At 47.0% G+C, this 190,659-nt stretch carries 174 protein-coding genes, 8 tRNA genes and 1 pseudogene (1 of these 183 cut by a window edge); 75 read left to right on the forward strand and 108 right to left on the reverse strand.

Features of this window, described 5'->3' with window-relative positions; translation table 11 throughout:
- The 5 genes from QNM19_RS08020 to QNM19_RS08040 form a co-directional block, all read left to right on the forward strand.
- Positions 1-161: the 3' portion of an RNA ligase RtcB family protein gene (locus tag QNM19_RS08020; RefSeq protein ID WP_284026571.1), read on the forward strand. Its footprint begins 1,000 nt before the window's first position; only the last 161 of its 1,161 coding nucleotides appear in the window; its start codon lies off the left edge, out of view; the stop codon is at positions 159-161.
- Positions 158-787: a peptide chain release factor H gene (gene prfH, locus QNM19_RS08025; protein WP_049864942.1), complete on the forward strand. Its 630-nt coding sequence runs from the start codon at positions 158-160 to the stop codon at positions 785-787. Before QNM19_RS08020 ends, prfH begins: the two co-directional genes overlap by 4 nt.
- On the forward strand, positions 784-1,113 hold the full coding sequence (locus QNM19_RS08030) for a low molecular weight protein tyrosine phosphatase family protein (protein WP_049864943.1): 330 nt from the start codon (positions 784-786) through the stop codon (positions 1,111-1,113). The genes prfH and QNM19_RS08030 overlap by 4 nt, the downstream gene beginning before the upstream one ends.
- A 153-nt stretch (positions 1,114-1,266) precedes the next feature.
- Entirely contained in the window at positions 1,267-1,896 is a 630-nt protein-coding gene (locus QNM19_RS08035; RefSeq protein ID WP_049864944.1) for an RNA ligase family protein, read from the forward strand.
- Between the two features lies 1 nt (position 1,897).
- Positions 1,898-3,166 carry an AAA family ATPase gene (locus QNM19_RS08040; RefSeq protein ID WP_049864945.1) on the forward strand — a complete coding sequence of 423 codons (1,269 nt, stop codon included), beginning with the start codon at positions 1,898-1,900 and terminating at the stop codon, positions 3,164-3,166.
- A 132-nt stretch (positions 3,167-3,298) separates the two neighbouring features.
- On the opposite strand, the gene QNM19_RS08045 is transcribed toward QNM19_RS08040, so the two are convergent.
- The 10 genes from QNM19_RS08045 to QNM19_RS08090 form a co-directional block, all read right to left on the reverse strand.
- Positions 3,299-3,604, reverse strand: coding sequence for a DUF1330 domain-containing protein (locus tag QNM19_RS08045; RefSeq protein WP_049864946.1), 306 nt, complete (start codon positions 3,602-3,604; stop codon positions 3,299-3,301).
- A 168-nt stretch (positions 3,605-3,772) separates the two neighbouring features.
- Positions 3,773-4,099, reverse strand: coding sequence for a hypothetical protein (locus tag QNM19_RS08050; RefSeq protein WP_049864947.1), 327 nt, complete (start codon positions 4,097-4,099; stop codon positions 3,773-3,775).
- Positions 4,100-4,150: 51 nt separating this feature from the next.
- A complete protein-coding gene (locus QNM19_RS08055) occupies positions 4,151-4,732 on the reverse strand; it encodes a rhomboid family intramembrane serine protease (protein WP_049864948.1) in 582 nt (193 codons plus the stop codon).
- Between the two features lie 88 nt (positions 4,733-4,820).
- A complete protein-coding gene (locus QNM19_RS08060; protein ID WP_010381780.1) occupies positions 4,821-5,147 on the reverse strand; it encodes a YbaB/EbfC family nucleoid-associated protein in 327 nt (108 codons plus the stop codon).
- A gap of 67 nt (positions 5,148-5,214) precedes the next feature.
- A complete protein-coding gene (gene dnaX, locus QNM19_RS08065; protein ID WP_284026572.1) occupies positions 5,215-7,737 on the reverse strand; it encodes a DNA polymerase III subunit gamma/tau in 2,523 nt (840 codons plus the stop codon).
- A 6-nt stretch (positions 7,738-7,743) separates the two neighbouring features.
- Positions 7,744-8,289 (reverse strand): adenine phosphoribosyltransferase, encoded by a 546-nt coding sequence (gene apt, locus QNM19_RS08070; RefSeq protein ID WP_049864949.1) that lies wholly within the window; start codon positions 8,287-8,289, stop codon positions 7,744-7,746.
- A gap of 165 nt (positions 8,290-8,454) precedes the next feature.
- Positions 8,455-8,577, reverse strand: a complete 123-nt coding sequence (locus QNM19_RS08075; protein WP_010381788.1) for a hypothetical protein — start codon at positions 8,575-8,577, stop codon at positions 8,455-8,457.
- Between the two features lie 148 nt (positions 8,578-8,725).
- Entirely contained in the window at positions 8,726-9,472 is a 747-nt protein-coding gene (locus tag QNM19_RS08080; protein WP_049864950.1) for an HvfC family RiPP maturation protein, read from the reverse strand.
- Complete coding sequence (locus QNM19_RS08085) at positions 9,472-10,308, reverse strand: HvfB family MNIO-type RiPP peptide maturase (protein ID WP_049864951.1); 837 nt, start codon at positions 10,306-10,308, stop codon at positions 9,472-9,474. Before QNM19_RS08085 ends, QNM19_RS08080 begins: the two co-directional genes overlap by 1 nt.
- A gap of 25 nt (positions 10,309-10,333) precedes the next feature.
- Positions 10,334-10,768, reverse strand: a complete 435-nt coding sequence (locus QNM19_RS08090; RefSeq protein WP_049864952.1) for an HvfA family oxazolone/thioamide-modified RiPP metallophore — start codon at positions 10,766-10,768, stop codon at positions 10,334-10,336.
- Positions 10,769-10,933: 165 nt separating this feature from the next.
- Here QNM19_RS08090 and QNM19_RS08095 point away from each other — a divergent pair, with 165 nt between their 5' ends.
- The gene (locus tag QNM19_RS08095) at positions 10,934-11,926 is read left to right on the forward strand and encodes a tRNA-dihydrouridine synthase (RefSeq protein ID WP_049864953.1); all 993 of its coding nucleotides are present in this window, start codon (positions 10,934-10,936) and stop codon (positions 11,924-11,926) included.
- A 35-nt stretch (positions 11,927-11,961) separates the two neighbouring features.
- Positions 11,962-12,315 carry a TraR/DksA C4-type zinc finger protein gene (locus QNM19_RS08100; RefSeq protein ID WP_284026573.1) on the forward strand — a complete coding sequence of 118 codons (354 nt, stop codon included), beginning with the start codon at positions 11,962-11,964 and terminating at the stop codon, positions 12,313-12,315.
- On the opposite strand, the gene QNM19_RS08105 is transcribed toward QNM19_RS08100, so the two are convergent.
- The 9 genes from QNM19_RS08105 to QNM19_RS08145 form a co-directional block, all read right to left on the reverse strand.
- Complete coding sequence (locus tag QNM19_RS08105) at positions 12,302-13,330, reverse strand: hypothetical protein (protein ID WP_049865934.1); 1,029 nt, start codon at positions 13,328-13,330, stop codon at positions 12,302-12,304. The genes QNM19_RS08100 and QNM19_RS08105 overlap by 14 nt on opposite strands.
- 198 nt (positions 13,331-13,528) lie before the next feature.
- Positions 13,529-14,791, reverse strand: coding sequence for a tetratricopeptide repeat protein (locus QNM19_RS08110; protein ID WP_049865935.1), 1,263 nt, complete (start codon positions 14,789-14,791; stop codon positions 13,529-13,531).
- Between the two features lie 12 nt (positions 14,792-14,803).
- The gene (locus QNM19_RS08115; protein ID WP_021032687.1) at positions 14,804-15,418 is read right to left on the reverse strand and encodes an energy transducer TonB; all 615 of its coding nucleotides are present in this window, start codon (positions 15,416-15,418) and stop codon (positions 14,804-14,806) included.
- Positions 15,418-15,822, reverse strand: coding sequence for an ExbD/TolR family protein (locus tag QNM19_RS08120; RefSeq protein WP_010381814.1), 405 nt, complete (start codon positions 15,820-15,822; stop codon positions 15,418-15,420). The genes QNM19_RS08115 and QNM19_RS08120 overlap by 1 nt, the downstream gene beginning before the upstream one ends.
- 14 nt (positions 15,823-15,836) lie before the next feature.
- Positions 15,837-16,361 (reverse strand): MotA/TolQ/ExbB proton channel family protein, encoded by a 525-nt coding sequence (locus QNM19_RS08125; RefSeq protein WP_010381817.1) that lies wholly within the window; start codon positions 16,359-16,361, stop codon positions 15,837-15,839.
- Positions 16,361-17,725 carry a MotA/TolQ/ExbB proton channel family protein gene (locus QNM19_RS08130; RefSeq protein ID WP_049865936.1) on the reverse strand — a complete coding sequence of 455 codons (1,365 nt, stop codon included), beginning with the start codon at positions 17,723-17,725 and terminating at the stop codon, positions 16,361-16,363. Before QNM19_RS08130 ends, QNM19_RS08125 begins: the two co-directional genes overlap by 1 nt.
- 6 nt (positions 17,726-17,731) lie before the next feature.
- A complete protein-coding gene (locus QNM19_RS08135) occupies positions 17,732-18,502 on the reverse strand; it encodes a DUF3450 domain-containing protein (protein WP_010381823.1) in 771 nt (256 codons plus the stop codon).
- Between the two features lie 395 nt (positions 18,503-18,897).
- Complete coding sequence (locus tag QNM19_RS08140) at positions 18,898-19,545, reverse strand: CatA-like O-acetyltransferase (RefSeq protein WP_049865937.1); 648 nt, start codon at positions 19,543-19,545, stop codon at positions 18,898-18,900.
- A 53-nt stretch (positions 19,546-19,598) separates the two neighbouring features.
- Positions 19,599-20,639: a Leu/Phe/Val dehydrogenase gene (locus tag QNM19_RS08145; protein WP_049865938.1), complete on the reverse strand. Its 1,041-nt coding sequence runs from the start codon at positions 20,637-20,639 to the stop codon at positions 19,599-19,601.
- A 533-nt stretch (positions 20,640-21,172) separates the two neighbouring features.
- Here QNM19_RS08145 and QNM19_RS08150 point away from each other — a divergent pair.
- Positions 21,173-21,334, forward strand: a complete 162-nt coding sequence (locus QNM19_RS08150; RefSeq protein WP_284026574.1) for a hypothetical protein — start codon at positions 21,173-21,175, stop codon at positions 21,332-21,334.
- A gap of 158 nt (positions 21,335-21,492) precedes the next feature.
- On the opposite strand, the gene QNM19_RS08155 is transcribed toward QNM19_RS08150, so the two are convergent.
- Positions 21,493-23,019 (reverse strand): fumarate hydratase, encoded by a 1,527-nt coding sequence (locus QNM19_RS08155; RefSeq protein ID WP_058795727.1) that lies wholly within the window; start codon positions 23,017-23,019, stop codon positions 21,493-21,495.
- A 225-nt stretch (positions 23,020-23,244) separates the two neighbouring features.
- On the opposite strand from QNM19_RS08155, the gene pabB reads away from it, so the two are divergent.
- From pabB to QNM19_RS08170, 3 genes are all read left to right on the forward strand, one after another.
- Positions 23,245-24,588, forward strand: a complete 1,344-nt coding sequence (pabB, locus tag QNM19_RS08160) for an aminodeoxychorismate synthase component I (protein WP_284026575.1) — start codon at positions 23,245-23,247, stop codon at positions 24,586-24,588.
- Positions 24,585-25,142, forward strand: coding sequence for a CoA pyrophosphatase (locus QNM19_RS08165; RefSeq protein ID WP_049866015.1), 558 nt, complete (start codon positions 24,585-24,587; stop codon positions 25,140-25,142). Before pabB ends, QNM19_RS08165 begins: the two co-directional genes overlap by 4 nt.
- 195 nt (positions 25,143-25,337) lie before the next feature.
- Positions 25,338-26,714, forward strand: coding sequence for an L-serine ammonia-lyase (locus QNM19_RS08170; protein WP_049866016.1), 1,377 nt, complete (start codon positions 25,338-25,340; stop codon positions 26,712-26,714).
- An 87-nt stretch (positions 26,715-26,801) separates the two neighbouring features.
- Here QNM19_RS08170 and cysB read toward each other — a convergent pair whose 3' ends face one another.
- Complete coding sequence (gene cysB / locus QNM19_RS08175; protein WP_049866017.1) at positions 26,802-27,779, reverse strand: HTH-type transcriptional regulator CysB; 978 nt, start codon at positions 27,777-27,779, stop codon at positions 26,802-26,804.
- 278 nt (positions 27,780-28,057) lie between these two features.
- Here cysB and QNM19_RS08180 point away from each other — a divergent pair, with 278 nt between their 5' ends.
- Positions 28,058-28,819: a hypothetical protein gene (locus tag QNM19_RS08180; protein WP_049866018.1), complete on the forward strand. Its 762-nt coding sequence runs from the start codon at positions 28,058-28,060 to the stop codon at positions 28,817-28,819.
- Between the two features lie 6 nt (positions 28,820-28,825).
- Here QNM19_RS08180 and QNM19_RS08185 read toward each other — a convergent pair whose 3' ends face one another.
- Positions 28,826-30,115, reverse strand: a complete 1,290-nt coding sequence (locus tag QNM19_RS08185; protein ID WP_284026576.1) for an NCS2 family permease — start codon at positions 30,113-30,115, stop codon at positions 28,826-28,828.
- 118 nt (positions 30,116-30,233) lie between these two features.
- Here QNM19_RS08185 and QNM19_RS08190 point away from each other — a divergent pair, with 118 nt between their 5' ends.
- From QNM19_RS08190 to QNM19_RS08200, 3 genes are all read left to right on the forward strand, one after another.
- A complete protein-coding gene (locus QNM19_RS08190; RefSeq protein ID WP_049866096.1) occupies positions 30,234-30,698 on the forward strand; it encodes a tetratricopeptide repeat protein in 465 nt (154 codons plus the stop codon).
- A gap of 118 nt (positions 30,699-30,816) precedes the next feature.
- The gene (locus QNM19_RS08195; protein ID WP_049866097.1) at positions 30,817-31,242 is read left to right on the forward strand and encodes a SulA-like leucine-rich domain-containing protein; all 426 of its coding nucleotides are present in this window, start codon (positions 30,817-30,819) and stop codon (positions 31,240-31,242) included.
- A gap of 16 nt (positions 31,243-31,258) precedes the next feature.
- Positions 31,259-31,714, forward strand: a complete 456-nt coding sequence (locus tag QNM19_RS08200; RefSeq protein WP_049866098.1) for a YchJ family protein — start codon at positions 31,259-31,261, stop codon at positions 31,712-31,714.
- Positions 31,715-31,991: 277 nt separating this feature from the next.
- Here QNM19_RS08200 and QNM19_RS08205 read toward each other — a convergent pair whose 3' ends face one another.
- Positions 31,992-32,513: a VC2046/SO_2500 family protein gene (locus QNM19_RS08205; RefSeq protein WP_049866099.1), complete on the reverse strand. Its 522-nt coding sequence runs from the start codon at positions 32,511-32,513 to the stop codon at positions 31,992-31,994.
- A gap of 112 nt (positions 32,514-32,625) precedes the next feature.
- On the opposite strand from QNM19_RS08205, the gene QNM19_RS08210 reads away from it, so the two are divergent.
- The 3 genes from QNM19_RS08210 (at position 32,626) to QNM19_RS08220 (ending at position 32,925) form a co-directional block, all read left to right on the forward strand.
- A tRNA-Tyr gene (locus QNM19_RS08210) sits at positions 32,626-32,710 on the forward strand.
- A gap of 22 nt (positions 32,711-32,732) precedes the next feature.
- Positions 32,733-32,817 (forward strand) — tRNA-Tyr (locus QNM19_RS08215).
- Positions 32,818-32,840: 23 nt separating this feature from the next.
- Positions 32,841-32,925: transfer RNA gene (locus QNM19_RS08220), tRNA-Tyr, on the forward strand.
- 176 nt (positions 32,926-33,101) lie between these two features.
- Here the strand turns inward: QNM19_RS08220 and QNM19_RS08225 are convergent.
- On the reverse strand, positions 33,102-33,782 hold the full coding sequence (locus tag QNM19_RS08225) for a M48 family metallopeptidase (protein WP_049866100.1): 681 nt from the start codon (positions 33,780-33,782) through the stop codon (positions 33,102-33,104).
- A 72-nt stretch (positions 33,783-33,854) separates the two neighbouring features.
- On the opposite strand from QNM19_RS08225, the gene QNM19_RS08230 reads away from it, so the two are divergent.
- Entirely contained in the window at positions 33,855-34,835 is a 981-nt protein-coding gene (locus tag QNM19_RS08230) for an ion channel (RefSeq protein WP_049866101.1), read from the forward strand.
- Here QNM19_RS08230 and QNM19_RS08235 read toward each other — a convergent pair.
- On the reverse strand, positions 34,832-35,479 hold the full coding sequence (locus tag QNM19_RS08235; protein ID WP_049866102.1) for an HD domain-containing protein: 648 nt from the start codon (positions 35,477-35,479) through the stop codon (positions 34,832-34,834). The genes QNM19_RS08230 and QNM19_RS08235 overlap by 4 nt on opposite strands.
- Before the next feature lie 83 nt (positions 35,480-35,562).
- Between QNM19_RS08235 and QNM19_RS08240 the strand changes: the two genes are divergently transcribed.
- Positions 35,563-36,753, forward strand: a complete 1,191-nt coding sequence (locus tag QNM19_RS08240; RefSeq protein WP_138537798.1) for a class I SAM-dependent methyltransferase — start codon at positions 35,563-35,565, stop codon at positions 36,751-36,753.
- A gap of 66 nt (positions 36,754-36,819) precedes the next feature.
- On the opposite strand, the gene QNM19_RS08245 is transcribed toward QNM19_RS08240, so the two are convergent.
- Positions 36,820-38,679: a S8 family peptidase gene (locus QNM19_RS08245; protein WP_049866042.1), complete on the reverse strand. Its 1,860-nt coding sequence runs from the start codon at positions 38,677-38,679 to the stop codon at positions 36,820-36,822.
- A 542-nt stretch (positions 38,680-39,221) separates the two neighbouring features.
- Between QNM19_RS08245 and QNM19_RS08250 the strand changes: the two genes are divergently transcribed.
- From QNM19_RS08250 to QNM19_RS08285, 8 genes are all read left to right on the forward strand, one after another.
- Positions 39,222-39,824, forward strand: a complete 603-nt coding sequence (locus QNM19_RS08250) for a hypothetical protein (protein ID WP_049866043.1) — start codon at positions 39,222-39,224, stop codon at positions 39,822-39,824.
- A 178-nt stretch (positions 39,825-40,002) separates the two neighbouring features.
- Positions 40,003-40,629 (forward strand): hypothetical protein, encoded by a 627-nt coding sequence (locus tag QNM19_RS08255; RefSeq protein WP_049866044.1) that lies wholly within the window; start codon positions 40,003-40,005, stop codon positions 40,627-40,629.
- A 95-nt stretch (positions 40,630-40,724) separates the two neighbouring features.
- Positions 40,725-41,156, forward strand: a complete 432-nt coding sequence (locus QNM19_RS08260; RefSeq protein ID WP_049866045.1) for a GNAT family N-acetyltransferase — start codon at positions 40,725-40,727, stop codon at positions 41,154-41,156.
- Between the two features lie 323 nt (positions 41,157-41,479).
- Complete coding sequence (locus QNM19_RS08265) at positions 41,480-41,851, forward strand: VOC family protein (RefSeq protein WP_049866046.1); 372 nt, start codon at positions 41,480-41,482, stop codon at positions 41,849-41,851.
- 181 nt (positions 41,852-42,032) lie between these two features.
- Positions 42,033-42,329 (forward strand): antibiotic biosynthesis monooxygenase family protein, encoded by a 297-nt coding sequence (locus tag QNM19_RS08270; RefSeq protein WP_049866047.1) that lies wholly within the window; start codon positions 42,033-42,035, stop codon positions 42,327-42,329.
- 55 nt (positions 42,330-42,384) lie between these two features.
- Positions 42,385-43,173: an alpha/beta fold hydrolase gene (locus QNM19_RS08275; protein WP_284026577.1), complete on the forward strand. Its 789-nt coding sequence runs from the start codon at positions 42,385-42,387 to the stop codon at positions 43,171-43,173.
- A gap of 9 nt (positions 43,174-43,182) precedes the next feature.
- Entirely contained in the window at positions 43,183-44,175 is a 993-nt protein-coding gene (locus tag QNM19_RS08280; RefSeq protein ID WP_284026578.1) for a S66 family peptidase, read from the forward strand.
- Positions 44,176-44,179: 4 nt separating this feature from the next.
- Positions 44,180-44,893 (forward strand): hypothetical protein, encoded by a 714-nt coding sequence (locus tag QNM19_RS08285; RefSeq protein ID WP_284026579.1) that lies wholly within the window; start codon positions 44,180-44,182, stop codon positions 44,891-44,893.
- 92 nt (positions 44,894-44,985) lie between these two features.
- Here QNM19_RS08285 and QNM19_RS08290 read toward each other — a convergent pair whose 3' ends face one another.
- Together QNM19_RS08290 and QNM19_RS08295 are read right to left on the reverse strand one after the other, a co-directional pair.
- Positions 44,986-45,672: a DUF4386 domain-containing protein gene (locus tag QNM19_RS08290; RefSeq protein ID WP_049866511.1), complete on the reverse strand. Its 687-nt coding sequence runs from the start codon at positions 45,670-45,672 to the stop codon at positions 44,986-44,988.
- Positions 45,673-45,812: 140 nt separating this feature from the next.
- The gene (locus QNM19_RS08295) at positions 45,813-46,949 is read right to left on the reverse strand and encodes a helix-turn-helix domain-containing protein (RefSeq protein WP_284026580.1); all 1,137 of its coding nucleotides are present in this window, start codon (positions 46,947-46,949) and stop codon (positions 45,813-45,815) included.
- A gap of 371 nt (positions 46,950-47,320) precedes the next feature.
- Between QNM19_RS08295 and QNM19_RS08300 the strand changes: the two genes are divergently transcribed.
- On the forward strand, positions 47,321-49,117 hold the full coding sequence (locus QNM19_RS08300; RefSeq protein ID WP_284026581.1) for a serine hydrolase domain-containing protein: 1,797 nt from the start codon (positions 47,321-47,323) through the stop codon (positions 49,115-49,117).
- A gap of 66 nt (positions 49,118-49,183) precedes the next feature.
- On the opposite strand, the gene QNM19_RS08305 is transcribed toward QNM19_RS08300, so the two are convergent.
- On the reverse strand, positions 49,184-50,461 hold the full coding sequence (locus QNM19_RS08305) for a Xaa-Pro dipeptidase (protein WP_049864380.1): 1,278 nt from the start codon (positions 50,459-50,461) through the stop codon (positions 49,184-49,186).
- A gap of 118 nt (positions 50,462-50,579) precedes the next feature.
- Positions 50,580-52,355, reverse strand: a complete 1,776-nt coding sequence (locus QNM19_RS08310; protein WP_049864381.1) for an MFS transporter — start codon at positions 52,353-52,355, stop codon at positions 50,580-50,582.
- Between the two features lie 66 nt (positions 52,356-52,421).
- Between QNM19_RS08310 and QNM19_RS08315 the strand changes: the two genes are divergently transcribed.
- The gene (locus QNM19_RS08315) at positions 52,422-54,824 is read left to right on the forward strand and encodes a hypothetical protein (protein ID WP_049864382.1); all 2,403 of its coding nucleotides are present in this window, start codon (positions 52,422-52,424) and stop codon (positions 54,822-54,824) included.
- A gap of 273 nt (positions 54,825-55,097) precedes the next feature.
- Here QNM19_RS08315 and QNM19_RS08320 read toward each other — a convergent pair whose 3' ends face one another.
- The 9 genes from QNM19_RS08320 to QNM19_RS08360 form a co-directional block, all read right to left on the reverse strand.
- Entirely contained in the window at positions 55,098-55,547 is a 450-nt protein-coding gene (locus tag QNM19_RS08320; protein WP_284026582.1) for a DUF5992 family protein, read from the reverse strand.
- A gap of 213 nt (positions 55,548-55,760) precedes the next feature.
- A complete protein-coding gene (locus tag QNM19_RS08325; RefSeq protein ID WP_049864383.1) occupies positions 55,761-56,252 on the reverse strand; it encodes a type II secretion system protein GspG in 492 nt (163 codons plus the stop codon).
- A 62-nt stretch (positions 56,253-56,314) separates the two neighbouring features.
- A complete protein-coding gene (locus QNM19_RS08330) occupies positions 56,315-56,809 on the reverse strand; it encodes a P-loop nucleotide/nucleoside kinase family protein (RefSeq protein WP_049864384.1) in 495 nt (164 codons plus the stop codon).
- Positions 56,810-57,536: 727 nt separating this feature from the next.
- A complete protein-coding gene (locus QNM19_RS08335) occupies positions 57,537-57,851 on the reverse strand; it encodes a hypothetical protein (protein ID WP_049864385.1) in 315 nt (104 codons plus the stop codon).
- A gap of 63 nt (positions 57,852-57,914) precedes the next feature.
- Positions 57,915-58,232 carry an antibiotic biosynthesis monooxygenase family protein gene (locus QNM19_RS08340; protein ID WP_049864386.1) on the reverse strand — a complete coding sequence of 106 codons (318 nt, stop codon included), beginning with the start codon at positions 58,230-58,232 and terminating at the stop codon, positions 57,915-57,917.
- A 731-nt stretch (positions 58,233-58,963) separates the two neighbouring features.
- Complete coding sequence (locus tag QNM19_RS08345) at positions 58,964-59,581, reverse strand: LysE family translocator (protein WP_049864387.1); 618 nt, start codon at positions 59,579-59,581, stop codon at positions 58,964-58,966.
- Positions 59,582-59,844: 263 nt separating this feature from the next.
- Complete coding sequence (locus QNM19_RS08350) at positions 59,845-60,300, reverse strand: GNAT family N-acetyltransferase (protein WP_049864388.1); 456 nt, start codon at positions 60,298-60,300, stop codon at positions 59,845-59,847.
- A 190-nt stretch (positions 60,301-60,490) separates the two neighbouring features.
- Complete coding sequence (locus tag QNM19_RS08355; protein ID WP_049864389.1) at positions 60,491-61,021, reverse strand: hypothetical protein; 531 nt, start codon at positions 61,019-61,021, stop codon at positions 60,491-60,493.
- A gap of 112 nt (positions 61,022-61,133) precedes the next feature.
- Positions 61,134-61,508, reverse strand: coding sequence for a hypothetical protein (locus QNM19_RS08360; protein WP_049864390.1), 375 nt, complete (start codon positions 61,506-61,508; stop codon positions 61,134-61,136).
- 298 nt (positions 61,509-61,806) lie between these two features.
- On the opposite strand from QNM19_RS08360, the pseudogene QNM19_RS24460 reads away from it, so the two are divergent.
- Positions 61,807-62,044, forward strand: a pseudogene (locus QNM19_RS24460) (IS4 family transposase); the annotation flags it as partial.
- Positions 62,045-62,248: 204 nt separating this feature from the next.
- On the opposite strand, the gene QNM19_RS08365 reads toward QNM19_RS24460, so the two are convergent.
- From QNM19_RS08365 to QNM19_RS08380, 4 genes are all read right to left on the reverse strand, one after another.
- On the reverse strand, positions 62,249-62,590 hold the full coding sequence (locus QNM19_RS08365) for a hypothetical protein (protein ID WP_049864391.1): 342 nt from the start codon (positions 62,588-62,590) through the stop codon (positions 62,249-62,251).
- A 473-nt stretch (positions 62,591-63,063) separates the two neighbouring features.
- Entirely contained in the window at positions 63,064-63,819 is a 756-nt protein-coding gene (locus QNM19_RS08370; RefSeq protein ID WP_049864392.1) for a type 1 glutamine amidotransferase domain-containing protein, read from the reverse strand.
- 845 nt (positions 63,820-64,664) lie between these two features.
- Positions 64,665-65,156, reverse strand: coding sequence for a GNAT family N-acetyltransferase (locus tag QNM19_RS08375; protein ID WP_284026583.1), 492 nt, complete (start codon positions 65,154-65,156; stop codon positions 64,665-64,667).
- Positions 65,157-65,260: 104 nt separating this feature from the next.
- Entirely contained in the window at positions 65,261-65,821 is a 561-nt protein-coding gene (locus QNM19_RS08380) for a hypothetical protein (RefSeq protein ID WP_284026584.1), read from the reverse strand.
- Between the two features lie 381 nt (positions 65,822-66,202).
- On the opposite strand from QNM19_RS08380, the gene QNM19_RS08385 reads away from it, so the two are divergent.
- Genes QNM19_RS08385 through QNM19_RS08405 form a run of 5 tightly spaced genes read left to right on the forward strand, consistent with a single transcriptional unit; the run spans position 66,203 to position 73,269 of the window.
- Positions 66,203-67,450, forward strand: coding sequence for an HlyD family secretion protein (locus QNM19_RS08385; protein WP_049864394.1), 1,248 nt, complete (start codon positions 66,203-66,205; stop codon positions 67,448-67,450).
- Positions 67,451-67,460: 10 nt separating this feature from the next.
- Complete coding sequence (locus QNM19_RS08390; RefSeq protein WP_049864395.1) at positions 67,461-68,168, forward strand: ABC transporter ATP-binding protein; 708 nt, start codon at positions 67,461-67,463, stop codon at positions 68,166-68,168.
- Entirely contained in the window at positions 68,165-70,552 is a 2,388-nt protein-coding gene (locus QNM19_RS08395) for an ABC transporter permease (protein WP_284026585.1), read from the forward strand. Before QNM19_RS08390 ends, QNM19_RS08395 begins: the two co-directional genes overlap by 4 nt.
- Before the next feature lie 18 nt (positions 70,553-70,570).
- A complete protein-coding gene (locus QNM19_RS08400) occupies positions 70,571-71,977 on the forward strand; it encodes a sigma-54-dependent transcriptional regulator (protein ID WP_284026586.1) in 1,407 nt (468 codons plus the stop codon).
- 2 nt (positions 71,978-71,979) lie between these two features.
- Positions 71,980-73,269, forward strand: a complete 1,290-nt coding sequence (locus QNM19_RS08405) for a sensor histidine kinase (RefSeq protein WP_049865652.1) — start codon at positions 71,980-71,982, stop codon at positions 73,267-73,269.
- An 11-nt stretch (positions 73,270-73,280) separates the two neighbouring features.
- On the opposite strand, the gene QNM19_RS08410 is transcribed toward QNM19_RS08405, so the two are convergent.
- From QNM19_RS08410 to QNM19_RS08420, 3 genes are all read right to left on the reverse strand, one after another.
- Positions 73,281-73,772, reverse strand: a complete 492-nt coding sequence (locus tag QNM19_RS08410; protein ID WP_417712161.1) for a lipocalin family protein — start codon at positions 73,770-73,772, stop codon at positions 73,281-73,283.
- Between the two features lie 218 nt (positions 73,773-73,990).
- Entirely contained in the window at positions 73,991-74,326 is a 336-nt protein-coding gene (locus tag QNM19_RS08415) for a zinc ribbon domain-containing protein YjdM (RefSeq protein ID WP_049865651.1), read from the reverse strand.
- 116 nt (positions 74,327-74,442) lie between these two features.
- Entirely contained in the window at positions 74,443-75,312 is an 870-nt protein-coding gene (locus tag QNM19_RS08420) for a LysR family transcriptional regulator (RefSeq protein ID WP_284026588.1), read from the reverse strand.
- A 93-nt stretch (positions 75,313-75,405) separates the two neighbouring features.
- Here QNM19_RS08420 and QNM19_RS08425 point away from each other — a divergent pair, with 93 nt between their 5' ends.
- Positions 75,406-75,912, forward strand: coding sequence for a lactoylglutathione lyase family protein (locus QNM19_RS08425; RefSeq protein WP_049865650.1), 507 nt, complete (start codon positions 75,406-75,408; stop codon positions 75,910-75,912).
- A 31-nt stretch (positions 75,913-75,943) separates the two neighbouring features.
- Here the strand turns inward: QNM19_RS08425 and QNM19_RS08430 are convergent, their stop codons facing one another.
- On the reverse strand, positions 75,944-76,138 hold the full coding sequence (locus QNM19_RS08430; protein WP_049865649.1) for a hypothetical protein: 195 nt from the start codon (positions 76,136-76,138) through the stop codon (positions 75,944-75,946).
- Positions 76,139-76,274: 136 nt separating this feature from the next.
- On the opposite strand from QNM19_RS08430, the gene QNM19_RS08435 reads away from it, so the two are divergent.
- The 5 genes from QNM19_RS08435 to QNM19_RS08455 all read left to right on the forward strand — a co-directional run bounded on the left by QNM19_RS08435 (position 76,275) and on the right by QNM19_RS08455 (position 82,640).
- Positions 76,275-76,958 (forward strand): response regulator transcription factor, encoded by a 684-nt coding sequence (locus QNM19_RS08435; RefSeq protein WP_049865648.1) that lies wholly within the window; start codon positions 76,275-76,277, stop codon positions 76,956-76,958.
- Positions 76,951-78,333 (forward strand): sensor histidine kinase, encoded by a 1,383-nt coding sequence (locus tag QNM19_RS08440; RefSeq protein ID WP_049865647.1) that lies wholly within the window; start codon positions 76,951-76,953, stop codon positions 78,331-78,333. The genes QNM19_RS08435 and QNM19_RS08440 overlap by 8 nt, the downstream gene beginning before the upstream one ends.
- 168 nt (positions 78,334-78,501) lie before the next feature.
- Entirely contained in the window at positions 78,502-80,385 is a 1,884-nt protein-coding gene (locus tag QNM19_RS08445) for a DUF1800 domain-containing protein (RefSeq protein WP_284026589.1), read from the forward strand.
- 11 nt (positions 80,386-80,396) lie between these two features.
- A complete protein-coding gene (locus QNM19_RS08450; RefSeq protein ID WP_049865644.1) occupies positions 80,397-81,749 on the forward strand; it encodes a DUF1501 domain-containing protein in 1,353 nt (450 codons plus the stop codon).
- Between the two features lie 120 nt (positions 81,750-81,869).
- Complete coding sequence (locus QNM19_RS08455; RefSeq protein WP_284026590.1) at positions 81,870-82,640, forward strand: MipA/OmpV family protein; 771 nt, start codon at positions 81,870-81,872, stop codon at positions 82,638-82,640.
- Positions 82,641-82,690: 50 nt separating this feature from the next.
- Here the strand turns inward: QNM19_RS08455 and QNM19_RS08460 are convergent, their stop codons facing one another.
- The 5 genes from QNM19_RS08460 to QNM19_RS08480 form a co-directional block, all read right to left on the reverse strand.
- On the reverse strand, positions 82,691-84,121 hold the full coding sequence (locus tag QNM19_RS08460; protein ID WP_049865643.1) for a glycerophosphodiester phosphodiesterase family protein: 1,431 nt from the start codon (positions 84,119-84,121) through the stop codon (positions 82,691-82,693).
- Between the two features lie 113 nt (positions 84,122-84,234).
- Complete coding sequence (locus tag QNM19_RS08465; RefSeq protein ID WP_049865642.1) at positions 84,235-84,708, reverse strand: DM13 domain-containing protein; 474 nt, start codon at positions 84,706-84,708, stop codon at positions 84,235-84,237.
- A gap of 160 nt (positions 84,709-84,868) precedes the next feature.
- Positions 84,869-85,477 (reverse strand): TetR/AcrR family transcriptional regulator, encoded by a 609-nt coding sequence (locus tag QNM19_RS08470; RefSeq protein ID WP_049865641.1) that lies wholly within the window; start codon positions 85,475-85,477, stop codon positions 84,869-84,871.
- 114 nt (positions 85,478-85,591) lie between these two features.
- Positions 85,592-86,632, reverse strand: coding sequence for an ankyrin repeat domain-containing protein (locus QNM19_RS08475; RefSeq protein ID WP_284026591.1), 1,041 nt, complete (start codon positions 86,630-86,632; stop codon positions 85,592-85,594).
- A 26-nt stretch (positions 86,633-86,658) separates the two neighbouring features.
- Positions 86,659-87,627, reverse strand: a complete 969-nt coding sequence (locus tag QNM19_RS08480; RefSeq protein ID WP_049863925.1) for an NAD(P)H-dependent oxidoreductase — start codon at positions 87,625-87,627, stop codon at positions 86,659-86,661.
- Positions 87,628-87,785: 158 nt separating this feature from the next.
- Here QNM19_RS08480 and QNM19_RS08485 point away from each other — a divergent pair, with 158 nt between their 5' ends.
- Together QNM19_RS08485 and QNM19_RS08490 are read left to right on the forward strand one after the other, a co-directional pair.
- A complete protein-coding gene (locus QNM19_RS08485; protein ID WP_049863924.1) occupies positions 87,786-88,688 on the forward strand; it encodes a LysR family transcriptional regulator in 903 nt (300 codons plus the stop codon).
- 132 nt (positions 88,689-88,820) lie between these two features.
- On the forward strand, positions 88,821-89,765 hold the full coding sequence (locus QNM19_RS08490) for an endonuclease/exonuclease/phosphatase family protein (RefSeq protein WP_156202222.1): 945 nt from the start codon (positions 88,821-88,823) through the stop codon (positions 89,763-89,765).
- A gap of 38 nt (positions 89,766-89,803) precedes the next feature.
- Here QNM19_RS08490 and QNM19_RS08495 read toward each other — a convergent pair whose 3' ends face one another.
- Together QNM19_RS08495 and QNM19_RS08500 are read right to left on the reverse strand one after the other, a co-directional pair.
- On the reverse strand, positions 89,804-91,147 hold the full coding sequence (locus QNM19_RS08495) for a serine hydrolase domain-containing protein (protein WP_049863922.1): 1,344 nt from the start codon (positions 91,145-91,147) through the stop codon (positions 89,804-89,806).
- Positions 91,148-91,210: 63 nt separating this feature from the next.
- Positions 91,211-92,638, reverse strand: a complete 1,428-nt coding sequence (locus tag QNM19_RS08500) for an MATE family efflux transporter (RefSeq protein WP_284026592.1) — start codon at positions 92,636-92,638, stop codon at positions 91,211-91,213.
- Positions 92,639-93,047: 409 nt separating this feature from the next.
- On the opposite strand from QNM19_RS08500, the gene QNM19_RS08505 reads away from it, so the two are divergent.
- Complete coding sequence (locus QNM19_RS08505) at positions 93,048-94,760, forward strand: S8 family peptidase (RefSeq protein WP_049863920.1); 1,713 nt, start codon at positions 93,048-93,050, stop codon at positions 94,758-94,760.
- A 91-nt stretch (positions 94,761-94,851) separates the two neighbouring features.
- On the opposite strand, the gene QNM19_RS08510 is transcribed toward QNM19_RS08505, so the two are convergent.
- Entirely contained in the window at positions 94,852-95,889 is a 1,038-nt protein-coding gene (locus QNM19_RS08510; RefSeq protein WP_284026593.1) for an acyltransferase family protein, read from the reverse strand.
- A 359-nt stretch (positions 95,890-96,248) separates the two neighbouring features.
- Here QNM19_RS08510 and QNM19_RS08515 point away from each other — a divergent pair, with 359 nt between their 5' ends.
- Positions 96,249-97,787, forward strand: a complete 1,539-nt coding sequence (locus tag QNM19_RS08515; protein WP_049863919.1) for a choice-of-anchor A family protein — start codon at positions 96,249-96,251, stop codon at positions 97,785-97,787.
- A gap of 186 nt (positions 97,788-97,973) precedes the next feature.
- Positions 97,974-98,630 (forward strand): VC0807 family protein, encoded by a 657-nt coding sequence (locus tag QNM19_RS08520; protein ID WP_049863927.1) that lies wholly within the window; start codon positions 97,974-97,976, stop codon positions 98,628-98,630.
- A gap of 74 nt (positions 98,631-98,704) precedes the next feature.
- Here QNM19_RS08520 and QNM19_RS08525 read toward each other — a convergent pair whose 3' ends face one another.
- From QNM19_RS08525 to QNM19_RS08550, 6 genes are all read right to left on the reverse strand, one after another.
- A complete protein-coding gene (locus QNM19_RS08525) occupies positions 98,705-99,214 on the reverse strand; it encodes a hypothetical protein (protein ID WP_049863918.1) in 510 nt (169 codons plus the stop codon).
- 5 nt (positions 99,215-99,219) lie between these two features.
- Positions 99,220-99,738 carry a hypothetical protein gene (locus QNM19_RS08530; protein WP_049863917.1) on the reverse strand — a complete coding sequence of 173 codons (519 nt, stop codon included), beginning with the start codon at positions 99,736-99,738 and terminating at the stop codon, positions 99,220-99,222.
- Positions 99,739-99,789: 51 nt separating this feature from the next.
- Complete coding sequence (locus tag QNM19_RS08535; RefSeq protein ID WP_049863916.1) at positions 99,790-100,413, reverse strand: LysE family translocator; 624 nt, start codon at positions 100,411-100,413, stop codon at positions 99,790-99,792.
- 80 nt (positions 100,414-100,493) lie between these two features.
- A complete protein-coding gene (locus tag QNM19_RS08540) occupies positions 100,494-102,200 on the reverse strand; it encodes a CocE/NonD family hydrolase (protein WP_197094258.1) in 1,707 nt (568 codons plus the stop codon).
- Positions 102,201-103,014: 814 nt separating this feature from the next.
- Complete coding sequence (locus tag QNM19_RS08545) at positions 103,015-103,932, reverse strand: TIGR03899 family protein (protein ID WP_049863914.1); 918 nt, start codon at positions 103,930-103,932, stop codon at positions 103,015-103,017.
- Positions 103,933-104,447: 515 nt separating this feature from the next.
- Positions 104,448-104,987, reverse strand: a complete 540-nt coding sequence (locus QNM19_RS08550) for a hypothetical protein (protein ID WP_049863913.1) — start codon at positions 104,985-104,987, stop codon at positions 104,448-104,450.
- A gap of 808 nt (positions 104,988-105,795) precedes the next feature.
- Between QNM19_RS08550 and QNM19_RS08555 the strand changes: the two genes are divergently transcribed.
- Positions 105,796-108,015, forward strand: coding sequence for a GGDEF domain-containing phosphodiesterase (locus tag QNM19_RS08555; protein WP_284026594.1), 2,220 nt, complete (start codon positions 105,796-105,798; stop codon positions 108,013-108,015).
- Here QNM19_RS08555 and QNM19_RS08560 read toward each other — a convergent pair.
- On the reverse strand, positions 108,012-108,914 hold the full coding sequence (locus QNM19_RS08560) for a LysR family transcriptional regulator (RefSeq protein ID WP_049863911.1): 903 nt from the start codon (positions 108,912-108,914) through the stop codon (positions 108,012-108,014). The genes QNM19_RS08555 and QNM19_RS08560 overlap by 4 nt on opposite strands.
- Positions 108,915-109,415: 501 nt before the next feature.
- Entirely contained in the window at positions 109,416-110,969 is a 1,554-nt protein-coding gene (locus QNM19_RS08565) for an AbgT family transporter (RefSeq protein WP_049863910.1), read from the reverse strand.
- A gap of 215 nt (positions 110,970-111,184) precedes the next feature.
- Here QNM19_RS08565 and QNM19_RS08570 point away from each other — a divergent pair, with 215 nt between their 5' ends.
- Positions 111,185-112,030: an HDOD domain-containing protein gene (locus QNM19_RS08570; protein WP_040644460.1), complete on the forward strand. Its 846-nt coding sequence runs from the start codon at positions 111,185-111,187 to the stop codon at positions 112,028-112,030.
- Positions 112,031-112,196: 166 nt separating this feature from the next.
- Entirely contained in the window at positions 112,197-113,372 is a 1,176-nt protein-coding gene (locus QNM19_RS08575) for an NRAMP family divalent metal transporter (RefSeq protein ID WP_049863909.1), read from the forward strand.
- Between the two features lie 127 nt (positions 113,373-113,499).
- Here the strand turns inward: QNM19_RS08575 and QNM19_RS08580 are convergent, their stop codons facing one another.
- The 6 genes from QNM19_RS08580 to fadI all read right to left on the reverse strand — a co-directional run bounded on the left by QNM19_RS08580 (position 113,500) and on the right by fadI (position 120,584).
- Positions 113,500-113,778, reverse strand: coding sequence for a YfcL family protein (locus QNM19_RS08580; protein WP_049863908.1), 279 nt, complete (start codon positions 113,776-113,778; stop codon positions 113,500-113,502).
- An 8-nt stretch (positions 113,779-113,786) separates the two neighbouring features.
- Positions 113,787-114,914 carry an ATP-NAD kinase family protein gene (locus QNM19_RS08585; protein WP_049863926.1) on the reverse strand — a complete coding sequence of 376 codons (1,128 nt, stop codon included), beginning with the start codon at positions 114,912-114,914 and terminating at the stop codon, positions 113,787-113,789.
- Positions 114,904-115,458 carry an elongation factor P hydroxylase gene (locus QNM19_RS08590; RefSeq protein ID WP_284026595.1) on the reverse strand — a complete coding sequence of 185 codons (555 nt, stop codon included), beginning with the start codon at positions 115,456-115,458 and terminating at the stop codon, positions 114,904-114,906. Before QNM19_RS08590 ends, QNM19_RS08585 begins: the two co-directional genes overlap by 11 nt.
- Positions 115,459-115,530: 72 nt before the next feature.
- Positions 115,531-117,027: a GGDEF domain-containing protein gene (locus QNM19_RS08595; protein ID WP_284026596.1), complete on the reverse strand. Its 1,497-nt coding sequence runs from the start codon at positions 117,025-117,027 to the stop codon at positions 115,531-115,533.
- A 147-nt stretch (positions 117,028-117,174) separates the two neighbouring features.
- A complete protein-coding gene (gene fadJ, locus QNM19_RS08600) occupies positions 117,175-119,274 on the reverse strand; it encodes a fatty acid oxidation complex subunit alpha FadJ (RefSeq protein ID WP_010382056.1) in 2,100 nt (699 codons plus the stop codon).
- Positions 119,274-120,584, reverse strand: coding sequence for an acetyl-CoA C-acyltransferase FadI (gene fadI / locus QNM19_RS08605; protein WP_049863905.1), 1,311 nt, complete (start codon positions 120,582-120,584; stop codon positions 119,274-119,276). Before fadI ends, fadJ begins: the two co-directional genes overlap by 1 nt.
- Before the next feature lie 316 nt (positions 120,585-120,900).
- Between fadI and QNM19_RS08610 the strand changes: the two genes are divergently transcribed.
- The 9 genes from QNM19_RS08610 to QNM19_RS08650 all read left to right on the forward strand — a co-directional run bounded on the left by QNM19_RS08610 (position 120,901) and on the right by QNM19_RS08650 (position 130,261).
- The gene (locus tag QNM19_RS08610; protein ID WP_284026597.1) at positions 120,901-121,857 is read left to right on the forward strand and encodes an AAA family ATPase; all 957 of its coding nucleotides are present in this window, start codon (positions 120,901-120,903) and stop codon (positions 121,855-121,857) included.
- A 12-nt stretch (positions 121,858-121,869) separates the two neighbouring features.
- On the forward strand, positions 121,870-122,820 hold the full coding sequence (locus tag QNM19_RS08615) for a DUF58 domain-containing protein (RefSeq protein WP_417712018.1): 951 nt from the start codon (positions 121,870-121,872) through the stop codon (positions 122,818-122,820).
- Between the two features lie 6 nt (positions 122,821-122,826).
- Positions 122,827-123,255 (forward strand): DUF4381 domain-containing protein, encoded by a 429-nt coding sequence (locus tag QNM19_RS08620; RefSeq protein ID WP_197094225.1) that lies wholly within the window; start codon positions 122,827-122,829, stop codon positions 123,253-123,255.
- The gene (locus QNM19_RS08625) at positions 123,248-124,237 is read left to right on the forward strand and encodes a vWA domain-containing protein (RefSeq protein ID WP_049863226.1); all 990 of its coding nucleotides are present in this window, start codon (positions 123,248-123,250) and stop codon (positions 124,235-124,237) included. Before QNM19_RS08620 ends, QNM19_RS08625 begins: the two co-directional genes overlap by 8 nt.
- Positions 124,234-126,150 (forward strand): vWA domain-containing protein, encoded by a 1,917-nt coding sequence (locus QNM19_RS08630; protein WP_049863227.1) that lies wholly within the window; start codon positions 124,234-124,236, stop codon positions 126,148-126,150. The genes QNM19_RS08625 and QNM19_RS08630 overlap by 4 nt, the downstream gene beginning before the upstream one ends.
- Positions 126,144-127,775 (forward strand): BatD family protein, encoded by a 1,632-nt coding sequence (locus tag QNM19_RS08635; protein WP_049863228.1) that lies wholly within the window; start codon positions 126,144-126,146, stop codon positions 127,773-127,775. The genes QNM19_RS08630 and QNM19_RS08635 overlap by 7 nt, the downstream gene beginning before the upstream one ends.
- Before the next feature lie 51 nt (positions 127,776-127,826).
- Positions 127,827-128,342, forward strand: coding sequence for a sigma-70 family RNA polymerase sigma factor (locus QNM19_RS08640; RefSeq protein WP_010382077.1), 516 nt, complete (start codon positions 127,827-127,829; stop codon positions 128,340-128,342).
- Positions 128,342-129,073 carry a DUF3379 family protein gene (locus QNM19_RS08645; protein WP_049863229.1) on the forward strand — a complete coding sequence of 244 codons (732 nt, stop codon included), beginning with the start codon at positions 128,342-128,344 and terminating at the stop codon, positions 129,071-129,073. The genes QNM19_RS08640 and QNM19_RS08645 overlap by 1 nt, the downstream gene beginning before the upstream one ends.
- 291 nt (positions 129,074-129,364) lie before the next feature.
- Complete coding sequence (locus QNM19_RS08650) at positions 129,365-130,261, forward strand: Tim44 domain-containing protein (RefSeq protein WP_049863230.1); 897 nt, start codon at positions 129,365-129,367, stop codon at positions 130,259-130,261.
- Between the two features lie 44 nt (positions 130,262-130,305).
- Here the strand turns inward: QNM19_RS08650 and QNM19_RS08655 are convergent, their stop codons facing one another.
- Positions 130,306-131,835 carry a LytR/AlgR family response regulator transcription factor gene (locus QNM19_RS08655; protein WP_049863231.1) on the reverse strand — a complete coding sequence of 510 codons (1,530 nt, stop codon included), beginning with the start codon at positions 131,833-131,835 and terminating at the stop codon, positions 130,306-130,308.
- Positions 131,836-131,981: 146 nt separating this feature from the next.
- Here QNM19_RS08655 and QNM19_RS08660 point away from each other — a divergent pair, with 146 nt between their 5' ends.
- The gene (locus tag QNM19_RS08660) at positions 131,982-133,481 is read left to right on the forward strand and encodes an alpha/beta hydrolase (RefSeq protein ID WP_284026598.1); all 1,500 of its coding nucleotides are present in this window, start codon (positions 131,982-131,984) and stop codon (positions 133,479-133,481) included.
- A gap of 110 nt (positions 133,482-133,591) precedes the next feature.
- Here QNM19_RS08660 and QNM19_RS08665 read toward each other — a convergent pair whose 3' ends face one another.
- Together QNM19_RS08665 and QNM19_RS08670 are read right to left on the reverse strand one after the other, a co-directional pair.
- Positions 133,592-133,759: a hypothetical protein gene (locus tag QNM19_RS08665; protein ID WP_156202156.1), complete on the reverse strand. Its 168-nt coding sequence runs from the start codon at positions 133,757-133,759 to the stop codon at positions 133,592-133,594.
- A gap of 109 nt (positions 133,760-133,868) precedes the next feature.
- Positions 133,869-135,059 (reverse strand): helix-turn-helix domain-containing protein, encoded by a 1,191-nt coding sequence (locus tag QNM19_RS08670; protein ID WP_156202157.1) that lies wholly within the window; start codon positions 135,057-135,059, stop codon positions 133,869-133,871.
- A 130-nt stretch (positions 135,060-135,189) separates the two neighbouring features.
- Between QNM19_RS08670 and QNM19_RS08675 the strand changes: the two genes are divergently transcribed.
- On the forward strand, positions 135,190-135,894 hold the full coding sequence (locus tag QNM19_RS08675; protein WP_284026599.1) for a hypothetical protein: 705 nt from the start codon (positions 135,190-135,192) through the stop codon (positions 135,892-135,894).
- Here the strand turns inward: QNM19_RS08675 and QNM19_RS08680 are convergent.
- From QNM19_RS08680 to yceD, 18 genes are all read right to left on the reverse strand, one after another.
- Entirely contained in the window at positions 135,879-136,643 is a 765-nt protein-coding gene (locus tag QNM19_RS08680) for a substrate-binding periplasmic protein (protein ID WP_049863235.1), read from the reverse strand. The genes QNM19_RS08675 and QNM19_RS08680 overlap by 16 nt on opposite strands.
- Positions 136,644-136,704: 61 nt before the next feature.
- Complete coding sequence (locus QNM19_RS08685; RefSeq protein ID WP_284026600.1) at positions 136,705-137,715, reverse strand: substrate-binding domain-containing protein; 1,011 nt, start codon at positions 137,713-137,715, stop codon at positions 136,705-136,707.
- A 154-nt stretch (positions 137,716-137,869) separates the two neighbouring features.
- Positions 137,870-138,283 carry a hypothetical protein gene (locus QNM19_RS08690; RefSeq protein ID WP_049863236.1) on the reverse strand — a complete coding sequence of 138 codons (414 nt, stop codon included), beginning with the start codon at positions 138,281-138,283 and terminating at the stop codon, positions 137,870-137,872.
- 86 nt (positions 138,284-138,369) lie between these two features.
- Positions 138,370-138,579, reverse strand: coding sequence for a hypothetical protein (locus QNM19_RS08695; RefSeq protein WP_049863237.1), 210 nt, complete (start codon positions 138,577-138,579; stop codon positions 138,370-138,372).
- A gap of 40 nt (positions 138,580-138,619) precedes the next feature.
- Positions 138,620-139,558 (reverse strand): bifunctional Delta(1)-pyrroline-2-carboxylate/Delta(1)-piperideine-2-carboxylate reductase, encoded by a 939-nt coding sequence (lhpI, locus tag QNM19_RS08700; protein ID WP_049863238.1) that lies wholly within the window; start codon positions 139,556-139,558, stop codon positions 138,620-138,622.
- Positions 139,559-139,568: 10 nt separating this feature from the next.
- A complete protein-coding gene (locus QNM19_RS08705) occupies positions 139,569-140,645 on the reverse strand; it encodes a M24 family metallopeptidase (RefSeq protein WP_284026601.1) in 1,077 nt (358 codons plus the stop codon).
- Positions 140,642-141,670 carry a proline racemase family protein gene (locus QNM19_RS08710; protein ID WP_049863239.1) on the reverse strand — a complete coding sequence of 343 codons (1,029 nt, stop codon included), beginning with the start codon at positions 141,668-141,670 and terminating at the stop codon, positions 140,642-140,644. Before QNM19_RS08710 ends, QNM19_RS08705 begins: the two co-directional genes overlap by 4 nt.
- A 57-nt stretch (positions 141,671-141,727) precedes the next feature.
- The gene (locus QNM19_RS08715; protein ID WP_049863240.1) at positions 141,728-144,733 is read right to left on the reverse strand and encodes a TonB-dependent receptor domain-containing protein; all 3,006 of its coding nucleotides are present in this window, start codon (positions 144,731-144,733) and stop codon (positions 141,728-141,730) included.
- A 467-nt stretch (positions 144,734-145,200) separates the two neighbouring features.
- On the reverse strand, positions 145,201-147,063 hold the full coding sequence (locus tag QNM19_RS08720) for a DUF885 domain-containing protein (protein WP_049863241.1): 1,863 nt from the start codon (positions 147,061-147,063) through the stop codon (positions 145,201-145,203).
- Positions 147,064-147,179: 116 nt separating this feature from the next.
- Positions 147,180-148,193, reverse strand: a complete 1,014-nt coding sequence (gene mltG / locus QNM19_RS08725) for an endolytic transglycosylase MltG (protein ID WP_156202159.1) — start codon at positions 148,191-148,193, stop codon at positions 147,180-147,182.
- Positions 148,190-148,957, reverse strand: coding sequence for an aminodeoxychorismate lyase (pabC, locus tag QNM19_RS08730; RefSeq protein ID WP_049863243.1), 768 nt, complete (start codon positions 148,955-148,957; stop codon positions 148,190-148,192). Before pabC ends, mltG begins: the two co-directional genes overlap by 4 nt.
- A gap of 114 nt (positions 148,958-149,071) precedes the next feature.
- Positions 149,072-150,310: a beta-ketoacyl-ACP synthase II gene (gene fabF / locus QNM19_RS08735; RefSeq protein ID WP_010382118.1), complete on the reverse strand. Its 1,239-nt coding sequence runs from the start codon at positions 150,308-150,310 to the stop codon at positions 149,072-149,074.
- An 84-nt stretch (positions 150,311-150,394) separates the two neighbouring features.
- Positions 150,395-150,631, reverse strand: coding sequence for an acyl carrier protein (acpP, locus tag QNM19_RS08740; RefSeq protein ID WP_010374019.1), 237 nt, complete (start codon positions 150,629-150,631; stop codon positions 150,395-150,397).
- Between the two features lie 209 nt (positions 150,632-150,840).
- On the reverse strand, positions 150,841-151,587 hold the full coding sequence (gene fabG, locus QNM19_RS08745; protein ID WP_049863244.1) for a 3-oxoacyl-ACP reductase FabG: 747 nt from the start codon (positions 151,585-151,587) through the stop codon (positions 150,841-150,843).
- A 15-nt stretch (positions 151,588-151,602) separates the two neighbouring features.
- Positions 151,603-152,529 (reverse strand): ACP S-malonyltransferase, encoded by a 927-nt coding sequence (gene fabD, locus QNM19_RS08750; RefSeq protein WP_049863245.1) that lies wholly within the window; start codon positions 152,527-152,529, stop codon positions 151,603-151,605.
- A 59-nt stretch (positions 152,530-152,588) separates the two neighbouring features.
- Complete coding sequence (plsX, locus tag QNM19_RS08755) at positions 152,589-153,632, reverse strand: phosphate acyltransferase PlsX (protein ID WP_049863246.1); 1,044 nt, start codon at positions 153,630-153,632, stop codon at positions 152,589-152,591.
- 11 nt (positions 153,633-153,643) lie between these two features.
- The gene (gene rpmF, locus QNM19_RS08760) at positions 153,644-153,814 is read right to left on the reverse strand and encodes a 50S ribosomal protein L32 (RefSeq protein WP_010382129.1); all 171 of its coding nucleotides are present in this window, start codon (positions 153,812-153,814) and stop codon (positions 153,644-153,646) included.
- Between the two features lie 11 nt (positions 153,815-153,825).
- Positions 153,826-154,350: a 23S rRNA accumulation protein YceD gene (gene yceD, locus QNM19_RS08765; protein ID WP_049863247.1), complete on the reverse strand. Its 525-nt coding sequence runs from the start codon at positions 154,348-154,350 to the stop codon at positions 153,826-153,828.
- A gap of 120 nt (positions 154,351-154,470) precedes the next feature.
- On the opposite strand from yceD, the gene QNM19_RS08770 reads away from it, so the two are divergent.
- Positions 154,471-155,058 carry a Maf family protein gene (locus QNM19_RS08770; RefSeq protein WP_049863248.1) on the forward strand — a complete coding sequence of 196 codons (588 nt, stop codon included), beginning with the start codon at positions 154,471-154,473 and terminating at the stop codon, positions 155,056-155,058.
- Here QNM19_RS08770 and QNM19_RS08775 read toward each other — a convergent pair.
- Positions 155,020-155,688, reverse strand: coding sequence for an HAD-IA family hydrolase (locus QNM19_RS08775; RefSeq protein ID WP_049863249.1), 669 nt, complete (start codon positions 155,686-155,688; stop codon positions 155,020-155,022). The two genes, QNM19_RS08770 and QNM19_RS08775, sit on opposite strands and share 39 nt — an antisense overlap.
- Positions 155,678-156,640, reverse strand: coding sequence for a 23S rRNA pseudouridine(955/2504/2580) synthase RluC (gene rluC, locus QNM19_RS08780; protein ID WP_049863250.1), 963 nt, complete (start codon positions 156,638-156,640; stop codon positions 155,678-155,680). The genes QNM19_RS08775 and rluC overlap by 11 nt, the downstream gene beginning before the upstream one ends.
- A gap of 509 nt (positions 156,641-157,149) precedes the next feature.
- Here rluC and rne point away from each other — a divergent pair.
- Positions 157,150-160,575: a ribonuclease E gene (gene rne / locus QNM19_RS08785; RefSeq protein ID WP_284026602.1), complete on the forward strand. Its 3,426-nt coding sequence runs from the start codon at positions 157,150-157,152 to the stop codon at positions 160,573-160,575.
- A 619-nt stretch (positions 160,576-161,194) separates the two neighbouring features.
- Here rne and QNM19_RS08790 read toward each other — a convergent pair.
- The gene (locus tag QNM19_RS08790) at positions 161,195-162,508 is read right to left on the reverse strand and encodes a transglycosylase SLT domain-containing protein (protein ID WP_049863251.1); all 1,314 of its coding nucleotides are present in this window, start codon (positions 162,506-162,508) and stop codon (positions 161,195-161,197) included.
- A gap of 49 nt (positions 162,509-162,557) precedes the next feature.
- Positions 162,558-163,136: an LPP20 family lipoprotein gene (locus QNM19_RS08795; RefSeq protein WP_046005920.1), complete on the reverse strand. Its 579-nt coding sequence runs from the start codon at positions 163,134-163,136 to the stop codon at positions 162,558-162,560.
- 202 nt (positions 163,137-163,338) lie between these two features.
- Between QNM19_RS08795 and QNM19_RS08800 the strand changes: the two genes are divergently transcribed.
- From QNM19_RS08800 to QNM19_RS08810, 3 genes are read left to right on the forward strand one after another with little or no spacing between them, the layout of a single operon-like run.
- A complete protein-coding gene (locus QNM19_RS08800; RefSeq protein WP_284026603.1) occupies positions 163,339-165,048 on the forward strand; it encodes a COG3014 family protein in 1,710 nt (569 codons plus the stop codon).
- Between the two features lie 5 nt (positions 165,049-165,053).
- Positions 165,054-165,668 (forward strand): penicillin-binding protein activator LpoB, encoded by a 615-nt coding sequence (locus QNM19_RS08805; protein WP_049863255.1) that lies wholly within the window; start codon positions 165,054-165,056, stop codon positions 165,666-165,668.
- Positions 165,658-166,653, forward strand: coding sequence for an LPP20 family lipoprotein (locus QNM19_RS08810; protein ID WP_049863256.1), 996 nt, complete (start codon positions 165,658-165,660; stop codon positions 166,651-166,653). Before QNM19_RS08805 ends, QNM19_RS08810 begins: the two co-directional genes overlap by 11 nt.
- 58 nt (positions 166,654-166,711) lie before the next feature.
- Here QNM19_RS08810 and yejK read toward each other — a convergent pair whose 3' ends face one another.
- The gene (gene yejK / locus QNM19_RS08815; RefSeq protein WP_049863257.1) at positions 166,712-167,728 is read right to left on the reverse strand and encodes a nucleoid-associated protein YejK; all 1,017 of its coding nucleotides are present in this window, start codon (positions 167,726-167,728) and stop codon (positions 166,712-166,714) included.
- 66 nt (positions 167,729-167,794) lie between these two features.
- Here yejK and QNM19_RS08820 point away from each other — a divergent pair, with 66 nt between their 5' ends.
- The 5 genes from QNM19_RS08820 to QNM19_RS08840 all read left to right on the forward strand — a co-directional run bounded on the left by QNM19_RS08820 (position 167,795) and on the right by QNM19_RS08840 (position 172,856).
- Positions 167,795-168,007 (forward strand): YejL family protein, encoded by a 213-nt coding sequence (locus QNM19_RS08820; RefSeq protein WP_010382154.1) that lies wholly within the window; start codon positions 167,795-167,797, stop codon positions 168,005-168,007.
- Positions 168,008-168,011: 4 nt separating this feature from the next.
- On the forward strand, positions 168,012-169,508 hold the full coding sequence (locus tag QNM19_RS08825) for a DUF3413 domain-containing protein (protein ID WP_284026604.1): 1,497 nt from the start codon (positions 168,012-168,014) through the stop codon (positions 169,506-169,508).
- A gap of 83 nt (positions 169,509-169,591) precedes the next feature.
- Positions 169,592-170,065, forward strand: coding sequence for a DUF4124 domain-containing protein (locus tag QNM19_RS08830; protein ID WP_049865866.1), 474 nt, complete (start codon positions 169,592-169,594; stop codon positions 170,063-170,065).
- Positions 170,066-170,180: 115 nt separating this feature from the next.
- A complete protein-coding gene (gene aceK / locus QNM19_RS08835; protein WP_049865865.1) occupies positions 170,181-171,905 on the forward strand; it encodes a bifunctional isocitrate dehydrogenase kinase/phosphatase in 1,725 nt (574 codons plus the stop codon).
- Positions 171,906-171,917: 12 nt separating this feature from the next.
- Complete coding sequence (locus QNM19_RS08840) at positions 171,918-172,856, forward strand: LysR family transcriptional regulator (protein ID WP_049865864.1); 939 nt, start codon at positions 171,918-171,920, stop codon at positions 172,854-172,856.
- A 35-nt stretch (positions 172,857-172,891) separates the two neighbouring features.
- On the opposite strand, the gene QNM19_RS08845 is transcribed toward QNM19_RS08840, so the two are convergent.
- Complete coding sequence (locus tag QNM19_RS08845; protein ID WP_049865868.1) at positions 172,892-173,284, reverse strand: hypothetical protein; 393 nt, start codon at positions 173,282-173,284, stop codon at positions 172,892-172,894.
- A gap of 228 nt (positions 173,285-173,512) precedes the next feature.
- Here QNM19_RS08845 and QNM19_RS08850 point away from each other — a divergent pair, with 228 nt between their 5' ends.
- The 3 genes from QNM19_RS08850 to QNM19_RS08860 all read left to right on the forward strand — a co-directional run bounded on the left by QNM19_RS08850 (position 173,513) and on the right by QNM19_RS08860 (position 175,864).
- The gene (locus tag QNM19_RS08850) at positions 173,513-174,373 is read left to right on the forward strand and encodes a hypothetical protein (RefSeq protein ID WP_049865863.1); all 861 of its coding nucleotides are present in this window, start codon (positions 173,513-173,515) and stop codon (positions 174,371-174,373) included.
- Between the two features lie 106 nt (positions 174,374-174,479).
- Positions 174,480-174,890, forward strand: a complete 411-nt coding sequence (locus QNM19_RS08855) for a hypothetical protein (RefSeq protein ID WP_049865862.1) — start codon at positions 174,480-174,482, stop codon at positions 174,888-174,890.
- A gap of 62 nt (positions 174,891-174,952) precedes the next feature.
- A complete protein-coding gene (locus QNM19_RS08860) occupies positions 174,953-175,864 on the forward strand; it encodes a M14 family metallopeptidase (RefSeq protein WP_049865861.1) in 912 nt (303 codons plus the stop codon).
- Between the two features lies 1 nt (position 175,865).
- On the opposite strand, the gene QNM19_RS08865 is transcribed toward QNM19_RS08860, so the two are convergent.
- Positions 175,866-176,456, reverse strand: a complete 591-nt coding sequence (locus tag QNM19_RS08865) for a CBS domain-containing protein (RefSeq protein ID WP_010382172.1) — start codon at positions 176,454-176,456, stop codon at positions 175,866-175,868.
- 344 nt (positions 176,457-176,800) lie between these two features.
- Here QNM19_RS08865 and QNM19_RS08870 point away from each other — a divergent pair, with 344 nt between their 5' ends.
- Positions 176,801-177,757 (forward strand): FHA domain-containing protein, encoded by a 957-nt coding sequence (locus tag QNM19_RS08870; RefSeq protein ID WP_010382174.1) that lies wholly within the window; start codon positions 176,801-176,803, stop codon positions 177,755-177,757.
- A gap of 12 nt (positions 177,758-177,769) precedes the next feature.
- Here the strand turns inward: QNM19_RS08870 and QNM19_RS08875 are convergent, their stop codons facing one another.
- The 11 genes from QNM19_RS08875 to QNM19_RS08925 all read right to left on the reverse strand — a co-directional run bounded on the left by QNM19_RS08875 (position 177,770) and on the right by QNM19_RS08925 (position 190,640).
- A complete protein-coding gene (locus tag QNM19_RS08875) occupies positions 177,770-178,291 on the reverse strand; it encodes an Mpo1 family 2-hydroxy fatty acid dioxygenase (protein ID WP_284026605.1) in 522 nt (173 codons plus the stop codon).
- Positions 178,292-178,524: 233 nt separating this feature from the next.
- The gene (recD, locus tag QNM19_RS08880; protein ID WP_049865300.1) at positions 178,525-180,441 is read right to left on the reverse strand and encodes an exodeoxyribonuclease V subunit alpha; all 1,917 of its coding nucleotides are present in this window, start codon (positions 180,439-180,441) and stop codon (positions 178,525-178,527) included.
- Positions 180,438-183,977, reverse strand: a complete 3,540-nt coding sequence (recB, locus tag QNM19_RS08885; RefSeq protein WP_049865301.1) for an exodeoxyribonuclease V subunit beta — start codon at positions 183,975-183,977, stop codon at positions 180,438-180,440. The genes recD and recB overlap by 4 nt, the downstream gene beginning before the upstream one ends.
- The gene (gene recC / locus QNM19_RS08890; RefSeq protein WP_284026606.1) at positions 183,964-187,263 is read right to left on the reverse strand and encodes an exodeoxyribonuclease V subunit gamma; all 3,300 of its coding nucleotides are present in this window, start codon (positions 187,261-187,263) and stop codon (positions 183,964-183,966) included. Before recC ends, recB begins: the two co-directional genes overlap by 14 nt.
- Before the next feature lie 155 nt (positions 187,264-187,418).
- Positions 187,419-188,447: a GGDEF domain-containing protein gene (locus QNM19_RS08895; RefSeq protein ID WP_284026607.1), complete on the reverse strand. Its 1,029-nt coding sequence runs from the start codon at positions 188,445-188,447 to the stop codon at positions 187,419-187,421.
- 157 nt (positions 188,448-188,604) lie between these two features.
- Positions 188,605-188,695: transfer RNA gene (locus tag QNM19_RS08900), tRNA-Ser, on the reverse strand.
- Positions 188,696-188,804: 109 nt separating this feature from the next.
- Entirely contained in the window at positions 188,805-189,848 is a 1,044-nt protein-coding gene (nadA, locus tag QNM19_RS08905) for a quinolinate synthase NadA (protein ID WP_049865302.1), read from the reverse strand.
- Positions 189,849-189,979: 131 nt separating this feature from the next.
- Positions 189,980-190,055, reverse strand: a tRNA-Lys gene (locus tag QNM19_RS08910).
- A gap of 155 nt (positions 190,056-190,210) precedes the next feature.
- Positions 190,211-190,286 (reverse strand) — tRNA-Lys (locus QNM19_RS08915).
- Between the two features lie 167 nt (positions 190,287-190,453).
- A tRNA-Lys gene (locus tag QNM19_RS08920) sits at positions 190,454-190,529 on the reverse strand.
- A gap of 35 nt (positions 190,530-190,564) precedes the next feature.
- A tRNA-Lys gene (locus QNM19_RS08925) sits at positions 190,565-190,640 on the reverse strand.
- Positions 190,641-190,659 lie beyond the last annotated feature (19 nt).

Consider the following 190,659-nt stretch of genomic DNA (forward strand, 5'->3'; position numbering starts at 1 on the left):
TGATCTGTGGCAACAAAGAGCTGCTTTATGATGAAGCGCCACAAGCGTACAAAAAGTGTGAAACCGTGATTGCTGATATGGAGGACGCAGGTCTCATTGACGTTGTTGCCCGCTTTAAACCGGTATTGACCTTTAAAACCAATGGAGACTGTAACGGATGATTTTACTGCAACTTTCTTCCGGACAGGGCCCGGCGGAATGCTGTCGGGCTGTGGCCCTGGCTGTGAGTCATATCACGCGACAATGTCACAAAGCTGGAGTCGGGCTAACTGCGATTGAAACGACCTTCTCCGACAACAAAGAAGGATACAAGTCCATTTTGCTCAGATTGAATTCTGCTGATGGTGATGCCATAGCTTCACAGCTCGCACACCAGTGGCAAGGCTCAATGCTGTGGGTATGTCAGAGCCCGTACCGGCCAAGGCATAAACGCAAAAACTGGTTTTTTAGCGGCACAGTTACAAAGCTAGATGAACATTCAATGAGTCAACAAATCACCTTTCAGCGCTGTCGGGCTTCGGGTGCAGGTGGCCAGCATGTCAACACCACAGATTCTGCTGTCAGGGCAACACATACCGAGACAGGGATCAGCGTCAGAGTCCAAAGTGAACGTAGTCAGCATGCCAATAAGCGGATCGCCATCGCCCTCATACACAACAAACTGGAGGCAATGAAATCCCAGCAACGACATGATCAGGCCAAAATGCGCTGGCAGCAACACCAGACACTTGAAAGAGGTGCGCCAAAGCGCACCTTCACAGGTGAACAGTTTAAGGAAAAACGATGACCAATATGTTGTTTGTATGTTCGAGAAATCAATGGCGCAGTCCAACAGCTGAAAAAATCTGGCGGACCCACCCAACAGTCCGCGTCCGCTCAGCAGGGACCAGCCCCAGAGCCAGGCGAACCGTAACGGCGAAAGATCTGCACTGGGCGGAAATCCTTTTTGTGATGGAGAATAAGCACAAGGCACAGCTCAAAACCCGCTTTGCCGCGGCACTGCAGCACAAAGAAATACACGTCCTGGACGTTCCCGATGAATACGCATTGATGGAGCCTTCATTGGTTGAGCTCATACAACAATCAGTCTCAGACTACCTGGATTTAGTCTGATCACCACACCGTATATCTGATAAGGAATAGAACAATGTAACACCCTCTCACAACCACATTAAAGCCGCCCATGAGTTGACTTATGGGCCCAGGAGACGCCTTTCGGCCTCGCCTGCCCCTCAAATTTAATGAATTAAAATATGGTGTTACAAGATGAGATACAAATATCCCCGCACCCCACACTTGCCCTGGTCTTTGGGTGCGACCAGCGATGATTTACATCAGGGTAGTGTGATGCAATTTGCAGGTAAAACAGTGGTTGTCACTGAAAAAATGGATGGTGAGAATACAACTCTTTATGCTGATTACCTTCATGCGCGTTCGATTGACAGTCGCTTTCACCCATCCAGAGCCTGGGTTAAAGCGCTACAGGGTAAAATAGGCTACCAAATACCCCAAGGCTGGCGCATCTGTGGAGAAAACCTTTTCGCTCGCCATGCCATTGAATACACAAGATTAGAGAGCTATTTTCTGGCCTTTTCTGTGTGGGATAACAGTAACCAGTGCCTGAGCTGGCAAGACACTCAGCTTTTTTTGCAGCAACTGGGCTTAACGACACCCAAAGTGCTCTACTCAGGTATCTGGTGTGAAAAAAGCATCAGGGACATCAAATTGGACCTTCAGAAGCAAGAGGGATATGTCGTCAGACTGGCAGACAGCTTTGCTTATGATGACTTTGCGCAAAGCGTTGCAAAATGGGTCCGAGCAGATCATGTGACCAGTGACACGCACTGGATGCATTCGGCTGTGGTGCCAAATAGCCTGAAATCACAGGAGGATTGACATGAACCGACTCCAGGAAACCCATGCATGGCTTAACAGCCTGATGGAAACGCATACACCCAGTTTCGCTGAATGCCTGAGCATATTAGGACCCTTCTTCCCGCTTTTATACGAGCTGGAGAACACTGTGCAGGATAACCAATGGCATGCTGAAGGCAATGTGGCTATTCATACTGACATGGTGCTCAACGCCCTTTATCAGCTTCTTGAAAGCCAGGCCGCGCATATCAAAGGGCAACAACGTCAGATACTGATTTTAGCTGCCCTGCTTCATGATATTGCCAAACCTATTACAACCAGAGAAAAAGACATTGCAGGTGTCACACGGGTGGTGGCCCCCAGGCATGAAGAAATAGGCACCAGTTATCTGGCACCAAGATTACCGCAGCTGCCAATAAGTCAACCCTGTATCGAGCAGGTCATGGCGCTGGTAGGATATCATCAGATGCCTAAGCTGCTGGTCGTCAGAAACGCTGGCTATGCGGATTATTTACGCCTGGCGTTAAATGCGGATCTGGCATTACTCTACTGGCTGGAAATGGCTGACATGCAGGGCAGAATCTGCCCTGATTTACCTCAGCAAGTAGAATTACTCGAGCTGTTTCGTATGTTTGCGCAAGAATATGAACTCTGGGAAAACGAACAGGCGAAACATGCGCTTCTGACACAGATCCAGGTTAAGGATGATGCTGCACAACAGGTGTATCTGGACGGGTATGCCATCAGGCAGCTCGCTCATGGTCAGATAAACCTGATAGAGGAAGCTGTCGCCAAAAACTATGAGTCGTGTCAACATTATGCGCACTTATACATTATGTGTGGTATCAGTGGCAGTGGAAAATCGACCTGGATACGCCAACACTTGAGCGAATTTGAGGTGGTTTCTCTCGATGAGATCCGCGAAGAACTCAACGGCAAAAGAAGCAGCCAGAAAAATCAGGGGCTCATGCTGCAAACAGCCAAACAGCGCCTCAAAACCGCGCTGGGCAAAAAGCGACATGTCGTCTGGGATGCAACTAACATCCGAAAGGATTTTAGAGAAATGATCTGTCAACTCGGATTGCAATATGGTGCGCTGATCACAATTGTCGCATTTCAGCTGACAGAATCGGCTCTGTACGCCAACAACAAAAACAGACACCATACCGTGTCAGACGAGGTACTGAAATCACAAGTCGACAGGCTTCAGTGGCCGGCCAAAACTGAGGGTCATCGCATGTTGGTCATTGGCGACCAGGGGGTTGAACTAAGCAGATCCGGGCGCTTTTAAATCCCTGAGCGCACAGCGTAATTGCCAGAAAAGGGAACTTAGCTATTTACCCCACCCTATCACGCAGTGTCGCACATAAACGCAACAAGCGTGTTGAATTACCAACACGCTTGTTGCATTCACATGTCGAATTCAGATCTGTTTCTCATACTCAGAAATAATTGTGGTGTGTGTAACAGATGCATCGAAGTATCGAGCTTTGACCTGTAAATAATCTTCATCAGAGAAAAAACGCTCGGACGCCTCTTTACTTGGAAAGTGGATAGTGAAAACCCGGTTAATCAGTGCACTAGTCTCGGACTTGAGGACTTCACTGACGATAAAGTCGTATCCGAACCCACCATGATACTGACTTAAAATAGGCTTCATCGCTGCGCGATACTGCGTATATACCGCATCATCCGATACGGCTAACCCGACTAAATATTCATACACCATTATCTTTCCTTTCCTATATAGGGGAATTAGTTAAACTCAATCACGTTCTCAATTGTTCGGCAACTCACTACGCTGCCACCTATACCAGACCCAATTTTCGACCTGTCCATTGAACTGCTATAGATTAAGCGCCCTGACCACGAGGCCTTCACTTAGCACCTTTTATATTTAATGCGCGGACCAGTTGAGTAAAGTCGGACGGTCGCCACTACAAAGGTCATCAGTAATACGCATAGCCACTGACTTATCAGCCACCCATATAGCCAGCAGTGCTGAATAATGTGTCGCCCCTGGCTCCTTCGAAGTGTCAATCGCAACAACATTATTTCTCGGGTGTCCGCATCCTTTGGAGGTATGGGGTTTATCTAGCGTGATCGTAAATTGATTACCATAAAACTCGATAATTTGAATTTTCGCACCACTGACCTGGCTTATTCCCGCTTGAGTAAACATGGAAGCCATCGCCAGCGTGCCCATCAGGAGATATTTTTTCATAATTTTTCTCTAAAGTTATATCGTCTTACAGCATTTTAGGCCGTTGTCAGCCTATTCCCCGCTCGTGTTCATGTACTTTGTCTTCGTAAAATAAGCGACACTTAATCCGCTGATAAAACCAAAAATATGGCTTGAACTGCTCGTTTGTGCAGAAAAATCAAACAGGGTCGCTAAAAAACTGATGTTGGCGTAATAAGTGAGTATCAATAAAGCGATAAAGCTCACAATACCCAGCACATTACGGTTAAACACTGCTGCGCCAAGCAGTAAACCAAAATAGCCCATAACCACACCGGATGCACCAATGTGATTACCTGAACCAGCAAAAAGCCAGACAAGCGATCCTGTCGAGATCACAATGAACAAGGTTGCCCTTTTAAAGTTAGGCAACCTGGCAGCCAGATAACCACTGATAGACAAGCCTAACAGATTACTCGCCAAATGGCCCCAGCTACCATGGATAAAAGGCGCAGTAAACACACCGCTCAAATGATTGATACTTAATGGGATCACGCCAAAACGCCCTACAGGTAAGCCAAAGACGCTGCCTAACAGGTGTATTAGGATCATCAGGATCATCGCATAAACGACCCACATAAAATTGGGTGGTAAAACCAATGCGCGCTTACTCATTTTTATCCTTATTATTTTGGTACCAAGAGTTGCTAAATCTGAGGCAAAAAAATAGCGCCATCTGGCGCTACTTCTCTTTTACTTTCAATTAGAAAGGCATTTTGAATCCCGGTGGCATCTGCATACCGCCGGTGACTTCTGACATGCGCTTTTGCGACTCTTCGCCTACGCGGCGTACAGCGTCATTGACCGCAGCTGCAAGCAGGTCTTCGATCATGTCTTTGTCATCTTCCATCAGGCTTTCGTCGATTTCTACACGGCGCACGTTGTGGCTACCCAGCATAGTGACTTTAACCAGGCCAGCACCGGCTTCGCCAACAACTTCAAGGTTTTTAATCTCTTCCTGGGCTTTTTCCATGCGCTCTTGCATTTGCTGCGCCTGCTTCATGATATTGCCCATTCCACCTTTAAACATATTCTGCTCTCTTACACTTCAAAAATTAAAATTCTATGGGATACAAGATAAGGGCTTACTCTCGCAATTACAATGCCCTTACCGATTTTTCATCGACCGAGGCCTCAAACTCACGGGTAAAGGCCTGGATCACGGGGTCATGATTAACCGCATCAACCGCCTGAAGGTATCTCTGCTGATCAATATCCTGCTGGATCAAAAACGGGGTGTTTGCTACCGTGTCAACGAATTCGATATTCAACTCGACCGATGCATTTAGTCGCTCAGTCAGACTTTCATGCAGTTTCTCTCTGAGCATACTGGAGTCCAGATGCTGCTGGCTTTGCTCCACCTGCAATGTACAGTGCTGGTCCTGGCGATTAAACATGGCATGCAGTGCGAACTGCCTTACCCGGCCACCGAGCTGCATTTGTTCAATCATCTGCGCCCAGTCATCTTTTTGATGGGCGAATTTAATATCGCTGATTGGGCTGACAAAATTCTCTGGTGCAGGAATATCCAGTGTGTTTTCCTGCGTTTCTTGCTCGCCCGGAGCTTGTGGTGCTAGTTGCTCAAGCAGCTCAGGCGCCAGCTTACTTTCATCTTTTTTAAAGCGCTCAGCCATATCTGGCTTTTTAGCTTTACGAACCGGTGCAACAGGCTGAGAGCTTTGCTGCGGCTGCGTTTGCTGAGGCATTGGCGCTTGCAGCTGGGTTTCCGCAGGTCCACTTTGCACAGGCTCTACTGGCGTTGGCGGGAAATGTCTGCCTGATGCAACAGCGCCGGACTCAGGTCCAGCTCCCAGCTGTGGCTCAGACTTTTTTCCTTCGTCCTCTCCTCGCAATAACTTACCCGCGCCGGAAATTTGCCGGTTTTGTAATATCCGAGCAATGGCCGACTGCGCCTGCTGCTGCTTTTGTGCAAGTTGCTGAACCGGTGCGTGCTCCGGTTGTTGACTTTGATCCAATGCCGGATCCGATTGCTGATGCGCTGGCATTGGCTGAGACTGAGGCTCGCTCTGGTACTGCTCATACCCCTGAGATTCGGCCTGAGCCATAATGTCCTGGTATTGTTGCTCAATCGAGGCATCGCCCTGCATCGGCTGAGGTGCTGAAGGAGGAGTCTGTTTAGGAGCTGCGCCTTCACCCTGAATAACTGGTGCCACTCGCTCTGGCATGGCCTGCGATACCGGAACTTTGTGCGCAGGGACTTCTGCTTGGTGAGCAGTAACTGGTACATCATTTTGTTGCACCTGTGCAGGTTGTTGCACCTGTGCAGGCGGAGCACTCTGATGTGCCTGCGTTGCGCCTGACTGTGCAGCCACTTCCGCATTCTTTTGCGATGCGGGCTGCGGATCTGGCGTTACCGCCTGACTTTGCGTTGTTGCACTATGATGTTCAGGGGCAGATGCACTGGTTTGAGCCTGTGGGCCACGTGGCTTCGAACTCAGCATGTCTCTGAGTTTGCTGACCTTTCCAGGATCTTTTGCAGCTGCGACAGGTACTGAACCAGCCGGCTGGCTAAAGTCAGCCTGTTCAAATGCCAGCAATCTCAGCATGATCATTTCAAAGCCCAGCTTAGGCTCAGGCGCCCAGCTCAGATCTTTTTTTCCGGTCAACAATAACTGATACATAAACTGGGTGTTTTGCGGCGTTAACTGCTGCGCCAGCGTCTTTACCTGCTCAGCCTCAAACTGACCAAAATTAGCCGCCTGAGGAACCAACTGAGTTAACTGCACCAAATGCAGTAAGCTAATCAAATCATCCAATACGCTGGAAAAATTACCATTTTTGAAGGCGATGTCGGCAACTTCCGCCAGTAAGGCTTCCCCATCTTGTGACAGTACAGCTGCCATCAGTAATACCGCATGACTACTGTCCATCAGGCCAAGCATTTGCTGTACTGCGGGTAAACTCAACTGACCATTGGTTTGTGCAATCGCCTGATCGGTCAAGCTGAGCGCATCACGCATACTGCCGTCTGCGGCTTTAGCCAGTACTTCTAGCGCGGGCTCTTCAAAATTGACAGATTCCTGAGGCAAAATTTGCGACAGTTGCGTTACTATCTGGCTCTGTGCCATCGCATTGAGGTTGAACTGCAAACAGCGCGATAAAATGGTGATCGGTAATTTTTGCGGATCTGTGGTCGCCAACAAAAACTTAACGTGCTCCGGTGGCTCTTCCAGAGTTTTAAGCAAAGCATTAAAGCTATGCTTGGACAACATGTGCACTTCATCGATGAGATACACTTTGTAGCGACCACGAGTTGGCGCATATTGCACGTTGTCCAGAATTTCTCTCGTGTCTTCAACTTTTGTGCGCGATGCAGCATCTATCTCGATGAGATCAATGAACTTACCAGCTTCGATCTCTTCACACGCACTGCATTGACCACACGGGGTGGAGGTGATCCCCACCTCACAGTTCAGGCTCTTGGCAAAGATCCTGGCAATGGTCGTTTTACCCACTCCACGAGTACCTGTGAACAGATAGGCATGATGCAAACGTTGCTCATTCAAAGCATTAATGAGCGCCTGTTTAACATGTTCCTGCCCCATCATCTCGTGGAACGACTGTGGGCGCCATTTACGCGCCAGAACCTGATAACTCATCGTGCGTTACTCGCCGTCAAACTCGACCAGTTTAAGCACTTTAATGCCCATGTCTGTAACACGCTTCTCACCGCCCAGTTCTGGCAATGAGATAACAAAAGCGGCATCGGTTGCTTTACCGCCAAGGCGCTCAACCAGTTTTGCAGTCGCTTCAATGGTACCACCGGTTGCCAGTAAATCATCAACCAACAGAACTTTATCGCCCTGCTCTATAGCATCAGTATGCAGCTCTAGCACATCTTCACCATACTCAAGCTGATAAGATTGACTAATCACTTCGCGTGGTAACTTACCAGGCTTACGTACCGGAATAAACGGCAAACCCAGTTCATAAGCCAAAGGCGCACCAAAGATAAAGCCACGAGACTCAGTACCAATGATTTTGGTGAAGCCCTGATCTTTGTAAGCTGCAACCAGGCAATCCATCGTTGCTTTAAATGCTGCCGGGTTAGCCAACAAGGTTGTGACATCACGGAACATGATCCCTTCTTTCGGATAGTTAGGAACCGTTGCGATGCTGTCTTTAATCAGTGACAAATTTGCTTGTGTCATAATTGAATGCTTAATAAGTTTTAATATCAAAGAGCTCGATTATAACAAGAAAGCATTCACATGAAATGCCAGGAGGCAGGATTTTGCGATAAATTCACAATCTTCGGATAGAAAAAAACCACCCAATCGACAGGTGGCTTTTTAACTCTAGGTTCTATGTAGCGATTAAGCGCTCAGTGCGGTAGCCCAGCCTAGAATTGCATTCAGGCAACCAATGCCAGCAAATACAGCGATAAAAGCCAGGAAATACTTCGCGTTGAACGGATCTTTGAAATCACCTTTAGACATATTACACCTTTATTTATTAAGCGCTGGGTGAGCAAACAGCCTGACAGAGGACAAAACTGCCCAGGATCAGCCGCTTGTCCTGCACTCAGCATAAGCACGACAAAACGGCGCCCATAATAATCGAACTTAACAAACTGATAAAGGGGAATTATGCTTTTTTATCGACCAATATGCCAAGACGAACAAACTGACTGAGCGTCTGAATTGCGCCATTGATCAGGGTCTCTTCATCAAATTGGCTAAATTGCTCAGCCAGATGTGCAGCCAACGCACCGATGGTTATCCCGGGATTAACAACAATGTTTTGGATCAGCAATGCCGTCATTGGATTAGTTTCGATAAATTGTACGTCAAATGCTCTGTCGCGATAAACGATAAAACAATGAGGGCCAGAGGTGCTCTGAGGTTGATAGTCACACGTTATCTGATGCACAGGATACTGATAACTTACACTGCGTGCAGCCTGTGCCAGATGCAGCCCCGACTGCTCAGACAAAGGCAGCGGTATTGGCAACTCTGCTTCGGCTTCCTGCACAATCGCGACTTCTAACTCGGTCCATTCATAGTGGGCCAGTTCGAGCATAAAAGGCGGATCCGCAGGTGTGGATGTATACCCTTCTTGCAGAAAGCCCAAAAACTCCCGGCTAATATCCAAAAAGTAAGGAGACAGGCAGTCGTGTTGGCTAAAGAATGCTCGCACCAAAGTTAGCCATGCTTGTTCATCATAGAGGCTTTTTAGTACCGGAAATGTAGAGGCGACAAATCCTTCAATATTATTGAAAAATAGCTCGCGATAAACTTGCATGCGCCTGTCTTCAATGTCTTTCGGCGCAGGGTTTTTGCTAGGATTCTTAATGTGGGCCATAAAATCGGCCTGGATTTGCTGAAATGACATCAGGCGATCCCTCTTTGTGACTTATCCAGACGCTGCACGGCATGGATCTGATCCACCTCATCCAATAACTGAGGCATAGGGGGAATGTTGAAGTCTCGTTCAAGCAAAGTCGGAAACACACCATGTATGCGATACGCCTCCTGCAATAGCTGCCAGACAGGGTCGCACACTGCATCGCCATGCGTATCGACGAGCAGATCCTCTACCTCAACATAATGACCGGCAATGTGGCCATATGCAATCCGCTCACTGGGCATCGCAGCTAGAAATGCGCTGGCATCATAACCATGATTAATTGAGTTAACGTAAATATTGTTCACATCCAGCAGTAAATCACAATCAGCTTCTTCCAATACCGCCAGGGTAAAATCCAACTCTGATAATTGCTGACCAGGTGCTGCGTAATAGGAGACGTTTTCTACCGCGATACGACGCTCCAGGCGTGCTTGCACTTCCCGGATCCGTGCAGCGGTATGCATGACGGCTTCTTCAGTAAAAGGGATCGGCATCAAATCGTACATGTGTCCGTCCCCTGAACAATAGCTCAAGTGTTCGCTGTAGCAGCGTATGTTATGTTGGCTAAAAAAAGACTTCAGGTCACTGACAAACTCGGTATCTAGCGGTGCCGGTGATCCAAGTGATAATGATAAACCATGACAGACAAATGGGTGCCGGGCCGTTAACTCTGAAAACTGAGCAGCGTATTTGCCACCGAGCGTCATCCAGTTTTCTGGTGCGACTTCGTAATAGTCTACCTGCTGAGGCGGCGTAGCCAGAATCTCATCCAGCATTTCACGCCTCAGGCCCATGCCCACCATACCAAACGGTTTATTCATTATCACTCCTTAGCCTGATCACAAATTATGCGTGGCCACCGCATTTGCCTTCACCACACTTACCTTCTTTTTTGGTTTTGCCACCACATTTACCTTCGCCGCATTTACCTTCTTTTTTACCTTTGGCATCGCCGCCACATTTGCCTTCACCGCATTTGCCTTCTTTTTTGCCTTTGGCATCGCCGCCACATTTACCTTCGCCGCACTTGCCTTCTTTTTTACCTTTGGCATCGCCGCCACATTTACCTTCGCCGCATTTGCCTTCTTTTTTGCCTTTGGCATCGCCGCCACATTTACCTTCGCCGCATTTGCCTTCACCTGCGTCTAACTGATAACCAGCTGTCATCTGCTCAAAGCTAAATGGGTTAGCAGCAGCCTCTGGTGCGCTCAATGTAGCCGCAGTAACGACAGCAGCACCTAATGTCATTGCAAGTGTGTTAGTTTTCTTTACTGATTTCATGTTGTTCTCTCTCAATCGGTAGCAATAAAAAATGGATGATTCGCTTAGTAGACCACGGACTGAAGATATTTATTTCAGCATTTGAGAAATTTTTATCTCCATTTCCCTATTAATAATCTGCTCCTCTCGTATAGAATAGCGCGAATTTTTTCTGGTGCGGTAATAATGAAACTATTTTTGGCCCCGATGGAGGGCGTTGTCGATTTCAAAATGCGCGAACTGCTCACCGATCTCGGTGGGTTCGATATGTGTGTCACTGAGTTTATTCGTGTTGTAGACCTGACACTGCCGCGCCGTGTTTTTGTGCGTTACTGTCCTGAACTGCTTAATGGCGGTTTAACCCGCGCAGGCACGCCTGTGCGCATTCAGCTGCTTGGCCAGGTGCCCCATGCATTGGCCGCGAATGCCAGAAAAGCCGTAAAGCTAGGCTCTCACGGTGTTGATCTTAATTTTGGGTGTCCGGCTAAAACGGTCAACAAGAGTAAGGGCGGCGCAGTCCTACTCAAAGAGCCTGAGCAAATATATCAAATCATTCGCGCTGTTCGCGAAGCGGTGCCGCAAGAGCACGAAGTCAGTGCCAAAATTCGGCTCGGCTTTGACGACGATGCAAACAGCACCGAAATTGTCGACGCCGTGCAAAGCGCAGGTGCATCCAGTCTGGTGATCCACGCCCGCACCAAACGAGATGGCTATAAACCGCCGGCCTACTGGGAGAAAATCCCCCCGCTTCTGGAACGACTGACAATTCCTGTTGTTGCTAATGGCGAAATCTGGCAGGTAGAAGACGCAATGCGTTGCCAGCAGCGCAGCGCCTGCGACAATCTGATGTTAGGCCGGGGCGCATTGGCTACCCCAGATCTGGCAGCCAAGATAAAAGCACACGTCGAAGGACGAGACTACCGTCCACTAGAATGGCAGGAAGTGGTTTATCACATATTACATTCCTCAATGCACCAGGACCCTGGAGTGGGTGAAAAGTACTTTTCATCACGCACCAAACAGTGGCTAGGATACTTAAAGTTACAATACCCTCAGGCTCATACTTTATTCGATGAAATAAAACGTCTGAAAAGCAAAGATGACGTTGTATCCGTGCTGGATAAATACGCAAAGTCCCCGCTGCTTGATTCAAATCATAACAATGAGCCGACTGCCTAATAGATAATGGATGCTCAGAAAAGGAGAAGAGCGCCATGAATGAGAATTTAAAGAATCACTATCAGGTAAAACTGCAGGCTGAGCTCGACCAGATCCGACACGAGTTTCTTGCGGATTTGAAACAAGCCAGTAACCATGCGACCGAGGCGTTGATCAGCACACTACAGTCAGCGCCACCACACGAATGGGTCGATATCGCGACCGACAGGATCTGTCCGGGTCAATTTCCGAACTTTGAACGCCTGGTCAAAGTAGAAGCCGCGATTTGTCAGATGGACATAGGCCAGTTTGGCTACTGCTGCGACTGTGAGAAAAAAATTGAAGACACCCTGCTCGCCGTTGATCCGGCCGCACAAAGGTGCCTTGAGTGCCTGGCTAAGCTGAAGTAATTTGCTTCAACAGCACAAAGCTGGTTGCAGGAAAGAAAAGGATATTCTTTAGCACAACAAAGGCCTGGTCTTCATTCAGCGCTAACCTAGATTGCAGTGCCAACAGAGCTTGTTTTTGTGACCACGCAAAGTAATGCACCCCCAAATCCACTTCCATCATGACTGTGGCGAATTGAAGTTCGCCTTTAGTCCACTTGGTATCACACTGACTGGCAGTTTGGCGCAAAGATACGAATTGGTCCCGCCAGTTTAAACCCGCAGCTTTATCGCACTTAGCCAGCAACTGATGTACCAAAGGATCACTGGTCTTGTAATTCACCTGTACCATAACGTCCCAGGTATTACTCGTGACACTCTGTAACTCACTCAACAAGGATTCAGGCGCATTAACAGTGCCACTATAGAAATTGAGCTTGCTCTGGTACCACTCTTTACCGTTCGGCAGCTGGTACATGCCCAGTGACGATCTGACCCGATAACTTTCCAAATACTCCATCAGCTGCCTCGCAGCTTGTGATTGTCTGGTTACCTCAGGCGTAAGATGTTCAAGCAACTGATTTCTTTCTAACCGGTTAAGCACTATTTTACTTTCCCGGGCTTCGTTAAGACGTGACTCTACATATGTGTACCAGGTATCCAATTGAGAAGACGACACACCTCGCTCTTGTGCAACCTTGGGGAGATTAATATGTACCGGCCAGGGTAAAAAGCGTTCTGGGTATCTCTGCTGTATGCTCAGATACTGAGCTTCCTGCACCGCTACTTCCCCGAAACTAGTCAGATCTGCGCGCAGCAAAAGATCGTGGCGTTTTCTCAAATAAAGTTCAGTAAAAGGCAATCCGGCAAGCTCATTCTCAGCCAAGGCCTGTAACTGACTTGTTGATGAAAACCAATTAAGTTGTTTGAGCTGCGCAGACAACTCTGTGTAAGGGAGGTTTACTTGCGGTTCAGTACAGCCGCTCATCATAGTCAACAGCACAAGTGCTGAGGACACGTAACGCCGAGAGGTTTTCATGTCGGTTTATCCACTTTGTTTCACGTTGCAGATATGCACTAGGCACAGCTGATCCCAATCGGGTTAGATTATAACAAAGATAAGGAGAGGTTTTAGTACTTAAATCAGAGTACTAAGGTCGAGAGTAGCATTGTTGATGACAGCGTTAGGCGAGCTGGGGCTATAAAAGCAAAAAGCCCCTTACGGGGCTTTTTCGACTTAAAGGCTGATGCCTTTACGCTGTGCTTTCTCTTTGATGAAAGAGGCCCAGCTGCGAGCAAATTTACGTGTTCTAGGATCTTCCTGAGCCTTAACAATCGCAGTATATGCTTGCTTATACTTTTCCTGATAAAGGTAAGCTTCCGCTAAATCAGAGTAGATTGTACCTTTTTTATCAGAACCCAGCTCCAACGCTTTGTTCAAACGAACAACGGCTGCGCTGTACTGCTGATCCTGAAGTAACAAGCTACCTGCTTTACGGTATAACTCAGCATCTTCGTCGAACTTTGCAGCTTCTTCATAGTACTTAGCAGCATCACTGATGTGCTTAGCCTGATGATAGTAGCTTGCAACTGCCGTCACGTTTTGCTTAGTGCGCTTAACCTTCTCCTCTTTGACCGACTTTTCCATCACCTTAGCGGCTTTGTATGGAATTTCGTTCAATGAGTAGTAGCTGCTCAGAATTTTATAATGGTTTTCTTTTTCAAAATAACCATTTTTATAAGCCACTTCCATCACGGTCTGACCTTTTTTATAGTCTTCCGTTTGCATGTAGAAGGAGCCCAACTGAGTCCACATTTTCGGGTCTTCAGGGAATAGTTTCACCAGCTCTTCAGCCACCTTTACGGCGTTTTTAAACTGCTTAAGCTCAAAGTAAGAACCAATTTTAAGCATGTAGAATGACTTATTCGGTTCTTCTTTGTTTAACGCAATTGCCTGGTCCGCAGGCTCAATCACATCTCTGAACTGCTTGAGTTCATAGTTTGCTTGAGCAATACGGCCATACACTTTAGCGTCTTGTTCGCCAGTGAAATCCATCCAGTCGTAGTAAGCTTTCTTGGCACCGTCGTACTGCTCAGTACCAATCAGAAGGTCACCCAACAACTTGATAAGATCGCCCTGATCTTTAAAGTTCAACACATCAGGCGCAATCGCCTGACGGATGTACTTAATTGCTGTTTGATACTCTTCTTTCTGAGCATACAAGTTACCCAGGTAACGGTTTACCGTAGCGCGGTCGAAATCATCAGACGCGTCGATCTCAAGCAATAATGCAATTGCTTCATCAACTTTGTCTTCGTTATACAAGTCGAACGCTTTGATAACCTTTTTACCAACTCGCTCACCCATAACCTTGGTTTTGGCATTTTTACGCGCTTCGATCTTTGCAGGATCTGGAGCGGCAAACGCGGCAGTGCTTAACGCACCGCCAGCCAAAGACATCATCAGAGCAAGAGCTGTTGCTTTAGACATTTGCTTCATACCTTACTCCTATTAGTCTTGGTTAAGTTTAAAGTCGAGTTGTACAGTAATACCTGGTTGTTTCTGAGGCTTACCATCAACAATTTTAGGTCTGTACTTCCATTTGCGAAGCGCACGTTTTGCTTCACGGTTGAAAATACGCTTTGGTTCAGCATCGATGATCTCAATGTCATCTACACCGCCCAGCTCATTGATAGTAAAGCGCAGCTGTACCCAGCCCTCTTTACCATCACGCGCTGCTTGAGGCGGATACTTAGGTTCGATACGAACGATAGGTGTTGCTTCACCGTCACGACCGAAATCACCAGGACCACTTAAACCACCAGCTGTGCCACCGATGTCGATGCTAGGCATGTTAAAGCCAATTGCACCTGCATTTGGGTTAGCATTCTCAGGCTGAGGCGGCTGCGGTTTAGGCGGCTGCTTTGGCGGTGGAGGAGGTGGAGGCGGTACACGCTTCCTCTCCTGCACATCTGATTCAGGCGGATTCGACATAATCTCGACTATGATCTCTTCCTTCTTGTTATCAGCCCTATCCGCTCCTCCTGAGATAAGATAGGACATAAAGAAGAATAAGCCGAAGGTTACTGCCCCACCTGCAAGAAGTGAAAACAGAAATCGAATCATCACTTAGCTCCAGCTATTGAAATCTTCAAGGCGTCGTCAGTTGCCTTAATCTGGTCCATTACCTTAACAACTACACCGTGTTTCGCGCCTTTATCCGCCTGGATAATAACGGTCTCGGTTTGTTGCTCAGCTAACAGATTTTCAAGGTTCGCACTTACACGCTCAACATCAACCTGACGCTTATCCATCCAAATCTCACCGTTTTCACGGATAGCGATGAAGATGTTCGCGTTCTTAGTTTGTTGTGCCTGCGCAGCTTTTGGCTTTTTAACTTCAATACCGGCCTCTTTAACAAAAGAGGTAGTAACGATGAAGAAGATCAACATGATGAATACGATGTCAAGCATCGGGGTCATGTCTACTGCTGCTTCTTCTTCCTCACGAAAACGTTGTTTACGTGCCATAATAAAATCTCTCTCTAGTGATGTGGCAAGCTATCAATTAGTTTCTCTTTAGCCATCTTCGCTCTCGCTTCAAGACGGGTGCTAAAGAATACACCTGATAGTGCCGCAACCATTCCAGCCATTGTTGGTATCGTTGCCATTGAAATGCCTGAGGCCATCAATCGAGGGTTACCTGTACCTTGTGTAGCCATGGTTTCGAATACCGAAATCATACCTGTTACTGTACCGAGTAGACCGATTAACGGACACATTGCAACCAATGTTTTGATAATCAACATGCGCTCATCTAATTTTTCAGACGCTTCAGAAATCCATGCATCGCGGATTCTGTGTGCGTACCAAGATGTAGTATCTTGGCGGGCATCCCATCTGCTTACTATCCCCTTTTTAATTTTAGGAAATTCAGCCAATAGGAACCAATAGCGCTCAATCATTAATACCCACATTAGAAAGAGTGCTATCGCGACCACGTATAATACATCGCCGCCTGTAGCAACAAAATCCCTGATAGATTCCCACGTCTCCACCAGGACTAGCATTATGCTCTCTCCTTCTCCGCGTGCGCAGCAACGATACCCGCGCTTTGCTCGTCAAGAATGTGTAGGATAGATTTACTACGACCCGCAACGATAGCGTGAAGTAGGATTAACGGTAGCGCAGCAATTAGACCAAGCGCAGTAGTAACAAGAGCTAGAGAGATGTTACCTGCCATGATCTTCGGATCACCAGTACCAAATAGTGTGATTGATTCGAACGTCAAGATCATACCAACAACCGTACCTAGTAGACCTAGTAGCGGTGCGATAGCTGCAAGGATCTTGATGATGTTGATACCAGCTTCGATGCGAGGCGTTTCACGTAGAATTGCTTCGTCAAGTTTAAGCTCAAGGTTTTCAACGTCTTGGTTCTTGTTGTCATGGTACACTTTCAAGATACGACCCAGTGGGTTGCTGTCACTTGGGTTGTTAGCATTCTTGATTTGCGCCTTGATCTTCGCACCAACCAGCATTAGGTCTAGGAAACGAACAACAGCGATTAACGCACCAAGAGCCAACAATGCAGTGATGATGTAACCTACTGTGTCACCTTGGTGCCAACGTTCTTCAACAGTTGCACGCTGAGTGTTCAGACGTAGGATAGCACCACGCGTTGGGTCAACAACGAAAGGTGTGTACTGGTTAGCAGACGTGCTCAGAAGATCAGCAACAGTTGCCAGAACGTCTGAAGAAGGTTGCTTACCTAAAGGTACGATTTGTTTGTTTTCTGCATCGTAAACAACGTAGCCGTCTTTAGTTACTAGGTTGAAGTTACCAACACGAGTTACTTGTTTAACATTGATGTCGCCGCTTAGTTCTGCTACTTCAGATTCGAAAGTAGAGATCTTTGCAGACTCAGTCATTTCAGTTTGGAAAGCAATCCAAAGCTCTTCCAACTCGCGAGTAGTTGGTAGTTCTTTAGCAGCTGCCAGTGAACGAAGTACTTCTGAACGTCCAGGCTTTTCAGCACTGATGATTGACGCTTCGATAGCACCGATTGCTTCAGCAGCGTTACGACGTACCACACCGAACATCTCACCCAGGGTACCCTGTGCGTTAAGTAGTTCAGTTTCTTTCTCAGCAAGTGTTACTTCGTTTTGCTTGAATTCCTTGTTAAGACGCTCACCACGTGCTTTTTCAGCAGCAAGGTCACGCTTAGCTTTGTTCAGCAAAGCTTGCTTGTCAGCACGATCTGACAGGAACTCTTGTTCGCGAGCTTTGTTGATTTTACCTTCAGAGATACGGTTCTGCTTTACTTGCTCAAGGATTTTATCCAGAGACTCAGTGCTTGCATGTGCGTTCAACGCGCCACCAGCAGAAACTGTTAATGCTGCAGCAACGGCAAAACCTTTAAATAGTTTCTTCATGTTTTATTACTCCGCGCCGAAAATAGGTAGTTTAACTAGTTCTGGGGCAGCCTGACCACGTGCGATACGGATCATGTCTTTGATAGGCTTCAGATATTCTTCACCTAACTGATCCCACTGCTTGCTGCTGGTGTTCCAAACCCACGCTTGCTTCTGGTCAAAAGACTGAGCAACAAATGCGATACGGCCTAGACGGGCGAAGTCAACATTGATGTTTTTACCGTTGATCTCAAGAGAACCTTGAGAAGCAACCATTGCTGAACCATAGTTGGTTTCAATGCTGTATGCTTCAAGTACCTGACGATATTTTTCAGACGTCGTTACTTTTGCATTAGTAAGTGTCTCACGTAATCTCTCAATACGCTCTAGACGCTTTTCAGTATCAAACGGCACGTCCGCTTTGATGAATTGCTCGAGTGTATCAATCATGCGATACATCAAAGGCACAACGTCTTGCTTAGTTTTATCAACCGTCGCGATCTGACGTTCTAGAGATTCGATATTTGCATTTTGGTCTGCAACCAAACGTGCTACGTGGTCGTTGTAAACTTTCAGAAGTTCTGTTTCGTCAACAATTCCACGGTACTCAGCTACCATTTCGATAGTTTGACCGTAGATACCATCAATCTTGTCTTGAGACTTTTTAGCAGCCGTTTGAGTTTGCTGACCTACTTTTTGTATGTCATTCAAAGGATCTGCCATCACATTGCTGCTTGCAATTGCCGCTGCGCCAAAAAGCGCTGAAGCTACAAGGCTCTTTCTGATTTTAACAGACATAGTTCCCAACCAATTAAGTAATGTTACTTTTATAATTTTTGCACTCTCTTAGAGAGTACCCCGGATACTTTTAGCAGTATCAACCGTGCAATAATGCTAAATGCTATTGCCCATGTCAACTTCATGTTTAAAACAATTTTTGCTTGTCGCGATGAAATAAATTGAAAAAAAACATTGTATTAACAAGGAAACCAAGAATAAAAACCTTAAGCACTTATATTTCATACACAAAGCAACTTTATTTACATTTTATTACAGCTATTTAGCCCTAATCTATCGCTTTAATTTTGCACAATTCAGTAATTTATTTCGTTTTTAATATCAAGGATCTAGGCATTTTGTGAACACTTAACATTCACCTTTGCGCAACAGCAAAGATAGCCAGCGAGGAAGGCTTAGCCTGATAACTGTTCACACAATAACCTGCATTGTATTTCTATTTCCTGGATAAATTCTGCTACATGTAAGCCGTCCATCAAAGCATGGTGCACTTCAATAGAGAATGGCAATTCACCTGTTTGTACATCAAAGCGTCCGAAAACACACTTTGGAATGCCAAGGTTATCTTTTGCGCTACGGGCATGACTAAAGCTACTGAAATCCAACCAAGGCAAAATGGATAAATAAAGCTGCTGTGGAGTTTCAGAAGTCGCCAAAAAGTGTTCACTAACCAAAGGCTGTTCCAGATACACATTTTTCTGCGCTACATTCTCTTTAATGTAGTCGTGGATATCATCACAAGCAACCAAAGGCACGAATCGAAAGCTTCTGTCTTCACGCAAAAATACACAACTCATCTCAACTTGATCAACAACGCAAGGGTGGCTGTTCATTATCCTGTAGCGAATAGGTTCGTAATTTTGACAGGCTTTACTTAGACAATACAAATAACTAAAGGTAAAGGAGAGTTGCTGTTGCTTGCACAAGGTGTATAGCTTGCCCACCTTAAGGCGAGTAGTAATATTAAAATAAGGCTGTTCGAAACCAAGGTAAAAGTCAAAATGTTCGGCTCTGGGCCAGTCTGAAGGGGTAATTTTTTTCATAATTCAATACAGAGGGAGTAATCCCCCTCTATATTGATTGCATCCGCGTGCGATTACAAACCGTTTGCGATGATCTCTTGTGCCAGCTCATCAGCGATCAGGTGAGTTGACTTTTGCTCAGCATCAGAACGAGCAAAGATTTCAGTCAGGGTGTCATAGATGCCTTCAACGTGCTTAGTTGCGGCTTCTTCGCTGTACCCTTCAGGTTTTGTCTCATAATAGACATTGATGATTCCACCCGCGTTAATGACATAATCAGGTGCATACAACACACCCTTTTCACGCAAGATCTCACCATGTCTTGATTCTGCAAGCTGGTTGTTCGCGCAGCCCGCAATAATGTTTGCCTTAATACGAGGGATAGTCTCATCGTTTACGGTTGCACCCAGTGCACACGGCGCATAAACATCCACATCCAGGTCGTAGATTTCATCAATGCTCACCGCAGTTGCACCAAAGTCGTTCACAACTTTATCAATCGATGCCTGATTAATATCGGTTACAAACAGCTGCGCACCCGCTTCGTGCAAGTATTTACACAAAGTGTAAGCAACTGCGCCTAGTCCCTGAACAGACACTTTCACACCAGACAGGTCTTGATGCCCATGTTTGTGTTGGTAAGCAGCCTTAATACCCAGGAACGTGCCCAATGCAGTGAAAGGCGACGGGTTACCACTTTTGCCTTCGAGACCCATTACATAATTGGTCTCTTTATGCATTGTCATTACATCACCCGTGGTAATGTTAACGTCTTCTGCTGAATAGTAACTACCACCGAGACGTTCGAGGTGTTTGCCAAATGCTCTGAATAACGCTTCAGATTTGATTTTCTTAGCATCACCAATGATCACAGATTTACCACCACCAAAAGGCAAACGCGCTACGGCGTTTTTATAAGTCATGCCCTTCGAGAGACGTAAAACGTCATAGACTGCATCGGCATCATCTGCATAGTCCCACAGGCGACAACCGCCTACCGCAGGGCCAAGCTTAGTATTATGAACGGCAATGATTGCCTTCAAGCCCGATGCTTCATCAGAACAAAAAACTACTTGTTCGTGGTTATCAAATTCAACTTGGTTAAATACAGCCACTTTGTTTGTTCTCCGTTATAGACTGACTTTAAGTCAGATAGCGCTGAAATTGATCGAACTGTATCACTAACTCCCTAACCAATCCACAATATGAGTTGATATTGACCTTAAAAGCGTTAAACCTGCCTTCATGATACATAAAATAGCCATATATTGGCTTGATTATGCAGCTCATTTGACTATATGAGTTTAATTCTTCACTATTTTCACGATTTTTAGAGGTTAATCTTTACGTAAACGTCAACACCATTGAATGTGTATGGTTATTTGTACGATAAGAGGAGGTCTGATGAGGGCGTTACATCAAGTCATCACCCCTCATCAGGAAGCACCCTATTGAGCGCAATGTTTTAATCAGGGGTAGCAATAGTGCGCAATGTCGTCTTTCGTGGCTCTCTGATAAGAGCAAACTGTCAGATGTCCGTTTTCAAATCACATCACAAGAAAATGCTTGATTAACCGAATTTTTGAATACAATATACCATTTAAGCAATAACCAAGATCACTTAAAATAACTTTGTAAGGATATAAAAATGAAACTTAAATTGACTAAAAAGCCGCTCAAATTGCTTAAACCTAATCTGGTTGTTTTTGATGGTAACAAAACCAGACTGGTTGCAGGCGGAGGATTGCCAGGTATAACTGAGGGATCTAACTGCGCGAAAATTACCTATAACTCTCAGTGTTGTAACTAGCGCCAGTTGTATACAGAGTAGCAGCGCCTGTAACAGGCTAGCGGATATACCATTGAACTCAAAAGCTTGTTGAAATTCCGGAACAATTCATAAATCATTATTTGAGTACGGTGTTGTTAAAGGGCGGTATTTTACCGCCCTATTTAACCTACCTTGTTTTATTTTAACTTGCTATCCAGCTCTTCAATCTTAGCTTTCCAAATTGCCGGACCCTGAGTGTGCGCGTTAACACCGTCACTGTCTACAGCCACTGTGACAGGCATATCTTCTACCTCAAATTCGTAGATAGCTTCCATTCCCAGGTCTTCAAACGCAACGACTTTAGATTTCTTAATCGCTTTAGCGACCAAATATGCAGCACCACCCACAGCCATCAGATAAACGGCTTTATTTTCTTTGATGGATTCTACTGTCGCTGGGCCACGTTCCGCTTTACCTATCATGCCGATCAGGCCAGTCTTCTCTAACATCAGATCAGTGAACTTATCCATACGCGTCGATGTTGTTGGACCAGCAGGACCAACCACTTCGTCGCCTACAGCGTCTACCGGGCCTACGTAGTAAATAAACTTGTTGGTCAAATCAACCCCTTCTGGCAACCCCTCGCCTGAGTTGATCATGTCCTGCAAACGCTTGTGTGCTGCATCACGACCCGTCAGGATCTTACCAGATAGCAACACGGTCTCACCCATTTTCCAGTCCTGGATATCTTCTTTGGTGATTTCATCCAGGTTAACACGACGTGTATCTTCACCAACTTCCCACGTTACTTCTGGCCAGTCTTCCAGCTTAGGCGCTTTAAGATCTGCCGGGCCGGAACCATCCAGGGTGAAATGTACGTGACGTGTTGCAGCACAATTTGGGATCATCACAACTGGCTTAGACGCAGCGTGAGTAGGCGCAGACTTAATTTTAACGTCAACCACTGTTGTTAAGCCACCTAAGCCCTGCGCGCCAATGCCGAGTTTGTTTGCACGTTCGAAGATTTCAAGACGCAGTTTCTCTTCCGCTGTTTGCGCGCCACGCTCAAGAAGTTCATGAATATCAACCGGATCCATCAATGACTCTTTCGCCAGAACCGCTGCTTTCTCTGCGGTACCACCGATACCAATACCCAGCATGCCAGGCGGACACCAGCCTGCGCCCATTGTTGGCAGTGTTTTCTCTACCCAGGCAGCCACATCGTCTGATGGATTAAGCATGACCATTTTAGTCTTGTTTTCAGAGCCGCCACCTTTGGCAGCGATCATCACCTCAACTTCTGCGCCCGGGACCATATCAATGTGGACAACAGAAGGCGTATTGTCTTTGGTATTTTTACGAGCACCAGCAGGGTCGGCAACGATTGACGCACGCAATGGGTTATCCGGGTTGGTATAAGCGCGACGTGTGCCTTCATCTACCATTTGTTGAACAGTCAAGTCTGTTTTATCCCATTTAACATCCATACCGACCTTTACAAAACAGGTTACGATACCGGTATCCTGACACAAAGGACGCTTGCCCTCTGCTGACATACGAGAGTTAATTAGGATCTGGGCAATGGCATCTTTAGCCGCTTTGCTTTGCTCTTTGTCGTAAGCCTTTTCTAAAGCTTGCACGAAATCCAACGGGTGATAATAAGAAATGTATTGCAATGCATCTTCGATGCTGTCAATGAAGTCTTGCTGACGAATAGTACTCATGACGGTTCCTTTATTCTCCGGCCTGTGACGAGGCAAACCGGTGTTTATTGAGAGGCGCGATTATATACCATCTTGCGATGAGTGAGTATCGCAATCATAGATTAGCGACCAAAGTCCTGCTCTTATCTAAAATCGCTCGACGGAATACAAGGAAACGCACTAGGGATTCAATGACAATTATGATACCCTCCTCGCCCGTTTCGGGCTAGCATTCGGGTTCAGTAAATGACAAATCCAAGTAGTAATTCCATTGAACTAGACATTTCTTTGTCAACCATCGAGGTGTTTGACACCCTCGCCTCCCAGCAACTGGCAATCTTACTCGATTCCAGTGATGCCAATCACGAAAATAGCCGCTTCGATATCATGAGTATCAACCCACTGTGCATACTAGAAGCCAGAGAGGGTCAGTTTTACCTCGATGGTAAGCAGGTTGAGCAAGATGGCTTCACCATAATGCAAGACAAGCTCGCAGCGCTCGACTCAGCCTCCCATATAGATATTCCCTTTACAGGAGGATGGCTCGGTTACTTTGGCTATGACCTTGGCCGATATATAGAGACCCTGCCTCAAATTGCGAAGCAAGACATTACACTGCCAGATATGATAGCTGGTCTGTACCCTGATGCTCTGATACGCGATAATCTGCACAATCGATGGTACTTTGTTACGCAATCAGGATACAACCGGCTGGATACTTACCTGTCACTGATTCAAAATGGTTGCAGTAATAGCGCTCCCTTCAGACTCACCAGTCGCTGGCAGGCCAATATGACCCAGTCAGAATATGCGCACAAATTTGCCCGCATTCATGAGTACCTGAAAAGTGGTGATTGTTACCAGATAAACCTGGCACAAAGATTCAGTGCCGATTATCAGGGGTCTCCCTGGCAGGCCTATAAAACACTGCGCGCCAATAATCAGGCACCTTTTTCTGCTTTTATTAATCTTGAAGAAAATGCCATCGTGTCTGTGTCACCAGAGCGCTTCATCTCAGTACGCAATGGCCAGGTTGAGACCAAACCAATCAAAGGTACATTGCCCAGAATACACAGCGACAAACATGCAGATGCGCAGCAAGCCAGCCGATTGCAACAGAGCCCCAAAGATCGCGCAGAAAATGTGATGATTGTAGACTTGCTACGCAATGACCTTGGCAAAGTGGCGACACCTGGTAGTGTGCAAGTGCCTAAGCTATTCGAAATTGAAAGCTTTCCCGCAGTACACCACCTGGTAAGCACAGTGACCGCGCAATTAGCTGTAGGTAAAACAGCTGTTGATCAGCTCAAAGCCGCGTTCCCGGGGGGGTCAATCACGGGAGCGCCGAAGATCCGAGCAATGGAAATCATCGAAGAACTAGAACCGCACCGACGCAGCGCCTATTGCGGCTCCATTGGTTATCTGAGTGCCTGTGGGGCCATGGACACCTCGATCACTATCCGAACCTTAGTTTGTCATCAGCAAAAAATTCACTGCTGGGCCGGTGGAGGGATTGTCGCAGACTCAGACTGTGAGTTAGAGTATCAGGAGACTTATCACAAGGTGAACAAGATACTCCCCGTCCTATGAATCTACAACATGTCATCAGCCGCTTTAGTTTAAGTGCTTCGGATCAGGCGCCTGCTTCAGGGCAAGGACAAGAAAGCGCTGTTTTAGTCCCCTTGCTTGAGGTAGGTGGGCAAGCTTCCGTGTTGCTATGTAAGCGCAGTGCCCAGCTGCGCAGCCATCCAAGTCAGCTCTGTTTTCCGGGTGGTAAGGTTGAATTACAGGATAAATCGGTGATCACCACGGCATTACGAGAGAGTCAGGAAGAAATTGCCCTCGATCCGCTACAAGTTAACCCGGTCGGTATTTTGCCTTTGCATACGACGCTGACCGGCTTTCGTATTACGCCTGTGCTGGCAACCTTAGCGCAGAGCGCGACCTGGCAAACCCACAGTGATGAGGTGGAACAAGTGTTCACCCTGCCCTTATCTTTACTCGCACAACAAGGGATCTGGCAACCGGTTCAAACTCGGTTGCGCGGAAAAACAGTGACCTTCAATGCTCTTATGACAGAACATGGATTGCTTTGGGGAGCCACAGCGAAGATTGTTCAGCAATTACTTGCCAGGGTGGCCTGACCAGCTAAGCATTGACAACAATATCCCTATTAACTAAATGAGTTTGAACACATTTCAGTATTTTTTACCCACTCCTGATTACAATACCAGCGCATCCACTTAAAACTGTATACAATTTTGCTGTGAAGTGGGTTACTTATGCAATAATTAACGTTATGATGTGCGCCCGTTCAGAGGCAATGTTGAGTAGAATTTATGATTAGTGCATTTGACATGTTCAGTGTTGGTATTGGACCGTCATCTTCCCATACTGTTGGACCTATGCGTGCTTCGCGTCTGTTTGTTAAAGACCTGCAAAGCAACCGCATCATTGATAAAGTCACATCAGTAAAAGTAGAGCTATTCGGCTCATTAGGCCAGACTGGCATTGGACATGGTTCTGGCAAAGCAGTGATCTTAGGGCTGGCTGGATATGATCCTGAGTCGGTAGATGCGGACAAAGTCCCTGAGATCCTGGATACCATTGAGCGTGAGCAGGTAATTTACCTGGATAAAACTCATAAAGCTGATTTTCCTAAGCAAGGTGCCATTGTTTTTCATCGTCGTAAAACGCTGCCCAAACACTCCAATGCCATGGAACTTCAGGCGTACTCGGGTTCAGAGCTAGTACATAGCCAGGTTTATTATTCTATTGGCGGTGGCTTTATTGTCACTGAAGAGCAGTTTGACACTGAAAAACAAGCCGCATTAGATGTGCGTGAGCAAAATCCAGCGCCTTATCCTTTTGAGAATGCGCAACAACTGCTCGAGATGTGTAAAGAAACAGGCCTGAGTGTCTCTTCACTCATGATGCACAATGAAAAAACGCTACGTAGTGAACAAGAAATCAAAACAGAGCTGTTTCATATCTGGGAAGTAATGAAAGCCTGTATTGAACGCGGTATGCGCACTGAAGGCATCTTACCCGGCGGGCTAAAAGTAAAACGTCGCGCACCAAGCTTGTATTTAAAACTGAATGTTGAAAACAGCAACGATCCACTCCGGGCAATGGACTGGGTTGATCTGTTTGCGCTGGCCGTCAATGAAGAAAATGCAGCTGGCGGTCGCGTAGTAACTGCACCCACAAACGGAGCGGCCGGGATCTTGCCTGCGGTCCTCATGTATTACCATACGTTTATCAAAGAAGTGGACGCTGAAATCGCAACACGCTACCTGCTTACTGCCGCTGCAATTGGTATTCTGTACAAGAAAAATGCCTCGATTTCTGGTGCTGAAGTTGGCTGTCAGGGTGAAGTAGGTGTGGCCTGCTCGATGGCAGCTGGCGCACTCACAGAAATTATGGGCGGCAATGTGGTACACGTAGAAAATGCCGCTGAAATAGGGATGGAACATAATCTGGGGTTAACTTGCGACCCTGTTGGTGGATTGGTACAGGTCCCCTGTATTGAGCGTAACGCCATGGGCGCAGTAAAAGCCATCAATGCATCACGTCTTGCCATGCGTGGCAGTGGCGAGCAAAAAGTGTCTTTAGATAAGGTTATCAAAACCATGCTAGATACTGGTAATGATATGAAAACCAAATATAAAGAAACAGCACGTGGTGGGCTCGCAGTTAATATTATTGAATGTTAATCCGTACCATCAAACATAAAAAAAGCCGCTTTTGCGGCTTTTTTTATGTTTGATATCAGGTCGCATTCAGCAACCTGGTGTGCTCATTCATTTGACAGGTAACTCAGTGTTTTCAAACAACGCATCGACATCATCCTGATTTCGCATCAGGCTGGCGCGTTCAACCAAATCTTTAGTCAGATGTGGTGCAAACCGCTCGATAAAGTCGTACATGTAACCACGCAGGAAACTACCCTTTCTGAATCCAATCTTGGTTGTACTTGCTTCAAATAAATGACTGGCATCAATGCATACCAGGTCATTGTCTGTGATTTCATCAACGGCCATCGTTGCCAGCACACCAACGCCAAGTCCCAACCGGACATAGGTCTTAATGACGTCAGCATCCGTGGCAGTGAAAACGATATGCGGTGATAGTCCATGTGCGTTGAAGGCTTTATCCAGCTCAGAGCGCCCGGTAAAACCAAACACGTAAGTGATCAAAGGAAACTTTGCAACATCCTGAACTGTGATGTTACTGCCTTTCTTTGCCAATGGGTGATCTTTCGTCACCACAATACTGCGATTCCAGTGATAGCAAGGCAGCATGATCAGGTCACCATACAGATGAAGCGCCTCTGTTGCGATGGCGAAATCTGCATCACCTCGCGCAGCCGCATCAGAGATTTGTTGCGGCGTACCCTGGTGCATATGTAATGACACGGCCGGATATTTTTGCATAAACCCCTGGATCACATTTGGTAACGCGTAACGCGCCTGTGTATGTGTGGTCGCGATATTGAGCTTACCCTGATCGGGCAAAGTATGTTCGTTGGCAACGGCTTTAATGCCTTCTACCTTAGACAATATCTCCCGGGCAATATTGATTATTTCATTGCCTGCACTGGTAACATGTGTGAGATGTTTGCCGCTGCGGCCAAAGATCTGTACACCAAGCTCGTCCTCCAGCATACGCACCTGCTTGGAAATTCCCGGCTGGGAGGTATACAAGCTTTCTGCGGTTGCTGACACATTGAGATTGTGATTCAGAACTTCAACTATGTATTTCAGTTGTTGTAATTTCATAACTAAGCGTTTGTTTTAATTGTTATCTGGTGTACGACTAGGCCAATTATCGTTAGATACAGGCAAATAATGACTCAGCCTAGCATAATTATAGTATATCCGATAGGACAATACTTTCCCCAGGGTATTAGAGCCAGCTTCCAAGCATTAAGCTATACTAAAAAATGATGGAATTTGGTGGATTTTCAAGTCTCTTGTTATTAACACTGTTCAATCCCCAATTATTTGATGTAATATAAAAAAACTGTCAGCTGTATGATTTACGAAGAGATCCGGGTATGTTTATTACCGTAATAATTTTGTTGATTGTAGCACTCATTGTCATTGCAGTGTGGGTCAGTGCTATTCAACAACACAAAGAAAAACAAGAAGCGGAACGCCGTAAAGAGCTGGCAAAACAAAAACGGATCATTGAAGAAGCCGAAGATGTCATCCTCAACAGCAGCAACATTCCTATGTCCGGTGCCATGATCAAAGTCATTCAGCGCCGTGTGCACGATGCACTGGTATCTATGGTCGAGCTTTCACCCACCTCTCGAGAATTAAAAAGTCGCATGCATGAATCTCAGGAGCGTTTAAACAACGAACCTCAAAATGCAAACGAATCTGATAAAGTCACATTGCCCGACAACGATAAGCAGCTCATCGCCTTGGTTCAGGGCATTAAAAAATTGCGCCACTTGCTACGTTCAGAGCACAGCAAAGGCAAAGTAGACACACAAGTGTTTGTTCAGGAAGACCGTAAAATGGAGCGGTTGCAACTTAGAATAAATGTAGAAAGCCAAATCAAGCGAGGGATGTCAGCTAAGAGCGCTAACATGGTGGGATCGGCACGTCAGTATTTTGAAAAAGCCTATGCGATTATCTGCGGTGTGACCCACGTCGATGAGTACACCAAAGAAAAGAAAACTCTGCTCGAAGGATACCTGAGTGAGATAAGCACTGAGCTTAAAGCCTCCAATGCTTCTTCGGTGAAAAAGAAAGCAGAGAAAGAAAAGGACGACCTCGATGTCCTTTTCGCTCCCAAGAAAAAGTGGTGATCAGCCTCAGCTGATCGCAAACTTGACAATAAACAGCATGGTCAATACCCAGACACTGATAGAGATCTCCTCACGTTTATTACACGCCAGCTTCACCGCAGTATAAGAAATAAAGCCAAGCGCTATGCCATGCGCAATTGAGAACGTCAGTGGTGTCATAAGTAACACCACACTGACCGGAATGGCATCACTCATATCATCCCAGTTCACCAGCTTCAGATTTTGCAGCATTAATACAGCGACATACAGAATCGCCCCTGCAGTGGCATACGCAGGCACCATTTGGGCCAGAGGCGCAAAGAACATCATAAGCAGAAAACACAAACCAACCACCACTGCGGTTAATCCTGTACGCCCACCCACAGACACACCTGACACAGATTCAATGTACGAAGTGGTTGTAGAGGTACCAAGAAAAGATCCCGCAATCGTTGCTGAGCTGTCAGCAGAAAGCGCTCTGCCAAGGCGCGGCATTCGCCCTTCTTTATCTGCAATGCCAGCTTTTTGTGTCACCGCAACCAAAGTACCACTGGTGTCAAACAAATCAACGAATAAAAATGCGAACACCACGCTTAGCATCGAGATTTCCAACGCACTGGCAATATCAAGTTGCGCAAGAGTTGGGGTAATACTTGGTGGCATAGAGACAATACCGGCATACTCGACTAAGCCAAGGCCCCAGGCAAGCACAGTAACCAACAAAATACTCAGCAGCACACCACTTTTCATATCTCGATACATTAAGGCAGCAATAACAAAAAAGCTCAGAATGGCAAGTAAAGGGCCTGGGCTGGTGATGTCACCCAATTGCACAAAGGTTGCGGGACTGGCAACGATGATCTGCGCATTTTTAAGCGCTATCAGTGCAAGAAAAGCACCTATACCTGTAGCAATAGCTTGCTTGAGTACCAGCGGGATTGCCTGTATCACCCACTCTCTGACCTTAAATATACTGAGTAATAAAAATAAACAGCCAGACAAAAAAACCGCGCCCAGCGCACTTTGCCAGGAATGACCCATACCCAACACGACGCCATAAGTAAAAAAGGCATTTAAGCCCATGCCTGGCGCCAGAGCCAGCGGATAATTGGCCCACAAGCCCATGATAAAACAACCTATGGCAGCGGCTAAACAGGTGGCAACAAACGCAGCACCATGATCGATACCCGCTTCAGCCAACATGGCAGGGTTCACAAAAACAATGTAAACCATAGTGACAAATGTCGTCAGACCGGCGATAAACTCGGTTTTGACTGTGCTCTGCTGTGCACGGAGCGAAAATAATTTTTCCAGCATGTCTTTGTATTTTATATAGAAACGAAAGCCGGATTTTATCACAAATCTCTGGTGTAATCGGACAAAATAGTTAAAAATCAGCTACACTCTGATCTAAGTCGTATTAAGTGAAATCAGTATGAAAAAGAACCAATTAGCAGTTGCAAACGGCAGTGATTTGGAGCAACAGCTGCTCAATGTGCTGGAATTTGTTACCGCAACACCGGACTCTGAAAACCGCTGGCCCAACGAGAGCGATAGCAAAGCAGTCTATAAAAAAGGCCTTTATTATCTGAAAAATAAACAATATCCGCTCGCCGCGAAATGGCTCCGGCTGGCAGCAATGTCAGGTGACAATAAAGCCCAGTTTTATCTCGGCATGCTATTTGTGAAAGGTCAGGGTGTACCAAAAAGCGTTTTTCATGGTATTGCCTGGCTATCGCTCGCCCAGAGCCAGGGTAATCAGGCTGCAGCCGGCACACTTGAGCAAGTACGTACCCATCTGACAGCTAAGCGATTCATTGATGCCCAGTGCTATGCCGCAACCCTGTATGAGCAGATCCATCAAATGATGCACTTTAGCCCGGATGCGAACCCAAAATAAAAGTAAATGTAATCAAAGCACTATTAAAAAAGCACAAAAAACACGCGATATTTTACTTGCCAAATAGCACTGTATGAAATACTGTATAAACACTGTATAGAAAATCAGTGGTCTGCTCATGTTACATACTCAAGTGCAAAATATATCAGTATCTCAGGCTAATACAGCCAATAAACGCTATCAGTTAGTATATGCGGAAGATGACATAGTAAGCAGTTTAGAACTGCTTAAAATTCTATATCGATGCAATTCACTTCATAGATGGACCCTGCTTATTGCACCAGACAACATTCCAGGCAAAGCCCTGCTAGATAACAGCTCAATTGATAGCAGCAAGCTACTGGTGCTCCGTCAAAGACATTTGATAAACTTGGAGTATGTTATTAACAGCGCTTTATGCAAAGGTAACTTTGCAGCGGTGATCACCTGGACAGACATTGTGTCGGAACAACAGCTGTCTCAGTTTAAACTTGTTGACAGTGATACTGAGATATTTTGTTTTACCCGCACTTCTGGACAAGAAGTATCTGTCGTTGCGCATTAAGTTCAAATGAGAAAATATGTGTTATTGCGGTTCTGAGAGAGAAGCACAAGCGTGCTGTCTGCCTTTCATAGCAGGTCAAAAGCAACCTGACAGTGCGGAGCAATTAATGCGCTCCAGATACAGTGCTTATTGCCTCAAAGACACAGGGTACATACATCGTACTTATGCACAATCTAAACGTGCAGAAAATAGTGAGGCCAGTATCAGTGCATTTGCCGAGCATGCGACCTTTGTTGGCTTGGAAGTCATTCAATGCAGTGAGTCTCCAGAACATCAGTTTGTGGAGTTTAAGGCAACATACCTGGATGGCAGTACGTGCATCACTATGCACGAACGGTCTCGTTTTTTAAGAGAAGACGACCAATGGCGTTATCTTGATGGAGAACTGTTTGCCTGTCCTGAGAAAAAAATTAGCAGGAATGATCCTTGTCCCTGCCAAAGTGGGAAGAAGTTCAAAAAGTGTCACGGCTAGCTTGGCAGGCCAGATAATCTGGATTATTGAATATGCAATAATCCAGTGTTAGATAGACGACCTTCTCCCATTCGTTGCTCCCAATATTTTGTACTCTGCAACCAAATTAAGGCCGCAAAGCGACTTCATAGCCTAAGAAGCGGCCTGACAAAATCCAAAAGAAAGACTCGACCAAACGAAAACATCATTCTAAAAAGCTTATGATGTTTGCGCGCATCAACTTGCTCGCCAAACATTAACTCCCCGCTTAGTTTTTTCAAACTCACTATGGAGTTTGTTAAACTGCGACCTGCAACATAGATTGCATTTCACCACCTGCTATCTGATCATAGAAGCCCGCGGCATCTATATCGGGGTTATCAACAAGCATTTGCGGATTTTTGGTATTTTCGAGCTTCTGTCTTACCGCAGGCTCCAAATTATCAACGATATGCAGCGGAATGTGTTTTTTGTCGTTACGTACCGCAAAGGGCTCTGGTTGCAAACATTCTTTGAGACGAAGACTGGTCAGGTCGCCCCCCTGAGCCAGAAACCCATTGTTCTGACCAATCAGCATATCAAATTGTTCTGGGGCAAGTGGCTTTTGCGGACCAAGCTGCAACGCCTTTTTAAGCGCCTCTTCTGATTTATCCGCTTCCTGTGGAGACGTATGCGGCAGGTCAAACTGGCTAAAATCTAATGCGTCCTGAGACAATAAAGATAGCAGCAAGCCAAAGTCGCCGCGTCTTGCTTCATGAACACTGTGATTGAGTGCACTGCCCAGCTGAGCCTCTTTGCACAAAATGCCATCTATCTGCATGTAAAATCGCCACAATTTATCAAATATGAAAATTTATCGGCATTTTTTCAATTTTCTTTAGGACATTTCTTTACTTCACTAAAAACTTTGATATTATCAGCGCCCATGTTGAGGAGGGGTTCCCGAGCGGCCAAAGGGATCAGACTGTAAATCTGACGGCACTGCCTTCGCTGGTTCGAATCCAGCCCCCTCCACCACATCACAATTTGTATTCTCTTAGGAGGGGTTCCCGAGCGGCCAAAGGGATCAGACTGTAAATCTGACGGCACTGCCTTCGCTGGTTCGAATCCAGCCCCCTCCACCACTTTACAATTTGTTTTTCTCTTAGGAGGGGTTCCCGAGCGGCCAAAGGGATCAGACTGTAAATCTGACGGCACTGCCTTCGCTGGTTCGAATCCAGCCCCCTCCACCACTTTCCTAACGCAGTATTGCACCCCTTTATTTATCCATGCAAGCATGTCCAGACAAGCATATAAGGCTGAATTACGGACCGGTGTTTTTTATTGAAGTGACGGCACGAAAGCAAGCTTCAGGCTGCCTATCTCAAAACCATCCCCATCAGTGTCACTGTATAGATCCAGCCTCGCGCTATGGCTTTTCAATCTGTAACCCAACTCCATATTGCCTCAGGTATGCCTGCGCTTCCTGGTATCTGGGATAATGACGTGCCACTATCTGCCAAAAAGCCTGATTATGTGCCATCACATGACAGTGTGCCAGCTCATGCACAACAACATAATCTATAACCCACTTAGGCGCACCAACCAACAAGCTGTTAAGCGCCAGCGTGCCATTTGAAGACAAGCTGCCCCAGCGGCGTTTATACTCCCGTATTTTTAATTCCTGATACTGACTGTTCATCAGGACCGAATACTCAGCCAGTACCGGTGTTACATAGCTAAGCAGTATCTGGTTTAAGAGCTTAAATAGGGCTTTGCGCGCACCCTCTGTACCTGGTTGCGCCCGGGTTTTGAGACCAATGCATTTAGCGTCATGATCAATATAAGAACGACGCTGCGACAGCGCCAGCTGATATCGTTCACCAAATATCTGAATTTCATACCGACGAAAAGGTGACTGGATCTGTTGCTGCTGGGCAGACACTGCGCGCTTTTTATCCTCTACCCAGCTCGACTTGCTTTTCAGCCAGGCCTCCAGCCATTGCCGGTCAATACCCTGCGGTGCAAACACCTTCACGCCATCCGCTGTGACTTTTATCGCAACACTCTGTCTGCGCTTGCTGATACTTAATTGATAATCGAATGACATAGATACAATTTTTTATTTACCCTGAAAAAATGCTGCTACCCTTACTAATAGGAAGGATTAAACTGGCGTAACATGAATAACAAACCACTTTGCCAATATGAATCTCCAGACGGCCATAAATGCCAGGAAATAGACATGGGTTCAGGCTATTGCTTCTGGCATGATAGCAAATTTGACAAAAGCGGTCTGGAGTTAACACAAAAGCTGGAACGGTATGCAAAACGGGGTGGCCTTTTGCAGGGGTTAGAGTTAAAACGTGCCAACCTGGAAGGTCTTAACCTGGTTAAATTTGGTAACCATGAAGGGTATGACCTGTCATACAGCAACTTCTATCGTGCCAACCTGCAAGGTGCTCATCTGTTCAACAGCACCATCAAAAATGCATCGTTAATGAAAGCGGACTTGCGCGATGCTAACCTTCATTGCTGCAAGCTCGAAAACACCAATCTGCTTGGTATGAAACTTGATAAAACCCGTATCGATAACCTCTATCTTGGCGGCAAATTATTACAGGAAAAGCAAGCTAGTGAAGCACTAAAAGAACAAGATTTAGATGAAGCCAACGATTTGTTCTTACAATCAGAAGAAATCTATCGCTTATTGAGAAAAGGCGCAGAACAGCAAGGTCTGTTTGAAATGGCTGGCAAGTATACCTACAGCGAGCTGCGTATGCGTCATGCGCAATACCCTAAATTATCCAAACGCCGGTTGGTATCCTCTTTTGTTGATATGCTTTGCGGCTACGGCGAAAAGCCCGAAAATGTGATCCGCTTCAGCTTAGGTATGATAGTCGCCTGCGCAATATGCTACTTTATATTCGGGATAAATTATAACGACGGGCTGATCCAGTTTTCCAGTCAAGCCTCTTGGTCAGACAATCTCAGTACATTGCTCAACTGCATTTATTTCAGTGTGGTCACCTTTACTACACTGGGTTATGGCGACATAACACCGACCGGCATTACCCGGTTAATCGCCACAGTTGAGGCGTTTACCGGGAGCTTTTCGCTGGCGTTGTTTGTCGTTGTTTTCGTAAAGCGTATGACCCGCTAGTCAGAAGCCCCTATCTCTCTGCCCAACTCGTGCAAGAATCCACGCATAAACTCAGTTCGGCGCTGCGCTTCTTGTTTTGCCGACTGTGTGTGCATTTGCTCCGCAATATTAAGCAGCTTGATGTAGAAGTGATCTAACGTGTACTTTTTATCATCCGCTTCTCGTTGCTGACAAAATGGGTCATCAATGTGATACATATGTCTGGCAATAGCCCCGCCGACTTTCATGCATCGACTCACCCCAATCGCCCCAAGCGCATCCATACGATCTGCATCCTGGACAACTTTGGCTTCCAGCGTATCGGGTGGCACGTTGGCACTGAAGCTGTGTGCAACTATCGCATGATGTACCGCTGAGAGTTTGTGCTCTGGATAATCCAGTGTTGATAGAAAGGCAACCGCCCTGTCCCCGGCCAATTTCGACGCAATCGGCCTGTCCGGGTGATTCTTGGCCACAGCCACACAGTCGTGTAGCCAGGCTGCCGGCAGCACAATTTCAAGATCAGCCCCCTCCGCAGCACAGAGTTGCTTAGCGGTTTTAACCACACGCAGGATGTGTGATAAATCATGGGCGGTATCGGCAAACTCGGTTGTAAGCATAAAATCTCTGCATGCCGTCTCTAATTCCGTCATATTTATTGTCATTTATCCCTTAACCTTATGGTTCTGATTGTATGTTTTTATTGGCTTCACTAAAATGTCACCATTATCCATAGTAAGGAATTTATATGTCTTGCGCGCTGTATTTACAACCTGGCCGTGAAAAATCTTTAAAAAGAAAACACCCTTGGATCTTTTCCAAGGCAATCAAAAAAGTCAAAGGTAAGCCTGCGCTTGGCGATACGGTGACCATTTATAGTCACGACGGACAATACCTCGCAACAGCCGCATATAGCCCCGATTCACAGATCCGCGCCCGGATCTGGAGTTTCGATCAAGCAGAGTTAATCGATCAGGCCTTTTTCGAACGCCGCCTCGCACGCGCACTCGCAGCCCGCGAACAGGTCATTGAGGAAGGACAGTTAACCGGTTTCAGATTGTGTGCGGCGGAGTCAGATGGTTTACCCGGCATTACCATAGACAAATTTGATAACTATCTGGTTTGTCAGTTACTCAGCGCCGGTGCAGAGCGTCACAAGGGCGAAATTGTACAAGCGCTGAGAACACTGTTCCCTGAGTGTCATATTTACGAACGTTCTGACGTCGATGTGCGTAAAAAAGAAGGGCTTGAGAAAACCACTGGCGTATTGTGGGGGGACGAGCCAACGGCACCCGTTGTGATCATGGAAAACGGCTTAAAAATAGAAGTCGATATAAAATCCGGGCATAAAACAGGTTTTTATCTGGACCAAAGAGACAGCCGAGCAGCATTGGAGCGCTTTTCAAAGGGTAAATCTGTACTGAATTGTTTCTGCTATACAGGCACATTTGGCTTGTATGCGCTGCGCGGCGACTGTGATGAAGTCATTAATGTCGATGTGTCTCAGCCAGCTTTGGATACAGCGAAACGTAATGTCGAGCACAATGAGCTGGATGTATCCCGTGCTCAGTTTGTTAAACAAGACGTGTTTAAGCTCCTCAGACAGTATCGGGAAGAAGGCCGTCAGTTTGACACGATCGTCATGGATCCACCTAAATTTGCTGAGAGTAAAGCACAGCTCAATGGTGCATGTCGCGGTTACAAAGACATCAACATGCTGGCAATGCAATTGCTCAAGCCAGGTGGGACTTTATTGACCTTCTCTTGCTCAGGCCTGATGGAGCAAAACCTATTCCAGAAAGTCGTGGCTGACGCCGCGCTGGATGCCGGCAAGGATTTATTAATTATGGAGCGACTCAATCAGGCTGCTGACCATCCTATTGCGGGTTGTTATCCGGAAGGGTTTTACCTGAAGGGTTTGATCTGCAAAGTCTATTGATTGTTACCAGCAAAATAAAAAGGCCGCTCCAAAGCGGCCTTTTCTATATTACTTACTCAGTACTGTTTAGAAACTGCCTTGCAGAGTCAGGCCTGAGTAACTGCTGTATCCACGTACCATGATGTGGTAAGTACCGCCATCTGCACCTGAACTCAGACTACAGCTTTCTGTGTTGCCAGACAGATATGGACGACAATCATAGTTATTAGTGGTTGGCTGAGTGCCTTTACGGACATACAAGTCCGCATCACCTGATCCACCTGAAATGCTCACATTCAAGGTTACATTGGCCGGTACTTCGATTGTATAACGGGTATCTGTGTTAGTACCACCAGACAACCCCGTGACTGGCACGCCGTTTTGAAGGCAGTTTGCACCACAGCCTGAAGCATCACCAAAAGTACCTGTCAGTGTAGCGCCTGAGTACTGGCTATAACCATGTAGCATTACGTACCAGTCACCCGCTGCCGGGTTAGAGAACTCACATGATTCGTTGTTGCCGTTTTTATATGGACGACACGCGTAGCTGCTTTGAGTCGGTTGAGTGCCTTGTTGAACGTACAGGTCCGCATCACCCGAGCCACCAGCCAGAGTGAACGAAACCGACGCTGCACCCGCTGGAACAGCAAGCTTATAGAAGGTTTCTGAACCAGACGCACCTGACGCCGACACACCTACACCCGAAACAAGCTCAGTTGGGCCCGGAGGAGGCGGTGGTGGTGGCGCATCACCTTCCAGCGTATAAAGCAATTCATTAGGCGAGCTTGCTTTTGCATCAGAGACCGCACCTTTAGTACTTCTGCTGCTCAGCAATGAGTCAATCTGAGCTGGTGTAAGCGTCGGATCCTGGTCAAGGTATAAAGCCACCGCACCTGCAACATGAGGTGCTGCCATTGAGGTACCACTGATAGTGTTAGTAGCGCTGTCTGAGTTATACCATGCAGATTTGATGCTTGAACCTGGCGCATAGATATCCAGACAAGAGCCATAGTTAGAGAAACTAGAGCGGCCATCACTGCTTGTTGTAGAACCTACCGTTATCGCGTCAGCCGCACGAGCAGGTGAATAGTTACAGGCATCGCTATTATCATTACCCGCAGCCACAACGAAGGTAACACCCGAGGCAACAGCAGCATTAACCGCATCATCAACAGCCTGAGATACACCACCACCCAGACTCATGTTAGCAACTGACGGGCCTGACGCATTATTTTTAACCCAGTCAATCCCTGAAATCACGCCAGAATACGAACCGGATCCATTACACCCTAATACGCGAACGCCTACAACGTTGACATTTTTCGCAACACCGTACTCTGAACCACCGATAGTACCAGCGACGTGTGTACCGTGACCGTTACAGTCAGAGGAGTCGGCATCGTTGTCAACAAAGTCATAACCATGGCTTGCACGATTACCGAACTCACTGTGCGAAATACGCACACCAGTATCGATGACGTACGCGGTCACACCTGTGCCGTCAAAGTCATAGTGATAGTTTGAATTCAAAGGCAATGCACGCTGATCGACACGGTCAAGGCCCCAAATCGCATTATTCTGATCACCAGAAGCCTGAGGTGTAACAGTGACAATCTGATCTTGCTCAATATAAGCAATGTTAGGGTCTTTAAGCATTGCTTTAACATCGCCTTCAGATGCCTTGACTACCACACCGTTTAGCACGCCGTTAAAGCGTTTAGCAACGCTTACATTATAAGCATTGCTAAGTGCCTGTGCCTGGGTGGTCGCATAATCAGAGATAGCCATAGCGCTTTGTGTATTAAGCACGGTTGGCGTTTTAAACACGACAATATAATTGTCTGGAATGGCTTTACCCTGATCTGCTGTCAATAACTCGGCCTGAGCCATGGACTGTCCAGATAGGCCTGCCAGAACGGCAAAAGCCAGTGTGTTTAGTTTACGCATACTTGTTCCTTTTTTGTTGTTTGGTTAATTTCCAATCAAAATGTAGCGCATGTGAAGAAAAAATAAACAACAAATTAGAACATTTATTTAACTATGTTTACAAAGTTTGTAAATTTAAATTTACATTAGTTTTTTTCACTTTAGTGAATATTTCATTAGCCTATTGATTTTTGGAATTTAATTTCACTAAATCCTGCCTTTATTACCCATAACAGGTTTACCTAACGCCAATTCTTTTCACGTAACCTGTAAGTAACAGGTGTTACACAAGCTCCAGTTCCCTTTATTTTTGCAGGCCAATTTACTCCCCTCCGCTCACAAACCAGCCTGACCTTTATTGCCCAAACAACAGTTTCCTTGAGGTCAAACCGTTCAGAATTTTTATGGTGACATTGTCAGAAGTTTTTTCAGACGTGTTGGTGTAGAGTGATTGCAAAGGGACGGCAGATACGAGTTTTAGAATACCGAGAGTGGATAGTTGTGTCACTGACTGCAAACTCAATCATGCCCTTCTTGTAAGTCTATACGTTTAAGGAAAAACCATGAAATTTAAGTATATTGGTATTATCTTGATGGCATTCAGTCTGAATGGTCATGCGGGTATGTGGGCATGGGAAAACAATGGCGCCACAAAGTGGCTGAATGGATATCCGGAATGTCAAAGCTACTTTAGCCTTAAGTTTGCAGAAGAAGTCACTCCAAAGAGCGCAACGCACTTTGAATATCAGGCGATCCCTTATCAGATTGTGGCGATACCCATTGCTTCATTTTCTGACAAAGATGCAAAGAAAGCAGGTCTAAAAAGCATCTTAGAAAGTCATCTGGATCATGAGTTTAATTATCTAAAACACGCCTCCAAAGATCACACAGTCAAAGTGCATCAGCAAGCATGGCTCGATGGGTCAGCGCTTCTTTACTGGCATCTGAAGCGCCATAATGACGCCGAAGAAAGTCATTTGGTCTCAGTATCAACGCTCAGTGACCAGTGTGTCTTTTACATTGTCTCAATGATCGAAAGCGAGGAAGACATTGCCAGTACAAAGGAAAATATTCTAAGTATCATCAAAACACTAGATACCCATGTGCCAACTTCGCAGGCAGAATTTGAAGCTTTAATATCTCAGTTCAAACCCAATCAAGGGTGACGCTTTGAGACACTCAGCTATGCACTCCCACCACTGTGCTCACCAGAGACGTCTCAATGCCGATATCAGCCTGAGACGCAACCATCCCCGATGACGTCACTGATCTTGGTCAAAATGTTCTGACCCCACCTTGTGAGTACTGTAATATAAGGGTCATTATGTCACCGGGATTTATCACATGCCAACTGATTACACTATTCGCAAAATAGACACCCAAAATGCCGAAGAAGCCGCCAGGCTGCTAGTCAGAGAGTTCCATGAACGAGAACCCCTGGCGCACTTAAATACTGCAGATCCGCAGGAATTTTCAGATTATATCCTCTACCTTTCAAATCTATGTGCCGCTCAGGGCCTGGGATTCATCGCTAAGGAGGTTAACTCGGGTCGAGCTATTGGCGTGCTACTGGCTTCAGATTTGTCAGACTCAGTGAATGCATCACCTGAAAGAAATGAGAACCCGATAGCAGCGTTGATTGATTCGCTAAATAGCACTTACTTTAACAAAGGTGAATTGGCTGATAACACTTACCTGAATATCAAGTTTGTTGCCACAGATGCCAACATCAAAGTAAAAGGCATGGTGGTTACGCTCATTTCTGAATGTTTACAAGCGGCCAAAACTCTGGGGTTTCAATACGCGCAGGCCGAAGCCACCGGCAATATTTCTCAACATATCTTTGCCAACAAATTAGGCTTTGATAAAAAAGCCACAATCAAATACAGTGAGTTTGAAGTAAACGGGAACAAACCGTTTATTTCAATTACAGGGCATGAAGGCATTCAACTATTGATTAAAAAACTTTAGATTACATACGCTAAGGTGCCAGTTAGCAATTAATGATTTAGCTCGACCAAACTCACAATCCGGTTTATCCGCTATATCACTTTAAGGACAATCATATGGCTATTACCATCAGAGCTGCGCAAGCGTCTGATTCACAGGAAATTGCTCTGGTCTCTGAGCACCTCGGATACACAAGTCTGTCGCCGGAGGAATCTCATGCCAACCTCATTGCACTGCTGGACTCTCCGGTCGACAAGGTATTCGTTGCTCAAATAGGCGGTCGCATTGTTGGCTGGATACATGTTTTCTTCGCCCGACGGCTGGCTTCCAACAGCTTTTATGAAATCGGTGGACTGGTTGTACTTCCTGACACTCGTGGCCAGGGTGTGGGTCGTATGCTGGTACAACATGCACTGGCGCACCAGTTAGGGCAATATCGCGTTCGTTGTAATGAATCCAGAAAGGAGGCGCATACGTTTTATGAATCCATTGGGTTCAAGCGCAGCAAAGTGCAACATGTCTTTGGGGCCGTCTCCGATAACAAATGAAATTGAATACACGTGAAAGAGTGAACACAGTCGCCTGACTGCCCCCCTTTCTGACTGTTGATGATGTCAATTTGTTCCCAATACAAAACCACTTGTAAACTTCGTCAAATCTCGTTTTAATGGGCTTAGCGGACAGGCCATTTTTCAGCCCATATATTATACGCCGAGCATACAAACGTAATATGACTGAGACACCATGAAGCATGTATCACAGCGAGCAGGTGGCTCAAAACCAGTTCTGGACACAGAGCAACGAGCTCCTAAAATCAGAGTATGGCCAAGACGTGCCATACTAAACAAAACACCTCAAAAAGGCGGATAAGATGCTTCTGAATAACCCAGTGAGATATTTTGAAATTCCGGTGACCGACTTAGATCGCGCCACGGCCTTTTATCAAGCCGTTTTTGGCTTTGAGTTCGAACGTGCCCTCATCGATGGTCACGACATGGCTCTCTTCCCATCAAACGATCAGGTAGCCGGGATCACCGGCGCACTCGTCAAAGGAGACAGTTATATTCCTTCTAAAGCGGGGGCACGGCTGTATTTCCATACAGAAGACATAGATGCCACGCTGGCTAAGGTTTTGTCACTGGGTGGAAAAACCCTCTACCCCAAAACCTCTATTTGCGGATTCGGCTGGGTTGCGGAATTTGAAGATTCTGAAGGCAACTGCATTGCCCTGCATACTGAGTAACCACTTTTTGATTGCCTGAGTATCTCTTTGACAACCAGTGTCAGGAGACATCGCTCAGAATATAGGTAGCGCCTGCAGTTCAATACAACCAATGATAGCCTTTTAAGCTAAGAGCTTAACCACACGCTTGCTGTCGTTGCGCCATATGGCGGTCATGGAATGACATTAAGGATAATTAGTTATGTTCAGAGTGATTTATCAGTGGCAGGTCCCCACTGAAAATATGACTGAGTTTCAGGCCACATGGCAAAAAACAACCGATGCAATACACCATTCTGTTGACGGTGCACTTGGCAGTTTTATGTTACAAAGCACCGACCAGCCAAACAAAATACTGACCATAGCCAAATGGCGTTCTCGCGAAGACTGGCTGCATTTCTGGGGCAACAGCAACCCGGAAAGAATGCAGCGGATGCGTGAACTTGCACAGCGTATTTCGGTAGAAACTTTTGACGAGGTAGAAGACAGAACACGATAGCGCGGCTCCAAAAGAACAATGTCAAATAATAACAACGCAGTTAAAGGATATGATCATGAATAAGCAGTCAGCATATGCAGACATCAACGGCGCCTTGCTCCACTATGAACTCAGTGGCAATCCAAATAGTTTGCCTCTGGTCATGATCCATGGTGGCCTGGGTTCAACCCGGGACCTGGATGTGCTTAGTGAGTATCTGATTGAGCACTTCCGTTTGATATCCATCGATTTACGCGGACAAGGAAAATCACACCTGGGCGATGCCCCCTTGACTTATGCCCAGTATCAGAAAGACATACAAGCCCTGCTTAGGGCGCTGGGTATCAGGCAATATGCCCTGTTTGGCTTCAGTGATGGCGGTATCGTTGCCTATCGCCTGGCGGCGCAGAACCCTCAGCAGGTTGTTCGTCTGGTTACTCTGGGGTCGACCTGGCGGCTGGAAGAAAATGATCCGACCATTGACACTCTGCAAGGCCTGACGGTTGAACTTTGGACAGAATTATTTCCTGAAGGAGTCGCTTATTATAACGCCTCAAATCCGTCCCCTGACTTCCCCGCTCTGATTAGTGCGGTGAAGACACTCTGGCTTGATACCAGCGAATCGGGATATCCTTGCGATTTGGTCAGCCAGATCACATGCCCTACCCTCATCATGCGAGGCGATGATGACTTTTTATTTTCTCTGCCAGAAGCCGTTGCCCTCAAAGCAAAACTGACTGACGCAAGTTTTGCGAATATCCCATTCACTGCGCATGCCGCTCACCAGGAATTACCGGAGCTGGTTTGCCCCATCATTCAGCAGTTTTTTGTTACGGCAGACGCCACCACTGCATCAAAGAATTAGAGGACGTTTATGAGCACACAAAAGAAAATTGCACGTATTGTCTCACCCAGCAGATCGGCAAACATCCTATCAGAAGAGACCGTGGCCACTGCCATTGAAACGCTGGCAGGGCTTGATATTCAGTGTGACTTTGCAAAGCATTACATCCACCAGTCGGATACCATGGCGCAACTGATAACAGACAAAGCACAAGATCTCAATGAAGCCTATGCAGCTCCTAACATCGCACTGATCCTGAGCACCATAGGTGGCCACAATGCCAACAGAATACTCGACCACCTTGACTGGGAAACGATCCGTACTCAGCCTAAGCCCTTGTGCGGCTATTCTGACATCACCGTGCTGCTCAATGCCATCTATGCCAAAACAGGTCAGATAACTTTTCTGGGGCCACACTTTTCATCATTTGGTATGCAACAAGGCTTTGAGTACACTTTAAAGCACTTTGAACACGCATTACTGCTTGGTACTGACTATGTACTGGATGTATCTGAAACCTGGTCAGATGATCTTTGGTTTATCGACCAGGCCAGGCGGCAATTTATCAAAAATACAGGACCGGTTATCGTCACCCCGGGAAGTTGTGAAGGCACTATTTTAGGCGGCAACCTGTGTTCATTCAACCTGCTACAGGGAACTCAGTATATGCCAGACCTGACAGGTGCCGTCTTGTTTTTAGAAGAAGACAACCTCCTTGGTGAGCTGACTCTGACGGAATTCGAACGCAATCTACAATCCTTATTGTCTCATCGAGGAGCAGAACACATTCAGGGCTTGATGATTGGCCGGTTTCAAAAAGACAGTAAAGTCGAACTCAACGACCTGATTGAGGTTCTGCGTAGCTTTGAGCAACTCAAACACTGCCCGGTTGTGTGTAACCTCGACTTTGGCCACACCACGCCCATCTTTACTATACCAATTGGAGGGCGATGCCGGATCAGTGCACCTGAAGACACCGTTTCGATAAAAATTTCACCGTACGTTTCAGACTCAGCGGAATAAAAGCATGTCGCACAGCTTACTCACCACGGATGATAAACAGGCCCCGCACACTGTACAGTACGCACACTCAACCTTGCCCATGTCCTTCTATGTTAAATGGCTTTGGGCAATTGGTCTGCTGATTTTACTGGGGTTTATTCCAAGTTATGTACTGCAGTTTTCATCCTTAACTGAAGCGCACCACTCGCACGCCTCGGTGTCTTTTTTGTGGATCGCAGGCATGCTGGTTCAGGCAACACTTATTCACTATCAACGCTACACCCATCATCGTATTTTTGGGTACTTATCAATCTGTGTCTTACTGACGTTTATCCTTTCTACCTTATCGCTATACGCCAATATATTTCAGGCTCAATTTAATACCTCCATTATTTTCAGGCTCGTATTGAGCCTGGATCTGGTACTTTTCCCTGCCTTTATTTTATTCATGTATAAAGCTATTTTGCGCACTGACTCACCGCATGTACACGCCCACTGGATACTCCTTGCAGCCATAATGCTATTACCACCCGGGCTGGGTCGCTTGATCCATGGCCTGTTTTTCTTTCCGTTTGATGCACCGATGCGGCTTTTCTACGAACCCACAGTTGTGCTCACAGGGTTATTCATCTACTCAATAGGGCGTTCACAAAACTGGCACTTTAAAAGTACCAAAGCATGCTTAGTGCTATTTATCGCTGCTGTTATTTTCAGCTATGGTGTTGCCTATGGCTTTTAATATTGGTCTTAATATTGGTATTAACGCCTCCCTTTTAAGCTTCGGAAGAACACATGCCAGAAGGGTGGCAATCCATTGCCCGGCCATTCTGCTTATTTGCCTGATGTGCCTGCCTGCGGCTCAGCGCTCAAATCAAACCCTTTGAAAATAAGCCAAAGTGGTAATAGGAACTCAAACAAGCCACCAGGTATATACATCCAGGCACCACCCACACTCACATCAAAGAAATCGAACAGTACTTTCAACAACAGCATGACATAACCGAGCAACCCAAGACCTGCTAATACACGCGGTACCAGGCGATATTTAAACAAAGTTATGTTCAGCAGGAATCCGAAAATGGCCAGTGCTATCATACCCATCAGGAAACTAAAATAGCGCTCCGTTTTCAGCGCACTGCCCATAATATAAAGCTGCTCACTGTGCATCACCGAACTGGCTGCCAGTTTCTCTCCCATCGCCCCGAATGTCATCAACATCACCGCGCCAGATATCAGCATGGCTGCTTCTATCACACGACCGGCAATATAACCAATGGCAACCCGTTCGCTATATCGCTTGATAATGGGGTAAATCACAATGGAAATCCCAACAACCGCTGCACAGTTAATAAACTCAAGTAACGCAGCCAGCGCCAGTGTTGACTGATTTTGTGCTGCCTGATTAAGGAAGTCGGGCAGTCTGAGTAGCGGCGACAATATGCTGTCAGCATACATATAAGAGCTGGTCGAGATCAGAAATAAAAAGCCGGCAATACGCGCCGCGAGTTGGTGAGACATAGTTAGAACTCCCTACAATGATAATATCAGGCAACCTCTATTCGGTTGTGGCCTGTGCGTGTTTAGTAACGCCATTGTCAGGGAGTACCTCAGGATTGTCGTTCGATTGGGCCCGTTCGAACTTTTTATTTATATATTTTTTAGGCTGTTACAGCCTTTTGTTGTTTACGGTACAAAGATGGTGTGAGCCCCGTGGCTTTTTTAAATGCCGTATTGAAAGTCGATTTTGAGTTAAAACCAACTTCAAACTGAATAGTCAGGATCTGCATATCTGTTTCTTTTAGCAGTTTTTCAGCGTGTGAGATCCGATAGCCATTCACAAACTGAAAGAAATTGGTTTTTAGCAATTGCGACAAAGTCTCTGAAATATGGTTTTCGCTTATACCAATTGCTTTAGAAAGTTTATTCAAAGATAAGTCTTCTTCCATAAACAAGTGCTCTTCTTTCATCGCGCTTTGCAGCTTAACCGCAATACGTTGCATTCTATCCAGACTGACCGTCGACGTGCGCGGCTGCTCAGATCTGGGCTCTCCTTTGTCGGCCTTAACCAATATGGGTTGTTTCAACGCCAGATACGCAAATGCCAGTAAGACACAAGTTTCAAAAATAGGCAAAATCACGCCTTGCCCGAACCAACGCCAGCCATAGAAAACCGAAACGTAACCGGTGGCGTAGCACAACCACACTAATCCCCAGGACAGTAAAATGACCCCAAACCAGCTTAAAGAGCGTGACTCAATTTCGGAAAACCGCTCCATCAATTGCTGACGATGACGACGATGCAGTTTCAATGCACGGAAGAAATAAACAGCCGTATACAAAACAAAGATTTGCGTTGCTGCAAAACAGGAAAATAACGCTAGCTTATAGTGCTCAGGGTTACGGGTGGCGGGATCTGCCAGTGCCAGCTTTTCCGCAGAACTTAGGCTAATGGTAAACGGCAGCATCACCGCAATCACCAGCACCGGGCCCGACAGCGCCCACAGATAGGTGCGTTTTGAAAACTCAGGGTTAGGAGACATAGTGGCACAGGCATACAAATACAAGGCAGGCCCAAGCAGTACACGTAAGGGATATTGCGCCCCCACCAGCCAGGGGACGTATTGATAAGCGCCCGTATATACGACTAACTCACCGCAAACATGGATGATCAGTAAAACCAGCAAGGCTATCAGGTAAGTCGTTTGCATTTGCCTGGGTTTATTAACCGCCTGTAACAAAGCCAACGCCAGTATACCAAACATACAGGCGTAAATTAGCGTGCCCAATACATTCATTTATTGCTCCCCGAAAAAAGCGCCTTGCGAAACAATGAGCCTGTTTGCTTATCTATTCCTGCTCATGCTGTCATTCGGCTGTATTTGTTATTATTATTTTAGCTTTTCAATTATCCAACAGAAGGTCAATATTTACAATATGTTAGGGGTTTATCCTGACACATCTAAAAATACTGAACGAGCACTGGCGACACGAATTCTCATCGTGTCTTCTATCTCACTACGGATTTTATTGCCCTACCTTCACTACTTTTTCACATAGTAACTTGTTAAATTTAGGCGAAATTTATCAGCCCTCGCCTTTTTTAACTCAGCAGATGTTCAAAAATCACGGTACGGGCGCACGACCAGAGCCGGGTAAGGAGAAGTCAATGCTCAGAAGTCTTATCATATTGGCCACTTTGTTGCTGTCAAATTTGACCTATGCAGAGACCAAGCAAAACAAAATACAAACATTGCTCGACGCACAGGCACTGTCGGGGATCACCTGGGGCATGGTGACTCAGGCACAGGTCACAACAGGCAGCGCAGGATATGCCAATATTGAACACTCGCAGAAGATGCTACACAATCAAAAAATGCATGTTGGCTCAGTCACTAAAACCGTCCTGTCACTGGGGGTTTTGCGGTTAATTTCTCAGGGGAAGTTGACACTCGAAACCCCGGTTCAGCCTTTGCTGCCTAACCTGCATTTTAATAACCCCTGGGAAACCCGTGCACCTGTGCGCGTTAAGCATCTGCTCACGCATACAGCCGGGCTGGACAATATTCGTATGTGGCAATTTTTGAGTACCACGCCCACACCAGTTACACCACTTGCTCAGGCTTTTCCGACAGAGAATAAAGCGCTACTCAAAATAAGAACTGAGCCTGGTACTCAATATTCATACTCCAATATGGGCTATACGTTGCTTGGAATGGTAATAGAAGCTGTCACCGATCAACGCTATGAAGCCTATCTGGATCAACACTTGCTCATTCCGTTGGGTATGCATGACAGCACCTTCGAATTTACCAGTCAAAGTGCCAACACCACACTGGCCATGGGGTACCATGAAAACCAGGTTGCCCAGAGCGCCGTGCCTGTTTATACCCGACCTGCTGGTCAATTCACCACAACTGCGTCAGATATGGCCACATTCATCCAGTTTGTATTGAGCGATGGCGTGCTTAATGGGGAAGCCATTGTTGACCCCGAATTAATGGACAAACTTTTTGATTATCACATTACAAACGCAGACAAAGCGGGTCTGGAAATTGGCCGGGGTCTGGCATTTGCAAACCGCGACAGATATGGTGTTATCGGCCATTGCCACCCAGGCACAACTTTTGGTTTTCGCGCCAATATCTGCGTGTTCCCGGAGCAAAAGAAAGGTTACTTTTACGCTATCAACACGGACAGTGAAAGCGCCGACTATGAAGCGTTCAAAGCCTTGTTCGTCGAATTACTCGAGTTAAATGAAACCAAAATTGCTCAGCCCGGCACATCGACAAAGGACATGTCTGCCTGGCTTGGTGTGTATGAACTGTCGCCCAATAATATGGCTGAATTTGAGTTCCTTGATAAACTATTCGGGCTCGTTTGGGTTTCGGCATCTGGTGAGCAAATCACACTACACTCGTTGCAAAGTGCCCCTCGAATACTGCACCACATCGAAGGTGGTCTTTACCGGGACTCCGAGCGAACTCAGGCATCTCATGTGTTTTTTACCAACCAGGCCGGTGAGCTAATATTAAGCAACGGCCTGAAAACCTTTAAAAAAGCCAATGCAGTTGAAATCTCACTATATTGGGCCAGCCTGCTACTCGGATTGTGTGGCTTTTTATACATTCTGATCTTTGCACTGTTCAGATTGGTAACCAAACGCTTTACTAGCTTCCGACGCCTGCAGTGGGGTTTGATGAATTTACTGGCCTTTAGTGTGCCAATCCTTCTGTATTTAAATCAGTCTTTTCTGGCTTTTGGCGATGTCACTCTCGCGAGCATCTCTCTTACCACTCTGACCGCTTTGTTGCCATTCAGTTTGATCTGTTCATTGTGGCAGTGTTACCAGCAAGGTATAAAAACAAAAGGCAGTATGAGAGATGGTATATTGCTTATTATGGCCCTGCAGTTGTGCGCAGTCCTGGCAGCCTGGGGACACTTACCTGCTCTATTCTGGCGATGAGCAAAGCCTGCGGATAAAATCAAACATACCGGCCTGTCGCCGGTATGTTTAAAACGCTAATTCCTGTTACTGGCGTTGATCAACTTCTACTTTGCCGTCTTTGATCACCAGAGTAACGGTTTCCATAACCTGAATGTCCTCCAGCGGATTACCTGGTACAGCAATAATGTCAGCCAATTTTCCAGCCTCTAAAGAGCCCAGTTTGTCCTGCATTTTTAGTAGTGATGCCGAGTTGATGGTTGCAGCCTGAAGCGCCTGTAGCTCATTCATGCCGAATTTAACCATACGACTGAACTGCTTACCATTTTGGCCATGGGGGTAAACCCCACCATCTGAGCCAAATACCATGTTGACGCCAGCTTTAACGGCTTTGGTAAAACTCGCCCGCTGGGTGCCACCCACTTTACGCTCTTTATCCAGGCTTTCAGGTAAAATACCGGCCTTTTCCCCTTCGCTCAGGATATATTCCGTGTTGTAAATATCCATTGAAAAGTAAGTGCCGTGCTTTTTGGCAAGCACAATGGCTTCATCGTCCAAAAAGCTCACATGCTCAACTGAATCGACCCCGGCACGAATAGCAGACTTAATGCCATCGGTGCCATGCGCATGCGCTGCGACCGTCAATCCACGTAAATGGACTTCTGCCACCAATGCCTGCATTTCCTCAAAAGAATATTGCTGTGCGCCGACTTTAGTGCCTTTTGACAACACCCCACCTGTTGCACAGAACTTGATCACATCGACGCCATACTTGATGTTCTCACGTACTTTTTGCCTGACAGCCCACGGGCCATCCGCTACACCAGCTGCAACCACCTTATGCTCATGGGTAAAGAGATTATTATCACAATGGCCACCGGTGATCCCAAGCGCAGGGCCAGAAGCAAATATCCGCGGCCCTGGCACATCGCCATCATAAATGGCATCTCGTAATGCCAGGTCGGCATAACCTGGTGCGCCCAGGTTACGAACGGAAGTAAAACCCGCAGCCAATGTGCGTTTGGCATTGCGCACCCCTGTAATTGCCGAACGCGGTGCTGTACGACGTAAACGTTTATAGCCGTGTACCTGAGAATCCCCGGTCAGATGCACGTGCATATCAAATAATCCGGGCAATAATGTGTGACCTTTGAGGTCGATCACTGTCGCGTCTTCAGGGTAAGCCCTGCGATTACTGCGCGCCACAGACACTATGGTGTTATCTTCAACCACCACAGTGGCCGGGCGGATCAACTTACCCGTCTTCACATCCAGTGCGGCATCCGCATTAAGAACCAGAGTGTCAGCAAATGCGTTGCCACAGGCCATAAGCACAGCAGCACTGATCAGAGTTGTTTTCAACATATTCGCTTCTTTTTTGTAGTAATTAGTCGAGTCAGTCTAGTCACAGCACGCTTACAAAGGCAAACTAACTGCGACTAAAAGCAATCAACGTCACGTATCCAGGTTGCAAATACACTAACTAGCTTGTCTGTGGTGCAGATGAAATCTCGTGCGTTGAGCCCTCGATTACATATCGATTAAACAAATACAAAGCGATCGCTGTAAGCAAGGCAAGACCACCGAATAGCGCCCACATTAAATCCGGGCGGCCATCCTGTTGCACCAAAGTTGCATAGCTCCAGCCAGATAAGAACCCGGCGAACAAGAAACCCAGTGCCATGGAGACGAAGTAGTACCCCATATATAAGGCTGCCTGAGAAGGCGGCGCAATGCTGGCCACATACTCCTGGCTCTTCGGAGAGGTGAGCATTTCGCCCAATGCAATCAGCAGGATCACAGTTACTATTACCGCGCCTCCCGTGGCTGTCAGCTCTACTGCCATCAGAGCAAACGCGCAACACATCACCACCAGTCCGGCCGTCAGCACGTAAAAAGGACGGATCCGCTGACATAAATAACTCACCAGAATCTGGAGCAGCACAATGGCCGCGAAGTCGAGGTTAATCAAGTACTCCGGGTTAATCTGGCGATATGCTAACAACGCGCTGGTAAACTGCTGCAACTGAATCGTTGTCAACACTTCCAGTGATTGTAAGTGTGTCATCAGGGCTGAAAGCTCTGAGGCTGGCACATTCACCTTCAGATGCACCCACTCCAGGCGCAACGCTTCAGCAGCTGGCTGAGTACCTCCATGCAACTGGGCATGCAATGCCTGCACCGCTTCTTGCAACTGCGTACTGTCGACATAAGCAAAGAACGAGACAGCATCTTCACCAAACCAGGCGATAAAGTTCAACAAGTCGCGCGTATCTACATAATCGCGAATAAACAAGGGCAAGGTATAAAACAACTGATTATAAACCGTCCAGAACCCGGCAATAATGGCCAGATACAAAGCAAAACGCACATTGCTCACTCGCATTGGCTGAGCCCACCAGCTGACACTCGACGGCCCTACTTTCGATGCAATACGATCCCAGATCAGATTAATCACCAGCCACAATCCAATGCAGGAGAATGCTTGCGCATAGCTGAGCACTTCGACACCTGAACACATCAGCAGCAAGACAGCAATCAACAGAGTCAATGCAAAACGACCATTGCCCAATACTGACTGGGCCTCTCTGATCACGTTGCTCAGTGGCGCTTTTTCACGTTTGAGACTAGGCGGGTCACGATAAAACCACAACACGGGAATAAAGTTAACCAGGATCCAGCATGCCGACATCATAAACACCGCATCCCAGCTGATAGCGCGCAATGCGCCGGCCAGCAAAGGACCCAGAAAGCCGCCAATATTCACCATGGTATAAAAAATACCAAACCCCAGACCGCGATTGCTGTCATTGGTACTATGAGAAATGGTACCCACAACCACAGGTTTAAAACACGCAGCCCCCAATGCAACCAAACTTAACGCAGCAAAAAACGGCCAGAAACTTTGCGCCTGACCCAGCAAATAATAGCCAGGCGCCATGATGGCAAACGACAGTAAAAACATTTTTCGATAACCGAGCTGATCACCCAGCGCGCCGGTCAGCACAGGTAAAAGATAGAGAAAAAATGGAATTATCCCCTGTACAGCACCACGCTCAAGATCAGTAAAACCCACGCCCCCTTGTGCACTGGGCGTGGTCATATACACAGACGACACAGCAAAAAAGCCATACCAGGCTAACCGCTCAAAAATTTCCATCAGATTAGCCACATAGAAAGCGCGACTAAACCCACGGTGCTGAACATTTCCAGTTTGCAGCTCAGGCCCTGGCTGACTGGACGGTGTACTTATCGACATTGACTTGGATCCTATTGATTATTATTGTATACAATATACATAAAACACTAATAAGAGAAAGTCAAAATGTTACGTTTGAGTTTAATTGCGCTGGCACTACTGAGTGGCTGTCAGTCAATAGAAAAACCCCATCAAGATTCCAGAGCACAATTATCACAACAGCGTGCTCAGGCCATACCGAGCCCTGCCCAGATGCGCGTTGATATTGACGTTGCTGGCAGAACCAGCACGTTAAATCACATAGACATCACGTATGTAGGCAAGCAGATCCCACGCACCTATAGCGAGGGCAAGATCACCAATAGCCGAGGTTACAACTGGTGGGTCAGCAAACACTTTGCACTGAAAAGTGACTTGAGCGAAGAAAAAGTGCGCTTATATCTTGAGTTACTGGAGATGTCTTACCCTCATTATGTTGAGCTGTTTGGTATGGCGCCTGCTAACATAGAGCACCAGCGTATTGCCGTCGTGTACGGCAGCTCTCGGGAGCGCGTGCGTGAAGCCATGCTGGATGACGGGTTTTTGCGTGGTGTACACAAAACAGCGGGCGGTGAAACCATGTATTATAACCGTGCCGGATATAGTTTCCCCAGCCACCGCCAGCACCACCAGCGTTATATTGTGATCCACGAAACCATGCACGCTTTTCACATGGCACTGAACGGCCACTCGACCTGGGCACCGAATTGGATCACGGAAGGCATGGCTGATGCCATCGCAAGCCATACCTATGACAGCAACAAAAAACAGCTCAGAGTCATGGTGTTTGACCGCGCACCGATGAACTACCAGTCACTGGGGCTGGCGCAATATCATCAAAATGCACAGCCCAGTTTTGAGCAAATCAACGACGACCCACAATTACGCCGGGGCCTTAACTTTTTTATTGTGCACTTTTTACTCAGTGATCCCATCCGTTACCAGTACTTTAAGCGCTACCTGAGCTCATTAATGGCTTTGAACCCGGACTCAGAAGCCACATTGCCAACGGCCAATGCCCTACTTAAAGAAACCTTTGCAGACTGGCCAAAACTGGAGCGCGATTTTGCCAGATTCGTCCATTCAGCACACCCCAGCTTTTATATTGTGCGTGGGCCCTGGGAGCAAAATGGCGCAGGCTATTGGCTACGCAGCAATGACCAAAAGCAGCTGCAACGCTTAGATATCACTCCAAAACACAATGCCACACATCCTGTGTTAGATTACCCGGCACCCGCTTCTCACCCTGCCATAAACCCAATTGGTAAAGAGTCTTTTTCAGCTTTGCTGACTCTGCAACCCGAACAACACACACGGGGGGAAATAGGGTTCGGCTTACTTACCAAGCTCACGACAGACAGCTTGGCTAAACGCGCCGGACTCACAGACAAAGCCGAGTTTGAACAAGATCAAATGATAAAAGTGATACTTAAAGATGGCACCCGGTTATCGGTCGATAACACCTCAAAGGGGACCTCTCAGGAAATTGCGCTGACACCCAGCGTATTGCAGAGTTTAAAACAAACCTCGCAATTGGGCGTGAATCTGCAGCGCACCCATGCTGGTCTCGCCATTGAAATTAAATCCGGCAGCAGCCAGCAGAACGTGCTGTTTAAAATGGCGGACGACACATTAAGCGCAATTAATTTTCAACAGGTTACGTTGCTTGGTCGCAACATGAACCACACGATCACCCCTTACCTGTTCGGTCACACATATAAGGTACCGGAACTAAGCAAAGACACCGCCAACCCCTGGTACTTTGCTAATGCAGCTTTGGCGCACCGGGCTTTTAATACGTGTGTCGAGTTTTCTGCTCAACTGCCGGGCTGCATGGCAACCTTGCGCGAACTGTTAGCTCAACAAACGAGTGTTACTAAGCATCCCGTTATTAGTAAAAACCTGTACTCCCTGATGCAGGACTGGCAAGGTAAGCTCTCTGACAGTGCCCTGTTTGCGCTCAGTGGCATTGAATTAAAACTAAGATTTGACGGCCAGACCCCGTTTATCTTTGCCCATAACCCGAGTGAGCAGGCGGCCGAAGTCACACTGCAAAACGGGACATCCTACTCCCTGTTGCCAGGAACACATAACCTGCCTCTGTCAGCAAAACAGAGCAAAGTTGACTATTCTGTGAGCTGGAAAGGTTTAACCCAGCCAGGCCAGATCACGCTTGAAAATCAGCACTTTGACGGTGTGTATTTAAACGCACAGTTGCATCGAGATAAATCAGATATAGAGATCACCCTGACCGGCCCGTATTCGGGAGACACCCATGGTAAATTGTCAGTGCAGTTTCTGCCCTATCAGACTCCCGAAGCTCAGCCAACACTCTGGGAGCAGGACGTCACCATTGCGCCTTATGAGAAAAAACGCTGGCAGCCACATTTGAACGAACCAGGCAAACTTGAAAATGGTGTCCTGAAAGTGATTGCTGTATTAGATGTGGATGGTGAGCCCATCAGATTAGTGGAGCGCTTTAAGCTTTAGGAAACCTAATGGGGCTAACCGAGTTGGCTGGCCCCGACACTGTGTAGTCAATATATACTCAAATAAAACATTGTTTTAGATAAAGCGACTCAATCACTGCTCTGGAATTAGAGTCGCTCTACTTTGCTAAGATAAAAGCCATTGTGTCCGCAATAGTTCCGGGAAAATTCGAGAAAAGGTGACTACAAGTTTGTGGTAGCCTATCAGGCAGTGAAACATTTGATATTTTAATCTGCCTTAGTGTACAAATCTTACTCACTTGTGTGTTAAAGGTTACTTACTCACCTTTATATATGCCGCATTATGGCAATCCGTGTTGTAGTAGTTGTGTGCCATTATTTTATCTCCAGTAGCAAAAGCAGTCAGAGCTGCCGAATAAGCTCTCTCATGACTCTCTTTTGATCCAGCCGCTGTCACAGGAAAAGAGATAGATTTATTAGCACACAGACCTGTACCACCCTCTAGCCAAATCGTAAATGTATTCACGTTCCCGTTTGTGTTTGAGATACCAGTAATAATTGCGTCTTTCACGAGGTCTGTTGCGGCAAGTGTGTTATGCGAAAAAGCGAGTAGAATTGCAGTTATAAATAAACTTTTCATTGTTAATCCAAAGTCAATTTTCCATTTAGCATACAAAAAAATTAAGGTATGAAATATATTAAGTGCAAGCTGTCGAACAAACTCCAATGAAACCAGCATCAGAGATATGACCAAATTATACACTAAGATTCCGCATAAGAAACGAGCAATTCCCTCTATAAGGTTTGTCTGACGACGCAGAATCACACTCTTTGATAACTCTCTTGGAAACACATTATGATATTCAGGATACCCGCAAACAAAGCACTGTTCTGTTACTGACAGATAAAATAGTCAAACCGATAAAAACCTCTGTCAGGCTGGCTGAACCAACCAAATATCCACAAGCCCCGCTTGCTATGACACTGACGAAAAGCCAGAATATATAACAGCACATTGCGGGGCAATTTTCTCAGATAATTTTGCAACAACGACTTTGACATTGGAGGCCAAATCCGAGTTGCCTGATGCAAACTTAACCACATAGCATACATCCTGGCGATCACCCATACCGCCTGACAAGGCGTCAGAACCGAGCTCCCAAAGCAAAATCACCTTCTCTTCAAGATTAAAATAGTAATAGTCATTACCCCACCTGCTTTCTGGCACTGCCCTAATATAGCCAAGCTCAGATCCGGCTATTTTTGCAGAGACTAAGTGTTCAAGTCCCTCCTCATTACTAGGATATCGACCTGTTTTTAACTTATGCATTTCTAAAGCATCGGCAATGTGCCGAAAATTGAGCTGAACAAAGTCGATCTTACATCCCTGATTTTGCCAAAGCCACGGCCAGGCTATGCCCCCCCAGAGCAAGAGTACAAGCAAAACAATAGTTCGACTTAACTTCATAAGGTTCCTTAAGTACTAAACGCTCTGTCACGGAAGCGGCGTAATATTCCTCGGCTATTTTCTTACGCGCTCACCTTGCAGCCATGCTCGAGCTCACTGTCGGTCGGCACTTCAAACTTGGGCTCCATGAAGTCAAACATCATGTCCGTTACTTCAAACGAGTATACCTTCGGGTCCATTTCTATATTCCGTTTAGCGACTCGCTTTCTGCGAACCTCCTTTTGTGCGTCAAGATAATGGATCTCGGCTCTAATACCTAGCTCACTCGCTTTGCTGACAAAAAGGTCACGCTGAGCTTTAGTCGTAAAGCCCAGATCAAGTACAACATTGCCGCCTAACGATAAAATTTGCTCACAGACTTCCCATATTTGCTCGTGACACCGACCCACACGTTCCATCATCCAGGAAAAATCAAGCGACTGCATATCTTTCGCAAATAATGTCTGCATCCAGGGATCAATTGAGAACTTGACAGCACCAACTTCCTCACATAACGACATAGAATAGGTCGTTTTACCAGCCCCTGTAGGACCACAAACTAAAAATAGCTTTGCCATACTTAAATTCCTGTATTGAAATAGACAAGCTTCCTTAAAGCAGCTCACCTGAACTAGAGCATCAATCTCTCATTACGCCTAATGTGTATGACAGACTGATGTAAACCAAATAAAATGTGCTGGTATATATAGCTAAACTCAAGTTTGACTTCACCCATTGAGCACATTTGTTCACATCTAGTCGATTCGTTCAACTATGTATAAAACTTCATTTTACTTGCCAATGCCATTTGTATTAGTGATAACTGCGCTTGAATAAGCTCATCCTTCGACCCAAATAGGAAATGTAGCTGGATATACATCCGCTTCTAACACTGTGTAACCCAGTATATATGCTAAGCAATAATCATCATCACAATTGGCGATATTGCCACCCACGGTGCTTTCTCTGATTAATTGCCTATCATTGCCGACGTTGAGGCCATCATTAATAAACATCTGAAATGCGACGCCAATCGCCTCTCTTCCACCTCTACCACACATATTGAAATTCTCGGCTCTACTTCTTACATCGATACACAACCTTTACAGACACCAAACGTGAACAGGCTTTCACATTTACTATCGACATGCGCGGTTTAACTAAAGTCCCTACAGGCCACCAAATATCAAAAAAACAGCCCTAATGATGCACCCCTCCTGATACTGTAGAGATGCCGCCCAGCAAAAACCGCAGGAAAAGCGAGTAAACTGAGTTCATTTTTCAACTGTCACTTGTGTATTGCCATCAACCGGAGTCATTGTCGTTTGAATTTTCGAAGAAAACAGAGGAAGCCTCGATAGTGCTGCTTCCTTTTGGCAGGTAAGGCCTGTTGGTACATTTCAGATATTTCTGTTTGCCATAATCACGATACTTAGAAATACCGCCGCCAAAGACCTCCTTAGCCAGTTTTAAATACCGCTTTGATAATCTTGCCCGAAGCAACGCATAGGTAATTTCTTCGTCTGTGTAAGTGTCCTTTTCACCATAAAGAGTTAGCCACGGCGTCAACTTCCTGGCAACTCTCTTTGCCAGGTAGTGCTTTATAACCTGCTTCACCATCACCTCCCCTTCTAACTGGGTACTCGCTCAAAAACACAAATGCATCAGAGCTTGCTTGGTCTGTTATATACCGTAATCCCGCTCTACTTTTGCAATACGCACCTTGAATGACTTGTACCAAAGTTTGCGGCCTGTTTTTTGCGCTTCCATGTGCTCAGCATTTGCTTTCCAGTTTTTGATGGACTCTAAATCAGTCCAATAAGACACTGTAATGCCTAGCGCCTCTCTTGCTGATTCAATGCCTAAATATCCGGGTTGCTGTTCAGCTAACTCGATCATTCTACTTGCGATTTCACCATAACCATTATCCCCTTCCGTTCGACTCGAAGTAAAAATAACAGCATAGTAGGGTGGTTCCGGAGTATTAGCTAACAGTGACATCTGAATTCCTTCGGTATATGTTATTTCGCTTTTCTACACATATTGCGACAAGCAAGCTAGTTGTAGCGAGTCCTGCGTACACAGTGTTATAGCCTCTTCCTCTAGCTAAACCTTTAATACTACCAAACACCTAAAAGCTCTAAGGCATAAATGATACCTATAGCGCACATTATTATGCCACTTAACTTGCTCGCTTGCTTTTTATGATTTAACTCTCTTGCGTAATTACATCTGAGTTTCTAATTTTGATAAGCCCAAAACCCTGGCACAGGCTATAGATGCCGAAACTAAGCCCAGCAATCATCATTATTAGTTGAAACACGTATCACCTCCAGTACTAATTTAGCTACCACACTGACATCTGAAAACGCCTGGAATTTCGTACCGTATTGCAGATAACCATATACCATCCCAGTCTCCCAAAAACTCCAACTCACTCAGGTTATCAGGATAGTGATCATTTCTTTGTTTATGTAATTCTACGATTTATACAGCTGATACAAAGTTCTGCTTACCAAACTTCTCGTCGGCACCGGGGACTTCAAAGTCGCAGCCCAATAAAGTTACCGCGAGCACTATACTGATTATTGTTTTAAACATTTACTCCATACCCTTGTTATAAAAACCACACAACAGCCTTGATAGCTATGATATTCAATAGATGCAGTAGTTTATGAGGGGGTAAAAGCTTAAGCTACACGTTGCGACGCACCCTTAGTCAGATTAAAAATTTATTGCTGGCGACTTAGTAACAAGCTCACTCCTGAAATAGCTAAAAAGGTTGCGCAACCTCTATTGAAGCGCTTTGCTATTTTCGGTTTCGTGAACCACTGCCTCAGATATACGCCGAATAGAGCATAAATTGATATTGCCACTAATTCTAAGATGAGGAAAGTGACCCCCAAAACGAAGAACTGTTCATTTACATTGGCTGTAACATCAACGAACTGAGGTAGAAAGGCAGTAAAAATTAAGATTGCCTTTGGATTCCCTGCAGCTAACAAAAATTCCTGCTTCGCTAAACCAAGTCGGTTGCGAATACTTTCGGGTTCAGAGACGGGGCTTGCGTTCGAGCGCCAAAGATTGAAGGCAATCCACAACAAGTATGCTGCACCGGCAACTTTAATGGTTAAAAATAGCGTCTCAGATGCAAAGAGCACAACCGCTAAACCTGAAGCAGCCAAAGCAATCATCACTGTGAATGCCGCAATTCGACCCAGACCCGCAATTAAAGCGGACTTAAAACCATAACAACGCGCATTGTTCATAGACAATAGGTTGTTTGGACCAGGAGTCATATTGAGCGCAAAACACGCCAATATAAAGAATAATAACTTCCAGATTTCCACAAATTTCCTCCATAAATATAACGCTCAAAAAAGGACTGGCCATAATTGACTAGGTTTTGAAGTAAAGCAGAGCCAATTATTATGATTCTAACTTTAAGGCTTTTTACTTTTCTTTTTCCTATATTCATAGCCGCGCTTTATCGCTCTTTCATTTGCAGCACTAATACGCCAACCCATATAGTTATTTACATCTTCTATTGATGCTTGAGCACATCTTTTATCTCAATCACTAAAGTCTTACCTCAGTGGCCACGAGGAACCTGTTAAGCGCCTTGCTCACCTTCACTTTTGACCATTTTATTTACCGTTACTTTTACAGAATTGTAAGTGGTTTCAAATGTTTCTGTGATCACGAAACCAGACTTTTTGTACATTTCCTTTGCAGTAAAGTTCGAAGCCGCAACATACAAACTCGCACTTCGCGAGGTAAGAGACAGTAAATGCTCAAGCAAGTCTTTGCCAATTCCGTGCCCGCGATGGTTAGGGTGCACAAATAACGCCCTAATTTCTGACTCAAAGATTGCGCAAAAAGCGACTATAGACTCAAGTTCGTAAACGAATATTTGGGATTCAAATAACAGTTTTCTCCGTTCCTTGTCTTCCGACAATGGCAATAAAGTAAATTGTGTATTTTCGTGCGACAATTCGTCTAATTTGGAGAGGTTATATATCTTTTCTATTGACTGAAAGTCGACCTCTGAATACATCCTTATGGTCAAATTTTACTCCTGACGGCTAACGCCTTATTAAGTGCATGAATGCTTGGCTAAACTTAGCGACAAAGAAGCTCAATCCTGCTGATTTACATCCTTGATTCATGCGTTTGTGATATTTTCTACTAAACCAATACAGTTTTATGGCTTGTGCCACATGCTCTTAATTATGCACGAGGTCCTTTTTAACAGGCACTTATTTTTTGTTTTCTTCTTTCGGTGGTACATATGGATATTTCATTCCTGGGGCCCATTTTATTTTCTTATCTACGTACTCAGAGAAACCAGTGCCATCCTCTATGCCCAAAACTGAATGACCAAAACAACTAACTAGTACAACCATTGATTCAGTACCACCATAAGGGTAGTCATGAGGATGAAAGTTCAGATGGTGGCACTCATTCTCTTTCGTGATGGAAACAAGATCGTAATCTCCATCCCAAAGAGCTGCGTACATTGACTCTAAATCCCATGGCGGCAATGGCATTTTAGGAGATAGGCGAATCTCGACCGCAGTCTCTGCCCAAAAGTTTTGCCATTCTTTCAGTTCTTCGTTCGATGGGTCCCAGAAATGGCGCTTTTCACTGTTCGAAAGAAACTCGTTCAGTTTCATTTCGTCAGGCCCTTCTGAGGAATCTTTCTCATTTTTCATTAACTCAAAGAAACTTGTAAGTCGTGCTAGTGACTCATCATCCTGTGCATGAAATTTTACGTGGCAATATTTCATTGGTTCCCCTTGAGCATATGACACGTCGCTAAAGCGTCGCAAGATAACAGACTAAAATTAGCGAAATAAGGAGCGCAAGCCTACTGGTTTTCGTCCTTGACTGAAACGTTATTTAGGTCTGTGTAATAATTCTTCGTTGCCAGAGCAATAACACCCCAGCAAACACAATTGAAATAAATGATAAATAGAACAGCGGTTGCGAAGTTCCGGTAACACCAAAGGCCGTTAAAATTATCAGGCTTAAAGCTAAAAACAAGCAAGTTAATCTTGTCACATTTGGAAAGTCATATATCGATTTCACACCCCAAAAAATACACGTCAAACCCAGTAAAGAAAAAGTGAACAGACCAAAATAAAATAAACTTTCAAATATCATGAATGCACTGACAAACAAACTAATCAAAGATAACACGCCCCAGCCGACTGCTGAAGGAAGTATTAAAACCATCAAAAGTAGTTGTCTTATAAAGTTATTTTTCCGATCCAAAGGTATTCCTAACGCCCGTATCTGAGGAACCCCCAGATATTCATATTTAAAATCAATGTGATGGAGATGCAGATATTGTTTGATTTAACTTATTTCGCTAAAGCTCACTAGATAACAACACCATGTGTATTCTCTCCATCCTATACGATATGCTTAGAAAAAACTGCCCCCAAATTCATGCCCTGCATCTTGGTATTAATGCTGGCAACCGAAATACCGGGTTTCGACAGGTCGATAAAAAGGTTGGTCATGGCTCAGACGGATGCGTAGCAAAATCACTGTTCGCGAGCGTATGTAAATCGAAGAAAACTTTCGAGATCTGAAAAGCCCTCAATACGGTATGTGCCTCAGACATAGTAAAAGCCGATGTACCCAACCGACTCGAAACACTGTTATTGCTCTCTTTACTTGCGACAATTATCCTTTGGTGGTTCGGCCTGTATGCTCGCACTCAAATAGGCAACGAAAGTTCCTGACAAATACAATCACAGATTGTGCCGTTCTGTCGACTGTCAGACTTGGCAAAGAGATTAGGAGACAAAGCGGGTATGTAATTGCATGGAAGCTGTTCCACTAGACAATACGCGAATATGTGCTCGATACATCAGCTTGGGAGACCTCAATTATGAGGCAATCTCCCAGCGCCTGTATATGCGGTGTGAAAGACAGGCTAAAATTGGCAATGAATAAACGTAGGCCAAGCTTTTACGTCCTGATACTTGATGTATTTGTGATAAATCTTATAAAGTGGTTACTTGCTGCCCCTGCGTAATCACAACAGAAGTTGACTCTGTAAAACCAGCTATTACAGCTATGCCTAGTGATAGGAGTGCCTTCTTTTTAGCTGTATATGCTGATATCGCACCGAATAGTAAAAAGGGTATAACAAAATAGCCTAACACTGAAATCAGACTCAATAATTGAGGAAGTTCTAATTTTTGAATCAATAAGTTACAAACAGCACTAAAGATTAATGGACATATATAAATTGCAATAGAGTCATAAAAATCTAGAAAATTTTCTTTGTCTACAATTTTTAAAAACAATAAAATCAAGCCACCAGTGATTAAAATTTGAATCATCAAACCTCCCTTATAGATTTATCTCATCTGCATAGAAAACGATGGATATTTGATTAAAACCAGCTAGAAACAATCGTCATCCAAGCGTTTAACATCCTTTTTATGCACCTGATACATTTTGGATAACCACAACTTTACCTTGATCAAGTTACAGTTTTAATCGAAATTTTTTATAGTGAAACTAATTGAATTTTTCTAAGCCAAAAACTTCGACTATTAACACCAAACTGTTTGGGCGATCTTCACTAGCGCTTAGTCGAACTGAACGGAAAAGCGCATGATATCAGCCGTCTAATCCTGCCCCATTTTCGAAGCGTTAGAAGAGAAGCTGACCTTCCCAGTAAAACCCAAAAAAGTGGCATTAATTGCCAGTGTTAGAAAAGTGGTCATTACCTTGAACGCGATGCGCAGAGACAGAACTATGTAAGAAGCGCCAAATACTGAAAGTTAGCTATTGACGCCATAACCTTTTGTTAAGTACCACTATTAGTAATAATCATTTCCTTTGCAACCAGAGCCGCTGATGGTAAAAACATGGTTGTAACCACACGTTGATCAATAACGACGTCATGTTTATTTTTTAACGTTTCCTTGTTTTGCGCAAATGCCCCGTTCTTATTAAGCTGGCTTTCAATCAAAAAGGGGAGTAACGTCCCTTGTTTTGCCCACTTTTTCGACTTTTCTGTGGAGTTAGGGAAACCTGCGATCTTTTTACCCTTAACGAGAAATTGCCCGGAAGCCAGTTTCACGTTAGCAATACCTGCTGCCCCATGGCCACCCGTGCCGACAACACCGCCCGACTCATAGACTCTGGCAATGATTGACTGTATTTCTTTATTGCTCGCCACATCAAAAACTGGGCCGTATCCTCCACCTATATATACGCCCCAGTAGTCATCAGGATTAACGTCTTCAGGTTTAAGTGAACTGTTAGCTTTACCTAAAAAGTTCTCGTATTTTATTGTATAACTGCTGATTCCGAGAGGGTCCATCATAAAAGGGACTTTCCCACCTTGAGGAGATACAAAGTCCACGTCAAAGCCATGACTAACAAACACATGATATGGCGGTGCCACTTCCCATAGGTTGTTTCTTGCATCATGTTTTTCTGGATCTCCCATATTTTCCATATTTGATACAATAATCAGTACTTTCTTAGCTGGCTCAGCGTACAAAACACTTGATAGCAACAGACAAAGTGCACTAAAAAATAAACTAAATAACTTCATAATTTCCCTTAATTAAACCTGTGCCACAAAGGCACATAACCTTTTGATTTTTATATCCTATTACATTTCATCATGAATACCCAGCAATAAATTCCCGATAACAGAAACTTTTATGAAACATTTACCTCCCCTCTCCAGTGTTTTTTTGCACAGGTTCTCGCACGCTTGATGCCATCCTGCTACCTCTTGTCTGGGATCATTAGTTCTGAGATATTAGATGACTGCCCACAGTCAGACTTGGCAAAGAGGTCAGACGAAGAAATCATTATTTTATAACAGAGAAACGATTACACGGGGCTATACACGAATACGTGCGCTTGATACATCAGCTTGAAAGAGCGCAATTATTTAGGGAACTCCACGCGTCGCTGTAGCTGACTTAAAATATAGGCGCGAACAAAAACACTGGTTTCCTGCCCGCGTTTACAACCTGATTAGATTACTGTTAATAAACACGTATTACTGCGCATTCTGCGTACTTTGCACCCTGCGCTTGAAATAAACACAAATGACTTATCACCGATAGTGACAATTTTATCTGTAACTATTATGTCTGTGGGTAACGGATTTTGACCATTACTTGCTGTTACCGTGATCGTAAGTTGTCCATCTTTAATCAACCAACTGCTGAGAGTAACCGAGTCTATTGAATTGCATTTACCAGAAGTGTATTGAATATGCTCTATAGTGCCATCACTTCTATAAATGCTAATAACAGATAACAGATAACAGATAACAGATAACAGAAACGCTACTATTCTAAATTTCAATTTAAGCGCCATTTTTAAAGAAACCTGACGCCTTACTCGGCCGACGCCGAGGTGTAGGCAATCAAATGCTACACTTTATGAAGCTGTTAAAACCTTCTCCATTAAGACTGCATTTTTTCCATAGCCTGGATATAGATTTGCTCCTAAGATTTCTTTGAAGCCTAGTAATGACCAAAAGCGACTAGCGTCTTGAACGGCAACAAGGATGATTCGCTTAACCCCTTTCCTTACAGATACTTTTATTAGCACTTCCATCATTGAGCGGCCAATACCTTGGCCTTTAGAATGTGGATCAACGGCCATATCATGGAGAAATATAGAGTCGCTATCTACAACGTCTGGCAAGGGTTCAAACAATTTTGGGGGCTCATTCCCGCTCCACGGGTGTGCCAGCAAATAACCTAAAACATCATCCCGATCTGACACGCAGACAAAGCAAGTGTCCGGTGAAGCGGATTGCTTAGATTTGAGTACCTCTAATTCTTCTAGGCCAACTTCATGATAGGCACTATCTTGTATTTCTAAGATCCCTACCCAGTTCTTTTCTTCGATTTTTTGAATTTTCATGTGTTTTGTATGACAGCGTCAGAGGATGATACTACTTGGCTTTACTTATACAACGAAACGGAACTGAGCCAAGCGTTAGCAGCCCCACTTACTTAATGCGCTGATTATATTTCTCTTTGTACTGAGCAATTAGCGTGCTTTCCAAAGTGGTCAACAGCAAAGCTAAACAGTACCTTTATCATGAAAAAAATACTCACCATCAAAAACCAAAGTGGCAGTGACAAGTAAATCAATAAAAAGATGCCATAGCACATAAAATTAGCGGCAACAAAAGACTGAATTGACTTCCCCTTTAGCGCATTGACTATAAATGCAGACACGATAGTGTAGCCCCAAATCATTATTGCACTACCCATCGGCTCAGAAAGCAACCATGCAATGGCTAAAATATGCACATGAATAGCGATAAAAATAAGGCGACTTTTGGGCCGCTGAGAATAAAATTCATTAGTGCCATAGCTAAAATTAGCAATGCAGCCTGCCAACACATCAAAGATTAATAGAAAAGCTATGATTGATTTCCAATTATCTAAGCGTATATCTGCAACTGAATAAACAACCAAACTTCCAAATAAGGCAAATACAATCGTACAGCAAACCTCTAAAAGTGATTGTTTTTCACCAAATACTTCGAAGAGAAATTCCGGGGTTTTAAAGTACTTCATTGTCTGTGTACCACTTCCTTATATGCACCGAACTTGGATGTGAAATATAACGCAAATACCGGTTAAGCCTGTTCCCAGGTTTTTCCAGCCCAATACCAAAAAGTGTTTAACATAATAGGAACAACCTACCACCCAGAGCACTAGCCTGCAAGCCTGACGAGGAACGTACTCTTAGCAATTCATTCACCCTAGCGCGAACTACAGAAACCTGACTAACTCAACTTAAATAGCCCCTCCCATTTCCAAAAATCGCAATTCCATTTCCACAAATAAAGCCGTTCAAGCATACTCAATAAAAATACAAACCAAATAAATACAAACACTTAAGAAATGGCACATACCTTGTAATGTCTACAATCAAGTACCTGCAGAGGATTGAGTATGGACATACAAGTCGAACAAAAAAAGAACATCAAAGTGAACTGGCTGTGGCTGGGTGGGATTGCCTTGCTCGTTATCGTGACGGGCTGGCTGCTTGTCCAGCCCAGCGCGCAGGCCTCTTTGCCGGCAGAGGATGCCTGGATTGGTGAGGTCAGACAGGGAGACTTAGTCATTTCAGTGGCCGGGTTTGGTCAGCTTAAATCACGCACGCCACGTTTAATCAGTGCTGCCAGTGAGGCCACAGTAGAAGAAATTGTACTGCGCCCGGGTGTTGAGGTTACGCCCGACAGTGTGATCATGCGACTTAGGGATGCCAGCCTGACTCAGTCGCTAAAAGACGCAAAACGGGCGCTGCAACAGGCAAAAGATCAGTATTTACAGTCAAACATTAATCAGCAGCGTGAAATGCTGTCGCATCAGGCAGATCTGGAGATCTTAAAATCTGACTTAGAGCGCGCTGAGCTGGAGGTATCTGCCCAGGCAGGTCTGGTTGAGGATGGTGCGGTATCCAAGCTGGATTATCAGCGTACGGTGCTGGAGCATCGCCAGCTGACCCGCAGGATTGACATCGAACAGCGGCGTATTAGTCAGCTTGAAACCTTGCATCAGGCTAACTTACAGCTGGCCAACTCGGATATTGAAGCCGCCGAAGAGGCTTATCAGCTGATCCAGCACAGAGTTGACCGCCTCACTGTGCGGGCGGGGATCACAGGCGTGGTGCAGCAGTTACATGTCGAACTGGGGCAAAGTGTGCCTATGGGCGCGCAGCTGGCACTGGTTGGCAGCACACGGGATTTATATGCCCAACTGCAAGTACCACAGGCGTATGCGGAGCAAGTAGCACTGGCGCAATCAGTTCAGGTGAACACCCGCTCAGATCTAATCACAGGCACTGTCTCACGCATAAACCCTGTGGTGCAAAACGGCAATATTGAGGTTGAAGTAGCACTGCCCAAGACTTTACCCGACAGCGCCCGGCCCGAGCTCAATATTGAAGGCACCATACATATCAACACACTTAACGACGCGCTGTTTATCGACAAGCCTGTCGGTGCCAAAGCCTTTAGCCACGCCACTTTATACCGTATCGACACGAATACCCAACAAGCACACGCCATTGAGGTACACTATGGCGCCCAAACCGCACAGCATATTCAGCTGCTATCCGGCGCACAGCCAGAGCAGCGCTTTATTCTGTCGGATATGGCATCCTATCAGGATGAGCCGGTCGTGTACCTGAGTAAATAAGGAAACCACAATGAACAACAAATGCGTTATTAAACTCACAGACATCACCAAACACTTCTTGCTCAGTGGTATGGAAACACAAGCCTTACGCGGCGTGAACCTGAGTATCAACAAAGGTGAATATGTTTCTATCTCTGGCCCATCCGGTTGCGGCAAATCTACCCTGCTCAATATTCTGGGCCTGTTAGACACACCTACGGGCGGCCGTTATCAGATTGCCGGAAGCGACGTCAGCCAGCTCAGCGTCAATCAACGCGCAACATTAAGGAACAAGCACATTGGCTTTGTCTTTCAGTCGTTCAACCTGATAGATGAGCTGAATGTATTCGATAATCTGGCGCTGCCAGTTAAGTACAGCGAACATCCCCTGAGTGGCACTCAGCTCAAAGATCGAATAATGCATTGTCTGGAGCTGGTGCAAATGACACATCGGATAGATCATCAGCCCAACCAACTGTCGGGTGGCCAGCAGCAGCGTATTGCCATCGCCCGGGCGCTGGTCAATCAGCCGGATATTCTGTTGATAGACGAGCCCACAGGTAACCTGGATTCCAAAAATGGTGATACCGTCATGCAGATGTTGCACGATTTAAATGCACAAGGCACCACCATGTGTATGGTGACGCACGACCCGAGGTATGCCGATATGGCCAGTCGCAAACTGTTTCTACTTGATGGCGTTATGGTGGATGAAGTGAAGCTGGAGATGGCAGGATGATCAAAGAAGAACTTAAACTGGCTGCGTCTAACCTGAAAAAGTTGCCCGGCTTTAGCGTGACCGTGATTTTCACACTGGCGCTGACCCTGGCGGCACTGTGTGTGGTGATCAACATCAACCACAGGTTGCTGACCAAGCCTTTACCCTACCCCAATGCCGATACCTTATGGGTCACAGATCAGAGCGAAACCATCAATGGCGAAACGCAATACGGCTTTCAGATGTTGCCAACTCAAACGCTGATCTACCAGGACAAGCAGTTTATTGATGAAATGGCCATGCTGCATCACACCTCACCTCGCCTGATGGATGTCGACGGACGACCCACCGTGGATGTACTGCGTGTTTCCCCTGAATTTTTCTCGTTGCTCGGCGTGCCCATGCATTTGGGTCGCGCACTGAGCAGCGATGAAGGGATCAGTGATGAACAAAAAGTGCTGGTACTCAGTTATCAGACCTGGCTGGAAGACTTCAACGCAGATCCCGCCATAATTGGCACCTTTACCCAGCTTAACCGGGTGGCTTACCAAATTGTGGGAGTCGTTGCCGAGGATTTTGAAGTACCGGAGATTTTTCGCAGCTCTGAGATCAGTGGATTTAGCAGCTTTCCAGAAGCACTCAGCACCACTAATAACTGGAACAGCATCAGCAGCCAGTTTAACGGGATCGCCCGCTTTAAGCCGGGTGTGAACACAGCGCAGGCCAATCACGCGCTGGGTGAGCAGATCAATACCCTGTATCAATCTCAGGAAAATGTTGCCCCCGATACGGCCATCGGCGCACGCTTCACGCCATTGCGCACCAGGATCATCGCCGAAAGCGATAACCTGGCACTGAGTTTGTTGTTTTCTGCGGCAGTGCTGGTTTTGATTGCGCTGACCAATGTCACCAACCTGTTTTTATCACGGGGCGCACAAAAGCAACGTACTATGGCAATTCAGGCAGCACTGGGAGCTAAACCGCGCCATATTTTCATCAGTATGTTTTGTGAAAGTGCTTTATTGATTGGCGCCGCAACCGTGCTGGGCTTACTAGGCGCGCAGTGGCTGAATGTCCTGTTGGCCGAAGACCTGAGCTATCTGTTCACTCGTATGCAGGCTTTGTCGCTCGATGCACCCACTATTGTGGTTGCAATGATCCTGGCACTGCTTATCACCCTGCTCATTGCCGCCATCACCAGCAGTCAGGTAAACTACCATGCCCTGACGGGCGCCCTGCATGCCAGCGGCAAAGGTACGGGTGCACAAATCTCAGCCCGTACCCGCCATATCCTGGTGGCATTGCAAGTCATGTTTGCCAGTTTATTGCTGTTTCTGGCGGCCAATAAACTTCTGCCCGCCTATCATAAAATGACCCACCCGACCGGATTCAACACCGAACACCTCTACTATGTGCGTGTTGATGGCAGCGCCACTAAGATTGACTCATTTGAACTCACCAGGCAGGTTAAAAGTACCCTGGGCACACAAGCAAATGTCAATGCAGTAGCAGCCAGTATGACCTCTCCGTTGGTCATGGGCTGGAAAAACTACCTGTATGACGAGCAAATAGCGCTACTGGGCATAACCAGTATGGCGTTTTTAGATCAGGATGCCTTTACCACTTTATCTTTGCCAGTCAGGCAAGGGCGCAGCTTTACCCCCATTGCAGCATCTGGCGAAGATAACAACGAAATTATCATTTCAGACTCACTGGCCAAACGCTTGTATGGCACAAACAACCCGCTGGGACAAACGCTATACATCGACCAGGAAACCCCCAGACAGGTTGTTGGAGTTGTAGGCGACGTATACGTGCCCACCGGCCCACTGGGGTATGAATTGGAGCGCTACTATGTGCCGCTCACCGAAGGTAGCAGTGCGTTTATTATCAAAGCCAACGGGCCTTTGTCAAAAGTGCAGCTTGGCGAGTCACTCAGGGATATTCATCCGACCTTAAACTTCTCGGTTTTCAGGAAAGTGGATGATATGCTCAGTCAGCGACTCAGACAAACCTGGCTTCAGGCCATGCTGACCGTGGCGCTGCTAACACTGACGCTGAGCCTGGCTGGCGCAGGCATTTACGGTGTACTTACCTATAGCGTGCAAATGCGCCGTTACGAGTTGGGCATTCACTTGTCTCTGGGCGCACACACGCATAAGCTGGCCGCCATGATCATTAAACAGAGTTTTGTGCCTATTTTTACCGGCCTGGCAGTTAGCCTGCTGTTTGCAAGCCTGGGTTATCTGGTGTGGTCTCGTATCGGAGACGGACCAGTCGATGTGAACTGGCTGGCCATTATCAGCAGCATTCCGGTGATGTTACTGGTCGCACTGATTGCCAGTTATCTGCCGGTACAAAAGGTGATCCGTCAGGACCCAATCCGGGCATTGAGAAATGAATAACAAATCGAACAACAGTCAATGAGGAAATGCAGGCGCTTCAAAGCGTCTGCCAGTTATACCATGCAAGGCACCCTACTTATCGTAGATGACAAGGCCGATATTCGCCTGAGTCTTCACATGCTGCTGAAAAACAGCGGCTTTACCACCCTCCAATGTAGCTCATTGAGAGCGGCAGCAGACACACTTGCACAACACACCGTCGACCTGGTGTTGCTCGATATGAATTATGAGCTGGATACTACGTCAGGTCAGGAGGGTCTGCAATTTCTATCTGAGCATGCCAAAGCAACCCCAACCAGCCCAGCGTTTATTGCTATGACAGCCTGGTCGAGTGTGACCCTGGCTGTCGAAGCCATGCAGCGAGGTGCTGTGGATTTTTTTGCCAAGCCCTGGGACAACCATGCCGTGCTGATGATGATTAAAAAGCATCTGGGGCTCAGACAAATGGCCCAGGCTCAGCAAAGTGCACTACTTCAAGCTCAAAAAGCGCCCGACACAACACTGCTGTGGCTCAGCCCACAGATGCAAACACTCAAAAAACAACTAGATAGGATTGCACCAACCGGTGCCAATATTTTATTACGCGGCGAAAACGGCACGGGTAAATCCCAGATTGCTCAGTATCTCCACCAGCAGAGCGCACGGACAGGTAAACTGGTCAGCGTTAACATGGCGGCTATCCCAGAGTCCTTGTTCGAAAGCGAACTATTTGGTCATGTTAAAGGCGCCTTTACCGATGCGAGGCAGGACCGCGACGGCCGTTTTACTCAGGCCACTGACGGCACCCTGTTTTTAGATGAAATTGCCACGCTGAGCGACGCGCAACAAGCTAAGCTATTGCGGGTGCTGGAAAATGGCGAATATGAGCCTGTGGGCGCAGATCACACGCTTCACGCCGATTGTCGCCTGATCAGCGCCACCAATGCAGATTTAGAAGCGCGTCAAGCACAAGGAGAATTTCGCCAGGACCTGTATTTCAGACTCAACACCATAGAGCTGACTGTGCCACCCCTGTGCCAGCGCAGTAACGAAATCATCCCGCTGGCAAAACACTTTATCTCGCACCATGCACAAACCTACGGCTTGCCTGAATTAACTTTGTCTGATTGTGCATGCAACACCTTACAAGCCTATCACTGGCCGGGAAATGTACGGGAGTTAAGTCATATCATGGAGCGCGCCGTGCTGATGTGCGACGAGCCCGAGATCACCGCCCGGCAGTTGCAAATAAAAGCCGTCAAAACCGAGCTCAACAACCCGGTATCAGAGCTGGTGACACTGGAGCAGGCAGAGCAAAAGCTCATCCGAATGGCACTGGCTCAGTGCCAGGACAATGTTGAAGACGCCGCACTCCTGCTGGGGATCAGTAAAAGTGCGCTGTATCGGCGCATGGATAAATTCAACATTAAAACCCGGCAGTCATAAATATGATGACGCTCAATTACGAACGATCCGCGACCCTGTTTTGCATGCTTGTCTGGCTGCTACTAGCCTCGCTCAGCACCGGATTACTGCTCAGTCTGGGCAGTGGCTGGCTGGGTGTCATTACACTGTGGGTATTGGGATTGTGCCCCGCTGCATTGCTGTTACAGCATATCAAAGTGCATCTCGTTCAGCCTTTTTACCATCTGACGACGACCATCGAAGCCATGCGGCTGGAAGACTATGGTCAGCGCTTTTACAGTACCGACAAAAGCGGCATTCTGGCCCAGCTGCAAACCGAAACCAGCCAATTATGTGATCATTTACAAGCGTATAAATCTGCACGGGATCATCAGGCAATCTTATTGTTCAGGCTCATTGAGCAGCTGCCCAGCCCCATTGTGGTGTTTGATGAAAGCAACACACTGGTTCATGCCAACGACGCTTTTTCAAACTGGACCGGCAAACCCTGGCAAACGCAAAGACGACTCAGGGCCGCTCATTTCAGCCTGACGCAAACCAACGGACAGTGGCAATTCAGTCATCCGTCGCTGGCTCAGCAATGGCAAATCCGGCAAAGCCAGATCCCCATTGACGACAGCCACGCCCATTTATTGATCCTGACCGATGTCCAGTCTGTGGTCAGTCAGGCGCAGCGCGACGCCTGGCAAAAAATGATCCGCATTCTGAGCCATGAGATCCATAACTCACTGTCTCCCATTAAATCACTGGCACAGACACTGCAAATGTTACAACCCGGCGCCGATACGCAAGCTGATTTTGAACAGGCGCTGGCTGTAATAGTACAGCGCAGTGACGGACTGATGTCCTTCGTCAATCGCTACGCCAGCGTTGCCCGGCAACACCAGCTGCATACAGAAACAGTGAGTATAGACGCCCTCCTCAGTCCCATGCAGGTTTTATATGACACCCGGGTCCGCTGTTCAATTGAGCAGAACTTTGCACTGCATGTGGATATCAGCCTGCTGGAACAGGTATTGGTTAACCTGATCACTAACGCGCTGGAGGCCAGCGATGAAACCGGGATGGTTGATATTATCGTTGGCAAAACAGCACAATACGCGTTTATAGATATTCTGGATGAAGGTCAGGGAGTCACTAATCCGGACAACTTGTTCGTGCCCTTTTACACAACCAAACCCAATGGCAAAGGCATTGGTCTGGTGCTGTGTAAAAACATTGTGGAGCAGCACAATGGCCAGTTAACCCTGGTCAATCGTACAGATAAGGCAGGCGCCAGAGCCAGAATTCAGTTACCGCTGGAGCTGGCCTGAGCAAAACCAGCTTACTGCTCAACAAAGATCAGCGCATCGGTATCAAAGCCGCGCTCGGCAGCCATGCTGACAAACTTGTCGATGATCGCCTGATCGACTTTTGGGGTACGGGAGAGTAACCACAAATACTCCGTATCCGGGCCAGACACAAACGCATACTGGTAGTTATCGTAGTCGAGCTCAAACACAACATAAGCCCCATAAAACGGACCAAAGAACGACACTTTCAGGTAAGCTTCATCATCCTGGTTGACAAAAAACGCTTTACCTTCGGCTTCGCGCCACTGGTTCTCTGCAGCACTGAAGCCACGATTAATGACCTTCACGCCGCCATCTTCGCGCATACTGTATTGCGCCGTCACCCGGGTCAGGCCGCGTTCAAAAGAGTGATCCAGGCGGGCAATCTCGTACCACTTCCCCAGATAGCGATTGAGCTCAAAATTCCCGACTGGCTGCACGCCCTGTGGCATGCCCAAACAACTGCTGAGGACAAACGTCATCATGATAATTAAGACTGTTTTCAATGTCTGCTCCTTGTATAACTAATAACGCTTAATACGACATTGCAAAGAAGTAGGTTCACAGGTTTGCAGGCTTTTCACGACGTAAGTGCCTGTCAGACAGAGTTTAGCAGTGATAGTAGTATCTTGGTTGGAAGATCCCGTGTTGGAACACGGGATGACAGGCTGAGCGCACTGGGTGGCTTGAGTGAATGACCCGTTTAGGCCTTTTTCACGAATTTCGCGGTGACCATCATTTCGCCTACACCATCGACCTTGCAATCCAGTTCGTGGTCTTTTTTGTCCAGCACACGACGAACCAGAGCTTTAGTGCCAATTTTGATCACCTGAGAGCTGCCTTTGATTTTCAGATCTTTGATCACAGTCACTTTGTCGCCGTCGGCCAGCAATGCGCCGTTGGCATCTTTCACTGAGATGACATCGTCTTCGTTGACTTCATTTGGGTTCCATTCATAGGCGCACTCCGGGCACACCAGGTTGCTTTGATCCTGATAGACGTATTCAGAATTACATTTCGGGCAAGGAGGTAAAGACATGCTGACTTACTACATTTTGATTCATTTGGCCTGCATAGTAATGGCTCGCACGCGGATGTGCCAGTGCTAAGCCAATATTTATTGATTTAGTGCAGATTAGAATAAACTGGTCAGTATTATAAACTGCTTTTTGCGTGCTCCATCACAGTCAATACTCTGGCAGGCAGTGCTGCACGTCGCACTGTGCATAGGTAAATTGTCTCGCTCACGGGTTGGCTCAGTGAATGTACCCGTATCAGTTTTTGTCTGGCGAAGGCCTCAACCGCAAAAGCAGGCAAAACACTGAACCCCAAGCCCCGGCTGACCGGTTCAAGGATCAGGCCTATCTGATTAGAAAACCCTTTACGCGCAAACTGTGCACAATGTTGGAACTGCTCAAAGTTCGCACTGAGTAGCAGCTCACTATGGTGTGCGCCATCGGGGTGGTCGATGAACCCCAGTGACTGCAAATTCTCCCAGCTGGGTTCGTCTACCTCAGCTGGCGTAACCAGCAACAAAGGTTCCGTCGCGATCGCCTCGCTCATTACTTCGGCCGTTTTAGCCGCGACAGTGGTAAAGCCCAGCTCAGCACTGCCATCGGCTACGGCTTTTCCAATGGCCTGATTAGGCGCAAACCTGTGGTCAATTGCGAGCCCAGGGTGACGACTTTGCAACGTCAACAACTGTGGATAGAGCCTGAGTCCGAGGCTCCCCGGCGACATCACCCTGACTTCTCCTTCATAAGGCGGGTCCTCCCCGATACTGAACTCCAGTTCCGACAAATCTTGTAGTATCTTTGATGCCTGAACACGCAACCGTTTGCCCGCTTCTGTCAGTACTACCTGTTTGCCATCACGCAGTAGCAAAGCCACAGCAAAATGCGATTCTAACTTTTGTACATGCTGGCTCACACCCGACTGGGTCATATGTAAGTACTCAGCCGTGCGGGTAAAGTGCCCTATATCGGCCAGCGTACAAAATGTGCGAAGCCAGCTGTTATTAATCATTACAAAAAATACTTATTTTGATAATTTTTAATAATTTTACATTTTAGAACGACGTTTGTAATCTGCTCACTATTCAAACACAGGAGAGTAATTATGAACCAGGTTTACCCACGTACCTTTTCACATATCGGTATCTCAGTGCCCGACCTTGAAAAAGCCGTTGAATTTTATACTAAGGTCATGGGTTGGTATGTGATCATGGCCCCCACCGAGATCGTCGAAGACGACAGCGCCATCGGTGAAATGTGCAGTGACGTATTTGGTCCTGGGTGGAAACGCTTTCGGATCGCACACTTGTCCACCGGCGATCGCATTGGCGTAGAGCTGTTCCAGTTTGATAACCAGATCAATCCGGATAACAACTTTGAATACTGGAAAACCGGTATTTTCCATTTTTGTGTACAAGACCCGGATGTTGAGGGATTGGCAGATAAAATAGTGGCTGCAGGGGGCAAACGACGTATGACAGAGCCCCGCTATTATTACCCTGGCGAAAAGCCCTACCGCATGATTTATATGGAAGATCCATTTGGCAATATCGTGGAAATATACAGCCACAGTTACGAGCTAATATACAGTGCCGGTGCATATCAGGAATAGCACCTGGCAGGGCCGCTCATACCGGCCCTGCTTACTTACCGGCTTGCTTATTAGCTCCCCACAGGGCAACGCCCAGCGCTATGCCAGCTCCGGCACACGGAGCAACAGAAAAAGCCAGAATATCAAATGCTACCCCAAACGTAACGCCAACCGCAGTGCCAATACCTGCACCAATCCCAATATAAAGGCCTGAGTTAGGCCGGGCTTCTGCTTGCTTATCTGTCATGGAAATTTCCTTATCCTCACATTCGGTAGGCTTAAATTTATACACAGACGCAGGCTAAGCACAATACAAAATTGTATGCCAATCTCGTGCAAAAATACGATATGCTTTAATCGAGTGACGACAACCTCAGGTTTGTATGCATATTTTACTAGTTGAAGACGACCCCGACACGGCTGAATTTATCTGCGCCGGACTTGCCCAGCACAATGCACAAGTTCAGCACTGTGACAACGCAGAGCGCGCCATGTTAAGCGCCTCTGCCCACGCATTTGATGTGATCATTTTTGATCGTCTGTTACCCAATATGGATGGCCTCGACGCAGTACGGATTTTACGTGCCAGTAAAGTCACCACCCCGATTATCATGCTCACCGCACTGAGTGATACCGCCGATCGGGTTGCCGGACTCGAAGCCGGCGCCGACGATTACTTAGTGAAGCCCTTTGCTTTTGCAGAGCTGTATGCACGTTTAAAAGCCCTGGCCAGACGCCAGCCTCTCAGAGCCGATACGCTGGAGCTGGTGATCGGCGAACTGCGACTCAACCGCACATCCCGCCAGGTGCAAAGAGCCGGGCGGGAAATTGAACTGATGCCCAAGGAATATCAAATCCTGGAATATATGATGCAGCACCCCGAACAGCTGATCACCAAAACCATGCTACTGGAGCAGGTGTGGGGATTTAGTTTCGATCCCAAAACCAGCCTGGTGCAAACCCATGTCAGCCGCTTGCGCAATAAACTGGATAAGCCTTTTACGTTTGACATGATCAAAACCATTCGCGGCAGTGGTTATCTGCTCACAGGCTCCACTGATGATTAGTCGTTATCATTTAAAGCGCGCGTTGCTTTCAGGCACCGCACTCTGGGCCGCTATGTTGTTGCTGCTATGGCTCTCAGGACAGCTACTTATGTGGCAGGATAAACAAACGCAGCAGCACGAGTTTAGTGAATTTCTCAGCGACATTGAAAACATGCTTGAAGAACATGGCTTTGAGCACGTGTTGCAGGAGTTTGAACTCGAAGATGAGGTTATCTGGCCAGAGCATGAGGCACGCGCGCACCTGGCGGATGAAGGCTGGCTGGTTGCCGTGTTTGAGCAAGATAAACTGCTTTTTGGCGCTGAGACTCAACTGACGGCGTCGCCCACTGGCCAATGGCAAACCGTATCGCTTGGCGAGGAAGGTGAAGCAGAACTGTTGTCTGCCACAGTGAACTTGTCCGATGGCCTGCGTATTCATTACTGGCAAAAACGAGATGAGCTGCATGCCCATAGAAGCGCGTTTTATGCGCAACTGATGTACTGGTTTGCCCTGCTCAGCCTGCCCCTCATGGTAGCAGCAATCGCCTGTGTTCAGGTTAAGCGCAGCCGCGCGCTGCAAGCACTATCAGAACAACTGGCCCAGGTTGCACATTCTCCGGACTCAAAGCGCACCGAGGTGGCGACATCAAACTCAGACATCATTACCCTGAGCGTCGCAATAAACCGCATGCTTGATGAAATATCCCGCCTGCATGGCAATCTGAAGACCATGTCGGTGGGCATCGCCCATGATCTGAAAACCCCTTTATCCCGCATTTCCAACCGCTTGCAGAGTATGTATCAGGATCTCGATGACCCGACAATACTGGAGGGACACATAGATAAAGCAAGTAACGAGCTGGCCCAGGTAATCAACACTTTTAATAATCTGGTGCGGCTTAATGCCATTGAGTCAGGAAAACATATTCAGGGCTTTAAAACATTTGACTTGTCGGCACTTATTGATGAGCTGGCACAAAGTTATTTACCGGTCTTTGAAGACAGCGGTCGGCACTTTGAGGTCTCAATTGTGCCGGCTGTGCACTGCCACGGTGACAAAGACTTGCTCGGTCAGTTGATCTGTAACTTACTGGAAAATGCACTGGAGCATAGCCAGCCAAATGCCCACGTATGGCTCAGACTGCAAAGCCATACCCAGAGTGCCCTGCTACAGTTCGGGGACGATGGTCCAGGCATCCCGGTCAAGGATAAGGCCAAAGTGTTTGATAAATTTTATCGAGCCGATATCAGCCGAGGTCGCCCTGGTAATGGCCTCGGGCTGAGTATTGTGCGTGCTATTTGCGAGGTCCATCAGGCCCAGCTATGCCTGCTCGAAAACCAACCCGGTGCGGTGTTTAATATTGAGATCCCAACACGCCAGGCGCTGAGTAATTAAGTTGTTGATGCACCGGTTAATATAACAACAGACATGAAGGCTCAGAGCAACCGAATGCACAGAACCTAAAAGCATACAATTTTGTAAACAAGCCGTATGACAACTGTATGACCGTTTGAGCGCGTTTCACTCTAAACTTAAGGTATCCGCAAGTAAGAGAGTGAAACCATGTTCAGACTAACCCCGCTTAACATACTACTGCTCAGTGTTTGCCTGAGCCTGACCGGGTGTGGCGGCAGTGATGCCAGCCCAAACAGCACAAGTAATACCAACAACCCGACTACCCCACAGCCAGAACCCGATACTTCGGGGGGAGATACTAACAACAATTCTGACGGCGATAATAGCGATCCCGATGACGGTGGCGCAGACGAAACACCCGACGACAACACATCTGAAATCAACCCGGCCTTTGCCACAGCCCTCACTACATCACGATTTTTACAACAAGCCACCTTCGGAGCCCGACCACAAGATTTGGATGCCCTGACAGGAAAAAGCGCATCAGACTGGTTTAAAGCACAGCTTAAACTGCCACCCAGCCTGATCATGCCGGTGGTAAGCGAGTATACTCCACCGCCAACCGCAGAAGATGACTTTAATGCTCTGTATATTGAATCGACCAGTGTGGCATTCTGGCGCAATGCCATTGCCGGTGAAGATCAGTTGCGTCAGCGAATGGCATTTGCCCTGTCAGAACTGCTGGTCGTATCCAATGCAGGCGGAGAAGAACTGACCGATATTCCTGAGGCTGTCGCTTCTTATCAGGATATTTTGATCCAACATGCCTTTGGCAACTATCGGGAGTTACTCGAAGCGGTGACCTACGCTCCCGCCATGGGCTTTTATCTGACCTATATGGGCAACCTTAAAGGGGATGAAGCCACGGGCAGAATGCCAGATGAAAACTATGCCCGAGAATTGCTGCAACTGTTTACCGTTGGTGTTGTGGCACTGAATCCAGACGGCACCGAACAGCAAGATGAAAATGGTGCCACAAAAGAGCTGTATAATAATCAGGACATCACCGGCCTGGCACGGGTTTTTACAGGCCTGGATATGGACTATGACACGTCCGAAGAACTGGAGATAAACGAATTTGCGCTCCCCATGACTGTCTACCCGGAAAATCACTCTGAGAAGAGTAAAACCTTTCTGGGTACCACAATTGCCGCCGGGACAGGCCCCAAAGCCTCGGTAACACAGGCGCTGGATCATATATTTGCCCATCCAAATGTGCCTCCTTTCATTGCAAAGCAACTGATCCAACGCCTAGTCACCTCAAACCCTTCTCCCGGCTACGTAACACGTGTTGGCACGGCGTTTAGCAACGGCCGCACAACTTTGCCCGATGGCACCTCAGTAGGAGATGGCCGTCGTGGCGATTTAACCGCAACACTGGCAGCAATTTTATTTGACCCGGATGCCAGAGCAAACGCCACTGAGCGTGGCGGCAAGATCCGTGAACCTATCTTACGCTTTACACAATGGGCACGGGCGTTTGCAGTCAAAAACATCACCCCGGAGTACCAGGAAATGCTGTGGGACACCCGAGATGCCAGCATGCTGGGCCAACACCCTTATCGCTCACCCAGTGTCTTTAACTTCTTCCGCCCCGGTTATACCGCACCAGGCAGCGTGAGCGCGACCAATGGCATGGTGGCACCTGAGCTGCAAATCACCAATGCCAGCACCATTACCGGCTACGCCAACTTCATGACTTACTACATCACCGGGTTACAACAAGAAGTAGATGTCGAGGAGCTGCAAGTCATCTACGACGAAGAGAATATTCAGCTCAATGCACAAAATGCCGCAGAGAGCTTTCTGGCAAGCTACGACACAGAGCTGGCACTGACAGCTGATCTCGGCGCACTAATAGACCGTCTCGACTTGTTGCTATGCGCCGGGCAACTCAGTGCCAACAGCAAGCAGTCAATTCAGGACATACTGCAAACGGTGACCCAAAACGACGACGCCGAGCCACTGCGGCTCGTACACCTGGCCATTTTACTGGTTATGACCTCACCTGATTACTTGGTTCAGAAATAGGAGTAAAGCTCATGAACAGACGCGATTTTATCAAACTCAGCGGTGCCTCGGTGATGGCTTCTTCGATGTTTCAGTTAGGTCAGGCTCTGGCAAACAGTCCGGCGCAGGACAATGATTACAAAGCCCTGGTCTGCGTATTTCTATACGGTGGCATGGACAATCATGACACCATAATCCCGTATGATGAAACCAGTTACGCGCAATGGGCGGGCCATCGGCAAAGCCTGCTGGGGAAGTACACAACCCCACGCACTCTGGCCAACCTGTTACCGATTGCAACACCCGGACGTTTTGGTTCGCGCCGCTTTGCCCTGCCTGCGGAATTGGCCGGGCTGGCAAACTTATATCAGCAAAATAAGCTGGCCGTGGTTGGCAATGTTGGTCCGCTACTGAGTCCGGTTACGGCCGCTATGATTGCACAGGATACGGCTCGCCTGCCATCCAGATTGTTCTCACACAATGACCAACAATCAACCTGGATGTCTGGCGCAGCCGAAGGCGCACAATTTGGTTGGGGAGGCTTGATGAATGATGCCCTGATGGCACAAGGCCACACCGCCAATACGCCATTCAATGCCATTACGACGGCAGATGGCGCATTATGGCTGACCGGCAAGCAAACCGCACCATACCATGTTAGTGACGGACAAGCCGCCACCATAGAGGCATTGGAAGAGTTTGACGAACATCCAGAGCTGGTCGCGCATTTCAGCAACCAACCTCAGAATGCCCAACAGTTTTTGCAGCAGGACGTCACCAACGCCATTAACAGTGCTTATCAGGCCAACAACCAGTTTAATGCAGCGCAAGCGAACACAACCGTCACACTACCAGAGTTTCCGGCAACTTCGTTAGGCAAACAACTGCAAACCGTGGGTAACAGCATTGCTGCGCGCCAGCAACTTGGAGCCTCAAGGCAAGTCTATGTAGTCGCGATGGGCGGCTTTGACACCCACTCAGGGCAGGCACAAAACCTGCCCAAATTGCAGGCCACGCTGGACAGTGCGCTGGTGGCGTTTAACACTGCAATGGAAAGCCTCAACCTCAGTGATCAGGTCACCGTATTCACAGCATCTGATTTTGGCAGAACACTGGCCATTAATGGCGATGGCACCGATCATGGTTGGGCTGGACATCACTTTGTGATGGGAGGCGCGGTCAATGGTGGTACCATTTTTGGCGATATACCCAACGCAGAACTCAACCATGAACTGGATGCTGGTGGTGGTCGCCTCATCCCGACTACCTCAGTTGATCAGTACGCTGCCAGTCTGGGGCAATGGATGGGGTTAGATCTGGGCACACTCAACAGCATCTTTCCCAATCTGAATAACTTTAACGGCCCACTTTCTTTATTTAAATGACATCAAGACTAAACGTTCCTTGTCTATAGTTCGTAAGAGGAGAAGCCTGACACAGTGTTCAGGCTTCAGTTCATCATGCATATGTGAGAACAGAATAATAAACTCAGATAAGGACACACTATGTTTAAACACGCATTTTGTATTGGTACCCTGCTGGTTGCCTCATTGCCACTTCAGGCTCAAACTGATGAACGGGGCGCGGCAAGAGCTCAGCTTGAACCCAAAGGCTTTTTGTACGGAATCGGGCTGGGCGTCAGTGAAGAGATATACCAGGGCTACGACAGGCGTGTGATCCCCCTGCCTATCTTAGGTTACCGCGGAGATAAACTCTCCGTTCTTGGGCCATTCATCAGCTATGAAGTGCTGGAAGTCAATGATATTGAGATCCTGCTACAAGCAGCCCCACGCTTTCAGGGCTTCGATGAATCGGACAGCGATGTGTTTAGAGGCATGGCTGAGCGTGACTTCTCAATGGATGCCGGTCTTGGTGTCAGATACGAGCGTAACAACTGGAAGTTCAATGTCTCTGCGGTACACGATGTGCTGGATAAATCGGATGGCTACGAGCTGTCAACCGGGTTGGGTAAGGTCTTTAGATCCGGTCCGTTTTTCTACGAACCCAGCCTCACCGTCAGCTATCTCGATAGCAATCATGTTGACTATTATTACGGGGTAAGGTTGAACGAAGCCACCAACATGCGCCCCTACTATCAGGGCGATAATGCCACCAATGTTGCGCTCGGGTTCTCGGTATCAACACCGATATTTTTTGATGGCTTTACCCAGCTTGCGTTTGACTACACCTGGTTTGATGACAGCATTACCAATAGCCCGCTGGTCGACAGCGACGGCAGCTTCTCGGTCCGCTTACTGTTCAGCAAATTCTTTTAAGCACAAAAAGGCCGCAGCTCATAGATGAGACTGCGGCCTGTTATGTCGGATTAGATACTTGCTGGCATGCCCATGCAACTAGCATAGTAAGTCGTCGTAGCCGGCCAGTCAGAGAATACGCCCATTACGCCCACATCTTTCGCCAGTACATCAAGTAGCTTAAAGGTATCACCATCGTTGTTAATCATACTTTCACCACGATGTGCGCCATTGACACTTTGATAGTACCAGCCACCGCCAGCTGCAAGATGGCCTGAACGCTCCAGTGTCCAGGTAATGATCCCAAGGCCTGCGTCACGCGCTGCTTTGGCATACGCAGATGGCACCATTTCGCCGTTTTCTTCGGTTACCAGCACCCACATAGGTGGTGCAATGATCTTCACGCCGTCTGCTGCCAGCTCAGCCATGGTAGGCACCAATAATTCAGGGTTGTTGACCAGTTGCTGCGGCGTAACACCCTTTTCATTCTCAGCCGTTTGCGCTTCATAACGGTCATCCAGGTAAACTGCCTGTGCACCAAACTCCGGGTTTTGCGCTATCCAATAGTTGATGTCATCTCGGTTAAATGACTGTGCCCAGACATGCTTAGGATCAACCCCCGCAGCCTTGTACTCATCAATCATTTTCTGAGCATAATCCTGCTGAGAAAACCCATCGAACGGCATAGTGACGGACGGAGACTTAAGCTCAGGCGTCATCTTAGTACCCAGCTCTTTGAACAGAGCAATACTTTCTGCATGGGTCATCAAAGTACCCCGACTGGCATACAAGTCAGTGCGCCAGTTCGACGTACCATTCATGTATTCTTCCACTGTGGTACCCATAGAGTTTGCAGCGTCCATTTTACCTTCAAGCGTCATAAATTCCGCCAGCGTAATGTCGCTGGTACAACACTTAGCCTGAGCCACAACGCCATTTTCAGGATCTGCCGGTACAAATGGCGTCGAACATTTCTGTGCCAGATCAGTTTCCAGAATGTTGGTCGTGGTGTGCAGATCGCACTGAGAGTGACGACACACCAGCTCTTTGTCTTTGGTGAAGGTCACATCACATTCCAAAATACCCGCGCCCATTTTGGCCGCTGCGAGATACGACTCTTTAGTGTGCTCAGGAAACTGCATCGGTGCGCCACGGTGGCCGATTGAAAAGTCTGTCTTGTAGAAAGGACCATTTGAACATTGGGCCAGTTTGTCTTTTAGTTCACCCTCATCCATGTCTTGCACCAGAAAATCCGGGCGCGTACCGACCTGCATGTTGTTGGCACCACCCGCTGGTACTTCAACCACAACCGGTACTTCTATGGTTTTGATCTCAGTAATGGTATCGGTAACCACTATGGTCTTTTCGACTTCCACTACCTGCGTTTTCGTGTCTGTGGTGACAACCGCTTTTTCTACTTCAACGACTTCGGTTTTGTCGTCATCACAGCCAGCAAGTAGCAAAGCCGCAATCACAGCAGAGAGAGATGTTATTTTTTTCATTGTTATTCCTAAGTTTACGTCCAAAGAAAGCGTTTTTATTCTTCAAGGAAATAACAATAGAGGGACACTATTACCGAAGTAGGAACAGTCAGTGACCTTTTTATGACTCGTCGCTACTGATATTGTGCAGCTGTAATAAACTCTCCAAAGGCTTCACACCAGACAATCACAGTATTGTACTCCGCCGGATTGACCTGCTGAGGTACATCGACCACAAAGTTACTAAAGGTTTTAATGTCACCGACTTCAACCATGGTGCTTTTGAGGCGATTAAAATCAGCTTCTGTTTCCACAAACTGAGGTGACAAATACAAACGATAATCCGGCCCCGGAGCCAGCTCGCCAAGCAAAGTAATGTGATCTTTGCTGATCGAAACCATGCCTTCACCCCAGTGTAATGCATCACTGTCTTGTAAAGATTTACGAAATTGTGCCGAATAATCTGCCCCTAAAGATGCGGCAGTGACGGCTCCCTCGTTAGGTGCAGGTGGCGCAGTTAGAATGGGCAGCATATAAATGCCACCCGCGAAACCGGCGAATCCAACCAGGCCATGGGTAATGATGAGCGTAAGCGCACGTAATGTCATAGTCTCTTTTCCTTATAGCTGATGGGCTAAAGTGTAGTACAACTCAGCGCACACTCAGGTACTCATCACACAGTGTTTTTATGACTGTACCTTTTGAGGTTACATTGAATATTCGCCCGTAGTGCAATTACCTACACAGTACATCTTTGTGCTGCAAAAGTTAGACCCGATAATAGGCCAGAAAGAACGCCACGGTTTCAACTGTGAGTACGTCAATTTGTTCTTGGGTCAGTGCGGGTTGTTGATGCAAAATCTGAGGCCAAAAGGCCTGCCCTTTTAACAGACTGATCAGCTGGGCATGTGCGCTTTGAGGATCTGCCTGACGCAACTGCCCATGTAACATGGCTTGCTTAATCCAGCGGGTCAAGGCGGTTTCCTGATCAAAAAACTCACTCATTTCAGCTGTGAAAATATCCGGGTTAAACAAGCAATACCCTATCGCGACTCGGATCAGTTCCTGCAGGTTCTGATTGCTCAGAAAGTCCAGCTCATTCTTCAGTAACGCAGCCAGCTGTACATCCAGTTCTGTGTCATGCACATACTCTATGTCACACGTCAAAATGTTCTGACGCCAGATTTCTTTGATGATATGCGTCACTAGCTGTTCTTTGCTTGCAAAGTGATTGTATACGGTACGCTTTGAAACCTGAGCTGTTTCAGCAATTTTGTCCATGCTGGTGTCGCTGACACCGTATTGCTGAAACGCGCTCAGGGCACCATCTATGATGGCCTGTCGCTTTAGCATACTGCGGGTAACTTTAACGGTCATTATGGGTTCATTGTATGTAACTTTATTCTGACTATTTTTACACTTACCAGTTTACTTTTCAATTTATCCTTATTGTTCTAAAGTACGGCTTCCTTGCTGTCATTGCTTTGATACTCAATCGAATTGTGCAATCTGCTGATGTTTCAGTATGGTCTCTATGATCGGCACGTAATGATAGCGTTCAGCCAGGTCCAGTGGCGTGTCATTTTCATAGGTTTTGAGCTGCAATTGTGCGCCACCTTGAATAAACACTGTGGCCGCTTCGGTGTGTCCATGCCAGATAGCATCGTGAAGCGGCGTATAGCCATTGTTTGGACCTTGTGCATTTAAGACCAGGGGTGCACGTTTATCATTCAGCAACAGTCTGACTATCTCAGCATGTCCCATATACCCGGCCTTATGCAGGGCAATGGCGTTCATAGGGTAGCCCGGTATTGTCTGGTCAGCATTATGTGCCAGTAGCAGTTCAACCACGCTGCCATACCCTTCTCTTGCAGCAACCAGCAATGGGGTGTGCCAGTCATTGCGGTTAGAATACACAGGCCGGCGCTGATTAACGTTCTGACCAGCTGCAAGTAACGCTGTGATCTGAGTAACTTTCTGCGCTTCACTCATCGCGCTATTTTCAATCACGTTGAGGATCTTCTGCTGCGCTAACATGGCCTGTTGCTGAGCACGCTTTTGGGCAAAAAGCGCCGCCAGCTCGTCATAACGGCGCGCTTCACTGGCAGTAATGTGTTTGTCCCAGCCTCCAATTAACTGCTCAGCCTTGGCGCCTGTTGGCGTTGTCAATTCGATATTCAGCTCGGGATGTTTAAATAATTCAATAATGTTGTCTGGCTTTGAATACCAGGTTGCTATCATTAACGGCGTAAAACCGGAGCGCGGTGCCTGTAAATTGATAAATGCGCCTTCTCTGATCAGCAGTGCCAATATCTGAGTATGATCGGTCTGCGCAGCGATATGCAACGGACTGTTTCCCATCCTGGTATCCAGCTGATTGACATCTGCCCCGGCGCTCAGCAAACGCTTTACCAGTGATATATCGCCACTGATCACAGCCTGATGCAGCCTGGGTAACTCAGGCTTTGGAGTGGCATGTACAAAAGACGAAACAAGTCCTAATACAACCGTGATGAATAACGATACTTTCATGAAATTTAACCTTGTCATAATACGCACTACTTTGCCTGCTCGACTGCCATAACCTGATAATCTGTGATCTGAACAAGGTTGCCGACCAGATTAACCTGCCAGACTTCATTGACCAGCAAGTTTACAGCCTGCCCGCCTAAAGGTGAGTCGCTATACGTCTCGGCTATCAGCCGAATACGTAATTCAACCCGATATGACTCCTTACTCTTCTCTCTCACCTCGATTTGCTCAACCAGATGCTCGCAGCCGGGCTTAAAGGTGCGCCTCGCTGTTGTGTACCAATCTCTGAACCCTTCATGACCCTGATATTGATCCCCCATCATGTCGAGCGTAATGTCTTGAGATAAGGAGCGGGTGAACTCTGCACAGTCAGCAGGCAACACGTCAAATCGAGAAAACCACTCCCCCACAAACCGCTCGATTTGTATCGCCGGATCATGTATCACGTTATGGATACGTTCACACAAACGCGCTGCATGTGCTTTGGCTTTGCTCTGTACGTCCGATAACTCGTTGTAAACGCCAGGTATATACACCATGCCATGGGTATAAACGGGTTCAATAAATTGCATACCGGTTAAATACACTGTTTGCTGTAAAGGTCGGATCATTTGTTCAATTTTAAAGTGGTTGTAGCCAAGTGGATCGTAGGATGACTCAGGCCCACCGACTGTGAAGGATAAAATGCATGCCTTCCCTTTGAGTTTGTCGCCACTCGCGCCATATGCAAAGTTATAACTCAGCACATCATCCAGCCATTTTTTGAGTAATGCCGGCACTGAATACCAGTAAAAGGGAAATTGCAGCACAATGACATCTGCCGACAACAACGCTTGCTGCTCGGCTTCAACATCAATATTGAAATCAGGGTAGCATTCATCTAAACGCCTAATTTCCACCTCAGAGACGGCCTGAGAAATTTCATCCAGGATCACACGATTGGTGTTTGAAGCAGCCAGGTCTGGATGCCCGGAAATAACAACCACTTTGTTCATAGTTACCTCTTTACAAAAAACTTAATCGACACCGGCCTAAGCACGGCTTTGTCATAATCTGGCAAACAGTATATTGCGCCCAATTACTAAAAATTAGATGCCAATTAACTAATAAATTGATAGCTTATAACTAATAATAAAACGATGAGTCACCGTATATGAATGGCGCAGCTTTTAACCAGTTGATTATGTTTCACACCATTGTGCTTGAAGGAAGTATCACCAAAGCAGCCAAGAAGCTGGAACTGGCTCCCCCTTCTGTCAGCAATGCACTTAAAGCACTGGAAGCGGAACTCGGCCTGCCCTTGTTTACCCGAACGACCCGTCGTATTGAATTAACCGAAGCAGGCCGATTGTTGTTCGAACGTACCTATGACACTGTCAATGATCTCAGCTCTGCGCTTGAAGAAGTCAGCGATCTGGGTCAGATCCCGTCTGGCAAAGTGAGACTGACTACGCCACGATTTGTTTACCAGTACTTACTCAAACCGATATATGCCGAATTTTGCCTGCAATACCCAGAGATCGACCTGGAAATTTCGGTCTCCGATGCAGCCATTGATATTCTTAAAGAGGGATTTGATTTGGGCATTCGATTTGGTGATCGGGTTGAAGAAGGTATGATAGCAAGGGCACTCACGCCTGCCATGAAAGAAGCCCTATTCGCTTCTCATGCTTATGTTGCACGCCATGGGCTGCCCGAAAGCCCTGACGCGCTGAGGCATCATAAGCTGATCAACTATCGGTTTATCGCATCAAACCAGATAGCGCCTTTATATCTGGATCGCAATGGGGAAAGGCTCAGTGTAGACATGCCAAGTGCTCTGACTGTCAACGACACCGATCTGATGCTGGATGCAGCGCATAAAGGGATAGGCATTGGCCGCATTGTTGAGCCTATGGTGGCCAGCCAGTTCGCAGCAAACACCTTGGTCCCGATATTGCCAGATTATTGGTGTCCGTATGCCCCGCTCTATGTGTACTTTCATCGTAATAGTCAAAAAGCCAGACGCGTACGAGTGCTGATCGACTTTTTACTGGCACATTGTGGTAATGACTGAGCGTAAGGCACAACCCCCTGCCATGTCTGACTTTTTAGTGAATTTAACGCAAATATTCTAACTTCTATCATCAAATGGCAATAATCTTGATACACTATAACACTATTGCAATTTTATGAATTTAAACACTTCATGACTCTTTCAAATCTAAAGCCTGTTGCAGCCTTATTCACGCTCGTGTGTGCCGCACCCGCGCTGTCGCATAGTCATCAGGAACATGCCACATCGAAGCAGCCACTGCGTGTTGCAACCTGGAACATTGAACACCTTTCTGCATCTGATAACACGGGCTGTAAGCCAAGAACCGCAAAAGACATTCAAGCCCTGAAACAATACGCGCAGGCACTTGATGCCGATATTATTGCTCTGCAAGAAGTCGCCTCAGCGCCAGCCGTGCGCCAGGTATTCGGGGAAAAAGACTGGCACGTAGTGATGTCAGACAGAGCCGACAGTAAAACATACACCTGTCGTAAAAGTGGCAATAACTCGACCCAGCAAAAAATCGCCTTTGTGGTAAAAAAACCACTGGTCGTTGATAAGGTCGTACAGCACAGCTCTTTCTCAGCGGTAAAGCCAGGCCTAAGAAATGGGCTGGAGATCCAACTGACCTATCAGGGTGAAGCGCTGCATCTGCTGAACGTACACCTGAAAAGCGGCTGTTTTGTTGATGACTACCAGCGTTCAGATAAAGAAGCCTGTAAGTTGTTATCGAAACAAGCCCCCATACTGGACGGCTGGGTTGAACAAAAAACCAAACAAAATGCAGACTTTGTCGTGCTTGGCGACTTTAACCACCGCCTCACGGCACCTTACAACCGCCTAAGCCGGGATTTGTATTTTCCACAAGGTGCTGCAAATGCCCAGCCTAACAACATAGACAACGCGCCTTTGTTTAACGCAAATCAGATGCTGACTGGCTGCCACCCTTACTATCCGGCACCCATAGATCACATTCTCGTGGCTAGAACACTCAAAGACCAGTTTCAGTCAGGCAGTGCGCAGTTTCACTATTTCGCAGACATGACCCCACAAAACATGCTTGCGGACCACTGTGCGCTGAGTATTGACTTAAAGTAACATGTCGTTCACGGGCCAGCCTTGCCTGGCCCAATTACTTACTTTTCAAGTTGCTCTATTAAATCAACTACAGACTGGAATACACGCCTGTTTGCCAGTCCTATGTGTTTATTTACGACCGAGCCATAGGCACCAAAACGAGCCACAACAAGTTGCTTTGAAGGTATGATCACCACATATTGCCCCCGATGGCCACGTAATGACACTGTGTCTTTGGGCAACCTTGGCATCAACCAGCCCATATCATTGAGCCATAACTGACCACCATAGTGTTCAGCTACACCGGGAGACATCATTACGTTAGCAACCCAACTGCGCGGCACGATTTGTTGGCCCTGCCAATTGCCCTGCTCAATAAACAACTGACCTATCTTGAGCCAGTCATGCACGGTAAGGAACATCCTAGCCCCACCCCTTAAATTCCCAGCCTCATCATACTCTGCAATGGCATTGTTGATCCCCAGCGGCTTAAATAGCCCGTCATGGTAAAGGCTAAGCAGAGACTGCAAGTCACCACCAGATGCCGTTTTTAGCGCACCACTTAATAGCTGAGTGGTCCCGGTAGAATATTCAAACCGACTCCCCGGTTCATACTCTTTAGGCAATTGAGTAACATATTGAACTGAGTCAGACGTGTGGTACCACATAGGAGCCAAATCCTGATAACCATGAATATCGGCCGTTTCAGACCATTTTACGCCTGAGCTCATATGCATTAGATTTGCGATTGTCATAGAGTGCGAACCAGCCACTATGTCCTGATCCAGAGTCAGTTTGCCCTGTTGAACCAAAATACCAGTCAACAGACCTGTAAGCGTCTTAGCCATTGACCAGCTCAGCATCCGGGTAGCACCATCATGGTGCTCATCGTAGCGTTCAGCCACCAACTTCCCCTGGTACATGACGGCCACAGCAAACGTATTATCACTGTGTGCGTAATTACCCGTGTTGTGAGCGAAAAAACCATCCAAAGACACATCTTGACGAATAGCGTGCTTTAACGGAGTGCTGGGAGTGATTGCAGGTAAGTTCACATCCTGAGCTTGTGCATGTAATTGCTCAGGGGTCAGGTCATACAAAAGGGTACAGCCCAAGCCTGCCCGAAAAACGGATGTTCTGTTCATGACAGTGCCATCTACCTGTGCACTCACACTCACCGTCTGTAGCCTTGTATCAACGCTAATCTCAGGCCTATCAGGTAGTCCCGCTAATGCCTCCGGAATTACGTTTTGAGTAATAAATTCAATAGGTTCATTAGAAATAAAATGTCTGGAGCACAGTTGATTGGCACTGTAACCGAGTAACTCCTGAGGATCAGACTGACATCCTGATAATAATGCAGCAGATATAATAGCCGCTGCACTTACAGAAAGGTGTTTCATAGTTATCCTTGCATAGCGTTTTTAATTACTGCTATGACGAATAACTAATCAATAAATAAACGATTATGTCATAGTGAGCACCTGTGGTCTGCGCTGCACACTCAGGGCCCTGTACAGCAACCAGGCACCAACCATAAAATTGGCCAGCGCCAGCGCCCAGATAATTCCCTGAAAACCGCTCAACTGAGCACCGATATACGCACCAGGTAAGGACAAGGCAAACAAACGGACCAAAGTCACATTCAGCGCCAGACCAGTGCGGCCAATGGCATTACAACAACTCACATATAGCATCACCCCCGCCAGTGCAGCATAGGATATCGGCAAAATACACATCGCCAGCTCAATAGAGTGACTCACAAAAGACTGTTTACAGAAACCAACACCCAACATGTCGGCACCCCAAAAGAGTACCAACGCAATGATACTCTGCCAGACCAAACAGGCGGCCATTGCCTGCTTAATGCCTCTGCGTACCCGTAGAGATTTGTTCGCAGCCCAATTTTGACCAACAAAAATGGGTAATGACGTCGTCAGTACCATAGGCAGCAATAATGCAAGCGGCTCTATACGCATGACGACGCCAAATGCAGCCACGGCATCACTCCCCTGCGAAGCAACGATCATCATCAGTAACGACTGAGCAAGCGGCGTAAGCAACTGCATAGCCACGACGGGCACAAACAGCCTGAATAAACGGCGAAACGCTTGTCGGCTGCGCTGTGATAACAGGTGTACTTTGAGCCTGATATTTTCTTTAACACGCAATAAATAAAGCGCAAAAAAACTGGCACTCGTTGCAGCTGCAAAATGGGCAACTCCCAGTCGTTCCAGGCCACTCATCGATAACGCAGATTGCGCCCAGGGCGTGAACAGTGCAGCGCTAATGAGGATTTGTGCACCTGCAAACATTACCAGTAACTGCGCAGCGCCGCGCATATTGCCAAATGCCCGAAGTACGCCAAACACCACCATGACAATAAAAAAGAATACGACTGCGCCCAGTCGATATTGCATATAACGTTCGAGTGTCGGCCAAACTTGCTCACGAGCAGAAAACTCAGCAAACCCCAGCATGGTCAATATCGGCTGCAAACCAAACCAAATGAAAACCGCCAAACTGGCGCCTATCAGTATGGTGAAAATCAGACTCACCGCTGCCAGCTGCTCAACCTCGCTTGCCTGTGTTAAACGGGTCGCCACAACAATCCCCAGGCCAATCGCAAAAGCAAACAAAGTGGCCTGAACGGGCAAGGTATAACTCATCGCTGTGAGCTCTTCTACGCCCAAACGCGAAGCAAAATAGAGTTCCATCAGGTCGGCGCTAAACAGTGCCAGAATTGCCCACAGCATAGGTAAAGTCAGTTGCTTCAAAACTGCGCTGGTAGATCCTGTTAATATCCAGCGCTTTCGCACCGCCCGTTTTCTTTGTTTATCACATACCTGAAGCGGCTCGCCCAGGCTTAATGCAGGTGAATTATCTGATCCCATAGTGGGTCGTTTACTCCCTCAGTAACGCGGTGTATTTATTATGGCTTGGTTCTTTTACAGCATTTATCTGCAAAAGAGGAACGTCCTAGAGTCTTGACCCGGTTTCAGCACAAGAGTTCACAAAAAGCGGGGAGCAATTCGATTAACAAACGAGATTAGAGGATGAATGGAGTGACTTACATCTGCGCATACTTTCTCAGGCTGTCCTCTGAGTTATACATTCACATAAAATGTCCGCCGCTAACTATCTGACTTTAATGCTGGTTTTGCACACAGATGCGCACTGTCAACTAAATTTAACCTTTCGCCATTATGCTGGTTCCGGTTTTGTTCCAGATTATGGTAATTCATTTAACGTCTGGACTAACACAAAGGAAAAACAAACTAATTAAAAATACCAAGGATATTTATGTTTAAAAGATCATTGGGGGTTGTGATTTCTTGTCTTTGCATGACAGAAGCCATTGCGACACCGGAACTGGATAATCTTGCCCTAAGTGCTCAACTTAACAAAAGCTATCAGACGTTAAAATCTCAAACACAACAAGGAAAAAATGTTCGTGTGATAGCCAGGTTAAAGCCAACGCAGCAGCCAGCTACCTATGTTTACCGTACAGAAAAGCTTGCCAAACAGAGTCAAATTCAGGCTCGCCTCTCAGAAGCTAACTCAGAATTACAAACGCTCGGCGTCAAAGTAAGTCGCAGCCTCCCACGCTGGGGATATATGACGATGGAGGTCAGCGACACCGAGCTGGACGCCTTAGCGCACAGTGGCTTATTCGACATGATTTCAGAAGATACTGCTAACTCAGCGCATATTTCTGCCTCATCACAACACGTAAACGCACAAGAGGCTCATGATATGGGCTATTCTGGCGCAGGCCAGACGATAGTTGTATTTGATAGCGGCTTTGACGTTGACCACCCATTTTTAGGTGGCCGGGTTATTCAGGAAGCTTGTTTCTCATCAAACGCTACTAACCACGATACCAGTTTGTGTGCGAATGGTGCAACGACAGGGATAGGGCCAGGCTCTGCAAGCATATGTGAAAATGAGGATCTCAATGAATGTCACCATGGAACACATGTTGCCGGAATAGCAGCTGGTGCCCTGACCGGCTTCAGTGGCATTGCGCCAGAGGCTAATATTGTTGGTGTACAGGTCTTTACCCGCGTTAACCACACTGCAATCTGTGAAGAAAGAACCCCATGTCTGCGCACATATGACACGGATCTGTTGGCAGCATTTAACTGGGTCATCGAAGAGGTTGAACGTGGTGCATTAGAGAATGTCGCCACACTTAATCTCAGCCTGGGTGGCGGACAGTTCGCAGGGGCTTGTGATGATCGCTTACTTGCGGCACCAATAGAAGAACTAAGAGAAATGGGTATTGCAACCGTTATATCCGCAGGCAATGACTACTTTAATGGCGCAGTTGGGCAACCAGGGTGCGTTAGTGATGCGATTACCGTAGGCGGTACACTGCGCACAGAGGATGACCTGCTCATTGTGAGGGACGCAAATGGCGTAATTGACTGGGGGACTAACATGTCCGAACAAGTCGACGTGCTTGCACCTGGACGTCGAATTGAATCATCTATACCTGGCCCAACCTTTGAGACAATGTCTGGTACGTCAATGTCTGCGCCGCATGTTGCCGGTGCGATTGCTGTACTCAAACAAATCAACCCAGATGCCAGTGTGGATCGTATCGAGCAGGTACTAGAATCAACGGGCATCAATGTAACCGATCCACGAAACGGCATAACGCGTCCCAGGATTGATGTACACGCAGCCGCTTTGGCCTTAGAAGGAAAACCCATCGCTGCGCTGGATCAACCTTCCTATTCTGTTATGGTAGGCACGCAAACCACCTTTACTGCGAATGCGTCGTCAGACCCCAATGGGCGCACACTCAGTTACGGCTGGGATTTTGATGGCAATGGCGTCGTTGATGAAGAAACCAGTCAATCTTCCGCTCAACATACCTATCAGAATATTGGCAGCTATCAAATGAAGCTCACGGTGAGTAATAACGAAAGGTCGGATACTACGCAAGCAAGTGTCACTGTTTATGACCCCGTTTTACTTTCCATCATAATCAGTTCATCGTTGCTTTAAACAGAGTGCACAAGCGCCTGCTGGTGCTTGTGCATCTCCTGAGTACCTGCATGTCAGTACGTTGCTCGATCGCTAAGAAGAGCCCCGGGGTTTAACCCGGCACAGTCGTCGGCTTGGTCCTGGAAGCGTAACGCGCGCCCCTGATATATCTGGCAAGTGGTTTTTCTATACAAACAAAAGACACAAACGCAATCGCTGTGCTCAATGCAAACGAAGCGATAAGTTTAATCTCAACAACCCAGTCAAATTGATGTATGACAGTGATCACTGGCATGTGTAATAAATACAGTGAATAAGAGATTTTACCGAAGAAATCACCAACCTTGTTGACCAGCAAGACATTATTGTCCGGCACCAGAAAAACCACACAAAAGAACACGGTACTCATTACCAGCAACACCTCGTAACTCAGCCACATGCGATTTTTTGCATCCGATGTCACCGGAGACAGCTCAGGGTACATCAGTGGAATAAGGCACAAGGCCAAAATAAATCTGCGCTTTTTCAGATATGAGGGAATAACCAGGGTTTTATAATGTAACCCGAATATCACTCCGATAAAGAAATAAGGCAGACTGCGCAACACAGTGAACTGGTTGTAAGGCACACCGTATATGTCACCGTAAATACGGGGGAAATTAGTAAAAAACAGCAGCAGCAGGCCCCCGACTATCAAGAGGTAGATATAACCTCGCCTTGTCGCAGCGAATGACCATAACAACACAAATAAAGCGTAGAACTGCACTTCGGGAGGGATAGACCAAAGTACGCTGTCGCCATATAAAAACAACCCATGCGCCAACAGCGCTTGGTGGTCAGGGATATGATAGAGGAGATCGCTGCTTTCCTGAGTCAGCACGAACGATGCAAAGACCACCAGCAGATAAAGTGGCACAACACGCGCAAAACGCGCTACAAAATAATGCTTTACACCCCTTAGGGTAAAGTCTTTGTCCAGATATAAGTGCGACATCAAAAAACCGCTCAGCAGAAAAAATAACATCACACCATACGCACCAGCTCCACCTCCCAGCGCCCCATCCAGCCAGTGTGTGATGTCGCTGAAATGCGTTACAAACACGATGATTGCCGCAATGCCTCTCAGGGCATTGAGTTTTCTGATCTCCATACTGGATCCTTTTTTATTATTTTTATGACGTGCAACAGCCAAGCCTGGCAAGGAAATTGTATTCTTCTTAGCGAAATAAACAACAGGATGCGTTTATTAACCAAAACGCATCAAATATTTATCGTCTGATGCTGGTTTATTCCAGTACGATGTCGACGATTTTAACTGCTCTTTATCACACTCAAGTAAACATGCGAGTGACAATTAAAAAGTCTCATCAGACCCTATAATTGATACAGCCTGAGCACAAAACGAAAGAAAAGTAGAGACAAATTAGTATAAAAGAACTAGAATAGGCGAATTTTTGACAAGGCAGCTGCGCGAAAACCTAAGTGCAGGCCTAACTCGTGGAGAACTTAATGAAGAAAAAGCTGTTCGCAGGCGCACTGGTTGCTTGTGCATTTTCGGTAAGCGCGTCATCTGAGCATGACCTGGATAAAGGCTATGCCGCACTGGTATTTGATGACTTTTATTCAACATCGGGAAATGCACTGGGTGCCGTGTTCGCAGGCGATGATGTCAGCCTCAATGGCTATTCTATCGGGTATGGCCATAACAGTGCACTGAATGCGCATTATCTGGTTGCCGGTGGTGATATTCAGTACATCAATGGCAGACAATATGTTGGCCATATAATTGCTGGTGGCCAAACAGACAAGGTGAGCGAAGCCGTGCGTTTAGGTCTTGAAGCCGGTGCCGAGGTCATTGCCAACGCTACGACTCTGCCTGTCGACTTTGCCGATGCTCAGTCTGATATGTTAGCCCTGTCTGCCAGTCTGGCTGAATTGTCACAAACAGGTGAAACACTCAAGCAATGGGGTGGCCTTTACCTGACAGGCGATAATACGAGTGAGCTGCAGGTATTTAACCTATCTGGTCAGGACGTTCAGTCAAGTCATACATTTGATGTCTCGGGTATTCCAGACAACGCCACGATTGTGTTCAACATTTCAGGTGCCGGCGCTAATTTTGCACCGCTCAATAACAAGAGCTATGCAACGCTGAGCAACCACAGACAACGCACCATTTTTAATTTCCCGGATGCCACAGCACTGAACCTGGCCGGCTTGCAAACCGAAGGCGTGATTTTAGCACCCAAAGCCGATATCACAGCACCATACGGTACGGCAACCATGCCAGTCATCGCAAACAGCTTTAATGGCTCTATGGAGTTACGTGGCGGAAGCTTCACAGGTCAGCTGCCTGATGACAGCGCTGTATGTAAAGGTGGTTTGTATGCCATTAACTATTATGGCGATGCTGAGCGAGGCTACGTACACCAGATAGACCTGGGCACAGGCCAGTCGGACAAAGTAATTAACCTGAATAACACTGCGTCAAATATCGCAGCACATGACGGTAAACTTTACTTCATTGACCAGCAAAGCGCTAAGACCCGTAGCTCACACATTTACAGCTACGACCTGTCTGCACAAACGCAAACCCTGGAATCAGTGACCGATGGCTATAAAGTTATTCGTCTTGCCTATGACATCTCGGGTGACGTCCTGAAGGCTACCAGTCGCACATATGCTTACGACTACGATGTAGCCACGGGTGAAAAGCGCGTGCTGGGTAAAATGAAAGCCTCGAACGAAGATTTTAAAAACGGCGATATTGCCTACTCAGCGGATGGCAACACGCTTTACGTGCTCACCGGCACTGCGCTGTACACCGCAGACGCAAATCTGGAGCTAACCCTGATTGGCAAGCATGGCGTTAACTGGGCATCCGGCTTGGCTATCTCACCAGAAGGGACACTGTATGTGTCGGGCCGTGAGCGTAATGCTGATGCAGCAATCTATGAGATTGCTCCACAAACTGCACAAGCGACGAAGCTCTTCCACGTTCCGCATCGCGTGAACGACCTTACCTGGGTGAAGAACTTCTGTAACTAACACTAAGTTACTATCTCATCAAAAAAGAAGCTGCCGGGTGCAGCTTCTTTTTTGTCTCATATTCACTTTAGGCCTAAAGTTGCCCTTTAACCCCAGTTTGCCGTACACTCAGGCCATTCGTTGTTTAGAACTACAGGGGACAAAGTGTCGTCGTCCAATAAGAAACAAAGCGGCTTTTTTAGCCAAATGATTTTTAACATTATTATTCCGGTGGTTATCCTGACTAAGTTTTCGGGAGAGCAACATCTGGGTCCGGCACTCGGCGTTGTTGTCGCGCTGGCCTTTCCACTGGGGTTTGGTCTGTGGGAACGTAAAAACACAGGAAAATTCAGCTTTATCTCTGGTCTGGGTATTGTTTCCGTCTTGCTTACCGGTGGGATCAGTCTGCTGGAGCTGGATGCAAAATACATCGCCATCAAAGAAGCCTTGATCCCCGGGCTCATCGGGATTGGCATTATTGTCAGCCAGTATACTAAGTACCCCTTGCTAAAAACGCTGATGTTCAATGACACTGTCATGGACATTGAAGGAATAGAAAAGGCATTAGCAGAAAAAGGCAACAGCGATAAGTTAATCAAAGTGCAACAGGTTGCCTCCAAAATCCTCGCCAGTGCATTTTTCTTATCTTCAGCGCTAAACTATATTCTGGCAAAAATGATTGTCGTCAGCCCGGCTGGCACAGAGGCCTATAATAGTGAACTGGGCAGAATGACTGCGCTGAGCTATCCGGTGATCATGGTGCCTACCATGATTGTCTTCTTTATCGCGCTCTATTACTTACTGAACTCTTTGAAGAAGCTCTCAGGGCTTAAGCTTGAAGAGATGTTTCACGACCAGGAATGATCCCTGCGTCAACAATTGAATGAACCGGGATGCTGCTCTGGCATCCCCTTTTTAACCGCTTTGAGTTAATGTAATTAATGGCTGTCAATTTGCTGTTTAAGCCGCAAAAACGCCACCTCCTCTGCCGGGTTCATTGGCAATGGCGCTTCCGGATAAATATTCGTCCGTAACAAAATACCATCTTTTATGTAAAACAAGTACTTATAAGTCTCAACAGCATACGCGTCGTCTACACTTGGCTTCTGAGCTTTGCCACAAACGTAGATATCATCAATGCGTTCTGCATCTGAAAGCGTATCCGTTTTTAACATCAACGCGGAAACCTCAGCGCTTGCAGTCCCCTTGAGCACGCTATACACAGTAAAAAAGACCCTTTGCTGGTAACCCCAGGCTTCTTCATCAACAGAACGTACTTTTACTGCGCGGCCAATCCCGATAAAATCGGCCTCTTGTGCTATCTGCAATGCAAACGCCTCTTCCAGCTGCCTTTCCTCCCTGAATTCGTTGGAAAAGGTCGTTGCATTAGGGTTACAAGCAAATAGCCCGGATGAGAACAAAAGCAGGCTCAATACAAACCATGTCATGGGCTTTAACCTTCCCTAAGTGTCGAAGCACTCTGTGTGGATGAGATTTCCACCCCCCAGGTTTGCCAGGAAATCGTTCTTCCCACAAAAGCAACCTTGTTAAATGGCCAATGGTCGCCGAGCCAGCTCTGAACCGTTTTATACAGCACGGGATCCAATGCCTGACTGTCTGATCGCACCCATAAATATACTTCACAGTCATATTCAGGTGAACGACTTGGATCAATATATACCGACCCCAGACAGCGTTTTTGTGAGCAATCAAAAACGGAGTAGGCAAATGCCTCCCGCGCGGCAAATTCACGCTGATGTACTTTCAGGCTTGCTCTGCTCTCATCCAGCGTCATATCTGCTTTCGGCCAGTCAAAATCCGGGCCGAAAATTCCCTGCAAGTTTTGCTGGCTTGACATTACCGCTTCGTAATCAGGTTCGGCAACACTGGTGTCCAACACCCTGAAATGAAAGTGCTCCGTATCCAGATTAACTGGCGGTTCAAATGACTCCGGAATAAACTGCTTATTCATCTGTATATCCAATACTTAATATAGAAAGTTGGCTGGTTTTTCGCTGCCTGGTTACCTGGACGTTGTTGCAAGAAAACAGCCTGCACCAATAAACGTGGAACCAAATAGTTTACCCAGCCATGTACCCGACACCAGGTTACGTGCCTTAGATTTTGCACGTTGGGCTACAAAAGCGTAACTGGACAAACACAACACCGATAAAGACATAAAACTCAAAACCAGTACCGAGAACTGAGCAAACAATGGTTCTGAGACAACAATAAACTGCGGGAAGAGCGCTGTTGTAAAAACGATTGCTTTGGGATTAGTTAACGCAACCAGCACACCCTGAGCGTATAAACTGAGTGCGTTACTTTTAGCACAGCTGGATTCATTGACGTCTAGTTTACTCAGCCCATGTCGCCACAATTTCACACCCAAATAGATAAGATATAATGCGCCCAGGGCTTTAATAATGGTAAAGGCAAGTGCAGAATGCAGGATCACCGTGCTCAGACCAAGTACAGCTAACCCAGACATCATGAAAAGCCCGGTGATGTTACCCAGTACGGTCAACATCGACTTCCTGAAACCAAAACTCAAACTGTGCATAGACACCAACAAAGCCGCAGGCCCGGGTGTGGCGGTTGCCAGTAACGCGATTGAGCAAAAAGTTATCCAGCTTTCAAATTGCATGATGTTTTCCCTACAAATCATTGCTTATGTCATTGGCATAAAGAGCAAATACAGACATCACCTCAGCGGAAGCCTTGTCTTTATTGTTCTTTCCCTACTTTAGATGCCAGAGGGAAAGCCCCATCGTAGCTCGCTGGTACCGTTTCAAGCACCGGCAATCGTAGTTGGCTTACATAGGTGTTATCATGCCATAACGTGACTTTTGCGACCTTGGCATCTTTAGCAGTTTGATAGGCAACCGCACTTTCCCCGTTATAATGCTTCTGATGATACCAACTGCTCGATGAGACAACAAAGCGTAATTTGCAGCCTTTGGACAATACACGTGAAACATAATTGAAATCGTCCATATTCAGGCTAAACGGTTGACCAGGCGTCACCATTTCTGGTTTTTGAAGGCCGTTACGATACCTGGCTCTTTTCATTGCAAAAGCCAATAGCAACGGCTTTTTCTCGGGGCACACTTCAAATACGCTCGCATGAAAATCCGTATCAGGGACATTAATACTCAGCCACAATCTCGTCTGGATCTGACCCGATAATACAAGATCTTCGGAAAGCTCTGCACTATCAAAGACAAGCTTTTCACCATCAGCATGCCAAAGAGGCGCTTCTCCACTGAGATCAAACACTGATGGCGCACTGACCTTACGCATAGGATCATAAACATAGTGAGAGTGACGACGGTCGGCATCAACCACAACAGAAGGGGATGCAGATAACTCTGGCCGCTTAGTACGTGTTAAGTACAGTGTATGCCAGCGGCCCTGTGCCAACTGCTTGCTGGCATGCCAAGTACCCGCTTTCTGGATATATTTACTGATCTTTCCTTTGAGATAGCGTGGTTTATCTTTGCCTTTAAGGGTCCAGTTAAACCAATCCAAGTACACTTGCTTCATATCCAGCACGCTGCGATCTCCCAATTGCAACTGCCCCAGAGCCGGTTTTGGGTAACGAGTGCCACCGTGATCCCATGGGCCCATGATCAAATAATGTTGATCAAACACCTCTGGACGACCCCATTTTTGATGGTTTTGATAGTAAAGCAAAGTGCCATGCTGATCTCCATCATAATGCCCGGTCACAGACAGGATAGGCACATTGATCGCCCGGTAATTATCGGCCTTTGGTACAAAGCCCTGCCAATAGTCATCATACTTTGGATGCTGCAACCAGGTTTGATACTCAGTAGTTTGATTGCCAGCTAATTCATCTAATTCAGAAAATGCGAGTCCGTTATTTTTCTGCTTTAAATAAAGTTCATTCCAAGGGCCCCCTCCGTACGAAGCGCCCTTACCTGCTTTTGACACCATGTTTAACCAGGACATAGTGTAATTCACAAAAATGTTGTTTCTGAGAGGGAAATCCTTACCGGGATAAACAGAGGCAATGGCAATCATAGATTTTAGGGATGGCGGTGAGAACTTTTGCATCGACCACTGAACAAAACCACGATACGAGCCACCCAGTGTGGCAACCTGACCGTCACTAAATGACTGCTTCGCGACCCATTCAACTATGTCATATGCATCCTTACCATCATCTGCAAAAGGGACAAACTCCCCCTGTGAGTCACCCGTTCCTCGACTGTCAACGGCGATAAACACATAGCCATGATTTCGGAAAAACTTACCACGTTCGGTCGCTTCATCCCGGCCATAGGGTGTGATCTGTAAAATAACCGGCTTCGCCTCATCTGTCTCAGGCAGAAATACAGTCGCTCTGAGCAAAGTGCCGTCCGACAAAGGCACGGTAAGCGGACTAGCAGCTTCCTTTGCAACTAACACACGACTGCTGAACGTACAAAACACGAGGACTAAAAAAAGATAGACCACCTTCATATTTATGCTTCCTTGAATAATTTAGCCTAACTGAAATGTTACATTATAACACAGCCGGACTGGAAATGGGTAATAAACAAAATAGAGCAAGCACATCAAATTAACAAAGCGCACGCGAACACTTGTTTTTAAAAACACCTACCACTTTCAAAACTTTAAGTATTATATAGGGAAAATATGACTGATAGATCAGTATGGACATCGGCACTTTGGAGGATCAACGCAGAGCATTAAAATAGAAAATACGATACTTATATTGATCAGAAAACACCTTAACCCTCCTATTTCAATTCACTTCTATACCAAGCCGGAAATGCCCCAAAAATATTCTTACTAAAAAATATGACTACAGTCAGAGTAACTTTATGTGACGAGTAATACATCTATGCATAGCATTGCTTCTATCAGAAGCAATGCTTTACCACCGAGGATTCTTTAAGTTTTTTTGCTGTCAACCATCAACGTACATACGTCAGGGTTACCCACGATTAGCTCCAGCCGCTCACAGCGGTACTGTCGTATTTTTTGCTACTTAAACTACCATATCGGGATGATTATTCAGAACCCTATTCCATACCTCTAAATAGACAGCTTAATACGCTGCACATATGTACTCTTCCAGCTTTCACTTGTTCTTAGCTTGGCAAAGTTTCAACACTTATAATCATAATCGCTGACTATGCCAAACCATTGCACCAAAAGCACAAGCTCAACACTTGAGCTGAAAACACCAAGTCATGAAAATCATATGTGCGACTTATTAATTACTTAGCTCTATTAGAGCAAGTTTTTTGTATTTTTTCTGAAAAGCTGAAATATACTCAGCATCCACCTTACTATCTATAAGCTGTGCAATTTCATTTCCCAACGGGGTTAAGCTATAAAAGACTGGGGTTACGTTTTTCTTTTTTATCGTAAGCTTAAGCCCATCAAACTCTAAAACTTCCCCCTTAGGTAAGCCATTTCTAATAAGCTGCTCTTCATAAATAAGCCCTATTCCCTGTAAATTCATCAATTCTGTAATGTCTAATTGGCTGTGGTATGGAAAGATAGTATCTTCATTATCAAATAAAAATAGTGACGCAAAAATGCCTGTTTTTTTAACGCCAGCTAACACGATATATTGACCGGTAGAAGGTTCATACCTAGCATATCGACAAAGCTTATAAAAAGCATCGGCTTCATACTTAGTAAGTCTCTTTAAAAAATCGAGACTCTTCAAAGAAAACCTCCCAGGTCCCTCAACTTCCTGAACGAGTACGTTAGCCCAGATTTTTTGCATTGTTTCTGACGATACAGTTTCTGCAGCTTCAATAAATTGATTGAGCCAATCAGTGTCAACAGGATCTTCTGAGACCTTCTCAGGTACAGCCATCGCCGCAAGTGCAAAAACTTTTTCAATATTGCGCTGTTTACTCAACTCCTTATGTAGTTTGCGCTGAGCAGCCCTTTCAATCAGGCAATCTTTTGCTCTTTCGTAAACCAGTTTTTCTTCAACCTTTGCTGCTGTGAAAGTTTTGTGTTTATTAGCTTGGGCTTCAGCAAGAAGCTTAATTTTATATGCCTCTGCTTCAGCAGCACGGCGTATTTTTACCGGTTCGTATAATATACCTGTTCCCCTGGCTATCACATCCAGGATCTTTTCAATACTTTTCCCTAACCCTACAACATCTTCCAAACTTAACTCCTTGCAACTGACACCCTGATAAATGTCTCAAATTTGCGGGCTGAAATTAACAATCAAAAAGCAAAAGACTGCATTTTCTACTCTTCGGATACCATTACAAAGTACCAGATTAAGTACCCGCAATGCAGCTCTGTTCGATAAAAGCGCTATCTTAACTGACGAAGAATTTACTTAGACCCTGTGATTTACTTGAATAAGCTTGTCTATTAATGTGCTAATCATCAACTCTGCCCATCTGTGACCAGGTTCATTCAAAGCGTCTGGATAGAAAGTTTCACTAAATAGCAAAAGTTTAGACTCAGATATGAGTTGATTGCACATCTCGCATAATATCTCCTGAGCTTTCAGTGTTATGTCAGGTTAACCGCCAAAATCGTTAGAGAGACTTCGAGGTATTTCATATTGTTGAACTCCTGTACCAGGGTCCTGTTAAGTAATTGGTTTTGTAAAAATAAACAAATAAAAATACCTACGTTGAAGCCACGCTTACATTGCCAGTAAACGTGCTACAGTAAGGTGAATGAAAAACAAGTGTTTGGAACTTGTTTTGTTTGTATTAGATGTTCAGGCAATTCTATCCCTGCAGCTTCTGATTGTTTATCAATTACTTGTGAAATTTTCTCGTCATCGACCGTTGGATAGATCCCCAAACACCACATACTACGTAAATCGTCTTCTGACCTTTTTACTTTCCATACTTTATGAATGTCGTTCATCATTCCTTTAACGCAAGATGACGCACTTTGATTTTGCTTAACCTCAAGAGCGATATAAGACCCCCTCAAACTACGTTTCTTACGTATTAGAAAATCGATATGCATTCTGGTTTGACTTCCACGCATGCGTCTATCAGCTGAATACGGGTACTCACGTATCATTTCCGCCACTGCATCATGCTGCAAAAGAAAGCTTGCAAACTCGACCTGAAACCATATTTCCCATCCAGTAAATTCATACTGATTCAGTAGGTTAAGCTTATTTTGAATTTCATCTTGCCCGAAAAACTCTTCTACTAATCCAAGTAAAAATTCAAAGTCTCCTTTCATTTACATAACCTCATTGACAAGCTAACGCCATAAAAGTATGAGAAAAACAGCAATCCAGAAAGTTTCAACTTTGGTACAAACCACACTGTCACATCACTCCGCAAGAGTTTGTTTTTATTATTAAAATTTAAAATAAAAGAGGTCTTCACCTAGTTTTATTACAATTCTAAAGATAAGATATAACATCTGACTGAGAAGCAAACATGGCCAAGATCATTGACATTTTTACGCTCGCATCAAGTCTTGTTCGCCACCATTAACGTTCGTTTGAATGTGTAACTCCCTGAGACTAGACTCTATGCCAACTGTCTTGCTGCAAGCCACTTAGACACTCACTTCAAACTTCAATACATCAATACATCAATACATCAATATAAACAAAAACTTACCACCATAACTTTCATTGCTCAAGACAAAAAAGCCATTTAAAGAACGAGACCTTGTATAAGCATGACTGAGGATCTCGTTATGCGAACAGCAACACTTGGTACTTACCTTAATCCTCAAGCACTAAAGGTGACACAGGCTTATCTTTGTAGGCCTACTTCAGACCAGACGGGAATCACAGCAAGGGCTTGTTCTGTGCTTTCAGGCTACACCAGGACCTGCACAACGAAAAGCCCTCTTTTAAGGCATGTTTTTTGAATCTCCCTTAAATTTCAACTCTTTGTTTGACTACTTCCCCTCCAGTATGTTGAAAAAAACCGCAATTAAACTGATTTAGCGCAGCTTTTACTGTCTCTACCCATTGAATTGAGACCCTTATGGCCTTAGTATCGGGAAAAACAATAATAATAACTGTAACGTTTTGAGTTCTTTAAGCCGCTTTTTCTTACTTGAGGAAGAAACCCAATCGCCAAGCGAGGTGCCTAACTGGCGTGTCAGTGCACTGCGCATTATTTTGGTGACCGGACTTTTATTGTGCCTGGGGATCTTTATCAACAGCTTGCCTGCTGCACTGGCATTTGAACTTAACTATGTGCTGGCGCTCACATCCGGCTTTACACTTACTATTGGCGTGTTGCTTACGCTGAGCCGCAGTGCCTACCAGTTGTGTGCTCACCTGCTGATGATTGCCATTGTGGCCGCAGGTGTGGCCATTAAACTGTTTATCCCTTTGTTACCCCTTGCTCAGCTTGGCTCTATTTTTGTCTACATCACGCCTATTCTGGCTTTACTGCTGCTGGGTAAGCGAACTGCGATTTTTTACGCAGCATTAAATATCGTCCCGTTTCTGATGATAGTACAGCAGGTTAATGTTTCGATGATCCCGTCAGGTGAACGCATGCTGGTAGACGGAGACATTTACATTCATTTTTTATTGTTTTTCTTCTTTAACTGCACAGTGCCGCTGGCCGTGTGGCGCACCAGCCTGGCCGCCAGCCGACTGAACTTGCATATGGCAAGCAATAACGAACTACTGGCTTCTCAGAAACAAATTTATCAACGTTTCTTTCAGAAATCATTTCACGCTATTGTACTGGTAGACCAGCAATTTAATATCGTTGAAGCCAATGAAAAAGCGCGCCGATTACTGGGGATCCAAACTCAACCCCTGCCCTGTAATTTCGCTCGTGTAACTCAGGACGACCTGAGCCGATTGCTCAACAACAACAACCTGATTGAAGCCGATCTGAATACCTTTCATGTCGGCGAAAGTACGATAGAGCTGGCGTCGCGGGAATATCATTCCGAGCAACTGTGTGCCTGGTATCTTAATGATGTCTCTGATCAGCATCAACTTCAGCAGGATCTGCTGGCGTTGGATGTCGCCCACCAGCAAGCTAAATACTTTGATGCCCGGACTAACTTACCGAATAAGACCTGGCTTACCGAGCAATTACAGGTGCATATTGATCGCGGCCGGCCATTTGCCCTGCTGATTGCTGAAAACCTCAACAAACATGTACTGGATTACCTGATTGATGGTGAGCTGCACAAACACTTATATGGCCACATTAATCAGGTGGCTGAGCACGACCCCAGTTTGCTCGATCAAATTGCCTACATTGGTGCCGGAAGACTCGCTATTATCATAGAGCCCGATGCACCTGTGCTGGAAGTAGCACAACGCTGGCATCAGCATCTCGATTTCTGGCTTAAGCTGGGTCAACATCAGTTTCACGCTCGTTATGCTGTAGGCATTGCCACCTACCCTGAACATGGTTATATCCCGGAGCGTCTGCTGAAAAATGCGCAGCAGGCCTGTGAATTACGTGGTGCAGGCGATGACCTGGCCATCTTTGACCACGGCACTCGGCGTCAGACGCTGGCGCGTCACGAAATGGCCCTGTTGCTTGAAAAAGCACTGGAACATGACGAGTTGCAAATTGTCTTACAAAGCAAGCACGATAACACCCACTCTGTGATTGGCTATGAAGCCCTGGCCCGCTGGCACAGCACCTTGCTGGGCTGGGTATCTCCCGGGGAGTTTGTGCCCATTGCTGAGGAGTTTGGCCTGGTCAACCACCTGACACAACGCATTCTGCACAAAGTATGTCACACCTTGCAGAGCCACCCGGATATTCATGTGCCTATTGCCATCAATATCAGCTCCCGAGACATTGCCTGCGAGCAGTTTGCCCGCAACACACTGGCCATAGTGCACAGCTATGGCCTGAATCCGCGCATGTTTGAATTTGAGCTCACCGAGTATAGTTTTGCCGATGATCACAACCAGATCATGGAAGCTCTGGATAAAATGGGGTTCAGCCTGAGTATTGATGACTTCGGGATAGGATATTCCAATATTGCACGTGTTCTGGCCTCACCCATTAAGCGGCTCAAACTAGACCGCTCTTTGGTCACGCAGATCACCTCAGATCAAAAACAGCAGGCGCTGTTACTGGGGATCCTGACCATGTGTGATAACCTCGGTATTGCGGCACTGGCAGAGGGCGTTGAAACCCAGGAGCAGCTGAATAAACTGCTCGAACTGGGCGTTAAAGAGTTTCAGGGCTACTGGTTTAGTCGCCCTGTAGCTGTTGAGCAGGTGCTGACGAACTCACACGAGGCCTCAGCCACTTAATCGCTTTGCTGGTCTTCCAGCGCCATACACTGATATCTCAGCTCACCAAGAAACGCCCTGGCAGCCGGGCCAAGCGTGTCTCCATCTTTGAAAATCAGGTTGAGCTGAGCCTGACGTGTGCGATTGTGAGTTAATGGCAGCGGTTGTAACGCGCCTGTGCTCAGCTGCGCTATAATGGCACTTCTGGGCAACCAGGCAAAACCCAGCCCCTGAGTCACCATATCTACCATAGTGCGCAAATGACTTACGGTCCAGCGTTGATCAGCCCCCAGCCAGCCGCTGTCTGTCCCCTTACCCAATGCAGAATCTCTGACTACGATTTGCCTGAATGATTTGAGGTCCTCCAGTGTCAACTCACGGTCCAACTGATGTAATTTATGCTCCGGATGGGCAACAGCCACAAACTCCACCTGACATAACTGTTCACTGAACCCATCTGCCAGTACCATAGGCGAGATGGCAATATCCACCTTGGCGTTCTGAAGCGCCTCAAACGACCCTGACAGAATAGACTCAACCAGTTCAATGCGAAGCAATGGATAGGCCTGAGAAGTCGTCTCCAGCACTTTGTAGAGCAATGACTGAGGAAAGATTTCGTCGACGGCAATACGCAGGTGGCTCTCTACGCCTTTTGCCAGAGTCTGTCCAACCGCTTCGACTTTCTCGGCTTCGTTGAGCAAATAATTGGCGCGGCGCAACATCATGTCGCCGGCTTCCGTCAGGTGCGTTTTGCGGCCTTCCACCTGAAATAGCTTAACCGATAACGCAGTTTCTATTTTCTGTACTGCCGTATGTATGCTCGACTGACTCTTATGGATAGCCTTAGCAGCCTGATTAAATCCGCCATACTCCACAACAGCGCGAAACATACGCCACTGCTCAAGCGTAACTCGTAACATCTCACCTTCCTCGTCATTGACCCTGCAGGCCATTCGTCTGTGACTATTCTAATCTATTCAAGTACTTTTCTCTATTGACGCACAGGGCGTTCAACTTTTCATTACCTTAAGCAGACTCACCTCAGAAACGAAACAAAACTAAAAGGCCGGCACAGTTTGTCATAATTTAGTCATCTAACAGGGGTATGATGCGCCTGCTTTTAACCGGTATGTACTCTTATTGGTTACTTGGATTTTCAACCTCCCTTGAGTATTTACTGCACGGAGGCAGTAAGATTTCCCTTGGTGCTTTTGGCCCAACCAATAGCAGATCCATATAGCCGACAGAAGTCGGCTTTTTTCTTTATTGCTATCAGTAACCCACTACTTTGCCAGAATGAGTGAAAAAGATGTCTATGAGCAGATACGATTTTGATTGGATGTCTTTGCAAGCGGGCGTGAACAGTTGCATGAGAGGAAAACTGGATGAGGCATAACAGCCTCATCCATAAGTTCAGCAGATTAACCAGCCGGATAAATATAGCTAGACTGTAGACCCAGAGGAATGCTCAGGCCCCAGTATGCCAGCAAGAATAAGCTCCAGCCAATCAGGAAGGCAATAGAGTAAGGCAACATCAGTGCCAGCAATGTACCAATTCCGGTGTCTTTCACATACTTCTGACAGTAAACCACCACCAGCGGGAAGTAAGGCATCAATGGTGTAATGATGTTTGAGCTGGAGTCACCAACACGATATGCCGCCTGAGACAGATCAGGTGAAATACCCAGTTGCATCAGCATAGGCACAAAGATTGGGCCCAACAGTGCCCATTTTGCAGAACTTGAACCAACAAACAGATTCACAAAAGCAGTCAGGAAGATAATCCCAATCACAGTCACTGAGCTTGGCAGTGCCATTGCCTTTAAGACTTCAGCGCCTTCGATGGCCAATAATGCCCCCAGATTAGACTGGCTAAATGCCGCGATAAACAGTGCACAGAAGAATGCCATGACGATGTAATAAGACATTGAGTTCATCGACTTACTCATTGCATCTATCATGTCTTTTGATGACTTAAAGGTGCCAACCATAAAGCCAAATACGGCACCCGGGATCCAGAACAGTAAGAAAATCAGCGGTACAATGGACTGCATCAACGGTGCACTAAAATCGGTCAATGCACCACTTTCACTACGTAGTGCCGAGTCTTCGCCACTGGCAGCGTAGATAAGCAAGCCAATACCAGCCAGCATGACAGCAGACGCCGCGTAAAATGCCGAACGCTCTTTACCGGTTACTTCGTTAAATTCAGGCAGATCGTCAGTATCACCATCGACTTTGGTCGATGCCAGACGCGGTTCAATAATTTTATCAGTAATGTACCAGCCAAGCAGGATAATAAAGATGCTCGACGCCGACGTGAAGAACCAGTTGTTCAGCGGGTTGACTGAGATGTCAGGATCAATGATTTGGGCCGCGCTTTGAGTGAAGCTCTGCAATAAAGGATCAATACCAGAAGGGATAAAGTTCGCACTAAAGCCACCACTTACCCCGGCAAATGCCGCTGCAATACCTGCCAGCGGGTGACGGCCCATGGCATAGAAAATCACACCCGCCAATGGAATTACCAACACATAACCGGCATCGGTCGCTGTGTGGCTTACAATCGCGATCAAAATGATAGAGGGAGTTAGCAGGGCCTGAGGCGTGCGTTTCAACATCAGCTTAAGACCAGCATTAATGTAGCCTGAGTGCTCCGCCACACCGACACCCAGCATAGCAACCAATACTACACCCAACGGTGCAAAGCCGGTGAAGGTTTTAACCATTGAGGCCAAAAAGCCGGCCAGAGAATCGCCGCTTAGCAGGTTATGAACAACAATCGCCTCTCCGGTGCGCGGATCGATGGCATCAAAACTGACGCCTGACAGCATCCAGGACAATAGCCAAATCAGCAGCATGGCACCGAGGAAGATCATGGCAGGATCAGGCAGCTTATTGCCCACCCTTTCAATGTTGTTGAGGAATCGCATAACGAAACTGGTGTCGTTATTCGCGTTTTTCGCTTGTTCCATAGTTAATCCCTAAAAAGAAAATTAGCCAACTTTAACTTAACAACCGTAACAATGCCAATTCATTTGTTCCTTAATCAATTACGTGGGTATTATTTATGCGTTATTTTGCGTTATCGCAAAGAATGCGTAATTCAACTCAGCTACTATACTTGGAAAACCAGCCAGACTCCGGGCTGGCTGATCGTGTTTTCAGTATTTTTCTCAACGAGACCGCTATGATCGAAATAGACAACGCCGTGCTTAAGGATATGAATCATGGGTTTTGCCTGCCAGCAAAGCCTGAGCTGTTGCAAAGTTTGCATCAGGTATTGCAACAACCAGAACCTGAGCTAGGCGAAATTGCCGCGCTGATAGCAACAGATGTAGCGACCTCCGCCGCAGTATTAAAAGTAATTAACTCCTCCAGCTATGGCTTTTCACGTACCATTACGGACATTCGCCAGGCCGTGATGTTTTTGGGACTTAACAGCATTACTATGCTGGTGACAGGCTATTTGCTCAAGCAAGCCTTTGATCAATCCAAGTGCTGCATCAAACTGGAACGTTTTTGGGACAGTGCTCAGGAAATTGCCGATGTGGCGACACTGATTGGCAATAAGATAAAAAGCAAAGTACCGGTCGAAAACCTGTACATGCTTGGCCTGTTCCATGATGCAGGTATTCCCGCCATGGCGTTCAATTACCCTGATTATGTCGAGGTATTGGGCGCCGCAAACCGTAATTACGATACCTTGCTGGTTGAATTCGAAGAAGCCCGCTACCAGACCAACCATGCTGTGATTGGTTATTATCTGGCAAACAGTTGGAATTTGCCCAAGCCCATTTGTCAGCTTATTCTGCGCCATCACGACATTACCTATCTTCAGGAAAAACGTAGTGATGAAGAAATGCTGACCTTCTCAACATTGAAAATGGCGGAAAATCTGGTTCACACCAACAAACGCTTTGTCGCGGCACCAGACTGGCCACTGATGAAACAAAGCGTATTGGATGCACTTAACCTGGATGAAGACGACTACCAGGACCTCAAAGACGATACCGAAGAATACTTCACCAGTTAACTCAGTTACACGTCCTGACAGGGCTTTTGATCTCCCAACCTCATTAGCCCAGTCATTTTCCACTTGGCAAATGCTTTCAAATCGTTAACATGAGTGGCAAAAATCATGGAACGTCGTGTTGGAATCAATGTTTGCTAAACTCAGGAACCTGGGCCCCGGGATCCTCATGGCCACCGCTGCTGTCGGAGGCTCTCATCTGGTCGCCGCCACCCAGGCAGGCGCCTTATTCGGCTGGCAACTATTATGGTTAGTGGTTGCGGTTAACCTACTCAAATACCCCTTTTTCCGTTTTGGTGTAGAATACACACTGCATAGCGGTAACAGCCTGGTCACGGGCTATCACAATAAAAACCGGGCTTTGTTCTATCTGTTTGTGGTACTCAATGTCATCGCTGCGGTAGTGAACACGGCGGGGGTACTGTTGCTCACTGCTGCGCTGCTGCAATATGCGTTACCCTGGTCTATCTCGTTGACCACTTTATGCTATGCCTTGCTATTTATCTGCCTTGGGATCTTATTATTTGGTCACTATAAACTGCTCGACAAAGCCAGCAAGTGGATCATGGCCATCTTGTGCTTTACCACACTGGCAGCCTTGCTGGTCGCAGTGTCACAGGGTCAGGTCCACCCATCACCACAACCGGCCCCGTCACCCTACTCACTTGCATTACTGGGATTTATGGTGGCCCTGATGGGCTGGATGCCAGCGCCGATTGAGATCTCAGCCATCAATTCGCTCTGGCTCAAAGCCAAAACTCGCACTCAATCGCTCAGTAAAGCACAGGGCTTATTTGATTTTAACCTTGGCTACTTTCTGACGCTGTTTCTGGCCGTGGTGTTCTTTTCGCTGGGTGTGTTACTACAGTATGGCCAGAGTCAAAAAATCGAACTGGCAGGCGTCGCTTTTTCTAAACAACTGATAGACATGTATGCACTGACACTGGGTGAGTGGGCACGCTGGTTGATAGCCACGATAGCCTTTCTATGTATGTTTGGCACCACCATCACGGTACTGGATGGCTATGCCAGAACCCTGGACGATGCTGTGAAACTTATCAAACCACATAAAAACAAAGCCAGCCTGTCATTGTTTATTACCCTGCAAGCCGTATTCGGTATGGTGCTGGTGCTGTTTTTTAAAGCCAATCTCAAAGATATGCTGATGTTTGCCATGACACTGGCGTTTTTAACCACGCCATTTTTTGCCTGGCTGAATTTCTCGCTGATCCGCAAAGAACTGTTTGCGCAGCAAAGTAAGTTGGTGCAAATATTGACCTGGACAGGTCTTACCTATTTGATTGCGTTTGCAGTGTTATTTGTGGTGTGGCGCTGGGCGCTCTGAAGTAGTAATACCAATTTCACTTAATACCAGGCCTATTTGAAGGAGCAAACAGGACGCTAACAGCGTTAAAAATTTCTCATTTAGGACAATAAAAAGGCGGTATCAACCGCCTTTTTCTTTTGGTAAATTAAGCGCCTAGCTGCTTAAGGCGCTCCCAAATGGTGACTACGTGATGCTTATCTTCCTCGTTAAGCTCACCGTCGCGATATGCTTTCACCAGGCTGGATTCAACTTTGGCATTTAGCTCATCGACTGATAACGTCAGTTCCTCAACCTGAGCATATCCAACTGCCAGGTCAAAATGACCGCGTAAGTAGCCACCAGCAAACAGTTCATCATCGCTTGCTCTTTCTACTAATTCATCAAAAAACTGCTGTGCAGCTTCTATATACGCTTGAAGTGACATTCTGTCTCCTAAATTAAATCCTGATGCCCGACGGCATACATTACATGGTCATTATAACCTGTTACTACTTTGATGTAGCCACTCAGTTCGTTGTCTAAGTCCTGGTCGCCCGTGTCTGCTATCAGAGGACGACCATTGAGTGCCTGCAACTTGCTTTTAGTTGCAACCACAATGATATTGTCTTTGCCGATCTGGCGGATCAGCGCCGGACTCAACTGCTGATTACCCCGGCCAAAGATATGGCCTTGTCCGCCAATCAAGGTAATGACCAGCTTGGTAGGTGCATGCCCGACGTTATCCAGTAACTGTTGTGCAGTCAGGTCGCTCCCTAGCAAAGTATGGTCACGGATCAAATCTACTCCGAGCAGCGTGTTATCAAGCCCGAGCTCTTCCATAATCGCGGCCACGGTTGAGCCTGAGCCCATGATATATTGCTCGTCTTCTTCCATCTCTGAAATCACGTACGCAGCAATATCGGCCAGCACCAGTTCATCGCTTTCTTTGCCGCCATTTTTTACACTTTGTACGTAACGCAGTTCCCTGGGTACCTGCATTTCACCATAACGCTTAGCACGCACCGTTCCGGCTCTGAATGCATTTTCATCTATGTCCATCACATCGGCATCGTCTATGGTCACCAATTCACCTTTGATGAGCATTTCAACCACCCGGCCCGCCGCTTTCGGCGTGATAGCATATACGCCGCTGTGGATCTTGCAGCCGGCAGGCACTCCCAGCACAGGGGCCTCGCTCCCAATCGCAGAGCAAATATTGCGTGCGGTTCCATCTCCCCCCGCAAACAGCAACAAATCTACTTTCGCTTCGGCAAGTAACCTGGCGGCCTGTTCAGTGTCCTCAGGGGTCGTGGGCGTACCACAGGTCATAATGACCCGGGTGGTAAAACCATGCGCTTTAGCAAGCTCTTCTCCCATTTCACCACTAACGGTATAGACCTCCAGCACATCCCGATAAGGATGTAACAATGCCAGCGCCTGCGCCGTACGGCTATGTGCTTTTGGCTCAGCACCCATGGAGCGGGCAAGTTCAGCGGTGTCGCTACCATCACTGCCCTTCAGCGCCACTGCGCCGCCCAACCCGGCAACCGGGTTGATTATCAATCCTAGTTTAAACTGCATCTGCAAACTCCTGTGGACAATGCCATTCAAACTGGCCAGTACTGAGTGGCCAGGGGGTCGAGTAAAACTGAGATAACGCTTTGAGTAAAGCCTGAGTGCGAACGTTGAAGCCGGATGTAAGCATCTCCGTCACCTGTGAATGAACACGCTTTTGAAAAGCGAAACGGCAAGTCGGCTCACCATTTAAGTTGTCAACAGAGACGTTAAATGCAAACCCCGCAGCAGTGCTCAGGGCCCATTCGATAGCCTGAGGTTTCACTTCTACCTGTTCAAATGCCAGTTGCTGATCTTTACTGCGCCCATCAGGACAGTACCAGTAACCATAATCTTCCTGCTCCCTGCGCGCTGTACCCGCAACCAGCCAGTGGGCAATTTCATGCAAGGCACTGGCATAGAAACCATGCGCAAATACAATACGGTGATAATCACACTGCGCATCTGCTGGCAGGTAGATTGGCTCATCTGTGCCTGCCACCAGCTTGGTATTGTACTTTGGATAGAATAAGGCATTAAATATCGAGATCAGATCGTCAATGTGGTGCATACAACTCGCAGGTGGCCCTCAGGTTGGTCAATGGCCGCAGATTGTACGGATTTTTGGGGCTAAAGTAAAAAGTCAGTGCCGATCGGCTTCAAATAACACCGCTCTGCTACGGCCCTGTGCCTTGGCCTGATACAAAGCCCGATCGGCCTCCTCAATCAATTGTGCCAAATCTGAATTTTCGCCCACTTGTGTGCGACTGGTCACGCCGATACTTAAACTCAGTTGATTCTGGTTTTGTTCGCAATAGGCCCGCACCAAACGCAGTGCCATCTGTAAGGCTTCTTCTGCATCAATTTCCGGGCAAACCAGCACAAATTCATCTCCCCCCCAACGACCCAGCCCGTCACTGGGGCGTACTGAATGAACCAAAAAACGACTTAACTCGGCCAGTGCACGATCGCCAGCCTGATGGCCCAGCGTATCGTTCAGTACCTTAAATTTATCTATGTCGACTATCATGACTGACAAAGGGCGCTGATAACGACTTGCCCGGCTCAGCTCGTCATTCAGAATTTGCTCTATCTGACCCCGATTGTAGACCTGGGTTAAAAAATCGACTTCTGCTTTTTTTTGCAGTTGCAACTCATGACGAAGATCGCGGATCACCGCAACAAAGTAGGTTTCTTTTCCCAGCGCCGTGCGGGCAATCGCGATGTCCAGAGGTATCTCATCACCAGATTTATGTACACCGATAATATTTAAGCCATTTTGCCCTTTACGACGCATTTGTGCGCGGCCCGTAAAATTGCGCCGCTCTTTGCTGTGCAAATCACTAAATCGCGCAGGGATCAGGTCTTCTACCGACATACATAGCAGCTCCTGAACGGAGTAGCCAAACAATTCGGTGCACGAATGATTAACCCGGGTGATCTTGCCACTGTACTCACAATAAAGCAGCGCGTCCGGGATAGCATCAAACAAACACGCCCGCTCCTCAATGGTCCTGAGCTGGCCACGTAACACCACCGCACCTGCACAGGCAAGTATGACAACCAAAGACAACAGCAGCCAGGCTTCAACAGAGCCCTTATTGATAACACTGGTCAGGGCCGCCTGGTGCTGGCGCTTGGTTTCCTCAATTCTCGCCTCCATACCTAATCGCAACGACTGAAGGGCGGCGTCCAACCGGCGATGTCGCTGTGAAAAAGAGTTTTCAAGTAACTGCAATGGTGCAATGTCTAAGGATTTGTCTGGGGTTGATTGTCGAGGCGCGCTCAGAATGCGTTGTACTTCATCAAGCGCCTTTCGCTCGGCATCACTCAGGTCCAGCTCAGCAATCATCGTCACTATGTGTAAAGCGACATTAGCATCCGTATTGGTATTGTACGCGCGCTGCTCTGGCAAGTAATCTCTGACCTGGTGCTCAGGGTCCATGTCACTCAGTTGACGTTCCAGTTCATCGAGCAGCTGTGCTTCTCGCAAAATAATGTCGGCCTGTTGCTGCCAGTGCTGTTCAAATCGTGTGATCACATCGCTGGCATCATCACTGATGTACAACATGACCACATTCGCCAACACCGTCGCGCTAACAAGTGTGGCAATAAAAGTGAAAAAGTACCTGCTGTGCATGCCTTATCCCCGGGCCACTGACGCGCACCATCACCTGCAATTACCATTGCAAGATGAGCAAACAAGGTGACGACAATTATCTCCTTATTTTAGCCGAAAATAAAAAAGCCGCATAAATGCGGCTTTTTTACATGCTCAGACAAGGAGTTAACTATAGTAGGCTTCGCCTGCTTCAGCCTTTGCCAAAAGCGGCTCTGCGGGGGTAAACACTGCATTGTCGGTCGCGTAGGTAGATAGCTCAGAACACACCTTGTTCAGGCCGCGTTTGTCCATATAGCTGAATGGTCCGCCCAAAAATGGGGGGAAGCCAATACCAAAAATGGCACCAATGTCACCATCTCGGGCGCTGGCAATAATGCCCTCGTCCAGACAACGAGCGGCCTCATTTAGCATCTGTGCAACGCAGCGGCTGGCAATTTCTTGCTTGTTGAGACGCGGAGCCGGTGTAATACCCAGCAAGTCATAGACAGACTCATCCACTTTTTTGCCTTTGCTTTCGTATTTGTAAAAACCTTTTCCGGTTTTACGGCCCAGACGTTTGCTGTCAATCATGCGCGCGAATGCATCTGGCGCTTTGAAACGATCACCCAGCTCTTTTTCAAGGATTGGCGCAATTTTTGAACCAATGTCTACGCCCACTTCATCCAACAGTGCCAAAGGCCCAACGGGGAAACCAAACTCAACCAGGGCCTGATCAATTTTCTCAATCGGCTCTCCCGCCAGCAGTAAGTTCGCCGCTTCATTCACGTATGGTGCCAGGATACGGTTAACGTAAAAACCCGCTTTGTCTTTTACTACAATGGGCGTCTTACCTTGCTTGCGAGCAAAGTTAACCGTGCGTGCGATGGTCTCTTCTGAGGTCCCCTCGTGCGGGATGATCTCAACCAGTGGCATCTTTTCTACCGGTGAGAAATAATGCAAACCAATGACATTTTCTGGGCGCGCCGCGTTTTCAGCGATCTGCGCAATCGGCAATGACGAAGTGTTGCTGGCAAAAATAGTTTGCTCTGTACATTCGCGCTCGATGTCTGCCACCATGCTTTGCTTCAGTGCCAGATCTTCAAATACCGCTTCAATGACGATATCGGTATGACGCATACCAGTGTAATCGGTTGTGCCTGTGATGCGGTTCATCGCCAGCTGTAACTCGGCCTTGGACAAGATACGTTTTTTCTGCTTTTTCGACAGGATCTTATAACTGTAACTCAGGGCATTGCTAATCCCCTGATGTGCCACATCTTTAATTCGTACCGGCACGCCAGCTTTCACTGCGCTGACATGGGCAATACCGCCGCCCATCAGACCACCACCAAGCACTGCCGCACGATTGATTTTAGGCGCGTCGTCACTTTGCCATTCTTTTTTCATTTCAGTGGTGGCAAAGAAAATGCCACGTAATGACTGAGATACCTCTGTCATGACCAAATCGGCAAAGCCTTCGGCTTCTGTTTTATAGGCTTTCAGTTCGCCCAACTCAACCGATGCACGGACCGCCTTGATGATAGCCAGCGGCGCCGGATAGTGGCCGCCTGTTTTCTTCTCAACATTTTCTTGCGCTTTTTTGAAGATGATGTTGCGACCAAACGGGTTTGATTCCAGCAGCTGACTCAGTTTATCCAGCTTAGGCTTGCGTGCTTTTGGCTTGCTACCCCGGGCCAGTTTAATGGCCACATCCAGCAAGATGCTGTGTGGTACACTGTCATCCACCAGGCCGGCCTTTTTAGCCTGCTTGGCACGTACTTGCTTACCTGTGAGCATCCACTCCAATGCTTTTTGAATACCAACCAGTTTCGGTAAACGCTGTGTACCCCCACCGCCCGGTAACAGACCCAGCTGTACTTCTGGCAGGCCCAGCTTGGTTTTGTCATCGTCGCTACATACGCGATAATCACATGCCAGTGCAAATTCAAGGCCACCACCGAGAGCCGCACCATGAATGGCAGCGACAGTTGGGAATGGTAGTTTCTGCATTTTGAAAAACGCTTGCTGACACATTTCAGATAAGCGCAGCGCATCTTCGCGTGTTTTTGCCTGATCCAACATCTTGATGTCGGCACCAGCGATGAAGTTATCGTCTTTACCGCTGACAAACACCATGCCAGTCACATCATCATTGCGGCCCTGCTCCAGAATAGTCAAAAGCTCATCGGCAAAGCTATCGCGCAGCGTGTTCATCTTCTCGCCCGGCACATCGATGGTCACGATGGCCACGCGGTGGCTGTTTAATTCATAACTAAATACTGACATTACGCACTCTCCAATACAAAGGCTGCACCCAGACCACCAGCCGCACAAGCGGTAGTCAGCGCAAGCCCGCCGCCACGGCGTTTCAGCTCATTCAGGGTTTGTGTGATCAGACGCGCGCCTGTTGCTGCAAACGGGTGTCCATAGGCCAAAGAGCCACCGTTTACGTTGAATTTATCCATATCGATTTCACCCAGTGCTTTACTGCGACCCAGCTTCTCCTGAGCAAATTTATCAGAGGCAAACATCTTCATATTAGCCAGAGTTTGCGCCGCAAACGCTTCGTGCATTTCAATTAAATCCAGGTCTTGCAGAGTCAGACCAGCGCGCTCCAGTGCCAGTGGCGTGGAGTGAGCCGGACCCATCAACATGTCTTCGTGCACACCGATAGCGGTGAATGCATAGTTGCGTACATAGCCCAGAATTTCGTAACCCAGTGCTTTGGCTTTACTTTCGCTCATCATCAGTACCGCAGCCGCACCATCAGTCAGTGGTGTCGCATTTGCCGCTGTCACAGAGCCGTGCTTACGGTCAAAAACCGGGCGCAATTTCGCATAGCCTTCCAGTGACGAGTTCGCACGAATGTTGTTGTCTTTATCAATAAAGCCTTTGTACGGCTCAACGTGCGCTGCCATGACTTCATCTTTTAACAAGCCATCATCCCAGGCCTTGGCAGCCAGGGTGTGTGAACGGTGCGCCAGTGCATCCTGATCAGCACGGCTGATTGCATGGGTTTTGGCCATTTGTTCTGCAGTCTGACCCATAGACAAGCCCGTTGAGTACTCTGCAACCGCAGGAGGTACCGGCATCAGGTCTTTCAGTCTCAGCTTGGAGAAAATTTTCAGACGCTGTGACAAAGTACGCGCCTTGTTGAGATCAACCAGGCTGCCTGCCAGCTTTTTGCTCACACCAATCGGTAATACCGACGATGAATCTGCACCGCCGGCAATGCCCACAGCCGTATGACCTGCAATAATCGATTCCGCAACATTCGCCACAGCCTGGAAGCTGGTGGCACAAGCACGCGAAACAGAATAAGCATCGACTGACACAGGCATGCCTGTACCCAGCACGATTTCACGCGCGATGTTAGGTGCTTCAGGCATTTGCACAACCTGACCAAAGACCAACTGATCTATCTCTGTTTTATCGATATTCAGACGTTCCAGCATTTCATTGACGACGACCTTACCCAGGTCCAGTGCTGGTACATGGTGATAGGCCGTGGCCTGTTTAGCAAAGGGCGTACGCAAACCAGAAACAATGGCAATGCGGTCCCCTGTTGTTGTTTTTAGAATGTTTTGTTCAGACATGAATTTTGCTCTCCCGCTGACAGGTCTGACCTGTTATTGTCGCTTGATTCTAAACAACCGAATCCTTAATGCCAATAGCTAATTAGAAAATCTTGTAATTCAAGCACGACTCACAGGGCCTATCCAATTGCCGCTTTTAAATCTAGTCTGATTTTTGTTCAATTCAAAAAGTCACTGAAAAATAAATGAAGATTTATGAACTTTTACCCAATTCAGTGTCTAATCAAGTTACAAAAAAACGCCCGCAAAACCTTGAGTTTTGCGCCTCAATCCTTATAAATAAGCAAAAAATTTGTCACAACAAGGACAAAGCACCATGGCAGTAAACGCATTTAGTGAACTGAAAAACTACCTCGACTCGCAAATCTTAGGTCAGAGCGCACTGACAGAAGCGCTATTGATCGCCCTACTGGCTGATGGCCACTTATTGGTTGAAGGCCCGCCGGGGCTGGCTAAAACCCGTGCCGTAAATGCGCTGGCAAAGGGCATTGAAGGAAGCTTTCAGCGCGTTCAGTTCACCCCGGACTTGTTGCCTGCCGATATTACCGGTACCGACATCTATCGCCAGCAAACCAGCGAGTTTGTGTTTGAAAAAGGCCCTCTGTTTCACCACCTGATCCTCGCGGACGAAATTAACCGGGCACCGGCCAAAGTGCAGTCTGCACTGCTCGAAGCAATGGCGGAGAGACAGATCACGGTTGGCAAAACAACCTATCCACTGCCCGAGCTTTTCATGGTGATGGCAACACAAAACCCGCTGGAACAGGAAGGGACCTACCCGCTACCAGAAGCGCAGCTTGACCGTTTCCTGTTACATCTCAATATTGATTACCCGCAAGCCAGCACTGAGCTTGAGATACTGCGCTTAACCCGTGGCGAAGCGCTATCAGAACAAAGTGTGCAGTTCACCCCTATTTCACAACAAACCTTGTTTGAAGCACGTAAAAAAGTACTTTCACTGCATCTGGCTGAGCCGCTTGAACAATATCTGGTACAATTAATCATCGCCACGCGTGAAGCGGCCAAACTGGACACGCAGCTGGGCGCCTGGATTGAATATGGTGCCAGCCCGCGAGCGACCATTGCTTTGGATAAATGTGCTCGCGCCCATGCCTGGTTACAAGGGCAAGACTTTGTCACACCGGATGATATTCAGGCCGTGCTGCATAACGTTCTACGCCACCGTATCATTCTGAGCTATGAAGCACAGGCAGATGGGATCAGCAAAGATCAGGTGATCAGCCGTATTCTGGAACTGGTACCCGTTCCGTAAGTGGTTGCGATTATGAAGCATGCTATGCAATCCGTTGATCACACTAGTTGGCTGACACAAAGCCACAGCAATGGTGTTGAACTGACACTCAAAGAGCTGTTGTACTATAAAAGTAAAGCTCGCCTGCTGGACCTCAAGCCTAAACGTGCTATTCGCAGCGATCAGGCCGGACAGTATCTGGCCCCGCATAAAGGTCGGGGGATGGAGTTTGCAGAAGTACGTCAGTACCAGTACGGGGATGATATCCGTGCCATAGACTGGCGTGTGACTGCGCGCACCGGAGAAGCGCATACCAAACTCTATCAGGAAGAAAAGGAGCGTCCGGTGTTTATTTTTTGCGATCTGTCCAGCCCGTTGCTGTTCGGCAGTCGCTTGTTGCTTAAGTCTGTGCAGGCTGCCCACCTGAGTGCCCTGGTTGCCTGGTCTGCGTGCGCCCGTGGTGATCGACTCGGTGGCGTCGTGTTCAGCGAACACGGTCACCATGAACTTAAACCCACCGCACGTGACAAAGGGGTGCTGGCATTTTGTCACCAACTGTGTGACATCCATGCACAAAGCCTCGCTCAGCGCGGCGATAATCAAGCCTCAAGCTTTGACAATAACCTGAAACGTTTGTCACACCTGGCTAAGCCCGGCAGTCTTATCTACTTGATCTCAGATTTTAGTCAGCTCAATGAAGCCAGTTTTAAGCAGCTTGAGCACCTTAGCCGGCATTGTGAACTGATTGGCTGCCAGATCAGCGACCCGTTTGAGCACACCTTACCGGCTTATAAGGATGCAATAGAAGTCAGCTCCGCGTCTGGCAGCTGGACTTTACCCTTAGCGGATAAGCAATTCAGAACCCAGTTTGCCGAGCAGGCTGAGCAAGCTTTTCAGAACAGACTGGCACGCTTGCAGCGTGCCGGAATGACCATGCAAACGTTTTGTGCCTCAGCGCCAATTGAAACCCAGATCTCCAGGTAAATGATGATGCAGAACCCCTTAGACGCGCTTCATGATGTGATCCCACCCGAGCAGGTTGACTGGTGGCCGCTTACCCCTGCCAGCTGGGCGGTGATCATTGCATCCATTTTGATAGTGAGCGTCAGTATCTGGCTGGCTGTCAAAAAATGGCAGCATAATGCAGCCAAACGCGAAGCCATTCAGCTGAGTGAACAACATACTCAGGATGCACTGGCATTACACGGCATACTCAAACGTCTGGCCCGACACTATTATGGCAATGAGCACGCAGCTCAGCCTACAGCACAGTGGCTGACGTTGCTAAACAAACTCACAAGTCAGCAGTTCAGCCAGCAGGACCTCAATTCATTATATAGTAGTAACCCGACGCTGGCGTGCACTAAGCTGATGGCGGCAATTAGAACCTTCAAAACCAAGGAGGCCGTCAATGTTTGAACTTGACTGGCCACTGGCGCTGCTCTTGCTTCCCCTGCCCTGGCTGATTGCACGCTTTAAGCCAACCACTGCACAAACTCAGATCCGCTTACGGATGCCCGGCTATCAGCAACAAAGTAGCTCCGGGCAAAATATGGCTCGCCCGAAACGCAGCATTAATGTGTTAGAAGCATTGATCTGGTTATGCCTGATTGTGGCACTGAGTGGCCCCAGCTGGCTTGATGACCCCATTACCTTACCCAACGAAGGACGCGATATTATGCTGGCCGTTGACTTGTCTGGCTCAATGACAGAACAAGATATGGCGTACCAGGGCAAATATGTCGACCGCCTGTCGGTGGTCAAAGCGGTTTTGTCTGATTTCATCGTTGAACGTCAGGGAGATCGACTGGGCCTGATCTTATTTGGCGATACCGCCTTTTTACAAACCCCGCTGACCCGGGATTTACAAACCGTCAGCCAGATGTTACTCGAAGCACAGATAGGTCTGGTTGGGCGCGCAACCGCCATAGGTGACGCCATTGGGTTATCGGTTAAGCGCTTCAACCAAAAAGAGCAAAGCAGCCGTATTTTAATCCTGCTCACCGATGGCCAAAATACTGCCGGTAATCTGAAACCGGAAGAAGCGCTGATCCTCGCCCGCGAAGAAGGCATTAAAATCTATACCGTTGGTGTCGGTTCGGATGGCCAGGGTGGGTTTAGCTTGTTTGGCATGGGCGGAATGACTGGCAGCAGCATAGATGAGAATACCCTCAAGCACATCGCCTCTGAAACCGGTGGCGCCTATTTCCGGGCCAAAGATGTGAAAGGACTACAGCAGATTTATGCAGAGCTCGATAAACTTGAGCCGATAGCCGATGAAAACCAAACCTTCAGACCCAGACTGTCGCTCTTTTATATCCCCTTACTAATGGCGCTGGCGTTATGGAGCCTGACGTTACTCAGTAAAGCCATCAGACAATTGCGAGTGAAGCCACTATGACCGAGTTTATTTTTATTCGCCCCGCTTTGTTGTGGTTGCTCCTTCCCTGGCTACTGCTGACTGGCATACAGTGGATTAAACGTCATCGTAATAACGACGGCCAACTGATCGCCCCGCACCTTGCACAGTTCGTATTGGAAGATGGCCCCCGAAAACAAAGTAGTAGTACACCCTGGCTGGTCAGCCTGTTGTTGTTACTCAGTATTTTGGCCGCAGCAGGACCCAGCTTTGAAAAACACACGGTACCGGTTTTTAAAAGCAAACAAGCCCGGGTACTGGTCATGGATATGTCCTACTCAATGTATGCCACAGATATTCAGCCTAACCGACTGACCCAGGCCCGTTTCAAAACCCTGGATATGATTGGTCAATTTACCGAAGGTGATACTGCACTGGTTGCCTATGCAGGAGATGCCTTTGTGGTGTCGCCATTAACGGATGATATTAAAACACTAGAAAACCTGGTGCCCAGCCTGAGCCCTGAAATTATGCCCAGCAAAGGCGCTAACGTGCTGGCAGGCCTGGATCAGGCCAAGATCTTACTCGACCAGGCCGGTTACGCAGAAGGTGAAATTATCCTGATCAGCGATGAAGTAGAGCAAGACGAACTGGCGGATATCTCAGATTTATTTAATGGCACAAATTATACCCTGCACGTGTATGGTATTGGCACATTGGAAGGTGCACCAATTGGCCTGCCCGAGGGGGGCTTTTTGAAAGACCGCTATGGACAAATTGTAGTCCCTAAACTCTACCCTGAGCGCCTGTCAGCCCTCGCCTCGCGTCAGGGAGGCCGCTATGCCACTTACACGCACAGCGACAGTGACATCAAAACATTTGCACCTCATAAAGTTACAGACTTGGATAGCAATGAGCAACCGGGCGAGGCCCTGTGGCACCTGGATGCAGGTAAATACCTGCTATTTATCATAGTGCCGCTGGCGCTGTGGTTAATGCGCTCTCAGCCACTTACGCTGGCAATTTTAGTCGTGGCACTGATACAGCCGCAAGTCGGATATAGTGCAGACTGGAGCAATTGGTTTAAAAACCAGGACCAGCAGGCACTGGAATCATATCAACAAGGTGACTTCGAACAAGCCCAGCGTGCTGAGGATCCCGTTTTAAAAGGGACGGCTCTGTACAAAGCCGGTGAGTACGCGCAGGCAGCGGAACAACTTAAACATGCGACTTCAGCCATTGGCCAGTATAACTATGGCAATGCGCTGGCTAAATCAGGGCAACTGGACGAGGCCATTGCGGCCTATGAACAGGCTTTGCAACTGGACCCTGACTTCACACAAGCACAGGACAATAAGCAGCTTGTTGAAGATCTAAAAGCCCAGCAACAAGAGTCACAACAGCAAAATGGCGATCAGTCTGACAATCAGAATCAATCTGGCGATCAACAAGATCAGCAACAAAATGGCGAGCAACAGCAAGATGGCCAGCAGCAAGGTGATGATCAACAAAGCGGGCAGCAGCAACAAGGTAGTGAACAGCAAGAGAGTAACCAGCAAGGCGAGCAGCAAAATGGCGAGCAATCTGACAGTGACGCGCAAGAGCAGCAAAGTTCAGACTCAGATAGCGCTGGACAATCAGACAATGAGAATGCGCCTGAACTGGCGCAATCTGCCGCACAGAATGAGCAACAAGAACAGACTGAGCAGTCCGCTCAATCTGCACAACAAGCTCAACAACAGCCTGTTGACGGTGAGGAACAATCTGAGCATACACAGCAACTGATGCAAAGTCGCCCGCTGACGCCAGAAGAGAAAGAAAAAGCACAGCAACTAGACCAGTTACTTCGTAAAGTGCCGGACGATCCGGCCATCTTGCTACGCAACAAAATGTTATTAGAATCACAACAACGGGTGCGCCAGCGTCACCCGCGAGGAGTCGAAAAATCATGGTAACGCGATTACTGGGATCCGTGATCTTACTTATTACAATGATGCCTGTCTGGGCCGTAGACCAACTCAGCGCCAGTGTAGATAAAAACCCGGTGTTGGTCGGTGAATATTTTACATTGACCATAGAAGCCAACGGCAAGGTCTCGGGCCAAATCCCTGACACTAGCGCGCTGAGTGGCCAGTTTGTCACCAGCCCAATCAGCACCAGCTCCAGAACCAGCATCATCAATGGCAGCATGAGCAGCACGACCAGTTGGCAAATGCAGCTGTTGTCACGTAAAGCTGGCGAATTTACCATTCCCAGCTTTGAGGTGGCGGGCCAACAGTCCCGTCCAATCAAACTCAAAGTGCTTGCCCGCGAACAAGATGGCGAAGCGCAGCAAAACCTCTTTATTAAAACGACCCTCAAGCCAGACACATTACATGTGCAGCAAGCTGCGCTGTACACAGTGAAACTCTATATAGGTCAGGATCTGCTTGATGGTCAGCTCAGTGCGCCACAAATGCAAGACGCACAAATTGCACAGCTGGGCAAACAAAGTGAAGACTATGAAATCGTTAATGGTCGTCGTTATATGGTAGTGACTCGAGAATACCTGGTCCAACCACAAAAAAGCGGTACCTTTACACTTGAACCGCCCATCTTTAATGGCCAAATACGCGAGGGCTACCGTCGTCTGGCTGTATCGGCGATGGGCGACAACATTGAGGTAGAGGTCAAGCCAATCCCCGACACCTACTCGGGCACCTGGCTACCCAGCGAGCTGGTCAACCTCAGTGAAGAATGGCAGCCAAGCGACCAAGCCGTTGTGGTTGGCACACCAATCACACGTACTCTGACACTCACAGCACTCGGTGTAACTAAAGAACAACTGCCTGACATAGAGGTACCCGATGTAGATGGTTTCAGGACTTATCCAGATGAGACTGATCGCAAACAGATGACCCGTGATGGTCGGGTGATCTCTCAATTGATCGCCTCCTACGCCCTGCTCCCTCAAACGCCGGGGACGTACACTCTGCCGGAGATCAAAGTGCCGTGGTTCAATACCGTCATTAACAAAGTGCAATATGCAACTTTGCCATCACGCACTCTTGAGGTGAAAGCCGATCCAAACCAGGTATCCGTTGCACCAGCCCCCTTTATCGAAGTCCCCAGGCAAACAGATACCGACTCCAAGCCACAAGTTGTCGTCCAGAATGCAGAAAAAACCTGGCTTGACTGGGCACTGCTTGCGTCGGGCTATCTATTGTGGCTCGTCACCTTAGTGATTTGGTTTCTGACTCGTCAGTCAAAACCAGTCAAGGGGAAGGCACCCGAACAGACACCAGTAACACCGGACGAAACACAAGCAATGCAGCAGATCAAGCATGCCGTTAAAGCCGCTGATTTAGCCGCCTGCTATCAGGGGCTAAAAGCCCTTGCCCATGCTCAAGGCCATGTGCAACTTCATACCTGGCGTCACCAACTTAGCCAGGAGTTGCAAAACGAAATTGCAAAGTTGCAAGGCGCGCTCTATAGTGCCAAGCAGGAGAATGTTGATCTGGTGTTGCTGTATCGCCTTTTAGCGGCACAACATAAGCAGATTAAAAACTCTAAAAAACAGCATCTTGAGCCGTTGTATTAATTTTTCTTCGGTTTGATGAAATAACTTTGCTAGAGACAAGGTCTTATTAGCATGACCACAAAACAAAAACGTTACGAAAGTCTGGTCCAGGTCTACAACAAAGAGCTTTATCGCTTTGCTTATTGGTTGTGCCAGGACCCGACCATTGCTGAGGATTTGGTTCAGGAAACCTTTTTGCGCGCCTGGCGTTCACTTGACGCTTTGCAGGACGATAGCGCCGCCAAGTCCTGGTTATTAACCATATTGCGGCGTGAGAATGCGCGCCGCTTTGAACGAAAACAATTTGATTATGCCGATGTCGAGCAGGACACGCTGATTGATACCAGCAGCGCTTCACCCGACTCACAGACTGAGCAAATGATGATCCAAAAACAGATCAGCTTATTGTCATCTGAGTACCGTGAACCACTGCTATTACAAGTTGTGATGGGCTGCTCCGGCGAAGAAATCGCACAGATCCTGGAACTCAACAAGAATACTGTGATGACCAGGTTATATCGTGCCAGAAACCAATTGAAAGAGGCTTTAACACAAGTGACCGAAACAGCAAAAGGGGCATCAAACTGATGGATGAACTCGAATTTCGCCGCCGCTTGTTTGCCGATCCCAATGATAAGGATGTAGTTGCTCAGGCAGACACCGATCCGGCCAAACAGCGTCTCGTTAAAGAGATGCAAGATTTTGATGCGACACTGCATAGTGCGTTAGATATTTCTGTGCCTGATGATTTAGCACAAAAAATTCTGGCGAAACAGCAGGCAGATACAGATACTTCGATGCAGCAAACCGCCGAAGTCAAACAACTAGCCTGGTACCGGCGCTTCAAGGCGCCGCTTGCTACGGCTGCATCGGCTTTACTGGCAGTATCCTTATACTTCGCCACGTCAGTCCATGCACCATTACACGCTGGCGAACATGCCTTACAGCACGTCTATTACGAAGCCGAAGCGCTCGCATTAACACGCGAGGTGCAACTTCAGGAAGTCAACGAGAAACTGGCAATGTTTGGTGGCAAGCTTGAAGCTATGCCCGGCAAAGTGACCTACGCGACATTTTGTAATTTTAAAGGACAACGCAGCTTACACCTGATCTTCCAGTCAGATCATGGACCGGTCACTGTTTTTATCGTGCCAACCGATAATGATGATACAAAGAGCAACAATGAACGCTTTGCTGATGGACGCTTTAGCGGCAGCATCAAACCCGGAGATCGCGCAGATACCATTTTAGTGGCAAATCTCGATACCCCTCTGGAGCAGTATCAAACCGCCGTGACAGAATCACTGCGTTGGTTGTAAGCGCCACTTGCAGATTAATACCTCAGCCCCAAGCAGGTTATGGGTGCTGAGGTTTTATCATTTCCCCAAGTTTTAAGAACAAATAGCTGATAATAAATACAGCTTTAACAGATATTTTCGAACAATTAGCAAGAATATTTCGACGCTAATCAAAATCCAAGAAAACCTATTATATATCATTGCCTTATAAAAAATCTGGAGCCAAGTTACAAGAGTAGGCTCTTGAAATCGCTTCGCTTCACCGCATTGATTAACTACAATGCGTTCAGAACTAAAACTCAGAGGAACACCATGAAACAGTTTGTTGTTTTAATGACACTCATTGCCGTTCTGGTATCTACCAGCTTCAGTGCAGAAGCACGGAAAAAATTCGGCAGCAAGAAAAGCGCGGGTAAAACCCACGCAACCAGCACCACAGCACAAAAAAAACAAGTCGATACTAAGACTCTGGCACCTAATACCGCTAAACCTAAGTCCAATAAAAAAGGCATCATGGCAGGCGTACTGGGTGGTTTACTTGCAGGAGGTCTGATCGCGGCCATGATGGGCGATGACTTTGAAGGCTTCCAGTTTATGGAAATGATCTTGTTTGCCATCCTGGCTTTTGTGTTGTTCAAGGTGATCAAATCCTTTATGGCCAAACGTCAACAACCCCATATGGCGGGTATGCCGCAAGGTGGGAACTTTGGTGGTGGCAACTTTGGCCAAAACAATGGTGGGCAACCGCAAAACCAGCAACCACAGTTTCGTCAGCAACCACAATCAGCTCCGGTAAGCGGTGGATTTGGTCAACAGCAGGAACAGGTCCCCTTTAACTTACCTGCCGATTTTGATGTGAATGGCTTCTTGCAAGGCGCGCGCGATCACTATCACACAGTTCAGAATGCCTGGAACCAGAGTGACTTTGCGACCCTCGCCGAGTACCTGAGCCCGGAACTGGTTGAAGAATTCAAACAAGACCGTGCGCAACACGGTGACGTAGCAACCGAAGTGATGTTTGTTGATGCTCAGTTGGTACGTGCAGAAACCACCCCGGTCGCCTGGGAAGTCAGTGTGATGTTCAAAGGTAAATATCGTGACCTTGGCGATAAGCAGGAAGAGCCAATTCACGAAATTTGGCACCTGGAAAGAAAGACACAAGGCGATGCGCCTTGGGTTATCGTCGGCGTAGAAGATTTAATCGACTAATTCGACATCTGTGCTACCAGCACCGCCTGGTAGCACACTTTATTTCACTCAATAGCCCCTCTCACCTGACCTAGCAAACGCCGACTGACAGGCACCCGATTACCGTCACTAAGATAAAGAAACGCGTACCCAGATTCCGCTTTATCCTTATTTAACGCAATTCGCCTAACTTTATCTAAGTCAACCAGGTAAGATCTGTGAACCTGCATAAATGTGCCAGGTAGTTTATCAATCAGACTTTTCAGTGATCCCGAATACAAGCGCTCACCGCCTCCATCCAGATGTAACTCAACATAATCGCCAGCAGCGCGGCACCATAACACCTGTCCGACATCAATACGTTCAGTTGCACTACCAAAAGTCAGCGTGAGATACTGCTGCGTGCCCGTTTTATTCAGTTGGGCAAGTTTCACCTGCAACTTGGCAATGGCCTGTTGATCCGCCATGGTTTGTATCTGAAGTTCGCCCAGTTGGCGAATATGCATCCCCAATAGTACGCCCAACAACAGGGTTACCATAACGTAGAAAAGCAGACTGTGGAATGATTGCAAACTCAGCATTGCAGCCACAACAAATACACATAAGGTAACAGCAAATAATAAGGCTTTGCTGCTTTGATGCCGATAATAATACCAACAAGTAACCCCTACCCCAGCAAGTGCAGGAATGGTCACCGCCAGCGTCGTTTTTAGATCAAACCCGGGACTAAAAAACACCAACGTCGAGGTAAGGCCTATAACGGGGGCCAGAACACTCAGCTTTACTTTGGTATCGAACTGACACAGGCGTAATAAATAAACCAGTAGCCCAAAGCCAAAGGTCATTGCACAAACTAAGATCAGCACTAATCTGACGTCATGCAAAGGATACAGATAGCTATACCAGCCACGCAGTTGTTCAACGGCTAGCTGAACAACTGCGATACCAATTAACCAAATCAAGCCTGAAGGGATCTTTGCCCGCAAAGGGCTTAACCTCAGTATCAGTAAATACAGTCCCCCAAGGAACAGGATACATAGCACACTGAGTTGCATATACGGCTCAATGCCAAAGTAATCCGTGCTGTTTTGATACTTGCCCAGCGCCGCCAGATGTAAAGGAGAAGATAGGCGCAAGATACTCTGGTAAGAAGACAACTGTATCACTACCCGGTTTTCGCCGGCTTTCGTTAAACCCGGGGGCACATAAAAGCGGGTGTCCATGCGCCCGGCAAGCTCATGCTCGCCATCCAGCGAAACACGACCATTAGTGCCCAGCAGCCTGCCATTGAGATAGACCTTACTGGAGGCTTTCGCAAACAAGTAAAATGCAAGTGGTTCAGCGCCTTCTTGCCAGCGTTCAGACAAATGCAGCGACGCTTCTATCCAGATAGCCCGTCCCTGTGGGTCAGCACTAAAAAACGACTGTGTTGTGCACGCATCATCTTCAAAATTTGGTATTACGTCACCACCCGGACAGACACGTATCTGTTGATAATTTATGTGTGCCCAGTCTAGTGCGAGCGAATTCGCTGATACCAATAATAGCAGCGTACAAAACACCACTCGTAAATGTTGATAACCACAATACTGCACACTTCCCCCACCTCGACCTTTGGCCGGTTTAATTCAACCGTTTATCGATATTACTATTAAAATCAATACATTTGATAGAATATCGCATGATAGTTCGAATGGAACAAGGTTAACTGAAGGCACAATTAACAACCAAGAACAGCACTATGAAAGAATTCAGATACAAGCACTTTCGCAGTTACATCATGCGCGTACTGCTATTCCTTAGCACAATAATGACCTTAGGTACTTTCGCTCAGGAGCAGCCCCCTCTGATGTTTGACAACGAGCAGGCTATTACTTTCAAAACCCAGGACAGCCAGCAAGTGGCAGCCTTTTCAGGGTTTATCACAGTTCCGGAAAACCGCAACCAGGCTGACAGCCGGGATATTCGCATTCATTACGTACGCTTTCCCGCCACGACTAAAACACCTGGCAGCCCTATCATATACCTGTCCGGAGGGCCTGGTGGCTCTGGCATCAAAACGGCTGAATATGCCAACTTTCGCTTTCCTTTGTTTATGGCCCTGCGTGAATTTGGGGATGTGATTGCACTGGATCAGCGTGGTACCGGTAAATCCGATGCTCTACCAACATGTCATTCGAGCATTTCCACTCATTCAGCTAAGCAACAAACAGATGTGGAAGTGGCGCACTTGTACCAACGTGCTGCGCTTGAGTGTGTCACATTCTGGCAACAGCAGGGAATTGACATTAAAGGCTATACGACAGAGCAAAGTGCCAAAGACCTGAATGACCTCAGACGTCATCTAAAAGCTGACAAACTGACTTTATGGGGGATCAGTTATGGTACTCACCTGGCATTGGCCGCAACCAAAACCATGCCTAACAATCTGGATAAGCTGGTCCTCGCCAGTGTCGAGGGGCTCGATCAGACAGTTAAACTCCCGGCTCAGACAGACGCTTACTTTGCCCGCGTTCAAAAGGCAATTAACACGCAACCCGAAAGCAAAGGACTCTACCCAGATGTTGCCGGGCTGATCCGAAGAGTCCATAAGCGCCTCGAAACAGCACCAATAACCTTGCATATCTCTGACGATAAAGGAAAGAAAACAGATTTCCTGTTTCAGCGCTGGCATATGCAGCGTCTGGCATCAGGGATGATAGCCGATCCACACCGAGGCCTGAAACGCCTGTTGGCACTTTACCAGGCTTTGGATATGGAGGTCATTGAGCCACTGCAGCACATCGCAAACAGAGGTTATTTTAGCGAAGCGCAAATTAACTTCAGACTGATGCCATTAGCCATGGACATTGCATCTGGGATTACACAACAACGGCTGGAACAAGTGAATCATCAAAGCGGTTCGGCTTTGCTTGGCCCCTATCTAAACTTTCCAATGCCACAACTTCAGGGCGTGATCGACAGACTTGACTTAGGTGATGAATTTAGAGCCCCTCCAGTATCTGATGTACCAACATTGGTGCTCTCAGGTTCACTAGATGGGCGCACTTACCCGCAAAGCCAGCGAGAGGCTGTAAAACACTTCAGTCGCGTTACGCAGGTAATTATAGAAAACGCAGGTCACAATTTGTTTATGCGTTCACCTGAGGTCACGCAAACCATCCGCAGGTTTCTGGCCGGCGAGTCTGTGAATGAACAAAAGATTCGTGTGCCGCTACCGGATTTACTGATTAAACGCTAAACATTAGTTTGCTTTTGGAAGGCATTTTAAACTGCGGCTCAATGCAGCTGCTTTAATAAGCCAGCACCTCAGCGTCGCAATAAGGCGCTGAGGCTAGCAAGTGCTGGCTATCAATCCCGACACGCACCGCCTGTACAACCCCAATTAGGTTCACTGGCAACACACTGTCTGTAATTAGTAATTTCAATATGCTTACCACCTGCCACCTGAGGTGTTTGATTAGCAGGTAAACGGTTATTGCCAGACAGGTTTTTCAGTTTATTTATTTTAACTTTCATTTTTTGTTTCCTTGTTTATTTAATCGCCACATTTACGTTAGCCCTTAAAACCAAGGAACACAACAAATTAAATCAACCAAAATGCAACAAAATTTATACACTGAAATATCTACCTGCTGGCACGTGCCGTTTTTTTATATTCACCCGGTGTCATTCCTGTATGTGCTTTAAATGCCTTATAAAAAGACGAGCGTGCGTTAAAGCCGACCGTCATAGCAATGTCCAGTACAGTCTTATCATCAGCCAGCAACAGCTTAATCGCTGCGTCAATCCGTGCCTTATTAATATAGTCAAAAAACGATTGTCCCACGGTCTGATTCAGGGTTTGAGACACATAATTGGCTGATACTCCGATAGACTCAGCCAGTCTGTAGAGAGTCAGATCGGGATCCAGGTAAAGTTGCTCAGCCACCACCGCGCGATGGATCTTCTGTGCAATGCGCTTTGACTGCTCATCGCTCAGCGCTGAGTGCTGGTATTTAACATCGCTACGATCCTTAGCCACAACACGATGCTCATCGCCTGTCACATCAAACTGCTCGGTGAAACCATAGATTTTGTCAAAACCTGGTTTTTGCCGTAATGACCAAAACAGCACAAACCAGATGCTGATAGTACTCAGCACTGCGACGCCCCCTTCACGCAGTAACGTGGGTTGCGCACTTAAATCCTGAAAGAGTGTCAGTGCCAGCCAGCACCAGGTAAATAACATCAGTATTAGTACCACAATCAACCAGTTCAGTTCACGTTCCTGGGTGTTCGAAAATACCGCTTGCAACTTACGCCTATAGTTCATCACCTTGCGCCAGGCCATGAGCACATAAAGCAAACTTTGCACCGGCCAAAACAGCATCAAGGTAATGATCAGCCCGACTGTAAAACGTGCATCGGCCGCCAGCTCAACGTCACCCTCAGCAAAGAAAATGGCAAATAACTCGGATTCAGGCAATTGTATCAGGCTCGCTGACAGCACACATGAAAGGCAGGCGGGGATAAAATGCCACATACTAGCGCGATTAAATTGCCAGGGAACGGGTGATGTTAAAGCTTGCGTGTATAAATAAAAGCAAGGAAAGAGCAGCAACCAGGCAGGAACGATAGCTGCGATATAGATATATTGAGCTGACGGATAGTGTAAAAAGACAAACGGACCCGACAAAATAACAAACAGCGAAAAAAGAAACAGTACCAGCGCCCGATAACAATGCCAGCGCCTCGCCCTGTCAATTAACACAGTTAAAGCCAGTCCAACAGCACCGAGTAAAAAGGTGTACACAAACGCTAATTCAGCCTCAAACAAAACCACTCAACCCTATGAATTAAAAACTTATAATTATTATTCATGTCCTAACCTTTAGTATCGGACGACAGTCTTTTACTAGTCAGTATAAAGTGCAACTCAACCACATCGCAATATACAGGATCATAAGATGGAACAGATTACATTCACCATGCTAGCGCACATAATCACAGGAAGTGTGGCCATTGCCGCCGGTGCAACCGCTATCGCGGTGGCAAAAGGAAAGTCATTACATACTTTAGCAGGTACCTGGTTTGTCTTCACTATGCTGATAATGGCTGTCAGCGGCACAGTGATCGCGATATTACAGCCTATGATCATCACCGCCATCGCAGGCACCTTTACAACCTATCTGGTTCTGTCAGGATGGCTGGCTGTCAAATCTGCACCTAATACAAAGGGAAGATTTGACTACACATTACCTGTTTGCTCGTTGCTGATTGTGATAGCCTGTGTTTACTTCAGCAATCAGGCGGGCACCAGCCAGGCTGAAATAAAGCATGGCATCAGCGCCTATGACTACTACTTTTTTGCACTACTCGCCGCACTGTCTTTTATTGGCGACATGCGCCTGGTGTATGCGCAAGGGCTTGCCTCCACACCGCGATTGATGCGTCATTTATGGAGAATGTGCTTTGCCTTGTTTATATCGGTTGGCTCATTTGTATCGCAAGGCGCCGCCAAGATATTGCCACAGTCCTTAGTCGACTCGGGAGTGTTAGAGCTACCGGGGCTGGTCATTTTGCTTATGATTGTTTACTGGCGCCTAAAGCTCAGTTTTGGCAGCAAAATACGCCAGTGGCGCGCCAATCGCGCAGCTCAATCATCATCCTGAAGCATATGCTGTCGGCATAGTTCAGTGGCCGTTGTGCTTTGCCGACAGTGTTGCGTGATAACCTGGTTTTCTGCTTTTCTTATTAATTCTGCCAGTTCACCGCTTTGCTTCATGCCACGCAATACGGCATCCACTTCTTCGACCCAATGTTGCTGATCCTTATGGATATAGTGGTAGAGCGCGAGTTCTCGAAAACTGCTCTGATGCGGTATGACATTTTCAATCCCCGCCTGCGCCAGCATCACCAAACCATCAATGCGATTGGTCAGCGCAACGTCAGCCAAGCCCTTGGATACCAGATTAAGCGCCTGGATGGTGGTATCTGTGTCCTCGACTCGAGGCATCCCCTCAGTGATGTTGTTGGTGTGTTTTACACCACGTACTTTTGCAATTCGGTATTGGCTTAGGTCTTGTTCACTTTGGATGTTAACTTTGCCATCATTGCGAATAAATGCCATCGTCTCTAACGTATAATACGGCGTAGGAACGCGGATGGTGTGAGGGTTTTCGTTCCCGTAGCTAAAAATACGCATGATTTCACCATGTCTTTTCCCACTGCGTACCAGCTGCTGTGCACGCTTGCCCGGATAAGGTGTAATGACAATTGACACGTTCAGCTTTTGATAGATTTCGGGTAAAACCAGCCGGCCCACTTCCTGCTCAATCAGATAATTAATTGACACAAATTGCAAGGGCCCGGCAAACGCGTTGTTGCATAACAACAGCAACAATAACAGGGACTTCTTCATCTACCTACCGAGCTTTTAAGGTTATGTTTATTAAATTATTTTAGTATCACTAAGGTAAATATCAATGGTTGGTTGTACAAGTATCCGAATTTCCTTTATTGCAATAATGAAAATCCAAAAAGTAGTGGGATTGAGCCGGTACAGTCCCTCGCATAATAAATTGATGCAAAAGCTCAGCACCAAGGCGTCCCATTTCAAAGGGCTTCTGTCCGATATTGGTCACTGATAACCCTCTTTGCAGTGCCTTGAGCTGGCTGTTTTCAGTATCAGCGGAAATAATCACCCGCTTCTTTTCGGCAATAAGGGATTTGAACTGTGCCATGCGAGTGATGTAATCAGGATTAAACTGCGCAAACCCGGCAACAGCCAGAAAAATCGGGGGATCGGGGTATTTCATCATAGTGACGAGCTGATCCAATGCATCAGCCCGTCTGCCAAATGTAAACAACGGACAGCGATAGTGTTCAACCCAACCGTTTTCACCTGACAATCTCTTCGTACTTTGACCGGACAACGCATAGCGAACACCCGCAATACGTTGGTTCAAGTTTGGGGTCGTCTGGTGACCTGATTGCAGGCATATGTGCTGCTGTGGTTCGACTTTAAAACGCTTAGCCTCTTCACCCAGCGCTTTACCGAAATCAAAATTATTGGTGCCGACGTACGCAAGTCGATAGGACTCGTGTTCTGAAAGCAGATCTGAGTCAAAAGTGATAACCGGGATGGCATGTTTTGCAGCCAATTTGAGCGCGCCATCAACAAGAAACTGAGAATCCGTGGTGGAGATAAGTAATCCGTCAATGCCTTTTCGGATCAGCTCTTTGACGATCAATACCTGTGTTCTGACGTCTTGATAATCATCCGCACCATCATAAATGCAATGCACATTTGGATAATCCCGGGCAAAGCGTTGACAGCCTTTGTGAGATTGCTGATAAAAGCTGTCGTTTTTGGTCTTGCCCACAACGGCAATATTGATTGGCTCTTGCGCTTCGGTGGCACCATAAGACTGCCCCTGCCAGCACAGCAAGATAACCAATAGAAGTGAAAAATGAGCAACCCGGGTGCGCATGCAAGTGCCTGGTACAATATCTGACGACTTGTTAATAGTGTAATCAAATCGCTCTAAAAAACAACAACCTTTGGACTCCAGCCAGACCCAGAGCGGGTGATAAATCAAAGTAATATCTGAGTATCATAGACCCGCTTTTATCTCAGGCATAGAGTTACTTACAGCTGAATGCCAAAGTGATTTGATAAGGTTCGCCCATTGAGTCTTCTGCAATACCACCACCAATGCTCATGGCTGCGCCCACATCATCAACGGCATTTTCACCCAAAATCCACATCGCCGTACCAGCTGTTTCAACCGCCGTTGCGATATTACGCTTTTGCAGATATTCCTGCTCGGGCATGGACCCCATGTAGGTAATATCCTCATTTTGAATATAAGCGTAACCACGCTCTTGCTCATCGCAAAAATGGTTTGCCTGTTCAAGTGCTTCCTTGCCCGCAGCCTCTCTGGTTTCTGCGGTTAAGTTCACATAGTGCTTGCCATCCGCTGAAGGGCGGACGTTGTTGTGATGCGCGCAGCCGCTTGCGAATACGGCGACCAAAGAGAATGCTATCCAGTTTTTCATAATATTTACCCTGACTGTGTTTATTTTATTCGGGTAAAGTGTATAAAGTCTTTGCGTACCTTTCAGTGAGAGAGTGTTTGAAAGTGTTAAGCCTGAACAATACCATGACCATCAGCCAGCACCTGACATGACTGGCCCGACTTGAACCGTTCAAGCAAAATCGGATCATACAGCAAGGTATCGCTCCTGGATTGCCCATCATATTGATAAGTCACCAGCATATGCGCCTGATGGCAAACCAGCGGGTTAAGCAAGCGTTTGTCATTGACAACCACCAGCCCAATGATTGGACACATACGACAACGTTGTTTATTCCTCCTTGTCGATTTCCACATCTTAACTTTGCTCCAGCACCAGTTTCGCGGCCAGCAAATCACTGAGCGCTGTACCAACCGATTTAAACAACGTAATTTCACTGCCACCCTGCCTCAGGAAACAGTTTTTCCGCGCCATGTCGGCCAGCTCTCCTGCAACTTGATCTGCACTAAACACCCCTTCCGCAATGGGAATAAGCAACTCTCCAGCTTCATTCAGAACATTGGTTTTACTGTCAACATATACCCGGCTGGCTAGCAATGTCGCAGTATCAATCTCCCGTGCATCTTTATGATGATTCCCAATCAGATCTATATGCGTTCCCGGACTCAACCAACGCCCGTCAAACAACGGGATGTGGCTACCAGTCGCAGCACAAATTACATCTGCTGAACCTATGAGCTCAGCATTACTCTGTCCCATCACGAAGCTAACCTCAGGAAAGGCTTGTGACAATGTCGTTTTAAGGGTTTCCCCTTTATCTGGGTTTCGGGCAACCAGCGTCACTTTATCGTAGTTCCTCACCGCCAGATGGGCACGCACCATGTAGGGTGCCAGATTCCCTGCACCAAACATCACCAGATGCCTCGCGTCTTCTCTGGCTAAATAAGATGCCGCGAGCGCAGAAACAGCAGCAGTGCGCCATAAAGTCACCTGAGTGCCATCCACCAGTGCCAGAGGCTCACCATGCTCACGATCAAACAACATGATTTTTGAATACAGGCTGGCTTTTCCATGTGCTTCATTGCCCGGAAAGTAAGTAAACGCCTTAACACCTATCACTGAGTCATTCCATGCTGGCAGCACAGCAAAAGCGTCATGATTAGTGGCCTGTGCATCCAGCTCAAAAACGCTACGTCTGGGCATGGTATGGGCGCTCGCAAACCCTCGCTGCAGTGCAGCAATCAAAGTGGGAAAACTGAGTGCCTGCTGCACCTGCTCTCGCTCTATCATTTTCATAGTGCCTCCTTTATAACTCAAAATCTTGGGGAGCATGAGTCAACAACTCATAGCCAGAGTGAGTAATCACAATATCTTCTTCCAGTCTTACCCCACCAACACCCGGAATATAAATCCCAGGCTCAATGGTGATCACATTGCCAGGTTCCAAGCGGTAATCGACTCCCGGTTTAATGAAGGGCTGTTCATGCAGAAAAAGCCCAAGACCGTGGCCCAGCCCTTCTCCTGCATACTGAGCAAAATCACTGTTTATCATAACCGCGTGCGCTGCTGCGTTGAGTACCTGACAATCCTCGCCTGCACAGGCCCTTGTCAGTGCTGCCTGCTGAGCGCTTTGTACCGTATCAAATATGCTGCGCTGCTCCGCACTGGGTTTTCCATACACATAAGTGCGTGTCATATCAGAACGATAACCATCAACAACGGCGCCAAAATCAACCAAGATCAAATCGCCATGCTGAAGCTTCTGTGTCGAGGGGTTACCATGGGGCAAGGCACTGCGTGGGCCAAATAAGAGAATGGTCTCAAAAGATACTCCTTCAGACCCCAGCTTTTTCATACGATAATCCAGTTCTAGGGCCAGGTCGCGCTCACTGACCCCTTCTTTTACAAGTGGCAAGGTATCGGCCAATGCCTGGTCAGCGATTTGAGCGGCCTGACGAATGCAAGAAATTTCCTGCTCAGTTTTCACTTGCCGTAATTGCTCTATAAAACCTGTGCTGGGGGTTAATACACGACCAGAGAGCTCACGACTGATCTCTTGCCACTGGCTTACATCAATGTGTGCAGCATCAAATGCCAGCGCCTTGAGCTCTGCGGATAGGCGATTAAGGCACTGACCCAAACTTTCAGTGTCTCTGTGCCTTAGTATGACATCGGCTTGCTGCGCTTCAGCCTGCGCGCGCTCATAGTAGCGGTAGTCTGTGATCAACTGACACTGCTCATGGCTGATCAATAGCGTTGCAGCATGCCCGCTGAACCCACACAAGTAACGAATATTTTCATAGCCGAATACCACCATAGCCTGGTACCCGGATGACCTCAGCAAATTGCGTAAATTGGTTTGTCTTTGTAGATACTGATTCATCGTAGAATAAACCCTTGTTGAATTGGATCCTCAGGATCCAAGCAAAATCTATGTTCTGCGGTAACATATGCCTCGCCTGTCACTTTTGGCCGCACCGCATCCCGACCGTCATATTGGCAAAACCCATCGATACTGACATCAAATCCGGATGCCAGTATCCCTTCAATATGGATAGTCTCGCCCCTGGCAAGTGCTCCCTGCGCGGCCAGTAATGCGGCTCTGCCGCTAACACCTGTACCTGTGGGGCTGCGATCTAGCGAACCATCAGCAAAAATACACACATGACGACTATGGCAATGTGACCCGCTCACCTGAGAGTTGGAATAGAACACGACGCCATATAAGAAACTCAAGGACGTATCTTCGGGGTGATCAAGTTGAATCTTGCCTGTTAATGCACGTTTTATTTTCCTGCCCAGACAAATGATCTCTTCACTATTTTGCAGACTCAGAGCCAGATCAAGTTGATCGGCGTCGATATAGGCATAATAAGCACCACCAAATGCAATATCACCGTACACAGTGCCCATTCCGGCCAGTGTTACCGGCACATTCAGCTGACAAACAAAAGACGCGACGTTGTAAAATCCCACCTGTTTTTTGTCGCCAGAATAAAACGCGCAGATCTGCCCCGCAGGCGTATCCATCTTCAACTGTTGCTCGCTCACAGTCTCTGAGCTCTGGGTTCTTGCCAACTCAGTCAGCGCAATTACCGCATGACCACACATGGTGGAATACCCCTCATTGTGCATAAACAAGACGCCAAAGGCGCTGTCTGCACGCTGCGGCTTTGTCAGTAACGCACCATACATATCAGCATGTCCGCGTGGCTCATACATCAGCATTTTGCGCATGTCTTCATAGTGCGTCAGGCAATACAGGCGTTTGTCGACCATATTATTCCCTTTCGGCTCAGGCAAACCTGAGGTAATAATACGCAGCGGTTCGCCAGCCGTGTGCATGTCCAATGCTGTTATTTGTGTCCAGTGCTGTGGCATCTGCCACCGGTTAAAATCAAGTTTCATCACTTCTCCATAAAGAAAAGCCGGGCACGAAGCCCGACTAACCAGGGAAACAAACGATCAGAAAGTAAAACGAGCAACCAGGGAAATGTAGCGCTCCTCCTGACGACGAGTCACCAGACCATAATCTGGATTAAGCTCCAGCTCCTGGCCTTCTACCGAGCTATTTCGTGTTCTCGTTTCGGTGATGTCCAACGCAGCATCGTTATTCAGCAAGTTGTATACTGTGGCTTTGAGCATCAAATCATGACCTGAAATTTCAGTGGTATAAGTCATGGATAAATCTATGTTGGTCAGCCAAGGTAAGGTATCAATGCTGCCTCGCGGCGCCGGGTTGCCGTGCTCGTCATAATGGCTAACATGACCGTAATCCCGGCTCACACACGCATCCCAGGGGCTGCCGCTTTTACAGCTATCAACATTACGGGGGTGCAAAGATAAGTAGTTGGTCGGGCGACCAGAAATGGCGCGCGCAACCATTCCCAGTGTAAACTCATCAGTCAGCTCATATGCACCGGCAAACTTAAACGCATGGCGGTGATCATTAGGCAAATTGCCGTAACCATTGTCCATTAGATCTGCATAATCATAAGACGTTGTCCAGCCGGGGTCTGCTTGGTTATTGTCGGTTTTGACCAACCCCTCGGTGTTACCATAGCTATGTGACCAGGTATAAGATGAGTTGATCCTCAAACGGTCTGTGAGGCTGCCTTCAAGCGTAAACTCCAGCGCCAGATACTTACGCTTAGCTTGCTGTAATGCCAGCTCTTCTGCACTCAGGTTTATCTCATCCACCTGACCATCGCCGTCGAAGTCGTAGCTCATAGTAATGGCTTCGCCCGGGTTATTCAGCACATAGTAGGAACTTTGCCCGACATTGTCTGAAATACCCATTTCAGCTAACTTTTTCGCTAACACAGGACCTACATCGGTGTCTTCTACGCTACGCCCCAAATCTCGATAAATGGCACGAATACCAAGTGCCATATCGCCGAACACTTCTTGCTGATAACCCAAAGTGAATTCATCTGAATACATAGGCTTTAGGCTTGATGAAGCAATCAACCCAGGTTCGGTAATGCCGCGCTGACGCCAGTAACGATCACGAAGTTGTGCGCCTCGGCTGGGAGAGCCATCTGCGCCCAGTACTGGCAGTCCATTGGCATCCACTTCGTCCAATGCATAATACTCAAACCATTCAATGGAAGAAGACCCTTGTGTCACGTTCATATTGACCGAAACGGGCTGAAAATAACGACCATAGGTTGCAAAGATTTTTGCACTGCCATCACCGTGTAAGTCATAAATGGCCTGCAACCGGGGTGCAAACTGATCTTTCATATCAACGAAAGCACGCCCATCGGACACAGTATTTTCAAATTCACTGTATCTGAAGCCCAAATTCAGTACCAGATTATCCGTCGCCTGCCAGCTGTCGTTTACATAGAATGCCAGTGCAGTTGAATCAGAATCCACCTCTCTGGTGCGCACCCGACGTTCAATATAATCCGTGCCCTGTGGCGCACCAGAAATATCGTCTTCTGACGCGGTTAAGATAGTCCACCACCCCTGAGCCTCACCTAAGCCATTTTGACCTTCATAATAGTCAACCGTGATCTTGCTGTAATCCAGACCAAATGACACCGAGTGCATTTCGAGATCCCAGGTAAAATCGAGTTTAAACTGATCGCGCACAAACTCTTCTTCCGTGACACTGCTCGCGGTATGAGACGACACCGTGACAAAGCCATCGCGCTCATCCCACACACCCGGCTCTGTGGATGCGACCACGTTTTCGACATTTTCCGATACCCGACCCAATACAGCGGAGACTGAGAAAAAGTCATTGATATAACCGTTGTAATTAAGACTGTATACTTTACCGCCATCTTCGCCTGGGGCAGCAACACCGCGTTGCTCTCCAATTACATTAGTTTCCCAGTCGTAGGCAAAAGAGGTTGTTTCCCAGGTCCGCTTATTGTTCATCGCAGAGAACCCAATTGAGTGGTCTTGATTGATAAACCAATCCAGCTTGGCAAACCAACGATCCTCCTCTCTCTCCCTATCGTTATAAACCGTCTGTCTTGCCCAGGTTTCATTTTCCCGATAGGGTGCTAACAAGCCATAAAAAAACAGCGAATCCTCAATAAGCGCACCACTTGCCCACACCTGAAGCTCTTTAAACGTTTCAGTAGATTGCTGCGTATTAGTGTAATATCCCACCACACCATTTTGCTGGTAAATGGCTTCATGTTGATTGCGCAAGCTATCCGGGTCATAACGCATTTCTACACCCAGTTTAAAATCGTTATCACCGGATTTTGAAACCGCATTCACAATCCCACCGAGTGCTCCGCCAAATTCAGGGCTAACACCGCCCGTTTTCACCTGAGTTTGCCCAATGGCTTCCCAGGGCAAGCGAATAGATCCCAACCCTGTACGAATACTGGTGACATTCAGACCATTAAAATAATAACCATTTTCTGCGGAGGAAGAGCCCCCAAAGCTGGAGGCATCTTTGAACTCAGAACCCCCTGGCTCAGCGGTACCTGGAGCCAGTAGTGCGATACTCTCAAAACCGCTATTAACAGGCATGGCTTTAATTTCTTCATCTGTGTATGTGACACCCGCAGTCGATGAAGCCATATCGACCCGACGAATGGCAGTACCTGACACAGCGATACGCTCAATATCCGTGGCACCGACGCGATAGAGTTGCGCATCCAGCAGCACTGACTGGCCAATGTTTACCTGGATCTGTTCTTCCATAACCGACTCAAAGCCATCTTTGCTAATCGTTACCTGATACTGACCAACAGGCAAATTACGCAGGATATATTCGCCCTGAGCATTGGTTGTTGCGCTGAAGGTCAATCCCTTCGCTTTATGTGTAAACACCAGCTCGACTTCATTGAGCTCACTGCCCTGCCCACTGACGATATTACCTCTGACCAGACTGTTACCGTCCGCTGCAAATACAGGCACCGCGCTCCCTATTGCGAGCGCTATTGCACTCGCAGCCAGAGTATGACGGATCGCCTGCGTATTATTTTTATTGTTACGCATTTCTAATTCCTGTTGAGTTCCCATTGATGATTTGCCTGTAATAGGCCTATTCACCCTACAATGAATTTATATTGTATACAATATTTTTTATTCACTTGTTGCTTTATTAGCAATGAAAGCAATACCAATTTGCTTAATTAAGTGAGCTATTTTGAGGCGAGAAAATAGGGTCGATAACACCGCTCCCGCGTCCTGCTATCGCTGAGGCATCTACATCCCTATAGGCGAGGCAAAAATTTGTGAACCTATGTCTAAGGTATAAGGTTCTAAATGAGAAATTTTTAACGCTGTTAGCGTCCTATTTGCTCCTTCAAATAGACCAGGTATTAAGTGAAATTAGTACAACAATAAGGGACAAAGTAGTAATGCGATGGCGTTGCCTGGGATTAAACAAGCAGAAATGAAATTGATATCAACCTGTTAAGGCCGAATGAAGAATAAAAAAGGTGGCTTCGCCACCTTTTTCTTTAACTTTGTGATGCCACCCAGCGGTCAACATCATCTTCTACAATGGCCAGTGGCCTTGCGCCTTTAAGCAAAATGACATCATGGAACGCTTTTACATCAAACTTATCACCCAGCGCCTTACGGGCTTTATCACGTAATTCAACGAGTTTGATCATACCCAGTTTATAACCAAGCGCCTGTCCTGGCCAGGCAATATAGCGGTCAATGGCCGACGTCACATCGCTCATTGCCGAGCCTGTTGCCTCCGCGAAATACTCTATCGCCTGCTGACGCGTCCACTGTTTATAATGCAGACCCGTATCAACCACCAGGCGCGCGGCGCGATAGGCTTCAGCCTGTAAACGACCCAGATCACCGAACGGATCGCCTTCGTACATGCCCATTTCGTAGGCAACGAGTTCAGAATACAGAGCCCAGCCCTCAATATAGCCATTGAATGACGCATTCTGACGCATCAGACCTATGTCTGTTTGCAACATATTCAGGGCAATCTGGAAGTGATGACCGGGAACCGCTTCATGATAGGTCAACGTTTTCATACCAAAGCTGGGTACCGCTTTCATGTCTTTAAGGTTGATGGCAAATACACCCGGACGGCTACCATCCAAAGAAGGGGCACTGTAATAGCCACCCGGAGCGCCGGCTTCAACTTCTTTGGGAATACGACGAACCTCAACTTTTTGGGGCGGCAATGTCGAGAAGTATTGCGGTGCCTTTTTATTGATGGTCTCAATTTCACCCCTTAAAAAGGTTAACAGGGCTTCTCTTCCAGCATCACTGTCTTCGTATAAAAAACGCGGCTCATCGTTGAGCTGCTTCATACGATCGCCCACAGAGCCCGTAGTATAGCCATTTTCGCGTAGGATCTGATCCATACGCTCGGTGATCCGTTTAACTTCGGCCAGACCAATATCATGGATCTGCTGCGCGCTGAGATCTGAGTCAGCCAGATAGGTAATTTCATGCTGATAGAAAGCTTCCCCGCCTGGCTGAGCCCAGATCCCGACTTTTTCAGGCGCTTTTGCTTGTAACACTTCCAGATCAGCAATCACACGGCGATATGCTGGATAAACCTTCTGGTCAATTAATACTGTAGCTGCACTAATAAGCTCGGCTCTTTGTGCTTCAGAGATTGACTTAACTTTGGATAACTTGGACTCGAATGAAGTAACCAACGGGTGTTTCTTGCCTGAATGTGCGGTGAAGTTATTCAGGTAACCGAATGTATTCGGAAACAGGACCTTGGGCAGGATAATGCCTTTTTCCGCATCGTCTGCCAATTTATCCCGGACTTGATCTGTCAATGTTGCAAACGCTTCTAGCCTGCTCAGGTAATCTTGTGCGTCCTGCAGGTTCTCAACGCTGTGCTGATCTTTGAGTAGATTGGGAATGTCTACCAGAGGTCCGGAAAGCTGGTTAACGATATATGGGAGGTGCCCGCCCCAGGTGTCGATATAGCCGCCACTAAATTGTGCATCACCAGCATAGTAGCGCGCCAGCACTTCGTTCACACGCAGGTGCAAGCGATCATCTTCGCTCATGTTATGTGATTGCAGCCGTTGTAACTTTTCCGCGGCGTTATTCATATCAATTTGCAGTGCCTGCATACCAGATGCTGAGTAATCAGGTAACCTGTCGGCATAACTACCGTATTGCTCAGCAGGCAACTTTAACGAGGTTGCCAGCGCAGGCTGATGATCAATGAAGGTTTGCGTATATGCGTTAACTTGCTTGTCGATGTCGGCACGGGATAATGGTGCAGCGGCAGTGGCTGCTGAATCGGTCTGATTGACCCGGCTATCCTGAGCACAGCCCGACAGAGCCATCGCTACAGCGAGCGTGAGCGCGTTCAACTTATTCATTTCAGAGCTCCAGTTTTTTATTCTGTGTAGTGTCGTGATGCTGGTATACCATATTTGTCTACAATATACAGCTGCTTGAGATCAGAGATTAAGGGCACTCACTCATTTTCAAGCACTTAGCCCTTATGTTTATTCAATATATAACGCTGTACCGCCCGGTTATGCTCTTTTAAGGACTTGGAAAAATAGTGGCTGCCGTCACCTTTGGAAACAAAATAAAGATAATCGGTCTGTGCGGGTTGCGTTGCCGCTTTAATTGCATCAAATGATGGCATTGCGATAGGCGTTGGAGGTAACCCTTTAATTCTGTATGTATTATACGGCGTATACTCGCGCAAATGACGACGCTTAATGTCTCCGTCAAAGCTATCACCCAGACCATATATCACTGTTGGATCAGTTTGCAATCGCATTTTTCGGTTCAGACGGTTTACAAAAACAGACGCTATCACTGGCCGCTCCTGTGCTTTACCCGTCTCTTTTTCAATGATGGACGCCAATATCAATGCTTCATAAGCTGAACTTATGGGCAGATCCTGTGCACGTTGCTGCCAGGCCACCGCCAGCTGGGCTTGCATACGTTCACTGGCATGCCTGAGCAAGGTGGACGCTTTATTGTGGGCATGATAATGATAGGTCTCAGGATACAGCCAGCCTTCCGGGTGAGAGTCCACAGCGCCAAACAGCTCATCTGCATCTCCCCCAACGTGCAGAGCAAGATCCGTGTCAGTCAGGTCAAAATCGATAAAAGGAGCGGCTTTGAGGTTTGCCAATACCTGTTTAAAGGTTTGCCCCTCTATAATCGTGAACATAAAGTCGGCCTGTGCACCGGTGGATAACTTTGACAGCGCGTCCAGCACGCTCACGCCTTGTAATTCATAAACACCCGCTTTAACGTTAACCCGCTCAGGGAACAATTTCCCGTAAACTTGGTAAGGCAGGCAACGCTCAATCCAGTGCACTTCTTGCCAGCGCTGACAAATTGCCGCAAAAGTATCACCCCGTTTAACCTCAAAATAGCGAGTATCACTCAGCAAAGGCGCATCGCTAACTTGCGACACATACTGTGCGACTGTCAGCATAACAACGACCAAGCCAGACAACAAAAGTAAAATCAGTTTTCTCATCATGTTTTAACAACAAGCTCCGCAGCCAATGCCTGTGCCTGACTCAGACTAAATTGCTGATGCGCTATCTGACGCACAGGTACAAGGCCCATCAGGCTGTTACACAGATAAACAGCATCCGCTGCACATACAGAAGTTAAGTCCAACGTATCCGTTTCTATGGTGTTATGCAGTTGCAGGCTTGAGAGAAACACCCCCTGGATCCCACAGCGAGACAAATCCGGGGTATACCAACGCTTATCTTTACAAATCAGAATATTCGCGGCGGAGCTTTCAATCACCTCCCCCTGTAAATCCATGACCAATACGTCATCAGCGTGCTTGGTAGCGGCATTTTGTTTAATGAGGACCTGCTCAAGGCGATTCAGTGTTTTCAACCCGGCTAACAAAGGTTGGTGGCCCAGGCGAACATCAGACAGGGCAAGACACACGCCGTTTTCACGCCAATCGGCATAGTGAGCAGGATAAGCTGATGAAGAGACCAAAGTAGTTGGCCTTGGTTCGTCAGGTAATCCATAGCCTCTGCCGCCCTCGCCTCGGGTGATCACCACCTTGAGTACTCCATCATTTAGCTTCGTCGCAACGCTTTCGCAGTGTTCTGACAACGCATTCAGGTCAAGCGCCGGAAAATACAACGCGCTTGCACACCGCTTTAGACGTTGCAAGTGTCCTTCCCACCTGTCTAGCTTGCCTTCATACACTCTGACCGTTGTAAAAAAGCCATCGCCGTAATTTAATCCCCGATCCCGGCTGTTTACCTGCTGCATCACTCTTTACCACCTCAAAAATATTAGCCCAACTGTACCATATTCATTGTTGAGACAACGTCAAAAAGGCATAAAAAAACCCGGCTCTGCCGGGCTTTTATGATTTATCTACTATCAGACTTTCTTAAATAGCAAAGAGCCATTTGTTCCGCCGAACCCAAATGAGTTACATAGCGCATAGTCCAACTTAGCATCACGTGCAGTATGTGGCACATAATCTAAGTCACACCCTTCGTCTGGATTGTCCAGGTTGATAGTCGGTGTCACTTTTTGGTGCTGTAGTGATAAAATACTGATAATAGACTCTACAGAGCCTGCAGCCCCCAACAAATGGCCCATCATTGATTTAGACGAGCTCACCATCACATCTTTGGCAGCATCACCGAACACAGACTTAACCGCAGAGGTTTCAGCTTTGTCACCCGCTGACGTAGACGTACCATGCGCATTGATGTAGCCAACCTGCTGAGCATTGACACCCGCGTCTTGTAAGGCATTTTCCATCGCCAATGCAGCACCGGCACCGTCTTCAGGCGGCGATGTCATATGGTATGCATCACCACTCATGCCAAAACCAACCAGTTCTGCATAAATCTTAGCGCCACGCGCTTTAGCATGCTCATACTCTTCCAGTACAATCACACCAGCACCATCAGCCAGTACAAAACCGTCACGATCTTTATCCCAGGGACGAGACGCGGCTTGTGGGTCGTCATTACGTGTAGACAGAGCGCGGGCTGCGCTAAAGCCACTCATACCAATTGGCGTTGATGCTTTCTCGGCACCACCGGCAACCATAGCATCTGCATCACCGTAGGCAATCATACGCGCCGCATGACCAATATTATGCAGACCTGTCGTACATGCCGTAACGATAGAGATATTAGGACCTCTCAGACCATGCATAATCGACAAATGACCCGATATCATATTGATAATGGTCGAAGGTACATAAAATGGAGACAGCTTTCGTGGACCACTGTTAAGCAACTTAACATGGTTCTCTTCAATCAGTGTCAGGCCCCCGATCCCAGAACCCACAGCAACACCAACACGATTGGCATTGTCTTCTGTGATTTCTAATCCAGAATCTTTAAGCGCCTGTACGCCCGCAGCAACACCGTACTGAATGAACAAGTCCATTTTCTTGGCGTCTTTCTTTGACATGAATTGAGTCTCGTCAAAATCATTGACCAGACCCGCAAATTTAGTACCGAACTGAGTAGTGTCAAAGTGCGTGATATTGCGAATACCACTTCGGCCTTCTAACAAGCCCTGCCAGGTTGACTCAACGTCATTACCTAACGGCGTCAACATACCTAAGCCAGTTACTACGACTCGACGTTTAGCCACGGTTTCCTCCAAAAGGGATTTTCGAAATGATGGGGGGTATAAAGAATCAGGGCAGCGAACGCTGCCCCAATTTAAAGCCGTTAATTACTCAGCGTGAGCAGTAACGTAGTCGATCGCTGCCTGAACAGTAGTGATTTTCTCAGCTTCTTCGTCAGGGATCTCAGTGTCGAACTCTTCTTCAAGAGCCATTACCAGCTCAACAGTGTCAAGAGAATCAGCACCCAGATCGTCTACGAAAGACGCTTCTGATTTTACTTCTTCTTCTTTAACACCTAGTTGCTCAACGATGATTTTTTTTACGCGTTCTTGGATGTCGCTCATTCTTCTTTCCTTTATTTAAACGCTATCGCGTTAATTTCAGATTGCGGCGTAGTTTACGGCGCATCATACTGTGATTCAAGGATTGACCATGACTTTTTTTTCTGGTCAAACCTGTTACTAAATATTTTTTACTTTTATCGCCTATTTTACTAGCAATTTCAAGTAAGATTGCCGCAAGATCACAAAAACTTCAATCTCGCTGACAATTGTTACACCATGTACATAGCGCCGTTTACGTGTAAAGTTTCGCCTGAAACATAAGCACCAGCGTCTGATGCGAGGTAAACAGCTGCTGCTGCGATCTCTTCCGGCTTACCAAGACGTCCTGCCGGCACGTTCGCGAGCGTTGCCGCTTTTTGCTCGTCAGTTAGCTCATCAGTCATGTCAGTTTGGATAAAACCAGGTGCGATCACATTCACAGTAATACCCCGTGATGCGACTTCACGAGCCATCGATTTCGAGAAACCAATAACACCCGCTTTCGCAGCAGCGTAGTTTGCCTGACCTGCGTTACCCATAGTGCCTACTACTGAGCCGATATTGATGATACGACCCGATTTTTTCTTCATCATAGGACGCAAAACAGCCTTAGACAATCGGAAAATTGAGCTCAGATTGGTATCAAGAATCTCATCCCACTCTTGATCTTTCATCCGCATCAATAGGTTATCACGGGTAATACCGGCATTGTTTACCAGCACATCTACATCACCCAAGTCTTGTTTAATCGCCTGTAGTGTTGCTTCAATTGAATCTGCATCGGTTACATTAAGTTTGTACCCTTTACCATTGTCACCCAGGTACTCAGAGATTTTGTCTGCACCTGACTCACTTGTTGCGGTACCAGCTACTTTTGCACCCTGTGCAACCATTGCGTTCGCGATTGCTTTACCAATGCCTCGGCTTGCGCCCGTGACAAGTACAACTTTACCTGTCAAATCAAATAGGTTTGTCATATATAATTCCGTCATTTACTTTGCAGACGTGATTGCGGCCGCATCATTGACGGCGCTGCACGCTACAGATTTATCAATTCGCTTGGCCAGACCGGTCAGTACTTTACCTGGACCAAATTCGTAAGCCTGTGTGATCCCTTCTTTCGCCAATTGCTGAACAGTCTCGGTCCAACGAACCGGGCTGTATAATTGACGAACAAGTGCATCTTTAATTGCTTCACCACATTGCTGCTGTGCGACATCAACATTATTGATAACAGGGAATGTCGGCGCAGAGAACTCAATCTCTGCCAGATCTGCAGCCAGTTGCTGCGCAGCCGGCTTCATCAGCGCACAGTGAGAAGGCACACTGACAGCCAATGGCAATGCGCGTTTAGCGCCCGCTTCTTTACAAGCAACAGATGCACGCTCAACCGCTTCTTTATGGCCGGCAATGACCACCTGACCCGGTGAATTATAGTTAACAGGAGCTACCACTTGCTGATCAGCCTGCTCTGCACAGATTGTCGCGATGACATCATCGTCCAGACCAATAATTGCCGCCATAGAACCCGTACCTGCTGGCACTGCCTGCTGCATGTACAGGCCGCGTTTTTCTACCAACTTAACTGCCGTGGCCAGATCAAGCACACCTGCACACACCAGCGCTGAATATTCACCCAGGCTGTGACCTGCCAATACCAGCTCAGCGCCGACCTGTTCAGTCTGCCACTGGCGGAAAATCGCAACACTGGCAGTCAGCAATGCCGGCTGAGTGCGATGTGTTTCGTTCAATTCGCTTTCAGGACCATCAACGACTAATTTAGCTAAGTCGTAACCCAGTGCTGCAGAGGCTTCTGCAAACGTGTCCTGAACAACCTGGGAAGTTTCTAATAATTCCGCCAGCATACCAACGCTCTGAGAGCCCTGGCCTGGGAATAGTAAAGCAATCTTTTGTGACATAGTGTGCTCTTTTGATTTCTATATCCTGCCGTTTCCTTAGCAACACTATTTGGATGAAACTAGGATCTGGCAGATGTCTCTTCAATCGGCGCCATTTCTTCAAAGGTCGCCTGGATCTTATCTGGAATACGTCTGTCGATCTCTCTGGCCGCTTCTTCGATAGCAGCCATAAATGCCTTCTTCGACGCATTTCCGTGACTTTTCACTACAATACCGCGCAATCCTACCAGACTTGCGCCATTATACTGGTCGGGGTTCACACGTTTATACAGTTTTTTTATGACGGGTCTAAGTAAAAATGCCAGACAGCGGTAAAAAAGGTGCTTTTTCAACGCTTTTGTAAACCTAAACATGATAAGTTTGGCAATTCCTTCACAGGTTTTCAATGCGACATTGCCAACAAACCCTTCACAGACAATGACGTCTGACTTACCCGAAAATATATCACTGCCTTCACAATAACCCTGATAGTTAATGACTGGACAGTCCTGCATTAATTTAGCAGCTTGCTTGATACCATCATGCCCTTTGATATCTTCCAGTCCAATGTTGAGCAAATGTACCTTGGGTCTGTCCAGTTTAAGCGCCGCACCCGCAACAATGGATCCCATAATCGAGAACTGTAATAAAGTTTCAGGGTCGCACTGAACATTAGCGCCTAAGTCTAACAGGTATACGGGTTGTTTCTTTTCTGTGGGTACAGACGTAATAAGAGCTGGTCGTTTGATGCCCGGCAGCATCTTCAATACATAATGGGCCATGCTGAGTAGTGCACCTGTATTACCCGAGCTCACGCAAGCTTGTGCTTGTCCGGCTTTCACGAGATCCAGTGCAACGCGCATAGAAGAGTTGCGTTTGTTACGCAGCGCCTGAGCAGGTTCGCAAGTATTGGTGACGACTTCATCGCAGTGTTTGATGATTAAACGTGGATGAGACAGCGCATTGGCTTTTTCCAGTGCACTTTCAAGAACTGTACGGTTGCCACATAGCAACAGTATCAAACGGGGGTGTTTTTCTACCGCTTCGATTGCGGCGGGTATTGATGAACGGGGGCCGTAATCGCCCCCCATCATATCTAACGCTATGGTTAGATCAGCGTGCATAAAGCAATCTCTTACTTAGAAATTACTTTTTCGCCTTTGTAGTAACCGTCAGCAGTTACGTGGTGACGACGGTGAGTCTCACCAGAAACTTGATCTACTGTTAGTGTAGGACCGTTAATAGCATCGTGTGAACGACGCATGCCACGACGTGAACGTGACACTTTACTTTTTTGTACCGCCATTAGCCTATCTCCTAAGAATCTTTCTTAAGTTGTTTTAAAATTTCAAATGGATTTGGTTTGCTCTCTTGTTCTTCTATGTCACCAAAGCTAACTGGCTTATCAGAAAAAGAACAAGATCCTTCTTCATGCTTAGGAACGATGGGGATCGCCAGTATCAATTCGTCTTCGACAATTTGCCGGAGATTCATCTCACCTTCTTCATCCAACTCCACAACATCATAGCACTCAGGAAGTTCGTCCGACTCTGCACCTAATCCGACTGGCGAATACGCAAAGTCTTGTTCCAAATCCAACCCTAGTTCATCGTTACAACGTTGACACAACACAGTGACTTTGGCCTGTACGCTTCCACGTACCACAACCAAACCTTGCTGGTCTGTTTCGCAACGAATAGTTACCGCTATTTCACCTACTTGATCTTGCACAACTTGCTGCAAACGAGAAAGTTCTTCAAGCGCTATCACACCGTCATAACTGGCCCGGCGCTGTGCCGCTTTGCAAGGATCAATGGTGATGGGAATTTTCACCTTTTGCATAGGGGCTGCATCATATAGATAGTTACTGCTTTAGTCAAAGCAAAATTAAACTTTCATATTGTTTTTAGCCGCGTTGTGATTATCCTATGGGAAATTTACTCAAACGCGGTCCCGGTACTTATGAAAACACCACTAATCTTAGCCTCCAGCTCACCATTTAGGCAGCAAATTTTGGCAAAATTATGCCTGCAATTTGACAGTTTTTCACCTGACATTGATGAGTCGGCACACCCACAAGAAACGCCAGCCGAACTGGTGGCCCGATTAAGTGAAGCCAAAGCGCAAACAGCGCATCAGTATTATAGCAGTGGATTGGTGATCGGTTCGGATCAGGTGGCTTTATTTAACGAACAGATCCTAGGTAAACCCCATACTGTCGAAAATGCCCACAAGCAGCTTCAACAATTCAGTGGACAGGTTGTGACGTTTCTGACCGGGCTCTCTGTTTATCAACTTGAAACACAACGAGCCATCACGAAAGTTGTACCATTTAAAGTTCACTTTCGGGCGCTAAGCGAAGCTCAGATAAAACACTATGTCGCAAAAGAACAACCGCTCAATTGTGCCGGCAGTTTTAAAAGTGAAGGGCTGGGCATTTGCCTATTCGATAAATTGGAAGGAGAAGATCCCAATACCCTGATTGGTCTCCCCTTGATTGAGCTGACTAAATCATTGGCTGAGTTCGGCGTTGACGTACTCGGACAATAAAAAGTCACTCAGCTGTGCATAGTTATGGCACAAAGCCAGTGGAGCATGCTGTTTTAATTGCGCTTCACTGGCTGCACCTAACGTCACAGCGACAGCCGGTACATTTGCATTGCTGGCCAGTTGCATATCAATGCCCGTGTCACCGACCATAATTGCATCGCGGGCATCGACTGCAAGCTCAGTTAGGATCTGCTGCAGCATATCAGGATCCGGTTTTGACTTTGCATCATCTGCCGTTTTAGTCAGACAAAAGTAATTGCTCAGTCCACTGTGTGCCAGCAAGTTATTTAACCCCACCCTGCTTTTTCCCGTTGCAACTGCAAGCAAAACACCTTGTGCTTTGAGATCAGCCAACAGTGTTTCGACGCCATCAAACACAGTAAAGGGTGTTGTGTCTTCCTTATATAGTCGTTTATAACTCTTTGCCAACTCTACGGCCTTGTCTTTTTGTTCGGGAAACAAGGTCGCTACGGCCGTTTCAAGTGACAAGCCAATAATGGACTTGGCAGCATCATCCGAGATGGGAGGCAGTGCATGATATTGTGCAACCTTATGTAAGGTATTCACAATTTTAGGCACAGTGTCCATTACCGTGCCATCCCAATCAAAAATGACCAGCTTACGCGCCATTATTGCCCCTTAGCGTTTTCAGGCAATGTTCCAGCGCTTTATCCAATGGTGCCTCGACGTGCAATGTGGTTTCGTGTTTAGGGTGAAGAAACCTCAGCTCCCGGGCATGCAGGAATAATCGACCCAGGCCCAACTGCCGCATTTTACTGTCAAACACCTGATCACCATACTTATCATCACAGGCAATTGGGTGGCCTTTACATTGCGTGTGCACCCTAATCTGGTGAGTACGACCCGTTACCGGCGATGCCTGAACCAAAGTCGCGCCATCAAAACGCTCTAACACACGAAAGCGGGTATGAGAGGCTTTTCCTTCTTCATGATCTACGCGTACCACCCGCTCACCAGATTGCAACGTATTTTTCCGCAGTGGCTCGGTGACATTTTTATGTTTAGCAGACCACTCACCACAGACCAGTGCCCAGTAATTCTTTTCCATGGTTTTTTCTCTGAGCTGTTCGTGCAATCCTTTTAGAATTGCCCGGCGTTTTGAAATCAACAGACAACCAGAAGTATCGCGATCGAGTCGGTGCACCAACTCTAAGTTTCTTTCATCCGGACGCAATGCTCGGATGGCCTCTATCAGCCCATAGCTCAAACCACTGCCACCATGAACCGCCATGCCGGAAGGCTTATTCATAACTATCAGATACTTATCTTCATAAAGAATGGCGTCCTCTAACCCAGCGACCTTGTCCAAGTTCTTTGGTACAAACTCGGACTTTTCCGCTACTTTAACCGGTGGAATGCGCACTTCATCATTCAGTTGTAGTTTATAAACCGGCTTGACTCGCTTTTTGTTAACCCTGACCTCCCCTTTGCGAAGAATTTTGTAGATTGCGCTTTTCGGGACCCCTTTGAGATGGGTAAGCAAAAAGTTATCTATACGCTGACCGAGTTGGTCTTCTGTTATGGTTACAAAACTTACCTTTAAGCCGGTTTTTTCTGACATTGCCTAATCACTGAATTGAGTAATAATTTAGTTGCTATCACGCGGGTATTAGTGGGATAATCGGCCCGCCTATCTTTGCGAGCGTGCTTTTTATCGCATTGATGCCGCTGTGATGCACATCTTGGGTGGAGGATCATACAGATTAGAGCTGAGATTTCCACAGCTTTATCGACCCGACCCAGTGACAAATACGTGCGTTTAATCTTAAATGAAGCGTGTAATAGTTCATTGTATTGATTAAACACAGCTAAATAACCGAAATTAAAAGCAATAATTATTAATGTCTTGTGTAGATTAGTCGGGTTAGGTTTAGACCCGTGCGACATCCGTAAGCCGAGTGAAACACTCTGTAACCCGCCACTTAAAAGCAGTGTGGCATAAGCGTTATATGCGGAAGTAAATGATTGTTCCCGTCTCCCAGTCGTGAGACTGCATTATAAAAATAGGAACACTAAACACCTGAACTAAGGTGCACAGGCAAAGTGTAAAAAATTAAGTAGAGTAAAAATATGAAACGTATGCTGATCAATGCGACGCAGCAAGAAGAAATGCGCGTTGCACTGGTTGACGGCCAGCGTCTGTACGATCTCGATATCGAAAGCCCTGGTCATGAACAAAAAAAAGCCAACATTTACAAAGGTAAAATCACTCGTATAGAACCTTCCCTAGAAGCCGCTTTTGTCGATTATGGTGCTGAGCGCCACGGTTTCCTCCCTCTCAAAGAAATTGCCAAAACATACTTCCCGTCAGGCTACACCTTCAATGGTCGTCCAAACATCAAAGATGTGATCAAAGAAGGCCAGGAAGTCATTGTTCAGGTCGATAAAGAGGAACGAGGCCAAAAAGGGGCTGCGCTAACGACTTTCATCAGTGTCGCTGGTAGTTACTTAGTGCTGATGCCAAATAATCCACGTGCCGGCGGTATTTCTCGCCGCATCGAGGGTGATGAGCGCATCGAGCTGAAAGAAGCGCTGAGCCGCCTGAACCTGCCAAAGGGTATGGGTCTAATCGTGCGTACAGCAGGTGTTGGCAAATCGTTTGAAGAGTTAGAGTACGACCTTAAAGCGCTGCTTGTGCACTGGGAAGCGATCCAAAATGCAGCAGACAGCGGTAAGGCTCCATTCTTAATTCATCAGGAAAGTAACGTCATTTTCCGCGCTATTCGTGATTACTTACGTCGCGATATCGGTGAGATCCTGATTGATAAAGCACGTGTATTTGAAGAAGCGAAAGCCCATATCGAGCGTTTCAGACCTGACTTCATTAACCGCGTTAAGTTATATCAAAATGATGTTCCGTTATTCACACACTATCAAATCGAAAGTCAGATAGAATCTGCTTTCCAGCGTGAGGTACGTCTTCCTTCAGGTGGTTCTATCGTTATCGACCCAACGGAAGCACTGACCTCTATCGATATCAACTCGTCAAAAGCAACCAAAGGCGGTGATATCGAAGAAACGGCGTTAAATACCAACTTAGAAGCCGCAGACGAAATTGCCCGCCAATTACGTTTACGTGACCTGGGTGGCCTGATAGTCATCGATTTCATTGATATGACGCCTCCTCGTCACCAACGTGAAGTGGAAAACCGTCTGAAAGACGCCGTACGCGCAGATCGTGCTCGAGTTCAGATCGGCAAGATTTCACGTTTCGGCTTGCTGGAAATGTCTCGCCAGCGTCTGCGCCCGTCATTAGGTGAAGCCAGCCAGCATACCTGTCCACGCTGTGATGGTCAGGGAACCATACGTTCAAACGAATCGATTGCTTTGTCCATCTTACGTCTGATCGAAGAAGAGGCCATCAAAGAGAACACCGCTCAGGTTAATGCACAAGTACCGGTAAAAGTGGGCTCTTATCTGCTTAACGAAAAGCGCCGGGCTGTACAGCGCATCGAAAAACGCCACAACTGTGATGTTGTGATTATTCCTAACCAGCACATGGAAACGCCTCACTATGACGTTGTGCGTCTGCGCAAAGATGATGTACCGGAAAGCGTCAGCTATGATCAGGTTGTAACGCCTGAAGTTGAAGTTGTCGCCACACCGATTGCTACACCAGTGGTTAAAGAGGAACCGGTTCTGAAAGGCGTAGCCATGCCAACAGCTCCAGCACCACAACCAGCGCAAGAGACAAAACAACCTCAGACACAAAAGAAAGTGGAAGAGGAAGCGGGCCTGCTAAGCCGCATTGGCAAATGGCTGAAAGGTTTGTTTGGTACTGAGGAAGAGCAAAAAGAGGAAGAGCAGCCTAAGCAGCAACCTCGCCAACGTCAGGACAACCGTCGTCGCAATCAGCAGCGTCGTAAAAATCGTAACCGAAATGACCGCCGTAACGATGGTCGTAATGACGGCCGCAACGATGAGCGCAATGACAATCGTAAGGCTGAGCAAGACAACAGCGACAATAAGGCACGTAAAGAAGAGCATAACGACAACCAGGAACGCAGCGAAGGGCGTAACAAACGCCGTCGTCAGAACCAGCGTCGTCGTAATGATTCTGACAAAGCGAAGCAAACTACAGAGCAAAGTTCTGAGCAGAAACAGGACAATGCAGAACACGCAACGCAGGAAAAAGCGAACAAACCTCGTCGCCAACGTCGTAACCTGAAGAAAAAGGTGCGCATTGAGGGAGAGTCAAAAGCGACTCAAACTGCTAATGAAACAGTTGAAGCTGAAACTGTAAACGATTCAACGCAAAAACCTGAACAAGCACAACAGCCAACTGCGGAGCAAAAAGCAGAAACTGTCGCAAAAGAAGTGACCCAAGACGCTGTGGAAGCTCAAGTAGCAGCATCTGATGTCCCTGCTGATGAGGAGGTAAAACTCACTCAGAACCAAGCTCAGGACAGCCAAAAAGGTGAAGAAACAGCGGAAGAAGACAAAGAGCAACGCGAACAGCCACGCACTCGCTCTCGTCGCTCTCCACGTCACCTGAGAGCTGCTGGCCAGAAACGCAAACGTACTGAAAATAAAGATGCAACACCTGCATTTGTACCAGTCGCGGATCAGGCTGCTGCGGAGTTTGAAGCTGAGCTTAATGCTACGGCTGAGCAAACAGAGGAAGCGCCTGTTGTTGAGCAAGCTGTAGAGGCACCAGCTGCTGAGCAAGCCGTTGAAGCACCAGCTGCTGATCAAGCCGTTGAAGCACCAGCTGCTGAGCAAGCCGTTGAAGCGCCTGCTGCTGAGCAAGCCGTTGAAGCACCAGCTGCTGAGCAAGCCGTTGAAACACCAGCTGCTGAGCAAGCCGTTGAAACACCAGCTGCTGAGCAAGTTGTAGAAGCACCTGCTGCTGAGCAAGTTGTAGAAGCACCTGCTGCTGAGCAAGCTGTTGAAGCACCTGCTGCTGAGCCAGTCGTTGAAGCACCTGCTGCTGAGCCAGTCGTTGAAGCACCTGCTGCTGAGCCAGTCGTTGAAGCACCTGCTGCTGAGCAAGTTGTAGAAGCACCTGTTGCTGAGCAAGCTGTTGAAGCACCTGCTGCTGAGCAAGTTGTAGAAGCACCTGTTGCTGAGCAAGCTGTTGAAGCACCTGTTGCTGAGCAAGCTGTTGAAGCACCTGCTGCTGAGCCAGTCGTTGAAGCACCTGCTGCTGAGCCAGTCGTTGAAGCACCTGCTGCTGAGCCAGTCGTTGAAGCATCTGCTGCTGAGCAAGCCGTTGAAGCGCCTGCTGCTAAACAAGTTGCAGAGGCAGCTGTTGAAACCACTCCATTAGTGAAAGCCACTGAATCAGCGGTATCGGTCCGTGTGCGTTATCAGCATGTTGCTGAAGCACCAATGACAAAAGCAGCTGCTGATGAAAGCGCTGATATCGCCATTACCGTTCTGGCAATGCCAGACTCCATGCGTGAGAAAGTGAGCGACAGTGGACAGGGCTCTGGCTCTAAGTCCCCGACAGCAAGAGCAAGCTCAGCTATGGCATCACCAGCCAGTTACGAGTAGGTTTTGTACTAAACCTTTTAAAAGGGCCGCAAATGCGGCCCTTTTTGATCCTTCCCGACTCATTCGTTCCAAGTAAGTCTGTCATGTCAGCCTGCATAGTTAAGTTGTTTATTTTCTGGCATGAAAACCTCTAAATAGCCCCTTCCACGTCCAGCCATCACTTTGGCATCTATCTATTAAGAAGATGAAAGTGTGCGGGCTGACAGCTAATGAGGAACCCTTAGGCTATATTGGCGAGATTAACTCTGTAATTCATTAGATATTTAGTATGCTATCCACTCAAGAGAATGGAAGTGTCAGGGCAGAAACAGGTGAGCTGTTGTACACTGCCTTCCACATTGACCAATTTCTTTCTGAGCAACGAAGTACTCAAGCAACTAAAATGAACCGCACCTCTGAGCCGGGGCTCACTTTAAGATAAAGATGTCCAACAAAATTAGAAGCGTGTGAAACGCTATCGGGATAAAAGTGATTCTGGAAGTTGTCCGAACGAAGAAGCATTCTTCTAGATACCTGGACGACGTTGAAGCTGTGTGAAGAGAAAATAAGTGGTCTGTATTTAGAAGGCGAACGGAATGGCCACACCAGTGCTATTAGCACTGGCATACCACTATCAGAGTTAGATATACAACTTTTCAGTCACCAGCACTTTTTTCAGGTACCTACGTGTCTCATTGTAGGGCAAACCTTGCTGCAGCGCTTCCAGGACGCGCTCAGGTGACAAGGAGTTGATCACTCTCGCCGCACGCTTAATATTTCGAGAGCCGTCAGCATTAAACACACTGGCGACATTGCCGGCGCCCGTATTATAAGCCGCTATCATACAATACTTACGACTTAGCGGGTCCTTTATCGCGCTAAGATATCGATCGTTGAGAAGATGCAGATACGCTGTGCCTGCTTCAATATTGTTATCAACCACATACAGATAAGGCGGGCTCATTGGCTCATCCAGTTCATAAAGGAATCGATTTACATCAACGCCTGCACTGGTTGGTACGATCTGCATTAAACCAAATGCAGGAATGTGTGATTTGGCGAGCGGATTAAAGTGACTTTCTGTATGCATCACTGCCAGTACCAGACTGGTATCGATCTCAAAGCGTTCGCTTTGCTTCGCTATTTGACCTTGATACTCAGAAGCGCGCTTGTGGGCCAGACCATTTTTCGGCATTTTGATCCGAACCTGCGTGATCTGCTGCGGTTCTGTTTTAGATATTTGTTTGACAGACTTAGTCAGGTTTTTAATGCGCTTGGTTGCCAGTTCATCCAACTCCGCTTTTTTTGTTTCCAACTGCTTATTTGCAGCTTCAACCAATTGCGGTTCCGATTGCAATGCCAGCGCTTCATCGGCCTGCTGCTCTGCTAACTTTTTCTGTTCCTGTGTTTGCTGCTTGATCTGAGCTTTTGCGGCAATGATGGATTTAACGCGCAGTCCATTATCTATTGCAACCTGCTCACGTTCACTGGTGCCACTTGCCAGTGATTCGCCGCTCAAAAAAGACTGAAACAGCTTACGTTCAGATTGCCTGAACCTCTCGATAGCTTGAGAAATCTGCTGATCCGAGACATGTGTTCCTGCATGATGCCGCACACTGAGAACTAACTCATTGTTCTGGAAGTCAACTTCCAGGCGTTCCCGGTTATCGTCTGAGTAACCAACAAACTGGCTTTGATCAGACACTTTCGCCTCACCCCACTGCTGGATCAGCTGATCGCGAAACGCATCAAACTCTTCAAAATGCGCCTCAACATAATCATTAAATTCTTGTAAATGTTGCGCCTTGTAGCGCTCAAATTCCGTTTGCTCCTGGGCGCTGCTGTCATAGGTTTGCATTGCCGCTTCCAGTTCATTAAACAAACTGGATGTGCTGGCAACCGCTGCTGCGGCGGCAAACTGAGATGCAATCGTCAATGCAAGTATGGTTTTCACAGCCCACTCCTATCAATGAAAAGCGCACCTTGTTAAGGTGCGCATACAATTAATTGGTTAATCTGGCGATTTCTTTTTCCAGATCTTTTTCAGCTTTAAACGCTTTGAATTCCTGGTAGAGGAATTGCTCATCTTGTGGATTAATTTGCTTCTTGCTTTCTTTTACCAAGTCTTTGAACAAGCTTTTTGTCAATGCTGGTGATAATGTCGTCAGGGCACAGAAATAATCTTTGCCGCCAATCTCAACTACATCAGCTTTAATTACACGAGAGCCATTAAGCGTTTGCTTTGTTAGCTGCTTTGATACCGAGCTAAACGTTGCGCCAACCGTTGTTTCTTCATTCGCATCAGTACGATTAGAGAAAGTCTTATCCAACCCTTCGATACGCGTTTCAATTTGCTGTGCCAGCGCTAACCTTGCATTAGCGACGGCCATTTTCTGGTCAATTGAGATATTGCCTGAAAACTTCACACAATCCGCAGCAGCGATGCCATTTTCAACAGCTGGGTTTAATACCCAATCTGGTATATTAATCTTCGACTCAGAGGCAGTTTTTTCTCCAGTCGAGCTACAGGCTGTTAACATCCCTGCTACGAGCATAGTAGTAATAAGCGGTTTGATCTTCATGATATTGTCCTTCGAGCTATTGATTGCTAAGCGATGATTTAAATTTAACAAAAGCCTGATTGCTTTACAGTAATAAATTGTAAAAACGATTTCTTACAATATTCAGCTTCAAAAAAAGCAAAATAATCTTTAAGTTAGTGCAAATATATCCAACTTCTTTGATATAGTCACCGTAAACTTTATTACAAGCAAAGGAAGCGTAATGCTATCTCTATTCAACACTTTGCATTATCGAGCTTGGTTAACAGTGGCCCTGATTGTGGTTCTGACTGGATGCAATACAACACCCGCCAACAAAAATGCAATTTTACTTGCACAGCAAGGTCAGTTTGAGCAAGCCAAATCGGCGATAGAAACAACCTACTCAGCCTCAGGTAAAAACAAGTTACTGCGATACCTCGAACTCGGTACATTGTATCACCTCGAGCAACGATACAAATTAAGCAATGATAACCTTGACCAGGCAAAAGCCATTATTGAAGAGCAATATACTATCAGTGTTTCAGAGCAAGCGCTGGCACTGCTCAGCGGCCCGACGTACACCACTTTCTCAGGTAAAGAATTCCATCGCCCTCTGATCAATGTATTTAAAGCACTGAACTATAACGCGCTCGCAAACCAAAACCCTGCTCAAAGACAGTACTATCTGGATGCAGCTCTGGTTGAAATGCGTCAGCTCGATACCTATTTGTCGACACTCACCGACGAAACCGGTGGTTATGATGGCAAACCAAGTGGTGATGGTCTGACCGACCGCGTTATGCGTATTTTACAGCCGCTTCTGGCTCCTAACGATCTGTTAAAAAACGTCGACTACAAAGATGATGCATTTGCCCACTATATCAGTGGCATTTTGTATGAAAGCAGCAACGAACTGGATGCTGCCCGTATTCAGTACCAAAGAGCCGCCGCTGCATTTGAACAAGGTTTTGCTAAACAATACGATTTAGACAGCACTGTGACACAACAAGCTTATGCTGATTTAGCTCGCGTTATGCGTAAAGCGGGTGGATACGGCAATGAACTGCGCGCTATTGAAGAAAAATGGGGCGAAAGCATTGGCGACACAAAGCAATCAGGCCCCCTGCTCACCGTCGTTCAAAACGCAGGGATTGGCCCACAACGCAAAGAGTTTAATTTATTACTGAAGGCTGACCATGATGCCAAAGCGCTCGTTGTTACTCCGATTCTCTGGGGGACTTCTTCTGAGCGAAAAGCGCAAATGTGGTGGTTTCAGATGCTATATGCCGATACCAGCTTATTCGACATGATGCAGAATTATGCCACTGGCGATCTGGGGGACGTTGCAATGGGCGCATTGACCAAGCGTTTACCATTGGGCGATTCACTGTGGCAAAGTGCGAAGGCTACCGGGCTAATTGACGCACTTGAACACGGTAGTCGCATTGCGGTGACTTACCTGGAGCCGTTTGAACATAAAATAGAAAAAACGGAACTGTGGATTGATGGCCAAAAAGTGTCGGAGCTGGACAACTATCACTCTGTCAGCCTGCTGACTTTGCAAAGCGCACTTAAAAATGCCAACAGAGAAATGCAAATTGCACTGACTCGAGAGGTCGTTAAAGCAATGACAGCACACAAGGCAATTCAAAGCACCGGTCTGCAGGCATTTGATGGTTTTGCCAAAATAGCAACCAGTGTTGTCAACGCGGTCACCGCCAGTGCCGACTTGCGTCAATGGCAGTCACTTCCGTCTCATATAAAACTGGCACAAGTGCCTGTTAATCAAGGTACTGTCAAGATTACGCTTAAGACTAAACTGCGCTCAGGCAGAGTCATAGAGCAATCTGACACATTAGACATAAATGAAACTATGACGCTGTGGCATACTCGTACTTTTATTGAAAGTGCCAAATCCGCAGCACCATCCACTCTGTTTACAATGGAATAATTGTTATGAACTGTAAAACCACACTTTTAAAGCTAACTCCTTTGGTTGTTGCATGTAGCTTAGCCATCACAGGCTGCTCCTCAACAAAAGTACAAAGAGTAGATGCAAATCAAGAGGTTGCCCTTTCTGACAAGTGGAACGGCAAGGACTCGCAACTGGTTGCAGAGGCCATGATCAACGATATGTTGAGCTTTCCATGGGTTAACGATCACTTACAAAAAGAAGGCACGCGTCCTGCTATTATAATCCAGTCAGTACGCAACAAATCACATCAGCACATCGCAGTTGATACCTTTCTGAATGACCTCAAGCGTTCAATATTACGCAGCGGCCAGGCGGACTTTGTTGCGAACAAAGATGTTCGTCAGGAGATCCGTGACGAAAGAAAAGATCAGGAGCTGAATGCCAGCCTGGCAACACAGAATGAAATGGGTCAGGAACAAGGCGCAGATTATGCCCTATCAGGCACCATCAACTCTTTCGTTGATCAGCAAGGCGGCGATCGCGTAACTTTCTATCAGGTTGACCTGAGATTGATCGATATGACCACAAACCGTGAGGTATGGAATGGACAGAAGAAAATTCAAAAGCTGCAGGAGCGCTCGCGCTTTGGCTTCTAACCCCTTGATAGCAACGCTGCTGAGTATCGCGGTACTCAGCGGCTGTGGCGCTAACAATGCCACTCAGACGCCTGTTGACAACAAACCGGCATGGATCACTGCTATGCCAAGCTCAAGCTATATGATTTATGGCGTTGGCAGCGCGCAAAATACCGGAGATCTGCAACAGGCAAAACTGGCGGCGCAGGAATCAGCCCGACTGGCACTGGCTAAGCAATTAAATGTTACCATCTCAGCCAACACCAGAATTGAGCAATCTGCCAGCGAAAAGTCGATGCAGTTTCATGTTGATGAGCTGATTAACTCTCAGGTGCCTGATATTCATTTGCAAGGTGTAAAAATTGAAGATGAATATGTCAGTGCCGATAAACAAACAGCGTTTGCACTGGCCGCCTTCAACCGCACCGAAGCCGCAATGCAAACGGAGCTGACCATTCGGGCTTTGGATGAAGATATTACAGCCTTCTCAGTGGCTGCCAATAGCAGTAAATCACAACAGCTGAAACAAGCCGTTGCACTTAAGGAGCTATTGGTCAGACGGGATAAGCAAAACCACTATCTAACCCAGCTTCAGGCTGCCCCTCTGCCCTTACCTGCATCTGTTCGCGATAAACAGCAACAGGCCGATGCGCTAATCAACAGCATCAGCTTTAGCATTGAAAGCGATCATCAGGCACATCGTAAAGTGCGTGACATCTTGGCAAAAGCGCTCAGCTCTCAGGGCATTAAGGTCACCACAGGTGAGGCTGATTTTGCGCTTAAGTTCACCGTTGACTGGCAGGATATGAACAAAGCCGGCACCTTTTACAGTGTGGCAGAAAGCTACCTGGTGGTGATGGAAAACGGCGAAGAACAGGCGCACTTTAATACCAAGGTGAAGGCAGCATCGAGCTACAAAGACACCGCTAAGAGTAATGCTATGACCAAATTAGCAAACAAGTTGGGCACCCAGCTGGCACAGTTTGTGGTTACAGGTAAGTCTTGATCAAAGCAGATATTTATCTAACATAAAAAGGGGCTAACACAGGTTAGCCCCTTTTTATTTACTCACTTTCTTCCTGGTAGAACTTTTCCAACTGATCTTTGAGATTTGGCGGCACCCCTTTAATCGTCAAAGTATCACTTTGCGGGTCATACAGCACACGCTCCCCCAGATGCTTGCGCTCAAACCCGACACTGACGCCGCCACCTAGGCCTGAAAATTTGACCATAGTCGTGACAGTCTTTTTATCGAGCGGGAATGACTCTTCCAGTTCATAACCCTGTTGCTTATAAAAGTCTTCAAACTGCACATCAGATGATTTAGATACGGTATCTGACAAAGATTCGACATCTGCATCTTCGCCACTGTTTATACAGTCATTACAATAATCGAAGACTTCTTTGCGAATTGCATCTTTCTCATCTTTACCAAACTGTTGCTCGGCCAGATAGTCTTCCACAGCATGCAGCATAGTTTGCGACTGCTGCTTAGGATCGATACCTTCAGCACACCCCAGAAAATCAAGAAAGAAGTCGGCTACTTTTCTGCCAGCTCGACCTTTAATGAAAGAAATATATCTATTTTCATCTGCCTGCGTATCCCACGCAGTTAAGTCAATGCGTGCTGCAAGCTGCATCCGTGAGATATCCAAGTGCCTCGACGCAGCTAAGTCCAGATCAGACGTAATAGAATAGTGTTCTTTAATGTTAATCATAGCTATCAGCAAGTAATCGCTGGCAACGTACTGATAATGACAAAACACCAGGTAACCAGTTTCATTGAACGCATATTTGTTCAACTCTTCTTTCAGAACTTCCGTTGCCTGCTGCGTTAGATGCCAAAATGCCAGCTCATTATTGCGGTAGCTTTGCATTGCCGACGCGACACGGCTATCTTTGTCGGGATCAAAAGCACAAAAGCCTTTCCCAGGCTTGCCATTATAAGCATGATGAAGTTGCTCTATGAATACGGCTACCCGGTCATTAACCTGCATCTCATCTTCACGTAAATGAATTTGTGTTTCTTCGTCTTGCTTGTCGACATAGTGTACAACAAGCTTGTTCACCTCAATGCTCATCTTTGTTTTTAACGCCTCTGGTGTTAGAATAGAAAGAATTATAACTCTTTTTATTTGAACCAACCGATGCCTATCCAGTCTAAATATTCCAACGAACAAGTAGAACAAATTGTCGACCAACTGTTAAACGTACTGACAGAGAATCAGGCAACCGTTGATTTAAGCTTAATGTGTTTGGGAAATTCTATCACGCACATCATCAAAGAGCATGTGCCAGAACAGAAAAGACAAGCGGTTGCTGAAAATTTTGCCAAGGCGTTGACCCAGTCGGTAAAGTAACTGAATGAATCTTTCTGCGCACAGCCCTTTTTCGTCAAAGGCCAGTCAGCTGCTGAGCTGGGGGCATTGGTTTACCTTTGCCAACATCGGCTTAGTATTACTCATTACATTAAGCTATCTGGCCGCTGACAAAGCGCCGACAACGGCGCTTGGCTGGCTATATATGCTGGTAACCTGGCTCAGCCACACCAGCTTTATTACCTTTTGTGTATTTGTACTGAGTATTTTTCCACTCAGTCTGATCTTCCCTTATCCCAGGCATATTCGGGGAATGGCAGCCTGTATTGCCACCTTAGGGATCACCGTACTGGGTGTTGATGCCTTTGTCTATTTCCAGCTCGGCTATCATTTGAACCTGCAGGCGTTGCCCGAGATTCTTTCCTTGTTTTGGAAGACCATCAGTAGCTCACCTGCTATCAACAGTCTGATCGTACTCGCCATGATCGCCGCTATTTTAGGATTTGAACTGATTGTTGGTAATCATGCCTGGCGTCATCTGGAGCGTTTAAAGTGCTACTCCTTTCCTAAATTCGCCAGCACAATTCTGGTCACTTGCTTTGCAACCAGCCATATTATGCACATCTGGGCAGATGCAAATAGTTACTTCGACATTACAATGCAAGACAATGTACTACCACTGTCTTATCCGACTACAGCCAAAACACTCCTTGCCAGACACGAGCTACTCGACATGCAAGAGTACAACCAGGCAAGATCGCTGAATGTCGGACCCAACGAAGTAAACTATCACCCACCAGCGTCACTGGCATCCTGCCCGGCTCAGGATACTCCGGTCAGCCTGAGTATCGTGAAAACACTGTCAGAACAAACTGAGCAACAGCTAATACAACTTGGTTGGTATGGTTCAGAGCAGCTGCTGGTTCCTACGTTGCGTGAGGATTTCAGGTTTAACCTGCTGTATGGTCTTCCGGCCTACTACAAACAGTCTCTGATGGACAGTAAAGCGCCACCAGTATGGTCTACCCGCCTGTCCTTATCAGTCTCCGGAATGCCCAAATTTGCTTATATTAATACTGTCGAAAATACGAATGTACGGGTGTCATATAGTGAGCAAAGCCCACTTATTACAGAGCAAACGTCACCGACTATCATCATAATCGAGCCAAACAGCTCCGATATAGTGACCACAACCCGTTTTTTTACCAACATCCCGGCGTTTGAAGGACACTCTGAGCTAATGCAGATCAGCGATGTTATGACAACTGTTGCAGCAGAGCATTTCCAATGCGGCACACTCGCAGCAGCAAGTATGCTGGGCAATAATGTTGCCACAGACACGCTTAATGAGGGGGTGAACTATTCACGAGGTGTGTTAGTTGCCTACAAAAAAGACCGTATTACACTGATAGCGCAGGACGGGAGCTATAAACAGATTTCTGCAAAAGAAGGCTTTACCTTAGATCAAAAGCTGGATGTCCCCTTTTTAATTCAGAGTATTAAGCGACTGAAACAATTCAATCAGACGCCTGCTATAAAGTAGTACGGCGTCTGTCGCAACACTTGCGATATCGAACAATTTTACTATCTTGAAATGTAAATACAGATTTCAGGGAAGCACACACTATGAAGATATTGATTATCATGTTTTCACTGTTATTGCCTGCGCTAAGCCAGGCAAAAACAACTTTCAGCTACTACAAATGTGTCACCGGTAAGACAGTTGTATATAGCCAACATCCGTGCGCGGCCAATGCTGAGCAACATACTTTGAGCCACTCGGATCCACAAGCACCAGCCCCCACTGGCCAGCACACCAAAACATTGAACAATATCGAGCGGCAGCAACTGGTCCTTCGGTTAAAAAAGACACTCAGAGCCAAAAAGCATCAGGCAGCAATCTTAGGTAGAAAGCGAGATGAAGCCACCCGGGATGAGCAGCGGCGCATTTCGCGCATGATGGAAAAAAGCGAAAGAGCCAAAACACTTAAAGATGTGAAGCGCAATATCAAGTCTATCAATACAGCCTACCTCAAGGAAGTTAAGCTCCTGAACAAAGAGATAGCAAGCTTAGAAAAACGCCTTAAGCGCCTTGAATAAAGGGTCTTTTTATCATGAAGTGGCCTCTGGTGATTAGCGCATAGTGAAGAGCCTGAATACAAACTTGAGAGACTGACACTTGTACGCTAAAGTAACTCGCAGATTAGGAGGTCCGATGAGTTACCAGGTTCAAACAATTGCAGAGCAAATTCTATCCGGTTTTCATGCTCACTACGCGTTATTTCAACAAATAACGGCGCGTGCTCCCCAAGCCTTTGCACAGCAAAGGTGGGGAGAAATCGAGCAGATCAGCAAACAGCGGATCACTCTGTACGACGTCCGTGTTAATGACACTGTCACCGCTCTGAAGCGTCAAACATCGCAAGACACACCTGATGAGGCTTTATGGCATCAGGTCAAGCACCATTATGCTGAACTCCTTTCTTTTCATCCCCAGGCAGAGCTGGCCGAGACTTTTTTTAACTCCGTCTTTTGTCGGCTGTTCCATCGACGCTATTACAAAAACGACTTTATTTTTGTTGAAACAACGCTAACTAAGCCAACCACCTTACCCATAGAAGCAGAATTTCGCAGCTATTTTCCAGTCATCTCCGGATTAAAGCCCACTATTCGCAATATGATTTCGCACATGGACTTACAGTGTGGCTTTCGCGATTTGGAGCAGGATATCAGGATGCTGGTCAAAGCGTTTATCAAACAAGCACCCAGTACGCACCACAGCCATCATGGCCTGCGCTTCGATATTCTTACAGCCCCCTTCTATCGCAACAAAGGGGCTTATATCGTAGGCCGCGTCGTGTCTAAATCAGGTGTCCAACCCTTTATTATCGCGCTTTTACATCATCCTCAGGGCGGTCTGTATATCGATGCGCTGTTAACCAAAAGCGCGCAAATGCGGATTATTTTTGGCTTTGCCCGAGCGTATTTTCTGGTTGAAACCCATGCTCCGTCAGCCATGGTAGGTTTTTTGCAGCAATTAATGCCGAATAAAACAACAGCTGAGCTCTACAATGCCATCGGGTTTCATAAACAGGGAAAAACTGAATTCTACCGTGATTTCCTGTTTCACCTACAACACAGTGAAGATGTGTTTACCATAGCGCCAGGTACGCCGGGTATGGTCATGATGGTATTTACATTACCTAATTTTCCTTTTGTCTTTAAAGTGATTAAAGATGTTTTTGCCGAAAGCAAACCGTTTGGCAGAGATACGGTGCTGGCGCGTTATCAACTGGTCAAAAGCCATGACCGGGTTGGCCGTATGGCTGACACCATTGAGTATTCCGAAGTCGTTATTCCCAAACGAAAGTTCACTCCATCACTTCTGGATGCCCTTCAAGCCACAATCAGTAATAGTTTGCGAGACGAAGGGGATTATCTGGTGATCAAACATCTGTACATTGAACGTAGAATGACTCCGCTTAATCTCTTCTTGCAAACCGCCGATGAGCCAACCGCTAACAAAGTCATCGAAGATTATGGCCACGCTATCAAAGAAATGCTCAGCGTAAATATCTTTCCGGGTGATATGCTGCTCAAGAACTTTGGAGTCACCAAGCACCATAGGGTTATTTTTTACGATTATGATGAAGTTCAATATCTTACCGACATGAACTTTCGACCTATGCCCAGTCCATCTTTGGAAGACTTATATAGCGGTGTGGCCGAGCCCTCAGCGGCACCAAACGACGTATTTCCACAACAGTTGTGTACATTTGTACTCACAGACCCTAAACTCAGAGCGGTGTTTGAACAGTCGCACGAAGCCTTACTGAAGGTGGAATACTGGCAGCAGGCTCAACGGGATATTCAGGCTCATGTGGTTAAGCAAGTTTACCCTTACCCGACCTCACAACGCTTCTATCGACATATAAAATAACAAAGGAACACAGTGAACATAAGCAAAATTGATCTGAATCTACTGGTCTATCTCGATACGCTGCTGCGAGAGTGCAACGTCACGCGTGCCGCAAACCAGCTGAGTATCACTCAGCCAGCGATGAGTAATGGCCTGAAGCGGCTTCGTAACCTGTTTAATGACCCAATCTTAGTACGCACCAGTGAAGGCATGGTCCCGACTGAACGCGCGCTAGAGCTCCAGCCCGTGATCCGCGGTATTTTAATGACACTGGAAGAAACACTGGCACCCAATCGTGAGTTTGAACCCGGCCAGAGCAAACGCGTATTCCGCATCATGGCCAGTGATTATGCAGCCAGCACTTTGGCACCTAAGCTGTTGAATAAGTTACATATGGAAGCGCCAGATACGACTCTCGACATCCTCACACCCAGTGACGTGACCTTTCACGATGTCGAAAACGGTAAAGTCGATATGGCAATTAACCGCTTTGAAAATTTACCTCAGTCATTTCATCATAAGCGGATCTGGAAAGACAGTTTTTGTTGCCTGATTAAGTCAGACAACCCTATAAGAACGCATTTTAATCTGGATGCCTACTTAAAAGCGCGACATATCTGGGTCAGTAAAACGGGCTTTGGCGTAGGAGTAGGTATGGACCCGGCTGATGTGCAAAAACTAGGTTGGGTTGACGAAGCATTAGCGCACTTCGGCAAACACAGAAATATCGCCACATTTACACGTAACTATCATGTCGCAATCCACCTGGCGAAAGAGCAAAACCTCATAGCCACTTTGCCTTCAAAAGCAGCAAACATATACAGCGATGATCCAAATTTGGCTATTTTAGAGCCTCCGTTCCCTATCCCTCCTTTTGAACTGGATATGATCTGGAGCCCGTTATTACATCGCGACGCCAGCCATATCTGGCTAAGACAAAAAATTGCTGAAGTCGCAGAAGCCCTGAAATAGCACGTCACAGGTGGTCAGATATAGGGATGAATGCCCTATATCTCGCTTTCTAACATAGCCAGTGCACGTTTCTCACTGTCACACACTTCCCCATTCGCTTCACTGATGCGATGCGCAATTGACACAGCAAGCTCACGCATGGGCTTATCAACGATATGGCTCAATCTATGTTGAATAAAACACTCTGTTTCATCCTGTTTAATCGCAATTAGGCACTTACCCAGTGCATCATCCATGTAATCTTGCAACGTAATGGCTGAATTCCAATGCAATGTATTTGCCCAGTCACGGACAATGTCCATTTCTTCGGTTTCTATTTTTTCGTCGATGCAAACAAATAACAAAGCGATATCCAACAAGGATTCTTTTTGCAATTGCTCCACACAGATGCCCATGTCAAAGTGGTTCAACAGTTGTTCAAATTTCATCTTAGCTCCTTGTAATTGATATAACGCCAACTTACAACCCTGCACAGAGTTAGGCTCCAGCATGCCTGCCCCTTGCTGATGTGCCTGATCCTTTGGAGGCGCATGCCCTGTGGGCAAACACACTCCATAGCATTCAAACATATTCTACAAACTCAAGGTTGTCACTTAAAAAATAGTCAATTAGCGTGCCCTGAACTAAACTTCCCTTAGTACACACAGGAAGTCATTATGTCTTGCCTAAACCGCTTATACTTGAAACTGCTACTTATTTTAGGCCTTTCTTTCTCTACACACGCCCGTATTTCGATTTCTATCGAGCAAGACATATATGAATACGCCAAAGAAATACTGGCCGATCAATCCATTTCTGAATTCACTGAGGAGATATTCAACCATCCCAGGTGCCAGCGCGATGTTGTCGAGTTTCTCATCGCACAACGCGCACTGCTGGAAGGTGGCTTCAAGCATGCCTTTAGCTTCACGCTTGGAAATTATGATGCAAGAAACTTAAAACTGCTTGAATCAGGGTTATTGCTTATGAGCTTTGATACTATCTGGCTGTCCCAGGCAAACACCATAGCTCACAAGGTATATATTTCTCCCCCTATCATTCACAAAGGGGCATACTTTGCGGGGATTTATACATCTGCCTCTAACAAAGCCCGATTACGAGAAAAAATTTCTACAGATCTTAGCCAAATAAGCATCGTGAGTAGTAAAGCCTGGTTGGTTGATTGGGTTACGCTCACAGCACTTGCACCTCAGCAATTACACCATGAAGATGACTGGATCACTATGGCCAAACTGGTGAGTAATGGGTGGGTGGACGCAATGCTGGTTTCCTTTAACAACACCCGGCCGTTTTACTATGAGGGTCAAGGTTATCGGATCGAAGCCATAGAGGGGGTTAAAGTCGCACTCCAGGACAGTCGGCACTTCGTCGTGTCCAGACTTCACCCGCAAGGGGAAGAAGCGTACAACGCACTAAAACGCGGTCTGGCCAAATTGAAAGCAAAGAATTTCATCTATCAGTCTTATCGACAATGCGGATTTATCAACCCTTTGGTGGATGATTGGCATACACTTTAACCCTAAAATCGCAATTGTTAGTTTTAATTTGGGGTATTCATATTTCTTCCATTTTCTTCTCCTAAATTTCCTGCCTCTCGGGAATACGTCAAATTAGGAACAAGTAATGAATGAACTAAAACTGGAAATCAATACGACTTTTTATTGTGTAGTTGGCGCTTTCGTTATTGCGCTATTAGCATTGGCAGGGCTGTTCACCGAACTCAATCTGTCTTTTCTGGCAACGATGCAAATCACCATTGCCAGTGTCGTTAGCATCGCATTCGCCATCAATTTTTTACTGAGCATGGCAGGTCACAAACGCGTAACACTGTGCAATCAAGGTTTATCGTTCTTTAGTCTGACAGGTCGCCAACGTTACATACCAGCTGAAAACATTCAGTCGATTGAATTTGTCAATTATATTGGTCTGACTATGACTCAGGTTAAAACGAACAACGGGATCATTAAGCTGCTGGCATTCAGAGTGCGCAAAGAGCAGCAACAACACCTGAAAAACCTGGGTTACCTGGCGTAACCCACTTGCCCAAGGCTCATAATCTAATTAGCATGCAGATATCAAAACAAAAGAGACATGTTATGACTGAACAGTATTCTATCGGGCAAACCGGTAAGCCTTGGCAAGCAGGCGAAAAACAACAATGGCTCGCTCAACAAACCAAAAAGCGTGATTATTTCGAAGACATTGAGCCTCAAATCAATGCACTCAGCGCAGACTATCAAATTGAACAATATGGTGTGCTAGATTACGAAACACACTTTCCTTTGTACGCATTAAAATCAGCCAACTGGCGCTCAGAATTACCTGTAGTGCTGGTTACGGGTGGCGTACATGGTTATGAAACCAGCGGTATTTTAGGCGCACTGGCATTTGCGAAAAAGCATGCAAAAACTTATGACGGCGAATTCAACCTACTCATATTACCCTGTATTAGCCCATGGGGTTACGAAACAATAAACAGGTGGAACCCGGCGGCTGTTGATCCAAATCGATCATTTTATGCCGACAGCCCAGCTCAGGAATCACTGCTTGCGATGGAGTACGTCAATCCCCACTTGGCTTCAATCATCCTGCACATTGACTTACATGAAACAACAGACACGGATAACAGTGAGTTTCGCCCAGCCCTCGCTGCCCGTGACGGTAAAATCAATCATAACTGGAATATTCCGGACGGTTTTTACCTGGTCGGCCACACGCAAAAGCCTGAAGCAGCCTTTCAGCAGGCAATAATCAACACAGTGCAAGCGGTTACACATATTGCCGAAGCGGATGAGCATAATGCCCTCATAGGCGTGCCAATTGAGCAGTTCGGTGTTATCAACTATGATGCAACCAGTCTAGGTCTGTGTATGGGTATGACAGACGCAGCGTACGTTACAACCACAGAAGTCTACCCGGATAGCCCGAACACGACGCCACAAAACTGTATTGATGGCCAGGTTGCGGCGATTGAAGGCGCAATTACATTTCTGTTAGCCCAAAAGTAATTCAGGCCATTAGCTCTCCATGCTCGTGAATGATCTCAAAGATATCTCTGAAAGAGTGAGCTTTTTGAAATATATTCACGGGCACATGCAACGCACGGGCAATATCAGAAGACGATATCATGCCCCTTAAGCCCCCTTTTTCGTCCATCAACAGAACATGTTGCTGGCCAAGCTCCCTGAGAGTCTGTAGCACATCCCCTATCTTGGCGCTTGCCACTGTTGAAAAGCGCATTGCGTGCAAATCCTGCTTTTTAGTCATCACATCCTCAACGGTTAAGTCACTGCGCGCAACTTGACGTTTCTGTGCAATGGTTAATACCCGCCGACCAGATAGATCCTTGGAGTTGACCACCCCAAGAAAGGTGTCATCATGATCAACCACCAACTTTGACCTTACATGACCATTAAGCATCATATAAACCGCATGGTCTATATCTACGTCTTTTAAGATCATTTGTGGCTGACGTCTGGCAAAATCAGTGATCACTTTGACCGCAGGACTCGACAGACTCAATGGCTCCGCATCATAATAATCACAAAACTGATAGACCCCTTCTAACTTTAATGTTTGTAGCGACTTATACTCACTCATATCCCCTCCACTATCGACACTGTGGCCGAACCATACTGAAAATATGGTTCATCGTTGCACTTTATGCAAGGGACTGATCCGCTCGGTGTAATCCACTGTAATGGCAAGATACGAGTTGACTCGTTACACTGATACTGTTCGCAATTGTCTTTGCCCGGACACAATAATAGCCTGTCTTTTAGGCTGTTATTATTGTGAATACTTCCTGAAATAACAGTACCCGTTTCGGCGGGTTCTTTTTATAAACTGAAGGTAACTAAGGAAATAGTCCCTTCAACAAGGTAGAATCTCCACCGAAGTGCAAATTCGTGTGCGTCACTTATACGGAAAGTTAGGAAAATCTTATGGCATATTTAATCGATGAACAGAAACTGGAAAAAATTTACCTAAAAAGTTATCACACTTTTGGACGTTATAAATTTAATGTAGATACCTTCGTCGATAAGCCTGGCATATCAAGGCACCATGCCATCATTGAACATGCAAACAATACTTGGTTGATCCGCGACGTCAGCACCAATGGGATCTGGATCAACGACAAGAAGATTGATAAGAACCTGCCCTATCAACTCTCCGAAAATGATAAAATTGACTTTGCAGCGCCCGGGCAGAACTCCTATGTCGTGGCAAATTTAAATGCCAATTGTCAGTACCTGGTTTCACAGACGAACGCCAATCAGGTGATCGAACTTGAAAACCAAATACTGCTGCCCAATGACGAAGAAGCCAGTCACATCGTCTACTTTGATGCCTTATTGAATTACTGGTTTCTCGAAGATTTAAATACCTCGGACCGGCAAGCACTGATAGACGGAGGAGTGGTCTCCTTATTTGGCCAACAATGGTTGTTTTACTGCGCCAACACCTCAACCATGACTAAGCACCTTGACAATCAGCCGATTGTAAAGCCCATCGCACTCAACTTTAGTGTTAGTCAGGATGAAGAAAAAACCGATCTAACACTGGAGCTGGAAGGCCAAGAGATTGACCTGGGCTGCCGTACTCATCACTACCTGATGCTGCTGCTGGCAAGAACACGCATTGACGACAAGCAAAATGGGATGGACACAGAATCTCAGGGTTGGCTCTATCGTGAAGACCTGGCCAAAGCGCTTGGCGTGCAAACCAATCATATGAACATTATGGTGCATCGTGCCCGTAAACAACTGACCGAAGCGGGCGGTGATAAAGCACCCGAGTTAGCCTATGTGCTGGAAACCAACAACGGAAAAATTCGCCTGAATTGTCAGAATATCACCATCGTCAAAGGCTGCCAGCTGGAAACCCGTATTTCAATCTAACCCACGTGTTATTCAGGGCCGGTACGGACCGGCCTGATTGTTTACTGATTGCTCCAGTGTCTTAAAGCATCCAACTTTGTTAAGCAATTCCATCATGACAAATAATGGCCCGATCAACAGTCCCATCAGATCATCCGCAAAAGCGGGCTTTTTCCCTTCAAAATAGTGCCCTACAAACTGAATAACCCAGCCAATCACAAATAACCCGAGCCCCATGACATAAAACCAGACAACGTCCAGGCCGGCATGTGCGACCGCATCGAATGCTAAAGTAACAGCGCCCTGACAAATTAACAGAAAGGCTATCATCCAGCTCCCCAGCGTAGGCGACAAATATAGGTAGTACATACTAGTCAGCAAAATTAAGCCGCCAGACAAGCTCAGTTGCGTTTGTAAAACGCTTCCCAATGGCCAGAATGTCATCCAGACAACGGCAAACACAATCAGCGGGACGCCAACAAAGTGGGTCGCAATGTTGCGCTTATCTCTGTGGTACAAGGCGTAATTGACCAGGTGTTGCTCAAGTGTTTTCATCTTTCTAGTTCTTTTGAGTAATTACTTTATTTTATAAAGCAACAATCTGCTGAAAAAGTCAACACTGTACCAATATGTGGCCTATACAACGTCCGGGAAGGAAAAATAAAAATGCCGCCAGGCGACTGGCGGCATAAATCACTGGGTTATCAACGGTGATGAACACTGTCTGTCATCTCCGTTACCTACTACTGTAGACCAAAGAAAAAAACAAACAAGATAAAAACATAAATTTAACCCAATCGTAACCTATCCGACATTCCTGAATGCCGCCCGGCTTGCGCTTGCATAGACAGTTGTAATACTTGTGGCTGACAATTGAGCTCCAGATGTCGCTTTGCGCGTGTAATTCCTGTGTACACCAACTGGCGATTTACCCCTTTGCCTGCACGCTGAATAGGCGGCAAGATCAGCGCCGTATAATCAAACTCCGACCCCTGTGACTTGTGTATCGTCATGGCATACACCAACTCAAAACTCGGAAGTCGCGCCGGGTAAAAGTGCCTGACAATATTTTGCTCGTCGATAAAGGTCGCGTAGAGCTGACCTTGCTCGTCAGGCAGTAGAATGCCAATATCACCATTAAAAAGTTTTAGCTGATAATCATTTTGCGTGATCATAATCGGCATCCCGGCATAGAAACGATTATAAGGCGCAATCAGTCCACGCTGAGCAAGCTTCTGCTCAATTCGCTTATTCAGCTCAGAGACACCATACGGGCCCTCTCTGACAGCGGCCAGCAGCTGATATTGACTAAACAGCCCATGCACCTCCTCAGGCTCTCGTTTATCCGTAATGGCCGTCAGGTATCGACTGTAATGATCAGCCGCTCGTTCCAACAGCGCATTGTATTGCTCCACACTCAACCCATAAAAACTCAAATCGCTGAAGCCGTGGTTGATCACCTGTTGTAGTCGCTCGGGCAGGTTGTAATTCACCGCACTCGCCAGCTGGCCTATCCCACTGTCACTTTTAAAGCGGTGGCTTTGTTGTAAAAACGCTGTGGCATCAGCCAGTGCATAACGCGTTGCCTTGCCTTTTAACACAGCCTGGCCCGCAAAACACACCTGATTTAAAAACGCCGCACGGCTGGCAGTATAGGCGGGCTGTGACCCCAACTTTAAATGCTCGCACAAATCACTCAGAATACTGCCGGTATCTACCGACGCCAGTTGATCTTTATCGCCCAGCAGGATCAGTCTGGCATGAGCAGGCAGTGCCCTGACCAGCTTGCTCATCAAAGCCAGATCGACCATTGACGCTTCGTCTACTATCAGCAAATCGATATGCAACGGGTTTTGCTCGTGATGAATAAAGCGATTGGTATGTGGGATCACGCCAAGCAAACGATGCACCGTTTGCGCCTGTTCGGGGATCAGGCTGGCCAGTTCGGGGGCCAACGCCAAACGCCCTTTCGCCCCAATAATTGATTCGCTGAGCCTGGCAGCCGCTTTGCCGGTTGGAGCCACCAGCTTGATACTCAGTGGCACCTCGGTATACAGAGATTGTAAGATAGCCAGTAACTTAGTCACTGTGGTGGTTTTACCGGTTCCCGGACCTCCGGTGATCACGCAAAACCCGCTCGATGCAGCCATTGCACAAGCGACCTTTTGCCAGTCTACCCCCTCAGCATTGCCACTGGGGAAATACTGATCCAGTAACCCACTTAATTGTGATTCATTGAGTTGGATAGGTTGCCGGGCCATCTGTAAAAAACGGCTACTCAGGTACGCTTCATATTCTGCCAATCGCGCCAGGTATAACCGGCCTGAAAATAACCTTAACGGCTTGCTTTCTCCAACCGCAGGGTGTGATTGCAACGCACCGAGGGCAGCATCCGGACTATCAAACGGCGTATAGGGCAAAGCATGCGCTGCGCCTGACATGGCCGTAAAGACTGTCACCTCTTCAGCACTTAACGAAAAAGGGTTCTGCCAGTCGATGTCTGCCAGCAACAGGCAGGTATGCTGACTCTGTTCAGCCCGTTGCAGCAACAAAACAAGATAAAACACCGCGTCAAATTGCTCCTGACACAACAGCTTTGCCAGGGCGACGTCGGCAGCACGCACGCGTCGGGTATGAATCAGCAGCGCAATATATGCCTGATGATCCAGATCATCAGACTGAAATTCAAACATCCCCTGCGTCATTTTTGTTCTCCCGCATCAAATAAGGCGTCCAATTGTAATAACGTGCTTTCATCCAGTTGCGTAAAGAAACAGCCGGCACCGTCCGGTAACGCACGCAAAAACAGATAATACACACCGCCAAGGTGCTGCTGAGGGTTGTAATCTGCTAGCCGGTGTTTTAATAGTCGATGCAAGGCAACAGAATAAATCAGATACTGAAGATGGTACTGGTGCGAGCTCATCGCCAGAGCCAGATTGTCGGCCTGGTAATCTGCCGCCGTGTCGCCCAAATAATTCGATTTATAATCGAGGATAAAATATCGCCCCTGCCAGACAAAAATCAGATCAATAAAGCCTTTTAACATGCCCTGCACCTCATCAAAGCGCAGATGACTAGGTACGCCCGTGATTTGCGCAACTAACTTGTTGAGCCGGGTATAGGACAAACGCTTCAGGGGTAGCTGAAACTCCATTTCTACCAGGCAGTCAGATACTGACAACTGGCCCAAAGTCAGCTCTGGTAAAGGCATTAAGGGCGCATGTAAACACCCCTCAATCCAGTGCTCAAGCGTTTCCTGCCAGACAATGTCCAGGTGATATTTTTCCAGGCAAGCCTGAGTTGCCTCAGCCAGAGTCAGCTTTTCTGGCCGGGTGGGTGCGTGTGGCGCCGTGAAATCAATCTGCTCGAAAATTTCATGCAAACAACTCCCTGCCCGGGCGCCTTTAACAAAAGTGTAAGGTGTATAACGCTTGATCACATTGGGTTCAGGTAAATCAATTTTGTGGTTTTCATCTTGCGCCCCCACTGGCCGTTCAGCACTTGTCTCGTGATAACTCAGCTGACTAAAGCTGGTCATTCGCCAGTTTTGTTCAATCACCACTTCGACGGCTCGACTCTGTAAACGCTGAAGCGACTCTGTCCGCTTTGGCTGATAAACACAAGGTACAACCTGCAGTGATTGATAAGCCATCCCCTCATGGCCTGAACATAAGCTGCGAAGCTGTTCATGCCACTGTGTAGCTTCAGTAATTTTATCATTGCCAAACAACACGTGCCCCAGTGCACACTGCTGGATCCCTGGTTTTTTACTGCGTCCCAGTGGCAAGTTATACAAACCCAGGCTGCAAAAATGAATCGCCCGCGTTAATGCCACATAAAGCAGCCGAATGTCCTCCGCAAGGCGCTCCCGCTCAGCGCTTTGCCTTGCGCTATCGTCGGCATCCAGATCCAGCACCAACTCTCCATTATCATGGTAAATCGTTTCGCTGGCCTCCCGATAGGCACTGGCAAAAGGCAAGTAAACCAGGGGATACTCCAACCCTTTAGACGCATGCATTGTAACAATTTTAACCAAATCGGCGTCACTCTCCAGACGCAGCTGAGTGCCCTCATAGCTCGGATTAGCACACTGAGATTGTAACCAGCGCATGACCCGTTGCGTACCTTCAAGTTCGATTTGTTTATGTTGCAACAACTCGGCAAGGTGGCGGTAATCAGTCAGCCAACGCTCTACTTCAAAGCCAGCTTGCTGCCACAATCTGACTAATTGGTTGTCTACCAGTAAAGACTCCAAAGTGGCCATGGCTCCCTGTTGATACCAAAGCTGTTTCAAGTGGGCAAACTGCATCAGATAACGCTGCCACTGCCCTTCCTGGGTACGCAGTGCAAAAATTTGCTGTTCACTCAATGCAAACAAAGGCCCGGCCAGTACACCACGCAAAGCGGCTTCATCATAACTGCCATGCACCACGTGTAATAGCTGCCAAACAGCAACGGCCACGGGCTGCGAAAAAACACTGTCCCGGGCCAGGTATACGCTGCTTACACCTGCCGCCTGTAAAGCGTGCTTAATAACGCCCGCTTCTCCCCTGTCACGAACCAGTACACAAATATCTGCTGCCAGCACAGGTCGCTGACCTATACAAGCATGCCCTCGCTGAGCCTTTGTGAGGATCTGCGCAATCTGTGCGGCAAATCCCTGCGCCAGCAGTGGGTAGGCAGTGGCTTTGGTTGTAACGGGCGAATCGTCGTCCTCGAGTACGTTGAATTGCAGGGCCGCAGGTTCAACACCATCCAGAGTAAACGTATTGTCGGCGTCTTTACCTGCCGCCTCAACTTCAATAAAAGGTATGTCGCGATTGAATATAAAACTATCTGCCTGCGCAGTAAAAATCGCATTCACGGCAGCAACTACCCGCTTGGCTGAACGATAGTTCTTATCCAGTGTAAATTGCCGGGCTTCGTCGACCTGATGTTTGGCACCGATATAGGTGAAGATGTCCGCCCCCCGGAAGCCATAAATGGCCTGTTTCGGGTCGCCTATCATGGTCAGGCCGAAACTGCTGTCAGTGCCATAAACACGTGAAAATATGCCAAACTGGATCGGATCTGTATCCTGAAACTCATCAATCATAGCGACCGGATAAAGCTGTGCAATTTTGTCTGCCAACGCCTCACCTTGTGCACCATGCAATGCCTGGTGTAAATTCTGTAGCAAGTCATCGGGCGAGATCAGGCTGTGTTCGAGCTTAGCTTGCGCCATCAGAGCACGCACTTCACCCAGTGCATGTTGCAACAACGCAATAGGCAGTCCCCTGGCAACACTCTGATGTAACTGCGCCATTTCATCAAACCAACCCAGCGCCGGGTGTACAACCGGTTTACCCGTTTTAGTGTAGTTCTTCGGATCGCTTAATTGCGCCTCTCCCCATAAAGCAAAGGAATGTTTACTGGTACCAAACTCAAAATACCAATCATCCCCCATACAGTAGTCGATTAACGCCTGGATATTGGCAGGTCGCCCGGGCGCTTTATTCTTCGCAATGCCGGAGTCGCGCAGCACCTGAAAAAAGTCAGAGTTTAACAGTTGCTGTTTAAACTTATCTGCGCGGCTTTGATATTCGGCCCGCTGCGCCAGCACAACTGCCAGATCCAGTTCTGGCTGTAATCTGGCGTCACCGCGCTTGAGCAAGGGATAGAGGCGTTTTGCAAGCGCCTGCGGATGAGAGAAATGCGATAAAACCAGTTCAGTTTTGTCTGAGTCTAACGGGTAAACAAAGCGCCGCCAGTGATCCTCCACAGCCGCATTAAACAACTCGCTGTCATCCAGAATGAATTCCAGATTAAAACTGAGGTTAGATTCAAATGCATGCTGCTTGAGCATACGCTGGCAAAAGCCATGAATGGTGAAAATGGCCGCTTCATCCATGGACTTAGCGGCAGCATCCAGTAAGTGATACGCAGACTCTTGATCCGTCACTTGAGCCAGTAACTCGATGATCAGCGTGTCATTGCATTCGCTACCCAACAAAGCATCCCGTGCCTGCACGATCCGTTTGCGTACCCGATCTTTGATCTCCTGGGTGGCAGCATCGGTAAACGTCACCACCAGGATTTGCTCAACACTAAGGGGGGTGGTTTGAGTCTCGATATCAATTAACCCCAGTAAGTAACGCAAATACAATCCTGTAATGGTATAAGTTTTGCCAGTACCAGCACTGGCCTCAATCAGGTTATGGCCCGACAGAGGCATGGTTTGGGGATCAAGCCGTCTCATAGCGGGTCTCCTGTGCAAGATCAATAAGGGGAGTCAGCAGATCACCACTCAACTGAACAAACTCGGCTTCACACGCCTGTAAAGATGGGAAACTCAACGCGACATAAGGGTCCTCACTGTCGCCAAACCCTATGTACTGACCGCCCACAAATTTATTCAGGGCTTTGCTCATATCTTGCGTTTTACAATATTCGTAACTGGTGGCGGGGAAAAATGGCACAGCCCGAGTAACCAGCTGGGTATAAAACGCCAGCCATTTTGACAGCTGTGTATGTGCCTCATCACGGCTAAGCGGCGCAAACACAACTTGCTCATCCAACCCATAAATATGGGTTTCTATATCCTGGGTCACACAATTCGCTATCAGGTGCATCAAATAGCCACGGATCCTATCTTTACCTTTGATACTGGCTGTACGATAAAATACCTGTTTGCTCTGATAGACATTGGCAAGCCAGCCTAGTAAGTGTATTGCTCCAATTTGCAGCGATACTTCTATGGGTTCTGCATGCTCAGTCATCACGCCTTTTAAATGCCCCGACATGGCAGCAACACGCCCTTTAAGCTTTTGCAGTTCCACGACACCCACATTAGCCTGTGGCAGCTGAGCTCGCTGCAGCAGTTGAGCTTCAGGCAAAGGGGCATCGGTCAGTTCACTGTGCAAAATTTCATCCAGATATTGATAGCGCGTCAGAGGATCTAAAGCAAATGGTTCACTGTCCGGCGTGTCCTCTTCCAGCGTGACCAGACGTACGCCCAGTGTATGTTGATAAAACCAGCGCTGCGGTGCCAGACAGGCACGCAAAAAGTCGGGTAACTCCAGCTCTTCAGCCAACTCAACTTCAATATCAGGCTCAGTGCTCTGCTGCGCCACTTCATTCTGTATCTCGTGCTGTGACGGGCACCAGTTGGGATTAAAGCTGTGCAAAGTACCTGGCTGATAGTGCTGATTGCTGAACGGCTGCAAAGGGACCTGACGATATACCTGCTCACTGGGTTTAAGTGACTCATCTGGATAGCAAAAAGCGCGGTCCAGATATTCGCATAACTCGCTGACCAGGATCGACGGTACCTGAGGCTCATTGTTGTAACAAGAGCGTCCCAGATAACTGATATAGAGATGCTCGCGTGCGCTGAGCAGCGCTTCCAAAAACAAATAGCGGTCATCCAGCTTACGAGAGCGGTCACCTTTTCGGCGTCGCGAATAAGGCACTAAATCAAAACCAATGGGTTGTAATTGTCGCGGATAATCGGCATCATTCATACCCAGCAAGCAAACAACTTTAAACGGTACCGCCCGCATTGGCATTAGAGTACAAAAGTTCACCGCTCCGGCCAAAAACCGTTGCCCCACGCCCTTGTCTTTGATGCCCTGACGAACTTGGTGCAACACAATTTTTGCGTCAACGGCACCTGAAAAGTCACCATTCTCATAGTGCTTTTCCAGTCCGTCGATCACCTTATGCAACTGCATCAGATCCCAGCTCTGCTCTGTGTCCTGGTCGTAAAAGTCTGCCAGCACCTGTCTCAACACTGCACATTTCTCATTAAGCGGTGTCGCGACTAATAACTGCTCACGCGCCTGTGCCAGCGCTTCAATAAAGGCAATCAGCTTACTCAATGTATTCACTGCCATGCCTTCTACCGCGTCTGCCGGATATATCTCATTGTACGCCGTCAGCTCATCGGCACTGGCAATCCCCAAAAGCAGCCGTCTGAGTCCGTGTCGCCAGGTATTGAGAGCAATCTCCGGTAATCCATAATCACCTTTGTGTTCACCATTAAGCCCCCACTTTACAGCCACCTGTTGAAGCCAGGTCTGGATCTGAACAAATTCACTCTGCTCAACAGCAAAGCGGTTACTGATGGGTTCAACCCCCAACAGGTCCAGTATATCCGACACACTAAAACGACTAAATGGCAGGCCAACCAACGTTACAAACGAGTTCAGCACAGGCTTTTCTTGATCTATGCTCATATCGGCCAGTGCAAAAGGTATTTTTCTCGCTCCTGATGCACTGCCAAATACGGCTTCAATATACGGGCTATAGGTGCCCACGTCTGGCATCATGACGATGATGTCTTTGGGCGTCAGCGTCGGGTCATCATGAAATAAACCCAGCAAATGATCATGTAACAGCTCAACTTCACGCAAAGGGGTATGGCAGTCACACAGTAGTAACGAGCTGTCCGCCTGATCTATGGGCAGACGCCCTTGCGTACTTACGTACCAGTTTGGGTCATCGACCAGAGACTCACCTTTAAAAGCCAGTTGATATATTTCCTGCTGTAACTGGGCCAGCAAACTGTCGCCAAACTGATCAACAAAGCCATCCAGCCAGCGTGCATCAGTTTGCAATAGCTGCTCCAGATAATCTCGCCCAAGCTTACCCCAAGAGGACAACAAGGGATTACCCGTATTGTAATAGCTGGCTTCCCCGGATTGTTTTTGTAGCTGCGCATCCAGCGCTGGCCTTACCTGATACTTGGCCAGGATCTTAGCCTGAGTTTTCTCATCAACCAGATCGCCCCAGTAGTGCTCACTGGGATTAAAAAAGAACAGTAATACATCACTCTTTTGCGCCAGTGCGGTAAATATCTCTAACTGGTTAGTCGCCATGGCTGAAAGACCAAATATGCAGATCCGCTCAGGCAACGTTGTCGAGTCGGCTTCGGCCAGTTTGGTCAGCAGTTGCTGGTGCATATTAGCCCGGTTATAAGGGCTTTGCCCCAGATTATGGGTGTGTGCGACCAGTATCCGCCACAGATCAGGCTGCCAGGGCGCGATACTGATATCGACATCCTCAAGCATATCCGTGCCTTGCTCCCACTGCTCTAACCAGTTTGGTCGGTACATTAAATATTGGTCATACACGTCGGCGATTTTCTCACACAAAGCAAAGCGCTTTAGCTCACTTTGCGACTGGTCACTGGCATCCTCTAGGTAGGCTCTGAGCGGCTCGTAAAGCGGATTTGAGAGCTGCTGTGGTAGCAACGTGAAAAGCTTCCAGCTCATGTTATTTTTATTAAACGGCGACTCTTTCGGTACATCTGGCAAAAACTGTTGATACAGCTGCCAGATAAAGCTCAGTGGCAACGGAAACTCAACCTGTGCTGCATACCCAATATCCCGGCTCAATCCATTCTTAAGCCACTGAGACATGCCCGGAGACTGAACCAGTACAATGTCATTGGCAAAGGGATCCGTGAGCGGAGCCTGCTTCAGCAAGGTCGTAAATTGCGCTTGAAGGGCTTCCATGCGATTTGATTGGATTATATGCAACATAATGATGTCTCGGGCTTTTTAACCTAGTATTCGGGCTTTGGTCAGTGTAAGAGATTTCGCAGGCTAATATCAATGTGCCTGATTGCCTGTAACCTGAGGAAAATGAGTAAAGGGCGCGGTAACTGAATGGTGTTACCGCTGAATGTGCGAGCCGTTTAAAACAAGTCGATCCCGGAGCCTTCGTCATGACGCTCCAGTTTATGTTCATTTAACAGCGCCTCAAAAAACGCCAGCTGATCGCGGCCATTTTCTTTTGCATAATACAAAGCTCTGTCTGCATTCTCTAATACATTGATTGGGAAATCATAAGGGCTGATCCGCGCAAGCCCGGCACTGACAGTCAGCTTCTTTACAAACGGAAAGTGCGTGTTGCGAATAAGCGCTAAGAACTTTTCTAGTTTTGCCTCGATGGACGCCTGATCTGTGGGTTCAAACACTAAAACAAACTCTTCACCACCAAAGCGAAATAGCAAGTCCGTTGAACGGAAGAACTGTTGCATTTTTTGCGCAACCAGCAGGAGCACTTCATCACCGCAGACATGACCATAGTTGTCGTTCACTTGTTTAAAGTGATCTATGTCTACCATAGCTAGCCAGGATGTCGCGCCCTGATGAAATGTGCGTGGATCCTGATCATCGCGAATGTGGCGGTTTTGTTTTATGACTTGCTTCTCTAGCAGCTGCTTGAGCTTTTTCTCAAAGGTCTGACGATTCAATAACCCGGTCAGTTTATCCCGCTCATTTTCGTGCAAAATGGTCAGATAGTTTTCGTAAATGCGCACAAAGGCGTTAAGCAGCACCTGCTCACTACTGTTCAGGCCGCCTGAGTGCACTTCTATTGCACCCACCGGCGTTTCATGGATGTTGATAGGCAACCAGCGCTTTTCTATGCCATCGGCGCTTTGCACCGTGATAATACAGGACGACTGCAAACAAGAAATCAGCTCGGACTGAGGTTGTTCAATCACTTGCCTGTCGAGCCATTCAAATTCCCGCTCTCCATGCATGGTTAATCCAATGCTTCGCTCTACCGCAAGATCTTCCTGAGTATTAAAGTTTTTATACACACACAGATGCTTACACCCTACCAGCTCCTGAATCGTCGAAAGCAGGCTGTACTCGAGTGAATCTATGTCTCTAGTTTTTGTTATTTTGATGACTGAATTGAGTAGTTCTTCTTGCATTGGATATTCGCAGACTCGATTAATGCCGAATATAGTAACGGCTTTTTAACCAAGAGTGTACTACCAAGTGTTTCGCCACCCGAAACTATTAGCCGATAAGGCAGGAAAAAGTAAAACGCAAAAAGGCGTCCGATGGACGCCTTTTTTAAATTAGGAATGGCGGAGAGAGAGGGAGTCGAACCCTCGATACGCTATAAACGTATACACGAGTTCCAGTCGTGCGCCTTAAGCCACTCAGCCATCTCTCCGCACTGTAGCACCGCTAAGGTGCGGCGCTAATACTATGAAAAGCGTAACGCTTTAGCAAGTATTTTTTGTAAAAACACGCCTAAGTGCTTAGTATCTAAGCAACTTAGCCTACTTTTGCAGGCTTGCTGAAAAGTCCAACATGCGATTCAGTGAGCGCAAAGCACCTTCACGTAGTGCCATATCAACGAAGACTTCTTTGCCATTTGGATCAATCAACGCTTCTTCAATGGCTTTAAGGCCATTCATCGCCATCCACGGACAATGCGCACAGCTCTTACAGGTAGCCCCTTCACCCGCAGTAGGTGCTTCAAAGAACTCTTTTTCAGGACACAGCTGCTGCATTTTGTAAAAGATACCACGGTCAGTCGCGACAATGAATTTCTGATTCGGCATATCCTGTGCTGCTTTAATCAACTGACTTGTTGAACCAACGGCATCTGCCAGGTCAACAATTTCAGCCGGCGATTCGGGGTGAACCAATACTGCAGCATCCGGGTGCAATGCCTTCATGTCTTTCAGTGCCTTGGTTTTAAACTCATCGTGAACGATACAAGCGCCGTTCCACATGATCATGTCCGCACCGGTTTTCTTTTGAATGTAAGAGCCCAGGTGTTTATCAGGGCCCCAGATGATTTTCTCACCTTCAGAATCCAGATGCTCTACAATCTCCAGTGCACATGAGGAAGTAACAATCCAGTCGGCACGTGCTTTCACCGCGGTTGAGGTGTTTGCATACACAACCACTTTTCTGTCCGGGTGTTGATCACAAAACGCAGAAAACGCATCGATAGGGCAACCTACATCCAGTGAACAGGTTGCTGCCAGAGTTGGCATAACAACGGTTTTTTCTGGTGTCAGGATCTTGGCCGTTTCACCCATGAAGCGTACACCGGCAACGATGATCATATCAGCATCTTGTTGCTTGGCACCAAAACGCGCCATTTCCAGTGAATCAGCGACACATCCGCCCGTTTCTTCAGCCAGAGCCTGAATCTCGGGATCGGTATAGTAATGGGCAACCAAAACTGCGTTCTTTTCTTTTAACAACGCTTTAATTCTGGTTTTATATTCGGCTTGTTCCTGCTTAGTTAAAGGGGCAGGTTTTGGAGGAAAAATATAATCCTCCGGCATAATTTGTTCTGCTAGACTCATTCTCTCGACCACTAGTCCACATATACGGGATATCCGCGAATTATACGAAAATCGGGGCGATAATCCTAGTTGAAGTCGGTATTTTGAAGGAATATTTAAAAGATTATGATAAAGGAGAGAAGTAACAAGAATGGTGGGTCATGATGGACTCGAACCATCGACCAATGGATTAAAAGTCCACTGCTCTACCAACTGAGCTAATGACCCGCTCGGTGTTAAAGTGCCATTAAATCATCCTGAAGCTTGGGCCCGGCTCGTCGTCCTGACTCGCGTTCGAAAACTGCGAAGCGGTGCTTCGTTTTTCTCACCCAACTGAGCTAATGACCCGCTCGAAGATTCTTAAGTAATACACCAAATTTGAATGGTGGGTCATGATGGACTCGAACCATCGACCAATGGATTAAAAGTCCACTGCTCTACCAACTGAGCTAATGACCCGCTCGGTGTTAAAGTGCCATTAAGTCGTCCTGACGATTGGGAACGGCTACCGGTTAGCGTTGTCGTCCTGACTCGCGTTCGAAAACTGCGAAGCGATGCTTCGTTTTTCTCACCCAACTGAGCTAATGACCCGCTCGAAGATACTTAAGTAATACACCAAATTTGAATGGTGGGTCATGATGGACTCGAACCATCGACCAATGGATTAAAAGTCCACTGCTCTACCAACTGAGCTAATGACCCGCTCGAAGATACTTAAGTAATACACCAAATTTGAATGGTGGGTCATGATGGACTCGAACCATCGACCAATGGATTAAAAGTCCACTGCTCTACCAACTGAGCTAATGACCCGCTCGAAGATACTTAAGTA

The organism is Pseudoalteromonas ardens (assembly GCF_030125445.1).
Lineage (GTDB): Bacteria > Pseudomonadota > Gammaproteobacteria > Enterobacterales > Alteromonadaceae > Pseudoalteromonas > Pseudoalteromonas ardens.

Coding starts and splice junctions, on each gene's coding strand:
- aceK (WP_049865865.1), top strand. CDS start 170,181: ATGAGTTACCAGGTTCAAACAATTGCAGAGCAAATTCTATCCGGTTTT.
- QNM19_RS08870 (WP_010382174.1), top strand. CDS start 176,801: ATGGCATATTTAATCGATGAACAGAAACTGGAAAAAATTTACCTAAAA.
- QNM19_RS08080 (WP_049864950.1), bottom strand. CDS start 9,472: ATGTCATTTCAGCAAATCCAGGCCGATTTTATGGCCCACATTAAGAAT.
- QNM19_RS08255 (WP_049866044.1), top strand. CDS start 40,003: ATGCCAACTGATTACACTATTCGCAAAATAGACACCCAAAATGCCGAA.
- QNM19_RS08565 (WP_049863910.1), bottom strand. CDS start 110,969: ATGGAACAAGCGAAAAACGCGAATAACGACACCAGTTTCGTTATGCGA.
- QNM19_RS08865 (WP_010382172.1), bottom strand. CDS start 176,456: ATGAGTGAGTATAAGTCGCTACAAACATTAAAGTTAGAAGGGGTCTAT.
- pabB (WP_284026575.1), top strand. CDS start 23,245: ATGACAAATCCAAGTAGTAATTCCATTGAACTAGACATTTCTTTGTCA.
- recC (WP_284026606.1), bottom strand. CDS start 187,263: ATGTTGCATATAATCCAATCAAATCGCATGGAAGCCCTTCAAGCGCAA.
- QNM19_RS08385 (WP_049864394.1), top strand. CDS start 66,203: ATGGACATACAAGTCGAACAAAAAAAGAACATCAAAGTGAACTGGCTG.
- acpP (WP_010374019.1), bottom strand. CDS start 150,631: ATGAGCGACATCCAAGAACGCGTAAAAAAAATCATCGTTGAGCAACTA.
- QNM19_RS08570 (WP_040644460.1), top strand. CDS start 111,185: ATGATCGAAATAGACAACGCCGTGCTTAAGGATATGAATCATGGGTTT.
- QNM19_RS08195 (WP_049866097.1), top strand. CDS start 30,817: ATGTTACATACTCAAGTGCAAAATATATCAGTATCTCAGGCTAATACA.
- QNM19_RS08355 (WP_049864389.1), bottom strand. CDS start 61,021: ATGAAATATTGCCACGTAAAATTTCATGCACAGGATGATGAGTCACTA.
- QNM19_RS08295 (WP_284026580.1), bottom strand. CDS start 46,949: ATGAATGTATTGGGCACGCTAATTTACGCCTGTATGTTTGGTATACTG.
- QNM19_RS08395 (WP_284026585.1), top strand. CDS start 68,165: ATGATCAAAGAAGAACTTAAACTGGCTGCGTCTAACCTGAAAAAGTTG.
- QNM19_RS08030 (WP_049864943.1), top strand. CDS start 784: ATGACCAATATGTTGTTTGTATGTTCGAGAAATCAATGGCGCAGTCCA.
- QNM19_RS08290 (WP_049866511.1), bottom strand. CDS start 45,672: ATGTCTCACCAACTCGCGGCGCGTATTGCCGGCTTTTTATTTCTGATC.
- fabD (WP_049863245.1), bottom strand. CDS start 152,529: ATGTCACAAAAGATTGCTTTACTATTCCCAGGCCAGGGCTCTCAGAGC.
- QNM19_RS08280 (WP_284026578.1), top strand. CDS start 43,183: ATGAGCACACAAAAGAAAATTGCACGTATTGTCTCACCCAGCAGATCG.
- QNM19_RS08155 (WP_058795727.1), bottom strand. CDS start 23,019: ATGAGTACTATTCGTCAGCAAGACTTCATTGACAGCATCGAAGATGCA.
- QNM19_RS08405 (WP_049865652.1), top strand. CDS start 71,980: ATGATGACGCTCAATTACGAACGATCCGCGACCCTGTTTTGCATGCTT.
- QNM19_RS08860 (WP_049865861.1), top strand. CDS start 174,953: ATGACTGAACAGTATTCTATCGGGCAAACCGGTAAGCCTTGGCAAGCA.
- QNM19_RS08535 (WP_049863916.1), bottom strand. CDS start 100,413: ATGCAATTTGAAAGCTGGATAACTTTTTGCTCAATCGCGTTACTGGCA.
- QNM19_RS08140 (WP_049865937.1), bottom strand. CDS start 19,545: ATGAAAAAAATTACCCCTTCAGACTGGCCCAGAGCCGAACATTTTGAC.
- QNM19_RS08150 (WP_284026574.1), top strand. CDS start 21,173: ATGAAACTTAAATTGACTAAAAAGCCGCTCAAATTGCTTAAACCTAAT.
- QNM19_RS08525 (WP_049863918.1), bottom strand. CDS start 99,214: ATGACATGGTTTGTATTGAGCCTGCTTTTGTTCTCATCCGGGCTATTT.
- QNM19_RS08060 (WP_010381780.1), bottom strand. CDS start 5,147: ATGTTTAAAGGTGGAATGGGCAATATCATGAAGCAGGCGCAGCAAATG.
- QNM19_RS08695 (WP_049863237.1), bottom strand. CDS start 138,579: ATGTGTCCAATCATTGGGCTGGTGGTTGTCAATGACAAACGCTTGCTT.
- QNM19_RS08115 (WP_021032687.1), bottom strand. CDS start 15,418: ATGATTCGATTTCTGTTTTCACTTCTTGCAGGTGGGGCAGTAACCTTC.
- nadA (WP_049865302.1), bottom strand. CDS start 189,848: ATGAGTCTAGCAGAACAAATTATGCCGGAGGATTATATTTTTCCTCCA.
- QNM19_RS08440 (WP_049865647.1), top strand. CDS start 76,951: ATGATTAGTCGTTATCATTTAAAGCGCGCGTTGCTTTCAGGCACCGCA.
- QNM19_RS08805 (WP_049863255.1), top strand. CDS start 165,054: ATGAACTGTAAAACCACACTTTTAAAGCTAACTCCTTTGGTTGTTGCA.
- QNM19_RS08420 (WP_284026588.1), bottom strand. CDS start 75,312: ATGATTAATAACAGCTGGCTTCGCACATTTTGTACGCTGGCCGATATA.
- QNM19_RS08875 (WP_284026605.1), bottom strand. CDS start 178,291: ATGAAAACACTTGAGCAACACCTGGTCAATTACGCCTTGTACCACAGA.
- QNM19_RS08325 (WP_049864383.1), bottom strand. CDS start 56,252: ATGAAGTTAAGTCGAACTATTGTTTTGCTTGTACTCTTGCTCTGGGGG.
- QNM19_RS08435 (WP_049865648.1), top strand. CDS start 76,275: ATGCATATTTTACTAGTTGAAGACGACCCCGACACGGCTGAATTTATC.
- QNM19_RS08685 (WP_284026600.1), bottom strand. CDS start 137,715: ATGCGCACCCGGGTTGCTCATTTTTCACTTCTATTGGTTATCTTGCTG.
- QNM19_RS08470 (WP_049865641.1), bottom strand. CDS start 85,477: ATGACCGTTAAAGTTACCCGCAGTATGCTAAAGCGACAGGCCATCATA.
- QNM19_RS08500 (WP_284026592.1), bottom strand. CDS start 92,638: ATGGGATCAGATAATTCACCTGCATTAAGCCTGGGCGAGCCGCTTCAG.
- QNM19_RS08610 (WP_284026597.1), top strand. CDS start 120,901: ATGGCAGTAAACGCATTTAGTGAACTGAAAAACTACCTCGACTCGCAA.
- QNM19_RS08800 (WP_284026603.1), top strand. CDS start 163,339: ATGCTATCTCTATTCAACACTTTGCATTATCGAGCTTGGTTAACAGTG.
- QNM19_RS08625 (WP_049863226.1), top strand. CDS start 123,248: ATGTTTGAACTTGACTGGCCACTGGCGCTGCTCTTGCTTCCCCTGCCC.
- QNM19_RS08770 (WP_049863248.1), top strand. CDS start 154,471: ATGAAAACACCACTAATCTTAGCCTCCAGCTCACCATTTAGGCAGCAA.
- QNM19_RS08370 (WP_049864392.1), bottom strand. CDS start 63,819: ATGAAGTTATTTAGTTTATTTTTTAGTGCACTTTGTCTGTTGCTATCA.
- QNM19_RS08630 (WP_049863227.1), top strand. CDS start 124,234: ATGACCGAGTTTATTTTTATTCGCCCCGCTTTGTTGTGGTTGCTCCTT.
- QNM19_RS08375 (WP_284026583.1), bottom strand. CDS start 65,156: ATGAAAATTCAAAAAATCGAAGAAAAGAACTGGGTAGGGATCTTAGAA.
- QNM19_RS08185 (WP_284026576.1), bottom strand. CDS start 30,115: ATGCTGGAAAAATTATTTTCGCTCCGTGCACAGCAGAGCACAGTCAAA.
- QNM19_RS08245 (WP_049866042.1), bottom strand. CDS start 38,679: ATGCGTAAACTAAACACACTGGCTTTTGCCGTTCTGGCAGGCCTATCT.
- QNM19_RS08820 (WP_010382154.1), top strand. CDS start 167,795: ATGCCTATCCAGTCTAAATATTCCAACGAACAAGTAGAACAAATTGTC.
- QNM19_RS08445 (WP_284026589.1), top strand. CDS start 78,502: ATGTTCAGACTAACCCCGCTTAACATACTACTGCTCAGTGTTTGCCTG.
- QNM19_RS08715 (WP_049863240.1), bottom strand. CDS start 144,733: ATGCGTAACAATAAAAATAATACGCAGGCGATCCGTCATACTCTGGCT.
- QNM19_RS08235 (WP_049866102.1), bottom strand. CDS start 35,479: ATGACAATAAATATGACGGAATTAGAGACGGCATGCAGAGATTTTATG.
- QNM19_RS08590 (WP_284026595.1), bottom strand. CDS start 115,458: ATGCACCACATTGACGATCTGATCTCGATATTTAATGCCTTATTCTAT.
- yejK (WP_049863257.1), bottom strand. CDS start 167,728: ATGAGCATTGAGGTGAACAAGCTTGTTGTACACTATGTCGACAAGCAA.
- QNM19_RS08530 (WP_049863917.1), bottom strand. CDS start 99,738: ATGAATAAGCAGTTTATTCCGGAGTCATTTGAACCGCCAGTTAATCTG.
- QNM19_RS08825 (WP_284026604.1), top strand. CDS start 168,012: ATGAATCTTTCTGCGCACAGCCCTTTTTCGTCAAAGGCCAGTCAGCTG.
- QNM19_RS08075 (WP_010381788.1), bottom strand. CDS start 8,577: ATGTCTAAAGGTGATTTCAAAGATCCGTTCAACGCGAAGTATTTCCTG.
- QNM19_RS08680 (WP_049863235.1), bottom strand. CDS start 136,643: ATGAAGAAGTCCCTGTTATTGTTGCTGTTGTTATGCAACAACGCGTTT.
- QNM19_RS08240 (WP_138537798.1), top strand. CDS start 35,563: ATGTCTTGCGCGCTGTATTTACAACCTGGCCGTGAAAAATCTTTAAAA.
- QNM19_RS08045 (WP_049864946.1), bottom strand. CDS start 3,604: ATGGTGTATGAATATTTAGTCGGGTTAGCCGTATCGGATGATGCGGTA.
- QNM19_RS08845 (WP_049865868.1), bottom strand. CDS start 173,284: ATGAAATTTGAACAACTGTTGAACCACTTTGACATGGGCATCTGTGTG.
- QNM19_RS08415 (WP_049865651.1), bottom strand. CDS start 74,326: ATGTCTTTACCTCCTTGCCCGAAATGTAATTCTGAATACGTCTATCAG.
- QNM19_RS08720 (WP_049863241.1), bottom strand. CDS start 147,063: ATGAATAAGTTGAACGCGCTCACGCTCGCTGTAGCGATGGCTCTGTCG.
- apt (WP_049864949.1), bottom strand. CDS start 8,289: ATGACACAAGCAAATTTGTCACTGATTAAAGACAGCATCGCAACGGTT.
- QNM19_RS08480 (WP_049863925.1), bottom strand. CDS start 87,627: ATGAACAAAGTGGTTGTTATTTCCGGGCATCCAGACCTGGCTGCTTCA.
- QNM19_RS08390 (WP_049864395.1), top strand. CDS start 67,461: ATGAACAACAAATGCGTTATTAAACTCACAGACATCACCAAACACTTC.
- QNM19_RS08120 (WP_010381814.1), bottom strand. CDS start 15,822: ATGGCACGTAAACAACGTTTTCGTGAGGAAGAAGAAGCAGCAGTAGAC.
- mltG (WP_156202159.1), bottom strand. CDS start 148,193: ATGATGAGAAAACTGATTTTACTTTTGTTGTCTGGCTTGGTCGTTGTT.
- QNM19_RS08550 (WP_049863913.1), bottom strand. CDS start 104,987: ATGAAAGGAGACTTTGAATTTTTACTTGGATTAGTAGAAGAGTTTTTC.
- QNM19_RS08615 (WP_417712018.1), top strand. CDS start 121,870: ATGAAGCATGCTATGCAATCCGTTGATCACACTAGTTGGCTGACACAA.
- QNM19_RS08645 (WP_049863229.1), top strand. CDS start 128,342: ATGGATGAACTCGAATTTCGCCGCCGCTTGTTTGCCGATCCCAATGAT.
- QNM19_RS08575 (WP_049863909.1), top strand. CDS start 112,197: ATGGCCACCGCTGCTGTCGGAGGCTCTCATCTGGTCGCCGCCACCCAG.
- QNM19_RS08275 (WP_284026577.1), top strand. CDS start 42,385: ATGAATAAGCAGTCAGCATATGCAGACATCAACGGCGCCTTGCTCCAC.
- QNM19_RS08095 (WP_049864953.1), top strand. CDS start 10,934: ATGAAACTATTTTTGGCCCCGATGGAGGGCGTTGTCGATTTCAAAATG.
- QNM19_RS08040 (WP_049864945.1), top strand. CDS start 1,898: ATGAACCGACTCCAGGAAACCCATGCATGGCTTAACAGCCTGATGGAA.
- fadI (WP_049863905.1), bottom strand. CDS start 120,584: ATGTCTGAACAAAACATTCTAAAAACAACAACAGGGGACCGCATTGCC.
- fadJ (WP_010382056.1), bottom strand. CDS start 119,274: ATGTCAGTATTTAGTTATGAATTAAACAGCCACCGCGTGGCCATCGTG.
- QNM19_RS08675 (WP_284026599.1), top strand. CDS start 135,190: ATGGAACAGATTACATTCACCATGCTAGCGCACATAATCACAGGAAGT.
- QNM19_RS08585 (WP_049863926.1), bottom strand. CDS start 114,914: ATGCAGTTTAAACTAGGATTGATAATCAACCCGGTTGCCGGGTTGGGC.
- QNM19_RS08310 (WP_049864381.1), bottom strand. CDS start 52,355: ATGTCGATAAGTACACCGTCCAGTCAGCCAGGGCCTGAGCTGCAAACT.
- QNM19_RS08380 (WP_284026584.1), bottom strand. CDS start 65,821: ATGAAGTACTTTAAAACCCCGGAATTTCTCTTCGAAGTATTTGGTGAA.
- QNM19_RS08265 (WP_049866046.1), top strand. CDS start 41,480: ATGCTTCTGAATAACCCAGTGAGATATTTTGAAATTCCGGTGACCGAC.
- QNM19_RS08620 (WP_197094225.1), top strand. CDS start 122,827: ATGCAGAACCCCTTAGACGCGCTTCATGATGTGATCCCACCCGAGCAG.
- QNM19_RS08475 (WP_284026591.1), bottom strand. CDS start 86,632: ATGAAAGTATCGTTATTCATCACGGTTGTATTAGGACTTGTTTCGTCT.
- QNM19_RS08230 (WP_049866101.1), top strand. CDS start 33,855: ATGAATAACAAACCACTTTGCCAATATGAATCTCCAGACGGCCATAAA.
- QNM19_RS08110 (WP_049865935.1), bottom strand. CDS start 14,791: ATGAAGCAAATGTCTAAAGCAACAGCTCTTGCTCTGATGATGTCTTTG.
- QNM19_RS08225 (WP_049866100.1), bottom strand. CDS start 33,782: ATGTCATTCGATTATCAATTAAGTATCAGCAAGCGCAGACAGAGTGTT.
- QNM19_RS08650 (WP_049863230.1), top strand. CDS start 129,365: ATGAAACAGTTTGTTGTTTTAATGACACTCATTGCCGTTCTGGTATCT.
- QNM19_RS08455 (WP_284026590.1), top strand. CDS start 81,870: ATGTTTAAACACGCATTTTGTATTGGTACCCTGCTGGTTGCCTCATTG.
- rpmF (WP_010382129.1), bottom strand. CDS start 153,814: ATGGCGGTACAAAAAAGTAAAGTGTCACGTTCACGTCGTGGCATGCGT.
- QNM19_RS08465 (WP_049865642.1), bottom strand. CDS start 84,708: ATGACATTACGTGCGCTTACGCTCATCATTACCCATGGCCTGGTTGGA.
- QNM19_RS08510 (WP_284026593.1), bottom strand. CDS start 95,889: ATGGAGATCAGAAAACTCAATGCCCTGAGAGGCATTGCGGCAATCATC.
- QNM19_RS08830 (WP_049865866.1), top strand. CDS start 169,592: ATGAAGATATTGATTATCATGTTTTCACTGTTATTGCCTGCGCTAAGC.
- QNM19_RS08200 (WP_049866098.1), top strand. CDS start 31,259: ATGTGTTATTGCGGTTCTGAGAGAGAAGCACAAGCGTGCTGTCTGCCT.
- QNM19_RS08660 (WP_284026598.1), top strand. CDS start 131,982: ATGAAAGAATTCAGATACAAGCACTTTCGCAGTTACATCATGCGCGTA.
- QNM19_RS08490 (WP_156202222.1), top strand. CDS start 88,821: ATGACTCTTTCAAATCTAAAGCCTGTTGCAGCCTTATTCACGCTCGTG.
- QNM19_RS08710 (WP_049863239.1), bottom strand. CDS start 141,670: ATGAAACTTGATTTTAACCGGTGGCAGATGCCACAGCACTGGACACAA.
- QNM19_RS08895 (WP_284026607.1), bottom strand. CDS start 188,447: ATGCAAGAAGAACTACTCAATTCAGTCATCAAAATAACAAAAACTAGA.
- prfH (WP_049864942.1), top strand. CDS start 158: ATGATTTTACTGCAACTTTCTTCCGGACAGGGCCCGGCGGAATGCTGT.
- QNM19_RS08400 (WP_284026586.1), top strand. CDS start 70,571: ATGAGGAAATGCAGGCGCTTCAAAGCGTCTGCCAGTTATACCATGCAA.
- QNM19_RS08335 (WP_049864385.1), bottom strand. CDS start 57,851: ATGGTGAAGCAGGTTATAAAGCACTACCTGGCAAAGAGAGTTGCCAGG.
- rne (WP_284026602.1), top strand. CDS start 157,150: ATGAAACGTATGCTGATCAATGCGACGCAGCAAGAAGAAATGCGCGTT.
- QNM19_RS08580 (WP_049863908.1), bottom strand. CDS start 113,778: ATGTCACTTCAAGCGTATATAGAAGCTGCACAGCAGTTTTTTGATGAA.
- QNM19_RS08855 (WP_049865862.1), top strand. CDS start 174,480: ATGAATGAACTAAAACTGGAAATCAATACGACTTTTTATTGTGTAGTT.
- QNM19_RS08100 (WP_284026573.1), top strand. CDS start 11,962: ATGAATGAGAATTTAAAGAATCACTATCAGGTAAAACTGCAGGCTGAG.
- cysB (WP_049866017.1), bottom strand. CDS start 27,779: ATGAAATTACAACAACTGAAATACATAGTTGAAGTTCTGAATCACAAT.
- recD (WP_049865300.1), bottom strand. CDS start 180,441: ATGACGCAGGGGATGTTTGAATTTCAGTCTGATGATCTGGATCATCAG.
- QNM19_RS08495 (WP_049863922.1), bottom strand. CDS start 91,147: ATGAAACACCTTTCTGTAAGTGCAGCGGCTATTATATCTGCTGCATTA.
- lhpI (WP_049863238.1), bottom strand. CDS start 139,558: ATGAAAATGATAGAGCGAGAGCAGGTGCAGCAGGCACTCAGTTTTCCC.
- QNM19_RS08665 (WP_156202156.1), bottom strand. CDS start 133,759: ATGAAAGTTAAAATAAATAAACTGAAAAACCTGTCTGGCAATAACCGT.
- QNM19_RS08460 (WP_049865643.1), bottom strand. CDS start 84,121: ATGAAAAAAATAACATCTCTCTCTGCTGTGATTGCGGCTTTGCTACTT.
- yceD (WP_049863247.1), bottom strand. CDS start 154,350: ATGCAAAAGGTGAAAATTCCCATCACCATTGATCCTTGCAAAGCGGCA.
- pabC (WP_049863243.1), bottom strand. CDS start 148,957: ATGCAGCAGGTAAACAGCCGGGATCGGGGATTAAATTACGGCGATGGC.
- QNM19_RS08705 (WP_284026601.1), bottom strand. CDS start 140,645: ATGAATCAGTATCTACAAAGACAAACCAATTTACGCAATTTGCTGAGG.
- QNM19_RS08300 (WP_284026581.1), top strand. CDS start 47,321: ATGCTCAGAAGTCTTATCATATTGGCCACTTTGTTGCTGTCAAATTTG.
- QNM19_RS08270 (WP_049866047.1), top strand. CDS start 42,033: ATGTTCAGAGTGATTTATCAGTGGCAGGTCCCCACTGAAAATATGACT.
- QNM19_RS08425 (WP_049865650.1), top strand. CDS start 75,406: ATGAACCAGGTTTACCCACGTACCTTTTCACATATCGGTATCTCAGTG.
- QNM19_RS08595 (WP_284026596.1), bottom strand. CDS start 117,027: ATGCACAGCAGGTACTTTTTCACTTTTATTGCCACACTTGTTAGCGCG.
- QNM19_RS08795 (WP_046005920.1), bottom strand. CDS start 163,136: ATGAAGATCAAACCGCTTATTACTACTATGCTCGTAGCAGGGATGTTA.
- QNM19_RS08340 (WP_049864386.1), bottom strand. CDS start 58,232: ATGTCACTGTTAGCTAATACTCCGGAACCACCCTACTATGCTGTTATT.
- QNM19_RS08105 (WP_049865934.1), bottom strand. CDS start 13,330: ATGAAAACCTCTCGGCGTTACGTGTCCTCAGCACTTGTGCTGTTGACT.
- plsX (WP_049863246.1), bottom strand. CDS start 153,632: ATGCACGCTGATCTAACCATAGCGTTAGATATGATGGGGGGCGATTAC.
- QNM19_RS08305 (WP_049864380.1), bottom strand. CDS start 50,461: ATGTTGAAAACAACTCTGATCAGTGCTGCTGTGCTTATGGCCTGTGGC.
- rluC (WP_049863250.1), bottom strand. CDS start 156,640: ATGTCAGAAAAAACCGGCTTAAAGGTAAGTTTTGTAACCATAACAGAA.
- fabG (WP_049863244.1), bottom strand. CDS start 151,587: ATGACAAACCTATTTGATTTGACAGGTAAAGTTGTACTTGTCACGGGC.
- QNM19_RS08520 (WP_049863927.1), top strand. CDS start 97,974: ATGATTTTTAACATTATTATTCCGGTGGTTATCCTGACTAAGTTTTCG.
- QNM19_RS08850 (WP_049865863.1), top strand. CDS start 173,513: ATGTCTTGCCTAAACCGCTTATACTTGAAACTGCTACTTATTTTAGGC.
- QNM19_RS08775 (WP_049863249.1), bottom strand. CDS start 155,688: ATGGCGCGTAAGCTGGTCATTTTTGATTGGGATGGCACGGTAATGGAC.
- QNM19_RS08170 (WP_049866016.1), top strand. CDS start 25,338: ATGATTAGTGCATTTGACATGTTCAGTGTTGGTATTGGACCGTCATCT.
- QNM19_RS08315 (WP_049864382.1), top strand. CDS start 52,422: ATGTTACGTTTGAGTTTAATTGCGCTGGCACTACTGAGTGGCTGTCAG.
- QNM19_RS08450 (WP_049865644.1), top strand. CDS start 80,397: ATGAACAGACGCGATTTTATCAAACTCAGCGGTGCCTCGGTGATGGCT.
- QNM19_RS08560 (WP_049863911.1), bottom strand. CDS start 108,914: ATGTTACGAGTTACGCTTGAGCAGTGGCGTATGTTTCGCGCTGTTGTG.
- QNM19_RS08250 (WP_049866043.1), top strand. CDS start 39,222: ATGAAATTTAAGTATATTGGTATTATCTTGATGGCATTCAGTCTGAAT.
- QNM19_RS08410 (WP_417712161.1), bottom strand. CDS start 73,772: ATGATGACGTTTGTCCTCAGCAGTTGTTTGGGCATGCCACAGGGCGTG.
- QNM19_RS08085 (WP_049864951.1), bottom strand. CDS start 10,308: ATGAATAAACCGTTTGGTATGGTGGGCATGGGCCTGAGGCGTGAAATG.
- QNM19_RS08515 (WP_049863919.1), top strand. CDS start 96,249: ATGAAGAAAAAGCTGTTCGCAGGCGCACTGGTTGCTTGTGCATTTTCG.
- QNM19_RS08635 (WP_049863228.1), top strand. CDS start 126,144: ATGGTAACGCGATTACTGGGATCCGTGATCTTACTTATTACAATGATG.
- QNM19_RS08260 (WP_049866045.1), top strand. CDS start 40,725: ATGGCTATTACCATCAGAGCTGCGCAAGCGTCTGATTCACAGGAAATT.
- recB (WP_049865301.1), bottom strand. CDS start 183,977: ATGAGACGGCTTGATCCCCAAACCATGCCTCTGTCGGGCCATAACCTG.
- QNM19_RS08190 (WP_049866096.1), top strand. CDS start 30,234: ATGAAAAAGAACCAATTAGCAGTTGCAAACGGCAGTGATTTGGAGCAA.
- QNM19_RS08050 (WP_049864947.1), bottom strand. CDS start 4,099: ATGAAAAAATATCTCCTGATGGGCACGCTGGCGATGGCTTCCATGTTT.
- QNM19_RS08125 (WP_010381817.1), bottom strand. CDS start 16,361: ATGCTAGTCCTGGTGGAGACGTGGGAATCTATCAGGGATTTTGTTGCT.
- QNM19_RS08205 (WP_049866099.1), bottom strand. CDS start 32,513: ATGCAGATAGATGGCATTTTGTGCAAAGAGGCTCAGCTGGGCAGTGCA.
- QNM19_RS08135 (WP_010381823.1), bottom strand. CDS start 18,502: ATGTCTGTTAAAATCAGAAAGAGCCTTGTAGCTTCAGCGCTTTTTGGC.
- QNM19_RS08640 (WP_010382077.1), top strand. CDS start 127,827: ATGACCACAAAACAAAAACGTTACGAAAGTCTGGTCCAGGTCTACAAC.
- QNM19_RS08485 (WP_049863924.1), top strand. CDS start 87,786: ATGAATGGCGCAGCTTTTAACCAGTTGATTATGTTTCACACCATTGTG.
- QNM19_RS08330 (WP_049864384.1), bottom strand. CDS start 56,809: ATGGCAAAGCTATTTTTAGTTTGTGGTCCTACAGGGGCTGGTAAAACG.
- QNM19_RS08365 (WP_049864391.1), bottom strand. CDS start 62,590: ATGATTCAAATTTTAATCACTGGTGGCTTGATTTTATTGTTTTTAAAA.
- QNM19_RS08180 (WP_049866018.1), top strand. CDS start 28,058: ATGTTTATTACCGTAATAATTTTGTTGATTGTAGCACTCATTGTCATT.
- QNM19_RS08430 (WP_049865649.1), bottom strand. CDS start 76,138: ATGACAGATAAGCAAGCAGAAGCCCGGCCTAACTCAGGCCTTTATATT.
- QNM19_RS08165 (WP_049866015.1), top strand. CDS start 24,585: ATGAATCTACAACATGTCATCAGCCGCTTTAGTTTAAGTGCTTCGGAT.
- QNM19_RS08690 (WP_049863236.1), bottom strand. CDS start 138,283: ATGAAAAACTGGATAGCATTCTCTTTGGTCGCCGTATTCGCAAGCGGC.
- QNM19_RS08285 (WP_284026579.1), top strand. CDS start 44,180: ATGTCGCACAGCTTACTCACCACGGATGATAAACAGGCCCCGCACACT.
- QNM19_RS08035 (WP_049864944.1), top strand. CDS start 1,267: ATGAGATACAAATATCCCCGCACCCCACACTTGCCCTGGTCTTTGGGT.
- QNM19_RS08055 (WP_049864948.1), bottom strand. CDS start 4,732: ATGAGTAAGCGCGCATTGGTTTTACCACCCAATTTTATGTGGGTCGTT.
- QNM19_RS08130 (WP_049865936.1), bottom strand. CDS start 17,725: ATGAAGAAACTATTTAAAGGTTTTGCCGTTGCTGCAGCATTAACAGTT.
- QNM19_RS08505 (WP_049863920.1), top strand. CDS start 93,048: ATGTTTAAAAGATCATTGGGGGTTGTGATTTCTTGTCTTTGCATGACA.
- dnaX (WP_284026572.1), bottom strand. CDS start 7,737: ATGAGTTATCAGGTTCTGGCGCGTAAATGGCGCCCACAGTCGTTCCAC.
- QNM19_RS08090 (WP_049864952.1), bottom strand. CDS start 10,768: ATGAAATCAGTAAAGAAAACTAACACACTTGCAATGACATTAGGTGCT.